Here is a 230686-nt window from a genome sequence, read left to right as displayed (position 1 = left end):
CCCAGTTCATAGGTTTCCTCGATTGTCAAATGTCGCAAGGTCTCCATGGTCTGCTTCTTGTCCCACGGACATTGCTCACGAAGCTCGTCCATAATTGTCAATAATCGATCAAAAGCCTTAAGTTGGGATTCCCTAGAATTCATAAACTGAAATTTTGGCAAAAGTACGAATCTAAGATGTTAGACCGTGTTGTATTATTTAGTATTTTAGAAGACTCAAAAAAGGACATTTTTCAATTCGATTCGCCAACCAATGCGATATATTGTAGGTTCTTCATTGTACTAAGCCACATACACTGGAAATAATCTTAAAACAAATTACCACCTAGCATGAGAACATTTAAAAAAGCAGTTCTTCTTATAATTTTTTCATTTTTTTTGAATACTGCTACTGCCCAAGACCTTTCAGAAAAAGCCAATAACTTTTTAAGCACCCTAACACAAGAACTAAAAGCAAAAGCCTTTTTCCCATTGGACGATGCGGAGCGAACAAATTTCAACTTTGTACCAATGGATCGCAAAGGTCCCACCTTTCACGATTTCAATGAAACACAGAAACAGGCCGCGTTAGATTTACTGAGGGCCTCGCTCAGCGAAGATGGCTACCGCAAAACAACAGATATCATGTCTCTCGAAAAGGTTCTTCACGAACTGCTTAACGACCCTAGCAAAACAATGTCAGACGGAAGGCCGTATCGGGATCCGCTAAACTATCACTTTTGCATTTTTGGCACTCCCTCACCTACCGACTTTTGGGGCTGGCGTTTTGAAGGGCACCACGTATCGGTAAACTTCACGTCGACCCAAGGAAAAATCATTTCTTCGACCCCGAGTTTCTTTGGCTCAAACCCGGGTATTGTTCAAAGTACGGCGGCAAAAGGCAAGGAAGTATTGAAAAAAGAAACAGACCTTGGTTTTAAACTTGTAAATTCTCTTGAACCAAATCAGTTAAAAACGGCGAAGTTCTCAGATGAAGCCCCCTACGAAATTATCACCACCAACAAAGTAGAAGTCGGGGTCATAGAAACTAAAGGCATTACATATTCGGCGCTTACTAAAAACCAGAAAGAAATATTCATGGAACTTTTAAATGTATATTTAGGTACCTATGAAGCCGACTTTGCCGCTCATTTCAAAAAGAGAATAAAAAAAGCAGGGATGGAAAACCTCCGATTTGCATGGGCAGGAAGCTTAAAAGCCGGCATACCCAACTACTATCGTATTCATGGGCCGATTCTTTTGATTGAATACGCCAACACCCAGAACAATGCCAATCATGTACACACTGCGATTCGTGATTTGGAAAACGATTTTGCCAAGAGCGCATTGAAAGAACATTACGAAGAACATCACCATAACTAAAAAGCAATGGCAACACGAAGAGATTTTTTCACCCAATCGGCCTTACTGGCCTTGGGAACGATGGTAGCTCCATCCTACGCCCTATCACCCCCAAAGAATTTAAAATTAGGGGTTCAACTGTACACTTTTAGAAAAGAAATGGCTGCCGACCCCAAAGGCACCTTAAAACAAATTGCCGCAATAGGTATCAAAGAAATTGAAACGGCTCGAAGTTCTAAAGGCCATTACTACGGACTTTCCCCTAAGGAAATGAAAAGAACTTGCGCCGATTTGGGCATGAACCTTAAAAGTGGTCATGTCGCACTTGATAAGAATTTTCAAAAAACCATGGAAGAAGCCGCAGCATCGGGTCAAGAATATCTTATTTGTTCTTCAATGCCCTCCAATGGCCAAACCGTCGACAACTATAAAAAAGTTGCCGATGCCTTTAATAAGGCCGGTGAAGATTGCAAAAAAATGGGACTTAAATTCGGATACCACAACCACGGTTATGAGTTTGAATCAGATCAAGGTAAAGTACTCTATGACATTTTAATGGATAACACCCAACCCGACTTAGTACATATGGAATTGGACCTCGGATGGGTAGTTATGGGCGGCAAAGACCCGCTCGACTATTTTAAAAAGTACCCGAAACGTTTCCCTTTGTGGCATTTGAAGGATATGAACCTAAAAGAAGGTCACAGTACCGAATTCGGAAAAGGTGCACTTGATATCACAGCTATGATAGCCAATAGAAAAGCTTCCGGTGTAAAACATATTTTTATAGAACAGGAGGAATATGCCAGTACCCCTATGGAAAGTATGAAACACAACATGAACTACATGCACCACCTGTAATCTTAGCTCGTAAGCAAAGAAGTGTGGCTTCGTTCATAAGGTTTTCAAACTGGTCGAATATTCTCGATTTTAAGGGTATTCGAGCGCCTTGGCCCTATCGGATCATACATAAATCTATCATGTCCATTCAATTGCTGTCGATGTGTAGGTGCATTCGAAATTTCATATGGAATGAGAAAAGCCACTTTTACCCATGAGTCCCGTAAAAAACAGAAGTTTTTTAAATTTCTCTTCGTACATTAATACCCAAAATTGCACCGTATGAAAAATGGCAAAAGGCTTTTCTTTAGCGTACTCCTACTATTCTCGATGATGTTATCGCTCTCCGCGCAAAAAACACCACTTATCGCCGATGGTGCTAAAATTACTTTGGTAGCTTCCGATTATACGTTTACGGAAGGGCCGGCAGTAGACCAAGAAGGTAATGTGTTTTTCACCGACCAACCCAACGATCGTATTATCAAGTGGGCGGTATCAGACGGTTCAGTATCAGTTTATATGGAACCCTCGGGAAGAGCGAACGGATTATACTTTGATCGTCAAGGCAATTTATTGGCCTGTGCCGACGAGAAGTTTCAACTCTGGCGTATTGACCCTAAGAAAAATGTTACGGTTCTTGTTGATGGATTTGAAGGTAAAAACCTCAATGGCCCTAATGATTTATGGGTTGATTTAAAAGGAGGCATTTATTTTACAGATCCTTTTTACAAACGCGATTATTGGGAGCGTACCGAAAAAGAAATTAAAAACGAACGGGTCTATTACCTTACGCCTTCAATGGAAAAAATTAAAATTGTCGCCAACGACTTTGTTCGGCCGAATGGTATTGTGGGTTCTCCTGATGGTAAAACCCTCTATGTTTCCGATATTGGCGCCAAAAAAACCTATTCCTATAATATCAGCGAAGATGGTTATCTTACCAACAAACAACTGTTTGTCGATATGGGTTCCGATGGCATGACATTAGACAATAAAGGCAACGTGTATTTAACGGGGAAAGGGGTAACGGTATTCAATTCCGCGGGAGAACAGATTCAACACATCCCCATAGACCAAAATTGGACAGCAAATGTCACCTTTGGCGGCAAAGATCAAAAAACACTTTTTATAACCGCTATGAATTCACTCTATACCTTGCAAATGAATGTTCATGGGGTTACCCACCAAAATTGAGATTCACAATGTCACGATATCATCATTTCAATAGACTTGCGGTTATCATTTTTATAATCTTACTCGCAACCGTTCCGCAATTAGCAACGAGTCAAACCGACCAGCCATTAAAAGTCGGTATTGCCGGCATCACCCATTCCCACGTGCATCAACTTTTAAGAAGGCCTGAGCAAGGAGATATTAAAATTGTCGGAATAGCCGAAGCCAATAGAGATTTAGCAAAGCGATATGCCAATCGTTACGGATATTCGATGGATATTGTTTTTAATACGGTAGAAGAAATGATAGCTGCTACGCAACCAGAAGCAGTTACCGCTTTTGGAAGTATCTATGACCATTTGGGCGTTGTTGAAGCTTGTGCTCCTAAAGGGATACATGTTATGGTCGAAAAACCTTTGGCTGTAAGTATTGCCCATGTTAAAAAAATGGAGGCGTTGGCCAAAAAACATAATATTCATTTATTGACCAATTACGAAACAACTTGGTATTCATCGAATCATAAGGCGTATGAAATGGTCGAAGATAATGCCATTGGCGAACTACGTAAAATAGTAGTGCACGACGGACATGAAGGTCCGGAGGAAATAGGTGTGAATCCTGAATTTTTAGAATGGCTGACCGACCCCATAAAAAATGGTGGCGGAGCCGTGATAGACTTTGGCTGCTATGGTGCCAACTTAGTCACATGGTTGATGAAGGGGGAACGCCCCATTTCGGTAATGGCCATGACCCAAACCATTAAGCCTGAAAAGTATCCAAAAGTTGATGATGAAGCTACTATTTTGTTGAAATTCCCAAAAAGTCAAGCTATCATTCAAGCCTCATGGAACTGGCCTTTCTCACGAAAAGATATGGAGATATATGGAAAAACAGGATTTATTTTCAGCGACAACGCTACCGATATCCGTTACCGTCTTGATTCAAAGAAAGCAGTGAAAAGTGAAAAATTAGAAAAAAGAGAGGCTCCATATAACGATCCGTTTTCCTTTTTGGCCGCGGTAATAAACAAAAAGATAACGCTGCCATCTTATGCATTGTCGTCCTTGGAAAATAATGTAGTAGTCGTAGAAATTTTAGAAATGGCCAAAGAAAGTGCCGAAACTGGTAAAGCTGTGCTATTTAAGCAGTGAAGAGAACGAAAATTTTAAATGCGTGATTAATGTCTTGCCTAGAAAAAACAATGCTAAAGCCAAAAATTGAATTCTTCCCCAAAAAACGGGTCGTTGGCAAATCGCTGCGAATGTCATTGGTGCAAAATAAAACCCACGAATTATGGCAAAGTTTTATGCCATTACGAAATACCGTTAAAAATAAAGTAGGCACTGATTTCTATTCAATACAGGTATATGACAATGTTTCTTACTTTGAAAATTTTGACCCCAAAATAGAATTCACCAAATGGGCGGGCATAGAAACCACAGAAAATGATAGTTTACCAGAAAATCTGGAAACCTTGGAATTGGATGAAGGTCTTTATGCTATTTTCCAACATAAAGGCTCAAGTACGGACACTAGTATTTTCCAATACATTTTCGCAACTTGGTTACCCGTATCCGATTATGAATTGGACCACAGGCCACATTTTGAAATCTTAGGAGAAAAATACAAAAATCAAGACCCCAATTCCGAAGAGCAAATATGCATACCCGTCAAACCAAAAAAAAATATCTTAAATTATAAAAATCAACAACCATGACCATTCGTAATCTTTTTGACCCTAAGGAGTCCCAAGAAACCATTGAACGACTAAATAATTTAAGCTCGGAAACGCAACCTTTATGGGGAAAAATGAGCGTAGCGCAGATGTTGGCCCACTGTAATGTGGCCTATGAACTCGTTTATGAAGACAAGCATGCAAAGCCAAAAGGATTCAAAAAGTTTTTGATCAAACTCTTTGCCAAAAATATTGTAGTCGGACCAAAACCTTATAAGAAAAATAGTCCCACATCTCCAATTTTTGTAATTAGCGACCCTCGGGATTTTGAAAAAGAAAAGAAACGGTTGATCGATCATATTGAAAAAACGCAACAATTGGGAGGTGCCCATTTTAACAACAAAGAATCACATGCCTTCGGCCCCTTAACGGAAAAAGAATGGAATATTTTATTTTCCAAACACTTAGACCATCACCTGCAGCAGTTTGGGGTTTAAAAAGTTTTGATTCTATTTCATTCGAAACACACCCTTCAAATGCAGCATTGGAAATAATAGGCGGCCTAAAATATTCAACATTTTTTCTATCTTACACATTCCTAATTAAACAACCTCAACCATGACTGCTTATATTTTTGAATTTATCGGAACCGGTATGCTAATTCTTTTGGGCAACGGTATTGTAGCCAATGTGGTCTTAAAAGGAACCAAGGGATCCGATGCTGGTTGGACGGGAATTTCCCTGGCGTGGGGCATTGCCGTTTTTGTAGGTGTATTTATCAGCGGGAATGTTAGTGGTGCTCACTTGAATCCTGCAGTTTCATTAGGTTTGGCTGTCGCCGGAAAATTTGACTGGGCCTTGGTACCGGGCTATGCAGTTGCCCAAATTCTCGGGGCCATGATGGGCAACCTGCTTGTATGGCTGACCTATAAAAAGCAATACGATGCTACCGAAAACCAAGATGCACTTTTAGCTACTTTTTGTACTGCTCCTGCCATTCGCAGCCCTTTTTGGAATTTTGTAACGGAAGTCATCGGTACATTTGCATTGGTTTTTGGAGTATTTTACATCGCCGGCGGCACGTTTTCTGAAGAACCTGTATCCTTAGGGTCTTTGGATGCCCTTCCGGTTGCCTTGTTAGTCATGGGAATAGGTTTTGCACTTGGTGGCCCTACAGGCTACGCCATTAATCCTGCACGAGATTTCGGTCCACGGCTCTTACATGCATTGCTTCCGTTAAAAGGAAAAGGCAGTAGTGACTGGGGCTATGCTTGGGTTCCTATCATTGGTCCGTTAACAGGCGGTGCCCTTGCTGCCGGGGTATTTCTTTTGTTGGGCGCATAATTCCTAAATTTCTTCCTTAAAATTATAGCAATGGCTTTTCTACGCATATTATTAATTCTTTTAGTGTTCAACTGGAGTTTTGCTCAAGAGGATGACCTCACTTTATCTTTTTATGGAACGGAGCACTTTTTAATAGAAGGTACTCAGGTCGATGCATCACGCAAAGAAAGTCCGTATGACAGATTGCCCGCCTCACATAAAGAAAAAGTTAGGGAGGCCGTCTGGAATCTTTCAAAAAATTCTGCCGGTATTTCCATCCGTTTTCACACCAATTCAACCCGAATAGCGGCCCGGTGGACACTTTTGAACGACAATAGTATGAACCACATGGCCGATAGTGGTATTAAAGGTGTTGATTTATATGCGAAGAACGACAATGGACATTGGCAGTACGTCAATACAGGCCGACCTACCGATAAAGCCAATGAAAGTGTACTTGTAAAAAACATGAATGGTAAAGAGCGGGAGTATAAAATATATTTACCGCTTTACGATGGCGTAACCCAATTGGAAGTAGGTATTGACGAAAACAGTACTATACGTAAAGCAGAACAAAATAGTAAAAAACCCTTAGTCTTTTACGGTACCAGTATTACGCAAGGTGGTTGTGCATCACGCACAGGAATGGCCCACACCAATATCATAGCTAGAAAATTAAAACGCGATTGCATCAATTTCGGGTTCAGTGGTAATGGCAAAATGGAGCCGCCCATAACCGAAGTCATTTCAGAAATCGACGCTAAGATTTTTATAATCGAATGTCTCCCGAACATGACGCCCGAAGAGGTCACTGAACGCACCGTTCCATTGGTCAATTATCTGAGGTCGAAAAAACCGGACACGCCAATTTTACTCGTAGAAAACTTTTTCTATGAAGGGGCATTTTTAGACCATACCAAAAGGCTCAAAACCATAGAAAAAAACGTGGCATTAAAGGCTGAATTTGATAAACTTGTTGCTCAAAATACTGGAAGCATCTTTTATATCGCTACGGAAAATGCCTTTGGCCAAGACCATGAAGGTACTGTAGACGGTGTACATTTTACCGATTTGGGCTTTTTAAACTATGCTGCTTTTTTGATTGCAGAATTCGACCGTTTGAAGCTGATCGATTAAAATCCAGTAACCTAAAAACAGCATACTATTCAAAAAAGGGCACTCCTTTTTCCGCATATTTTCGCATGCCTTCCTCATTGATATCGACACCGATACCTGGTTTTTCGGAAAGTGTAATAAAGCCGTTTTCGACCATAGGACCATCGAAAGTCACGATTTCCTTGAACATCCGATTTTTATGGAAATAGATCTGCCATTCCAGAATCATAAAATTGGGCACCGAGGCACAAACATGACACGAAGCCATGGCACCGAGATACGATGCCACCATATGTGGCGCAAAAGGCACATAATATAAGCTGGCCAAATTTGCAATGCGTTGCGCCTCCCCTAGCCCACCGGCCTTTTGCAAATCTGGCATGATAATATTTACCGCACCGATTTCAAGCATTCTTCGAAAACCATATGCCAGATAATGGTTCTCCCCAGCGCAAATGGGGGTAGAGGTAGAATCGGTGATTTGCTTATATGCATCGATATTTTCCGCAGCAATGGGTTCTTCCAGCCACATCATGTTCAAAGGTTCTAAAAGTTTGGCAACCTTCATTCCCGTTACCGCGTCATATCGCCCGTGCATATCGGCACAGATATCGATATTCGGGCCTACTTCTTGGCGGGTAGCTGCCATTTGGTCGTACATACGTTGCAATTCCGCAGGACTTGCCGTCCAATTGTAGTGATCATATTTATTAGGGTCATTGGCCTGATCCAAGTCGAATTTGACGGCAGTAAAGCCCATGTCAACAGCTTCCCTGGCCGCAACTGCAAAATCTTTGGGCTGAGGCAACTTGTTTTGGTACAAAGCGGTATCCATATAAACTCTGATCTTATCCCTAAACTTACCCCCCAAAAGTTGATAGACCGGAACATCAAGTGCTTTTCCCGCCAAATCCCACAAAGCTGTTTCTATAGCGGTCAGCACAGCAACATACATGCCCGACTGCGCTCCTTGAAAAAACCCGGATTTGCGAATATCTTCAAAAAGACGATGGATATTCAAAGGGTTTTTCCCTTTTATACGGGCACCAAACTTTTTTACCAAATGATAAGTACCAGGCACCGCATCGGCTCCTTCCCCACATCCATAGATACCCTGATCGGTATACACCTTCACAAATAGCGCACTGCCGTTTCGAATATAAGCACATTTAACATCGGTGATTTTCAGGGTAGATGGTGCTGAACGCTTAGGCGCTTTATCAATTGCCGATTCATAACCTTGGCCATAACTCGAAATAAAACCGAAACCTGTACCGGCCAATAAACTTTTCGAAATAAAAGAGCGCCTATCATTTTTCATAATATATTTTTTACCAAGTTCTCGTTTTCAACAATTGCTGTATTTGTGCTTTTGGTACGGGCAATGCATCTATATGGTCGTTCAACCATTGGGAAAAATCCTTTTCTATAGCATCTGACCATCGTGAATCGATTTGTCCGGCCGTATATTTTTGTTCTCGCAATCTTTGATGTCCGAACATATCCCTAAGTCGAACCACCTCAGATGTTTTGACCACTTTTTCGACTAAATGCGGCGGAATAAAAATAACTCCACCGTCTCGGCCTAACACCACATCGCCCGGCATCACCGTAGCCATACCAATACGGGTAGGCGTATTGATACCGATTAAAGTTGTGTTTAAATCCCCATCAGGATTATTCAAATGGTGCGAAGGATGATAGGTTTTAAAAAAAGAGGTAAACGAACCAAGTTCCTTTAGTCCATTGATATCGCGGATAGCGCCGTTATATACAATTCCCTTTCCCGATTTCGCAAAAATGGAATTGGCCAGGTTATCGCCAATTGTGGGTCCATCTACATGCGCCCCGAATTGGTCGACAACGTACACATCTCCTTGAATGAGCATATCTATAACCCAAGAATTCTGTGACTTGATTCGACCATCATTTTGATGTCCTTTTTCATCAATAACCCGATGAATATCAGGTCTCCCCGGCATAAAAGTCGCTGTCACTGCCCTACCGACCAATACGCTATCAGGATTGATAACTTGCCAGTTTTCGGCGTATTGGTATTTATAATTTTCACCTTTTAAAACTGCCCAAGCCTCTTCCAAGGTTACTAATTTCATTCGGTCCAATAGTTGGTCTGAAACATACGGCCGGCCATCTTCTAAGCGTTCACCTTTCCATTCCGGAGTCAAAAAAACAAGTTCCTCTTTCGAAATTTGTTGCGAATAGGCCATAAAGAGCGACCCGAACAACAGTAGTGCTACCATTTTCTTCATTGGAGACCAGTTTTTATTTATTCATTAAAACAGAAGATATACTACCAAATATATAAAAACAGAACGCTATTTTTAACAAAAAGATAAATTATAATGACACAAACTACACTTTTACCAATAACAATTTACTATCGCCAAAGTTCTCCAAATTTGAAGGGTTATTGTGCTTTTTTAAATAGGTTTAAGGCAACTATTCTATAGTCAAGACGCAGACTGTACGGGTAAAATAATTTGACCGATTCCCAAATTAGGAGTACCTTAATCCTCTTAAATTTGAGAATCTATGAGGTTTTGTTTACTTACATTATTTTTTATCGGATTTCTTGCGAACGCCCAAGACCCTGCGCGGTTTGCCGATCAAGTTGCAAGCATACAAAAGAAGTATGCATCGACATTGGACGAATCAAAGGAAACCATTGTATTTACAGGAAGCTCCACCATTCGCATGTGGAAAAATCTTCAAACGCTATTTCCTGATCATCAGATAGTAAATTCAGGATTCGGTGGCTCCCAGGCTTCCGATTTATTGGCGTATTCCGATGAGCTCATTTCGAACTTTCGACCAAAAAAAGTTTTTATTTACGAGGGTGACAATGATATTTCCGCTAAGAAAAAACCGAAAGATATCATAACCACTTTTAAGCAACTTATAGCTCAAATCAGGAAAAAGAATGAAAATATTCAAATCATTCTTCTTGCCGCCAAACCCAGCTTAGCCCGATGGGAACTTAAGCGCAAATACAAACAGCTCAATCGTAAATTTAAAAGATTGAGCAAAAAAGACAACAGCTTGGAATATGTTGATGTTTGGCACCCGATGTTGGATGGTAAAATGGTAAAGCAAGATATTTTTATTGAAGACGGATTACATATGAACGCCAAAGGTTACGGACTTTGGTACGACGTAGTTAAACCTTATGTGGAAAAACTATAATATAAGTTTTGATTGCATCTGACGGAATGATCAACAAAGAAAAAACGAAATAAAAAATATGAAATCGATCCTTATAAAAACAATACTTGCGGTTATCATAATGGGGGCATTGGTCGCCTGCGCGGAAAACAAAAAACCTGAAATCAACTTTCCGCCTACAGATTTATCAGTGGCGAATATGATTCCTAAACCTTTAAAAACCATTGCGACCAATAATGCTTTCGGTCTCGATCAATTTACAACAATCTATACTTCACAGACCGACAATGGTTTTGTAGAAGTGGGCCATTATCTTTCTGACAAGATCAGCGAAGTCACCAAATTGAACTTGCTCGTCAATGAAAAATCGGAAAATACGGTAGATCGCATAATTTACATCAATCAATCTGATAGTACAGATCTTGCCACCAACGAGTCATACCAATTATACATTACCAAAGATTCGGCGATTATTAATTCTAAAACTGCCGAGGGAGCGTTTAGGGCCGTTCAGACTTTTCGGCAAATCATTCCGGAAAGCAGTAACGATACACTGGCCGAGCAACCAATATGGCCGATTCCCACTGGAAAAATCATAGACGCCCCAAATTTCGAATATCGCGGTAGTATGCTTGATGTTGCCCGGCATTTTTTTAGCGTCGAAGACGTGAAAAAGTATATTGACATCTTAGCATATTACAAGTATAGTATTTTGCATTTGCACCTATCCGATGATCAAGGTTGGCGCATTGAAATCAAGTCATGGCCAAAACTTACCGAAGTTGGCGGAAGCACTGAGGTAGGTGGTGAAAGTGGCGGATTTTATACCCAAGAAGAATACAAAGAAATTGTAGACTACGCTGCCGCCAATTACATAACCGTAGTTCCCGAAATCGATATGCCGGGGCACACCAATGCGGCCTCGGTCTCTTATCCCTTTCTAAACGGGAATGGAAAAAAAGTAAAATTATATGAAGGCACCCATGTAGGCTTTAGCACTTTCGACACGAGAAAGGACACTGTTTATGCCTTTATTGATGACGTTGTTCGAGAAATTTCTGCCATTACCCCTGGTCCCTATTTTCATATGGGCGGAGACGAAAGTCATGTGACCAAAAAAAACGACTATATCCATTTTGTCAACAAAGTCGAAAAAATCGTAAAAAAGTATGGCAAACGGATGATCGGGTGGGATGAAATTGTGACGGCCGATATCGACAACCAGGCTATTGCCCAATTTTGGTCCAGTAAGGAAAATGCCGATATGGCCGTAAAGAAAGGAATGAAGGTTATTTTATCTCCCGCGAAAAAGGCTTACCTCGATATGCAGTATGACTCCCTATCGAAACACGGGCTTCATTGGGCCGCTTTTGTTCCCGTAGATAGCGCCTATATCTGGACACCCGAAAATTATGAAGGCATTCCCACAGAAAATATTCTGGGTATCGAGGCTCCTTTATGGTCTGAAACTATCAGCACTATTGACGAACTGGAATATCTGGCCTTTCCAAGAGCCATTGGCCATGCCGAACTCTCTTGGAGTACTCAAGAAAACCGTGATTGGGGAAATTATAAAGTGCGTTTGGCGAACCAGGCCCCTTACCTTGACCGTATGGATGTTAAATACTACCCATCAAAACTGATTGATTGGAAAAAGAGTAAGTATTCGTATACCGAGATTAAAAAAGATTAAAATCAATAAAACCCATTCAAAAGGGGTTGTCTAATTGAAGTGGATGGATTAAATAATGGATGTAATTTTAGTAACCATCAACTTGACACTATCAATCAATGAATAACGATAAGCCAAAAGTATTCATAAGCTATTCTTCTTCCGATAGTGATTTTGCAGAACTGATGAAGATGAAGCTGGAGGATGCGGGTATAATCGTTTGGCGGGATGTTCACGAAATTGCCGCAGGCGAAGAATGGCGCAATGAAATTGATTTTGGTCTTTTACGTTCCGACACAGTACTTGTTCTACTCACGAAAACCTCCTCAAAATCATCATATGTCACTTATGAATGGGCTTGGGCAATGGGCAATGGAAAAAACATTATTCCTATTCTGATGGAACCTTGTGAGGTACATCCCAGAATCAAAGTACTGCAATATCTAGACTTCCAAGATCGAAAGAGACCGTGGCCCCCACTTATCGATCGTATCAAGGAACTCCAACTTCAAAAATCAAACACTGCATCGAACACTGAAGAGCTTTCATTGGAGGCTATATTCGACGGCATCAAGGCCTTGGCAAATGTGAATGCAAAACAAGACAGCAGAACCACAAATGCCAATGACGTAGCACAAGCTACCAATCAGATGATAAATGCCAGGCATTATTTGAATACCACAAATAAAAAATCGAATATTATTCTATGGGTCGACGACAACCCTGACAACACTAAATATGAACGAGAAGCTTTTGAGGCACTTGGGTTTCAGTTTACTTTAGCTCTTTCTACCAAAGAGGCCTTAGAACTCCTAAAATTCAATACCTATGCCGCTGTATTATCTGATATGGGAAGGAATGAAGGCCCACAGGAAGGTTATAAACTGTTAAAAAAAATCAGGCAATTTGATAAGGAAACCCCCTTTATTATTTATGCCAGTTCAAGTCTCATGGAACATAAAATTATGGCTCAAGAAAGAGGGGCACAAGGTTCTACCAATCGCGCCAGTGAATTAATTGATCTGGTAACTACACATGCCAGAAATAGTTCAAATACCTCCTTCTAAAATAATAACATCGTTATTTATCAGGTTTTCCTTCCACTATTTATCTCCCAACAGCTCCAAATATTTTTTATAATTGTAACGTGCAATCTTTCGGCCAAGTTCCAAACCTTCAATATTCTCCGCTTGAATATGATACCCTCCCATGACCCTAGATATACCTGCCATTTCAGCTGCTTCAGTGAATGTAGGAAATTTAAGCACCACTGGATCACCTAGATTATTTGGCTCTGTCAAGGCACCCGGAACAAGTTTAACTTCTGCACCAAACCTGTCTTCTCCTTTAAACAATCGCAGCGCCTCTGCACATCCACCACTTATCGTACTGTGACCGGACACATAACTGGGAAAAGGCGGACACAAGAACGAATCAGGGGAATAAGGGCGCCATTCTTGGCCTTTCATTTGCATCATCCCTTTATCAGGACCTCCCCATGCTTTAATAATTTCATCTTGATAGTATTTATGCACCAAGGCATAGGGTCGCGCAAAATCATAGTGCATTTTTGAGTCCCAACAGGCTATAAACCCATCCATGGCCACAGATTCTACCAAGAAATACATTTTTACATCCTGATCGAGGGTGTGTTTATCCCGTACCGATACATCTTGTGCAAACTTTAGCCAATGCCCTGCCTGTTGCACCGATTTCGGTCCGTCTCTCATAAACTCTACCAAAGCTTTATTTTCAGGGGTAAGTTCAGCCTGAAGGTCAATAACCTCTTTTACTTCCTTTTGCAATTGCGCAGATCCCATCATCGGTGGAGGGCCTGGACGAAACTGATCAGCCTTTTCAATCAAAAGAGGTGTGACTTCTTGCCAATAGGGCGTCAAACAGCCCGGATCATATTTCTTACCACCTTCATCAATAAAGTACTTGGGCTGCCATCGGTTGATATCAATGTTATTATTAATATCATTTACTGGCGTATACCCCGAATAGTCAAAATAGGGCACACCATTAGACCCAGCAACTTCACCATATTGATTGGCGCCATCATTTTTACGCATCTCAATGACCATTTTAGCGGCCAGGTTACCTATTCCTTCAGGAGTATTCGGATCTAACGATTTATTGTCAGGGTCAAAACCCAATTCGACCATTTTGCTTCGAAACAGTGTACTATCGGAATAGTAATACTCGCAAAGAGCGCCGTAAGCCGCATAACTAACAGCTATCTCCTTGTTTTTCAATGTTCTTTCAGCTGCAGGACGACGTTCTACATTATTCAAATAAACAGGACTTGCTTTTTTATCGAATCGTGTCCAAGCATCGAACATGGAAGTAAAAATCAATCCGAGATATCTAGAGGTTATTGTCGGTCTAGGCTTGAACCTATCCGTATCGTTCGCCGTACCCTCTAAAGCCATAAAACCCCATTGAAAGGCCACATTGTCTTTTCCCCTGGGTTCTTCCTTACCCTCTTTTTCCGTGACTATTTCGGGGTCCGTTCCTATTGCATTGCCTGTAGTAACAACATAGGATAACAGGGTGCATACAGATAATAGTAGTATTTTCGACTTCATACAATTCAGCTTTTCTAAGGTCAATACTAAATAATTGAGCAATGCAAAACATAATTATTGTATGGATCATGTATATTGGTTGATGAAACCTATAATATTTGGGACGAGCTATGAAATGTCTTATTGTCGACGACGACCCTTTAATCTGTAATCTTCTAGATCATTTTTGTAGTAAAATTCAAGATATTTCAGACACCACAATCGCCACATCGGGTTTTGAGGCCCTTAGCTTGCTCAACGGTTCTTATTTCGACCTTATTCTGCTCGACTTTGATTTACCGGATATTACGGGTAAAGACATTTTAAAAAATATCAACCCACAGAGTGCCGTCATCATGGTAACATCAGACAGGAATTTTGCTTCTGAATCGTACGACTACGACCATATTGTCGATTATTTGGTAAAACCAATCGACTTCGCACGATTTTTCAAAGGTTTTCAAAAAGCCCTGAATTTTGTTTCCGAAAACCGTAAAAAAGAATCGCGATTATTTATCAAAGAGGGGAATAAATTGGTAAAAATAAAATTGGAGGATGTTAAGTATTTTAAATCTGAATCAAATTACATTGGTGTAGTATTGAAAGACCGAAAATTATTGACATTGATGACTTTAAAAGATCTTGAACCCAAACTTCCCGATTTTTTTCAAAAAGTACATCGCTCGTACATTGTCAACCTCAATAGAATTGATGCTATAGACGGCAATGCAATTGTCATAGGAAACGACCACATTCCGGTAAGCCAGAGCTATGAGAAGCAACTACTTAAGATGATAGATCTTTTGAATTAAGATATTCCTCAAATCTAAAACAGCACAGGTAGTAGGCAAATAAATTATAAATCTTGGGTAAATCATCTTGTTTTAAGACTTCAATACGATCGGGCATCGCTCCTTTAAGATCGGTCAACCCCAAACTATTTATATGGGCGATAAGTTTATGCTGAATGGCTTTCCATTCTTTTTGGTCTTTGGAGTCTGCTACAGCTTCTATTCTATCAAGATAGGTTTTAAATTCACTTTGAAGAAGTTTGAGCACCTCAATCATTTTTGAGGCATCAGCATCATAATTGTTATATAAATTAGAAAAATTGGGCGCATTAATCTCTTTAGATCCCAAAATGCAATATACACAGTCTTTTAGGATGGCTATATCATATGGTTTTTGAAAATTGAACGTGCTAAGATCTGCCATAATTTTAGGTTCCAGAGCGGAAACAATAATTAAAGGACAGTTGATTTTTTTTGTTGTAATCCATTCCTTAAGAATCATCACCAGATTTTCTTCACCTAACATCAAATCGCTTATAATCAAGTCGGGAAGGTTTCCTTCTATGCTTTCACTTATATCATTCCATTTATCAAAATGGTTCAACTCAATTTTTTCATCGGCTAAAATATGTTTTATCAAATCGACCGTGGAAAGGTCATCTTCTATAAATAGCACGTTGTACCGATTGAGCAAACGTGGCAACAAGAATTCCTTGGCCGTTGTACCATACCGTGATTGTGATACTTCTGCCTCCCTAAGTGGAATCGTCACACAAAATTCTGAACCAACCCCTTTATCAGATTTTGCTTTTATAGAACCCCCGAATAATTCTACCAATTGTTTAACTATCGACAAACCGAGTCCATAGCCACCATATCTGCCCGAAAGTTCATCTTCTTCCCGAAAGAAACGTTCGTTTATTTTTGTGATGTTCTCGGGTAATATTCCGACCCCCGTATCTTTCAGTTTTATCTGCAAGAGACGACCCTTTTTGGAAGATATCGTGGCAGTCAAATTTATTAGTCCTTTTTCAGTGTATTTTACAGCATTTACAACGAGGTTGGTTATGATTTGGGACAATCGTAAGGGATCCGTTTCGAACAACCGCACTTCAAGTTCTTTGTCAACATCTAACTGAAAAACCAGTCCTTTCTGCAATGCTTCAAATTCATAACTAGAATGAATATCCTTCAATAACGCTGCGATGTTCGTAGGCCTACTTACAATTTGCACCTTTCTCTCAAGTAATTTTTGATGATCTAAGACGTCATATATAAGACCAGCCAAATTGTTTGCACTCCGTTCCAATGAATTAATGATGGGAAGTTGTACATCTGTTGGTGATTGTCTGTATAAAATTTGTGTAAGCCCTAGAATTGTATTCAGTGGAGTTCGCATTTCATGGCTCATATTCTGTAAGAATTCGTCGCGTTGTTTTTTGGCTAGTTGCTCTTTTTCAAGTGCAACGTTTAAATCTTTTACATTACTATCGATTTTGGTTTTCATTTGAACAAAAGTGTTGGCCAAAACCCCAATTTCGTCTTTTCTATTTAATGGAAGTTCCATACGATCTGTAACCCCCTTGTCATAATTTGCTATGGCCTTAGTAATTCGATTTATTTTCCTTGAAAAAAAATTGGTGAAAAACCATGACATCAAAATGGAGCACAAACAGACCCAGAGCAATATTCTCAGGCTTTCAGAACGCACACCCTTTGCGCTTTGAAGCAACAAATTTTGCTCGATCAAAGCAACTAGATATACATCGCGTTTTCCTTGAAAATAGGTCAATTTTCTTATATAACTAAGATACTTATGGTCGCTCAGCCCATTTAATTGTCCCAACATTTTTTCCTTTGAAATGTGTGTATCTCGTCCAATATCAAAATCAGAATAGAAAGCATACTCTTTTTGGGTCTGTACACCAAACCATTTATCAGGCTCGGGACCATACAAATATTGACCATTATCATCGATTAAATAGAGCTGGTGTTCCCCTCGTGAAATTTGCTTGAATGCCTCATAAAGTTTACTCAAGTCTACATTAATTACCAATACACCCACAGCCTGACCGGCAGAATTAAAAATCGGGCTTGCCGCCCGTACCGTTGGAGTAGGCGGATTACTAATGACGCCATATTCTTCGTTCAGATTTATCTTAGAAAAGTAAAACTCTCCTTTGCCAATTTGCACGGTTTGTTTAAAGTAATCAAGGTCGCCTTTTTGTTGCAATATATCCGATTTAAAGACCTGTGTGTCACTTTTATCAAAACGTATGACTTCCCTCCCATTATCCTGAACACCAATCAACCTAATTTGAAAATAGGACGTCTTATTTTCAAGTGTCGCACGAAATAATCGATCAACATCCCTTGCCGTCTTTTCCGAAGGAGTATTGATGTAATTTCTTAGTGTCGGACTTTCGGCAATAACAGCGATATCATTGGAAACTTCATTCAAGAGGGCATAAAATGACTGCTCTGCCATTTCGGAAGTGTGGACCAAGCGGTCTTGGGAATATTTGACAATGACTCCCGATGCCTTCTGAAATACAAGGTACCCGGTTAAAAGAACGGAAAAAATAAGAAGCCCAGTAAAAAATAGGGCGAATTTGGTCACTATCGAATATCGAAACTTCATTCAGCAAAAACTAAAACACCATCAAATCAAAGGGGTATTATCTATATTACAAAATAAAGGTCTGGCTACCATGAAATAATATGAATTTTGATAAACGTATTTTCAATATTGTTGCCTTCGGTAAATTATATTTTATAATATGAATTATCCTTCCTAAATTTAGGTTACATCATCTTAAAACACAAACGTTATGGAAAAAGCACTTCAGACGATGATTGATAATATGCCCGAAAAAACAGGGAAGTCACTCGAAGAATGGAAGCAGGTTTTGAAAACCAAAAATTTCGAAAAACATGGCGTGGCCGTAAAATATTTAAAAGAAGCACATGGTGTAACTCATGGTTTTGCAAATACTATTGTCACCCTATCCAAAGAAAAAACACAAACACCAGCAGATTTGGTGACCAGTCAGTATAAGGGAAAAGAAAACCTAAAACCCATTTACGATAAACTTATTTCAGTAGCTAAAAATTTTGGGAACGATGTCATTATAACCCCAAAAAAGGGAAGTGTAAGTGTTATAAGAAAGAGACAATTTGCTCTGATCAAGCCGGCCACCAAAACCCGTATCGATCTGGGTCTAAAACTACCGGAGAAGCCAAATACAGATCGACTTGGGCCCTCAGGCCCTTTTGGTACCATGTGTACACATCGTGTACAACTTACATCAGTTGAAGAAGTTGACAAAGAATTAGTCTCTTGGATCAATGAGGCTTATCAAAAGGCAAAATAAACTATACTCAAAAACCGTAGATGACTTATTTAACTTGACGAAGTCAATTCATAAGGGGTTTTGAATTCATTTCTAGTATTTGCAGCGACCTATTGCTTCCATTCAAAATCACCATTCTCGATGGACCAATCGTTCCCAAAGAAACCAGCACTTTTCACTCCACCAATTCCATTGGGCAATACACTTTGATCAAAAAGCATAAAATCGGGAAACGTAGTGCCATTTACCAAATAGTGATTGGCATAGGCCGCTTTCATTCCTTTAACGCCACTGGCCGTAACCACCCCAATACTGGCTTTTGTGCTGTCTTCACGTGGAAAAACAAAGTAAAGTCCCCATTGGTCGCCCTTAACCTTTGTCTTCCCAAAATCGATTGCACCATTAACTACTTGCACCGGGCAGTTTTTCAATAATTTGCCCCAAGCCGAGTTGTTGCTCTTATTACCATACAAGACTACATTTCTATTAGGATAATTTCCGGGTTTGAAATCGACATCCTTAACTAATTCAACACTACCATTAGCCCTATACCAAAAAGTTTCTGCGTCGAACCGAGCCTTGTTGAAATACCATTCATTTTCTTCAGTACTACCCTTGGTCGCATATACGAAAACGACATTGTTCCTAAAAGCATCTTTGAAGCCACCATTTCTGTGCGGGCCTTTTTCCTTTAAAGATGGAGCTGAAACTGTTTTCCAATTTCCGGATATCTTACTAAAAAACAAGTTTTTTTGGTTTAGAACTGCGAAAGGTTGTTCATCAATATAAATACTATCTACAGCCTGCGAAAAGGGTGTAACATCAACCTCTAGCAACTCGATATTCGACGTTTGTACGAATGCCTTGGTATCGTCTTTAGAAAAATCGAAAGTGCTTTTCACAAAAGGCTTTTGTTGCTGGTGAATAGTGATAAAATGGGATTTCGCCGATACCCCGGGAGACCCAGTACTAAATTCCAATTTATCGATAGTATGTGCCTCAGGAATGGTATGCCGTTGAAAAAAATCAAAAATCGGAGACCAATCGACACTATGGTTACCATACCAATGCGTGCCACCAGGATATTCGTAATAGGTGAAATCGGAATGGAATTTACCCAAACGCTCCCGCATATCGCGTGCCAATGCGGTCGGCACCACGTTATCCTTTTCTCCGTGCAGTACATATACCCCATGATGCAAATAATTACGAATGAGGTCAAGTGTTCTACTTGGCGACCCCGCCCGCTCTACAATTTTCTCAAGAGGTGTAGCAGTAGGTTCAAAGGTCATTAGTTCTAGCTGTTTTTCCGTTATGCCAAAACGCTTGCGCCGTTCCTCCGACATTTCCAATAATCTATTTCGGAAACCGTCACGATATTTCAATAAATCAGGATAACCGGCACATGGTGCTATCGCAGCAAACTGGTCAGGGTATGTTGCCCCCAAATACCATGTTCCATGCCCGCCCATAGAATGACCGGTCAAATATATTTTTCTCGGGTTTGGAAGGAAAATTTTCTTGGCGTCTTCTAGAACTTCCAAAGCATCTAACCGTCCCAAATCTTCCCAAGCGTAACCGTATGGTCGTCTATTGGTCGGGGCTACCAAATTCCCCCATTCCTTTTGTTTATAGGCATTTGCTTGATTCACAGCCTCTACCGAAGCACCGTGCACCGACAGAAAGAGTGCTAGGGAATCTTTGGTTCTATTCGTAGCCGGTGCTACGCTATAATATTGTATACTTCCATCAACGGCACTCACGAATGTCTTTTTGTGATGCTTATATTTTGATTTTAAATTTACTGGAATTGTCGTCGCATCAACCGAATTTCCGTTCTTGCCAATCAGATTCACCTCCAAATCCATGCTTTTTGAGGCACTATCCAAAGCGACACTTGGAATCGCAAAAGGAATTTTCTGAACACTTAACGGAGGTATTGCCTCGATCTCGGTACTTGCTTCCCCCGAGCCTAAACGAACATTGACAGTGTGGTTTTCAAGCCAGTCGTTCGAAGCATTTATAATTCTTACGGCACCATTGTACGATTTGTTTTCTTCCCATAATAAATCGGGCATTGTAAGATCTCTTTTGGTAAATTGAACAGGGGCATGTGCATCTAACAAACGCGCACGTACCCTTGAAAATCGACCGACTTTTAAAACAAAGACATTGATTCCCTTTTTTAACTTTATAGGAATCAAGCTCCAACCAAAATCATAATGATCACCCTCATGAGGCAATCCGTTTATAGTTACAAGTGAATGTCCCGACCCTTCGAAAAGTGCAATTTTTTCAGTGTTCGAACGGTAGGTCAGATATACATAAGCCGACCTAAGCCCACGACCTGAAAAACTATTGGTGCTATCCGCTTCAATCGGCACCCACCGCTGTTCATTGCCAAGTGCATCAATGCCGAATATTTTATTCGATGTAATATCATATTCCGGGTCGGCAAGGGCCTGTTGAAAAACAGGGTCTTTAGGAAATGTCGATGAATCGATACCGAAATCTTGAATTTGAAGTGCCCATCCTTTTTGAAAAAGGTGCAAAACCACTCCTTCGTTGATTTCTTCTACTTTTTCCTTTCCGAAATATTCGACAATGTTACCTGTTCGCTGTTGCGCACTTAAAACCATCGACCCAAGAAAAACTATCGTGGCGATTAGGGTACGGGCTTTCCTTTTAATATCCATTTTCATACTTATACTCTTTAAAATAGTTGAATACAATATCCACTAGGTCAAAAAAATTGAACAAGTTATAAGCACGCGAATAGCTACTAAAATAGAAAGTAAATCAATAGTGCCCAGCCCAGTGAAAGCAAAAAAAAAAAAAAAATGAGAACAGGGCAATTTTATTCTTCCTCGGAAGAATCTTCCTTCTCAGAAAAATCAGTAATGCCGTTGTCATGAAGTAAGTTATACCATTGTATAACCTTTTTTATGTCACTGGCATAAACACGATCTTCATCGTAATCAGGGAGCACCTCGAAGAAATATTCTTCCAATTTTAGTTTCTCCTCCTTATGTCCCACGGCAGTTTTGGCTCCCTTTTCCTTTACTTGTATTCTCAAGAACACTTCTCGTAATGGCAATTCTTGCTCTAGTGTATAGATGGCAATCTCAGAAAGCACGCTAACATTACTTCGCAAACCAACCGTAATTCGTTTACCATCGAGCAACGATTCTGCAACAAATCCAGTTCGTGTTTGGGTTACTAATTTGTAAAGGCCAGGTTTACCGGCAATAGATAAAATTTTGTCTAAACTCATTTAAAATCTTTATTTCAGGGCGCAAATATTAAATTTTTCCTGTAATTAAATTAAATTTTAACGTCCTTTTTTAAGGTTTGGAAAACGCATTCGATACTCTACTTTGACATTACCCTTAGAAATATTGGCAAGACGATTTTTTAATAACCGCCTTTTTAACGATGACAACTTATCGGTAAACAAGACTCCTTCGATATGATCGTACTCATGTTGAATTACACGGGCCAAAAGTCCATCGTAGGTTTCAGTATGTCTTTCAAATTTTTCATCGACATAGGTAATGTTGATCGTGTCTTTTCTATTCACGTCTTCCCTTACATCGGGTATACTCAGGCAACCTTCGTTAAAAGCCCATTCGGCCCCTGTTTCTTCCTCTATTTGGGCATTAATAAAAACCTTTCTAAAACCTTTTAATGCTTTTTGCTCTTCAGCGGAGAGCTCATCATCATCGGCAAAGGGTGTCGTATCGACAACAAACAACCGTATGGGCTGCCCTATCTGAGGAGCAGCAATACCGACCCCATGGGCATTATACATGGTCTCCCACATATTGTTTATTAATTCTTCTAAATTTGGATGACTCTTTTCAATAGCCTTGGCCATTTTTCGTAAAACGGGGTCACCGTATGCAACAATTGGTAATATCATGTTAACTCATTCTAGTTAAGTACGCTTGCAAAATCAAAGTCGCGCTAATTTCATCGACCAAAGCTTTGTCTCTCCGCTGTTTTTTTTTCAGTCCACCGTCGAGCATACTTTGAAATGCCATTTTAGAGGTAAAACGCTCATCTTGCCGATCTATGGGAATATCAGGAAATGCTTTGACCAGCCGTTTTAAAAAGGGCTGGATCAGCGCCTCAGATTCTGAGGGAGTACTGTCCATTTGTTTGGGCTCACCGATAATAATGCGTTCTACTGTTTCTGTTTTAATATAATTTTGTAAAAAAGGCAGCAGTTCATGTGTGGTGACAGTGGTAAGTCCGGAAGCAATTAATTGCAACTCATCGGTAACTGCAACCCCCGTTCTTTTTTTTCCATAGTCTAAAGCCAGTATTCTACCCAATCCTAAATTTTTGGCAAAAATAACCATAAAATGTTATACGTGTAAAAAGAAATATGAATTCCGACCCTACCCGTGTATATTTGTCAAAATTAATAGTACAAAAAATGAATGAATTAAAGAACACCATAGAAAAGGCCTGGGAGAACAGGGAATTGTTAAAAGAAACGGCTACTCAAGATGCCATTCGTCAAGTTGTTGATTTATTGGATGCCGGTAAACTTCGTTGTGCAGAACCTACCGCCGATGGTTGGCAGATCAATGAATGGGTAAAAAAGGGTGTGGTGCTCTACTTTCCTATCCAGAAAATGGAAACCCTGGAGGCGGGAATTTTTGAATACCATGATAAAATTCCATTAAAAAAAGGATATAAAGAGAAAGGCATACGGGTAGTGCCCCATGCCGTAGCACGACATGGCGCTTATATTTCCGCCGGCACGATTTTAATGCCTAGTTATGTCAATATCGGTGCATACGTCGATGAAGGCACTATGGTTGATACTTGGGCCACGGTAGGCAGCTGTGCCCAGATTGGCAAAAATGTACATTTGAGTGGCGGTGTAGGTATTGGAGGCGTATTGGAACCCTTGCAGGCTGCCCCGGTAATTATAGAAGATAATGCTTTTATCGGTTCGCGATGTATTGTGGTCGAGGGTGTTCGCGTAGAAAAGGAAGCTGTGCTTGGAGCCAATGTCGTACTAACGGCCTCGACTAAAATTATAGATGTCACCGGAGACGAACCTGTTGAACGCAAGGGATTGGTTCCCGCCCGCTCGGTAGTGATTCCCGGGAGTTATACTAAAAAATTCCCTGCCGGGGAGTTTCAAGTTCCTTGTGCTTTGATTATAGGAACACGAAAGGAAAGTACCAACAAAAAAACATCATTGAACGATGCGCTTCGTGAGTATGACGTAGCCGTATAACTATTGATTTACGCAGAGTAAACAAAAAGAGCATTGGGCTGACCAGAAGAACAACATGCTTCGGGTACAGCCCATTTTCATAAAAACGTAGATCAAACAATCGCAATTAGATGAAATTTGTATTCTTCTGTGTTTTCTTGGCAAATTCTCTATGTTATCCTCAGCATAAAAATATAGAAGGAGTAGTAAAAAGTTATGAAAATGATGCACCGCTACCCTATGTTAATATCGGAATTGCGCACAAGGCAATTGGAACCGTTTCCGATAAAAATGGTTTTTTCAGTCTTTCTTTAAACGATAATGCAACCCAAAAAGATTCAGTTACCTTCTCTTACGTAGGCTTCCGAACAAAAAAGTATGCAACATCGGAATTAAACAATAAACACAATATCATCTTACTTCATCCAGAAAGCGTTGAATTGAACGAGGTTGTTGTTAGTTCCACAAAAATTAAACGGAAACCAAAAAAAATAGGGCGCTCTTCTAAAGGTCTTGGCCTAACCCATATGAACTTTTATAGCTACAACGAAAAAGATGTTGACGATAGATTGAGTAAAGAGGTAGGTATGAAATTCAAAATAAAAAGCAGTTGTCATATTAAAGACCTGAACTTTAAAATAACATCAAACGATTTTACTTCCTTAAAGTTCAGATTAAATTTCTATAAAATCATTGACGGACTTCCTTCTAATCTGCTCATAAACAAAAATGTTGTTTTTGAAGTAAAGAATAATTTCATAGGATGGTTCAAAGTAAATTTAGAACCTCATGAAATCTATTTAGAGGACAAGACCGAAGCGATTGCAGTATCCATACAATGGCTTGAAAGTGTCAAAGAGAATAATAGAAGTAAATATTTCGCTATCTCAACGGCTGCCTCGCCATTGCATACAGCTTATTACAGGGAAAAAACAATGGACACTTGGTCAAAAAGCGGACAAAGCTTAAGTTTTTACTTAAATGCCTTATGCGAATAAAAAAGCAATTTTAAAATTTAATAAAAAAACACCCAACCATTTTTAAGTTTTTGCATCTCAGGTAAAGACAGTGTATAATTGCCGTCATCGTTATAATGCACAAATTTTAATTCTTAAAAAATTTGTAGGATTTCACTTGTTATAAACAATTTTTTCTACATTTTTTTGTTATACTTTTGTATTAATTAAAAATTGCTTTGTTAGCCCATGCATACTTCGTCAGAAAAAATATCCGCAGTCATCATTACGTTCAACGAAATGGGTTACATACAAAACTGTATTGAATCGGTTGAATTTGCTGATGAAATTATCGTTGTAGATTCGTACAGCACTGACGGTACTTTTGAATTTTTACAAACCCATCCTAAGGTAAAAGTCATTCAAAACCCTTTCGAAAACTTCACTTCACAGAAGTCATTCGCATTAAAGCAGGCCACCAATGATTGGGTATTGTTCTTAGATGCCGATGAAGTAGTACCCGATGGCCTTCGTGAAGAAATAAAGGCAACACTTGACAACGGCACAGACATCGCTGCCTATTGGTTTTATAGAAAATTTATGTTCAAAAATGATTTGTTACGCTTCAGCGGCTGGCAAACAGACAAAAACTATAGGCTTTTCAGAAAGAGCAAAGCTAAATTCTCAGATAAAAAAATAGTTCATGAAACTTTAGATGTTAATGGTGAGTCAGGTATCATGCAAGAAAAACTCATTCATTATTGCTATAAAGATTACACCGATTATAGAGCAAAAATGCTCAAATACGGAAGACTAAAAGCAAAAGAAGATTTTTATAAGGAGCGAAAATTCAATTACCTTTTCATGCTAATAAAGCCCACATGGAAATTCTTTAATCATTATTTTCTAAGGTTGGGAATCCTGGATGGGAAAAAAGGAATGATCATTTGTCATTTAAACGCCCTGAGTGACTTAGAACGCTATCGTGAACTTAAAAAATTGGAAAAAAAGAACGAATTGGCTTACTATTTACTGATGCCATAGTAGGTCCAGACCGACCGACTTTTTTTCGTTTCTTTTCGAATAGCCATATTTTTCTCAATAGATTCCGGTGTTTTATATCCCCTTTTATGATCTAAGTGAACACAAACTGCACTATACCGCAATTGTTTTGACTTAATACCAAAGTTGAACAAGCGTTCGCCCAATTCACGATCCTGCCCCCCGTATTGCATTCTTTCATCAAAACCGTTTACGTTCAATATATCTTTTTTCCATCCTGAGGAATTATGTCCGTTCCAACTTGCATTGGTCGGGGTAAACGTGTTAAAAAATTTTGATATGAAGCCTCTGGCGGTCAGCTTGTTATTTTTAAATGTCTTAGGAATGCCCATACTCCTCAACCATTGGATATTAAAACAATTTTGTTGATCAATATCTGACAAATTAATAGCTTTCGAGATATTCATAGGCAGCATATAATATCCTCCCGATATAAAATAGCCGATTTCCTTGTTTATATAATGTACTTCTACAAAATCTTCCCGCGGAATACAATCACCATCGGTCATAATAATATAGGAAGCATTGCAGGCAACTACAGCTTTGTTAAGAATACGTGATTTTTGAAACCCCTCGTCTTCTTGCCAAACATGTACAATCGGATAAGAAACCTCTTTGCTATATTTTTCGATTACCTCCTTGGTTTTGGGCCCAGATCCATCATCGGCAATGACAACTTCAAAATTTTTGAAAGTTTGACAATTAAACCCCCAAAGCACCTTCTTTAACCACTCTTCAGAATTATAGGTACTTACAATAACAGATATTTTAGGAATCTCCATAGTCGGACAAAAATATAAAAGTCTTATTGTATATCTTTGCTTTCCTCTCAATTTTTATGGGCAACTATGCTGAAAAAAATAATTTATGGGCTTCTTAAAAAAATGAAGTTCCTTCCTGCCGATTTTTATTTGAAAATATATTACGAATATTATGTCGGAAAAAAGTTGGATTTGGAAAATCCCATCGAATTCAATCAAAAAATTCAGTGGTTGAAGGCCTACTACAGACCCCCCATTCTTACACAGTTGGTAGATAAATACGAAGTTCGCAAATATGTTGAAGAAGTTGTCGGGGCAAAATATCTCAATGAACTTATCAAGGTTTATGACCGTAGTAGTGCGGTTAATTTTGATGAACTGCCCGAACAATTTGTAATCAAAGCCGTTCATGGTTACCATTTTAACCTCATTGTCGAAGATAAATCTAAACTGAATAGAACAAAGGCCAGATTCCTATTTAAAAAATGGATGTCTAAAAACCAATATTCCCGAGGAGGTCAAGAATGGGCTTATAAAAATGTCAAACCCCGATTGATCGCTGAAAAATACTTGTCGGAAATGGGGAAGGCCGCCATAAATGACTATAAATTTTTCTGCTTTTCGGGGAGTCCTACGTTTGTTCAAGTAGATTTAGATAGAACTACGGGACATGTACGTAGTTACTATAGTAGTGATTGGCAGAAATTAGACTTTGCAACCATAGGTATCAAACCATTTTCCGGAGAACTCGAGAAACCAAAAAACTACGATGAAATGTTAGAGGTCGCCACCAAACTGGCAGGAAAATTTCCTTTTGTACGCGTAGATCTATACAATATCGATGGTGCTATTTTATTTGGCGAAATGACGTTCTACCCCACCGATGGGCGTATGGATTTCATTCCCGATAGTTACAATACCACAATAGGTAATTACATGACCCTACCCAAGGTGCCGGACGGGCAAAAGTATATTACCGATATTTAAGATTTGTTCTCTCGAACTTTTTTGATAATATAGTATCCATCCGTCAGACAATACCCAACAACTTTTTTTAACAATTAAATACTCTTAAAATTGACTAAAGAAATTCAAAAATGTATTGAAATACTCGAAAAAGGTGGCCTTATTCTCTACCCTACCGACACGGTTTGGGGCATTGGCTGTGATGCCACCAATAGTCAAGCAGTACAAAAAGTATATGACCTAAAACAAAGAAAAGACAGTAAAGCGCTCATCTGTTTGGTTGCCAACGATTTTATGCTAGAAAAACACGTGGATCACGTTCCAGATTTGGCTTACGATATCATGGACCTTGCCACAAAACCAACAACCATTATTTATGACAAGCCCAAAGGTGTCGCCAAAAATTTGATCGCTTCAGATAATAGCCTTGCCATTCGTGTAGCCTCCGATAAATTCTGCCGCTACCTCATCAATAAATTTAAAAAGCCTCTCGTATCGACATCTGCCAATAAATCGGGCTTACCAACGCCTATGACCTTCGGCGAAATAGGCGCTGATATTTTAAAAGGAGTAGACTATGTAGTAAGTTTGCACCAAAATGACCAAAACGGAAAACCTTCGTCGATCATCAAATTAGGAAATGACGGCACAGTCAAAGTAATCCGCGAATAAATTAATTGAAACAGGCACTTATACCCCTATAATCTGGGCTTAAAGGTAGCCAAGGGCACAGCTCTCGCCACATAATCTGAATAATGCCACAAAAAAATTACAAACAAGCAATTGAAGACCCTGTTTTCTCAATAATTACAGAAGCTTCCGAAAATCTTCAAGTACAGTGTTATGTCATCGGTGGTTTCGTTCGTGATTTCCTGCTGGAAAGGGGAAATCCAAAAGACATTGACATAGTGGCCATCGGAAGTGGTATTGAACTAGCGCGAAAAGTGGCATCAAAATTACCCGGAAAGCCTAAGGTTTCTATATTTAAAAATTTTGGTACGGCCATGATAAAGCATGGGGATCTTGAAATTGAATTTGTAGGTGCCCGTAAAGAAAGTTATCACCGCGATAGCAGAAAGCCGGTTGTGGAAGACGGTACTTTAGAAGATGACCAAAACCGAAGGGATTTCACCATAAACGCTTTAGCCCTTTCCCTCAATTCTTCAAATTTAGGAGATTTGCTCGACCCTTTTGATGGCATTGGCGATTTAGAACAAAAAATGATACGAACCCCTTTGGCGCCGGGTGTCACCTATTCCGATGACCCGTTACGAATGATGCGGGCCATACGTTTTGCTTCCCAATTGAATTTTACGATACAATTAGAATCGCTTCAGGCGATAACGGAGAATAAAGAACGTATCAAAATTGTTAGCAAGGAACGTATTGTCGAGGAATTGCATAAAATTATTGCAAGCAAAAAGCCATCCAAGGGATTTGCCCTGCTTCACAAAACAGAACTGCTTCCCATTATCTTACCTGAACTCACGGCACTTGAAGGCATAGAAGAGATTGAAGGCCAACGACACAAAGATAATTTTTGGCATACACTAGAAGTTGTAGATAATATTTCAAAAACAACCGATAACCTTTGGTTGCGTTGGGCAGCTTTGCTACATGATATTGGTAAGGCACCGACAAAAAAGTTCCATAAAAAAAACGGTTGGACGTTTCATGGGCATGAATTCGTAGGTTCTAAAATGGTCTATAAATTGTTCAAACGGTTGCGCCTACCTCTAAACGACAAAATGAAGTTCGTTCAAAAAATGGTATTATTGAGTTCTCGGCCCATTGTGCTTTCAGAAGACTTTGTGACCGATTCGGCTGTTCGCCGTTTGGTTTTTGATGCAGGCGATAATGTAGATGATCTTATGACACTTTGCGAAGCTGACATCACCACAAAAAATCCAAGAAAACAAAAAAAGTATACCAACAATTTTAAATTGGTAAGAAAGAAAATTGAAGAGGTCGAAGCACGTGACCATGTACGCAACTTTCAGCCTCCGGTAAGTGGAGAAGAAATTATGGCTACTTTCAATTTATCCCCTTCTAAAGAAATTGGCATCATCAAAGATGCTATTAAAGAAGCGATTCTTAATGGCGAAATTCCTAATGAACCCGATGCTGCGAGGGTCTATATGCTCAAACTTGGAAAGGGAATGGGGCTGACACCTACCTAAAAATTCTTACCTCACTGATTTCCAATAAAAAAACCACCCACTTTTATATCATTTGCCAACATGAATTTTCGCTTAAACCAGTACATTGCCAGAGCTGCATTGCATTGCACATCTTCCACTAAAGATCGAAGTTTAGCGTCATTCAAGAAAAACGAACTTTTATTCAGAAGAAGCGAAGTATAACCATCCCTTTCTTTTTAATATTCCTCAAGTAGGGTTACTTTTGTATTGCAGATATACCGCCCTATGTTCACGTTTAGAAAAATAGCAAAAGTTTCACTGATACTCGTGTATTTGGTCATTGTAGCCGGTGCGGTAGTACGCATGACCGGCAGCGGCATGGGATGCCCCGATTGGCCAAAGTGTTTCGGCCATTATATTCCCCCAACCGACATTTCCGAATTAGAGTGGCATCCTAATATTTCAATAAAAAAAGGACAAGTCATCATCGTCGATGAGACGCTTCAGGTTGCCCGGGCCAGTTTTAAAACGTCGACTACGTATAACCCAACAAATTGGGAACAATATACCAAACATGATTATGCCATTTTTAACCCGACCCATACTTGGATCGAATACATCAATCGTCTTTTTGGCGCCTTGGCAGGGCTAGCCACTTTTGTTTTGGCCCTTTACTCCTCAAAATTTTGGAAAACCCATAAAAAAATAACCGTACTTTCCTGGTTGGTGGTTTTTGCGATGGGGTTTCAAGGTTGGCTGGGCGCAACCGTAGTCTATTCAGTTTTAGAACCTGTCAAAATAACCATACACATGGTAATGGCCTTGATTATTGTTGCCATGGTGTTGCACCTAATTTTTATTTCAAAGGGTACAAAGTCGCCTTTTATATATGACCCCACTCTTGGTAAATGGGTGATTTTTGCATTGTGTTTGACCTTGGTTCAAATAATATTGGGTACCCAAGTGCGCCAGTTCATCGATGAGCAAATAGATCTTTTGGGCCCTGGTACAAATGATTTATGGCTTCACAACCCCGATTTGATGTTCTACTTACATCGTTCAGTCTCGATAGTTGTTGTAGGGCTCAATTTATTTCTGGGTTATCGGATCTATTCACTTAAACTTGGTTTCACAAAAATCAATTGGGTATTGTTACTGATTGTGGCAGAAATAATTACCGGCATGGTCATGTTTTACGCAGACTTTCCTTTTTCAAGTCAATCACTACACTTGGTAATGGCGTCCTTACTTTTTGGCGTTCAGTATTATTTAGTTTTAGAAGTGGTTTATGCTAAAACAAGTCATAAAACTTTGTAACTTTGCATTCGCTAAAAATGGAAGGGGAATGATCTATAAAATCAGGGTTATTTTAGATGCTGAAGAAGATATCTTTAGAGATATCGAGATTGATGCTGCATATTCTTTGGAAGAATTTCACAATGCAATTACCCAGTCCTTCGGATTTGATGGTAATGAAATGGCATCTTTTTACACCTGTGACGCAGATTGGAACCAAGATGAAGAAATCGCTCTTTTTGATATGAACGAAGGCGGTTCGGATGTGCGTTTGATGAATGAAAGTTTCTTGGAGGATGTTCTGACGCGGCATACTCCCAAACTCATATATGTCTATGACTTTTTGAGTATGTGGACGTTTTTTGTCGAATTGGCCGATATCGTAGAAAAAGAGGACGGAAGGTCATACCCAAATGTACTATTTAGTTTTGGCGAATTGCCAGAATTTCCGCCAGAAAAGAATTTCGAGGCCGAAAAAACAGTTGATTTGGATAACAGCTTTGAAAATTACGATGATTTTGATTTCGACGAGAATTGGAACTGACCTTCCACAACTCCATTTCAAAAAAAACATTACATCCAAAGAAAGAAGATTTCCCCATCCTTGGTAATTAAAACGGAACATACACTATGATCAATCTTTATGCTACCCAAATCGAAAGCCTTTCACTGCATCGCGTAGGCAACAAAAATAAAGGTGAAGGTATATTTTTATCGGCCGAACCCTTTCGTTTAAACGATGAAACCTCAGGATTACTTAAAGAGTATTTTTTTAAGCCGTTTCGGGAGAAAGAAGAAAACTATTTCCGTTTGGCAAATGAAGTCGACGTCGAATTCAACGAGATTCATAAAATTGTCTCCGAAGCATTTGCCGACCCTTCTAGTATTCACGCCAATTCGCAGAAGATTGCCACACACTTGTTCGAGCAGTCGAACCACCCACACATCAAAAGTGGTGAAGTATATGTTGCCTATTTGAGCGGGGCGCTTTTAGACAATGAAAAAGTTGATGCCATAGGGGTTTTTAAAAGCGAGCTAAAACATGATTTCTTTCAATTTGAGGAGAAAGGAAGCAATCTTGACATCGTAATTCAACAAGGCATCAATATCAACAAATTAGACAAGGGTTGTCTTATATTCAATATAAACAAAGAAGAGGGTTATAAGGTGCTCTCAGTTGACAGCAACCGCTACGATGCGAAATATTGGATTGAAAATTTCTTGGGGGCCGATGCCCTTACCGATGAAAATTTTTATACCAAAAGCTACCTAAAATTCTGCCAGAACTTTGCAAAAGACGTGGTTTTACCTGCTGAAGACAAGCAGCAAGAAGTGCTGTTTATGAACCGGGCCGTAAATCATTTTGCAAAAAACGACGCTTTCGAAGAAAGCAGCTTTTTGAACGAGGTGATGGAAAACCCAGAACTTATACCTGAATTCAAAAATTACAAAGTAGACAAAGGGCCCAAATATAGTATTGAAGACGTTTCCAATTTTGATATCGCCAATAAAGCGGTTTCCGACGCTCGGAAAAAAATGAAAAACGTAATCAATTTAGACACCCATATTCAAATTAAAATGGATTTTATCAATCCTGAATCTGCCCAAAAATTTGTTGAAAAAGGATGGGACGAAGAACGACAGATGTACTATTATCTCGTCTATTTCAATAAGGAAGAGAAAAGTTGACCAACAAATGGACAGTAATAAATGGGTTAGAAGCTATATACTTCTAACCCTTTTTGCTTCTTGGGCACATCACAAATTGCTTTTTAGATTCTAATTTTTTTCTCTAAAATCTGTTTCATACTTACATCTTGGTAATTCCTTTTCACAAAATCGAGGGCCAAATTAAGCACTTGCCCCATGGTTTTACATTTTTTAAAATCCATATCCAAGGTAAGCTCATAAATCTCGGCCTTTAATCGTTTAATATTTTCGGGTAGTGAAATATCATCGACCTTGGCAGAATTGAGCAGGCGTTTGATCCGATTTCCCGAACTAATAATGCGTTTTGCCACTATCGACCGCTCTTCGATTTTATATTGGTCTACCGAATCATTCTGCAATTTATTCCGTACCAATTCGACCATAATGAAATTTTCTTTAAAAAACTGAGGACGATACACCTTTAATTTCCCTTCAAAACATTGCTGATCAAAGTCTATGGCCCGTATGCGGTACACGACATGGTCAAAATCGTGAACTGGCACAATAACATAATTGTAAGACCTCATATCTCCCAACAAACGAATCATACACCGTTCATTGAATTTTACGAATTCTTTGGCCAATTGCGACTTTTCAGACTCGGTACAATTCGGCAACATGTCTTTTATAAAAACGTCTCCCGGGATTCCCGCAATATGCTCTTCGATAAGGGTATCTTTGCATACCAAAAAATTAAGGTTATAGGGTGACAACATGTGCTCGAGCTCTAAACCGTAAATACGGGAGGCATCTGTTTTCTTGACATAAAAATAGGTGAAGTTGTCGTTCAGAACATTTCGTACGCGAATGCGAAACGGTTTCGAATTTCCAAAAGTGCAATAATCCACGGCATCCACGTTCAGATACTGAAAAATACGATCACTACCATCAGAATGCAAAATGGAATATACTTTTTTCAAGCTCAAATCTATCTCTTGCCTTTCAGAATCGGAATAATATACCCTCACCCATAACGTATCTTCTTCATCAGCATCATAAACCACGACCGACCCGGCAAATCGTAATAAATCTTCATAAAAAATGGGGATCTCAATTTTACGGTTATAGTTATCCAGGTAAGCGTCTAACTTCGAGCTCACGGGATACGTTGGCTTCTTCTTCGACATTAATCGCTCTTCTGACATATTGGGATAGTTTCTAGCAAAATAGCCATTTCTATCTAAAAAAAGACTGATTTTAAACTTAATTTTTCCCAAAAAAACCACAGAAAAATGAGCTTTGGCAACATTTTTTTTTGCTGTTGATGATATATCTTTTCATTTGCGCCCAATTGACATCTATAATTGAGCGATTGTGTTGCGAACCCCCCAAATCAGATACCTTTTAGTCATATTTTTATTTGCTTTCAGTCACTCGGTATTCGCTCAATTGAGCGATTTACACTATCTGCCGCCTCTTAAACAAGGGGGCAATAACCAAGCTATCAGAGAACAGGCGGTTTATTTGTCAACTCCTGAAACAGGGACATTTAACGTAAATGTATACCAAGGTACAAACCCTGCGGCCATTGCGACCCTGTCGTTATCAAATGCTACACCTGTAACCTACTATTTGGCAAATGGCGATAATGAAATTACATTGGTAACAAATGCCAACACTGGAATAGTACTTACCGGTAGTGGCTTACGTTTTGAATCTACAGGAGGAGAAAAGTTTTATGTAAATTACCGGGGAAGCTCCAATTCACAATCAACATCACTCACCAGTAAAGGCAGGCAAGCAATGGGAACCTTATTCAAATGGGGAGGTATCCCAAATAGGGCCTCCCAAAACAGTTTGACCAATACGGTCGGTATTATGGCTACCGAAGATAATACCGTGGTAGACATATATGGGTATGATCCCAATTGCGAATTTAGACTGCAAAACAATGCCGGAGGTATTACGGCGAACACCTACCAAGTAACCTTGGATGCCAATGAAACTTTTGTAATGGAAGCGTACGTCAAACAAACAACTGCCAATGTAGACGGGTGGTTAGGGGCTACCATACAATCTACTAAAAATATAGTCATTAGTAATGGTGGACTCAACATTGGCGTAAGAACGGGCAATGGCAGTAGAGATGCTGCCATAGACCAGCCCGTACCCCAAAATAGAATTGGAAAAGAATATGTTTTTATTCGGGGCAACGGGGTCAGTGACACCGAAAAACCCATTATTATAGGCACCCAGAACAACACTGCTATTTTTGTAAACGGCTCGACCACGCCGATTGCCACAATAAACAATGGTGACTACTTTGAGATTCCTGAAAGCAATTATTCAAGTTCATCGGCCGGGGGAAACATGTTTGTAACAACCTCTAAAGATGCCTACGCCTATCAACTATTGGCCGGGGGTAGCTCGATAGTGACCGTGGGACTCAATTTCGTTGCCCCCGTTAACTGTCTTTTGCCCGATAACCTAAATAACATTCCAGATATTCAAAATGCTGCCGGAATCACTATGAACGGTGGTGTCACCATCATTGCCTCTACTTCCACCCCCGATGCCAATATTAGTGTAACCGATGGTAACGGTTCAGTAACCTTGCCCTCGGCAACGCCCGTAACGGGTTCGCCTGATTGGAAGACATTTTATGTTGCCGGTCTAACGGGAAACGTCTCTGTTCAATCAACTGGGCCCATTGCGGTCGGTTTTTTAGGATTCAATGGCGCTCGCGGTATTGCCGGTTATTTCTCAGGCTTTGATACCGTTCCCGCAGTTGACTTGCAAGTTAACGGAGGTGGTTGCCTTCCCGGTTCTATTATACAGGTCGTAGATGCCAACTTTGATGCCTATCAATGGTATCAAAACGGTACTATTGTACCCGGTGCAATTTTTTCAAGTTACACGCCCAATGAGGCAGGCGATTACTTCGTACGGGTTACAAAAGGCGGATGTACCTATGATTCACAACCCATTGCCGCCTATTATTGTTTACCGGATATTGTTGTTAAAAAAACCGCCGATAAGAATACGATTTTAGAAGGTGACATAGTAACGTTTACGATTACCGTTGAAAGTTTGGGCGTAAACGATGTGACCAACCTCAAAATAACGGATAATATTCCTGCTGGACTGACACTTTTATCAGCCAGTCCAAGTGTAGGTGCTTGGAGCGCTCCCATTTGGGATATTGGAACAATGACCCAAGGACAGTTGGTCTCGATTATTCTAGAGGTACAGGCCGATGAGCTTTTATATAATACAACGATAAGCTCGTACACCAATTCCGTAACAAATTCCCAAAACCAAATCGACAGCAATACCACTGCGGATGATCTTTCAGAAACAGTGAACATCACTAACAACGAAGTTACTTTGACAAAAAAAGTGGTCCCTTCGCCTGATGGTTCCTATGATGCTTTAGGCGAAGTAATGACCTATGAATTGGTTGTTACCAATGAAGGGCCGAATACACTTACTAACATCTCGGTAAACGACCCTATTGCCGATTCGGGCAGCATAACTCCTGCCAATATAGCCAGTCTTGCTCCTGGAGGTACTACAACAGTGCTTTTACAACATACTATTTCCTCCTCCGACATAAGTGCTTTTCAAGTTACGAATTCGGCAACCGTTAATGCCTTATTGCCCAATGGTTTCGAAATTAGCGATACCTCTGACGACCCCACCAATAGCACTAACTCCGATAACAATGGCGATGGTGAACCAGACGATGCGACCATTACCCTTCTCGAAAATCCAAGAACAATTATTACCAACAGAAGAATAACCATTAGGGTCAAAAAACATTAATTTAACAAGCCTGTTCCTCTTTTATTTCCCATTAATTGTAACAAACACAAAAGTAGTTCGTCACATTATCATAAAATATACTGCTTTTGAAAACCATACTAACCGTAAACAACCTCACCAAAAAATTTGGAATGTTAACGGCCGTTAAAAATTTATCCTTTACCATTGAAAAAGGAAACGTTTACGGCATTTTAGGACCTAACGGCAGTGGCAAGTCTACGACGCTAGGTATAGTGCTCAACGTCGTTAATAGAACCCAAGGTGATTTTAGTTGGTTCGACGGGCACACCTCAACACATGAAGCACTAAAAAAGGTCGGGGCCATTATTGAGCGTCCTAATTTTTATCCGTATATGACTGCAGAGCAGAACCTAAAACTGGTATGCAAAATTAAGGATGTGTCTCAAGAAAATATTGACAAAAAACTAGAACTCGTAGGCTTATTAGATCGTAAGAAGAGTAAATTCAAAACCTATTCTTTGGGAATGAAACAACGTTTGGCTATTGCTTCGGCACTGCTCAACGATCCTGAAATTTTAATTCTTGATGAACCCACCAATGGGTTGGACCCACAAGGAATTCACCAAATACGGGAAATCATCAAAACTGTAGCTTCCCAGGGCACAACTATTCTATTGGCGTCACATTTATTGGATGAAGTAGAAAAAGTCTGCAGCCATGTCGTTATTCTTAGAAAAGGCGAAAAACTGTATGCCGGTTCTGTTGATGGAATGTTGGCCAGTCACGGCTTTTTTGAACTACGGTCTACCCAAACCGCGGCACTACTTTCCTTTTTAGAGAACAATACCAGTTTCGGGGAAATTAAAAAGGAAAACGGACTAATCACCGCCTTCCTTACCGAAGCTTTGGATGCCGATGCACTCAACAAAATGTTATTTGAAAAAGGAATAATTCTTTCCCAATTGGTAAAAAGAAAAGAAAGTCTAGAAGAACAGTTTCTCACTTTGACTAAAAACCAGTCCAATTAATACTTGCTATGGCGCGTTTATTACAAATTGAATTCATTAAACTCTGGAACAATAGGTCAAGTAGAATATTGATATTTACTTATTTTCTACTTATTACTTCAATTGCTCTCGTATCGATGATCAAATTTGACTTTGGAGATATTCATTTCCAATTGGCAGATCAAGGCATCTTTAACTTCCCCTACATCTGGCACTTCAACACCTATTTTGTTGCATGGTTCAAACTCTTTTTGGCAATAGTCATCGTATCGATGATGGCCAATGAATATAGTAACAAGACCATTAAACAAAACCTTATTGATGGCTTGTCGAAAAAGGAGTTCGTGCTTTCCAAGTTTTTGACGGTCCTGGTTTTTGCATTGATTTCTACCATATTTATTTTTGTTGTCTCCTTAATTTTAGGATTGTTATATTCTGATTTCAACGAAGTTTCCATCATATTTTCCGATCTTGAATTTATTTTGGCCTTTTTCTTAAAGCTTACAGCGTTCTTCTCCTTTTGTCTTTTTCTCGGTGTTCTGGTAAAAAGGTCTGCCTTTGCCCTTGGCTTTCTTTTTATCTGGCAAATAATCGAAATAATTGCCATCGTAGTTTTGGAACAAAAAGTTTTTGGAACAAAAAATGGAATGGCCGACTGGGTGACCGGGTTCTTTCCACTAAGGTCAATGTATAATCTTATCGACGAACCGATTACACGGTTAAATGTTATAAAATCTGCTGCAAAACAACTCGGAGCAGATTTGGGAGCCAACTATCATGTACACTGGTATGAAATGCTCATCGTCATAGGCTGGACAGTAATCTTCATTTATTTATCTTACCTACTACTGAAAAAGCGTGATTTGTAGTATCTTGTTGTGATAGTTAGAACACTATATGAACAAAATTACCGCAATATTCTTTTTTGGCATGCTTTACCCTGCCCTAGTATTGGGTCAGGGAGAAACACGCAATTGGTATTTTGGCAGTGGCGCCGGCATTCAGTTCAATGTCGATGGCAGTGTTACCCCACTCGACGGGGGAAGATTGAATACGGTGGAAGGCTGTACGACCATTTCCGATGCACATGGCAATCTTCTATTCTACACCAATGGCATAAATGTATATAGGGCAGATCACGGGGTGATGCAAAATGGTACCGGACTGTATGGTGACACCTCAAGCTCGCAGTCGGCCATCATCGTACCGGACCCCGGAAACAATTTAGGCTATTATATATTCACGGTAGACACCAATGTGCAAAGAGACGATCCCGATAACGGATTCAATTACTCTTACGTTGATATGGCCTTGGATAATGGCCTTGGGGCCGTTACCCTCAAAAATCAAAACCTGCTTGAACGATGCTCCGAAAAAATATCGGCCGTGGTAAAAGACTGTGACGAAAATTCGTTCTGGGTAATTACCCTGGCTCCTTCAAGTTCTTATTCCGATACGTACAATACGTTTTACAGCTATGAGGTTGGCTTAGATGGAGTCGGCCCACCAGTCAGGAGCTCCATGGGCTTGAACATTACCGACAAAAGGGGATACTTAAAGTTATCGCCGAATGGCGAAAAACTAGCCTGCGCCAATGGCGAATCAGGTATGTTTCTTTTTGATTTCGATTCAGATACCGGCAGGGTCTCCAACCCACTCTCTCTTCAGCTAGATGCTACTAATTTTGCACCCTACGGCGTAGAATTCTCATCGAACAATCGCTTTTTATACGTTCACAGTAGCAATGACAATTTTGAAGGGCCACACTCTTCTTCGCTGCTTCAATACGATTTAGAAAACCCCAACCCCAACAGTAGTCGGAGGGTGTTGGATGAACGGGCCATTTTTCGGGGTGCCCTACAATTAGGGCCTAATGGTAAAATATATAGAGCACTCTCCCAAAGTTATCAATCGGGAACCAACTACTTGGGGGTCATAGACAATCCTGATGATCAAAATACGACATACACCCATGATGCCATTGACTTAGGAACAGGGAACTATGCCACCCAAGGGCTACCCCCATTCGTACAATCGTTTTTTGATAAAATCGATATCATAAGTGGAAACGGTACCAACAGCGGGTTTTTGCCCTTATGTGTAGGAGACAGTTATTCTTTGGAAGCCCCTGTTTTTTTGGATGGCACCTATTCTTGGTACAAAGACGATATACAATTATCAGAAAGTGGTCACCTTTTGGAAATCGACAATGCCGATGTCGAGGCCAGTGGCATGTACCGCGTAGAAATCGACAGGGCCGGTTTTGGCGGATGTGCCATTCAAGGGAAGGGCGAAGTTCTCGTCGAAGCCATTCCTGACCCTACCGACGGAGTTTTGATCCAATGCGATAGTGATGCCGACCCTAATGACGGAATCGCGATATTCAACTTATATCAAGCACTGGATGTACTCACAGGGCCTGAAACAGATTTTTCCCTTCTTTTTTATGAAAACCAACAAGATTTTGACAATGAAAGGCCAATTGCAAATCCTGAACACTACCAAAGTTCGGGAAACGGACAACAGCTTTGGGTACGGGCAATCAATAACGCAGGTTGTTTCGGCACTGCACTATTAGCATTGCAGACCACCCCTGTGACCGTTGTTCCTTCCGAAATCGGAAGTTTTTATGGATGTGATGAAGATGCTGAAGACAATAGACTCGCCGGCTTTCTCGACCTTGATTTCCTGGCGTTGAACTATACAGGGTTCACCGTATCATTTTATACGGATTTAAATGATTTAACTTTTGAAGTGAATGCCTTGACCGGTAGCGAACTATTGGATGATGGTACGACCATTTACGTAAGATTGGAAAATGATGGCCAATGTGCCGATATTGAGCTAATAACCCTGCGCATCGACCCCAAACCTGTAGTGAACATTCCCAGTGAAATACCAACATTATGCATCAACAACTCCTCGGTAGTACTAGAAGCTGAAGAAGGTTTCCAAGGATACGAATGGATTCGAATTAATGATAACGGAACGCACGAAGTAGTTGCCGATAGTCGTATCGCCAACCTGACCCAAGGGGGCGAGTATCTTTTACAAGTTACCCGAAGCTATACCGATACCAATGGCCTGCACAGTTGCTCGAACACCGCTAGCTTTACGATACCTGAATCCAACATTGCCATTTTTTCCCAAGAACCCGAGGTTTTAGATATTTCAGCGAACAACGTAGTTACCGTATTCGTTGAAGGGGAAGGCGATTATGAGTATGCATTGCACGATCAAAATGGCCCGTATCAAGACACCAATGTATTTCAAAATGTACCCGCAGGTTTCATCGAAGTTTTCGTTCGTGACAAAAATGGTTGCGGTATTACCAATACGACGGTTTCCGTAGTGGGTCACGATAAATTTTTTACACCGAACAATGATGGGGTCAACGACTTTTGGCAAATTAAGGGCATCGATAGCATGGTGCAAGCAGACTCTTTTATTACCATCTATGACCGTTACGGTACTTTGTTGGGCCACGTAAGTCCGACCACCAAGGGCTGGGATGGCAAACAAAATGGAAGACTACTACCTGCTTCCGACTATTGGTTTCGTGTGCAATTACAAGATGGCCGGGAGTTCAAAGGTCATTTTACGTTAAAACGATAAGACCATCACATTATTCTTCGAGCCCTATTCTAAACCATACTTCTTTTGTATTTTTAGCCTATGAAATTCAAAGTAGTATCCGCATTCAAACCCACAGGAGACCAACCCCAAGCGATTAAGCAATTGGTCGAAGGAATGGAAGCTGACGAGCGTTACCAGACCTTATTGGGGGTAACCGGTTCAGGAAAAACATTTACGGTTGCCAATGTCATTGAAAACGTTCAACGGCCTACCCTCGTTTTGGCGCACAACAAAACCTTGGCCGCGCAATTGTATTCTGAATTCAAACAGTTTTTTCCTGAAAATGCGGTAGAGTATTTTGTTTCGTACTATGATTACTATCAACCGGAAGCTTATATTCCTACATCGGGACTTTATATCGAAAAAGATCTTTCAATTAATGAGGATATTGAAAAATTGCGCTTAAGCGCTACCTCTTCTTTATTATCCGGTAGGCGTGATGTTCTGGTCGTCGCATCGGTATCTTGTCTTTATGGCATTGGAAACCCGGTAGAATTCCAAAAAAATGTGATTTCCATTCAAAAAGATCAGGTAATCGCACGAACCAAATTTTTACACCAATTGGTTCAAGGTCTCTACTCCCGAACCACGGCGGATTTTAGAAATGGAAATTTCAGGGTAAAGGGCGATGTTGTTGATGTATTCCCCAGTTACGCCGATCATGCTTTTCGTATTCATTTTTTTGGGGATGAAATAGAAGAAATCGAAGCATTTGATCCGTTTAACAATAACGTTCTAGAGGTTTATGATAACCTAAACATTTACCCTGCGAATATGTTTGTCACCTCTCAAGATGTATTACAAAATGCGATTCATCAAATTCAGGCAGACATGGTTGCCCAAGTAGAATATTTCAGGGAAATTGGCAAACCACTGGAAGCTAAACGTTTGGAAGAACGAACAAACTTCGACCTTGAAATGATACGCGAACTGGGCTATTGTTCAGGAATTGAAAACTACTCAAGGTATTTAGATGGTCGTGAACCGGGAACAAGGCCCTTTTGTCTGTTGGATTATTTTCCCGATGATTATTTAATGGTCGTCGATGAGAGCCATGTAACGATACCTCAGGTACATGCCATGTATGGTGGTGACCGCTCACGAAAAGAGAATTTGGTGGAATATGGCTTTCGTTTGCCTGCCGCTATGGATAACAGACCGCTAAAGTTCGAAGAATTCGAAGCGCTTCAAAATCAAGTGATCTACGTCAGTGCTACCCCTGCGGACTATGAATTGCAACTAAGCCAAGGCGTTTTTGTCGAACAGATAATTCGCCCCACTGGCCTATTAGACCCCATAATAGAAGTACGGCCCAGTTTAAATCAAATTGATGATCTGGTCGAGGAGATACAGCAACGCGTCGAAAAAGACGAACGTACGTTAGTCACCACCTTGACCAAGCGTATGGCTGAAGAACTGGCAAAATACCTGACTCGCATACAGGTACGCTGCAGGTATATTCATAGTGATGTAGATACTTTGGAACGTGTCGAAATTATGCAAGATTTACGAAAAGGTATTTTCGATGTACTTATCGGAGTCAATCTTTTGCGAGAAGGATTAGATCTACCGGAAGTTTCCCTAGTCGCCATTTTGGATGCGGACAAAGAAGGCTTCTTACGTAGTAATCGTTCATTGACCCAAACAGTTGGCCGTGCGGCCCGCCATTTAAATGGCAAGGCCCTAATGTATGCCGATAAAATCACGGACAGCATGCAAAAGACCATTGATGAAACAAACTATCGTCGAGAAAAACAGACGAACTACAATACAAAACATAATATTACGCCAACCGCATTGAACAAAAGTTTAGATAGTGTGTTGGCTAAGAATTCAGTTTCGACCTATCATTTCGAGAAAGAGGAATTACGTGCAGCAGAACCCGATTTGGAATATCTCACCAAAGACCAAGTTCAAAAATTGATACGGGAAAAAAGAAAGGAAATGGAGAAGGCCGCTAAGGATCTTGACTTTATGCAGGCGGCGAAATTAAGGGACCAAATTAAAGTGCTTCAAGAACAAGGGAAGGAATAATTTCAAGTTTTTCTACTTATTTCACTTAAAAAAGCGATAAATTAAATATTTAAACTTTTAATTAACTTTTTGCATCACAAAAAACTGGTGAACAGATAATTATATTTATTTTTAGATAAGACTAAAATTGAATTTCCTGTAGAAATCAAACACTTTTTTCTTTAAAATTCAAGATAACAAACACTAGGAGAAACACCAAAAAAAAGCGTTCCGATTTCTCGAAACGCTTTCTCAACTAACCAACCAAACCAATCATTATGAAGTTTACTTAAACGAATACCTTCACAGTTTTCTATGTCGGTTAAGACAATTCAATCATTCTTTTTGGCTTTGGAAGTGCCTCTTTCTTTTTAGGCAATACAAACTTCAAAAGTCCACTTTCATAATTCGCCTCTATCTTCTCGCCATCAATAGTTTTAGGCAAGGAAAAAGATCTTTTAAAAGAAGTGTATGTGAACTCCCTTCTTGTATAATTTTCTTCGGTGGCGTTTTCCTCAGATTTGACTTCTGCAGAAATGGTCAAAACATCCTTATCCACTTCAATAGCGAAATCTTCTTTTTTTCTTCCTGGCACCGCCAATTCCAATTCAAAATCTTTTTCGTTTTCCTTGATATTTACCGCAGGAACAACATGGTTAACGGTCTCCATTCCTCCAAACCAATCAGGTCTAAAAATTTCGTTCATCAATGATGGGAAAATCGCGTCATTTCTTTTTACTATACTCATGATATTATTTTTTTTAATAGTTAAACTTTGATTACACCCACTAAAAGACAATCTCTGTACCAAATAAAAACAACTGACTTTATGTCTTGTTTTAATAAAACAACACTGACAATTTGGCATTTATAGCTTTGGTTTGAATGAAAATCAGTCAACAGATAGCTGTTGTGACTGACATTTCCGTTCATATCGCTCATTCACACGGTTTCTCGTAAATATTCGAGACAAATTTCTACTAATTCAATTGACTATAGTTAATTTGCACCACCTAAAAAGATATCGAATATGACCAATAATGATGTTTTAAAGAAATTGAGAGTAGCCCTAAAGCTACGCGACGATGAAATCGTGGAAATATTGACCTTGGTAGATTTCAAAATATCAAAAAGTGAACTCGGGGCCTTTTTTAGAAAAGAAGATCATCCTAAATATATGGAGTGCGGCGACCAAATATTGCGTAACTTTTTGAACGGACTGGTCATCTACTTACGCGGCACCAAGGATAATCCGAAAAACCCAGGAGATGTTCTAATTAAGGCTCAAACAAGTACAATTCGCAGTAAAAAACCCGGCTTCAAGGAACAACAATTAAAGCGTATGGATAAGGATATTACTCCCGTCAAATACAAGAACAAAAAAAGGTCTTGAGTTTCAAGACCCTTTTTCATTAATTACGATAAACTGCTATTCAACCGCCCACTACACGAATCGGAATGATATATGTTTCACCCTCTTTATAACTTGATAAATCAACTTTCTTGTAATTCAGTTTTAACTTTATTGCATATTCCAAAGCCTCACTATCCGAATCAATCGTCAAAATTACTATTTCATGTTTTCGATTTACTATAAATCGCACATCTGCGGTCTGGTCCACTAATTCAACATCAAAGACGTTCTTTTTCAGAAGACTCCAAATTCTTGCCGTTAATTGTTTTGTTGGCTTTTCAGTTTCCGGGCCATTTGCCCTCATACTCCCCGTAACCAATAGCGCAGCCGCTATTAGCATCAAACTAATTTTTCTCATGACTTGTTGTTTTTCACCCCACCTTACCCTGATTCCTTAAGAAATTAGGAGGAAGAGGCTTGATTATTAATTGATTGATGATGACACTCTATCTAAATGACGGCTCTAAATTCGAAATGTTACACCAAAAAGTCCTATTAATGACTTTAAGCAACCAGAATCATAGTACAAGGGAATAAAAGTGGAAGCATTTTACCTAACAAGCAGCGTATATATTTTTTGAAAACAGAACCCAATCATTTAACCGACGGCTTGGCGCAGGGAAAAACTGGAGCAAAAAAAAGACCGTGCTTGCACACGGTCTTTTATCACTTATTATAGTAAAAAGCTTTAATTCAACACAGCCTTCACTTTGTCGGCAGCCTCTTGAAATTGTACTGCCGAATGTACGGCCAAACCTGAATTATCAATTATTTCTTTGGCAAGCTCTGCATTTGTACCCTGCAAACGAACTATGATGGGCACTTTAATGGCATCACCCATGTTTTTATAAGCGTCGACCACTCCTTGGGCCACACGATCACAACGAACGATTCCCCCAAAAATATTAATTAAAATTGCTTTTACGGCTGGATCTTTCAATATTATACGGAACGCCTCCTCTACCCTTTTGGCATCTGCTGTACCACCTACATCCAAAAAGTTGGCGGGCTCCCCACCTGCCATCTTAATCAAATCCATTGTAGCCATCGCCAGTCCGGCACCGTTTACCATGCATCCAACGTTGCCATCTAAATCGACGTAATTCAAGCCTACTGCCCGTGCCTCTACTTCTATGGCGTTCTCTTCTCTAAGGTCGCGCATTTCAGCATATTGCTTTCTTCTGAAAAGCGCATTATCATCAATAGAAACTTTGGCGTCGACAGCCATTATCTTATCATCGGAGGTCTTTAAAACCGGATTAATTTCGAACATGCTCGAATCACTTTCCGAATACGCTTTATATAATGCCGTGACAAATTTGGTCATTTCTTTAAAAGCCATTCCTGAAAGGCCTAGGTTAAAGGCTATTTTACGGGCTTGGAAAGGCAATAAACCAGTAGCAGGATCAATTTCTTCAGTATAAATTAAATGTGGGGTCTTTTCTGCCACTTCCTCAATATCCATTCCCCCTTCGGTAGAATACATAATCATATTACGACCTGTGCCACGGTTCAATAATACGGACATATAGAACTCACTGGTTTCACTATCCCCGGGGTAGTACACATCTTCGGCTACTAGAACTTGATGTACTTTTTTTCCTGCGGCGGAAGTCTGTGGGGTTACCAAGTTCATCCCGATAATCTGCCCGGAAATCTCTTCGACCTCCTTAAGGTTCTTGGCTAGCTTAACACCGCCACCTTTTCCACGTCCACCTGCATGCACCTGGGCCTTGATTACGTGCCAACCCGTTCCGGTTTCCTCGGTCAATTGTTTTGCGGCATCTACCGCTTCCTTTGGAGAATGCGCTACAATACCTCTTTGTATGCGCACACCAAAACTGGCTAAAATTTCTTTTCCTTGATACTCGTGAAGATTCATATTGTCTAAAGGTATTGGGTTCGAATGCAAAAATAGGAAACGAAACCGATTTACCCTAATGAAAAAATGGAAGGAATTTACAGAACATACAAGCTATCATATTTTAGCAGACAACTGTCTAAAGAAGCATAGAATTTTTCACATGAATCATCGATATTTTAATCCGTAAATACAGCTTATTCAGGTCGATATTTTAAACAAAGCACTACGATTTAAGCCCGTCAAAGTCGAGAGGGTCGAAGTTTTTAAAATGACCGTTCAATTCGATTGTCTTCTTGGTTCTATCTACTTCTTTAAGAACAGTTATAGTCGTCTGTAGATGTGTTCTCAAAAATTCGAGACGCTCACTTTCCTTAGCCATTTTCAAGAGCTCATATTCTTGGTCAAAAGAAAGTCCCATTTTATGGGCCAACACATAACTATGGAATTTTTCTAAGGGAACCGGGGTAAAAGGAACATCCATCAAATCATAAAGTTCCTCTATACCTTCTAAAACCTTTAATTTAGCCGACTCTTCACCATCATTTACGGTATCTAAAAAATTTACCGTTCCCCCAGCATAAAGCTTTCCTCCCAAATGGCTTTCAAACTCAACGATTTCAAACACCTGTCTGGCTACACAAACAACATCCATTTCACCATCTTCATACGTCGTGACGACTTCGACCAGCTGCACTTCGGTCCCGAACTCAATACGGTCGTTAATATACACCGGTATCCCAAACGTAATGGCCTCTTTCCTGCAATCGCTGATCAATTGCTTATAACGGTCCTCGAAAATATGCAACGGCACAGTTTCACCTGGAAAAAAGATAGACCGTAACGGAAAGAGAGGTATTTTCATGCTTTAATATTTTGTATAAAATTACGACTGCCAAAGCGCATTAGCAAATAAAGAATCAACACTATTTGTTACAAACATAACATTTTGTTGTATTATATATAGTTGTGATTGGTTTTTTTGTAGATACAAATGTAACATCTTAAATTTGTATCAAATAATGAAGTACTATGAAGAATGCTGATTTGCTTAAAATTGCAAAAACCTACGGTGACCCCGTTTATGTATATGATTCAGAAAAGATAACGGCACAGTTCAAGCGATTGACGAATGCCTTTAAAAGTGTCAAGAATTTAAAACTGAACTACGCCGCAAAAGCATTATCGAATATAACAGTCTTGCGATTGATGAATAGCTTGGGAAGCGGGCTTGACACCGTTTCTATTCAGGAAGTTCAACTGGGCCTCATGGCAGGCTTCAAACCAGAATCTATAATCTTTACACCCAACGGCGTTTCTCTTGAAGAAATTGAGGAGGCAGCCTCATTGGGTGTACGGATCAACATCGATAACCTTTCCATTTTGGAGCAATTCGGAAGCAAGCATCCTGATATTCCGGTTTGCATTCGAATAAATCCGCATGTTATGGCGGGGGGTAATTCCAATATTTCGGTAGGTCATATCGATTCAAAATTTGGTATCAGTATTCATCAGATTCCACATCTTCTGCGTATTGTAGAGCTTACTAAAATGAATATTAATGGCATACACATGCACACGGGGAGCGATATTTTAGATATCGATGTGTTTCTTTATGCCTCCGAAATTCTTTTTGAAACGGCCAAAAATTTCAAAAATCTCGACTTTATCGACTTCGGAAGCGGTTTCAAAGTACCATACAAAGAAGGTGACATCGAAACGAATGTTGAAGAACTCGGGAAAAAATTAGGAAACCGATTCAATGAATTCTGTAAAGAATATGGCAAAGAACTTACTTTGGCCTTTGAACCCGGTAAATTTTTGGTAAGCGAAGCAGGATTCTTTCTCGCGAAGGTAAATGTTGTAAAACAGACAACCTCTACCGTATTCGCCAGTATAGATTCTGGGTTCAACCATTTGATTCGCCCCATGTTCTACGGTGTCTCGCACAAGATTGTAAATATATCGAACCCTGAAGGTAGGGAACGCTATTATTCCGTAGTCGGTTATATCTGTGAAACCGACACTTTTGCCAGTAATCGACGTATTAACGAGATTTCGGAGGGAGACATTCTCTGCTTTAAAAATGCCGGTGCCTATTGTTTTACCATGTCTAGCAATTACAATTCAAGATTTCGACCACCAGAAGTTTTGTGGCATGATGGCAAAGCCATACTGATCCGAGAGCGGGAAACGTTCGACGACCTCATCAAAAACCAGGTCGACATTAAAGATTTGTTTTCGACAAGAAAGGAAAAAGAAGCGGTAAAATAAACCCTGGTTATTTTCGTTAGTTTTGGTATAGTTGTTAGACTAATGACCAAAAACCTGCTCGGATGATACGAATAGCTCAAATCCCTTCAAAACGAACTTTATTTTTCCTCTGCCTTACAATGATGGCTGCGGTTTCGCATGCCCAAGAAGTAAAATGGCTCACATGGAACGAGGCGGCACAATTGGCTACTACCGAAACAAATCCGAAAAAAATATTCATAGATGTTTATACGGATTGGTGTGGCTGGTGTAAAAAAATGGATAAGGACACTTTTCAAAATGCCGAAGTGGCGGCCTACATGGCCGAGAACTTTTATATGGTAAAACTGGATGGTGAAGGGAAAGAGCCTATCGAATTCAAGGGAAAAACCTATAAGTTTATCCCATCAGGCCGAAAAGGATACCATGAATTCGCTGCTGCGCTAATGCAAGGGCGTATGAGCTACCCAACTACCATTTTTTTAGATGAGGGAATGAACATGCTTTCTCCGGTGCCGGGCTATCAAAAACCAGAGCCATTTCTAAATATTGCCAGATATTTCGGTGATGATATATATAAGGAAAAAGATTGGCAAGCCTACAGCGGACAAGGAAGTAAATAGTTGCTTAATTTTCGTTCAACTTTATCAACATAGGTAAAAACACATCGTTTACAATACGAAACGGAAGTTTGTCTTCTTGCGAATTGTAAGCGCCTCCTGTAAAAATGGCGACCGCGTTGAAATCGGGAAAAATCATCATGTACTGCCCCCCATTTCCTGTTGCGACGGTGGCCGTAAACTTTTTAGCATTTACCACAAAGGGAATTTTCCACCATAACATTCCGTAATCGATATTGGCCAATTTGGTTTGAAATGAAGTTGATTGCGCTACCCAAGTTTCTGAAACGATTTGCTCTGATTTCCATTTTCCCTTATTGAGCATCAACTCGCCGATTTTTGCCATATCTCTCGGCGTCATGTACAGTCGTTTTGCTGAAGGAATAATATCTCCTTCGGTAGTATGGTGCCAAGCAACATTAGTTATTCCCAATGCATTGAACAAATATTTCTCGGCAAAAGCGTATAAGGGCATTCCCGAGGCCTGTTGTACGACCTCAGCTGCCAAGACCGTTCCCATAGAACAATACATTGCCGATTCGCCAGGATCATATATCTGAGGTAAATCAAGGGTATACTGCACCCAATCTTTTTTTCGATAAACCTTGTCTTCCTGTCCAGCTGACTTTTTGTCCCAATCATTACAATCAAGTCCGGTACTCATTGTAAGCAACTGTCTAACCGTTATGTGCTGTTTTCGTTCATCCTTGTTTTTCTTTGGACCGTAAGTTTTGATATACTTCAAAAATGGATCATCAACACTTTCAATGAATTCCTTGTCCAAAGCAATTCCTATTAAAATTGAAATAATACTTTTTGTCGCCGAGCGAAGGTCATGCTGCTTTTTCAGGTCATAACCACCAAAATATTCTTCCATTTCGATAGCATTGTTCCGTACTAATATAACACTATGCACCTTATGTGGTTTGACTCTTAATTGGTTAAACATCGCGTACATTTTGGTCGAATCGATTTGGCCCGACAGCAGATCATTCGTCTGCCAACCATCGGAAAGATGTATGGGTTTGGAGTAGGAGTAAGTGTCCTGACCCAAGGATAAGAAGCCGATAAAAAACATCCCACTTGCCAAGACCTGTTTAAATCTCATTTTTTATGATATTTGCTAACCCTAAAATTAGAAAAGATTTAATTGTCATTGTCCCCGGCTAGTTTCAAGTAGCTATGTATTCAAGATTGTGGTGTGAACCCTTGATAAAACGCTTCAAATTAGGGTATAAAAAAAGCCCTTAAAAAAGGGCCTTTCATGTTTTTTTCGGTCAAACAGCTTACCTACTATAATTCGGAGATTCTTTCGTAATGGTTACATCATGTGGGTGGCTTTCGTTGATACCGCTAGCAGTAATCTTTACAAACCGTCCGTTTTCCTTAAGGGTATCAATATCCTTGGCGCCACAATAGCCCATTCCGGCCCGTAATCCTCCAACGAATTGGTGTATACTTTCATAGAGTTCTCCTTTGTAAGGCACACGTCCCACTATTCCTTCAGGCACCAATTTTTTAATATCGTCTTCCACATCTTGAAAATAGCGGTCCTTGCTCCCTTCTTTCATCGCTTCAACCGAACCCATACCACGATACGATTTGAATTTTCGCCCTTCGTAGATAATGGTCTCTCCCGGTGATTCTTTGGTACCTGCCAACAAGGACCCCAACATAACCGTATCGGCCCCAGCAGCAATGGCTTTGGGGATGTCACCCGTATAACGGATGCCCCCATCTGCGATAACAGGTACACCGCTGCCTTTAATGGCAGCTGCAACTTCTAAAACCGCTGAAAACTGCGGGAAACCGACTCCTGCTACAACACGGGTGGTACAAATAGAGCCCGGTCCAATACCGACCTTTACGGCATCTGCTCCGGCTTCGACCAAGTATTTCGCTGCGTCGCCAGTGGCAATATTACCAACAATGACTTCTAAATCCGGGAATTTTTTCTTTACATCCTTTAAAACAGCAACCACCCCTTTGGTATGGCCATGTGCCGTATCGATAACGATTGCATCGACGCCGGCGTTAACCAAAGCTTCGGCCCTATCCACAGCATCGGGAGTCACCCCAACTGCCGCCGCAACACGTAAACGACCGTATTGATCTTTGTTTGCAATCGGCTTTTGAGTTAACTTAGTAATATCTCGAAAAGTAATAAGTCCGACTAGTTTATAGTCTTTATCGACCACCGGTAATTTTTCTATTTTATTTTCCTGAAGAATATCTTCGGCCTGCCCCAAAGAGGTTCCTTCACTAACAGTCACCAATTTTTTTGAGGTCATCACCTCGGAAATCGGACGTTCATTATTTTTTTCGAAGCGTAAATCCCTATTGGTAACAATACCCAATAACTTTCCGGCTTCATCTACAATGGGTATACCACCAATACTGTATTCCTTCATATAAGCCTTGGCATCACGTACCAAAGAATCTAGTGGAAGTGTTACCGGATCAATGATCATACCGCTTTCGGCCCGTTTCACCTTGCGCACTTTCATGGCCTGGTTTTCAATACTCATATTTTTGTGCAACACACCGATACCACCTTCTTGCGCCATGGCAATAGCCATTTGCGATTCGGTCACCGTATCCATGGCAGCGGAAACTACAGGCACATTGATCGTAATGTTACGGGTAAATTTTGATTGAATGTTGACCTCGCGCGGAAGTACTTCGGAAAATGCGGGAACCAAGAGTACGTCGTCATAAGTGAGACCTTCTCCTAAAATTTTATTTATGTGGGCTTGCATGGCAATTAAGGATTAATTGCGTGCAAATGTACTGATTTATTTCGGATAATTTTAGTTGGGGGGCAAAGGTTTCAATGTCAACCGATAGCGTACCAAAAAAGTCGATGACGACACCAGGGGAGACATATCTTCCGATGCCGGGATGATTATTAAAATTTAAACTGAAGCGTGGTATAAAAAGTTCTTGGCTGCGCAGGAATAATGCCTGGCCCAGGATAGCCTGTCGCTCTTCGGGTAAAATAACTATTGTCTAACACATTGTTAATACCCGCCTCTAACTTCCACTTTTTAAAGGTATAGGAGGTTGAAAAATCCAATATATCATATGCCGGAATCTCGCCCTCAATACCGCGTTGTGAATCTTGTTTATCTTGTGGAGCGTTCGTGGCATCGGTAAACTGCTCTGATAGATAGGAATATTGCAATCCACCTAAAAGATTTTTATATCCAAAATTAATTCCGGTCTTTAAATTGACTGCCGGAATAAATTCCACTTCATTACCCTTTACATTATTCTCTTCCGAAGCAGTATACTCAGATTGGGTAAAGGCCGCGTTCACAAAGAAATTTAACTTATAATTATCCGAACCTTTGAAAAAAGTTTCCTTTAGGCTCCAGTCGCCAAAAACTTCGACGCCATATATAAATGCATCCCCGATATTTCCCCGAAACCGAACTACCCTTCCGGTTTCGACAAGTTCGCCTTGGGCGTTGGGGCGTTCCTCTGTTTTGAGTACCTCTCCTATCCTATTATTATATCGTAGTCCGAAAACACTGGCATCATAAGAAAACAAACCGTTATAATTTCCCCTGAGCCCTATATCAGCTGTAAAACCTTTTTCATCAGTAATATCGGGATCTACCTGATACACAGGGTTGACTACTCTAATATCATTAAATGTAACGGAACGGTAATTTTGCGAAACATTGGCATACAACTCCCCATTTTTTGATAATTTGTAACTACCACCAACTCCCAAAAGCATAAAATTTCTCTTGAACTCGCGGTTATCTTCCAAAGTTTCGTTTAACAACACATTTCCGGCAAGGTCTAAAAAGACATTATTATAGGTCCCTTCACTTTCGGTCTTTAGGAATTCAAGCCGAAAGCCAGGGGTTATCGAAAACCTGGAATTAATATTAAAGATATTCTCTCCGAAAAATGCCAAGTTACGATTGGGGAAGGTAAATGCAGCCTGCCGATCATAGTTAGGAAACTCATCATCGGCCAGTGTAAAATCGGCATCCATAGCCGCACTGCCCGGACCCTGTTGTTGTTGATTTTTTGCGTGATAATATTTGGCACCCACCAATAGAACAGATTTATTCTTTAGTAGTCCGTAACGGGTAAGTAAACGTGTTTCCGCCCCCCAATTGCTAAAATCATCGATCAAAAGTTCACGAGGCGCAGTGGTATCGTCACTTTGCGAAACCCTGTTCTGACGATAACCCAATGCCTTTCTAGAAGCATCCAACCCAAAAAAGTTAAAACTAAAATCGGTACTAGGTGTCAATTGATGCTTTAGTTTTAGGGCGTATAGATTCCAGTTTACCGCAAACCAATTTCGCTCTCGATTACTATAATCGGGATTCTCATAAAACTGTGCGTCGGTAAGTCCTCCTGGCTGTTGCGCCAAATAATCTAAAAATGTATATTCTACTTCCAGTTTTGTTTTATCGGTCAATTGCCACCCCAAATGGGCAAATGCATTGTGAGAGTCGAAATGGGAATTGGGCCTAAAACCATCGCCCTTTTTATAATTATAATAGGTGTAGTAACTGAATCTACCTACGGTTCCGCTAAGACTATTGAAGCTTGTAAAAAGTGCATTGGACCCTACGGATTGCCGAGAGACCAGCTCCACTTTTTTAACAGGATTCGGTTTCTTGAACACAAAATTGACCAAACCGCCAAATTGGGTGCCATACTGCAACGATGCAGCACCGCGTACGATCTGTATCTCCGACAAGGCTTCGGGCGGAGGCGTATAATAGCTCTCTGGGTAACCCAATACATCGGCACTGATATCATACCCATTCTGTCGGGTATTAAAGTTCTGTGAACGATTGGGGTCAAGACCCCTCCCACCGATGTTCAATTGTAAACCCGCATCCCCATTATCATAAATATTGAGTCCAACGACCTGATTGTAAATCTGACGCGCATTATTTGCAGCTAAATTTGCAGTTATGCCTTCCAAGGCTACTACTTCTGTTTTTTTTCCTGCATAAATGGCCGTGCCTTCTACTTTCTTCAACTGACGCAATGCAAAAACCTTTTGGCGCTGTAAGGTAATTACCACTTCGGGCAAATTGATGCCTAATGGCTCAAGGACTACTTCAATCTGACTATCCGCAGTCATTTCAAAACGACGTTCCCACACCGTGTAGCCATACGAAAAGATAGCAATATGGTGTTCCCCGGTGTTCAGACCTGACAATGAAAATTGTCCATTGGCATCGGTCAAGGTATGAATTCCGGTACTTTGATCATAAACTTCGGCCCCTGCCATCGGACCATTATCCTCGACAGATATAACCCTCCCCGATAAGGTATGTTGGGCTACGAGGGTACTTCCGTAGAAAACAACAACAATTAAGAAACTACAGACCTTTGATGGTATCATGAAAAGGGAGTATAAAGGTTTTAGATTCGAACGAATCTTTAAAAGTCAGCAAATTTACATCAGGATTTATAAACGAAGTACTTTTTCTTCCGTTTAATGCCACGTAACTTTCTACATATATTTCTAAATTTCCGTGACCCTGCTTTTTGAAATTTTTGGCCAAAAACTTGGCATATTGCAGTATAAAATCGGGTTGCGTAGCCATCTGTTTTTCTTGAAACGGAGTCAAAAAATCTGAATTATCGACATAGAACCACTTTTTGCTTTTGCCATCAACTACCTTGAACTGGGCATAACCGGCCTTCTCCATTAACATGACACGCCACGAAAAACGGTAACCCTCTTCGGTCCAGAAAAGCTCCCCGGGATATACCAAATAGCGCCAAGGAAGCAATAATTGTACTACGAAAAATACACCTATCACAGGCATCGCCCATTTTTTATATCTTGAAGAAAACCGTAATGTTCTCCCCGTATCGAACCGCGTTTTGTCGATGGATATGATTCTTCCAACAACTTTTAAAATACGATGATGCAAATCAGCATCGAAAAATATCAGGGCACTAACAATCATGATGTACGGAAACATTCCAATGGGAAACAGCACGCGGGTCAACAAATGGAATACCACTACCAAACCGAAAGCCAACCACCGAGTACGACGATAAAGCAATAAAAACGGAATCATAAGGTCGTATAACATACCGGCCCAGCTAAAGGTGTAGTGCGACCAACTTTGTTGAAGAAAATCACCCAATAACGGAACATCAAATTTCGAGGGCAACCAAATTTTCAAGGGCATAGCATCAAACAACCAATCGGAATTCAATTTGGCCAATCCTGCATAGAAATAAACCATACATAACAAGAGCTTGAGAATATCGATACACCACCTAGGTATTCTATCGTAAGCTATGGTCTTATTTTTAAGGGCGTCAACTGAAAAATAGGCATTTGCCGGCAAAAAGAGCATTAAAAAACTTAATATACTTACAAAATAATAATGGTTCAGATAAGTCGTCTTATCCATTAGCTCGATATAGGTGAAGCTCAAGAAAAAAACTAGAATGGCAATGCGATACTTATAGCCCAAAGCCACAAAAAACGCCGAGACACCACATAGTATAAAAAGAAGGTAGGTAAAATTGCCCAGCGGGCGTATCCATTCGAATCCGTAATAGCTAAAGAAAAATTTCGGGGCGATGTATAACTTTTCGATCCATCCGTTGTACCAGAACCTAATGATGGATATCACCATCATCAATCCAAAAAAAATGCGAAAAACCGCCAAAGGGGCGGCTTGTGCATTTGCTTTTAGATATGTTCTGATTTTCGGGTTCATGAATTAATCCCCATCGGCATCCACAAAATCAATATGTATATTCATAGCAGATACCATATCTACTTTTAGCAAAGGCACAATGCGCTGTACCTCATCATAGGCATTCAACATATTTTCTGGAGGCGTGTTATTTACAATTTCATCTTTAAAATTGCCCAGTGCCTGAACCGCTGTTCGCGCCACGTTGATCTGGTCGTTTATCGCCTGAGCAAGATCTTCACCATCTTTAACAGAATTGAGAACATCTAAATAGGAAGCAAGACCAGGACCCTCGCCTTGTGTACCATAATACTGGCCATTAAAAAGGTTTTGAACAGCAAGTAAGCCTTCCAAGAATAATGTTTTGGAGTTTCCATCGCTATAAAATGCCTCAAGATGCCCGACCGAAGGTGTACCAGAAAATACCCCTAGCGGAATTCCCATCTTACCAGCCCTCAAAAATTTCTCAAAATAGAAAATATAATCGTTTACAAAGCGATCTACAGAAGCTGTGGCCGAAGCCCCATCGTTTGCCACAAAAGTAGCTCCATACCCATTTTCCCATTCGGACAAAACCGTTTCGGTCATGGTCTCCATATCATTCAACAAAGCTGCAACGTATGCTAAATATTTTGAACCATCTTCACCGGCATAAACTTCTATTATGGCCTCATCGGTATCCGCCAAACCATAGAAAAGATAATCTAAGGCAGGAAATCCCTTCGCATCACGATTGGAAGCCAAAGCTAAGTTATAATCACCACTTGATATATAACCTTCGATTTTCTCATCATCGGCCGGGTAGATATTCATATTAAGTCTAAAGTCTAAAGTCTCAGCGGGACCTATTTCGAACATCGACACATGTTGCCATGTTTTATAGGCAGTGAACCAGCCCTCCCGAACCGTATTCAATGCTGTTACCGTAGGATTGGTACTGAAAGCTTCGAACGAAACTTTAAAAGCATCTATTTTTAAATCAAAATCTTGATAAGCGGGTATGATGATATTATCCGTAATATTTACCAACATGGCTTTTCTGTCAAACTCGATCGGATCTATGGGATCCGGATCCGAATTATCGCCATCGGAGCTACATGCCCAAAAGATAAGTGTTGCAACGGCAATGAAAAGAACTTTCTTTTTCATGAATTCAATTTTAGTTTGTAAAGGTTAGGCCCCCTAACGCAAATACGGCCTACAGTGACTTTATATTTAGTAATCTTTTATCTGCTACTAATTTAACCGACAAAAGGAGCGTGTTCAGAAAAACTGGCTACACCTCCCTTTATCAATAAACACTTTTCTTCCTACCTACTCGGTAGATGATGCCTCCGCTACCGTAAACCCAAATTTAGTCGCAATGGTCGTAGAAATTGCATCCAAGGTTTCCCCGGTAATATCCCAAAGTCCGTTTTCACCATCACCCAACAAATCTTCTAAAAGTGCATCTACTTCAGCTTTTGACATATAGGGTGCACCCGTATCAGGATTATTGGAAAACTGAAGGCTGTAAATAAAGCCGAAGCCTTCTGAAATGGCGTGGAAAGCACTTCCATAGTCCGGAACCTCCTCGGCCAATGCATTTTTTCCTGCTTGTAAATAAAATACACCCCGAACTGATGGCACCAAAGAAAGTTTGGCTTTAATAATTGCCGCCTGTTCGTCACGAACCTCATAATTTTTTGCTACGATTGCGGCCCTACCCAGCTTAAAAGCTTCATAGGAAGCGGAAATCAAATCGTTAAAATCAGGGTCTGCAGCAACTTGTTGGATGTAACTTCCTAAAAAGCGATCACCATCATTTTCGGCATCGACCGGATTCTCGGGATTCGAATTCAGTGCAAACAAATAGCCATAGGCCTCGTCCCATTTATGCTCCATTGTTGTATACGATTTTCCATCTTCAAGAATATCCGCATCATTATTGGCCTTGTTCTCACCTTCGTCAAGAACTGCAGGGCTCAAATAATTGTTCACAATCTGATCCAAAGTCAAAGCTCCAATCAAACCCTTGTTTACCATTTGATTATACTCTAAACCGTTGGCGTTGACATAACGTACCCGCTCTCCTTGGGGAACCTGTCCGGCAACACCCGGTTCTGCAACTACTTCCCAGTTTGCAAAAACCTCATCGACTTGCCCGTTTATCCATGTATCGAAGTCAGCACGAATAGCCGCTTGATCGGAAGCATTCGTAGCAAATAAATCGACTGAAGCCGCTGTTTTACTACGTATACTTTTGTCGGATGCATTCAGGTCATCATCAGAGAAATCGACATTACCTTCTTCATGACCGAACATGGCAAGCAATTCATCGGCGGTTTGTGTATTGTCGGAAAGCGCTGAAACAAATTCGCTTCCCATTTTCAGCCGCGTAGTTTGACCATTATAATCTACCGTACTTTCACCGTCCCGCTCAAAAACATAAGTTGCGGGGTTTTCAATTTCAATTTGCTCCTCTTCATCCATCTTCGAAACATCATCATCATTGCTACAAGACAAGAAAGCTATAAGCGCGAAGGCCAAAGAAAAGGTCGAAAAAACTTTTTTCATTGTATTTTATTTAGACTGATTAAATATTGAGCGGCAAATATATGGCTAGGGAAAGAAGGAACAAAATTTATTTTTAACAAATCTAAATAACTTTAAGGGTTTAACATTTGGAAGAATTGCCATTTCAAGGGGTATCGTGCCTACCAAAACGTACGCATTCCCTCAAAAAATGCATGCCAGAATAATTTCAAAGGATTTAAGGTTCATGAAAAAGCAAATGAATCATAACCAATATTCAGCTCAGTACGAAGACAAATAATCATATTATTCCCATTGAAAGGCAAAATACATGCACTGTTCGTCACCCACATTTTTTATGGCATGGGGAATATTGCCGGAAGCAAAATAAAAATCACCTTCTTGGGCAGTATATTTCTCATTTCCTATCTCCATTTCGGTATCACCTTTTATCATCAATATAATTTCCGAAGCTTTGTGCGTATGGGGTTCATGACTTTTTATTCCCGGATTCAAATTGGTCACGTGCATTTCATAATACGGGCACATAGCCGTGGCACGATGAAAATAGTTTCGAATGCCACCTTTATCATGTTCTTTAAACTTCAGTTCATCAAAATCGATAATAAAAGAACCACCGTCTTTTTTTCCTCTACGTAGGTCCATCGGTCTTTTCGAACGATAAACCATGGTATAATAGGCCGCATTTTCCGATGCACAGGAAATCGATCCATTATCACCTGGCAATAAAACCATTACACTATTCGGGCCTATGGTTCTTTTCTTTCTATTTACCGAAACCTGAAGCTCACCCTCCTTTACAATAACGATTTGTTCGTTTTGGACATCCTTTAAATTTATGAGATCGGCGTTTTTTGTTAAATGAACCGTTTTTAATTCCATATCAGAGAAATAAAAGGTTTCACCGGCCATCATCACCTCGTTTTTATCATTTTTTGGGAAGGAATAAACTCCCGATTCGGCTATCTCGGGAACCACATCATTCCATAACCACTTCAAAGATTGCGGAAGGATAGCCCCGCCATGATTTCCGTTATGGCCGCCAGCACCTTCAACAAACTTGTAATCATATTCTTTGAATTTTAATGCCGATTCCATTTGAAGATTGGCCAACCACCAATTTCCATATTGGTTATCAAGGTCATGGGAACCATCTTGTAAAAATACCTTTATATCTTTCTTATCATGCTTTCGAATTATAGAGGGATAGTCATGCCCCCCTCGGATATCGGTAAAACTACCAATATGACTCAACACTTTATTGAAATGCTGCGGAAAGAACCACGCTGCTGTAAAAGCACAAATACCCCCGGACGAAATACCGCCAATACCCCGCTTGGTGGCATCTTCAGAAATAGCATAACCCTTTTTCAATTCCGGGATCATTTCTTCCAACAAAAACCGACCATAAGTATCGGAAACATCATCGTATTCTAAACTTCTGTTGGAAGCTTTCCATGGATTTTCTGGCGTAGGCAAACTTTTGTCATGGCCCGGATTGATAAAAAGCCCAATGGTAACAGGCATTTTTTTCTGGGCAATCAAATTATCAAACACCACAGGGGCCCTGAAGTCACCATCTTCCTTTATATAGGTATGTCCGTCTTGAAAAACCATAAGTGCGGCAGGTTCCGAAGATTTGTATTGAGCAGGCACATAAATATAATAATCCCTAATGGTGTTAGGATAAATAGTACTCTCCCAAGTATGCTTGGTAATCATTCCTTGAGGAATACTTTCATATTTTTCAGAATCAGGACCATGGGGATATTCCTCTTGGGAATAAACAAGGAAGGAAACCAAGAAGGCCAATGAGAAAATTGTCTTAAAAAAAAATCTCGGAATAAAGCGGAAATCTTGATGGATAACAGAAGGTGGCATAGTTTGGTTTTCAATTGAATACCTTTAAATATAGCCATTAAATAGACAAGATGCGAAATACTACTACTGCACTTTCAACCTAAAGCCATCGGTTGAAGTATCTATATTACACATATTTCAGAAATAGCTCCGACGCTTTGTTATAAGCAGCTTCGAAAACCATCCAATTTACACCAGAATCTACTTTTTCAGCAGTAAAATAGGAAAGCATTTTTTCCGTGGGCATATTCCCGGTAAGTTCATCCTTCGCCATGGGACAGCCGCCAAAACCCTGAACCGCGCCGTCAAACCTTCGACAACCCGACTTGTATGCCGCATTAACCTTTTCATGCCATTTCGAAGGTGTGGTGTGCAGGTGGGCCCCAAATTCAATTTCTGGATATTGCGGTATTAAACTAGAAAAAAGGTAATCAATGGTCTCTGGGGTGGAGGTACCCACAGTATCGGACAACGACAATATTCTTGCACCCATTTTGGCCATTTTCTCTGCCCACTCCCCTACAATATCAACATTCCATGGGTCGCCATAAGGATTGCCGAAGCCCATAGATATATACGTTACCACTTCTTTATTATTAGCATTGGCAAGCTCAAATATTTCCTTTAAGACTTCAATACTCTGCGCTATCGTTTTATGGGTATTTCGCATTTGAAAGTTCTCTGAAATGGAAAATGGATAGCCTAAATATGCAATTGCCTCATGTTGGCAAGCATCTTTTGCGCCACGTACATTCGCTACGATGGCCAACAACTTGCTATTCGTTTTTGACAGGTCTAATCGCGAAAGAACTTCGGCCGTATCCACCATTTGCGGAATGGCCCTAGGGGAAACAAAACTACCAAAATCTATAGTATCGAACCCGCACCCTAACAGCGATTGAATGTACTTTACCTTCTCCTGCGTTGGAATAAAAGTCTTAATACCCTGCATGGCATCCCGGGGGCACTCAATAAGCTTTACTTTTTCAGACATAGACCTAAAACTACCCCTTAAAAATACTATTAATTATTCGATAACAAGATAAAGACACCAATACCTACAAACACAAAGATTTGAAACCATTTTAAGTACCTAGCTATGTCTTTATTTCTCCTTACAACGTCTGAAATAGTACCTGCCAGAAGAGTAATAAGTCCGAACACAAAAAAAGAGACTACGATGAAAAGCAACCCAAGAACAAAAAATTGTGCCGCCGTACCCAAGTTTTCACTAAACAAAAAGCCAGGAAAAAAAGCTAAAAAGAAAAGGGCCACTTTTGGGTTCAGCACATTCATAACAAAACCTTGTTTGAACAATGACCAAACTCCTTTTTTTGGCACGATATCATCAGACAATACTGAGTTCGTTTCACTGTTTAGTACTTTATAGGCCAAGTAGAACAGGTAGAGTGCTCCCAAAATTTTTATGACAAGAAAAAGCCGTTCGTTTTCGCGAAGTATGGCCGAAACACCAAAAGCAAGTAAACTAGTATGCACCAAGCAGCCCGAAAGCAAACCGGCAACAGTAGCTAAGCCATACTTCTTGCCATGTGCCACACCCTGCATTAAAACATAAATATTATCAGGTCCAGGAGTAATGGCCAAAGCTGCAGTAGCCAAAACGAAGGTGTATAAAATTTCGTAATTCAATATAAAAGTCTACAATTTATGATACCAGTGCTCTGGTTCTAGGGTTTTATTTTCCGTCTTTAAATCTACAAAACCCAAGAGAGTATTCATCATTTTTTATATCTTTCAACACAATAAAATACAACCAAATGAAAAATATAGGTTTTGCGCTACTATTCATGATGTCGTTTTCCGTATTCGGATTTATCGGAAATGCAGAAGAAAATGAATTATCCACACTAAAAACAGAAAATTCAATGGCTCAAGATAGTCTTTTACGTCACGTCGTACTTTTTAAATTCAAAGAAGGAACAGCCCCAGAAAAAATTAAGGAAATTGAGGATGCCTTTGCGGCTTTGCCTGCTAAAATTCCACAAATTATTTCATACGAATGGGGATTGAATAATAGTCCGGAAGGATTAAACAAGGGCTTGACCCACTGCTTTTTCCTGACTTTTAAATCAGAGGAAGATCGTGCAATATACCTACCACACCCCGATCACAAAGCGTTTGGGGCACTGCTATCAGGTCATTTAGATGATGTGACCGTTGTAGATTATTGGACATCAAAGTAGAACTGGTCGCTCTAAATTAATGGCCTTTAGTTTTCTTGCTGCTCTAAAATAGCCTTGTTGATTCTTTTGATAAGGCTTGGACCTTCGTATATAAAACCTGTATAAAGTTGGATCAAGTCAGCGCCGGCCTCTAATTTTTCGAGCGCATCTTTGGGGGAATGAATACCCCCTACCCCGATTATCGGGAATGCCTTGTTGCTCTTTTCCGCCAAGAACCGAATAACTTCGGTACTTCGCTGAGTCAACGGCTTGCCACTTAGACCTCCATTTTGTTCGGTTAAAACCATACCAGATGTCAGCCCTTTACGCGCTATGGTCGTATTGGTCGCGATGATGCCATCAATCTCGGTCGTTTTGACAATAGATATAATATCCATCAACTGGTTTTCAGAGAGATCAGGTGCTATTTTTAAAAGAATGGGTTTTTCCTTTACCGATTCTTTTGCGGCCTGTTTTGTATTTTGCTTTTTGAGCTCGATCAGCAAGGCTGTTAACGGCTCTTTATCTTGAAGCTCCCTTAGGCCCGGGGTATTTGGAGAACTAACATTCACCACAAAGTAATCGACATAATTAAAAAGAGCATCAAAGCAAATCAGGTAATCTTTAATCGCTTCTTTATTAGGGGTAACCTTGTTCTTACCAATATTACCTCCAACCAATACTTTGTGTTCTTTCTTCAGCCGCTCCACCGCATCGAATACGCCCAAATTATTAAACCCCATGCGATTGATAATGGCCTCATCAGCCTTTAACCGAAACAATCTTGTTTTAGGATTTCCTTTTTGCGGTTTAGGAGTCAAGGTGCCGATTTCAACAAAGCCAAATCCGAAATTTGAAAACTCATTATACAATTTGGCATCTTTATCGAAGCCTGCAGCAAGACCAATGGGATTCTTGAAAGTCAAACCGAAAACCTGTTTTTCAAGGCGTTTGTCCTCTATTACAAAAAGTGATCGAAAAAGACCGGAAAAACCAAGGTTCGAAAGAAACTGTACTAGTGAAAAGGTCAAATGGTGTGCCTTCTCCGCATCCAATAAGAACAGAAAAGGGCGTACAAAAATTTTATACATGTGCTACCGTGAGATTTTTTCAAAAATACAAACTTAAGTATGGTAATCTTATGGTAGACCATGATTTTTTTAACAACCTAGAAAAGGTTCATTCCGGAGCAATGCTATCAGTATAAACGGCAGGTATTACTTTAATGGGGTCACGAAAAGCTTCTTTACACAAGCTTCTATAACGTTGATACTGCTTTTCGTTAAAAATTTCCAACAGTTTTGTGTCACTTTCTTTTGAAAGATCGACCATTTTTTGCTGTAATTTCTTGTATTTCTGCGCCAGTACGATCATTTCCGCCTGTGTGCCCTGTGGATGTTCGGCAAAGAGTTTTTTTGTTTCCTCTTCCAAAACCTTATTCGTAACCTCTAATTTGCCTTGAAGTTCTTCTAAAACCGCTGTCTGTGATTCATTGAGCTGAAAAATTGCGACAATGTTCTCCGTGTTGCTACTGCCAAGTCCCAAGGTGCAATCGGGAAGTTGGGCATGGCCAAGAAATGAACTAAAAAAAAGTACAGAAAATAACGTCACAGCTTTTACAAACATAACTTTAGTTTAAGAAATCAAGTACGGTCTTTGCTATGATATAAACACACTTTTTCTTTAAAAATTATATTGTTCGTTTTGAAATCTACTTATTTCCCCTCTTGTTTACCCTGTGTCATTGAACGTACTTCTTTATATCTTTATAATAACAAAGGCCGCATAAAGCAGCCTTTGTCATTATTCAATGATAAAAAGTATTATTTAAGCGTAAAATTGAGTCTAGCGAACAAGAACCGTCCACCGATGCCAAATTGTTGCGCCCTACGCGACCAATCAAAACGGCCCGAACTTCTATTATTAAAAGCTTCTTCGGCTCGGTCAGGGTAAATATCAAATAGATTGTTCGCGCCAATTGTAAAGGTAAGTGCGTCTGTAGCCTTGTACCCTATCGAAAGATCGGTCACTAATTTTGTGCCGAACACTTGTTGATTCGCCACTGTAGTTGTAGCTTCTGTGACTTCACCAAAATAAACATTCCTTAAAAAGACAATAAACTTATCGGAAGTAAGGCTATTCGATAAATTTATTTTAGTTCTAGGCACCGCTTCTTCAAGATACACTCTGCTGTCTTCTGGAAAATAGGTGTCGACCAGACCGGCATCACGCAATACTTGCGAAGCATTGATATCACCAATTTGATTTGTTTTGGAAAAAGTCCCCGCCAAATCGGATTTCAACCTCCAGTCATTTCCTAAATCCGTTTTATGGGTGATTACAACGTCCAATCCTCGAGATTCGGTATTAATTGCATTAGCAAAAAAGGATGCCGCAGTGGCATTGGCCTGCCTCAACAGATTATCCAATTCCGTGCCTGTACCAGGTCCTTCGAACTGCCCCGTATAAACTACCCTATCGTTAATTTCCACGTAGTATCCATCCACGGTTATCGTTAAATTTGCATCAGGAATTTTTGCGGTAAGCCCCAAACTAACACTGCTCGAGGTTTCTTCCTTTAACTGAGGAATACCCAACAATTTGGCTGCTCTACTGTCATTCGCAAAAGTACCTACCTCTTGCGGATTTCCTTCATTATCAAATATGGTAGACGTAGAATTAAAATTGATTTGATGCAATGAAGGGGCCCTAAAACCAGTATTGGCCGCACCACGAATATTTAGATTGTCGGAAACTTTATAGCGCGCTGCAAGCTTAAAGTTTATAGTAGAACCAAAATCACTATAATCTTCAAATCGAGTAGCAAAACTAGCCAGGAATTTTTCCGAAAAATCAGCTTCCAAATCTACATAACCAGCGACACTACTGCGCCCCCTTGATAGTTCATTCGCCGGAGCAAATCCTGGGAATACCTGTGAGCCTCCTGGTCTGGAATTTCCAAAGAAATCTTGTGAAGGCTGTTGAGATGCCAAGGTAATACGCTGTCCGTTTGCCGTATATTGGGCATAAGATGCTTCCTCTCCAGCGATAATATCGTAATTTTCGACTCTATATTCTGCACCAAAAGCTACGTTAAATCCCGACATCACGTCATCAAAGAATTGGGTCACATCAAGATTGGCGGTATTCTGTAAAAATGAAAATCCACCGGCATCAAAAAAAGTAGGGGAGGCATTTTGCATTGAGGCATTAAATGTATTCCCAATGGTATATAAAAAGGCATTCTTGCCATAGGTGTTGCTTAAGTCAACGTTCCAGTCTCCAATCAACCCTTTGATACCTATCGATAATGATTGATCTTTGATATTCGAGTTAATTTCGGGTAAAAATCCGTTGATATACGCCGGAGTAAAGGTTCTACTCTGATTCGGCAATCTATAAAAACCTGCCGAATTTCCGGTACGCGAACTGATTCCCGCAAAAGCGTAGACCTCGGTTTCGTTATCACCCAAAGGAAGCGAAAAGTTACCGAATAATCGTCCCCCACGCAATGCCGATTGGCCCACACGCATGTTGTAATCACTTCTTTGTTGTCCACGTGCAGCAAGTTCGGCTTGAGTCGCATCAGCTCCAAGAACGCCCCCCAACTCCTCTTTTGTCGAAGCCCCATTTAAATTGATTCCCGCTTGGTTGGCATACTGAATTACATCGTCAACGTCATCATCCAATAAATTACTAATGTCATAACCGTCGGCATTAGCGACTCTTTCTACCGTATTATAAAGATTAAATATTTCGCCCTCCCATTCTTTCATTCGGCTGTATTCATTCCTCACATCAAAATCACCTGAGAAATTAATAAATCCTCCATTATCGCCCAAAGGTACACCATAACTGGCAGCAATATTTGTTGTCGCACCGTCTATACCGCCCGTCTGGTCATTGGCATTTTTTGTAAAATTCGCGCCCGTGGTAACCGTGGTCGTCAATTCATTGACACTTTTGTTCAGTATTATATTAATGACCCCCGCAATGGCATCGGAACCATACTGCGCGGCCGCTCCATCCCTAAGCACTTCAATACGTTGAATAGCCGCTGCAGGAATAGCATTTAAATCTGTTCCCACGCTGCCTCTACCAAAAGTTCCATTTACATTGATCAATGAAGAAGTATGTCTTCGTTTGCCATTAATCAACACTAAAACCTGATCTGGGCCTAAACCCCGTAAGGAAGCTGGGTCAATGTGATCGGTACCATCGGATATCGTTTGGGTATTCGAGGTGAACGAAGGGGCAACATAATTCAGAATCTGATTGAGGTTTACTTGAGGAGCTACATTATTCAGTTCGCTAATGTCGATTACATCAACAGGAACAGTACTTTCCGTAGCCGTTCGATTTGGGTTTCTTGACCCAACGATAATCACCTCTGAAAGTGCCACTCCAGATGTCAGCTGAATGTTCATTTCGGTACTGTTGACAGTCACTTCCTTGGTCTCAAAACCAATGTAGGAGACGACCAAGGTATCTCCCATTTCCACATCAAGAGTGAAATTACCATCAAAATCGGTTGTGGTACCTGTTGTGGTTCCTTTTTTAACTATGGATGCACCTGGTAATGGCACTCCATCATCATCTAATACAGTCCCCGTTATCTGTGCATAGGCAAAACCAAAGGCCCATAAGAAAACGACAATACAAAAATAATGCTTGTTCATATAGTTATTTTTTGAGTTAATATTGTTTAAAAGTTACGCAATTTTACCCGTATTGTAAGAATCCTCGTAAAAATTGTTAGGTATTGTTCTTATAAGTGAACAGGTGTTTTTCCTTTATTGTATTTTTAAAAAAATTATATCTATGCAGAAAATTATCGATCGCTTTATTAGCTATGTTTCTATAGACACCCAAAGCGACCCAACTTCAAAAACAACCCCTAGTACAGAGAAACAATGGCATTTAGCCGATCTTCTTGTCGACGAGCTAAAAAAAATCGGCATGCGCGATGTTTCGATAGATGCCAACGCCTATATCATGGCGACCCTTCCAAGCAACATTGCTATCGAAGTACCCACCATCGGGTTTATTTCCCATTTTGATACTTCGCCCGATTTTTCTGGCACCAATATAAGGCCGCAGCTCGTTACCGACTACGATGGAGGTGACATAGTATTGAACAAAGAGCAAAACATTGTTTTATCTCCCGATTATTTTGATGATCTACTACTCTATAAAGGCCAAACGCTTATTACTACAGATGGTACTACGTTATTGGGCGCCGATGACAAAGCCGGCATCACCGAAATCATTACGGCGATGGAACATTTGATTCAAAACCCCGAAATAAAACACGGTACCATAAAAATTGGCTTCACCCCTGATGAAGAGATCGGCCGTGGGGCGCATAAGTTCGATGTTGCAAAGTTTGCTGCTGATTGGGCCTATACCATGGATGGTAGCCAAGTCGGCGAACTCGAATATGAAAACTTTAATGCAGCTGGTGCCAAAATAGTAATTAAAGGAAAAAGTGTACACCCGGGCTATGCCAAAGGTAAAATGGTAAACGCCATAACCATCGTCAATGAGTTTACGGAACTATTACCCCCGAACGAAATACCACAACGTACCTCGGGAAGGGAAGGTTTTTTTCATATACATCATATGAAAGGGGAGATTGAACATGCCGAATTCGAATTAATCGTTCGCGACCATGACAAAACCCACTTTGAAAAGCGCAAACAGTTATTACGCGATATTACCAAAGAACTTAATAGCAAATACGGTGATTGTATTCAGTTGGAAATAAAAGATCAATATTACAATATGCGGGAAAAAGTAGAACCGGTTATGCATATCGTCGAGATTGCTAAAGAAGCTATGGAAGCTGTGGGCGTAACACCCATTATCAAACCCATTCGCGGGGGTACCGACGGTTCGCAACTCAGTTTTATGGGACTCCCCTGCCCTAATATTTTTGCTGGCGGTCATAATTTTCATGGAAAATATGAATACATACCTGTAGAAAGTATGCAGAGAGCTGTGGATGTTATCGTGAAAATTTGCGAACTCACAGCATCAAAAAATCAGAAAGATTAGAGTTGCCAACTATGAGGATAAAATAGGACAACTCACCCCCCACAAACAACACTTCGGAGGTTTAAATTTTAAAAAACTAAACGGTATTGGGAAATTTGAAGCATTCAATCAATTCTAAATGGAAGAAACAATTACGATTTTAATTTACATTCATGCATTTCTTGGCGGAATTGGACTACTAACCGGTACAGGAAGCGCCATTGTAAAAAAAGGAGGTAAATCTCACAAAAAAATGGGAACAGTATTCTCTTATGCTATGATAGCAAGTTCCTTGATTTCCCTGGTTATAGCTCGAATGCCCAATCATGAAAATCTATTTTTATTTCTAATCGGGATATTTACCATATACATGGTCCTTGCCGGGAATAGAGCACTAACCTTCAAAAACAAAAGAAAAGAAAAAGCGGACATTTTAGACCTTACTATTTCCGGTATAATGCTGACGGCTTCAATTGGCATGTTTGCTATTGGATTAATTGGATTGTTTCAAAAAAATGAAACTTCAATTCTGTATTTATTCTTTGGGGTATTCGGTGCATTGTTGACCATAAAAGATTTCCAAATGTTCATGAGTTTCTCACAAAACAAAAATATGTGGCTCAAAAATCACCTAGGTCGTATGATAGGTGCGCTTATTGCCTCTTTTACGGCATTTTTGGTCGCAGGGCTACATATCAGCACCCTATTTGTTTGGTTGGCACCTACCATTCTTGGCACCCTATATATCGTATATTGGAAGAGAAAATTAAAGGTGAAACCGGTGGCCAAAAGGAATGGTCATCAATAAAAAACGAACCCAATCAACTTTTTTATAGCCATACGGAAAGAACAATTAAGATTCTCGAAAGCAATATACAGGTAGGTATGCCAGACAGCCTTGAAAGCAATTTAAGAGTTGTTATAAAAGCCAAAGACATGACATAGTTGAGAAAGACAAGACTTACTACATCAAGATGACCAAATCTGATAGGGATTGGGTCCCAAATACTTTTGGTTTTAATTTGGAACAAAAAATAGATAACGTTCAGCTTAAATTCTGGTATAAAGGAGGGCCATTCTGTAACGATCATTTCAAAAAATCTTCATTTTCTTGGGCCATGCCGCTAAGCGGATTAAAATTTTATATGGAGAAGGGTAAAGTAGTACCTTTTAGGGAGGGACTAAATGCATCTCTTTGCATAAAATCTGATTGCCCAGCTTCGAATAAAAGTTCTTTCCTGCTGCTACCCGTTTAAAGGGTGGCGGTCACCGACCCTATTTTTTTCAAAATTCCATATGACTTCAAATTAGAAGAAATCCGTAAATTTAAGCAACTATCGAGAAACTTTTTATCCCATATTATTTGGATGCAGGCTATAGACATAAAAGACTATGCGGATACTTCTAACAATATTAATTACAATACACGGAATTATACATTTGTTCGGATTTCTGAAAGCATTTGGCATTTCCGAATTTAATGCAATGACACAACCGATTTCCAAACCTTTTGGAATTATTTGGTTAGTCGCATTTATCCTATTTTCAACAACCCTAGCACTATTTCTCAGTCAACACAATAGCTGGTGGATAGTTGGACTTTTGGCCGTTTTACTTTCTCAGTTTCTAATTATAACCTATTGGCAAGACGCCAAATTTGGTACCAGTATAAATTTGATAGTTACTGTATTCATTCTTATTGCGTATTCATCCTTCGGTTTTATAAAGAAGGTAAATGATGAAACGGCCCAAATGCTTGCTTCTTCCAAACCTTCAAAACAAGTTATCGTTTCAGAAAAAATGATCAAGAACCTGCCGACCATAGTTCAAAAGTGGGTCATGAACAGCGGTATTCTAGGTAAAGAACTGGTACACCACGTGTATTTGGAGCAAGATGCCCAAATGCTCATGAAACCTGAACAAAAAGATTGGAGTAGCGCCAAAGCAAGACAGTACTTTACTATCGAACCTCCAGCTTTTAATTGGAGGGTAAACCTAACGATGAAGAAGGTTCTATCACTAGTGGGCAGAGATAGATTTGAGAACGGAAAAGGAGAAATGACCATTAAACTATTTTCGCTCATTCCTGTTGTAAACGCCAAAAACAGTGAAAAAATAAATCAAGCGACATTACAACGGTATTTAGCCGAAATTGTTTGGTTCCCCTCTGCTGCATTAAGTCGTTATGTCACATGGGAGCCGGTAGATGATTCTTCGGCCAGGGCAACAATGGAGTATAATGGAACAAAGGGTTCGGGAGTCTTCTACTTTGACGAGAAAGGAAATTTCGAGAAGTTCGTGGCCATGCGTTTCAAGGATGCACATGATACCGAGCCGACACAGTGGTCAGTTATCGCAACCAAAAGCGAAGAAATAAACGGTATAAAAATACCTGTGGAAGCAAAAGCAAATTGGAAATTAAAGAATGGGGAATGGACATGGCTAAAACTTAAGATAACGAACATTACGCATAACACGCAAAAAATCTCCATGTCTAACGGTACTAAAAAACCGTAGGTTATTCCTAAAGTAAGAACTTGATTACCCGAGCCTTATAAAACCTAGACCATCGGTAGTTTCCAGCCGTTGTGATAATCTGCCTTTAAAAATTTATTGGCAGGGGTTTCCTTAAATTCCCCGGCCTCGGCATCCCAATAAATACGGTTACCCGTTTTAAAGGCCACATTGCCCATGTGGCAAACAAGTGCGGCATCATATCCCACTTTTATGGGAGCGTGCAATTTTGACGCATCCCTACTTTTAACTGCTTCGATAAAATTCACGGTGTGTAAGTCTAGTCCGCTACCCTCATTCTTTTGCAACGGTACACGTTCCATACGATCGTCTTCTGGAATAACTTCCCAACCATTACGATCCAAGACCAACGTACCATTGTTGCCAACAAAAGAAATGCCATGATCTCGGCCGTAATTACCATTGCTTATTCCAGTGGCATGCTCCCAAAGTATCGAGAATCCATCATATTCGTAGACTGTTTGCAGGGTATCGGGTGTTTCCGAGGCATCGTCTTTATAAGCAAACTTTCCGCCCAGGGCCATTACCGATTTTGGGGTACCGGCCTTCATACCAAAAAGTGCATAGTCAATCAAATGTACACCCCAGTCGGTCATAAGTCCACCGGCATAATCCCAAAACCATCTAAAGTTAAAATGGAACCGATTAGGATTAAAAGGACGTTCTGGCGCAGGACCGAGCCACATTTTATAATCAACACCTTCAGGTGGCGCACTATCTGGCACAACTGGCACGGGTTTCATCCAACCTTGATAGGCCCATGCCTTTGATAGCCTTATTTCACCCAATTTACCCGAATGCACAAAATTGATAGCATCGACAAAATGAGGCTGGCTTCGCTGCCATTGACCAATTTGAACCATTCGATCACTGGCACCGACATAATTCAACATGATGTTGGCTTCTTGAACCGAATTTGCAATCGGCTTTTCGCAGTATACGTCTTTCCCCGCCATCAAAGCGTCGGTCAATTGAAGGCAGTGCCAATGGTCAGGTGTACCGATAAGAACCACGTCAATATTAGGGTTCTCCAATAATTTCCTATAATCTCGATACCACAGCGGTTTTTTAAGCCCTGCTTTTTCCAGGTCGGCCGTTCGTGCCTCGAGAACACTCTTATCTACATCACAGAGGGCGATTACGCTTACCTCGCTAATCTTCAACATTGACTTTAAATCACTAAAACCCATGCCTTTGCACCCTATCAACCCCACGTTTATTCGGTCATTAGGGCCTACTTTTTTTCGAATAGTAGCTAATAATTCCATAGGAAAAAGAAAAGAGGCACTTGTACCGGCCACTGCCAAGGTGCTCTTTTTGATGAAGTTGCGTCGATTGCTATACATATTTGCTTATTTAACGGCCATGAATATAGCAATTTTAAAGCTAAACAACTACAATGAACAACAGGGCAACCCCTTAAAATTTCACGCTTTTTAGGCACGAAATACATTACGCCCAAGTTCCTTATCTGCAAAAAAAATGATGGTGCTTTCTTAGTAGTCAAAAAAAAAGCACCAACGTTTCCGTTGGTGCCTTTTTAATTATCGATTGTTCCCTTATTTTTTTTCGGGCGCACTTAGTTTTTTGCTCATCTCCATAGAAATGGCCGAGCGATCAAATTTCAGCTTTCCGGCCATGGTCTCTAAAATACAAGAAAAATCCTTGTCGTTCAGATCGACCACTTTACCGTGCAAACCACTTTTGGTAATCACACGATCGCCACGCTTTAATTCTGCGGCAAACTTCTTTTCATCTTTTTGACGTTTCATTTGAGGTCGTATCATAAAAAAATAAGCTACGACAAAAATCAAAATCATCGGAAGAAACTGTCCAATGTCACCCATGTATGTGTTCTTTTTAGTTAATTAATTATTGGGCAACGGGACCCTTTGGTGCGGCATCTTTAGGGTTAACAAAAGCTTTTATACGCAAAAGCTCTTGACCTTTTTCAGTATTCGCGGTTACAGTAATTTGTTTAGTCACCTGATTTTGTCCCGACCCGTTGAATTTCACTTTAAGTTCACCTGATTCACCAGGGGCAATCGGATCTTTTGGTGGATCTGGAACGGTACAACCACAGCTACTCTTGGCATCGGTAATAATCAAGGGTGCATTACCGGTATTGGTAAATTTAAAAATGGTTTCTTGTGGCGTATTCTGATCGATAGTACCGAAATCATGCTCGACTTTTTCAAACTCCATCACAGGAACCTGTTTTCCGGCTTCATCACGCTCTGCGGCCACGGCCACATTGTCGCTTTTTATTTTACTCGATGCATTGTCTTTACAGGAAGCTGTAACAAACAGTCCTACTAAACCAAATGCCAAAATTATTCTTTTCATACCTCAGGATTTTTAATATTAATTAATTGAGAAATACTATTCAATTTATTTAAACAGCAAAATTAAAGAAATATTTTATAACAGCCCTCGACCTGTTTTATTTAGTTTGCCGTCGGCCTTATACTCCTTCAGCAATTTATCGAGAATTCCATTTATAAAAATACTGCTTTTGGGCGTCGAATATTCTTTGGCAATTTCTAAAAACTCATTCATTGTAACCTTTTCTGGTATTGAAGGAAAATTCAGCACCTCGCATATCGCCATTTTCAGAAGAATCGAATCGATATCCGCAATGCGATCTTTGTCCCAGTTCGGAGTTTTCCCTTCGATTTCTTTTTCCAATTTTGCATTGTTGAGCAGTGTTTTGGTCAAGAGTTTTTTGGCAAAATCCATATCTGCATCATCCTTCAACAATCTGGGAAGGAAAAAACCATCATTTTGATCTTCCTTTACCTTTTTTAGCTGTTTCAAAATAAAGGTATTCACGATCGGAATATCGTCGACCCAGGTCAGTTTGTCATCCTCCAGGTATTCATAGATTTTCTCGTTCGGAGCGATAATCTCCTTGAAAATCTGCAACACAAATTGCTTATCCTGTTCATACGTACCAAGGGCAGTGCCCATGTACTCGGCGTAAATATCACTTTCAACGATTTCTTTGTAAATCAGTTTTACATATTCGTCGTTCAGATACCAATTTTTTAATTTTCGACTATCAAATTCATTCTTTAACCGTGTATTGTCCACCATTTGGGACAACACCCTATTTTGAACGAATTTTTCCTTGTTCGGATAAGCGTCCGTGACACTGGCCAAGTACTTTTTCGAGGATAGTTTCACCTGCTTGGCGGCCATTTGCTGTACTTCGATCAAAAGACTGAGATTCAGCAGGTATAAAGTATACATGTTTTCAATACTGACCTTTAAAAACTTTTCCTGTTTTTCAAGAGAGTCGTCTTTAGATTGTGTCAAGGCATAAATGCATTGCATCACCTTTACCCGAATATGCCTTCTTGTGAGCATTTAGAAAGAACTTTTTAGATTGAGTTTGGTTTCACTACCAGCCCGCAAAAATAACAATCCTTTTTCTAATACCTACCATAAGAAAGCGTCTTTATCTTATGTATTTTATAACATTTGTTTTTGCTGCAAACCCCTATCTTTGGCAAATTGAAGATTAAAAACCTATTCCGTTAGCCAACCCATTACATGAAGGAACTTAAGCACGTTAATAAATACTTCAAAAAATATTGGTCAAAACTATTGATCGGTATCATTATCACCATTATCGCCCGAGTTTTTCAATTGGTCATGCCCACCTATGTCAAAAAATCGATTAACGTAGTTGAAGAGGCCTTGAACGGGAAAATAACGGATGCTTCTGCTGAAAACCTGCTTATGGAGTTCATCCTTATCATTATTGGTGCCGCTTTTCTATCTGGGTTTTTCACTTTTTTGATGCGACAGACGATAATAAACGTATCGCGTTATATCGAGTATGATTTAAAAAATGAAGTTTTCGACCATTATCAGTGGTTAAGTCTAAATTTTTACAAGAAAAATAGAACCGGCGACCTCATGAACCGAATCAGTGAAGATGTCGGACAAGTACGCATGTATGCCGGCCCCGCTCTAATGTACGGGATAAACACGGTCACTCTTTTTGTATGCATCATTCCATTGATGTTTATTACGGCCCCCACTCTTGCGGCCTATGCCCTGATTCCCTTGCCCATATTATCGGTCTTGATCTATAATATCAGTAAGATCATACACAAACGCAGTACCATTGTTCAAGAATACCTTTCTACCCTATCAACATTTACACAGGAAGTGTTCTCTGGAGTATCGGTGATAAAGGCCTACGCACTGGAACCACAGATAAATGGCGAACTACAGGTACTGGCCGTCGAAGGAAGAGAGAAAAGTATGGACCTGGCCAAAGTAAATGCCTGGTTCTTTCCGCTCATGGTACTTTTAATAGGAATCAGCAATATTCTTGTCATCTACGTAGGCGGCAAGCAATACATCAATGGTGAAATTGAATCTGTAGGTGTAATTGCAGAGTTCATCATTTACGTCAATATGTTGACCTGGCCCGTTGCCATAGTAGGGTGGTTAACCTCTATCGTGCAACGTGCCGAAGCATCGCAAAAACGCATTAACGAGTTTTTGAGATCTGAACCGGCCATCAAAAATGAAGCAGTTGGGGCCACCCCGATTACCGGCAAAATTGAATTCAAAAATGTCACTTTTACCTATGAAGACACTAATATTACCGCTTTAAAAAATATTTCCTTTACGATCAATGCTGGAGAAACTGTGGCCATTCTTGGTAAAACAGGTTCTGGAAAATCGTCCATTTTAGACTTAATAGCCCGATTGTATGACGTCACCGATGGAGAAATCCGTATCGATGACATACCCATTAAAAAGGTAAACCTCAATAGCTTGCGCGAATCGATTGGTGCGGTACCCCAAGATGCCTTTCTGTTTTCGGATTCGATAAAAAATAATATAAAATTCGGTAACCATACCGCTTCTGATGAAGATGTGGTCAAAGTGGCGAAAAATGCAGCCGTACATGAAAACATTATGGGCTTTGCCAAGCAATACGAAACCGTTCTAGGCGAGCGGGGCATCACCTTAAGTGGCGGACAGAAGCAACGTGTCTCTATCGCACGCGCCTTATTAAAAGACCCCGAAATATATTTATTTGATGATTGTTTGTCAGCCGTAGATACTGAAACTGAGGAAGAAATTCTAGCAAATCTAAAAAAAGCGTCCAGAAATAGAACCACTCTTATAGTAAGCCACAGGGTATCATCTGCAAAAAATGCAGATAGAATTCTAGTGCTTGAAGACGGAACGTTGTTTCAGGAAGGAACACATGATGATTTAATTGCTGTCGAAGGTTATTATAAATCACTTTATTTAAACCAACTATCTGAGAAAGAAAACTGAAAATTTGTTGTTGAATCAAGTTTTTTTTTACATTTTTGATATGATATTGAAGTATGAACTATAGACACCACATCAAATGAGCGAAAAAGATTTAATGGACCAGGAAGAGATCCACTCCAAAGTTTTAAGGGCAGGAAGAAGGACATATTTTTTCGATGTCAGGAGTACAAAGGCAAATGATTATTATTTAACCATAACCGAGAGCAAGAAGTTTACGCATGACGATGGATCTTTTCATTATAAAAAACATAAAATATACCTTTATAAGGAAGACTTCACCGCTTTTAAGGAGAATGTTGAGGAGATGATGGATTTTATTATCGATGAAAAAGGAACCGAAGTTATATCAGAAAGGCATCAGTCTGATTTCAAAAAAGAAGAGCCCGTTCAAAATGGTGAAGCAAAGACTACAGAAAGCTTTACCGATATCAATTTTGACGATATTTAATTTTAGAATTTTCTTTATAAAAAACAACGGCCCTCATAATTAAGGGCCGTTTTTTGTTTAATGTGATCGCAGTATGTCCTTTCGACTATATGGCTCGAATAGTCTTGACACGACATATAGTAATGGTTACATTTATAAACTGACTAAATTCATCGTGGTATGAGAAACATTCTATTGGCATTGGTTTTGGTGCTCTTTCAAAATATTAATGCACAAGAGTCGGTAGACTTAGGCTATTACCTTCCTGAGAATATCACCTACGACCAAAGCATTCCCAAGCCTCAAGAAGTTATCGGCCACGAAGTGGGCGAATGGCATGTCACCCACGACAAACTGGTATTTTACATGCATGCCGTAGCCAAGGCAAGCGATCGCATAACCATTGAAAATAGGGGTCAGACGTTTGAAGGAAGACCGCTTCTTTTACTCACGGTTACCACCCCACAAAACCACCAGAACATTGCTAAAATTCGTGAAGAACATTTGGCTTTGACCGAAATTAAAGGCAGTTCTATGAATATTGAGGCCATGCCCCTTGTAGTGTACCAAGGTTTTTCAATACACGGCAACGAGCCCAGTGGTTCAAATGCGGCTTTGGCCTATGTCTATTATCTGGCCGCAGCACAGGGACCTGAAATCGAAAGTATTTTAGAAAACACCATTTTGCTGGTTGACCCTGCCTTTAATCCTGATGGGCTGCAACGCTTTGCGTACTGGGCCAACACCAACAAAAGCATCAATCTGAACCCTGACAATAATGAGCGGGAATACCATGAAGTTTGGCCCGGGGGGCGTACCAACCACTATTGGTTCGATATGAACCGTGACTGGCTTCCGGTGCAATTGCCAGAAAGTCGGGCGCGCATCGAAACATATCATAATTGGATGCCGAATATTCTCACCGACCATCACGAAATGGGCACTTCATCTACCTTTTTCTTTCAACCGGGAGAACCCGACCGCGTGCACCCACTGACCCCAAAATTGAATCAAGAACTGACTACTGAAATTGCGACATACCATGCCAAAGCTTTAGACAAGATCGGTTCGCTTTATTATTCCGAAGAACAGTACGATGATTATTTTTATGGCAAGGGCTCCACTTTTCCCGATGTGAACGGGGGTATCGGTATTCTTTTCGAACAAGCTAGCTCTAGAGGCCACATTCAAGAATCTCAAAACGGCTTGCTGACATTTCCCTTCACCATTCGCAATCAGTTTACAACCGCTCTTTCCACCATTGAGGCCGCTAAAAATATGCGCATAAAAATTCTAAGATACCAGCAAGAATTTTTTAAAAATGTGGGTCTTATGTCGGCCGTAAGCAGAACCAAGGCCCTCATTTTTGGTGATTATAAAGATGCCGCTAAAACATGGCATTTGGCCGAAGTTTTACAGCGACACAAAGTAAAGTTTCACGAACTCTCGAACGATATCTCCTTGGGCGGAAAATCGTATAAAAAAGGGTATAGCTATGTGGTGCCCATGAACCAAAAGAACCAAAGCCTGATCAAGGCCATGTTCGAAAAAAGAACCACTTTTAAAGATAGTCTGTTCTATGACATCTCTGCTTGGACCTTTCCCCTAGCCTTTAATTTAGATTATTCCGAATCACGTTCTTTAAAGGTAGCAGGTAAAGAAATCAATCGCCTTATGCCTTTAAGTGGGAATGTCGATGCGCAGAGCAATTATGCATACCTCTTTGAGTGGAACGAATATTACACCCCCAAGGCCATCAACAAAATTTTGAACAAGGGTATACGTGCCAAAGTGGCAAGAGAGCCCTTTAGTCTTGACGGAAAAAATTACGGTCATGGTACGATTATGGTCCCCGTTCAGAACCAGGTACTACCATCAAGCGAATTACACGCCTTTTTAAATACGGTTGCCCAAGAAAGTAAAATTGAAATAACAGCGGCAAACACCGGACTTGCCAAAGGAATTGACCTGGGCAGCAATAGTTTTGGTTCGCTTACGAAGCAAAGGGTTGCCATTTTAGTGGGTAGCGGAATCAATGCTCACGCAGCTGGTGAGATTTGGCACTTGTTCGATACGCGGTATGATATAAAGATTACTAAAATCGATGTTGCCTACTTCAATTCCGTCGATTGGAGCAAGTATACCGATTTAATCATTCCGAGTATGGGCAACAGCCTGTCAAAGGAGCAAGCAAAAAAATTAAAGGAATGGGTCGAGGCAGGTGGCACGCTTATCGGCTATCAAAATGCCGCCAATTGGCTCCATAAAAACGAATTGATAAAGTTGAAATTCAAGAAAGACACCTTGGTCGGAAAAAATATTTCCTTTGGTCAACAAAACGATTTTAGGGGTGCCCAAAACACGGGAGGAGCCATTTTCGAGGCCAAGATCGATCTTTCGCATCCTATTAATTACGGGTATAAAGACGACCGGTTACCCTTGTTCAGAAATACAAATATTTATATCGAACCTGATAAACACAGTTACAACAACCCTATTCAATACACCAACAACCCGTTGTTGAGTGGCTATATTTCAGAAGAGAATCTTGCCCTATTAAAGAACAGCGTTCCTTTTCAAGTGCAGCGTATGGGCAAAGGAAGAGTCATAGTTTTTACCGACAATACCAACTTTAGGGCCTTTTGGTATGGAACAAACAAACTGCTGATGAATGCCATTTTCTTTGGGAAGCTGATGTAGGTGTTATGTTTATTTTTGGGGACAACAAGCTTGAACAATAAACAAAAAATATACAATCAGTATAGAATTTATAACTTTGATTAAAACGGATTGGAAATGGACTTACAAACCAGAAAACTGACTTTCGTTCAAGAGTTTCTTCGCATTCAGAACGAGGAAATCATAAGCGCACTTGAAAAAATACTTAAAAAGCGGAAATCTAAACTCTATGAACAAAACCTGAAACCGATGTCAATGGAGCAATTTAATTCAGATATTGACAAATCATTAGAAGATTCGACAAACGATAGAATTATAAGCGCAAAGGATTTGAAAGAAGAAATCAAAAAATGGAACTGACCGTTTTTTGGACAGAATTCGCAAAAGAAATACTTGATGATATTTTCGAACACCATAAACTCAAATCGAAAAGTGTCAAGGTCGCAAGAAAGTTAGTAGGTTCAATTGTCGACCGCACTATAACTCCGGAAAACCAACTACATATCGGACAGAAGGAGGAGCTTTTATCTGACCGCCCTCAAAAGTTCAGATATCTTGTTTTCAAAAACTACAAAATCATCTATTGGATTAACGAACCAAAAAAGACAGAATGAAAACACAGGCAATCATTCTTTTCATAGTATTAGCAACACTTTTTTGTTGTAAGAAAGAACAGCAGCAGCCAAATTTTAAGCGTTCATTCTACCAGTCTTTTAGCATTATTAAAGAGAAATATATCAAAACGAATGAATTAAATTGGGTAGATATTGAAAATAATATAAAAGACTCAATCCCTAAATTCCAAAACAATAATGACGTCTATAATGGAATTAAATACGTTTTAAATCAAATCAACGACAAACATAGTTTCTTCTTACCTCCAGACAAAACCAATTTTTTCCTCAAAGACACGGTATCTATACCAAAAATTGATTACAAAATTTTAGAAAATGATATAGGTTATATAAAAATTTTAGGTTTTGCCGCTAATGATAGCCTAAGTACTATATATTCTTTAAAAATCAGGGAAGCCCTTAAAAAAGTTGATAACCATCCTAATTTATCTGGATGGATTATCGATTTAAGAGATAATATTGGTGGAAAGGCAGGTACCTTTGCATTAGGTCTTGAACCATTGTATGTTAATTCGATAATAGGATTCTCAATTAACAACAAAGGAGAATACATCAATCATAAATTAACTAGTGACACTTATTATTATGGTAATCATATAATAAACACTATTAAGTTAACTGACACCATACGTAATGCAAATAAGCCAATCGCTGTATTAGTGAATGAAAAAACGGCAAGTTTAGGTGAATCGACAGCACAATCATTTAAATTTCAAAAGAATACATTGATTTATGGAACAAAAACTTATGGATTAACAACGGACCTTCAAGTTTTCGAATTTGTTAGTGGAGCACGACTGGCTTTTTCTACTTCTTTTATGTGCGATGAAGAGAAAAATATAATCAAAGATGGAATCGTTCCAGATATTCATTGTGAAACTGAAAAATCATTAGAATTAGCTATAGAAGACATAAAAAGGCTATATAAGAATTTCTAAGAAAATTAGCCGTGCATCTCAGTTGAAGAGTAAAATTCAACTTACCCGAACATGCACCACATTAAACAAAAATAGTATGGCAACTACCACTAAACCGATGACCCCGCTCCAAATAACCGTTACAACACCGAACAATAAAAGATAATAAACGGGATAGACCAATAAGGCAAAAGCAAACCGAAAGGTGCCCATAAACTCCATCTCGGGTACTCTTGGTTTTAAAGTCAAGATCCATAAGAACCACACGGGGAAATTTAATAGCACGAAAAGTACCTTTAAAAGTTTTAGGCTTGATGTCGGTTTTGGTTTTGATATTGGTTTCGAATTTGAACTTTCAAAAGATGCTAAAACGGTATTTACTTCTTCCGGGTTCAAATAATCTACACCCATAGCATCCAACCTTTCCACAATAGCCTGATACTTACTATCGTCGTCAATATGGGTTGTCAAGGTCTTAAGACTGTTCGAAACTTCCGTTTTAATAAGCTCCACTGAACCACTAAGATCTTCGGGGTCGTATAATTTTTGCACGGCAATAGCTTTCCCGTAATATACCGCTACCCGATCAGGGAATATTTTTGCATCCCGGTAATTCAATCCCACCGGCACCATTTGAATATCCAATTGTGGCTGCTTTTCCAGCGCATTGAAAAGAATTCGGGTAAAACCTTTGCTCAGGGGGCGAACACGTCGCTGAAGGTTATGATTGGCCTCGGGGAACATCAGAATCGCATTATTGTCTTGTAACAAACGAGCACAGTCATCAAATATAGCTTGATTGTTTTTTAACGATTCCCGTCCGTCACGAATTCGGTAAACAGGAATCATTTGAAAGAAATTGAAAACAGTTTTTAGAAAATTACTTTTAAAAACATCGGAGCGTGTTAAAAAGTAAGGCTTCCGATTGCATTTTACGGCGATTAGAAGTACGTCAAGCAATGCACTTTGGTGATTGGGCAGAAATAGTAGCGGTTTATCTTTGGGCACATCGGCCAAACCTGAAATTTTTATCTTACCGAAATACAAATAGAGCGCGCACTTGATCCATACCTTAACTAAATTATATCCTATTTCTTTCAAGCCAACCTTTCTTTTTCAACAGGCCTATAGCCCCAAAAACCCGCAAGCAACAAACCAGATACCAAATGCCAAATGCCCCAAAATGCTGCAAGTAACGCCATTCCGCCAAGACCGTCGAAAAAAGTAAAAATCAATAAGAGCCCCAAACCTGAATTTTGTATTCCCGTCTCGATCGTTATACTCCGTATATCCCTTTTTGATAGTCCCATAAAACTTGCTACAGAAAAACCTGTTGTAAAGGCTATGATATTATGTAATACCACGATCCAAAAGACGTAAAAGATATAATCCATAAATATATCACGGTTGTTGTATAGCGCCAAAAATATCAAAATCACAAAAAAGAGTAAAGAAACTACTTTCAATACTTTCGCCACCTTCTTTGCTACTACCGGTCTGATATGATGTAAACCCATACCGAGAAGAAGTGGCACACCCAATAGTAACGACACCAGTTTCACCATTTCAAAAGGTGCTATGGCCACCTCTTTTAAAAGCACTGATGTGGGGGCATACATCGAACCCCATAACTGCAAATTCAATGGCGTCATAAAAACGGCCAACAGTGTCGCCACAGCCGTAAGGCTGACTGACAAAGCGGTATTGCCTTTTGCCAAATAGGTGATAAAATTGGAAATATTACCCCCTGGGCAAGCAGCGACCATGAACATTCCGAGGGCAATGCTGGGCAAGGGTTCAATGGACCAAACCAATATAAAGGTTACCACGGGCAACAATACGAATTGACTAAAAACTCCTGTAAAAACAGGTTTTGGCTTTTTTACCAAGTGTCGAAAGTCCTTAACAGAAATCTCTAAGGCTATACCGAACATGACCAATGCCAAGGCCATGTTCAACACCCACAGCGTTTCATCATCAAAGTTGATTTGTACGTTATCTAAAACAGTTTTAGTCAATAAAATTGGAAGTTTTGCGAATGTTAAGAAAGGATATTTACAATCAAAATCACCTTATATCACTCCATTACTTTGCACCCAAGATAAGACATTCGCTGAAAATAGGGGTTGATTATTTTATGGAAAAGTATGAAACAGACATCAGTAATTGGCCCGAAAATCGGTATTGTACATACCTCATTAAAAGTTTATAGCGGGTTTTCAACTTACTCGTTACATTGTAAAATCAGTGCGATTTTGGTCAGGCAGAAGTCGGCCATTTTAGAACTTGACACACCTCAGCGTTCATTTATCGCGACATTTTAAGCTTGTCCATTAGTTCTTTGGACACATTGCCCGAATAGGCACCGTAGGCATCCATAAGCAGCCCTTTTTCTCCCGAGTTCGTTTCTATAACATACAAAACGGTGTTATCATCTGGGTTGCTCATCCCCTCAAAACGATAATACTTGACCACATTCAGCTCGTCAGCGGAATGCACCTCCTTTTTGTGCTTGTTTTCAACCCCGGCATCGCACAGATTAAAATCTGCCGTAAAACCTTCTAGTTGCAAATTGGTAATTGCCTCCGCCAATGATGTGTATGAATTATCCATAATATTCAAAATTTAATGTTATACATACGTTCATTCTTCCCTAATTCGAACACGGAAATTGCAGTACGACAGAAAAGTTAAAACGGGTTCTTTAAGATAACCATTGCGCAATAAAAAAACAAGTGTTTTTAGAGCGCGGGCCTTGAAATATGTCGATTATTTTTCGTACCCTTTATGGGTACTAATTCGTTTGTTCTGAAAATTCAAAGCTGATCATATATTTCGAAGCAATCTTTGAATTACTTTTAATTTTGATGCTTTGTTCGTATGTTAGTCAAAATCATCAGTGGCAAAGTAATTTAAAACCGTCATAAAAAGCGAAAATATGGCACGAACGCCCAGCAACATGTTACCCTTGGGGACTAAAGCCCCCTCTTTTGAACTATTAGACACCGTTTCGAGCAAAACAGTGGCGCTTAACGATTTAAAAGGCGAGAAGGCAACAGTGATTATGTTTATCTGTAACCACTGCCCTTTTGTAAAACACGTGAACCCGGAAATTTCCAAATTGGGAAGGAACTATCAGGCCAAAGGAATTGGTTTCATCGCTATTTCAAGCAACGATGTTGAGAATTATCTGGAAGATGCGCCAGACCTTATGACCCGAACAGCTCAAGAAGAAGATTATACTTTCCCGTATTTATACGACAAAACCCAAGAAGTGGCCCGAGCATACAATGCTGCCTGCACCCCTGATTTTTATTTGTTCGACAAAGATCTAAAACTGGTTTACCGTGGCCAATTGGATGACTCACGCCCCGGAAACGGTATTCCTGTGACCGGAAACGACCTGCGCCATGCTATGGACGCTTTGTTAACAGGGAATGAAGTAAGTAAAGATCAAAAACCCAGTATTGGCTGTAATATCAAATGGATGAAATAACTAGTTTCGTTCTAAAGGGTGGTGCGAAATGGACTTATAAATGGCGGGAGTATTATTTTTTTTTAGAAAAAAGCAGTTAAAATCAAATCCACCCTTCCCTTTGTATCAGTCCCTCAATATGTGCACAGTGGTGATTGCCGTGCCAAGCATATTTCCCGATATTCTCTTTAACCGAAACTTCCATGTTTCCATCGGGGTGTATATACACTTTTTTTAAATCTTCTTCCGACAGATTCCTTAAGAGATACACCAATTTAGCATGAATACTCTTTATATGGGTAATCGACAGCTGTATCGGTGCAAAAAGGGCATCTTCTAAATTGGCCCATGCTTTTTCTTCATACGCCTTAATTACCGGCCTATCTTCAGTAAGTGCCCACTTGAAACGAATATAACTATGATGGTGGCTATCGGCAATATGGTGTACTACCTGGCGAACCGTCCACCCATCGGGCCGATACGGCGTATTCAACTGTTCTTCGGAGAGGTTTTTCACCAAATCTTCCAAAACTATGGGCAATGCTTCCAATTGAGCTACCCAATCTTTCAATTCCAGGTCAGAAATAGTATCCGGCATTACAAAATGACCAATAGGATAGCGAAGTTTTTCCAATGTGCTTTCTCTCATTCTCTAAAATTAATGAAGTTTTACGAACATATTTGTAATACTAATTCAATTTATAATTGCGAATGCGAAGAAACCAAACTTTAATACATTTTTAACCTAAAAAAGAAGTATTTTAGCTTTAATCTACTAATTTTGTAGGATAACAATTAATCCATTAAATATTAAAACTATGGCAACAATACGATTGGGCGACAAAGCCCCAGATTTCACGGCTGACAGTTCCGTAGGAATGATAAATTTATATGATTATCTCGGTGATAGCTGGGGTATTTTATTTTCACATCCTGCCGATTTCACCCCTGTATGTACTACCGAATTAGGTACCGCAGCAAAATTTAAGGATGATTTTGACAAACGAAACGTAAAAATGCTGGCTTTAAGTGTCGACGGTGCAGCATCACATAACGAATGGATAAAGGATATTAATGAAGTTGAGCAGACCAAAGTAAACTTTCCTATTATTGCTGATGAAGACAAAAAGGTTTCTGACCTGTATGATATGATTCACCCAAAAGCGAACGATAGTCTTACGGTACGTTCTGTGTTTATCATTGCACCCGATAAAACGGTTAAATTGATAATTACCTACCCTGCCTCGACAGGTCGTAATTTTCATGAACTTTTGCGTGTAATAGACTCGTTGCAGTTAACGGCTAATCATAAAGTGGCAACACCGGCCAACTGGAAAAATGGTGAAGATGTCGTAGTTAGCCCAGCGATAGCGACCGATGAAGCAAAACAGATGTTTTCTAAGGGTGTTAAAGAAATAAAGCCTTATTTAAGAATGACACCAGATCCGACCGCATAGCCGTTCAAGATAATAATTTATAAAACCTCCCTTGATTTAGGGAGGTTTTTTTATGCATTCTTTTTTCTTTTTGTCGTCCCAGACCTCTGCGACCTTAAGATTTTAAAATATTTGGCAAGAAAAGTGTAGCATTATTTTTAAATTGTAACAATTGATGTCGTCAATTTCAACACAAGTGCTTTCATGCAAAAACCACTATCACATAATTTTGTTTTAATTCTTATCGCCACCACTTTGGCAAGCTGTGTAAACCTAAAACATGTAGGCGAATTCTCTGAGTCTTCAATCGAAGGCATTGAAAAATTCAACACCTTATCCTATAGTTTTGCTAAAAACTGCACTGACGAATGTCTACATAAAAGTATCGCAGCGTTAAAAATACATAATCAAACCTGTCTATGTACTGCCGATAAAAAGGCCGATAGCATTACCGCATTGATTTACCATACCACTCGAGGATATTTCTATGGCCTTACCGATATCTCGAAAAATCAGCTTACCAATTACAATACCGATGAACTTACACAGACCTTGGCAACCGGTGAATTTGGTTCTTTGTCGCTAAAAGAGGCAGACGTCAAAGCATATTCCAGTATTTCTACCATAATACTCAGGGCGTTTACCGATGGCTACCGCAGAAAGAAAATAAAAGAATATGTAACACGGGCGAACGAACCCCTACAAACACTGCTTCATTTTCTAGACCTCAATCTCTCGGGCAACCTAATAGGAAAATTGGAAGTTCAAAAAAGTAGCATCAAAAGTTTCTATTTTGATTTGATAGCCAACACAGATCTATCGGTCTTTGAACGCACAAAGTTCACCGAAGATTACTATGAACAGATTGCAGCACTAACCGCTAAACAGGAAGAGCTTGCAATATATTCGGAAGTTTTAAAAACAATAGCCGACGGGCACAATGCCCTTTATAACAACATCAACAAACTAACCGAAGATGAGATAAAAGGGCAATTGGCAATACATGGCACTCAACTCAAAAACCTGGCCCACTCTTTTAACATTAATAAGTGATAGCTATGGGAAAATTGACTGCCGAACAAGTAAAACGCCTAGCTGATAATTTTGCACATATGGCCAATGCTTTGGGGAACTATCGTTATGAAAATTTTGAACGACTTACTAAAGAAAACAATCAGTTTCTAAAAGAGTTACATGCCAAAACATTGGCACATACTACAGAGCTCTATACACAATCTGCCATTTTGGTAATGGACGATGCCGCCTCTTCATTGGAACACATCGACTCGATTACTTTAGAGACGCAACAACTCTATAAAAAGCTGGTAGGGGTTCAAAAAATACTCGACAGGGCAACTTCGGTACTGACCCTAGCGTCTGCCATAATAAGTCTCGATACAAAGGAGATTACCAATTCAGTAAAAAAATTATTGACTCCGGAAAGTTAAAAACAAGCATCTAAATCTTAAAAAATCTCATTTTACCGATGATGTTGGCACCTAAACGATTAGACCAATATTTAAAATATGTATACGTAACTTCATCTTTACAGAAATATAACTTCCAAAAAATCACGCAATTAAAAAATTTAACACTATATTTGCCCTTTAATTTTTAATATTTAATTTTCTATTATGAGTAAAGGAACAGTAAAATTCTTCAATGATTCCAAAGGATATGGTTTTATTACTGAAGATGGTTCAAGCGAAGATCACTTTGTACACATTTCTGGTTTGATCGATGAAATTCGTGAAGGTGACGTTGTAGAATTTGAACTACAACAAGGTAAAAAAGGATTAAACGCCGTAAATGTGAAGGTAATTGACTAGGTACGCATAAACTTTTTTATAGTAAAACCCTGACTACAAAGTTGGGGTTTTTTTTGTGGTTATTTTTATATAATGTAGGAAATAAGATACTTTTTTGTAATTTTGTTCAACTTTCAACGCAACCTTTGAATAAATACACATCTACAAATAAAACAAAAACGTTTTCCCCGCGTTAACCAATTGATTAACCACTATAAACATGATAACTTTCTTTGGAGTACTTTTAGTTTTACTTGTAATCAATATCGTCTTATTGGTTGTAAGTGTACCCGCTAAAAAGAATCCCCGTTAATTTTCGGGGTGTAATCGATAAAAGGTAGGGTTTTTTACAGTTTTGTTGTTTTATAGGTAGATGGATAACCATCTCTTTGAAACCTCATAATATTCTTGGTATGCTCTCCTTTTTTGGTGTTCTCATATTTTTAGTAATCGTCAACATCCTTCTTCTCTTATTCAGTATGAAATCTTCGCGATAATATTCTGCTCGTATTTCCGCTACTCCAATACTATTCTTACAAATATCCTACTTCACAACACACAGATCCGTTTTGCCCGATTCTTAAAACTGGGGTACAAAAAAACCGTTTTGATGTATCAAAACGGTTGTTTAGTATAAATAGCCTAATAAATTTAGCCGACGTTCATCAATTCTACATCGAAAATTAACGTGGCATCCGGAGGAATAACCCCTCCTGCCCCAGCACTTCCATAAGCCAAATCTGAAGGAATGACAAAGCGGGCCTTATCCCCAACTTCCAAAAGCGAAATTCCTTCATCCCAACCACGTATTACTTGCCCAACACCCAGTTGAAAATCAATGGGCTGATTTCTCTTATAAGAAGAATCGAATACTTGTCCGTTTAATAAAGAACCCTCATAATGCACAGAAACCTTTTGGCCCTTTTCCGCTTTGGCACCGGTTCCTTTTTGAATGATCTTATAACGAAGCCCGCTTTCCGTTTCATCAAAACCCGCTGCAACCTTATCAAGTTCTGCAGCTTGTCTCGCTTTTTCTTTAGCCAATCGCTCTTTTCCCGAATTGGTAAATGTTTCGAAAGCCTTGTTGGCATCCCAGTTTTCAGCTTCCTCGCCTACACGTATAATTTCAAGAGACTCGATGGCATCACCCTGGGCTATGGCATCAACTACATCCTGACCTTTTTCGACATGCCCGAAAACACTATGCTTATTGTCTAACCAAGGTGTAGGCACATGTGTGATAAAAAACTGACTTCCGTTAGTTCCCGGCCCCGCGTTAGCCATTGATAATACACCTGGCACATCATGCTTTAGTTCGGGATGAAATTCATCATCGAATTTATAACCGGCATCTCCCGTTCCCGTTCCTTGAGGACATCCGCCTTGAACCATAAAATCAGGTATCACTCTATGAAATTTCAAACCATCGTAATAAGGTTCTCCTTTCGATTTTGCAGTATTTTCTTGATTACCCTCGGCAAGTGCCACAAAGTTACCTACCGTTCCCGGAGTTTTGTCATGGGTTAATTTCACCAAGATTTCCCCTTTCGAGGTATTGAATTTTGCGTAGATTCCGTCTTGCATTTTACTCATTTTTTGTGAGCAGCAAATATACAATTTTGTTCGGAGTTTGTGAGTTGAACACAGCGCGTTTTATAAAACCCCCAAGCGAACCAAAATAGCTCTACGACAGTATTTTCCAAGCTATTTAAAATTTAAAGAAACCTTAATAAGAAGAAAAAACTATTAACCCTTAATTTTTTTCTGAGGAACAATACCGTACTTGTCAAAAAGGTAAACTAGGCTTGCCATGGTGGCGGCTCCTAGTTCCAATTCGCGCTTGTTCACATGTTCAAAGGTATCATTTTCAGCATGATGATGATCAAAATAACGTTGTGAATCTGGTCGAAGGCCGGCCAAGACCATATCATCGTTCTTTAACGGACCAATATCGGCGCCGCTACCACCTTTTACAAATAAATGTATCAAATAGGGTTCAAAAAGTTCCTTCCAACCCTGCACCTTTTCAAAATTGGCGTCTGAACAGTCAAAAGAAAAGCCCCTAGGGGTAAAACCTCCAGCATCACTTTCCAAAGCAAAAATATGTTTCTCACCTTTTTCTTTTGCCAATTGGGCATACTTATTGCCCCCTCGTAATCCATTTTCCTCGTTCATGAACAAAACAACCCGCAATGTGCGTTGCGGCTTATAACCGGTCTTTTTTAATAAACGCAATACATCCATACTTTGCACACAACCGGCCCCATCGTCATGGGAACCATCTCCGAGATCCCAAGAATCTAAATGTCCGCCCACCATCATAATTTCCTCTGGATAGGTACTACCGCGTATTTCACCAACCACATTAAAAGACTGAACATCTTCTAACTGCCGACAGTTTTGTTTGAAATAAAATTTGGTATCAGGACTCAATTCAAGCGTAGCGCTCAACAAATTCGCTCCCTTCGTGCTGATTGCCGCAGCGGGAATTCGCTGGTTCACCGGAGTATCTCCATAGCTCATAGCTCCTGTATGCGGATAATCATCAAGCCGGAGACTCATAGACCTGACTATAACACCTACCGCCCCATATTTAGCCGCTTCCGCGGCACCTGAATACCTTTGGTCAACGCAACCAGAATACGCTGCATAGGTATTGATCAAGGTAGGATCCATAGGTCTATTATAGAAAACAATTTTTCCAGATATTTTAGCGTTACCCAATGCTTTTAACTCTTCGACCCCTTTTACTTCGATTACCTCCGCCTTCAATCCGCCTAGCGGTGTCGCAACAGAACCACCTAAAGCACAAATAGGAACATTCGTTGACAAGCCCGGTACAGTTTCAAAGTAAGCGAACTCGGGTGTTCCGCGTACCCATTTGGGCACCATAACGGGCTGCAGCCAAACCCGATCTAAACCCAGTGAATCTAATTGGGCCTTTGTGTAATCGACAGCTCGTTGGGCCTGTAGCGACCCTGAAAGCCTTCCTCCTATCTGATTTGACAGGTAATTCAACCAATCATAGGCCTTGCCTTCAGTCAATGCAGCTTCGTAAAGTGCTTTGATCTGTTTTTGATCTTCAATCTGTGCAATACCCGACCAGCAGGTCAAAAGAAATAAAAGAAATAGCTTCTTGATCATAGTGCTTTGGTTTCCAATTGTTGTTTATAGGTCTCCAAATTAGCTTTTATTTTTTCATCCAGTTCAGGTTCCGCTATATCTTTGTATTTTTTTAACGCTTCAAGCAAAATAGAAGCTACAATGACTCTCGCTTCTTTTTTATTATCTGCAGGAATTACAAACCAGGGGGCATGCGGTTTCGAAGTGCGGTTTATCGCATCCTCATAACAATTTTGATAGTCATCCCACAATTTACGTTCTTTCAGGTCTCCAGGGGAAAACTTCCAGTTTTTGCGTTTTAATGCCAACCTTCTGAGTAGTCTTTGCCGTTGCTCTTCTTTTGAAAGGTGTAGAAAAAACTTGAAGATGATAGTTCCATTTTCAGCCAAATGCCGTTCAAAATTATTGATCTGTTCAAAGCGCTTCCGCCAAAAACTTTCATCAATATCGGATACATTATGAATACCAGGAATATTCTCGCCCATAATATATTCAGGGTGTACCCTTGTCACCAAAACGTTTTCATAATGGGTACGATTGAACACACCGAACTTGCCCTTAGCGGGCAAGGCAATATAGTGGCGCCATAAATAATCGTGCTTACGCTCAAGTTCTGTGGGTACCTTAAAACTGTGTACAACAACACCCCTAACATTAAAATCTTTAAAGACCTCACGAATAAGACTATCCTTGCCGGCCGTATCCATTCCCTGAAGGCAGACAAGTACGCTGTATTTGGCATGGGCATAGAGTATATCTTGAAAATCACCAAGTTTTTCCCTAATAGCTTCGAGTTCTTTTTTAAGTTTTTTCTCAGATGCCTGTAAAGCGCCGGATGTAGGAGAATCAATCAACTTTATTGCTTTTTCGACCTTAAAATCGTTCAAATCTATATTCTTCATAGGTTGAAGATAAAATTTTTTACCGTTGAAATACATCAATGACCAAAAAAAAAGAGCCGTTCATCCTAACTACTATTCAGTTTATCCAAGTTTTTGCATTCCATGGGCGTTCCATCGAATAAATAGGGCGCGAGGTCAATGAATACCTACCTTTGTAGGGTAAATCGTCCCAGATTTTACATGTTAAATACAGTGCTATGCAGAAACATTTTGTTACGTTTTTCACGTTAGTCATTGCTATGGTCTTATTTTCTTCCTTTAGACCAAGCATTGCCTGCGACTATGTAAGGTCGAACATGGAATTTGTGAAAGATCAGACCGAAAAAGCTATAACCAAAGAAGATATAAATCAAGCGCACTTTTATACCTATAAGGCTTTAAAGGCCATTGAGAAGTCTAAAAAACAATTGGAAAGTTGCAGTTGCACATCTGCCACCAAAGCTATTGAAGATAGCCTCGAAAATCTTATCATGGCTACTAGAGCCAGTACTTCAGATAGTACCCGGCTCCTTTTAAACAGGGCACTTCAAACAATAGCGTACAGCCTAAAAGAACTTGAAGAACACGACCTTCACAAAGGCGAATATGATAATGATATTCTTGAAATGAATACAGTGTCGGAAGGAGAGCAGCCCGATAACTCTTACGAACCACTAGACCCTCGTACATACCAAGAGCGAATAGACGAATCTCTTAAGAAGTACCAAAAATCGATAAACCACGTCATCGAGACTGTCGATTGTAACAAGGCACGTGCCTTTGCGCAACGCATTTATGACAATTGTGAGCAAAAATTACTTACTGAAAACCTCTCCGAAGAAAAGAAATATTACAATTTAAAAACTAAGGAAATCACCAAGAATGCTTTAAATCAGTTAAAGGATTGTGTCGGGTCTTCGAAATAAAGCTTATTGAAAAGATTCTCTTTTCAGACAATTATCAGGTTACTTACTGGCAAATAACTTAACGTCTTCTTCACTAACTTCATTACCACCCAAAATAATCAGGCGTTCGACCACATTTCTTAATTCCCGTATATTTCCTGTCCAATCATAGCCTTTTAAGAGTGTAATTGCCTTATCAGAGAATGTTTTGGAAGGCATGCCTTGCTCCGAAATAATCTTTTTAGTGAAATGTGTTATCAACAAGGGAATATCATCACGGCGATCGTTCAATGCGGGAACTTTTATCAAAATAACAGCCAACCTATGATAAAGGTCTTCACGAAAACGGCCTTCATCTATTTCCTTTTTTAAATCTTTATTGGTCGCCGCTATCACACGCACATCTACCTTGATATCTTTATCGGAACCAACCCTGGAAATCTTGTTCTCTTGTAAGGCCCGAAGCACTTTGGCCTGTGCAGAAAGGCTCATATCTCCTATTTCATCAAGAAAAATAGTGCCCTTATTCGCTGTTTCAAACTTTCCGGAACGATCTTTAACCGCAGAAGTATAAGCTCCTTTGACGTGCCCGAACAACTCACTCTCTATCAGTTCTGATGGTATGGCCGCGCAATTGACCTCAACAAACGGCCCACTACTACGCTGACTTTTTTCATGAAGCCAATGCGCTACCAGTTCCTTACCGGTACCGTTAGATCCCGTTATCAAAACTCTAGCATCAGTGGGTGCTACCTTCTCTATCATTTCTTTGATGACCGTGATTTCTGAACTGTCACCGATCATTTCGTAATTTTTACTAACCTTTTTCTTTAAAATCTTGTTTTCAACTACAAGCTCTTTACGATCAAGGGCATTTCGAACAGTGGTCAATAGGCGATTAAGATCAGGTGGTTTTGAAATATAATCAAATGCACCCAATCGCATGGTATTCACAGCCGTATCAAGATCACCGTGACCGGAAATCATGATAAACGGAATTTCCGGTTTGATCTTGCGCGCTGCTTCCAGCACTTCGACACCGTCCATTTTTGGCATCTTAATATCACATAAGACAAGGTCAAAATCATTATTTTTAATGGTTTCCAATCCTTTTAGACCATCTTCTGCTTCTTCCACCGAATAAACCTCGTTTTCTTCCGAAAGAATTTTCACCAATACTCTTCTAATGGCCGCCTCATCTTCAATTACCAAAATTTTTGACATAATTCTAATTTAAAGTCCTATTCTAAACCCAGTTCTGAAATAAAACCCGGGGTCATCGTTCAATGTAAAAATATCATTTCTATCGATATCCCTCAATACTCCAGCTTGAAACAAGGTATGCCCTGCAAATGCATATATCGACATTACTTTGGTAAAGTTATAGGAATACCCTAATGTAACCAAAGCGGCAGATGAAGAAATCGACGATGCAAAACCGGCATCGGGCAAGGTATAGGTGTTCTGCAGGTTCACATAATATCCATCTAAAATAAATTCCGTCTGTAATATATGCTTTTGCTTGTAGTGATATTTCATACCCGTTTTTGGGGCCCCTACAACATACGTCCAATTGGGATGGAATCTTTTTTCAAAATAAACAACGGGCAAAGGGATTCGCAAGGCAACTGTCGAATTATAAGCCAAGCCAAGTACCAATCGTGTCGGTTTCTCAAGGTCTTGTCTATCTCTAAAAGCTCCGACCGTTGCATTTAAAGAAACATCGCCATTTTCCAACCTATTGGTCAATGTTGATGACAATCGGGGTGTAATCACGCCGATAAATCTCCAGTCTTTGTTATATTTCAATACATAGGCCAAATTAAAATCTACGATATAGAAATGATTCGGACCCTCTTGTTCGCCAAGTGTTATATCATTTCGTTGTAAATCGTAGGCTAAACGATTGTACTCGCCGCCGATAATGATAGCATTCGAATCTTTAACCTTTATAGGCATATTGGCCACCAATTTTATCCGTGACAATTCAACATCGGAATCATTTCTGGGCATCAACATATACTCTAATCTAAAAACGTCCGGCGTTTGAGCTAGGCCAAAGGCGCCAATAAAGAGTAACAAAAAAAAACAGCCGTGACTCAATCGTCTCCTAATCCCCATTCTTTTGTTGCGTTTTCGACCCTGCTGTGTTGAAAAGGACTGTGCTGATAAACATGCACATCTCTTTGAGGGAAGGGTATACTTATATTGTTATCTCTGAACTCAGCGTCAATTTTATATCTCATTTGACTTTTTATTCCAGGAGCCCCAAAACTATTGGTTATAAAAAAATTAAGGGAAAACAGAAGCGCCGAATCTCCAAAATCATCGAATTGCACGAATGCCTTTGGGCTTTTGAGAACATCGTCATTACTTTCAGCTATTTCCTCTAGAATTCGAGTCACCTTTGCAACATCGCTCCCATAGGCAACCCCGATTTTCAAAGATTCCCTTGTAATATTATGATTTTGGGTATAGTTGTAAATGCTATCTGTTAAAAACACATGGTTGGGTATAATAATAACCTTATCATCCCGTGTCAAAGCTCTAGTCGTTCGCAATCGGATTTCGAATACCCGACTTACTTTATTATCAATCTCAATTACATCACCGACATGTAACGATTGATCTAAAATTATCAGGATACCCGAAATGATATCTTGAAAAAGGTACTGAAGGGCAAAACCCAAACCCACGAACAGCGCCGCAGATGCCGTCAGCAGAACCGTAAGATTGACTCCTGAAGCATGAAGCACGGTAACAACAATAAGTATATAGAGTAAGTACTTGAGAAAGTTAAAAATACTTACGAACTTATTTTTATCGGCTTCGGGTAGTTTTGCCGTAACAAATTTATGGACCAACCGAAGTACGTACGTTACGACAATCAATACAATAATTATGGTCAACAATGTACCAATGGTAATGTCGATATTATCGGTATCGATAATTCTGCGTGAAAGGAACCTGTTTACTGCAGACATTATGTCTTTAAAATACTCCATATCAATATTTTAACCACCTAAGCAGTTCTTTGTAAGTTGGTTTTTTACCGTACATTAGAATACCTACCCTGTAGATTTTGGCTGCTAACCAAACAATACCAATAAAAGTACCTACTAACAAGAGTATAGAGGTAATCACTTGCCAAATGGGAACACCACTTTCACCGATGCCTCCTGGTAGGCGCATAAGCATCACGATAGGAGAGGTCAATGGAAAAAGTGAAAAACCTACTGCAATCGGACCATGGGGGTTGCTGAAAACGGAAAAGAATCCTACATAAATGGCCAACATTAAAGGTAGAATTATAGGAAATATAAACTGTTGCGTATCCGTCTCATTGTCAACTGCCGCCCCAATAGCCGCATATATCGAGCTGTAAATTAAATATCCCAAAATGAAATATATAATAAAAAAGCTAATTAACATCACCCATGGAATCTGAAACAGTTCTTGAGCGTATAATTGTATCGTTTGATCGGCCGCAGGAACAGGTGGCGTCATTCCGACAACCATGTTGGCAGTATTTGGGGTATTATTCAAAGCGGTTGGATCGATATCGAAAATCGAGGAGGCCACCAGTAACAGTAATATGCCCGAAACAATCCATATTACAAACTGGGTGATGCCTGCCAATGAAGTACCTATAATCTTGCCCAACATCAATTGAAAAGGTTTAACCGAAGAAATAATCACTTCAATAATCCTGCTGGTTTTTTCTTCAATAACGCTACGCATTACAAACCCGCCATAAATGATAATAAACATCATAATAAGATAGCCGAAACCACCGCCGATAAATGCCTTGATCTCGTTGATGCCCTTTAAGTTTGTTTGCCCTGCAAAAGTGGCGGTTTTAAGCTCAAAACTACTATCCATAGTGGCAAATTCTTCTGCCGAGACCCCAAGTTCTTGAAGCCTTCTTTTTCGCAATCTTTCTTGAAAAATACTTTCTATACGATCGAGTACAGAAGTGCTCGGTGCTTCTTTGGTATAAAAAAAGGAAGTGTTGGTTACCATCTTCAAGTCATTCCCTTTGGGAATATGGAGCAGTCCGTAAAAACCCATGCGCTCCGTAGAATCTTTGGCAACCTGTAATGAAGTGTTGTCAAAACGGACAAAGGATACGCTTTCGGTAGGGTTAAAGTCCGTTGCAAAATAGTCGCTTTCGTTTAGCAGCCCGATAACCCTTTTTTCATTATCGTTAATTTTAGTCAGATAGGCTATAAGTACTACCATACCAACCATCAAAATAGGACTGAGAAATGTCATCACAACAAAAGATTTGTTTCTGACTTTTGCCAAATATTCCCTTTTAATTATTAAAGGCAGCTTATTCATGAATACCCTTGTTTTTAACCGTTTGAATAAATATCTCGTTAGCCGAAGGTATCGTTTCCAAATATAAATTGACATTCGCCCTATTCGATAAATACGACAGCATTTCACCAGAATCACTAGAGGGTAATTGCACTGTAAAATCTAACTGTCTTTCTTTTGAGTCATATGTCGATGTGGCGATTTCGAATTTCTCTATCAGCTCTTTTAAAAGTTCTTCACCATTATCAACCTCTAAACCTACTTTAAAAATATTTCTTTTATAAGCCTTTTTAATCTCGGAGAGCTTTCCGGCCAGTATTTTTTCAGATTCATGCAGCAACGCAATATGTTCACATAACTCTTCTACCGACTCCATGCGATGCGTAGAGAATATAATGGAGGTACCATTTTCTTTCAGTTTGAGAATTTCATCCTTAATAATATTGGCGTTAATAGGGTCAAAACCACTAAAGGGTTCATCAAAAATAAGAAGTTTAGGCTCGTGAAGAATGGTAACTATAAATTGGATTTTTTGAGCCATCCCCTTTGAAAGCTCTTGTATCTTTTTATTCCACCAATCTCCAATATCCAAGCGTTCGAACCAAAATTTCAATCTTTTCTTGGCTTCCGCCTTACTTAATCCTTTTAGTTGGGCCAAATACAAAGCCTGCTCGCCGACTTTCATACTTTTATACAATCCTCTTTCTTCGGGCAAATACCCGATCATGGCAATATGTTGGGGGCGTAGTAGTTCCCCATCAAAAAAAACTTTACCGCTATCGGGAAAGGTAATTTGATTGATGATACGGATGAGAGTCGTTTTTCCCGCCCCATTGGGACCTAAGAGTCCGTAAATACTATTTTTGGGGATTTCTAAGGAAACCTTATTGAGAGCGATATGCTTGCCAAATCGTTTGGTAACCTCTTCCGCGACCAAAATGTTGTTCATGTAAGCAATTTTGCCAAAGATATGTAAATGCTTTAAAAAGCCTTTCGCTTTTCGAATATATGTTATGCCTACCCTAGGTTACAAAAGAGGAATCAAGGCCTCTATATTTTTAATTTTAGGTAATCAGATAAACTGCGATTTTTCCGGGCAACGGGTTCAATAAAATATCGACAAATGGAAAGTAGAAAACGACCTCAATTAATTTAAAGCAAATCGTGTAAACTTACCTCAATCGCTTAATTTTCGATGCTTCTACTTTACACTGAAAATTATCAAAAAAGCAAAACCCACCCTTAAAAATTTAAGGATGGGAAAAAAATTGCTATGAAAAAGAAAATTAATATTGGTTTCCCAATATTAAATCAAATATACGTTTTTTATTTAAAATCAAAATAATATTGCCTAAGAGAACATATCCTTCACTTTTTCGAAGAAAGATTTGTCTGATTTCTCGGGTTTAGGTTCAAAGTTTTCATTGCCGTTCATGCGTTCAAAAAACTCTTTTTGTTCTTTGTTCAGCTCCTTTGGCGTCCATACATTTACATGCACCAACAAATCACCACTTCCATAGCCATTAATACTGGAAATACCTTTACCACGCAAACGTAAAATCTTACCGGATTGAATGCCCGACTCCAATTTTATTCTAACCTTACCTCCTACGGCATCAATTTCTTTTGAAGTTCCTAATACAGCTTCAGAAATACTGACGTACAAGTCGTAGTGCAGGTTGTCACCTTCCCTTTTCAAGGTATTGTGATCCTTCGTTTCAATTGCCACCAATAAATCACCGGGAACACTATTTCCCGGAGCTTCATTTCCTTTACCAGGCACTTTCAGCTGCATGCCCTCTTCAACACCGGCAGGAATCTTAATCGAAACCGTTTCTTCTTCGACGCGTAAGCCTTGGGCATCCGCATCTCCAGGACGTTTATCTAGAATTTCACCACTACCCCCGCAAGCACTACATGTAGTAGCGGTTTGCATTCGACCCAATATCGTGTTGGTGATTTTTGTAACCTGACCTCTACCGCCACAAGTACCACATGTTTTATAAGTAACACCGTCAGCCTGAACTTTTCTTCGGACCTTTACTTTCTTTTCAACACCATTAGCTACTTCTTCCAGTGTCAATTTTACGCGAATTCTTAGATTGCTCCCTTTCACCCTTCGCTGGCCACCGCCACCGAAGCCTCCAAAGCCACTAAATCCGCCTCCGCCTCCGAAAGCACTTCCAAAAATATCACCAAACTGGCTGAAAATGTCATCCATATTCATGCCGCCACCGCCAAAACCGCCAGCTCCTTCAAAGGCCGCATGGCCAAACTGATCATAACGGGCCTTTTTATCGGCATTGCTCAAAACCTCATAGGCTTCGGCAGATTTTTTGAACATCTCTTCAGACTTGGTGTTTCCCGGATTCTTATCAGGGTGGTGCTCCAATGCCTTTTTCCTATAGGCCTTTTTTATTTCTGCAGCAGTGGCATTTTTACTTATGCCCAGTATGTCATAATAGTCTTCCTTCATTCCGCTATTTTAATTTCCGACCACCACTTTAGGGTGACGAATGATTCTGTCGCCCAATTTAAAGCCCTTCTCAACGACATCAATTATCTTTCCTTTAAGCTTTTTACTAGGAGCAGGAATTTGCGTAATAGCATCGTGAATCTCTGCATCAAAGACATCGCCTTGCCCTACTTCCACTTCTTCCAAACCTTTTGATTTGAGCGTTTCCCTGAATTTCACCCTAATAAGCTCAACCCCTTTGAACATCTCTTTGTCTTCTGACTTAGCAAGTTCTTTAAGCGCACGGTCAAAATCGTCTAAAACAGGCAATAAGCTCACAATAACTTCTTGTCCTGCGGTTTTGAACAAATCCATACGTTCTTTGGAAGTACGTCTTTTATAATTCTCGAATTCGGCAAAAAGCCTTAAAAATTTATCTTTTTCTTTTCCGAGTTCTTCTTGAAGTTTCTCCTCCTCAGACCTTTCGTCTTGTTCTTCCATACCATTTGCAGTATGTTCAGTTGACTCCTCCGCCTTAGATTCCTCTTCGGAAAATACGTCTTCTATATCTTCTGCTTTACTTTCTTTGCTCATTTAATACAAGTTTAAATACACCATTTTCAGACGGCAAAAGTACTGCCAATTCTTCAAAAATGTCATAATGTCACCAAACTTTAAAAAAAAATCCGCCAATGGCGGATATAAAAATTAAAATTAGAATGTCGCTTTTAAGATATATATTCTTTCGTACCTACCGAATTCGATAGTGCTGCCGCTTCATTTCGATAAATTTCCTCAAGGGCACGACAAATATTCTGATATTCAAAAACAAAACCCTCTTCTTCGATTTTTTTACTACTTACGCGTTGGCTTGCCAACAATAAATAAGACATTTTACCGAGTAGTATTTTTAAAACAATCTTTGGTATTTTTGGAATAAGAAGGGGTTTATCCAATACTTTCGCAATCTCTTTCACCAGTTTCATATTGGAAACCGGATTGGGACCGACGCCATTGTATACCCCTTTGAGCTCGTTCTCTACTACGTATAAAAAAATACGAGCTAAATCTGATATATGTATCCATGACTGCCATTGTTCACCACTACCTATTGGTGCCCCTACGTAATTTTTTATTGGTTTCGCCATTTCAGGCAATGCACCTCCTTTTAAAGACATTACCAAACCTATGCGTACTTTTGAAACTTTCAGGTCAAATTTCTTAAAAGCATCTACTTCGTTTTCCCAAACCTGTACAACCTCACCTAAGAAACTATCATCTACCTGCTTTTCAGTTTCAACATAATAGCTGTCAAATGAGTGCGGATACACACCAATAGCGGATGCCGACACCAAGGAAACAATTTGGCTGGCATCAATTTTCTGAAGACCATCGTGTAATGTTCTTAACGAATTGACCCTACTTCTAATTATCCTATTTCGATTTCTGGGCGTCCACCTTTTTGAAATGGTAGATCCTGCCAAATTGATAATAGCAGTTACATCTTTAAAGCATTGTAAATCGATTTCACCTCGATCCGGTTTCCAGAGAAACCCTTGGTAATTTTCGCGTGAGACCACTTTTTCAGAACGGGTCGTCAAGTAATTCACATAAATATTACGCTCGTGACACAAGCGAACTATTTCGCTACCTACTAACCCCGTTGCTCCTGTAATCAATACCCTCATGTATCAAAAGTAGGGGTTTTAGGCTCGGAATACTTCAGGTTTAATTTCGATTTAACAATGTTCTTTAAACTTGTGTTAATTTCTATAGGTTTCGTGACAAATATTTAACTTTTAGCCATGGAAAAACCTCATTTAGTGGCGCGAAGCATTTCTCGTTTACCTGGTGGGCCCGGTAGTCTTTCAACGGTAAAACCAACTGCTTGCATCGCTCGGCGAACACTACCTTTTGCCGCATAAGTAACCAGAACACCATCTTTGACCGTAGCCTGATACATTTTAAAAAAAACAGCTTCGGTCCAAAGGTCAGGCTGAACCCGTGCACCAAAAGCGTCGAAATATATAAGGTCATATTCATTTTTGACATCGATTGCCTTGAAATCTTTTTGCTCTTTACACAGTATAAATTCATCACTGATTTTCACTTCTTTCTCCCATTCGGAAGAATGCATTTTCAAGAAAATATCGGTAAATTCTTCAGCCTTCAATTCAATATCATAATTCAGGGCCTTAAGCTCTATTTCTGTAACAGGATAAAGCTCGACCCCAGTATAGCTCACCTTCAGACCTGTTTTTCTAGCTTCTAGAAAGGTGATGAACGCATTGAGCCCTGTACCGAAGCCAACTTCCAGAATAGACAAGTTGCGGTTATGGAAAAGGGAAAGTCCATGTTTGACAAATACATGATAAGCTTCTTGAACAGCGCCATGTTTCGAGTGATATTGCTCGTTCCACTCTTTGATATGAATGGTCTTCGAACCATCTCCGGTAGTAATTATCTCTCGCTCCACCCCTACTTTTTTAAAAGAACTCCATTAGCCTCAAAACCGTACATTTTTTTTGCTTTGGTAATTTGGGCAATTTCCGATTCAGACTTTCCTGCATCCCTTGCATAATGTTTTTGATCAGCTACCGTCATTTCTTCCACGAAGGCCAATCCATTAACGATTACCATTTTTCCCGTAATATCTTTTGGCATAAAAAATCCGTAGTCCTTAAAACGTACCATAGTTGTAGAACTATCATTTAGCTTCAATCGCATCCAGCAACCTTTTGCTTGACAAACATCGAGTACTTGGCCTAAAAACTTAGTCGCCACGGTATCGTTTACAGCCATAAATGTATATTTTCTAGACATCATAGCGCTTGAAATATGCGCATCTGCTTGTATTTTCTCGCCGAAAGAAGAAAAACCGGCCGTTATGTGCGATGGGTTTGTTAAGGCTTTCTTTGTTTCTTGTGCTTCACAAGAGAAAAAAATTACCAAAACAAGCAGGAAAATATTAAAATCTCTCATATACCGTGAAATTTATGCAACTACTACAAAACTGGGCAATTTTGAACGAAAAAAGAAGAACTAGTTGTCATAATTAATTAATTTTAATCTTTTAAATTTAATTACCATGGATACTACCACACTAAAAGTTTTAGTTGAGCAGGCCGAGACATCGAAAATCGGTCAAGTTGATTTTGATAATCTATCTTTCGGAAACGTATTTACAGATCATATGTTGGTCTGTGATTACCGAAACGGTGTGTGGGAAATGCCAAAAGTGGTACCCTATCAACCTATCAGCTTAGAGCCCTCGGCCAAGATTTTTCATTACGGTCAATCTATTTTCGAAGGAATGAAAGCCTACAAAGACACTGATGGTGCTACTTGGCTTTTTAGACCCTTGGAAAATCAGAAAAGATTGAATATTTCAGCACATCGAATGGCCATCCCCGAATTGCCGGAAGAGTATTTTATGGAAGGCTTGAAAACCTTGCTTCGAATTGATGAACAATGGATTCCGACAGCTGAAGGGAGCTCTCTTTATATTAGGCCATTTATGTTGGCTTCGGGAACGGGCTTTCATGCCTCACCTGCCAATGAATTCAAATTCATTATTGCATGTGCGCCTTCAGGATCCTACTTTTCAGGAAAGGTCAAGGTTTTGATAGAAGAAAAGTACTCACGTTCAGCCAATGGCGGTGTTGGCTTTGCCAAAGCTGGCGGCAATTATGCAGGACAATTTTACCCTACAAAATTAGCAAACGAGAAAGGATACCAGCAGGTTATTTGGACAGATGACAATAACCACGAGTATATCGAAGAAGCAGGCGCTATGAATATTTTCATTCGAATCAATGACACCTTGATAACAGGACCCACGAGCGACCGTATACTAGATGGCATAACCCGCAAGAGTATATTGGACATTGCAAAAGACGAAGGCATCCCTGTTGAAGTTAGAAAAATTACAGTGAACGAGGTTGTTGAAGCTTCAAAGAGCGGAACATTAAAAGAAATGTTCGGGGCCGGTACCGCTGCAGTTGTCTCGCCTATAGCTAGTTTTGGATATAGAGATGTTGACTATGACCTTCCTGAACTATCGAACAGCTATGCAGCTAGATTGAAAAAACGCATTACAGATATCCAATATAACAAAGCGGAGGATAAATTTGGATGGCGTCACAGGGTATAGTTCTTATCAATAGAATTTATTACACCCTTATAAATTCTATCGGCAAAATACCGCAACAATAAAAAAGCACCCAATTGGGTGCTTTTTTATTTAAAACTAATTTTACTCAAGACTATTTATCTAAAACACCTTGGATATCAGGCTTAAAATAGTTTGGGCCCTTCAATACCTTACCATCCTCTCGATAAATAGGTTTGCCGTCAGCACCCAATTTACTCATATTGCTACGTTGTATTTCTTCAAAAACCTCCTCAATCTTATACTGCATGCCATGCTCCAATATCGTTCCGCAAAGAATGTAAAGCATATCGCCAAGAGCATCTGCTACTTCAATCAAATCATTATTGTTCGCAGCCTCAAAATATTCTTTATTTTCCTCATCCATAAGATTAAACCGCAACAGATTCTTATCACTACCTAAACTGGCCTTCATTTTTTCTGACACTCCCAATCCGAACGATTTATGAAAAATCTCTACAGCTGCAATCTTTTGCTTCATTTTCTATGCTTTTAGTTTAGCTTTGCGCAAAAGTAAACAATATGTTCAGTACAGGACAAATGATTTTCGCCGGGCTTTTTGTAATCGCCTTCGCTACCGCCATTTTTATCACATACCAAAAGGATAAAAAATTACATGCCAAAAATTACAAGGGAGCCGTATGGGTAGCCGTTGCCTTTTTTGTTTTTATCGCTATTCTATTTGCTATAAAATATACCCTGAAGAATTAAGAATACACTGCCTCCGATAGTATCGCCTCGAGAACTTGAGACGAACACACCGCCTTTGTATAGTTACCCCGCTGTCGCTAATAAATCCTCTTTTTGACAAAAAATCAGTCACCATCTTCGTCAATCGAAAAACTCAAATTAAACAATTCTTATATTTTATACACTTTTAATTGAGAATAATAATATATTTGTAATATATTTGAATAAAATTTAAACAAATGACTGTTTTTTTAGGTATTTTACTATTCTTGACTATTATCAATAGCGTGCTATTCATCCTGAACCACAATCAATTTCAAGGTATAGACCATTCCGATAATCAAGAGCTGAATACGGCGTTGTCAGAAATATACAGAAAGCGCTTTACTTCCTCCAAGAAAAAAAAATGATTTAGTTTTTCTTAACATCGGTATCGCCAACCCTCCCATTAAGTAATGCATATTTAAAATTTAAGGTGTTTTTAGACGCCAAGGCCGCTTTTTGCTGTTGACCATCTCTCTTTTCTTCCAACGCCAGTATTAAATACCTTTCATACGCTAGATGTTTTCAAAAAATATCGTGCATTTCTTCCTATTCCTTTGATAATCCTTTTCTGTATTGCGTTTTCAATCATGAAAAGGCAAAAAAAATGATTTTACCATAAAAATTCGACGGCTGACAACATTAAATCGATTTTCAACGTATAACATAACAAATAACATAATTTTGCGTTATTCATTTAAAGGGGCAACAAAATGATAACTTTTTTTACCATACTTTTTATATTAATAGGTTTAAATGCCATAATGATGATTTTCAGTCTTAAGGGAACAAACCATAGGACCAAGAAAACAACAACTACCGCTTCAACTGCATCTGCATCAAAAATCTATCCACTGGATTTAGTTTCATCCGAATACAAGAAAGCCGTATAGTTTTATACCTTTGAGGTGTGAAACCATTATTACTCGTTTTTCTTGGTGGCGGTTTGGGAAGCATTTTGAGATATGTAATCTCCAAAACGCTCAATCCGTATTTTCAATACTTTTTTTTAGGAACATTCTTAGTCAATATAATAGGCTGCCTTTTAATAGGTATTATTTTAGGGCTTTCCTTCAGGGGCAATTTTCTTAGCCACAACCAAACCTTATTATTGACTACAGGATTTTGCGGTGGATTTACGACATTTTCAACATTTGCCTTTGAGAAGCATTCATTATTGACTGCAGGCGAATTATTATATTTCTCAGTATACCTACTCGTCAGCATTGTAGTAGGCATAGCCGCCGTTGCCTTTGGCCTATGGCTTTCAAAAGTGCTATAAACAACACATTCATTTTATTATTTTTTAATTATTCCCAAGCCCAAATGCGAAATTCTCAACAGTTTCGCAAAAAATTGATGGGTATTCCTACATTTTAAATATTTTCTCAACACATTTCTCATAAGCAAATCAGTAATTAATCATTTTTTATTATTTAAAATATCATACCCATAAAATATTAGGGGGTAATTTGAAATAAAAATAAAAATTCTGTATGCACCCCCTCATTTTTTAGGGGGTATCTTGTTTTAATATATATTTGCCAAGTAAATAACAAACAATTATGAAGCAAATCGAAGCAATTATCAGAAAATCGAAATTTGACGATGTCAAAGAGGCGTTGCATCAAATTGAGGTAAACTTCTTTAGTTACTGGGATGTAACTGGGGTGGGAAATGAAAAACAAGGCCATGTCTACAGAGGCATCTCCTATAGCACTACCGACATTCAGAGGCGGTATCTTTCTATAGTAGTCTCTGACGAATTTTTAGACAAAGCCGTAAACACCATACTAGAGGCTGCTTATACGGGCAATGTCGGAGATGGTAAAATATTCGTTTCCGACGTTCTGGAAGCTTACCGAATCAGAACGAAAGAAAGTGGCCATTCTGGAATAAACTAATTTAAAACTTAACAAAACTTTAAAATATGGATGCAGGACTATTTACCGCAAATAATGTTTGGATGATGGTGTGCACGGCCTTGGTTTTCTTTATGCATACCGGCTTTGCTTTTCTAGAAATCGGATTGACCAGACAAAAAAATACAATCAACATACTATTTAAGAATGTCTTTATTATATGTGTTGGAATATTACTTTACTACATCGGGGGCTTTAATTTAATGTACCCAGGTGAATTCAACGGCTTTCTCGGTTTCGCAGGCTTTGGAATTTCACTTCCCGAAGGAGGCTTGACACCTGATTATGCCGATGGAGGTTACACCTATTGGACCGACTTCCTCTTTCAGGCAATGTTTGCCGCCACAGCAGCTACAATCGTTTCCGGTGCTGTAGCCGAAAGAATCAAGCTTGGAGCATTTATGATATTTGTACTTGTTTATGTCGGCTTAGTATACCCTATCGTAGGATCTTGGCAATGGGGCGGAGGTTTCCTTTCTACCATTGGTGGTGAGAACGGTGGATTTCATGACTTTGCCGGCTCAACACTTGTACACTCTGTAGGAGGTTGGGGTGCTTTAGTCGCCATCTACCTTCTTGGTGCACGTATTGGAAAATTTGGAACTGACGGAAAAGCAAAAGCGATTCCAGGTCACAACATTCCTTTGGCTGCAGCTGGGGTATTGATACTTTGGCTAGGCTGGTTCGGATTTAACGGAGGCTCTGTACTTTCGGCCGATCCTGGTTTAACTTCATTGGTGCTTGTGACTACCTCTTTGGCTGCGGCCGCAGGTGGAGTATCGGCTTTCGTTGTTTCAACCTTAATGTACAAAAACTTTGATTTGACCATGTTCCTTAACGGAATCTTAGGTGGACTAGTAGGTATAACGGCAGGAGCAGATCTTATGTCGCCAATGGAGTCTATAGCTATCGGACTTATAGCTGGAGCCGTAATCGTCTTTGGTGTAGCTCTAATCGATAAACTTAAATTAGATGACCCTGTAGGTGCTGTAACCGTACACCTTATCTGTGGTATATGGGGCACATTGGCCGTAGGTATCTTCGGCGATAAGGCTGGTATCGATCAGATTCTTTATCAATTGGCTGGTATCGGAGCCACAGGTGTTTTCTGCTTGATCACGGCATTTATAATTATCTACGCCCTAAAAGCTACTATAGGAATCAGAGTTTCCAAAGAAGAAGAACTTGAAGGACTCGATATTCACGAACACGGCATGGATTCTTATGCTGATTTCAGAATGAACGATCGATAAAACCGATAAATATAAAACGGAGCGTTTGGCAGAACGCTCCGTTACATAACCATCTCTTCAATAAATCAATATCACGATTTCAAACAAACTAATATAACATCCTTTAATCAAGGATATCTAAATCATTGAAATATGAAAGCGATTACAAATACAAATTACATAAAAAATTTAGGTTTTCTGGCAATACTGCTTTTAGGAACGATGACATTTGCTCAAGACGACGAAAGTGAAGATGCTAAAAAGTTCTCTCTTAGCGGTTCTATCGATGCTTACTATAGAGCTAACCTGAATGCAAACAATAGCTTTGATGAAGCAGAAGGCGCACCTTACGCGGCACCAGGATCATCATTTGCCAATTTACCTGGTTTTGCTTTAGGCATGGCCAACATAGTTGCTTCTTACGAAGGAGAAAAGGCCGGTTTCGTAGCTGACTTGGTATTCGGACCAAGAGGTACCGATGCTATTTTCGCATCTCCTATTTACTCGGCGACAGGAAATATCGTTAACCAATTGTATGCCTATTGGAATGTAAGCGACGCAGTTACACTAACCGTTGGTAACTTCAACACCTTTTTGGGCTATGAGGTTATTTCCCCGGTAGCCAATTTTAACTACAGTACCTCATATTTATTCTCATACGGACCATTCTCACACACTGGAATCAAAGCTGATTTCGCATTGTCGGATGATTTTAGTTTGATGTTGGCCTTTATGAACCAAACAGATGTTACCGAATTGAACATCACAGGAAAATACGCCTACGGCGCCCAACTTGGGTACAGTGGTCAATATTTAAACCTACTTATCGACAACGGGTCGTACGAAGTAGATTATACCGGAGGTTTTGATTTATCGGATAATTTCTTTTTAGGTATAAATGCCGCTTATTTTGATGGTGCTGATGATACAGGTTTTGCTGGTGCCGCACTTTACCCACAGCTAAAAACTTCAGAAACTTTCACCTTGGGACTTAGGGGTGAATATTTTGTTGAAACAGGTGCTTTTGGAGCCATCGGAACAAGTGTTGAAGACTCTAGTGTCTTTGCCGTAACACTCACCGGAAGTGCCAACATTGGAAATTTAATGATCAAGCCTGAATTACGATTAGATAATGCATCTGATGATTCCGCTCTATTTCTTGACAGTGATTTAAACCCTCAAAAGAGTCTTTCATCTTTCGTATTGGCTGCCGTTTATTCTTTCTAAGACAATGCTTAATTGATTGTTAGTTGAATATATTAAGTTTAAGTAGCGAAACCCTGGCACGAATTGTGTCAGGGTTTTTGTTTGAACGCCTTAACTCCAGCCAAAATCTTGGTGTCCAAGGCATTTACACTTGGCACGATCGGACAAGAGTATTTTTTATTGTAGGCACAATAGGGATTGTAGGCCTTATTAAAGTCTATCACAATAATGTCGCCGGCGGGTATTGACAAATCAATATACCTGCCTCCGGTATAAGTTTCCTCTCCATTCGTATGATCCGTAAATGGCAAAAACAGATATTCTCTGTACTTGTCTTGCAACATTAACTCTTTATTTTGATACACCTCAAGCTGGTGCGTTTTCCCATTTAAATCAAAATGAGCTATACCATAAACAGATTCTTCTGATTTTTCGCCCGTAGTGGTCGGCATTAAAAAAGGCAGTGCTTCGGGAGTTCTTTCAAATTTCGCTTTTACCACATAGTTGGTGTCAGGGGCAAAAAACTCTAGCCCCTCAAAATTTATGCGATAGCGATCCGGTAAAGGAGAGACTTCCGGGTTTTTGAATTCTTCATTAAGTGCGTCTTGAAATTCAAGAATCATACGAATGGCATCACTCTGGCCGACAGCTTTGCCTTTTTCTTTCAAGTCATGGTATTTTTTTTCTTGTTTACAAGAAATAAAAAATAGTAAAAGAAGGGGGAGTACGTAATGCTTCAAATCTTTTGTTTTTAGATAGTTAATCAAACATATCTGAAATTGATATTTCCGAGAAAACCTTTTTTTTCACAGCACCTCCTATTCGAATATCTTATGAACCTATTCCTCTAACATATCATATCGGGCCGATTGCAGATATTTCTCCACAACGGCATTGAATTCAGGAGTTATGCGCAATAGCGCCGTTCCTTCTAACGAATATAATTCGTTTTTATCGGTATACCCATTTTTGAACAATTCCTCAAGATAAAATATTGATGTACCGTAATCTTCATTCTTGGCGCTATATGAAATAATCTTAAGATAAAAAGAATAATCTTCAGGCGCTGTTATCGTTTTTAGCATCCATAAAAAATTAAGGGCCTCTTCATCTACAACTTCCTCAGCCCTCAACATATCCATATTATCGGCGATAAGTGCATTCAAATATCCTTTGAGCCGTTTCCCCATTTTCCTTTCGAAGCGATTAGCACTTGCGTTATATTTTTTCAGCTCTCCCATCTGATAATTCCACCAACCGAGATTGTTATAATTATAAGTTAGAATGTCCTCTTCCAAGTAATAGGCATAATCATCTTTAATTAAGTCCTCCTTAAAAAAAATGGTATTCTGATTACGGTTCTGGGTTTTAAACAACTTACTTTTTCTAAGTGTTTTCCCACTATCTTTTAAAGAATCAGTGCTTTTATAAGGTTTATATAAGTTGATTAAATCATTGAGTGCATGGTTTGCCCGTAAAGGCCTGCTTGAACTTATCAGCGCACTGATGTCACCTAGGTTTCTGTCAAAACTTTCGTCAATAAAAGCCTCATCTTTCGAAACTCCCCCATTACCCATGGCAGACACCGTAAAATACTCCATGGCTTTTGATAGATAATCGGTAGTCGGCCATTGATGACCGCCCTCAAATATGAGAAGCTGGTTCGGAAACTTCAATTTATCAAGAAATTGGGAGGCATTGAGCATATTTTGATAGTTGTAATCTTCATCTCCCACGATGCCGATGTAATGAAAGGGGTTCTTACTGCTCAGCACATCTACATTCGCTATTGTAGCTCCACAAGAGATTACCCCGCCAACACCCTTGATAAAAGTTGGAATCAAAGAGGCCAGTTGGGCTCCACTGGAAAATCCGGCCATGTATATTCTTTTTTCAGCCACTGGCAATATTGACAACAACGAGCGGAACATGCGATTGGCGATTAATACGTTCTGGGAAATCGAAAGGCTGTCACGAAGATTATTCGAGGCAGCCAAAATATAGCCTTGATTTTCTCCTGCCCTGCTAAACATACCAGTCACCTGTTTGCCTCTTCCGTTCATATCAAAAATGAAGATTACAGGCCACTTTTTCGAGGCATCAAAATTAGATGGAAGAAAAAGGGCATAACTCTCGGATAAGGAATCATTAACCTTGATTCCGTCAACGACTACACCTTTTTTTAATGCCATTTGCTGCGCAGAAGAAGAAAAGGCAACCCCGAGGACTAACAATAATAAGATTTGCTTCATATATAAGGAGTCATCAAAAATCTAGCCAAAAGCCAGCAGAACAAAGTTACAGATAACCATTGATATTTTTTGAAACCGATGAATCATACTGTAGCGCTCTCTATAAGACAACCAGCCCCTTGTTCACTTGTACCGAACATCGTTTTTATTGGTAGAAGATCTATAGCGAACAACTACTCGCCTATTGCACCAATTTCAATACCTTCTGAATAGGCAACACTGATATTGTTATTATTGAATGCCTTTTTAATCGCTGCATATGCATCAAAAGTGACTTCCCAAAAATCATCGGGCAGCACATATGGACGAACCAATAATTCGATATTATGCGAATCGAAAGTGTTGATTCCTATTTCAACTTGTGGATCACTCAGTATTTTAGAAATTGGGAACAACGCTTCTTCAATAATCGATTTAACCTTTGGAAAACTCTCGGAATACGGCATAGAAACTAGAAGCTCTAGCCGAATCATCCCTTTTTCCGAGTAATTGGTTACGACTGTGTCGGTTATCTTAGAATTGGGAATAATCAATATTTTATTGCCCGGGGTTAAAACATCGGTACTAAAAATGCCAATTTCTTGAACCCTGCCGAACTTATCTTCAAGCTGGATCCAATCACCGACCTTGTAGGGTTTCAATGTCAACAACAGAATACCGGAAGCAAAATTACCCAAACTACCCTGCAATGCCATGCCTATTGCGAATGCCGTTGCTGCTAGAATTGCAAACAAACCCGTTAGGTCTGCACCGATAACAGAGGCAATGATAAAAAGTACCGCTCCCTTAAGTATTACTCCTACTGTAGATGAAAGAAACGGCCGAAGTGTTTCAGAGAATCCAGCCTTGGCCAAAGCCAATTTAGTCAGCTCGACAATTTTTCGTACAATCTTAAATCCGACCCAAAGTATAACTCCTGCAGCAACAATTCTAGGCAAAAAGAAAACGGCCTTATCTATTGCTATTTGCAGGTATTCGTCCATTCTATTCCAATCCATGGATTAAAATAAATGATTAAATTGTTTACCGACAAACATTTAGCCGTTTTTATATTCCTTGCATTTTTTATCCAATGAAAACCCTACAAAACACAATATCGATCATTATCGACTTCTTACAAGACACATGCCCCACAATAAATAAAAATTGAAACTAGAATTCCCCTCTTTCAATTGGGGCATTTGTTATCACATTAGATAATATGATATGGGTTCTCGTCTCCCCATATTTTATAAGCTTGTCAATAAATTTTTCTAAATGGAATTGATCTTTGAGCACAACTTCCATTACGATATTTTCATTACCGGTTATTCGGTAACAGTTGATCACCTCTTTATAAGTTGTAACAATCGACAAAAATGGCTTCAATTTGCCCATGAAAGCACGAAGCGTAATAATTGCTTTTAAATGATGGCCTGTTAACGAATGGGATACTTTTGCATTGTACCCTTGCAATATGCCCACATCTTCCATCTTCTTTACACGCTCTGCCACGGCAGGGGGTGTCAGACCAACTTCCCGACCGATATTTGCAAAAGATTCACGGCCATTTCGCTGAAGACATTTAAGTATCTTCCAGTTCAAATCATCTAAATTTACATTCGAAGCCATTATCTCTATAATATTTTATAATATAAAGTAAAAATACAAATTTGCTTTTGATTATAAAGACAAAATACATGAATCAAGCGTAACTTTATACTATAAAATTGCTATAACAATATGTCCCACAATTCTTTACGTTCGGTTCCGGTATACCGGAAGGCGTTGGAGCTCTGTATAATCAGCAGGGAAATAGCTTCCTATGTTTCCCTTAACAAGGATTTATTGAAACTCTACAAGTCCAATAGCCTTAGGGATATCATTGCCGATTCATTACTCACCGACGCTATTTTGATACCCAAAAAAATTGCTCAAGCAGAATATTCCAATTGTCCCACGGAACGATTAAAAAGCGCCACTTTTATAAACATCATGATACGCAATATAAATTCGTATTGCACAGGGCTTGAACATGATGGCGTTAAAGAAAAGGAATACCTAAACCTGCTTCGTCAAGAAGTCAGAAGTTTTCGAAAATCGTTTAAGGAATGGCGAAAATCGCTTCGTAACGGGGGAGATTTATAACCATTCTTATAATCAACACTACCTTCGGCCTTTTTTAAGTATACAGCTGTTTTATGGTTAACCGGTATCATAAATGCCATTGCACACCTTTAATGGAAGATAATCATACATCTACCCAAAGTATTTGTTGTCTTATTCTTTATAAAGTGTTCTTATAGTTGCTATACATATCCTTTTAAATTGCACAATTCCCGATTTCTTATGTACTGCTGTTAGGAATCAAATGTACCACCTCAATTCAAACCACCAAAACCCATTGGAACAGACCATTTATAAAATCGAAATAGCCGTTAAAAATAAATTGCCGGAATAACGGGTATATTACAATTGAACCTAAAGCGCTGTATTAGTCTCCTCTAAACGAAAAACCATTTTGCCATCGTACTTTATAGCAAACACAGCCAAACCCATTCAAACAAGAATTGTTAAAAAAAATTTTAGAAAGGGAAACCTAAATTTTAAATATTCTACTTTTACTCATTCAAAAGCCAATACAGTGAAAACGACTATTCTTATCAATTGCCCAGATCAGTCAGGAATCATACGCGCCGTTACCACCTTTATTCACACCAAAGGGGGCAATATTGTATACCTCGACCAACATGTTGACAAGCAAGCAGGTGTATTTTTTATGCGCCTGGAATGTGATTTTGAGGATAATTCAACGTTGATTGATGTACTCGAAAGCGAATTTGCTTCAACTTTAGCCACTCCTTACCAAATGCAATACGAAATTCATTTGCAAAATGTAAAACCGAAAATGGCTTTGCTCGTATCTAAATACAACCATTGTCTATACGATTTATTAAGTCGATTTCACTCGGGGGAGCTTGTTGTAGAAATTCCTTTTATCATAAGCAACCATATTGACTTGGAGCCTATTGCCATACAATTCGATGTTCCATTTTATCATATTCCCGTTTCTAAAACCACAAAAGAAACTGCCGAGGCGAGGCAATTAGAGCTTATGCAAAAATACAATGTTGATTTTATTGTTCTTGCCCGGTATATGCAAATTGTAACCGATAAAATCATAGACCATTATCCGAATAACATTATAAACATACACCATTCTTTTTTACCCGCATTCGCTGGAGCAAAGCCTTACCATGCAGCTTTTGAGAGAGGTGTTAAGATTATCGGGGCAACCAGTCATTATGTCACCGCAGAACTCGATGCCGGCCCTATAATTGAACAAGATGTGGCCACCGTGACACATGCGCATACCATTAAAGATTTAATGGACAAAGGAAGGGATCTTGAAAAGATCGTTCTGGCTAGGGCCGTACGGCTTCATGTGCAACGTAAGACAATGGTCTATAACAATAAAACGGTTATTTTTTCGTAATGTAAAAGAAAAAGACTTGCACAATCTATATCAACACTTGAATATTATGTCAAAAAAAATCATTTTACTTTTTACCGTATTTCAATTCTTCGCATGTGGGGAACTACAACAAGTCATTAACCAATTACCCCAAGAAGGGCTGGGCAATACAGAAATTGCCAGTGGGTTGAGAGAAGCCTTGGATAAAGGAATAGACAAACAAGTCAGTAAACTTACCCAGACCGATGGCTTTTTCAAAAATGAACTGGTAAAAATTTTACTCCCGGAAGAACTGCAAAAGGTAGATAGAACACTTCGCAACATAGGGTTGGGCAAACTGGCAGATGAAGGACTAAAGGTTTTGAACCGTGCCGCCGAAGATGCAGTGAGCGAAGCCACCCCCATTTTTATCAATGCCGTGAAGGGCATTACCTTTGATGATGCCAAGAATATTCTTTTAGGAAGTAATGATGCCGCTACGCAATATCTGACCAACGCTACGCAAACCGAACTTTACGGTAAATTCAACCCCGTGATCAAAAGCTCTTTTGAAAAAGTAGGGGCCGACAAAATATGGGCGAACCTCATTACAAAATACAATAATTTACCGCTAACAAGCAGCGTTAACCCTGATCTTACCGATTATGTGACCCAAGAGGCATTAGCTGGCGTATATACCATGATCGCAGTCGAAGAAAAAGAAATTCGTACCAAAGTTTCATCGAGAACCACAGATCTTTTGCGAAAGGTTTTTGCATTACAAGATCGCATGTAAAAACCTTGGTCTACCAACAATATTCAGGGCATTATATCGTTAAACATTATACATGCAAAAGTAACAAATTGCTAATCTTTAGTTAACCTTTGTTACGCTGTTCTAATGGATTTTTGTACCGAGTTATTTGAGTTAGTAATTTTTGAGTTAGTTAGTTTAAAACCGGTGGGAGCGCCGGTTTTTTTTTGATGTTTTTTGAAATTTGCCAACCAATTTCGTCTAAGAAACCTATCCATTCAAATCGGAAACATATCCGATAACAAAGTTATTGAATAACGCCGATTGTTCGACATTGACCACATGACCACAGTGTTCAATAAGCAAAAGGCTAGACCTACTATGTTGATGTACCATTCTTCTCACCGACGGAAGAAAAAGATGATCTTCCCCACCCATAACGTATAAGGTAGGTATACCAATATCTGCCGCCCTGAACAATCGAAGTAACGGATTTATATCGGCGCTCAACTTAAACCAACGTATAAACTCTTTTTGGTATAATTTCTTTGCCTCTCTCACGAGCAACAACCTTGACTCTTTATGATTACTATCGGGCATGATGGCAAATGTAAATAACTTATACAGCCAAATATAGGGCACCACCGATTTGAAAATAACACTGAAACCTAATAGTATCCTAAATTTAAAATCAAGTTTTAAGATAGCACCACCCAGCACCATGCTTTCTACTCTTGCAGGATGTTTCTCGGCCAAGTTTCTGATCAAAACTGTTCCCAAAGAAATACCGACAAAATGTGACTTATCGATATCTAAATGATCGATGACCTCGACAATGTCATTGGTAATAGAATCAAAGTCATATCTTTCATCGAAAGCATCCCTTAAACCCGGTTTTGAATCTCCATGCCCTCTCAAATCAAGTAACAAAATATTAAAATGATTTCTGAATTCACGAATTTGCTTATGCCAAATAGCAGAACTGCCCCCCGCACCATGTACGAAGGTTACCCAAGTTCGGGAACTCTTGTGAAGATATGTGTTATAATTAAGCAAAGTGTTCTCTCGTAACCCTTTGATAAAAGGGCAGTTGCAATGTATTAAATCTTTTGATTCAGTAGCCCTTTTAACAATAAAAAAAATAAACAATTTTAAGGATAACTATCAACATAAGATAAACAAACATTGCACGTAAGATAAACCAACCAGTTCATAGTATTTTGAGAACTTTTTGATCAAATCAAAGTTGGTAGTCAATACATGTTTGAAATTGACCCAACACTTTGATTAATCGTTTTAACGAGAGATCTCGATCTTTACCCCATTCTTTTTAACATTAAAATAGCGGAATCATCAGCTACGACATTGTTAATAAATCATCAAAAGAACCGATTTTTAGACAAATACAACGAATGTCAAGATCCAAAAATCTTTTTGCTCCGTATATTTGAAAGAACTAATCGTAAGACTATGGAAAAGCAGTATTGTAAAGTAGGAACAATAACACCGATCGCCGCCAACAGAAATGCCGTAACGATGTTAGAATACCAGTATCAAAACTTTTTAGACAAGGCCAGCAACATGGAATATACTGATGCCAAACTTGTCGAGTTTTTTGAACAAAAGGCAGAGAAAATCCAAAAAATATTAGAGAACATGCTTAAAGCATAATTGAATCAAAATTGCTTTGATCAATTTACTTTTTGCAGCTCTTGTGCCATTTGGTTTTGTAGTTCTTCAGCTTTTTTCGCGGCAGCTTCCGCAAAATCTTTTTTGTTGGAAGCATAAATAATCCCTCGGGAAGAATTTACCAGCAGCCCAATATCTTTTGTCATTCCGTAATGACAGACTTCCTTTAAACTTCCGCCTTGCGCCCCTACACCGGGCACCAATAAAAAGCTTTCGGGTACAATTTCCCGAATTCCTTCTAAATAACTGGCTTTTGTCGCCCCTACGACATACATCAAGTTCTCAGCATTTTTATAAGTTTTTGATGTTGCCAGAACTTGTTTGTAAAGCTCTTTCCCTTCAACTGATTTGGTTTGAAAGTCATAAGCCCCTTCATTCGAAGTTAGTGCCAAAAGTATCGTATGCTTGTCGGGAAATGCTAAAAAGGGCTCGACAGAATCTTTTCCCATGTACGGAGCGATAGTAATGGAATCAAAACCCATGTGCTCAAAGAAAGCCTTTGCATATCGCGTCGAAGTATTGCCTATGTCACCACGTTTTGCATCGGCTATCGTGAATATCTCCGGATGGTTATCATTTAGATACCTCATCGTCTTTTCCAAAGATCTCCAACCTTTTATGCCGTATGCCTCATAAAAAGCAATATTGGGCTTGTAGGCAACGCATAAATGATGAGTGGCATCTATGATAGCCCTGTTAAAAGAAAAAATCGAATCTTCTTCCGCTAAAAGGTGCATAGGGATTTTATCTAAATCCGTATCCAATCCAATACAGAGAAAAGATTCTTTTTTGCGAATTTGTGCTACAAGTTCTTTAGTTGTCATAACGTTACTGACTTCTTCATCGCAATCGAGAATGGCAAGTAAAAGACATACGACTTCTCGACTGCTTTTAAACCCTTTCGCCCTATTGGATGGAATTCGTTAAAAAATTTCGGAAGCTTCTTTTAATTTTTCGGTATTCTCGACAAGACTCAATTCATCAATGATTTTTTGAATATCACCATCGATGATATTCTGCAGATCATAAAGCGTCAACCCAATTCTATGGTCGGTCACCCTGCCCTGAGGATAATTATAGGTTCGAATCTTTGCTGAACGGTCACCACTACTTACTTGTGAATTTCGTTTTGCCGCATCTTCTTCTTGCTTTTTGGCAAGCTCCAAGTCGTACAATCTCGACCGCAATACACGAAAGGCTTTGTCTTTATTCTTGTGCTGTGATTTTTGATCTTGACATTGTGCCACCAGCCCTGTGGGAATATGTGTCAAACGTACCGCTGAATAAGTCGTATTTACAGATTGTCCGCCCGGCCCTGAAGAACAGAAAAAATCGATGCGTACATCTTTCGGTTCTATCTGTACATCGAAATCTTCGGCTTCGGGCAAAACCATCACGGTAGCGGCACTGGTATGAACCCTACCTTGGGTTTCGGTTTGCGGTACCCGTTGAACACGGTGCACACCAGCCTCGAACTTTAAGGTACCATAAACGTCTTTTCCGGTAACCTCGAATTGTATTTCTTTGTACCCTCCGCTGGTTCCTTCACTCAAATCGATAACATTGGTTTTCCACCCTTTCGACTCGCAGTATTTGGTATACATTCGAAAAAGGTCTCCAGCAAAAATACTCGCTTCGTCCCCGCCTGTTCCAGCACGAATCTCGACGACTACGTCTTTGGCATCCTCAGGATCTTTGGGTATAAGCATAAATTTTATTTCCTCCTCCAAGATCGGCAGTTCGGCTTTGGCCTCCTCCAATTGCATTTTGGCCATTTCGAGCATCTCGGAATCGCTCCCGTCTTTAATAATTTCTTCGGCCTCCTGAATGTTATCCGTTAGGGCAACATATTGATTCCTTTTTTCAACAAGGTCTTTCAAGTCACTGTATTCCTTGGTCAATTGCACATACCGCTTCTGATCTGAAATCACATCCGGCTGAATTATCAAATCGGCTACCTCGTCGAAACGCTGTTTTACAATATTCAATTTATCTATCATCGTCTAGTATCACTTGGATTGCGAATTTACGACAAATTTGTACATTTAGATAGAATCACTTCATTAGATGAACACTATATTCAGAATAAAAACATATCAACTCGGTTACAACTTTTATAAAAAGTATCTCTGGGCCAGCCTATTTATCACCATATTACTAGTCTTTTTCAAGATACCGTTCGTACTACTGCTCTTTTGCAAACTGGCTTTGACCACACTCTTGTTCTTTGTCTATTGCGAAACGAGTTTAGCACAAACACTGGTATTTTACATGAATTTCGGCGTCTCAAAATTGCGGCTTTTTATTGTTTTCTTTCTAATAGACGTACTTTCTAGTACGGTAATTTTTTTAATAAACGGATTAGTTTGATACTGGAAGTCGACAACTTGGAACTCAGTTTTGACAACAAGAAAATTCTTAGGGGAATCTATATTAAAGCGGAAAAAGGAAAAGTGACCGGTATTCTGGGAAGGAACGGCTGCGGAAAAACCAGTTTACTTCGTATTATTTTCGGAAACCTCAACCCCAAATACAAAAACATTCGAAAAGACGGGAAATACCAGAAAAAAAATCTCTACCTCAGCCACGATATTGCCTATTTACCACAACATAGACTGCTGCCCGACACCATAAAATTGAAGTCGGTATTTCAGCTTTTTGATGCAAACTGGGTGGAATTCTCGACCCTTTTTGACGCTTTTAAAAATTACACCAATATATATCCTGACGCCCTTTCTTCAGGCGAACTTCGTATTGTCGAAACCTATCTCATACTGTCATCCAATAAAAAAATCATCTTGCTCGATGAACCCTTTTCATATATTGCCCCCATTTACATTGAAAAATTTAAGGCCCTCATTCAAGAAAGGAAGAAGAACAGCGTCATCATCATTACAGACCATTTTTATCGTGATATTTTAGAGATCAGTGATTGCATATACTTTTTGAAAAACGGATACTCCAAAGAAATAAAATCAAAGCAAGATTTGAAAGAAGAAGGGTATATAAACCTAGACTCCAACAATTAATCGGCCACAAAAGTAGTTCCTAAGGTCATGATGAAAGCACCTAGTCCATCACTTCTATCGTATTTGCTCAAACGAAGCTGTAGAGCTTTTAGCCCAAACATGAATAATCTGGTTTTCGTAAAAATATCTTTGTACTGAACACCAACACCATACTGGTGCGCCGTATATTTTGAAAGGTCATAATCGGAACTATAGAAGTCATGGGTCGAAAGAGCCTCCTCTTTCCCATAAAAATAATCGGCCTTGGTCTGACCGTAAAATCGATAGGCTGGATAAAAGGTAAATGAATCTCCCAACTTTACAGGTACCTCTAGACTCGCAGTATATGCACTGACACCCCAATCGTCTGTATAAAACCGATAGTAGCTTCGAAGCACCACAACATCGTTCAAATAATAATTCAGTCTGGCACCAACAGGAATTTTAAAACGTGAATCGGGTAAACGCTCTACATCATCCGCCAATTGAAAATCATCAATAAAAAAATCATCCATATCGCTAAAATAAACACGTTGGAAAGGTGTACTTAATAGTCCGTTTTGCAAAACTACATCCATAAAAATAGAACCTTGAAGTTTTGCACTTAGAATTTGGGAAATAGCCAAAGAGAGGGAATAAGAGTTACGATTTTCTTTATCGAAAGTGGTAAATGATGGCATATAATTTCCGCTGCCCGAGATACGATTGTCAAAAAATCCTGCTCTCAATTCAATAGGGTATTGAGGATTCCATTTGTCAAAATACAATTTGCCGCTCAGCGACAATTCGGTATTCTTTTCATTGAACGCATACGTATACCCCCCACCTACTCCGAGTGAGAAATAATCGTATTCAGATGCGATATATGCATTAGCATTCCAAATTTTGTTTCTGTCTGGTGAACTATGTTCGAACGACGGATTAAAATGAATAAGCTGATCACTACGTGAAGCGCCCGAAGAAGCACTAAACGGACTTACATCTTGGGTTTGGTCGCCGTCTAAGGGGTTTACGTTGCTGGAAGATGCCGATGTATAAGCAGAAATTCCCACATCAACTGTTAATACATCATTAGGGTTCAAAGGAAGTCGAACAACAATACTTGAAGCCGCATCAGTCAATCTTTCAGTACCTTCACCACCTGATACTGCGGCATGGTCACCTTCTTGACCATAGTAACTGAACAACAAATCTACTTCGCTGGACTCTAAAACTCTTTTTTTATACGAAGAAGTATCTTTCTCTTGAGCAAAGCCCCAGAAACCTATTAGTACTATAAAAAGAAAAGTGGTTTTTTTCAAAAGGAAAAATTGGTTGTTGTTCTTTTTTAAACGCACGCCAAACTAGTTACACCCACATCCGCCACCAGATCTTCCGCCGTTTGCACCCGATGCCGCCTCACGATAAATTTGAAAATTGGTCTCAAAACGCTCCTCTCCCTTTGCCGATAATTGCATCTCGGTGTCATTGACATATACTTTTTCATATTCCTTAACCACCACGCAAGACGAGGAAAGAATAAGCATACAAAAAAGAAAGCCCAATTTTTTCACGTTTATGAGTCTAAGTCGCATTAAAGTTACTCATTACTTTCGAAATGAATACCCTTACTTTTATGTATCTTATTATTGTCATCTACCAATATAGCTTCGATGCCAGCAAGCTGGTCTATCAAAAAAAGTCCAGCTTCTTTGCCCATAATAAAAACAGCGGTAGCCAATGCATCGCAAAATTCGGCACTTACAGCAAAAATAGAGACACTGTTTATCCCTGAAGCAGGCCAACCTGTTCTGGGATCGATGATATGGGTATATTTCTTACCATCGAACAAGACAAACTTCTCATAGTTGCCCGAAGTAGCGACGGAAGATTCTACAATTGGCAGCCAAGAAAAAATCTTTTCTTCACTCAAAGGGTTGGCAATACCAATTAACCATTTTTCGCCTGTAGCCTTGGTTCCCCAAGTCGTAAGGTCACCCCCCGCATTTATAATACCGGCTTCAACTTGCTTAGAAACCATAAGTTCTTTGGCTTTATCGGCAGCATAGCCCTTACCGATGGCCCCAAATGAAATTTTCATTCCCTTTTGCTTTAGAAAAACGGTTGTTTCTTCTGCATTCAAAATAATTTTCTCATACCCAATTTTGGCCACGGAGTTTTGCATTTGTTCTTCAGTCGGCTTCTCTTTCATACTGCCGTCGAATTTCCAGACTTCGTCTAGGGAAGAATAAGAAATGTCAAATGCCCCTTCGGTTATTTCAGAAATTTTCACAGCCCTTTCTATCAACATAAAAAGTTCTTGACTGACCTTTACTGGCTTTATTCCCGCGTTATTGTTTATTAAAGAAGTTTCAGAGTTTGGATCCCAAGCAGATATCAGTTTCTCAATTCTAGAAATTTCGGCCTCCGCCTCGGCGATGTTGATATACCCAACCTCTTCATTATCGGTAACTACAGTTATATCAAAACGGCTTCCCATCAACTCCATCGACTTGTGAACTGTCACAAGTTTTTTGTCCTGCGACTGTAAGGAAATAGTTAAAAAACCAATGATCAAAATAATGGTAACTCTCATTTTAGGAATGAGTTTAATAGTGATATATACTGATCCGGAGAAAGTTTTCGATACCCTGTCTCCCCCAAGACCTTTTCTTTTTCATTTAAAATAACAACTAAAGGAAAGTAACCTTTTGAATTAAAGGTAGCCGCTAGTTTGTTGTTCTGACGGGTTAGTTCAGAACCCAGTCTGTTGGCTTTTTTTCTCGGAAAATCTGCCTTATACAATATGTAATTGTTTTTTGAATACGCTCGAAAGTTTTCGGAACGCCATATTTCCCTATCAAGTTTAATACAGGGAGCGCACCAATCCGACCCTGAAAAAACTAAAAGCAAAGGCTTGTGCTGATTTTTGGCTTGTTCAAGTGCCACTTTATAGTCTTTTTGCCATTCTTGACCCGAGGCCATAATGGAATAAAAAAGAAATAGTAACAATATGCGGTAATTCATGAAATCTAAAATAGCAAAATCAGTGCCCGTTATTCAAAAACACGAAGTATATTATCTGTTACGGCCACATTAAAAATTTTCAATGGTTTCGCCGCCGCACTATCTACTTGATTTAAAGGGTCTCCTGTCTGACTAAAACGAGAACCATGAACTTCACAATGAAAAATACCCCCATCAATGGCAACAAATCGAACCTGATCATAGGCCTCGTGACTACATATTTGGCTTGCAGCAATGAACTCTCCTTCTAGATTTTTGGCTACAACAACATCATTCTTCAAAATAAAATCACCATTATCGACCAATTTGGAACCTTCCGTGGAATTCAAATCAATAGTAAAATCGATATTTGCGGGCACCGGTTTAATCTCGCCGGTAGTTTCATCTTTAGAACACCCTTGTAAACAGGGAAATGTCAAGGCGAAAGCAGCCCCTGCCCCTAAACTTCTGAGAAATTCCTTTCGTTCCATTTCATTCTTTATAGTATAAAAACGCAGGAATCAACGTATTCGTATAAAAAAAGTACCGTATAATTTACCCCATTAAATGAAGTGAACACCCTAACCGTTATAAGAGAAACGCGGTGGGTTCACCGGCTTGTCATATCAGTTTCTAAGTATAGTTAAAAACTCCTTCGGTACTGTTGATTGTAAGTTTTTTAACAGGGCTTTCTTCGACCCTACCAATAATTTGGGCTGCCACCCCAAAATCTTGTGAAATTTGAATCAGATCAGCAGCGATCGACGGATCAACATAGAGCTCAAGTCGATGGCCACAATTAAAAACTTGGTACATCTCCTTCCAATCGGTACCTGACTGTTCTTGTATCAATCTGAACAAGGGGGGAACAGCAAATAAATTATCTTTTACAATATGAAGCTGGTCAATAAAATGCAAAATCTTGGTTTGGGCCCCTCCACTGCAATGCACCATACCATGCACATTTTCAGAGGAATATTTTCCAAGAATTCTCTTCACGATCGGCGCATAGGTACGTGTAGGTGAAAGTACCAATTTACCGGCATCTAAGGGAGAATCAGCAACAGTATCGGTCAATTTCATTTTACCTGAATACACTAATTCCGATGGTACGGATGCATCAAAACTCTCGGGGTATTTAGTGGCTAGATACTTTGAAAAAACGTCGTGTCGCGCGGAAGTCAACCCATTACTGCCCATACCTCCATTATATTCCCTTTCATAAGTGGCCTGACCAAAAGAGGCTAAGCCCACTATAACATCACCTGCCTTTATATTGGAATTATCAATCACATCGGAACGCTTCATTCTCGCAGTTACCGTAGAATCTACAATAATCGTTCGCACCAAATCACCAACATCAGCTGTTTCGCCCCCCGTGGAATGAATCGTTATGCCATGGCCGTGCAAATCTGAAATCAACTCTTCGGTTCCATTGATAATGGCCGAAATAACTTCTGCAGGAATCAAATTTTTATTTCTTCCAATCGTCGAGGAGAGCATGATATTATCAGTAGCGCCCACACAAATCAAATCATCAATATTCATGATCAAGGCGTCTTGGGCCACCCCTTTCCAAACCGAAATATCACCGGTTTCCTTCCAATACATATAAGCTAAAGAAGATTTTGTTCCAGCACCATCGGCATGCATTACCAAACAATAATCACTATCATTAGTCAGGTAATCAGGCACTATTTTACAAAATGCTTTAGGAAAAAGCCCTTTGTCTATATTTTTTATAGCATTGTGTACGTCTTCTTTTGAGGCCGAAACCCCCCTTTGATCATATCTTTTGCTTGCTGACGTACTCATCTTTTGTTATTTTGGGCAAAAATAGAAGATTCAATAAAAAAAGTTAGCATTTTAAAGCCTTTAATTCATCTTCGGCCATCACAATTCCTTAATCGCACATCAAACAGTCCGTTTTGACCTCAGATATTCACTCCTTTGGCTTGGCATAAAGTTTACCTTTCAGCAGCTGAAAAAAGTATTGTCGAATATTTTATTTAATAAACAATAATTCCTGATACTTTGTCAAAGGCCAAGCACTGTCGGCCACAAGTCTCTCCAACTTATCGCAATGATACCTCATATCCTCAAAATAAGGTTTCACGTTGTCACAGTAAGCCGAAGCTTTTTTATTCGTATCAGCAATGGTGTTGGCTTTTTTTCTAGCGTCGGTCATTGCGTCGGTCTTTTGTTTCAGTGTCGATATATGTTCAGCAATTTCTTCGATTATGGTCAATTGGCCATAAGACAATTTTTTATGGGCCGCCCCGTAAACCTCTTTTAGACCCATAACATTTTTAATCAAAAGGTTCTGGTATTCAACCGCCGAAGGTATGATATACCCATAGACCAATTCGCTGAAAACCCTGCCTTCAATCTGAATGTGTAAAATATAGGCTTCCAATTCTACTTCTAGCCGTGCCCTTACCTCTACCTCACTCATCACGTTCATCGACTTGAACAACTCTAAACTTTCGGTCGAAGTCATTATTTGCAATGCCCGCGGTGTAGATATGTTATTACTAAGTTTTCGTTTCTTAGCTTCCTTTTCCCAATCAACACTATAACCATCTCCATCGAAACGAATTCTTTTCGATGTTTTTATGTATTCGCGCAGCACATTGAATATCGCCTCATCTTTCTTTAGATTTTTCTTGTCGATCAGCATATCGACCTCCTTTTTGAAAGCTATTAATTGTTTGGCGACGATTGTATTCATTACAGTCATCGGCTTTGCACAATTTGCCTTTGAACCTACCCCGCGAATCTCAAATTTATTTCCGGTAAAAGCAAAAGGCGATGTTCGGTTACGATCAGTATTATCGAGTAAAATCTCCGGAATTTTACCCACGACATTGAGTTTCAACTCGGTTTTTTCTTCAGGGGATAGCTTTCCTTGAGATACCCCTTCCAATTCATCGAGCACACTACCCAACTGCGTTCCAACAAAAATTGAAATAATTGCCGGAGGGGCTTCATTGGCTCCAAGTCTATGATCATTGCTTGCCGAAGCTATCGATGACCGTAGTAATTCTTCATAAGTGTCTACCGCCTTGATGGAGTTCACAAAAAAAGTAAGGAACTGCAAATTTTTCATGGGTGTCGTACCAGGACTCAATAGGTTCACTCCCGTATCGGTGGCCAATGACCAATTATTGTGTTTTCCCGAACCATTGATACCCGCAAACGGTTTCTCATGAAAAAGTACTTTGAAATCATGCTTATCCGCAATTTTCTCCATAACATCCATAAGCAACAAATTATGGTCTACGGCCAAGTTGGCTTCCTCAAAAACAGGAGCCAATTCAAACTGATTAGGCGCTACCTCATTATGACGGGTCTTTACCGGAATACCCAATTTGGTACATTGTTGTTCCAGGTCACTCATAAAACTCAAAGCCCGCTGAGGAATGACACCAAAGTAGTGATCATCGAGCTGTTGCCCTTTTGCAGCGGAATGACCGACCAACGTTCTTCCCGTCATAAGAATATCGGGGCGGGAATGCGCTAAAGCCTTGTCGATCAAAAAATACTCCTGCTCCCAACCCAAGGTTGCATTTACCTTGGAGACATTTTTATCAAAATATTTCGCCACAGCGGTCGCTGCCTCGTCTACAGCATTCAGCGCACGAAGCAAGGGCGCTTTATTATCAAGGGCCTCTCCCGTGTATGAAACAAAAATGGTAGGTATACAAAGTGTCGTACCATAGATAAAAGCAGGAGAAGTAGGGTCCCAAGCCGTATAGCCCCTCGCCTCAAAAGTATTGCGTATTCCACCGCTAGGAAAACTCGAAGCATCGGGTTCTTGCTGTACCAATTGACCGCCGCCAAATTTTTCGAGGGCTCGACCATCAGGCAAAAGGTCAAAGAAGGCATCATGCTTTTCAGCTGTAGACCCTGTCAAAGGTTGAAACCAATGGGTGTAGTGAGTGGCTCCCTTTGATATCGCCCAACCTTTCATGGCCTCGGCTACTTGATCAGCTATTTTTCTATCGATTTTAGAGCTTGAAAAAACAGCACCCTTTACACTTTCCAGTGCGTCTTTCGTCAAATATTGCAACATACGCTCTTCGTTGAAAACATTTTGAGCAAAAATATCTGATCGTCTTCCCGTCTCTTCAATTGTTATTCTCGGCCTTTTCAAACTCTCCGAAATAGCGCTAAATCGTAACTTGGGCATAGTCTTTATAATTTAAAGCGGCAAAAATACTGATTATGTATTTTATAAAAAAACAATGTTCTATTTATATAACCCTCAAAAAAATAGGGGGATACCACCATAAAATAGAATTTTTTGAGATTTATCCCTTAAAATAATAGCTCCTACCTCAGAAAAGTTATTTTTGTTACGCCATTTTAGAAAATCTTAAAAATTTTGAAAGTTATGAGCAAAATTAAATTAGAATACATTTGGTTGGATGGTTACTTTCCAACACAGAATTTGAGAAGCAAAACCAAAGTAGAAGAGCATGAAGACTTTAAGGGCACCCTTGAAGAACTTGGAAATTGGTCTTTTGACGGTTCTTCAACTCAACAGGCTGAGGGCGGTTCCTCAGATTGCTTATTGGTTCCTGTAGCCATTTTCCCTGATCCCGAACGCACGAACGGATGGTTGGTAATGACTGAAGTTATGAATGCCGATGGAACACCACATGCATCTAATGGAAGAGCTACTATTGATGACGATGACAATGATTTCTGGTTCGGTTTTGAACAAGAATACTTTATTATGGACAACCATACACAGTTACCGTTAGGGTTTCCTGTTGGAGGTTACCCTGCACCACAGGGAATGTATTACTGCTCAGTAGGCGGAAAAAACACCCACGGAAGAGAGTTGGTAGAAGAGCATGCCGATCTTTGTATTGAGGCCGGTCTTAACTTCGAAGGAATAAACCAAGAAGTTGCATGCGGACAGTGGGAGTTTCAATTGTTTGCAAAAGGAGCAAAATTAGCTGGTGACGAATTATGGGTAGCTCGATATTTACTAGACAGACTTACTGAAAAATATGGTTACTATATCGAATATCATCCAAAACCACTTGGAAAAGATATGGACTGGAACGGTTCTGGTATGCACGCCAATTTTTCAAATACGACTTTAAGAACTTGTGGTTCCAAAGAAGTTTATGAAAAAATATGTGAAGCTTTCCGACCTGTCGTTAAAGAGCATATCGCAGTATATGGCGAGTTTAACGACCAGCGTTTAACAGGTTTACACGAGACTGCATCTATAAATGACTTTAGTTATGGTGTCTCTGACAGAGGAGCTTCTATCCGCATCCCTATTATCACAGTAGAAAAAGGCTGGAAAGGTTGGTTGGAAGATCGTAGACCAGCTTCTAACGCCGATCCATACAAAATTGCCGGTAGAATTATCAAGACCGTTAAATCTGCAGAGGTTTAAGCAGCTACGAATTAATTGTTGATTTATACATTTAGCCTATCGCCGTTGACTTCGTCAACGGCGATTTTTTTTCCTAAGAAATTGTTAGATAGATGAATGTGGCGTAAACCACCAAAAGAACAATACCATCGCGCCACCCTAACCGCAACCCTTTCGGAATGAATACCAATGGGAGGACCAAGAAGGAAATGCCCAACATCCAAAAAATATCACTACTCAAAAGTCCCTCATCCATAACGCGAACGGGCGTTATTATGGAAGTTATCCCCAAGACCGCTAGAAGGTTAAAAATATTCGATCCGATAAGATTACCCAGAGAAATTGCTTTCTCCTTCTTAATTACCGCAATCACTGAAGCTGCCAATTCAGGAATACTCGTACCTATAGAAACTACGGTTATCCCTATTACACGCTCACTGACCCCGTAAATGGTTGCCATACCTACTGCACCATTAATAAGCAACTCCGACCCTCCCCAAAGGGAAGTACCGCCAATACCCAAAAACAAAACCGTTTTATACAAGGGCAAAAGCACATCGTCTTCCGGTGCCTCATCAACAACGGCCTGCTTTTGAAAGCGCAAAAGATAGACCAAGAACAGAAAGAGAGCAATTACCATTATTACCCCTTCATATTGTTGAAGTTCACCATCAAAATAAATAAAACCGAAAAATAAAAAAGAAGCCACCATCATCGCCGGCCAATCGGTTGTATAAAAACTTTTGCGAACATCGATACTTCCCAAAAGTACCGTGACCGCCAGAACCAAGCCTAAATTGGCAATATTGGACCCTACCACATTTCCTAAGGCCAAATCAGGAAAACCATCTAAAGCGGCCTGAATACTAACGATAAGTTCAGGAGCCGATGTTGCAAAAGACACAACGGTCATTCCGATAACAATTTTTGGGATATTGAGTCGCAAAGACAAGCCAACTGCGGCCTTAAGCAACCAATTTCCCCCTGCTATCAATAAACTCAGACCTAAAACGATGAAAAGAAGATTTTGCATGGATGGGGATATCGAAAGATTGATGACAAATATAAACTAAGATTTAAACATATTGGCTATCACAATTGCGAAGCCATGGCACAATTCAACTACTAATACCGTTTAATAACTATAAAAATAGTTGTTTAACTAAAAAAATAGTAATAGTTTTGACTTCAAACAGAAGTACCATGCAAAAACTCACCAACAAAGAAGAGGAAATAATGAAAATACTCTGGCGATTGAAAAAAGCCTTTGTAAAAGAAATTAAGGCCGAATTAAAAGGTGACAAACCACATTATAATACGCTTTCTACCATTGTACGCAACCTTGAAGATAAAAAGTACGTTGGCCATGAAGCCTTTGGAAATACACACCAATATTATCCACTGATATCAAAAGACGCTTACAGAAAAAAGTTTATCGATTCGACCATTAGCGATTTTTACGACAACTCTTACAAAAATTTGGTTTCCTTTTTTGCCAAGGAAGAGAAAATATCAGTCGCCGAACTTAAAGAAATTATTGCACTCATTGAAAAGAACGATTAAATGGAAGTCTTCTTAATATACCTTTTAAAGTCGGTAGGGATATTAGCGCTTTTCTTGGGCTGCTATAAACTCTTGCTCCAACAAGAGACTTTTTTTAGCGCCAATCGCATATTCTTGCTATTCGGTATTCTACTATCGGTCTGTCTACCCTATATGAATATCGTGCGCACCATATGGATCGACGTTGTACCCCAAAATAATATTCCGATTACAGGAGATATCCCCATGCCGTACACTATGGTCGAAGAATCCTTTAATTATACAAAGTTTCTTTTAATTATATATGTTATTGGGTTGGGCATCATGCTCCTCCGTTTAATGGTACAATCGTTTTCGATTGCCAACTTGGTATCAAAAGGCCGTACGTCTAAAAAAGGCACTATAAAAATAGTAGAGACGGAGGTCGACGTTTCCCCCTGTTCTTTTTTTAATCGCATCATTTACAATCCGAATAACATAGAAGCAGCTTCACTGCCGGCCATTTTGGCTCATGAAAAGTGCCATGTGCGACAATTTCATTCCATCGATGTATTACTGGCCAATCTTCTTGTAATTTTTCAATGGTTCAATCCATTAGCTTGGTGGTATCGGTCGGTGGTACAACAAAATTTAGAATATCTAGCTGATGCGCAAGCACAGCAAACCGAAATCACGAAAAAGGGTTACCAATATGTATTGCTAAAATCTCAAGTGGGCAATCATCTTTTTTCTCTTGTAAATCCATTTTTTAATTCATCGATCTCATCAATCAAAAAACGAATTGTCATGTTGAAAAAAGAAAAGTCGAATCGAAAAAAGGCATGGAAATACGGCTTAATGCTTCCGCTACTGGCAATCTTTATCATGGTCTTTCAAACCGATACGATTGCCCAAGTTAGGGTTTCAGAACAGCATCCTATTGAAATACCAAGAGCTGAGAATTATTCCATCGGAAAAAATACTTCGGATGCCGAGATAATTGAAATTAAATCGGCCATAGAACAAAAAGGAGGCCAATTCACGTACACCTTAAAAAGGAATGCAAGCGGAGAAATAACCGATCTTCAACTTGAAATAAAAAATAATGGAACCGGACACTTTAAAAGTGATTCACCTTTCGTAAGATGTTATTTCGGCACGCTCCATGAAGGGGGAGTTTATCTGGGAGACAACCGAGAATCTTTCGAAAAATTTAAAAAAAGAATGGAGGAGGCACGAAATGAAAGCGGTGAAACACGTTCTACGCCGATTATTCCCGATTCGATATCAGGCAAGCCTATTGTCACAGGTGTTGCTTCCGATATAAAACCAAGTGCCAAAACGGATGAAATTTCCCAAACGCTTCATAAAGATTCGGTTACGGGAAAGACTACTGGCTATACACTGAAAGTCCCAGGGAAGGAACCTTTAGAAGTTCGATATGGAATGAAAGCACTTGGCCCTACGCTTAATTATGCAGCCCCTGACCATGTCAAAAGCATGAACAACGCTTGGAGTAACAAACTGGCGGTATTAAGGTATGGCCTTAACACTACAAAGAGCAATAGCAAAACATTTCAAAACGATATTACAAAAACGTCTAAGAACCTTCAATCTACTCTAGTCATTCACGATTCTATCACAGGACTTCCCATTGTCACCGGAGTCGCCTCTGGTATAAAATTAGGTGTTCAAGACAAAAGACCTTTGATAATTTTAGATGGAAAGGAAATAACGTACGCTGCACTTAATCTTATATCCCCAAACCAAATCGAAAGTATGAACGTTTGGAAAAGCGCACAGGCATTATCGATGTACGGCGAAAAAGCTGCAGATGGTGCCATAGAGATACATACGAAAAATAGTAAATATAAGCCAGTCACTTACGACAAGGAGCGTTCTGGAGACTTTCCCCATGGCGTTACTATTCGTTCGAACGTTTACAAAGGTGACAATCCACCACTTTATATTATCGATGGCAAGGAGGCCCCTAAGGCAACATTTGAAAAACTTGAACCAACTAATATAAAGGAAATCCGGGTTTTAAAGGGAGAAAAAGCCATTGAAAAGTACGGCCAAAAAGCCAAAAATGGAGCAATCGAAATAGAGACTAAAGTAAATAAATGGAAGGTTGGCTTTGGAAAAGCACCAGCGAATTCTGAAAAAATTTCCTATTCAGATTTTTTTCGTCAAATGCAAAAAGACAATCCGGATGCTGCGAATATTAATCTAAACCGAGCACTTATCATTATAGATGATAAGGAAGCCTCACTCAAGGAATTGGATAAAATAAAAGTTGGCGAAATAAAAGCTGCGATGACTGTTGCAGATGGAAAGGCGGCCATAGCCAAATATGGCAACAAAGCGAAACATGGCGTAATTGTGCTTACTACCAAAAAAGCCAAAAATTAAATTTTCCCGTGGTTCAAATGTGATAAAGCTGATTTTTTTTTTGAATCAATTTTATGCCTTTATCGAATGAAATAATCAAATTCGGTGATTTTTATAATGAAAACTGCCTTACAAATTCAAAAAGACTCAAAAATCACCCTATACATATTTCAATATAAAACATAAAACTACTTTCATGTTTTATATTGAAACTTAACGTAAGGAACCATATTTCATATTAAAATTGATTTCGTTTTTTAAGTTACAATACTGTATTCACTTGTATTGAATTCGACCCAATTATTTGGAGATGATTGATTTAATTTGATATATTGATTGAATAATCGATTAACGAGCAATAGTTGCTCACTCCTCTTCACCGGAGGATTAACCTAAAAACAACACATTAATTATGATGACACTTGCCAAACTCTTGTTGACCCTGCTATTATCGCTGATCATACTATTGGCATAAGTAGTATCATATATAGGCCTATATAAATTAAAAGCCCAGAGGATACCCTCAGGGCTTTATCTTTCTAACTATCTTTATACCAATGAAAAAAGCATTTTTTAAATTTTTAGCCAAGGTGAACAAAGCCTTACTTCCCTCATATTCAAAAAGGAACTTGGATTTGGCCAAAGCTTCTAAATTTCAATTGGCCTTAACAGCATGGCGTTATTTTGTAACCACCCGTGCCTTAGACTAGTACCTCATTAATGATTTTACGGTATGGCCCTGGAGCTTCTCCCTGCCCTTTAAAAACGCTAATTCGATTAAAAAATTAAACTGCACGATTTCTCCCCCCAATTGTTCTACTAATTTACATACAGCCGCTGCGGTACCACCGGTAGCCAGTACATCGTCGTGAACCAATACTCTTTCTCCTTTTAAAATACTGTCGGTGTGAATTTCGAGTATGTCGGTGCCATATTCCAGTCCGTATGAATGACTTATTTTTTCAAAAGGTAGTTTTCCGGGTTTCCGAACAGGTACAAATCCTGCATTGAGCTTATCGGCAAGTAAGGGAGCGAAGAAAAAACCGCGGCTTTCCATTCCAATAACCTTATCTACTTTCGTTTCACCAATCATTTCGAAAAGCATGTTCGATGCTTTGCGCATCGCCGTAGCATCTAGTAATAATGGGGTAATATCTTTAAAAACTACTCCTTTTCGAGGAAAGTCTTCAATATCGCGAATAAAGCTTTTCAAATCCATTTAATAAGCTAAGTATATTTTGCCGTAAATTTAAAAAGAAATATATTTGCACCCCCGTTATATAAAAAGTGGGCTAAAATGATTTCTCGGTGCTGGCATATCTGTTAAAAGAAATGTCGGATTTTATTTTGAATCGGAGCGCCATTTTAGAATAAAAAAATGACATATTGGTCCTGTGGCGCAACTGGATAGCGCATCTGACTACGAATCAGAAGGTTACAAGTTCGAATCTTGTCAGGATCACAACAAAACCTCTTAAAACGCTATGTTTTAGGGGGTTTTTTTATTTCAAACCGTGTTATTTGTCCAATATCTTCCCGACATCATATTAATACCTCACAAAATAGCTCAGATACACAAAAACACAATAAATATTTTTATTTTATAGATATAATTTGTCAATTAATATAAATATTATATTTTTGTGTTATAAAACATAACAATAATTTAAGTTCAGGAAATGAAAAAATTAGAGGATTCGAAAAAACTACAAAACCTTTTAGAAGCATTGGGACTTACGGCAAACGCCCTATCTGTAAAATTGAACTACAAAAGCCATGCATCGATTTATCATGTGTTAGACGGAAAAGCAAGTATCAGCCAGGGGATGATTAACAGGATAGTAAAATCTTATCCAAATGTAAGCTATGACTACTTAGTGCACGGCAGACTTCCGATATTACTTGACGAACACGGCACTATATCTCAGGCGAACAAACTGAACATCCCAATCCAAACAGATACGGATGTATTCAAAATTAAAAGGATATTAGACATACCCGATCAACTTGACAGAATAGAGATGAAATTGGATGAACTTTTAGGAGGAAATAGATAGAAATGAAATCTGATGTTTTACATTTAAACAAAAAAACATAATTAAAACATAATAATTTTTTTTTAACATGAATAATAAATACACAAATTTAAAATTGTTAATTGCCCAATAACAAGGCTTAGATATTTTGTTGCTTTAATTGTTCGATAATATAATCGCTGGCCCGCCACGAAAGTGCCAAGATTGTCCATGTGCAGTTTTTATCCCCTTGAGAAACAAAAGGGCCCGCATCGGTAATAAAAACGTTGTTTGCATCGTGCAGTTGTTGAAACCTATTGGTCACTGAACTCTTGGGGTCATCTCCCATTCGGGTTGTCCCGACCTCGTGAATAATCCTTCCCGGGGCCTCAAGGCCGTAATGGTTTTCTTTCGAGGGCGTCTCACTAATGGGCTCCCCACCCATGTTGTGTATAATCTCTTCAAAGGTGTCTTGCATGTGTTTTGCTTGGTTGATTTCAAAATCAGACCATTTGTAATTGAACTTCAATACCGGAATACCGAATTGGTCGACAGTTGTCGGGTCGATTTCGCAAAAGTTATCTTTACGCGCTATGGCTTCTCCCCTACCGGCCATACCAATGACCGAACCATAGTACTTTTTCACATCTTCCCGAATACTATCTCCGTAACCACCGACCCTCAGGCCAAAAAACTTATTGAATTCATTGTGGTTCATAGCAAAACCATAATTGGGCATTCCCATACCTCCTCCGAGTTCAATATGGTAGCCACGGGGGAAGTTCAATTTTGAATTATCGCCCCACCATGGGGAATATACGTGCATACCATTTACGCCATCCTCGTTATAGGAAACCTTTCGGTTCATCAGTGCTGGGATGAATCCCGCTTTACTAGCTCCCGTAGAATCATGTAGATATTTGCCCACCAAGTCGCTGCTATTACCCAAACCGTTCGGGTGTTGCTTGCTTTTACTGTTTAATAGAATACGCGCCGAACTACAGGCCGAGGCCGCAAGAATGACCACCTTCCCCTTCAATTTATACTCTTTTCTATCATCTTTGCTGATATAGGAAACTCCCGTTGCCCTGCCCTCTTCGTTTGTAGTTACTTCACGCACCACCGAGTTCACAAAAATCTTGACCCTTCCCCCATTTTGCTGGGCGGGGAAAATCAAGCAACTTCCGGATGAAAAATCGGCATAGATAGAACAAGAGCGACCGCACTGCCTGCAATAAAAACATACTCCTCTTTCATTATTAATTCGTTTTGTCAAAATCGACTTTCGGGCAGGAATTACGGGAATACCCGATTTTTGAGCCCCTTTGATATAAAACAATTCATGTAACCTCGGTTTTGGCGGTGGAAGAAAAAAACCGTCGGGATCATCTTCCAGCCCTTCGTTTGTACCAAAAACCCCGATCAATTTATCAACTTTATCGTAATACGGTTTTACGTCATCGTAACCGATGGGCCAATTTTCGCCATGACCATCCCTATCCTTACCCTTAAAATCTTTAGGGCCAAAACGCAATGAAATTCGACCCCAGTGATTGGTACGACCACCCAACATATGCGACCTGAACCAGTCAAATTCAGTGCCCTCTTCACGAGTGTACGGTTCACCTTCAATCTCCCAACCTCCATAGGCCATATCGAATTCACCAAAGGCTCGATCTGTTCTAGCTCCTCTTCGAGGTGATTCATAAGGCCATTTTAACTGGGTCATGGTCTTGGGGTCTTTTGGGTCAAAATATGGACCCGCCTCAACAACTGCCACATTTAAGCCCGCATCGGCCAGCTGTTTGGTCGCCATACCACCACCCGCACCCGAGCCCACAATGATAACATCATACACTTCGGAAGATTCCTTTATCTGCATAGTCTTTACTATTATAAATTAAAACCTAAAAACACCTTGGCTAAAAACCCAAAGGACCTGGGATTAGCAAGATTTCTAGAGATAGGCTTAAACCACACCCTCTCCAATTAACAGTTTCGTAATAATATTGCAGAAAAATAAACAAATTATCGGAACAGAATCTAATTCCATTGCGATATTTACACCAAATCAGTGTACGAAGTAACAATCCAAAATTACCAAAGCAACTCTACAGAAAAATATTTTCAAGTGTACAGTGATGACGCCCAAGTCTGAGACCTTGACCGTTCAAAATCTTTTTAAGAACAGATTTCTTGAATAAATGGGGACTTTAATAGATTTTGGTTCAGCGCAAGTTAATGTGCTATCTTTTTCCAAATACCTTTAAACAGCATTATCGTAAAAAGGCAGATAAAACCAACGACCAAGCCCGTGATAAATTCCCCCAAGATTCCCGGAATTCCATGAAGCCAAGTGTGCAGAAAATCAAGATTATGCACAAAAATACCCCCTGCGACCAAAATCAATGCTATTGTTCCGATTACCGATAAACTTTTAATGACCCATGGCAATGCACCAACGAGCATCTTTCCAAAAAAATCGGACACGCTATTATCCCTTTCGTTCAACCCTATAAGATAAACTCCAAAATCGTCCATCCGAACAATCAATGCCACGATTCCGTAAACTCCCACAGTAGCGACCAAAGCGATAATTGATACCACCAAGATTTGAGTTGCAATCGGCTCGTTCACTACTGTTCCGAGTGCTATAATTACAATTTCAATCGAAAGTATAAAATCGGTTACAATCGCCGATTTGATTTTTTCCTTTTCTAAAATCAATATTTCTTCTTTGGTCATTTTAGGCGCATTGGCTGCAATTACCGAATGCTCATGGGGTACAAAATATTCATAGATTTTCTCGGCACCTTCATATGCCAGATAAAGCCCCCCAAGCACCAAAATCGCAATCACCGCCCATGGTAAAAATGCGCTTAAAAGAAAGGCTATGGGGAGAATGATGACTTTATTAAGCAATGAACCTTTTGAAATGGCCCACAATACCGGAATTTCCCGCGATGCAATAAAACCGGAAGCCTTTTCGGCATTTACCGCCAAATCATCGCCTAAAATACCAGCGGTTTTTTTTCCGGCAATCTTACTCATCGCCCCTACATCGTCCATCAAACTCGCTATATCGTCTAATAATGCAAAAAATCCTGATGCCATAGTATGTCGTTATCTAATTTTAATTGCCGATCAACAGTTTTTTCTTTTTCTTCTTTTTCTTCGAATTTTTTGGTCCATTTTCCTCCGAAAGAACTTTTATTGCCAAAAAACCCAGCTGCAATCCGACCAATACAATTTTAAATTTTCGGCTCTTAACCACTGCCGAAGCTACTCCAATTAATGTTGAAACTTTCATATCCTTTCTATTTTAATTTCAAGGATAAGCTTATTTCTAGCGAAGCATAGACGCAAAAACATCTAATATTGACCCTATGCTAAGCTCTTACCACAAAACACCCCCCATATCTCGAGCAATCACAGAAACTTACAATGCACTACTGGCAGCACCAACGCTTCAAGATTGATGTCAAAATTCCGATAAATTTAAAACATCATCCCATAGAATCAATAGTTTTTATCCATAAAGCATCAATTCGTCAAGAATCAATTGAACGAACCTGAAAACCTGCAGTTGACATAAAAAAAAGCCTTAAAAACTTCACTTCCTACCACTATTATTATTTACGGAACTCCTGCATGTACCTAATCATTTGTATCTTACACAGCAAATTGTGTAAATGGTCTTTAATAGCTGGAATCTTAAAATGTAACACCATTAAAACCCATAACTGTTGATTTCCCTTTGAATACATTGATTGAAATGAAAATCAGACGTACCCGATAAATGAAAAATACGACCAATAAAGACGCCCGTATTGTTATGACCCTTGACGCGGGAGGAACTAATTTCGTTTTCTCGGCCATTCAAGAGAATCGCCCGATAATCGACCCCATACGCCTCGATCCAAATTCGCACGATTTGACCCAATGTCTTGAATCTATCATTACCGGTTTTGAATTGGTAAAAAAGATACTCCCCGCTGTGCCAGCGGCCATAAGCTTTGCTTTTCCCGGACCGGCAGATTATCCTCGAGGTATTATTGGAGACCTTCCCAACCTCCCAGCCTTTCGGGGTGGTGTTGCCCTAGGCCCCATGCTCGAACATCACTTCGACATTCCCGTATACATCAATAATGATGGCAATTTATTTACCTACGGAGAGGCACTTGGTGGCCTGCTCCCCGAATTGAATGAAAACTTAAGGGAAGCCGAAAACCTAAAGCGGTTCAAAAATTTAGTCGGCATCACCTTGGGAACTGGCTTTGGCGTTGGCCTGGTAAGCAATAACCAGTTGATAACCGGAGACAATTCAAATGGTGGCGAGGGTTGGTTGTTACGCGACTTTCTTTGTACCGATTCTTATGTAGAGGAACACCTTAGCCGTGAGGGCATACGCAGAAGTTACGCACTAAAATCGAAATCACCATTGGCAGAAGTTGGCATGCCCGTCGACATATACCATATCGCAAAAGGGAAAGTATCGGGTAATCAAGAAGCGGCGCTGGCCACCTATAACGATTTTGGCACCGTACTTGGCGAAGCGCTAGCGAATTTAATAGCTGTTATCGATGGAGTCGTTGTTCTCGGAGGAGGAGTTTCTGCGGCATTCGATCTTTTTTCACCGGCAATGTTTCAACAAATGAGATCGAAATATATACTTCCCGATGGAAATACCGTGGCCCGCCTGCCCCAACAGGTTTTTAATTTGGAAAATCCAGAGGAAAAGAAAAAACTACTTTTGGGAAACCAAAAAGAAATTGCCATACCCAATACCGATAAAAAGATAACCTATGATTCAATGCTGCGAACGGGAGTGGGCGTATCTAAAAACGATACGGCGGCAATGATAGCCCTTGGAGCTTATGCCTATGCGCTAGAAAAGTTAAGCTTGCAATAGTTATATTTGAAAACCAATAGAAGATATGGATATAAATGCTATTAAATTTCAACCCATATTTAAAACCTGAACAAAGTCGTATCAAATGAAAACAAAATTTAACTTTTTAGTTTTATCGATTGCCGCATTCACCATTTTTGGCTGTGAACAAGGTGAAAAAAAAGCTCCTGAAAAGAAAAGACCCAACATCGTCTTTATAATGTCTGATGACCATGCATACCAGGCCATTAGTGCTTATGACAAGCGATTGATAAATACGCCAAATATTGACCGTATAGCCAATGAGGGCATGCTGTTTACCAATGCCTGCGTGACCAATTCGATTTGTGCTCCTGCCAGGGCCACTATACTTACAGGAAAACATACCCATATCAATGGCAAAATAGATAATCGCATGCCGTTTGATACCACACAGGTAACCTTTCCTCAATTATTTAAAAAAGCAGGATACCAAACGGCAATGTTCGGAAAACTACATTTTGGCAACAGCCCCAAAGGCGTAGATGAATTTCTAATTTTACCCGGCCAGGGGCATTATATCAATCCGGACTTTATTACTAAAAATGGAGATACCACGATTACGGGTTATGTAACCGATATCATTACCGATTTAAGTATCAATTGGCTGGATAAACAACGCGATAGCGACAAGCCGTTTATGTTGGCATACCTACACAAAGCGCCGCATAGACCTTGGTGGCCGAGACCCGACAAATTTGAAGAATTTTCTAAGAAGACCTTCCCCCTACCCGAAACGCTTTTCGACAATTATGAGAACAGGGGCACCGCTGCCAAGACTGCAGAGATGAATCTGCTGACCCATATGCAATACGGACACGACAGTAAAATATGGCCCGAAACTATTGAAGCCATGGGAGGCGTTGAACCCAAAGTCGAACAACAACAGGCCAGCGTGTACAACGAATTCAATCGAGGCACCGAAGAACAAAAAAGCGCATACAAGGTAATTTTAGATTCCATCAATGAAGATTTTAAATCGAGGTGGCCTTCGATGACCGACAAGGAAAAAATGATTTGGAAATACCAGCGGTATATGCAAGACTATTTGGGAAGTATATCTTCTGTTGACGATAATGTTGGGCGATTTTTAGATTATTTGGATGAAAGCGGATTGGCCGAAAATACGATAGTCGTCTATACTTCCGATCAAGGTTTTTATCTCGGTGAACACGGTTGGTTCGATAAGCGTTTTATATATGACGAATCGTTCAAAACACCATTGTTGATTCGATGGCCCAACGAAATTAAAGCAGGGACGACCAACGAAGAAATGGTACAGAATCTTGATTTTGCCCAAACTTTTTTAGAGGCTGCACAAATCGAAGCCCCGGATGATATGCAAGGCGAAAGCCTTATGCCACTTTTAAAGGGCCAAAACGACCAATGGAATCGTGAGGCCGTCTACTACCACTATTATGAATACCCAAGTGTACACATGGTCAAACGCCATTACGGTATCGTCACCAAAGAATACAAATTGGTCCATTTCTACTATGATGTAGACGAATGGGAACTTTACGACCGTAAAAAAGATCCGAACGAAATGAACAATGTTTACAACGACCCGGAATACGCATCAGTAGTAGAAAAGCTACACAAGGAATTGGAAGAACTCCGAAAGAAATATAAGGACTCCTCGACATTGGATCAACACTATATCGATATCTATAAAAATAGCGCAAAAAAATAAAAAATCGCGGTTTGATTATCTATGATATGCATAAAAAAGTCGGCGATTACGCCGACTTTTTCACTATTGTATTCTTAATTTATTTATTGGCTATCGAGAGGAGCATACTCAAATTTTTGGCCTCCTATTGAAAGGTCGGCCATCAAACCTTTTTTAGGCTTAATAAACGCCACTACCCCATCATTATAATTAGCTTTAGCGGCAACACCCCTTTCTAGAGCTATTGCCGACGCTTCTGCTGAAAACTTATATTGCCCCTGTTTAAAGGCATTTAAGGCATCTTCAGTTTCAAAAAATATAATCTCGGTAAGCGCTTGACCACCAGCTTGAAATCCGACGTCCAATTTTTTTAAATCGGCCATACCGACAATTTTTCCATTTTGGTAAACCACACCATTACCTGATGCTGCCCCGACGATAAAGCCGCCTTCACCGACATTCGGAAAAACGACATATCCCGAAGCATTCTTAAAAAATCGGTCGAGACCTTTATCTACAGCCTGTAGTTCTACTTTGGCCTTTTCGGCATCCTTGATAATCCTTTGATCGTCGTTGCTTTGTGAGAAGACTCCAAAAGCTACGAGCATGGTGATCATTATTGTAATTGATTTTAAAGTTTTCATAATAACTGTTTTTACAATTTTACATTTCTAAATAATTCATCTTCTGAGATTCAGAAGCGTTTATGCTTCCTTAAAAAACATCTCATTAACGAAACTAAAAAGATAGTCGTCAATCAATTATCGGTATTCAACAATTTATTGATTCAATTGTAAATGAAGCGGAAAACCATTTGCCCCGGTGTCAAAGTGCGCAAAATGATATAAGCAAGCCGAGAAATATCTGTCACTAACCCTACTGATCTTTTTAGCGTCAAAACTTGATTTTTTCAAACAACTGTTATAGGGGTGTATCGCTTATATTGCCAAAAACAAATCATTATGAAAGTACAAGCTTATCTCTCTTTTAATGGCAATTGTTTAGAAGCACTCAATTATTATGCAAATCTTTTCAATGCGGAAATTAAAAATCGGCAAACGTATGAGGACAAGAAAATTGATGTTCCGGAATCATTTCGCCAAAAGCTACAACATGCGGAACTTAAGGGCAAGAACGTACATTTTATGGCGTACGATGCAGCTCCTGACACTCCCATCAACCACGGCAACCAAATTCACATGAGTGTCGAGGTTGGAAATAAGGAAGAAGCGAAAATACTTTTTGAGAACCTATCGAGTGGTGGCCAAGTACACCATAACTTTCGAGAACGTGAATGGGGTTACTTCGGAAGGTGTACCGACAACTTCGGCATTAACTGGATGGTGAACAGTAACAATTAAGAACCTCTTTTTTAATACATTTTGTTCTTGTTTTCCGAAGTTTTGGGAATCTGTTGAATCGAATCCCAATGCTCGCAAATTTTTCCTTTGTCATCAAATCGGAAAAAGTCCATGGTGACGTACTCATCATTATCAGGCCATATTTGATGCGTGTGTAGAGCCACTAGATTTCCTTCGGCAATACACCGCACGAATTCAATTGATTTTTGGGGATATTCATTTTGCATCCTTTCAAAATATTCGATGAATCCCGCCGTGCCATTTGCCACCATCGGATTGTGTTGAATATATTCTTCCCCGACATATTTCGCAATTGCTTCCTTTGGACTGCCAAGATATGCAGTTTTATAAAATGCTATTGCATTTGCTTTGTTTTCCGATAGGTTCATAAATCTTCTTTTCTAGTTTTTTGAATGGAGTAAAAATTAAACGTTTTTGTTGGTGTTGTGACGACGTAATGCGAAAACGTCAGCGGAAATTTTCATGATTTATGTTACTGCGATTTATGATTTTTTTTGAAACATTCTTAAGAAGAGGTAAGAAATGCTAGTTTTTCACTTTTGTATTCAAGGCTTTCCGTATATGTTCGCTGTCCCAATGATTATCCAAATCGACAATACCTCTTTTAAAGTCGTCGTCGAGTAACCTTTCTTGTTCTTCCAACTCTTTACGTGCTTTGAAAATATACTCATCGCCCCTTTTTGGTTCCTTAGCCAAACGCCTTATACTTTCTTCATCATATTTGATAAAATTTTGTACTTGCCTATTCAAGGTATATTTTCGGAATCCCATTTTACTCAGCACATCTTTTGCCAAGGTTAAAGAAGTATCCAGTGATTCCCGATATATGTTTTCTATTCCCATATTCAAAAGATCATAGGCGTCATATCGGTTCTTGGCACGAATCATAAGCTCGACATGAGGATATTTTTCCTTTACCAATTTCGAAACTTGTCTGGTAACGTTCGGATTGTCAATGGCACATATTAATATTTTAGCTTCGGCAATTCCAGCAGACTCCAACAAATCTACTCGAGTGGCATCACCATAATACACCTCAAACCCCATTTTCCGCAGAAAATCTACGCGGTTGGAATCTTGATCCAAGATAGTAGCTTCTACACCATGAGAACGCAAAAACCGTCCTACAGTACTTCCAAAATGCCCAAAACCGACAAGTATTATTTTATGGGATTTTGCAATATGATCCATAGGCCGCTTTATCGATTCTTTGGTACCCACTTTTGGCAAAATCAATCGTTCATTGATGATGCCGATTATTGGGGTCAGTGACATGGATAGAGCGGTAATCACCAACATCACATCTATTGTTTCTTGATCTAAGATATTTAATTGAAAGGCAAAGGATAAGAGCACAAAAGCGAATTCACCAACTTGGGCCAAACTAAATGTAAGCAATAATTTTTGGTCTAGTTTTAGCTTAAAAACTTGAGCAGTGATAAATAAAACCAATGCTTTTAAGAGAATAATGGCAATTAAAATACCGCCAATCGTCAATGGACTTTTGGCGATGACAACGAAATTAATGGAAGCCCCGACCGCCATAAAAAACAAACCCAAAAGCAAGTTTTTAAATGGTTCTAGAGTGCTTTCCAATTCATGCTTGAATTCGCTGTTCGATAGTACTACACCACCTAAAAACGCCCCTAAAGCCGGACTCAAACCAACAAACTCCATTAAAAAAGAAATTCCGAAAACAATCAAAAACGCTGCTGCAATGAGAAGTTCCCTAACACTCGTTTTAGCCACTTTTCTTAGCATTGGTACGATCAAGTAACGTCCCGCCAGAATAATTAAAACAACAGATAGAATAATCGCTAGTGTCTGTAACCCTAAAGGCAAACTTTGTATCAAACTTCCAGTAGCGCTGTGATCGTCGGTATTTGGTGCGGCTGAAGTATTTGATAATAGCGGAAGTGCACCAAGCATAAAAATGACTATAATATCTTGAAATAACAGAATTGAAAATGCCGATGAACCGAACGTAGTATCCATCAAGCCTTTTTCTTTTATAGTTTGCATGGCAATAGCCGTAGAAGATAGGGCAACAGCCATAGCGATTACCAGTGACACCTTCCATTCAAACCCCATAATGGTGAAAAAAACATAAGTGAATCCCATGGTCAGCCCCACCTGGATACAACCCAAACCTAAAATGGTTTTTCGCATGTTCCAGAAGTTTTTAGGCTCTATTTCCAGTCCTATTAAAAACAACATCATGACCACACCAAACTCTGCAAAATGAAGAATATCTTGACCTTCGGCTCCAATGAAACCTAATACATACGGTCCGATTAAGACCCCTGCCAATAAATAACCGATAACGGAACTTAGACCAAATCGCTTAGCAATGGACACACATATAATCGCCCCCGCCAAAAATACTATGGCTTGAAAGAGTAATCCTCCCGTCATGATGCGACTTGTTTAAGTTGTGGAATATCATTCAAAAATGAACATCCTTCAGAATCTTCAACCGATAAATCAGTTTTTAGTAGTTCAATTAGTTTGCCATAATTATTGGCGTATTCAGTCAGTTTTTCATCGTTCAAATTATGAGTACCCATCACAGCAAAAGGAGGGTAATACACCATACCACACAATCTAGCCGTTTGCTCAAAAGGTCTTAAAAATTGAGCAACGGTAAAGCTGTTATACCCTTCTGAACAGTACACCTCTAAAGAACCACCTGTTGTAATTACATTTAAACAGGTTTTTGAATGTAATGCGCTACCTTTTGGTCCATAAGCCCAATTGAACTCCAGCACCATATCTATCCATTGTTTCATTAAGGGTGGACAACTATACCAATAGAACGGATGATGCCAAATAATCACATCGTGATGAGCCAGCAAGGCCTGTTCTACCGGGACATCAATATGGAAATTGGGATATTTTTCATATAAATCATGAAAAGTTATGCCATCGATACCCTTGATGCGATCGATTAGCGCCAAATTTGCCCTAGACTTCTCAAATTTAGGATGAGCAAACAGAATTAGGATCTTTTTCATTCGATAAATTTACTGGAAAAAAATTAAGCGATTAGAATAGGGTTTCTATTCGCTCAATCAAAAAATTCGGCAAATAGTTTTTTTACTTCAATCTCCATTAGCTGAAAGAAGTTGGCGAAAATCGGGGTCAATTCCCGTGCTTCGATAGTAGAACTCGCGTGTAGGGCGTTAAACAAGAAATTACTTCTTAGAAATTTTGTATCTGCCTCCGACTTTCAGAAAAACCATCAGTAAAGAAAGGTACAATTCCATCGATGGCAGCTTTATCATCAAAACACTGTACGCTATTTTTACCTAAAAAGAGAAGAGTATTATGCTCAATGCGTATGGGGTTAAAGTCAACCAATGGGTACGGGTTCCTTTTTAAAACCAAATAATTTGGTAGCATTCGGTTCTATTCAGGGAGGTCAGGTCTTTAGAAAAATATGGAAACAGTTCGCCAAACTTTACGATTTCGAATTCTTGCGGAAGCCCATCTTTAAATCTGTATTTCAGAATATCACTGGTCATCTTAGACAGTAATTGTTGTTTTAGTTAAAAAATTGATTTATTGGTTATCAGGTCATTATATCAGAGTCTAATAATAATGAGGCCAAACAAATAGAGATGTTGAATACCATGTCTCAATTCGGGATAGATGAAATTTTAATGTCATTGACCAGAAAGACTACCAAAATAGACGAAGTATTGCCAACCTTAAACAGGATACCCGTGGTCTTGTTCGATAAAGTTTCGAATAAGGTACCCTACACCCAAATCGTAATCAATGAAAAGGAAGCTGCCTTTAATGCTGTTGAACAACTTATAGAACTTGGCAAACAGCGAATTGCTATGATAAAAGAGACTGAAAATCCCCATAATTCCGAGAAAAGATATGAGGGTTATTTGCGGACCCTAGAACTCTATGGCCTTCATAGTTCGGGAAAAAATAATTCTAAGTACCGAAGACATATCGTTGTCTCACGGCAGACGTTTCACTAATATACTTTTAAATATGAAAAAGTTTGCCATAACAGACAACGCCGCCATAGGTGCTATCAAAGTATTCCACAGATTTAAAATAAGAATTCCAGAGGAAATTGCTGTAGTCGGTTTTAGTAATTCGGTAAATTCAACAATTGTACAGCCGAACTTGACTACAGGCGATCAGCCCGGAAACAGAATTGAGCGCACTGCCGTTAAATTTCTAATCGAAGAAATTGAAGACCCAAAACCTGGCGTAATTACAAAGATCGTAGAAATCAAAACCAGTCTTATCGTTCAGGATTCTTCTCTTACGATTTAATGGAAATAAAAACACAAAACCTCTATTTGATTTCTATATCACAAAGACTTTTAACCGGTCGTTTATTGTTACCATTTTTGAATTTCAGTACGGATTTCTTTTACCGATGTCTTTCGTACTTTTGCTATTTTCTCAAGAATACCTTCAAATCCCCCGCTTTCGAAATAAAGGTCTTCAACATCCAATTCAGGATAAGCTTCAACATAGGCTTCCTGTATGGCGTTCCATTTATCGGCAAGTTCCGTATATTGGTTTAAATCGCCACTTGAATTATTTGAACCTTCATGGCCACCCTGATCCAAATCATCCGCGAAATGTCTTTTATTATCAGTGTTCATCACTATTATTTTTTAGGATTATATCCTTAAAAGTATCGTTTTAAAAAATCGAAGTGTATCCTATCTGATTTTAAGATTGCCGCAAAAGAGCCCTAACCTACTGGAAATACAACCCTTAACCAACCCAACAGCTATAATTGATTATCGGGAGATTCCAGAACAAGCAATTTGACCTTTTTCCAAAAAAGCAAGGTCGTGGCACTCGTAGGCTGTGCAAAATCAGCCAATAACTTTAAATTTGCGCGAAACTGTTGCAACTCTGATTTACTCATATTTTCATCACTTATAGGATAATAGGCCATGCCCCATTTAGGAAATGTTCTTTCTTCAATAGTGTCTTCCGAAACGAGTTTTACTTCCCCGTGACGCTTATCCTTTTTAATTTTAGCATAGAGTTCTTGAACCTCTTGACGTTTCCCCTCTAAAATTTGGATAAACTTTTTATTGTAGAAAACAAGGCAACCTGTGATGTCATGCCCATCGTTAAAACTTCTGGCCTCTTCTAGTATATTTGCTATATCGACAGAAGTCAATTTATCAATAGCCTGTGATTCATAGGTAAGTTCAAACATAAACTATTTCTCTTTTAGGATTATACAAAGTATAAATTTGGATATTAAAATTCTAATGTCAGGTTAAATTAGTGGATATGATATAATAAAGCAAAGCCATTATTACTCGACGTGATTATTAAATGGAGTGGAATTTATTCAAAAATGGTCAATATTAAAAACCTGCATTTTTCTTATTTCCGGCACTCCCACTACTGATTTCAGACAACGAAACCTAAGACGGTTTGTCTTTACAGACACCACCCTATCTATTTTTTTATGGCCAATTGTCTCATAACCAGGATTAGGATTATATGGTGGGTCTGCAATGGAAAAATGGTTTACCGGCTCCAACACCACCCAAAAACCTTCAACAAAAGCTTCCAAGGTATATTTTGCTATTCGTTGTCCGTTGGCGATATTTTCCATTAGGACAACTGTGTTTATTGTCTTCGTGTTCTCCCATTTAAGTTCTATAACATTTCCCTTTTTGACTGAATCGCATTCGGCAATAGGGTAAGAAAACCGTTTTTTAATTTCATCTCCGAACATCTTGGCTGCCGTAACGATTGTATCAGGAATCAGCCCTCGATTATCAGGAGGAAGATTAATGATAGTATTGGCACCTAGCCCCACTGTTCTATAGTACAGGTCTACATGTTCCGACAACGAACGCGGCAGCGTAACCTCTGGATGCCAAAACCAGCCACCTTCATGAAAAGCCCAATGAGTAGTGCATTCCCGCACACGCCAGAACTTACCATACGGATTTCCTGTTCTAACTTCCGTTTCCAATAGTCCATAGTCATTTTCAACCGATGCATCTTTTGAATTTGCCGCAGGTCGGCTATAATTCGTGCCATCAATTGTACTTACGGCATTCCACATAGGATATACCACAAGACCCGATTCATTGCCGGGCACCCATGTTTCAGGTCCCATAAAAACCATATTGGGTTGTAAATCGGCTACTAAATCGGTAATAGGGTTCCAAATATCCTCAGTGCCCGGTGCCCCCCAGTGATCGGACCACATAAAATCGATAGGGCCATAATCAGTTAGTAATTCGCGCATTTGTTCTTGTTGCACTTGTTTATATCTTTCTTTTAGCCCCGGTCTTTTAAATGCTATATTCATTAAAGAATCGCGATTATCGGCCCAGCCTATATAACCGTCGTACCAGCTCAATCCAGCATGGGCATCATGACTTGATGTATGATAAAACCCAATTTTCATATCGTGCTTACGACAAGCGTCAACAAACTCCCGGGCAATATCACCGTTTCCGTTTTTATATGGACTATTAGCAATGGTGTAATCGGTAGTTTTTGATGGCCACAAACAAAAGCCACCCTCATGCCTCACCGTCAAACAAGCATATTTTGCTCCCAAGGCCTTTGCCGCCAAGACCCATTGTTCCGCGTCCAACTCCGTTGGATTGAACTGTTGCGGTGACTCCTTTCCGTCACCATGTTCCTGCCCTGTGAATACATTTAAGCCAAAGTGCAAAAACGCACCTACCTCCCAATCGGCAAACGCAAGTTGTTTTGCACTTGGTTTAGCAAGTTCAATGTTAGATTTATTGAGTTTATTTTCAGAATCATTGCAAGAAAAGAGCAATCCTAAAAGAACAATTAAAAGATAATGTTGGCTTATAAATTTCATTCTATTATCAACTTGAAGTTTTGTATCGTTCGTATTCCAAGGAGGGACATAACAATACTAATTTTTGTCCGCAATTTTTAAATGAATCGCCAAACCGTTTTTGGGCAGTAATTTAAAATCACCAACATCGGTTGCCATTATGTTTTTATTTGCAATAGAAACTTTAGTAACCGTGGTACTGCCCGCATCATCTGTATAAATTGTGGCTTCGTAGGTTTTATCATCATCCAGAAAATCAAAAGATATAGCGACCGTTCTTTCATCATCGCCATTAATAGCGCCAACAAACCAATCACTTCCACTTTTTCTTGCCACAATGGCATATTTGCCGGGATATCCGTCAACAACCTTGGTATCGTCCCAGACCGTAGGCAAAGCGTCAAAAAATTTGAGTTCAGGCACTTCCTGAATAAAATCTTTGCTACCCCCGGCACCCTCTTCTTCTGGTTTTGAACCCTCAGGACGATCGTACCAATATAAAAATTGCCATGGACTATAAATGCAAACGGCTTTTGCCAATTGTGAGGCATGAGAGCCCATCTTTTCATCGACCCGAGGTGCAAAATAGCAATTTGTATGATCGCCGGCGCCGGCAATCATTCTTGTAAATAGCGTTTTTGTGACCATCGAATTATCAGGAGACTCCTCGTCGCCACGAATACCTTCTTGGGTCATATAATTGGGATACGTTCTCGAATAACCCGTAGGCCGGTATTCATCATGAACATCGATCATCAAACCATGATCGGCAGCTTTACGCACCGCATCGTGGAGCCAACTTGTCCACTCTTGCGAGCCAACGTTTACAAAACCATATTTGATACCGCTAACGCCCCATGACTTCAAAAGGGGGAGTACTTCATCCAATTGTTTTTCCAGTGCTCTTCTATTTACATACAAAATGACGCCTATATCTTTGCTACGCGCATAATCTATAACACTCAACAAATCGAGTGGTCCTTTAGAGCGCTTTGGATCGACCGTTATGGTCGTGGCATCTGATGCATCATCGTATTCATTGCCATACCAACCGGCATCAAACTCTATATATTGAAGATTATGTTTGACCGCAAAATCTACACAGGCCATACCGCCTTGTGTGGTAAGTGTTGTTTCCCGTATTACTTTTCCCGGTTTTATCCATGAAGTATTTTCAATTTTATTCGGTTCATTCAAGTTCAACAGCAAATAATTATTCTCTAGTAATTCCCCTGGGGTTTCTCCCGCCATTACAAAACGCCATGGGGTCTTATCTACCACACCCCCAAGATTCACCTCACTGTCCAATTGGGATACCAAGGTCCCCGGCCGACCCGACTTCCCCATAAATTTCATTCGTGCATAATCAACCAAAGCAGCTTCCCCGATGGCAGCAAATAAAGATTCATCTAGCTGCATCAATAAAGGTCTTTCAACCACCGAATCAATTTCTGAAACTTTAATTTTTTCTATTGGACTTTGGGCTCTTAAAGAGGCCCAGGCTGTTGCCGAAGGAGACAACGAAAATTCAGTACGTTCTTTTACTATCTTACCTTCGGGTTGTGGAAATTCATATCGAAACGCTACCCCTTCGTTGTAAGCGCGAATTCTGAGATTATATGTGGTACCCTCACCGGTTAATACAATCAATGCTTCGTGATATTTGTCAAGATATTCGTTTCTTTCACCATAAACAGGTTTCCAGCTAGAATCCACTGCATTCGTTTCGATTTTATCGATTCGAATATCGGCTGTGGTACTTTGTGCAGCCCCCATTTCAAAACCCAGTCCCGAAGTACCGATAACTTCTTTCCCCATAAAGCTGACATTATAGGTGGGACCCCTTTCTTCATCAATTTTAAAACTCAGCACATAGCGACCATCAGGACTCTGCACTGCCGTTTCCTTTTTTTCTTTGACATCGGAACAAGAAATAATCATTGCCGAAAGCATAAGAAATACCATCGAACGGTAAAAATTTTCAATAAATAAGTTGGAAGTAACTATGTGCATTTTCATAAGAATAGAGGATTGGATTCTGTTATGGGAGCACTCAAAACACAGTGAACCCGATCAAATTTATCCAATCTTTGAGTTATATTCGATGCTATTTACGTAAAATTTAATCAATTCTGCTTTGAATCTGGGTAAACGCAAAGCCTTCCTAAAAAAAAGGCACGTTATAGTAACGTGCCCCTTATCCGTCTTAACAACAAAATTATTTTTTTGACTTACTTACAAACTTCCCATCTTCACGTATGGACAATATGTTTTCTGTAAAAGGGCTTTTAACCGTAATATTCCACCCCAAAGAATGTATTTCCAATTGCGGACTTATCATTTTGCCCAAAATTGCCTTTGGCTCCAGTTCACTATTGCTTTTATCGTCTAATCGGTTTATTTCCCGATACTTTTCATAAAGGAACCATTTTATATGTTCATCTTCAGGGATCGCAAATGAAACTTTTGTTCCAACAGGCTTATCCGAAAAATACACATATCCCCAATGTTCTGGTTCGTGCATATTTATTACCCCTTGCGGCGACCACACCCAGTTATATTCTGGAAGAAACTTACCATCTTTTCCTTTTTTTCTTGAGTAACGGCCATCTTCCATATCAAAATCCCAATTGACCCTTGAAAAGTTGATACGCCAAAACTCATTTATTGGGAGCTTACCATGCGTATTCGCCTCTTTTAACGCTTCCCAAGGCATTGCAATTTCTACCGACCACCCCTTATCAGTGTTTTTTGAATCGTTCAACGTGCCGCTGATATCTACCCCTGTCTTCAGTCCGTTGATATCCCAACCATCAATCACTTTAGGGTGATTTCTATAAGGTTTTGTCAAAAAGAGTTCCCAAACCGTGTTCAATGCGTTCATTTCAAATTCCATATAGTCGTGGGTGTCTCCATCAGGATCAATAAATATTTCAAAATCGTTATTATAAAAGATAACGGTATCCCTTTGTTTGAGTGTACCCCAGACGTGTGGCTCTTCCATTTCGGCATAAAAATAAAGATACGTTTCGTCCCATAACATTTTCATTCGGGTTTTATATGTCGGTTCTTTATCACCTTCTATATCAATAAAGCGTTCAGACCATTCGGCGTTTTTCCAAGATTTTTCGTTTGCCTTGCCATCAACTTCGATTATACTATTTACACGATGCGCAACATAACTTCTTGGCACCTGCTGTGCTCGAACGAAGAATCCCACACAAAACAGTATATATATCACGTAATATTTTTTTCTACTATTCACTAGAACAATTTTAGTTAAACTTTAATTTATTTTACGTTTCCGGTTGCCAACAAATTTATAGCATCAATAGGAAATGTAAGGCTAACCGAAATAAATTTCTTAAAAAAGGAAAAGCCATTTTTATAAAAAATGGCTTTTCAACAACTAACTCAAACATATGCGCCCAATAAAATCGAGCGGCATTTTATTACTGAGCCCATCTACTATTTAGGCCCAGCCCCATAATCGGGGTTTTCTTGGTCGAACCAAAGTCTTTCAGAATTCAGCACTGCAGGATCATTCGTACCTGTAGAAAAGCCTTGCTCTTCCATAGCTTGTACCGTATTGGCATAATTCTTATCATCTTCAGTAGGTGTTCCCACTACAAAACGGCGTGGTATGGTCAACTCAGATCCAGAAGCCAAAAAGCTTTCCCTTGGCAAATAGGAACTACCCGTTTCTGGAATTCCAGAGCGACGTACAGTGGTCCAAACATCATTAGGCGTGGCTGCAAAATTGATATATTGCTGAATGTATACCTTTTCCAATCCGTCAACACTCAAATCATAGGCGGGTTGCGCCAATAACGCATCGATTTCACCAGCTTTTAGCTTTGTTGAAGCGGCTTCAGCCATATCTCCATCTTCATAGACAGGGTCTGACTCATAGTAAGGTAAACCACTATTTTCACCCAACAAATCGATTCTTTCGACAGAAAGACGAACGCCTTGGTCAAAATAATCTTGAGCAGAGCCTGGTATATTCGCACCCAATAATTTGAATTCTGCCAAATACAAATTTGTTTCGGCAGAAGATCCCAATACCACCTCTAAAGGAGGGAAATTATCGGTAATTTGAATCACACGGCCCCCTGGCTTTGTTGGGTAGGTAAAGCTATACCCGGTACGGGTAATTCGCTCGGTATAATCGGAAGTTGCGACATAAGTCTTCTCAATACCATCAGCAGTGATTCTGTAAAGTTCACCTTGATTGAAATAGACATTGTTTTCACTTGCAAAGGTTTCATCAGGTGAAAGCGGAACACCGGCATAACGCACCCATGGCTCTCCAGGACCAGACCACCCCTCAAAATTGCCATCTCCATCAAGTGTAACATATTGTTCTACATAAGGAGGCAAAGCTTTACCAGCGTCGATAAAGGCTTGAACTACTTCACCATTGAAGTCATTCTTATCATAAATTACCCTTACCCTAGGATCCTGGTTCTCAATCATAAAATCGATAATGTTCTTACCACCAATACCTGGTTGTTGACCATTTCCGGTACCTCGGTAATTCACATCTCTTTTGTAAATGAAATCGTCACTCAAAGCGTTCATGTAACCAACGGAAGAGTTTGCCACTTCTTCGGCTATAGCCAAAGCCTTAGCCCTGTCTTTATTAACAAGTCTAGCGGCAATCTTGAGTTTTAAAAGGTTACAAAATTTTGCCCACTTCTCATAATCACCATTATAAATTACATCTTGATTGCCAATATTAAACTGATTCGGGGCCGTCAGACCGACAATAGCCAAATCCAATTCTTCCAACCAAGTATTATAAAGGGTTTCTTGCGTATCATATGCCGGAGTAATCAAAGGTGGTGTTGTATATGGTGCCAAGGCTCCTTCAGTATAAACCATTGACCCTGTATGATCGGTAATGGTAAGTGCCGGTTGAATCTGAATCGGAAAGGTCATTGCTTTCATAGCCTCCCTTTCTGCCTTTTCCTCCTCTGGAAGTGCATCGATGCGCGTTCGAATATCCCTAGTATTGGCATACAGCCCTGGGTATATACTCTGGCCCCCGGTAGGTCCCATTTCAACGAAGGCTTCTGTGTTACCACCATCGACCGCGGCAGTTGTCAATTGACTCCACGGAAAAACGTAATCAAAATTAGTATAGAACCAAACCGTATAATCGTTGCTATACATACTTTGCACCGCCTGGGTTATCGAAAACCTGACATCAGGTTCGGCAAGTTCTGACGGATTGCTGTTTAGTTCGGCAAAATCATCTGCGTCACAACCAACGGCAAGCACCGTTAAAAGGATTAATAATGTTTTATATATTTCTTTCATTTTATTCAATTTTTTTGTTTAAAAATCAACCGAAATTGTCATAGTATAACTAGCTATATAAGGGCTAAAAGAACGCTCTCTAAAAGATTCGGTACTTGTTGTACCCCTAAAGCTTTCAGGATTTATATCATTCGGCATTGAATTATACAGGTATCCTAAATTTCTTCCGTTTATACCGACATAGAAATTCTTTGCACCCAATTTGTCACTAAAAGATTTAGGCAAATTGTAACCCAATGATATATTTCTAATGGCTATATACTTCAACTCAGTAAACCAATCGTCGTTGACAACCCCACTACCCCATGAATTGATGAAATAGTTATAGTAACTCGCATGCGTAGGTTCAACATGACCCGCTTCAAATGCTTCTTGATAAGTCATACCACCAACATCAACGGTCGCACCGCTTGGCGCCGTAACTTGTTGACCATCGGCAAAAACACCATCAGGAATGATACCATCTACGAAGCGTTGTCCTTGCGTATCGTCATATGCTGAAGTCCATGGAACACCACCATGCTCTGCATCCCTACCTCTTAATGATTCTTCCAAATATCCATAGGCCGTACCATATCTGCTCGAGTAAGAAGCAATATGTCCGCCATATCGAGCATCCAATAAAACAGACAACGATACTCCTTTATAGTTAAATTCGTTGTTAAACGAACCTTCAAAATCTGGCTGTATCTTCCCAACTTCTTCTGCTTCATAACTTCTTTCATAGTAAGCGCCTCGTCTAGAATCACTCCAAACCAAAACCTTCTTCCCATTGTTCGGGTCATCGATTTCGTTTCCACTATTGTCCATAGCTTGGTACAATTTAGGACTACTGTCGGAATAAAGCACACCATACTCGCCGCCTTCAAATGCTACTGAGCCAATACGGAAATTTCCGTAACCTATGTCTCCTCCAAGGCTTTTGTACTCCCCAAGATCTTCGTGCATTTCCTGTATCTTGGTCGTGTTATTCCAATAATTGAAAGTGGTATTCCATTCAAAATCGGCAGTTCTTATCGGCGTACCCGTAACACTAAGCTCGATACCATAATTTGACAATGTTCCAATATTGGTAAAAAGGTTACTATACCCAGAAACAGATGGCAACGGAATAGACCCGATCTGATCGGTAATCGTTTCATCATAGTATGCCAAATCGATACCAAGTCGGTTATTGAAGAAACGCACATCGGCCCCTACTTCAAATGAGTTTTTACGTTCTGGCTTGATATTTCTATCTACGGTAGTACTGTTTACCGAGTTTTTGTAAACAAAGTTTCCGTCTGGCAATTCATAAGTGCTTAAACCATACCCCCTATTAATAGTATACGGACTCGTATCACTACCTACTTGCGCCCAAGAGGCACGCAACTTACCGAAAGTAAACCAATTCGATTTTCCAAAGGTTTCACTAAAAACCCATGAAGTCGATACCGATGGATAAAAGTAAGAATAGTTACCCTCACCATTCGTATAGACCAACGCCGATGACCAGTCATTTCTACCCGTGATATCTAAGAAAAGTTGTTCTTTATATCCAAAACTAGATAGAAAATACAGCGAATTGATCTGTTTCGTAGCGGAAATGCCACCCTCAGACAACTTGGTTCGCTTAGAATTGTCTAAATAGAATCTCCCGGGAACGACCAGTCCTCCATCTGTTCGCACTCTGGTATTCGATTTTTCCTGATTCCAGATTTCCCCTCCTACCAGTATCTGGGCGGTAAAGTTATCTGAAATTTTAGGCGTAAAGTTGAATGTCAACTTCCCTGTTTTACTAATATCTTCATCATGTCTAAGTTCATAGTATCCCCCTTCATTTGCAAAACCACTTCCCAATTGCTTATTCTCATATCGCGTGGTATAATGATTCATGTTTCCTTCCGCAGCAATGGTCAACCAGTCGGTAACATTTGCGGTCAACCGAACCACAGGTCGGGTAACTTGTTCTTCGTTAACCTGATCGGTATTGTAATAGCCGAACCAAAGTCCGCTGTTCGGTACATTTGCGTAATCATCCCCAAAATTAGAGCTTGGCACACCACCGTGTGGCGCTTGCCAGTACTGTTGCTGGGTGTATTTATCAGTATTGTAAATTCGCTCGAAAGTACCGTCAAAAAAGCCTTGTGAAATATCGTTTCGTGGATTTTTCGAACTTGAATTGGTAAACGATATCGAAGCATTTGCCCGTAACCATGGCGCCAATTCATAAGATCCGGATAATAACAAAGAGTTTCTTCTAAAACTATTATCGGGCATAACCCCTGTTCTCAAATTGTAAGAATCGGATAGGTAGAAATTTCCTTTTTCATTTCCACCGCTTAACGATACGGATGTATTCGAGTTGATTCCGGTATCATAAACGTCTAACATGTTATTGTTCGACGCACTGTAGGGAATGGTATTGCCATCGTAATCTTCAATAGGCGCTCCATCAAACCTGGGACCATAACCCAAACCTCCACCAGCATGGTTGACAAGTGTTCGCATACCTTGCTCATTATAGTAGAATTGCGAGTTATCAAAACGATAGAAATCACCATTGGTATCGGTTAAACCGTAATCAACATAACCGGCCAATGTACCCGGACCGTATTCATTTTGCAAAGCCGGTTGCTTAAACGCACGGTCGATACCTAACGAATGTTTTATAGAAACCCCGATGCCCCTGGCGTTGGCACCATCTTTTGATTCGATCAATACCACCCCATTAATACCCCTTGAACCATACAAGGCAGTTGCTGCGGCACCTTTCAGAATAGAAACGCTTTTATAATCGTCTGGGTTCAGGTTTTTCAAAATATTACCATAGTCGTTGGCACTTGCGTTCCAATCCGCACTCGCCCCAGAGGTGTTATTGTCTAAAATAACCCCATCGATGACAAAAATAGGTTGGTTGTTATTGGAGTTCAATGTAGATACCCCACGAATTTGAATCTTACTATTTCCAAAAAGTCCACCATCGGAACCACCGATACTTACACCGGCAGCTTTACCTTGTAAAGCGGCAACAGGATTGACTGTATTGGTCTGCGCCAATTCTTCCCCCTTAACTTCTGTCATTGCATAACCCAAGGCTTTTTGCTCACGCTTAATACCCAAGGCGGTTACAACAACTTCACCCAATTGCTCAGAATCTTCGATCATTGAAACCTTAATTGTTGCCTGCCCGGCAACTGCTCTTTCAGCGGTCTTAAAGCCCAAGTAAGAAAATACCAAAGTGGCGGTGTTAGGTACGGCAATAACATAATTACCGTCAAAATCGGTCGATGTACCATTGGAAGTACCTTTTTCAACGACATTTACACCTGGTAAAGGAACACCGTCTTCATCGACCACCGTACCGGTTACTTGATTCTGAATGGTCATGCCGACCTTACTAGTAACCTTAGACGTTAGTTGTTTCGCTTTTGTTCCACTTAAAACGATTTGGCGGTTATCGAATACTTCATAGGCTATAGAAGTACCCTGAAAAATTTCCCGCAATATCGCGGTAATCCGTTTTTTATTAACATTAACGGACACCTTTCGATCGGGATTTACCTCGTCATTATTATATAAAAACCTGAATTCGGTCTTTGCTTCAATTTCATTGAAAACCTGTTCTAGGCTTGCGTTCTGTAAGTTGAGAGTTATTTTTGTGTTTTGTGAATACGTATTGGCCTGAATTTTAAAAAGCGAAACAATTAAGAGTATCGTTGTTAGCTTCATTTTTAGACCAAAGTTAAAAAGGTTTAGGCTTAGAGCGCCTTTTTTCTTTTCTTTCATTTCTCGGTTTAGTTAATTTAAGTTATATAAAATCATAATTCACTTAGTTTGAGAAGCCTTATGCCTTTGCTCGCATATACTTGGCGTCCCTTACAAAAGATTTGCATTACTTTTATTTCATACGGTTTTCGTTTTTAGGATTATTTATTCAATTTATATTTATCTTATTTTGATCCTTGGTATAGGTAAAAGGATAATTTTTAGACACATAGTTCAAGACCTGATCAATACTTTCTATATTCAGGTCAAAAGAGGCGCTGAACACAGTTTCATTTAGCGCCTCATTTGTACTGGTTATCTCAACATCATAAAATCGTTCCAATTTTTTTATCATTGCCCCAAAAGTGGTTCTCCTAAATACCAAGTTTCCTGCTATCCATCCTACGTGTAAATCCAAATCAGTTTCAGAGACAATCGTTTGCTCCGTAAGCCTATCCCAAGATGCCATACGACCGGGTGTCACCAAATCATTGTTTTTCGAAACATCGCCATATACCTTTACAAGACCAGAAACCACCACAGTATTTACTTGGGGGTCCTCTTCATACGATGATATGTTGAATTTGGTACCCAATACTTCAATGTTCAACGCACCCGTATTAACCAAGAAAGGATGTTCTTTATCTTTAACTACATCGAAATAGGCTTCTCCATCTAAGAAAACTTCCCGCTTATGGCCTTTTAAGAACTTTATGGGATATCGCAATGAAGAGCCTGCATTCAAGTGCACCGATGTGCCATCGGATAGTGCAATCAGAAATTTTTTCCCATAGGGTACGTTAAGCACATTATATGCAAGTTCTTCTCCAGCAGATGCCGTTTTGTAACTTATCGAATCTTTATTTTGAACCCCGATCACTTCACCTTTGACATTGGTTATTCTGTTTTCCTTTTGGGGGTCAATAATTTGAATCGTACCATCTTCAAGTTCTAATGTAATGACGTTCTCAGGAATTTGAACCGTAGTATCCGAAACACCCGAAATCTGATAAAACAAATAGCCTGACAGTATGGCTAACCCAATAAATGCGGCAGCAAAACGTACGACAAATTTCAAAGAAATAACTTTGGACTTCTTTACGGACAGTGACTCGAGCTTTTTCCATTGCTCATCCCTATCCTTGTTTAAATCGCTTCTCGTCTGCTGATATGCTTTTAAAGACGATTTGTCACTTATTCTGGAAAGGATATGATTCTTCTCTTCATCAGTAAATATCTCCTTTAAAGGCGCCTCATCGATTTGTTCTTCGTTCAAAACTTTTGCGGCAATCGACCTGGCCAATAATATCACTTTTCTTAAATACTCCATATGCCTCTATTGACTTGAATGTGCTATCAAATTCAAGCCGTTTTTTACTAAGACGAGAGAAATGGTAAAGAGGGTGAAAAAAAATTAAGTTTTTTTTAACTTAGACCAAAAAATATGCTAAAAAAAAGAAATAATCTTTTTTCAAAACGGTTCTTAACTTTTGATAAGCTATACGTTTTTGGGTCTTTACGGTATTAACCGAAATATCAAGTTCTTCGGCAATTTGTTGATTTGACAACCCCGAAATACTCAATTTGGTCACCTCTTTAGACTTTAAAGGCAACTTATCCAAGGCTGCAGCAATTATCTCATAAGTTTCCGAGAGCATTACTTCACGTAAAAAAAAGGAATTGGCTTCCACTTTTTTCAACTCCTCGATCTTTATATCTGATTTGGCCTTGAAATGTTTACTCTTAAGATAATCCAGTGATTTGTTCTTAACCGAGGAGTACAGGTACGATTTAATCACCAATTGGTCATTAAATTCAATTTTTTTATTCCATACCCGTACAAAGACTTCTTGAACAATATCTTTAGAAATCTCAATATCGTTCACAAATTTGTTCGCAAACAAACAAAGAGGTGTAAATAAAGTATTGAACAACAAGTTGAAATCACCCGAACTGATCCTATGTTTTTTTGATAGCCCCATTCATCGCACAATTATTACCACGAATACTTTTAGGCAGAGAACATTCAACGTTAGGCGTTGAAAAAAATAAAGCGTATATCTTACCATTATCTCGAACTATAATCCATAAAGACAACCCTGACCTATAGATTCTTTCTATGCTAAACACCCCAAGTATCACTTTTATTTTGAAAGCAATGAAAAAAACATACGAATTGCTATCAAACGACTCAGTGCGTCATCTTTCAACGATGGAAACAGGAATAATTTTATAGACGGAATATAGCAAAGGTCATATAAGGAGAAAATCGAAAACCTCTCATTTTCTCATTTACCCTGCAAAAATAATAGAATTTCAGACTTTATTTAAGATAGTATCACATATAATTGCGAATTCCCGATGATTACAATTCACCAGCTTCATGGAGACTATGTTATTTCTACCACTTTCTTGCCTCACAAACACTGACTTTTTCTATCGACAATTGACCACTTGAAGATTACATCGATATTTTTTAATCGACGACAGCCCAAAATGTCGCTGTAAAAGAATAAAAGATTTTTATTAGAAATTGGGAATACCTTTTGGTTACCAAAAATATTTTGGTAGGATGGGAGTCGCTACAGAGTGTATAAAACCATGTTTTATATTCAGCTTTTACACTAAACGATTTCAGCACTCAGCCCAGCTTGCAGCAATCCACTGCATTGTGGTTCCAAATCATTGTACTCTCCCGTCTTCACAGTGCATTTGCCATTGTAATGAACAATCAAAGAGCATTGTTCGGCTTGTTCCGGGGTATGATCGCAAACCGCGATCAATGTTTCAATGACGTGATCAAAAGTGTTGACCTCATCGTTGAAAAGTACAATTTCATTCTGTTTCACTACTTTTTCCTCTAAAAGCAGCTCTTCCGATATTTTTTCTTTAGTGCTCATAGTGATACATTTAGACATTCTTTTCTACCAGTATAACACTCCCTAAAATACATATTTTACGGCAACCCAATTGTTTTTTTCGATGTTTTTTTCAAATTCTAGGTTTAACTCCCTGCATTTTGCAGAAATCGTAGAAATGTCTTCGGAATAAAACCCACTTAGAAATAACAGACCATCATTTTTAAGACATTCGGCATACCTTGGAAGATCATTCAACAATATGTTTCGATTGATATTCGCCAAAATAATATCGTATTTCATCGGCCCTAACAGACTACTATCTCCCTCTCTCACATTGATATGATCACAATTGTTCCTTTCAGCATTTTCTTTTGCATTTAAGTAGCACCAATTATCAATATCGATAGCATCAATATGGGAAGCACCTTTCATTGCGGCCAAAATAGCCAGTACTCCAGTTCCCGACCCCATGTCTAAAACCGATTTACCATCAAAATCATGGTCTAAAACAAACTGCAGCATCATATGGGTGGTTTCATGATGGCCCGTACCAAAACTCATTTTTGGTTCAATAACGATATCGTATTCGGTCGTTGGCTTTTCATGAAAAGGAGCGCGAACCATACATTGTTTTCCGATTTGAATGGAATCGAAATTTTGCTCCCAAGTAGCGTTCCAATTTTCTTGTTCGATTTCTTTTAAAGAGAAGTCTATTTTAAAATTTTCATTATCAAAAACCTGAATATCCTTTAGAATAGCATCGTTCCAATCAGCCTTTTGGATGTACGCCAAAATCCCTTCTTCATTCTCAACGAAACTTTCAAAACCCGCCTCTCCCAATTCGGCGATCAAAATATCGGAAGCAGGCTGTTGAGGCTCAATCTTAAAATTATATTCTACATAAACGGTATCAGACATGAGCTATTTTATCTAATGAATAAAATATTGGAGGTTATCGATGTTGTAAACGATAACCTCCCATAAAGATTTATCTTGTTTAAATGGCATTTATGATCGCTACAAAATCATCGGCTTTTAAAGAGGCCCCACCAATGAGTCCACCATCAACATCAGGTTTAGAGAAAATTTCTTCCGCATTGGCCGGTTTAACACTCCCTCCATAGAGAATCGCAACATTATCAGCTATCGTAGCATTATAAGCCTCTGTAATCGTTTTTCGAATAAAGGCATGCATTTCTTGGGCCTGCTCAGGTGAAGCCGTTTCTCCTGTTCCAATAGCCCAAACAGGTTCATACGCCAATACAATGTTCGACCATGCACTGGCTTCCAAAGAAAATAATGCATTTTTTAATTGACTTTCTACAAGACTAAAATGGTTGTCAGATTTTCTATCTTCCAATTCTTCCCCAAAACAAAACATGACACGCATACCCTTATCTAGTGCCGCAACCACTTTTTTAGCCAAAATCTCATCGGTTTCCCCAAAATAAGCCCGTCTTTCAGAATGACCAATAATTACAGTCTCGACACCTACACTTAACAACATATCAGCTGAGATTTCGCCGGTATATGCTCCATTTTCAGCAAAATGTACATTCTGGGCTATGACCTCAATGGTCGAAGATTCTAGCGTACGTACGGCCTTGGCCAAATTCACGAAAGTGGGCGCCACCATGACCTCGGCTTTGGTATCGGGCATTTTTGCGGAAAGCTCGGTAAGCAAGGCTTCCGTTTCTTTCATGTTTTTATTCATTTTCCAATTTCCTGCAACAATTTTACTTCTCATTTTCGTTGTATTTAATTTCTAAAATTTTATGCACTTAGACCGTTTCTAACGTGGTAAGAATTCAATCATTTGAATTCCAAATTTTCTAAATCTTTATAATGTACCTTTTGTTTGATAGTTCCTTTTTCCAATACCAAAACACCTGGGTTCGAACGAACTATAGTTTTTAAAGTAGTTTCATCAGTAAAATAAAACTCAAAATTCAAATCATAAGTCTGGCGCAATTGCCGAGTCTGCTCATCATTTGATGCCGACATAGCGATTACCTTATACCCTTTCTTTATAGCATTATCGGTGATCTTTTTTATATGTTCGAAAACGGGTTTATTACTTTTTCGTAAGTCGTAAGCCACCACCATAACCAACTTCGGTTCTTGAAGCAATTCCGCGGTAAAATCTTCACCCTGTTGTTCTATGGTAAAATCGTGTATGGGCGGTTCATATCCTTTCTGTATTTCTGTAGTCTCTACGTCGATAAACTCACCTTTGACAGAAGGGTAATCACCTTGAGTCACAAAAATCTCATCTTCACCATCGACCTTAAATTTCCAGGCATATTCGAATATAGCCTTGGGAGCGTCTTCGGGCACTCCCATACCCTCTTCGATATTTGCACCGATTTTATACGGTCTAAAATCAACAACCGGCAAATGGTTTAGCACGTAATTGGCATATACCCCACATAAGACCAATGCGATTACGGTAATAACCCTTTTGGTATTGGGCCCAAAGATTGATTTAATATACTTCCTGCCCATAAATAAAATAACAATCAAAACAAGAAGAACAATATCTTTCGTAAACGACTCCCACGGTGTCAATTTTATAGCATCTCCGAAACAGCCACAGTCCGTTACCTTATTAAAATAAGCCGAATAAAAAGTCAAGAATGTAAAAAAGACAATCATGAGCAATAAGCTCCAAACTGTAAACTTGGCTCGAAAACCGATCAGGAGCATCACGCCCAACATTACTTCGAAAATGACCACAAAAATGGAAATAGCCAACGTATAGGGCTCAAAAAACGGAAGGTTTAAAACCCCTGTACTGAAATATTCCTGAAGCTTAAACGAAAAACCAATGGGATCATTAAGTTTTATAAAACCGCTAATAATAAAAAGCACTCCAACTATTATACGAGATAAACCGACTATATATTTCATGTTTTTCTTCAGTTAATATTCAGGTATTCGACATGCCGATTGTAGCGCAGAAATTAAAATCCATACTTAAACTATATGTTTTTTTGACCATAATAAATTTTAGCTAAGATCTAACCCTATTCAGATTGGCCCTCTTCCATAAGTATCAATGCAAAAATGGCATAATTAATCATGTCTTGATAATTTGCATCGATTCCTTCACTGACCAAAGTCTTCCCTTTGTTATCTTCTATCTGTTTAACGCGTAACAATTTTTGTAGAATCAAGTCGGTCAAAGAACTTATGCGCATATCGCGCCAAGCTTCCCCGTAATCATGATTCTTATGCTCCATAAGCAATTTTGTTTGCGAACTATGCTTATCATATAGCGCTATCGCTTTTTCCTCGGAAAGATCAGGTTCAGAGGCGATGCCCATTTCTAACTGAATCAGGGCCATTATAGCATAATTAATGATACCGATAAACTCTGAACGTTCTCCCTCATCTACTTTTCGCACTTGGTTTTCTTGCAAACTTCGTATGCGTTGTGCTTTGATATATATTTGATCGGTGAGGGAAGGAAGCCTCAAAATACGCCAAGCGCTACCATAATCCTTCATTTTTTTTTGAAACAGATTCCGGCAAATAGTTACCACGCCATCGTATTGTTCAGAAGTTTGCTGCATCTATTTTTTTTACTACCACTTAAGTGGTAAATTTCGCTTAAAATTTCAATTCGCCAAAGTTCGCGCTTTAAACTCGGTTTATCAAGCCCAATTCCTTCAACTTTATCAAATATGACTATCAATTGCAAAGGAAAATTAATTGATTTGAGCCAGCCCAAAGTTATGGGTATTCTTAACATAACCCCTGATTCATTTTACGACGGTGGAAAGTACACCAAAAAAAAGAACATTTTACTACAGGCGGAAACCATGTTAGGTGAAGGGGCCACCTTTATCGATGTCGGCGCCTATAGTTCTCGACCAGGCGCAGCAGAAATACCCGAAGAAATTGAAACAAAAAGAATAGTTCCGATGATAATGGCATTACAGAAAGAATTTCCTGAAAGCCTACTTTCCATTGACACTTTCCGCAGTACTGTGGCAGCGCAATGCTTACAAGCCGGGGCAGCATTGATCAATGATATTTCGGCAGGAATGTTAGATAAAGACATGTTCGACACCATTGCCACTTATCAAGTACCTTATATTATGATGCACATGAGGGGCATGCCCAAAAACATGCAGCAAAATACTACATATGAAAATTTACTTACCGAGATACTTCATTTTTTTTCAGAACGCATCGCCTTGGCCAGGTCAAAGTCAATTAACGATCTCATTGTCGACCCAGGCTTTGGTTTTGCCAAAAATTTGGAACAAAATTATGAGTTACTTCGACAATTGCATTTATTCAATACCCTAGAACTACCCTTATTGGCTGGTCTAAGTCGAAAATCTATGGTTTATAAAATTGTAGGTGGTGGTGCAGAAAATGCGCTCAACGGCACCACAGCACTAAATATGGTCGCACTACAAAATGGAGCTTCAATTTTAAGGGTTCACGATGTAAAAGAGGCTGTAGAATGCATTAAATTGGCAAAAGCGCTTGCATCATAAAACGATTGAATTTTTGTTCATCTATTTTTCATAATTTTACAAAAACGGTACTAATTGGATTTTTTGAATTTTATCGACTTCGAGATTACCGATGTCCTCGACATCATTTTAGTCGCAGTACTTCTCTATTACATTTATAAACTGGTCCGTGGTTCGGTTGCCATCAATATATTTCTGGGCATTGTTATCGTCTGGGGTTTTTGGAAACTCACCGAACTCTTGGGCATGGAAATGATCAGTAGTATGGTCGGTGCGTTTATGCAAGTGGGCCTTATTGCATTGATAATTGTATTTCAACAAGAGATTAGAAAGTTTTTACTGATGATCGGGTCGACCAATTTTGCCAACAAACGCAACTTTCTCAAACACTTTAAATTCTTACGGCAAGAAGGGTTGACAACCTCTACGAATATTGATGAAATTGTGAATGCATGCCAAAAAATGAGTGAGACCAAGACAGGTGCTATTCTGGTTATCGAACGCAATAATTCTTTAGATTTCATAAAGTCTTCCGGCGATAATATGAACATCGAGGTGAACCAACCTATTATAGAAAGTATTTTTTATAAGAACAGTACGCTGCATGACGGCGCGGCAGTAATCGTTAACAACTATATTGTTGCAACAAGGGTAATCCTTCCTGTTTCCAATGAACGAAAGATTCCCTTAAAATATGGACTGCGACATCGGGCAGCTCTAGGTATTTCTGAAAAGACCGATGCTTTGTCGATAGTCGTGAGCGAAGAAACGGGAGGCATCTCCTATATAAAAAACGGAGGTTTTGCTCATTTCAAAGATTTAGAGGAACTCAAAACGATGCTGAAGGAGGATTTAATCTAATTACGCCACCTCTTCCGCCATAAACTGAGCCTCATAAAGACTGCTATAATATCCGTCTTTTTTCAAAAGTTGTTTGTGGGTACCTGTTTCAACAATCTTTCCAGCATCCATAACCAATATTTTATCGGCCTTCTTGACTGTTGCCAACCGATGTGCAATTACAATACTGGTTCTGCCTTCGGTAATTCTATCGGTAGCCCGTTGTATCAATTGCTCTGAATAGGTATCTACGGAAGACGTGGCTTCATCCAACACAAGAATACTTGGGTTGCTGGCATACGCCCGTAAAAACGCGATAAGTTGACGTTGGCCACTTGAAAGCATAGTGCCCCGCTCTTTAACATTATATTGATAACCACTCGGCAAACTGCTTATAAATTCATGCACCCCGATCTCTTTGGCAGCCCGCTCAATATCCTCAACACTTACCGAGGGATCCTTTAATGAAATATTGTTAGCTATGGTATCGGCAAATAGGAAAACATCTTGCAAAACTACGGCGATATGCCCCCTCAAGGATGCCAATTTGTAATCCTTGATATCAGTACCATCGACCGAAATGCTACCCGAATTAATCTCATAAAATCGATTCAGTAAATTAATAATGGTAGATTTCCCGGCACCGGTAGCTCCGACAATGGCCACGGTTTCACCAGCTTTCACTTCAAAGGAAATTCCATGCAGCACTTCTTCATTTTCCAAATATCCAAAATGAACATTGGAAAATTTAATATCCCCTTTTACAGCTTCCTTCACCACCGTACCTAAATCTTCAATATTACTTTGAGTGTCCAGTATTTTAAAAACCCGATTCGCGGCCACCATACCCATTTGAAGGGTATTGAATTTATCGGCAATTTGACGGAGCGGACGAAATAAAATCTCTATAAATAGAATGAATGCGAATATCGTTCCCGCAATGTTATCACTTATATTCGTCACATTTTGAAGACCACCGTACCAAACCACCAGACCAACCGCAACAGAGGATACAATCTCTGCTATCGGAAAGAAAATTGAATTGTACCATACCGTTTTAAGCCAAGCATTTTGATGCTTCTCATTGATTTCACGAAATTTTTCCGCTTCAATTTTTTCTCGTGTAAACAACTGTACGATTTTCATACCGGTAATACGCTCTTGAACAAAAGAGTTCAAGTTGGAAACCTGTGCCCGTACTTCGATAAAGGCTACTTTCATTGCCTGTTGAAACAAACGTGTGGCATATAGAATCACCGGAAGTATGGCAAAAACGATAAGCGACAACCTCCAGTTCATATAAAGCATCATTCCGGCAGCTGCTATCATTTTTAACAAATCAGCAAAAATGACAAAAAAACCTTGGCTAAAAATCTCTCCAATACGCTGCATGTCAGCTACCGCCCGCGTAACCAAAACACCAAGGGAAGAATTGTCAAAATATTTCATACGAAACCCAAGCATGTGCCTAAAAAGGTCGATGCGCACATCTTTGATTACCGATTCGCCCAACCAATTTGCATAGTAATTAAACAATAATTGGCTTATCACCTGCCCCAATAATACAGCCAGCATAAGCAAGGTAAGTGATAGTAATTTTTCAGAATCGGACTTTATAATCGCATCATCGACAATATTCTGCAAAATATAAGGACTCATCACTGCAAAGCCCGATGAAACTATAGCGGCCACCGCCACTAAAATAAAAGTGAACTTGTAAGGTCGGGTATGCGCCATAACCCGTTTGAAGAGTCGAGTATCAAAAGCTTTTCCCGTATCTGTGCTCATACTTGTTTATTATTAAATCAACCAACCTTCGACCAAACTTAAATTTCATGTCGCAATTTAGTGAGCCAGAGCTAGTTAATTTCCGTACTGTTTAAAATGGTTTTTGGATATAAAACTTTCGTCAAATATAACCCTTTTGCAGGGACTGAAGGTCCTGCGTTTTTGCGGTCACCACTTTTTATGATGGCCTTAACATCTTCAACACCATTCTTACCTGTGCCCACATCAAGTAAGGTTCCTACAATGGCTCTGACCATATTTCTCAAAAAGCGATTGGCTACAATAGTAAATACCAAAACTCCTTCATGATTGACCCATTCAGCCCTTTTAATAGTACATAAGTAGGTCTTGACATCAGTGTTCGATTTTGAAAAACATTCAAAATTTTCATATTCTAGAAGCTGCCCAGCCGCTTCGTTCATTTTTTTTATATCCAATGGATGCTTTACATAATGCGCCCATTCGCTATAAAAGGGATTTTTCTTTTGTATCACCCAATACTCATAAGCCCGTTCAATAGCATCAAAGCGGGCATGGGATCCCGCTTCAACTTCAAAAATGGCATGCACGGCAATATCATCAGGCAGAAAAGCATTCAAGCGGTACACCAGATTATTCACATCAATTACTGAATCATAGTCGAAATGTGCGAACATTTGCTTGGCATGTACGCCCGCATCGGTACGACCTGCACCCACTAATGCCATAGTTTGTCGAAGAAGTTTTGACAATGCATCTTCCAAAACTTGTTGAACACTTAAGGCATTGGGCTGCTTTTGCCAACCGTGGTATTGTTTCCCAACGTATGAAAACTCTATAAAATATCTCAACGTGATTCTTTAGATTTGTGAGCGCAAAGATACTAGTTAGGAGTTAGGAGTTCCAAATTGCCCCATAAACTCCCCGCAGCCAAAGATGAATTCGAATATATGACAAAGATTCTACTGCTTTCAGATACCCATAGCCATATCGATGATGCCATTCTAAAATATGCAAAACAAGCCGACGAAATATGGCATGCCGGCGATATCGGAAATCTTGCAGTAACCGATGCCCTGGCAAAAATCAAACCGATTAGAGGCGTATATGGCAATATTGATGACCATGTAATTCAAAAGGAATTTCCGTTGAACAACCGATTTCTTTGTGAAGAAGTGGCCGTTTACATCACGCATATTGGTGGTTACCCTCCAAAATACAATGCCAGAACTCGGCCAAAAATACTCAAGAACACCCCTAAACTATTTATTAGTGGTCACTCACATATTTTAAAAGTCATGTGGGATAAAAAACTAGGAGTCTTACACATGAATCCTGGAGCCTGTGGCAAACATGGTTTTCACAACGTACGCACCATGTTGCGATTTGTTATAGATGGTGCCGATATTAAAGATTTGGAAGTCATCGAATTGGGAAAGCGATAAGATTGTTTATTTTTAGAGGATAAATCGAAGAATACAACGAAACACTTAAATTAAAAGGAAGCTTATGCTCCCATTAAAACCTTGAAGAATGAAAAAAACACCATTTTATTTTCTAATGCTTTTATGCCTATTACTTGCTTCTCCTGGCCGGGCGGAAGTAAAATTGCCCGCCATTGTTTCCTCTGATATGGTCTTACAACGCAATACGACCGTAACCTTGTGGGGGTGGGCCGATGCCGGCGAAAAAATAACCATCAAAGCCTCATGGCTGAACGCCCCTTTGGAGTTGAAAACCGATAAGGGGGGAAACTGGAAAACCGAGATAAAGACAACCAATAATAAAAGCCCTCAAACGATAAAAATAACCGGGGATGGTTCGAATATTTTATTAGAGAATATTCTTTTTGGTGAAGTTTGGCTTTGTTCAGGGCAATCAAATATGCAGCAACCCTTGAACGGCTATACAGGTCAACCCACTTTTGGTGCACTGGAAGCAATTTCGTCATCCAAAAACTCAAATTTACGCCTCTTCACCGTAGATAGAATCGGTTCTAAAACTCCTTTAAAAGATGTAGAAAAATATACAGGATGGCAAGCCGCGAGTCCGGAGACTGTCAAAGATTTTAGTGCCATAGCCTATTTTTACGGACAACGGTTACAAGAAATTTTAGACGTTCCCGTAGGCATGATCCACACCTCTTGGGGAGGAAGTAGTGTGCAGGCTTGGCTTAGCAAAGAAGCGATGGAAGACTATCAAAAAGTTGATCTTGACGGTGTCGACATCACAAAAGGTACCAACCATATTCCTACGGCCCTTTACAACTCAATGATCCATCCGTTGATTCCATTCACGATAAAAGGTGCGTTGTGGTACCAAGGTGAGTCAAACCGCGGAGAACCTGAAAACTATAAAAAACTCTTCCCGGCCATGGTAAAAGATTGGCGAACGCGATGGAACATTGGTGATTTTCCTTTTTATTATGCGCAAATCGCCCCGTATATGTATGGTGATAACGAAGTGTTCGCAACTGCCGACAATTCTGCCTTCATTCGCGAGACACAATTGCAATGTTTAGATCTTATTCCGAATTCAGGTATGGCGGTTACCATGGATATCGGTGATGACTACTGTATTCACCCTCCAAAGAAGAAAGAAGTAGCCGACCGCTTACTCTTTAATGCGCTGAACGAAACATACGGATTCAAGACCATAGATTATGCCGGTCCCACCTTTGCATCCTTTGAAGCACAAGACGGCGGTCTTCTCTTAAAATTCGACAATGCCGAAACCGGTCTTTTTGCCTACGACGAGCTACAGGGTTTTGAGATTGCCGGAAAAGATAAAATTTTCTACCCTGCTGAAGCTATGATCACAGACCGCAAGAATATCTTGGTAAAGAGCGCTAAAGTGCCGACCCCTGCCGCTGTGAGGTACGCATGGCGCAACTGGATCGTGGGCACGCTTTACGACACCAACCTTTTACCGGCATCCTCTTTTAGAACCGACGATTGGGACGATGCTACGAAAGCTGCCAAATAGGGGCTATATGTTAGAACAGACTTTCTCAAAAATTAAAAACCCCGATGCTTCCATCGGGGTTTACACGCACTAATACTTACTAAGATGTTAGGTTTAACGCAGACGATCAACAGATTTCACGAGATCTTCATCCTTTTTGATGGCCCTGTTGGCCAGGACCAATAAAACGATAGAAAATACAGGAATCAACATCCCAATACCCTTCTCAGAGACCGAGGTCTCTCCGGATAAGTTTAGCGACCGATAAACGAAAAATCCTAGTAAAAAAAGATTCAATATCATATTCAATCTGTTCAATACAAATTGATTTTTTCGATTTTTAAAAAGTAGAATAGCAATCATGGCCAATATGGCAGACACGTAAAATATACCCGATACCATGATTTCGTTGTTGGCGTAAATTTCATTGCCATTCGCATCTGACCATAAATTCACCCAGAACGGTAGTACCCCGGTTAAAAGGATAACTATGAATAGAAAAATGGTCTGTATACGTTGAATCATTACAATTTCACCTTTAGAGTTGCAAAAATACACGTCTTTTCAAAAAATATCGACTAATTGATCAAAATAATTCGTATTATTGTGTCGTTATTAGTTATAGCACTTACCAAACGGGAAATCTTTCCCATGTAATACCCAGATAACAATACACTTCTTACTATTTATCTAAAGACGTATAATTTATACCATACTTAATGTTTGAGATTTCAGATTTAAAAGCAAAAAAGCTGCCTGAGCTTCAGGAAATTGCAAAGGGACTTAACGTTCCTAAATTCAAGACTTTAAAAAAACTGGATTTAGTATATCAAATTCTAGACCTACAAGCAGCGAATCCTAAGGCTGCTGCGGCAGTTGTTACGGAAATCAAGGAGGAAAAGCCTGCCCAAGAAAAACCGAGAAGAGCTCCAGCCGCAAAAGCAAAACCTGCTACGAAAAGAGAACCTGCTGCGAAAAGAGAATCGACCGAAAAAAGGGAACCGAAACCTAAAAGAGAGCGGGTAGTCAAAAGAGAGGCGCCCAACAATACAAGCAAGGCTACTGAAAAAGAGCCTGAAAACAAAAAACCTCAGGCTAGGGCGAACGTAAGTACCAATCACCCAAAGAAAGATCACCAAAGCACGCCAACTCCCCACAAGGGCCAAAGCAATAAGAAGGCCGGCCATCATCAAAAAAATGGTCAAGAAAAACGAACAAGCAACTTTGATAAAGATTTAAAAAACAGATACAAAGAGCCCGAGTTCGAATTTGACAGCATCATTGAAAGCGAAGGTGTTCTAGATATCATGCAAGATGGTTACGGCTTCTTGCGTTCGTCAGATTACAACTATCTATCCTCTCCCGACGACATTTACGTATCACAATCTCAGATCCGTCTTTTTGGATTAAAAACGGGAGACACGGTTTTAGGCAATGTACGCCCCCCGAAAGAAGGAGAAAAATATTTTCCTTTAATCAAGGTGAACAAAATAAATGGAATCGACCCGCAAGTGGTTCGCGACCGAGTCTCGTTTGAACACCTGACACCTTTGTTCCCGGAAGAAAAATTCAATCTAGCTGATCGCCAAAGCAACATATCTACACGTATTATCGATTTGTTTTCTCCCATTGGAAAAGGACAACGTGGCATGATAGTATCACAACCTAAAACAGGTAAGACCATGCTGCTTAAGGCCATTGCGAATGCTATTGCCGCTAACCATCCTGAGGTTTATCAGATTATCTTATTAATCGATGAGCGACCTGAAGAGGTTACCGATATGCAGCGTAATGTTCAAGGCGAGGTAGTGGCCTCTACCTTTGACAAGGAAGCAACGGAACATGTGCGCGTGGCCAATATTGTTCTAGAGAAAGCAAAACGCTTGGTCGAATGCGGACACGATGTAGTCATTCTTTTAGACTCCATAACCCGTTTGGCAAGAGCCTATAACACAGTACAACCCGCTTCTGGTAAAGTATTGAGTGGTGGTGTTGATGCCAATGCGCTGCACAAACCAAAACGTTTCTTCGGAGCTGCACGTAACATCGAAAATGGAGGGTCACTATCCATTATTGCAACGGCACTTACCGAAACCGGCTCTAAAATGGATGAAGTTATTTTTGAAGAATTCAAAGGTACCGGTAACATGGAGCTACAACTAGATCGTAAAATCAGCAACAGAAGAATATTCCCGGCCATCGACTTGACTTCTTCCAGTACACGTCGCGACGATCTTCTTTTAGATGAAAATACCATTCATCGCATGTGGGTCTTGCGAAAATACCTTGCCGATATGAATCCAGTAGAAGCAATGGAGTTTATAGAGCAACGCATCAAGCAAACCAAAAACAACGAAGAATTCTTGATGACCATGAATCAATAGTATTTATATACTTACAAATATAAAATCCCGATAGCTTTAAAAGGCCATCGGGATTTTTTATTTATGAAATCTATCATCTATACAGTTATTGCATAAAATTATGATTACAAGAATACTACATCACATTTACAAATATTAGCAATCTTAAGCATATTGAATTTGAAATTTTAGGAATTCAAAAATGTCGCGATTATACCTTGAATTTTTTACTCAAATGTTAAAAAATCAGCAAATTCAAATATATTTGTAAGCAAACGCATACAATTCCCCCTTTTTGCGCAAAACAACTAAATAAGTTAATATTAAATTTACCAATTTCATGAAAAAAGTAAATATTGGGTTGCTGAAATTATTATCGCTTTCAGTTCTTTTCTTAAGTCTTACCAGTTCTAAATGTGAGGATGATAACGTCGTGACCGACCCAAACACCAATGCAGAGCCACCCAAGCAGATAGTTACAATAGAACATGCCAAAGAAATGTACGATTCTTACGGAAAACATAGAGTCCCGCTTATTCAGACCTATGAAGATAATGGCAGAAGTACCGATAAGACGGAAGCCCAAGCCGAAGAGGCCACTAAGTTCGACGTGGCAAGATATGTCTATTATGATTACGATACCATCAAACAATATTTGGAATATATAGAAAAAGAAGCGGCCGCTGCCGATGTGGAAATATCACAGCTACGCTTCTATTTTTCGAATTATCCTGACAAGGATAAATTTCCTGATGGGCGACCTGTAGTTCACCCCAAACAAAACTCCGTTATGATTTCCCCTACCATAAAAAAAGGAGAACGCGATTATATTTTCTATACGGCTGACGGAGAGGGCGGTAAGCGAGAAGCGGTACTTTTATCAGACAACTTCGATAAATACCCCAATCAAGAAACAGGGTACAGAGAAGAGCCTTCTTTTCGCAATGAAGCATCGGTTCTACCTAACCTATCAGTTGCACACCCAAAGCCCGCACCTGTTTTCTTTGGCAATAAAAGTGTGACCATGAACGAAGGGAATTCGGCACCGCCACCACACTAGAAATAACTCTACCGGTAGCCAACGAATCCCCCACCAAACATGTATTTCAGTGTAATAGACTTAATTTTAGAGAATTCATTCATTCCGTTTTACGGCATAACGTTGATACTTTCGGTTGTCAAATATTCAAAGTACTATGATACCCCCTTAAAGTATTTTCCGATAATACTATTATATACTTTTTTGAACGAAATTTTAGGGTATTTCATTTTCAACTATGAAGAGTATGCTCTGGTCCTCGATGATGCCTATAACTCGTATACTGTCGTAATCTATAATATTTACAATGTTTTTTTCTACTGCTATTTCTTCTATTTGTTTTCGAATTATATCGAGAATAATGTACAGCGTAATATTATTCGCATCGGCGGCCTCGCTTTTCTGATTGTCGCGGCAATTAATCCTTTTTTTCAGAATATATTAATTGAAAACCAAATTTACACCTACGTTTTCGGGGGATTGATACTACTTGTCACCGTATTATTCTACGGGTTACAACCCTTATCGGAGATAAACGATATGAATCTCAAAAACAACATTTTAGGCTGGCTAAGCGTAGGTTTGTTTATTTTTTATTCCGGCTATCTTCCAATTAAAATCAGCCGCTATATGAATAGTTTAAGCGGTGAAACGGAAGCGCCTTATGTAAGAAGAATACATTTATCATTGATTGCCGCCATGTATATTTGTTTTATTATTGGGCTTCTACGGATGAAAAGAAGATTACCGCCCGGTATGAAACAACGGAAACAAATGGAAATCAACTAAAGGGAACACCTAAAGCCCTTATACTTAAAAACCTATGACAGCAGAAACAACCAAAAGTTATAGTCTTTAGAGAAAGCTTTTTTATCAAACAAAAAAACGCCCTGACTGTCTGCCAGGGCGTTTCTTTTACAAGTAGAAAATCTCAAATTATAGAGCTGCTACGTGTTTTGTCAATTTACCTTTAAGGTTTCCTGCCTTGTTCGCATGAATAATATTGCGCTTTGCAAGTTTATCAATCATACCGATAACCTCTGGCAACAATTTTTCGGCATCTTCTTTATTTTCTTCCGCGCGTAATTTACGAATTGCGTTACGCGTAGTTTTATGCTGATAACGGTTGCGAAGACGTACGGCTTCGTTTCTTCTAATTCTTTTTAATGCCGATTTGTGATTTGCCATCTTTCTTTTGTTATTCTACTTATTATATCTTTTTCCGAGCTCTGATGCTCTTAAATTTGTAGCCCGTAGGGGAATCGAACCCCTGTTACCAGGATGAAAACCTGGCGTCCTAACCCCTAGACGAACGGGCCATTAAATCAATGTATTAAAATTAAAAATTTAATTTTAAACTTCACAGGCAACAATTCATTGCTCCTTGGTAGCCCGTAGGGGAATCGAACCCCTGTTACCAGGATGAAAACCTGGCGTCCTAACCCCTAGACGAACGGGCCATTAAAACTTACAAGTGAAATCTCAAAAATTATCGGCAGTGCATTTCAACACATTCCCAAAGTTTGATCTCACAACTTTAGTTTAATTGCGGATGCAAAAATACAATTATTTTTTACTATCGCAACTCCTATATATTATTTTTTACAATCATTAGTATGCCTTGGCAAACAATACCCTCTTAGAAGATGGTTTACCAGTAACTATACAAGCCCCTGCTTCCGTCTTAACATCAATAGGAACACACCTAATCGTTGCCTTGGTCTCCGCTTTAATTCGCTCTTCCGTTTCAATGGTACCATCCCAATGAGCTGAAATAAAACCTCCTTTTTTCTCAAGTACTTCTTTAAATTCATCATAAGTAGCCACCTCGGTAATCCGGTTTTCTCTGAAATCAGAAGCTTTCTGATATATATTCCGCTGTATATCCTCTAGCAAAAATTCAATTTTTGAGACTACCTCATCCATAGCCACTATTTCCTTTTGCAAGGTATCTCTTCGCGCAACTTCATAGGTACGGTTTTCCATATCACGTTTACCGATAGCCAAACGTACAGGAACACCCTTAAGCTCATATTCGTTAAATTTGAAGCCCGGTTTATGAGTATCCCTTTTATCAAACTTGACGGATATTCCTTTTGCCCTTAATTCTTTTACCAATGGTTCTACTTTTTCCGAAATGGCATCTAATTGATCCAATCCTTTATAAATGGGAACAATGACTACTTGAATTGGAGCTAATTTTGGAGGCAACACCAACCCGTTATCATCGCTATGGGTCATAATCAAAGCCCCAACAAGTCGTGTGGAAACACCCCAAGAAGTAGCCCAAACAAAATCTTGTTTTCCTTCCTTATTCGCAAATTTAACATCAAAGGCTTTTGCGAAATTTTGTCCTAAAAAGTGTGAAGTTCCTGCTTGAAGCGCTCTTCCGTCTTGCATTAGCGCCTCGATACAATAGGTTTCTATGGCTCCGGCAAAACGCTCGCTCTCGGTCTTAATTCCTTTGATTACGGGCATCGCCATATGATTTTCCGCAAAATCGGCATAAACATTCATCATTTGTTCGGCTTCGGCAATCGCTTCTGGTTCCGTGGCATGGGCCGTATGCCCCTCTTGCCATAAGAATTCGGCAGTGCGTAGAAAAAGACGTGTTCGCATTTCCCATCGTACCACATTGGCCCACTGATTGATAAGCAAGGGCAAGTCGCGATACGACTGTATCCATTTTCTATAGGTGTCCCAAATGATGGTTTCCGACGTAGGTCTAACAATCAATTCTTCCTCGAGTTTTGCATCGGGATCAACAATAATCCCACTGCCGTCTTCTGCATTTTTCAATCTGTAATGAGTGACCACGGCACATTCTTTGGCAAAACCCTCGACATGGCTTGCTTCTTTGCTTAAATACGACTTCGGAATAAATAAGGGGAAATAGGCATTTTCATGCCCTGTTTCTTTGAACATCTTATCCAACCCGGCCTGCATCTTTTCCCAAATGGCAAAGCCGTAGGGTTTGATGACCATACACCCTCTAACACCAGAGTTTTCGGCCAAATCTGCCTTTACTACCAGTTCGTTGTACCATTTGGAATAATCCTCGTCTCTCTTCGTTAAGTTTTTACCCATCCATTTATAGTTTGGCACAAAACTTGTGCTCAGTATAGCAAAATAATTCGGTAAAACTAATTATTTTTAACCTGTTCAACAATAAAAATTGATATGATGATATATTCGCTACCCCTTCCGAAAATCAGAACCGCCACTGGGCTTACCTTATTGGCCCTTTTAAGCATATTGTTTGTTTCATGTGGCTCTTACCAACAAGCCTCATATTATGACAATGATGGCATTTATAGTAGGGGGAACGATCCTGTAACAACAGAAAGGGTTCAAAGAAATGAATATCCGGAACAAAAAGAGGCGAATAACACCTATGCGGATTATTTTGGTCAAAAAGCGAGTCAATATGATGAGGCCCTAGAGAATGAAGTTTTTACCGATGTTGATTCATACTCCAGTGATGTTGCAAACGACAGTATATCCGAAGCACAGTTAACGGATTATTATGATAATGGCAATGAATATCCAGGGTATGCAGGATGGGGAGACAATGCTACTAGTGTAGACATCAACATCTACGGGGGCACAGGTTTTGGTGGTCCTTGGGGATGGAACAACTGGGGATGGAACAATTGGGGATGGAACAATTGGGGCTACGGCGGATTCGGATATGGATGGGGAGGGTACTACAACCCTTGGTACGGAAGCCCATGGGGATGGGGCGGATACTATGGCCGTGGATGGGGCAGATACGGTTATGGATGGGGAGGATACTACAATCCATGGTATGGCCCACGGCACTATGGTTATGCCAATTATGGTTATTACGGAAATAGAAATTATGCCTACAATAGAGGAAGACGAGGGTATTATAATAACAACTTGACGGCAAGTACTAATTCACGTGCGCTAAGAAGCCGCATATCCACAACCTCAAGAACTGATTCACCAAGATATAGGTCGAGCACCTCTTCGAGATCTACAGTCGGCAGAAGTAGCACTTCGAGAAGTTCAAGAACTTATACCAACAATACTGTTTCTAGACAACGGGTCGGTGTTGATCGAAATCAATCTTATAGAACAAGTAGAAGTACCAGGGCCGTACCCAGCTACAATAGCTCTTCAAGAACCAGTCAGACGTACCGCAGTTCTTCTCCAAGAAGTAGTTCTTCCTCCAAAGTAGGAACCAGAACATCAACCTACAGAAGCACGGGCAATCGAACACAGAGCCGTGGCACTTATAGCAGAAGCGCTACTTCACAAAGCAATCAGACCTATCGAAGCACAGCTCCCAGAACAAGCACCTACAGGTCAACCGCTCCTTCTACCTCATCGTCAAGTCGAAGTAGTGGTAGCTACAGAAGTTCCGGCAGTAGTAGTTCATCACGCTCTTCTGGAGCGCGAACTTCGAGCAGTCGCGGTGGGCGCAATTAAAAAATCCAAAATCTTTAAAAATTGATTTAAAATTCCCAAAAATGAAACAATATTTAACGTTCATAATACTATTGGTATGCACTCTTGCAAGCGCCCAGAACATTGATGATGTATTGCGGTACAGCACTGAAAACCTTCAAGGAACCGCAAGGTATCAAGGTATGTCCGGGGCATTTGGAGCACTTGGAGGTGACCTCTCTGCATTGAACAGCAACCCTGCAGGGTCTTCGGTATTCAATAATAGTCTGTTCTCTGTTTCAGTCAGCAGCTATTCCAGGGACAACAGCTCCACTTATTTTGGAACTACCACCGATAACACTTCGAACAAGCTGGAAATTAATCAACTAGGGGGTGTTTTTGTCTTCAAGAATACGAATACCAATTCCCCATGGAAGAAATTCTCCTTGGCAGCCAACTATGACGTAGTGCAGAACTTCGAGGATGACATCTATATCGCTGGAAGCAGTAATCAAGGTATCGACAACTATTTTTTGAATTTTGCACAAGGAACTCCCTTTGGCGCGATTTTGCTTCAAGATGGTGAATTCTTAGAGGAAGCCTATTTGGATATTGGCTCAAGTCAGGGTTTTTCCGATCAACAGGCATTTCTCGGCTACTGGGGAGGGATACTCGATCCAGTGGACATGGAAGATGACAACACCGCTTATATCAGCAATGCCGAGTATCAGTCTGTAAATCAGGAGTTTTCCAGGAATACCTCGGGTTACAATAGCAAGTTTACTTTAAATATGGCTTCGCAGTTTCAAGAAAGCCTTCATATAGGCGCATCCCTAAATTTTCATAATGTTCTTTATGACAGATATGATGAATTTACAGAGAGGGGTTATAACGCAGATTCTGAAATTCAATTTATAACTTTCGATAATCTTTTACATACCGAAGGGTCCGGGTTTTCGTTCAGTTTGGGGGCTATAGCAAAACTGAATGATTTTGTCCGACTTGGTGGCAGCTACCAATCACCTACCTGGTATCGATTGACCGATGATTTTTCACAACGTATCAATTCTGATCTCGCCGATAACGATATTGATTTTATCACATTGAACGTGGTAAACCTATTCGACACGTATACCATAAAAACACCAGGAAAGCTGACAGGTAGTATGGCCGTCATTTTTGGCAAAGACGGACTATTGAGCTTTGATTACGGCTACCAAGATATGTCAAAGGCAGAGTTGCGCCCAGATAGCGATGCAAATTTTGCAAGTGTAAATTCCGATATTAACAGTGAGCTCAGTGCCGTATCTTCTTTTCGGGTCGGTGGAGAGTATCGTATCAATCGTATTAGTCTTCGTGGTGGTTACCGCTTTGAACAGAGTCCGTATGCAGATGGAAATACTGTTGGCGATTTGAACGGTTTTTCAGCAGGAATCGGCTTCAGTTTTTCCGGAAGCCGATTAGACCTTGCCTTCAATAGAACCGAACAGGATGTTGACAATTTTTTATTCGATACAGGCTTGACCACACCCGCTTTGGTCAACACAGTTAATACAAATATAACCTTAGGTTACACCTTAAATTTCTAAGAAAATTTTTCTAAAACAAGAAACCCTTTCGATTTAAAAGACCGGTCAAAATCGGTCTTTTATTTTTCATTATCGCTTAAGCGTAAAGTTCGATTTTACAGGCGACGCTATTAAGATGCCATCTTCCTGACCAGCATGATCCAACCGAAACCAATAATCCGTGGAAGGCAAAGGGCGACCATTTAAGGTACCGTCCCAGCCAATTGTGTTGGCATTTAATTGCCTTAATAGTTTACCGTAACGATCAAAAATAGATAAAGTGGCCTCGTTTATGGTCTCAAGGCCATAGACACTCCAAACATCGTGAACACCATCATTGTTAGGTGTAAAGAACTTTGGGTAACCGACAACCAAAAACTCTATAGGCTCGGTAATACCACAACCATTCTTATCATTGATAATAACGGTGTTAATCCCAGGAGGAACATCATTAAAAACAGGGTCATCTTGAAATTGGCCTCCGTTAACCGCATATTCATAACTTCCTTCACCATCAACAAAAATTTCGATATTGTTCAAATCAGGATCTAGTGACAAATTAGAATCTAAAATTTCAACACGATCCAAAACAGGTATTCCGAAAAACGTAATTAAAATACCCCCCACATCGGCAACCGTTGGCGGTGAACCGGAAGCGGTTGTCACTTCGGCGAAATAGCGCCCTGAATTTGGGCTAGCGACTACATATTCAGCGCCAAAAGGGCCAGAGCCGGTTAACGTATCATCGACCACCCCGTCATCTTCGTAATCGACGGTCCAAGTTACATTTGCAATATCAGAACCTGCAGGTGTATTCAACGCACTTAAAGTAATATCGGGATCACTTTCACAGGCAATAATATCCAACCCTAAAAATTCATCCCTAAGGGTACAATCCAGGGCTGTGTTCTGGTCTGCCTGCACAGAATTTCCGGTAAAGGTCAACATGAACGGTTCTGGGTCGCCGTCAAAATTCGTATTGAAGTTGTTAATCAAGATATAGTAAATTTCTCCAGGCTGAACATCCAACCATTCATCATAGGTGTTTTGACTCTGGGGCAGGTTAGGCGCTCCCACTTGGCCATTTTCGGGATTCACACCAATACCCGTGAAATTCGTATTGTTTACTTCGTAGTTGCATCTTATCGGTTGGGCCTCTCCGCTACTGATATCAGCACAGTCGGCATCAGGGCCATAGACGGCAAAATCCCATTCAGCTGTGGGGCTTCCAGAGCCATTCGCCGGCAAAGCCTCTATATCAAAACCTACTTGCCCTCCGGTACCAGCCCTAAATACAAACCAAGAGGTATTGTGTTCGATTCCTCCAGGAGTCAAACTACCGCGCTCAAGACACCCGCTTGTTCGAATTACTTCTGGGTCAAAATCTTCAATGTCCCCGGCACCATCGGCCATACCCATTATGGGTGTGTCGGCACATACAGGAATAGCAGTTCTACAATCAGGGGAGTTTTGCGCGTCTACCCCTAACGAAAAAAGGAGCAAAAGGCCAACAGCACAAATTAGTGTTCGCATAGTATTATGGGGCTAACATTAAACTATAGGTCAATAGTATAACTCGAACACCCCAGATTTAGTATATTTCAACGGTAAATTATGCGGGGTATCGATATGGCCCAACACCGCTTGAACCTTCAACGCTTTAAGGCAAAATGAGTATTGATATATTTCGCTTCCGTTCGTTGTCCGTTCTCATCTTTGTAGGTAAGTCTAAACCAATAGTCGGCAGAAGGTACGGCACGACCATTAAAAGTACCATCCCAATTCGAAGCCGTCCCAGCAACTTGATACAACAATTTTCCATAACGGTTATGGATGGACAGTATGGGGCTGTCTAAATTTGAAATTCCATTAATAGTCCATCCGTCATTGACACCATCCCCATTTGGAGTGAAAAATTTAGGAAAGCCTACCACAATTATTTCTACAGTTACCGAACCACAACCGGAAAGATCATTCACCGTAACGGCATGCATTCCCGGAAGAACATCTTCAAAAATATTCGATAGTTGAAAATTACCATTGTCAAGCTGGTACTCAAAATCACCTGACGTTTCGACAAGTACTTCAACCGAATTTCTATTTTGTAAATCTTCAATTATCACATCGGCAATAGCCGGTGGTTTTGAGATAACAACTTGTACCGTTCGTGAATTAGCACAACTGAGACCGTTTTGAACATTGACAGCGGTAAGCGTGTACGCTCCCTCTTGGGAAACAGAAATCATGGGTGTATTTTCACCAGAATCCCAACTATATGTGAATTTGGGGTCTGAAATTGATTCACCGATCAAAATGCTTGAACTATCTTGGCACAAATATACCTCCTCCGGAAAAATCAAGTCAGGAGTCTCTAGAACGTCAAGTTCGAATTGGCGTGAAGCATCAAAACATTTCGGATTGCGCAATGAAGTTACCCGAACATAAATGGTCTGCAACCCGGGACCAGGATTATATTGTTTTGGTAGATTTTGACTACCGTTGACAGCGTCAATCATAGATGCGTGATAACTTACGATATATTCATCAGCATTCTGATTTCCCAGGGCCTCCGTATCTTTTAAACCAAGATCGAATACGTCATCGCTCGAACACATTGCATCATTTGATAAGGCAAAGGTAGAAGGAACTACCGAAAAAGCTACCTGTACGTCACTTATCACATTAACTCCCGAAGGCATCGCCACTAGAACTCGATAAAAAGCAGAGACGGTCGCCTGCAAGGTAGGCCCATTTTCTCCAAGAATAGGTTCAAACCCATTACCCGTATCCATAAACCAATCATAATCGACAGCAGCAAAAGTCGTAGCATCAAGTACTATATTGTCGTTCTCACAGGCCGATATTGGAGGCCCCAATAGATTGTTGATTATAGAACAATCTAAAGCATCATAGGGGTTGGTAACAAAAATATTACCCGAAAACTGAATCGAAAATCCCGAATTGTTATTACTGAAATTGTTGATCAACAAATAATAGTCTTGCCCGGCCTCGACCTGTAACCACTCGTCATATCTGGCGGTATCCGTTGTCCCGGTAGGATCCACACCGACACCCGTAAAAGAAGCCTTATTGCGGTTATCGAAAAAATTACATCGTACAGGTTCCCCTAAACCAGTACAGTCACTGGCCTCGTAAAGTGCAAAATCCCAATCCTCTTCGGCATCAAAACCAATATTAAACCCTAATTGCCCCGATGCTCCGGTGCGAAAACGGTACCATGCCGAATTCGACTCTACTGTACCCGAATCTTGTTTGAAACACCCCGTTCTTGAAGCTCCATTAAAATCATCGTCACCATAACCATCAACACCACCATTGATCGGAGTATCGTTACAAATGGGTATTGCATTGACACAATCAGGGGAAACCTGTGCAAATAATGCAGGTATCCACAAGAAAAACAGTAAACCCATAACTGTACAAGAGCGCTTCATGAGCAGGCATGACTTTTGGAAAGTATAAAAATAAATAGGCTTTTATGTTAACACTAATTTATGTTGCGTAACAGGGCTAATGAACTATAAAGTGCCATATTATGTATATCTTTGCCATTCGTTTTAGCCACAGTAGCATGAAAATCGATAGTACATTGGAAGAGCATTTTGAAGAAATGGGAAACAACCATGTTTCAACCTCAGGAGAAACCCCTTTACGTAATGATGCGTTCGTTTTGAACGATGAGGACAAAATTGAAAGGATTAAAGAAAGCGTAAGGGATATTTTGCTTACACTAGGACTCGATTTAGAGGACGATAGTCTAAAGGGCACTCCGAACAGGGTGGCCAAAATGTTTGTCAACGAAATCTTTGGGGGACTTCATCCTGATCGAAAACCCAAATCTTCCACTTTCAAGAACAAGTACAAATATGGAGAAATGCTTGTGGAAAAGAATATCACACTCTACTCTACTTGCGAGCATCATCTGCTTCCCATTGTCGGCAGGGCTCACATTGCCTACATATCAGGTGGAACGGTGGTAGGTCTTTCAAAAATGAACCGAATCGTCGATTATTACGCCAAACGCCCCCAAGTACAGGAACGCTTGAATATTCAAATCGTAAGAGAGCTTCAAAGGGTAATGAATACGGAAGATGTTGCCTGTGTCATCGATGCGAAACACCTTTGTGTAAATTCACGGGGCATACGCGATATTGAAAGTAGTACCGTAACAGCGGAATATGGCGGAAAATTCAAAGAAGAAGCGGTTCGTAGAGAATTTTTAGATTACATCAACCTTGACACCAATTTTTAATTGTTTGAGCACCCCATGCAATTGTATAAAAACCAATCCCTAAAAGTTTACAATTCCCTTTCCGGTAAAAAAGAAGTTCTTAAACCTTTAAATGAAGGCCATATTGGCATGTACGTATGTGGTCCGACCGTTTATAGTAATGTACATTTAGGCAATTGCAGAACTTTTATGTCTTTCGACATGATTTTTCGGTATTTAAAACATTTGGGGTATAAAGTACGGTATGTACGGAATATTACGGATGCTGGCCATTTGGTCGACGACGCCGAAGACGGTGAAGACAAAATTGCAAAAAAAGCACGGCTAGAGCAATTGGAACCCATGGAAGTGGTGCAACGATACACGGTAGATTTTCACAACATTCTTGAAAAATTCAATTTTCTACCACCTAGCATAGAACCTACAGCTACCGGACATATCATAGAACAAATCGAGATAATTAAACAGATTCTCGAAAAAGGATATGCATATGAAACAAATGGATCTGTTTATTTTGATGTAAAAAAATTCAATGAAGCTCACCTTTATGGAAAGCTCAGTGGGCGAAAATTAGAAGATATGATCGCGAACACCCGCGAACTTTCTGCCCAAGACGACAAGAGAAGTCCGCAAGACTTCGCACTCTGGAAAAAAGCCGAACCACAACATATTATGCGATGGCCTTCGCCGTGGGGCGATGGTTTTCCCGGTTGGCATTTGGAATGTACTGCGATGAGCACCAAATATCTTGGGGAAACTTTTGATATTCACGGCGGTGGAATGGATCTAAAGTTTCCGCACCACGAATGCGAAATAGCGCAGTCTGAAGCTAGCCACGGTCATTCACCCGTCAATTATTGGTTACATGCAAACATGTTGACCCTGAATGGAAAAAAAATGGCCAAATCCACTGGAAACAACATTCTACCGGGGGAAATTTTTTCGGGAGACAACAAAATTCTGAGTAAAGCCTTTTCTCCTTCCGTCGTACGATTTTTTATGATGCAGGCCCACTATACCAGTATTTTAGACCTGAGTAACGATGCACTTCTGGCATCCGAAAAAGGATACGGTAAATTGATGGATGCCATTGAAACCCTTAAAGGTTTAGATACCGGAAATAGTTCTGATTTTGCCATTTCCGAATGGAAACAGCAATGTTACAATGCCATGAACGACGATTTCAACACGCCGATTTTAATTGCCAATTTATTCGACGCCGTCAAGTACATCAACCTGATCAAAGAAGGAAAAAAAACCATCACTTCCGAAGACAAAGAAGCGTTGACCCAAATCATGGATGCCTTTGTTTTCGAAGTCTTAGGCTTGGAAAGCAAAAGTATGCACGCCAATGATTCAAGTAAGCTATCAGGCGTTGTAGCGCTTTTGATCGAATTACGTAACGATGCCAGGGCCAACAAAGATTTTGCTACTTCAGATAAAATACGTGATCAGTTGACGGCTTTGGGCATTCAATTGAAAGATGGAAAAGACGGCACCACATTTAGCGTTTCTTAGTCCGTTTTGCCTTTTAAATCCCAAAGGGCCTCATTTGAAATAGCTGCCGGCAATAGAAGAAGTTCAGAGTTTATGAAAAAAATACTCATAGCCCCTTTCGTTTTTTTGGTCAAATTTTACCAGTATGCAATTTCACCGTATACACCTGCTGCATGCCGCTACTCCCCTACTTGTTCCCAATACACGTTGGAAGCGCTTCAAAAACACGGGCTTTTTAAAGGTGGTTGGCTCGCGATAAAACGAATCTTCAGCTGTCACCCTTGGGGCGGAAAAGGATATGACCCGGTGCCATAGGGCATTTAATACACTTACACAGATTTTAGGTTAATTTTAACCATCAACCGTGCACTTTAAAAATTATAAACGGAATAACCCCACACCAATTTTATTATCTTTAGCGCCGTAAAATACACCATATGCACTTTTTAAGCTTTATCTGGAATCCGAACGAAACAATTTTCAGTCTCGGCCCTTTACAGATCAAATATTACAATCTCCTTTGGATCGTCGCCTTTGCGCTTGGGTGGTTTATTATGAAGCGAATTTTCACGAATGAAAAAAAGACGGTAGAACAGCTAGATTCACTTTTTATTTACACCGTGTTGGCCACCATGCTTGGCGCACGTTTAGGTCATGTTTTTTTCTATGACTGGCCTTACTATCAAAATCATTTAGCGGAAATACTATTACCCATACGGGAAAGTGCAGATGAAAGTTTATTCTTCGGATTGATAAAAGGGTACGAATTCACAGGTTTCACAGGATTGGCCAGTCATGGCGCCGCCATAGGAATCATCATCGGCATGTATCTCTATACGCGAAAATTTCCCGAGTTCAAAATGCTATGGATATTGGACCGTATCGTAATTCCTGTCGCTATTGGTGCCTTTTGTGTACGTTTGGGCAATTTTTTCAATTCGGAAATCAATGGTAAGACTACCGATGAATCTTTCATTTTTGCCACTAAGTTCGTTCGAGACTCAGATGACATGCATCCCGCCCAAGTTATGGGCATTACCCAAGAAAAATCGGTCCCTGCCGCTTACGACGCCCTGGTGAACAATCCGCAGTTTGCAGATTACTTGGCACAGATCCCTTATCGGCATCCTGCACAATTGTATGAAGGATTCTGCTATATCTTTGTTTTTTTAATCCTATACCACCTTTATTGGAAGACTGACAAGAAAAATAAGCCCGGTTATTTATTCGGTCTCTTTTTGGTATTGCTATGGACGGTACGCTTTTTCGTTGAATTCGTCAAAAAAAGCCAGGGCGGTTTCGAAGAATCTTTAGGACTCCTTTCCACCGGACAATGGCTGAGTATTCCATTTATAATCATAGGGCTGTATTTCATGTTCAGACCCAGTTCAATTACGGGTAAAAAGTAGATTGCCAACTTTATTCGGCCAATCCTTTTATTTTAAAACGAATATTATGACTATGAAACGCCCTAAAATAGCCTTGTATTTCGCTGCAATATCGATAAGCCTTCTGTCTTGTAAAGAAACTCCAAAAACGGCCATCAAGACCGAACCTGTCACCTTTGTAAAGGAAGGGGAGCTTACCCTATATCATACCGAAAATGACTCCGTATTGGCAGAGCTTGACATTGAAATCGCCGAAAGCGACTATGAAACCCAAACCGGTTTAATGTATCGAACTTCAATGGAAGCCAAACAAGGTATGCTTTTCATATTCCCAGATACCGCTATGCATTCATTTTACATGAAAAACACGCAGTTTCCATTAGATATTATTTTTATCGGAGATGATTTACGCATTGCCAGTTTCCAAGAAAACGCCGAGCCCTACAACCAGAAGGGGCTATCATCTAAAGTACCTATAAAATATGTTCTTGAAGTAAATGCCGGTATGGTAGCGGAATGGTCTTTGCAAGTAGGCGACAGCATTTCTTTCAAAAGACTTTAGCACCATGCATCTGTTGCTCGAGAATCAAGAAACGGAAAGATTACGGTTTCGAAAACTTAAGGCCTCTGATTTTAATTTATGGCTTCCGTTTCATGAAGACCCACGATCCTCGCAATACTGGGAAGGTCTACCTTCAGACCCAAAACAAGCCTGCAAAGAACAATTTGAACGTGTTTTTGAGCGGTATGAGAAAAAACTCGGCGGCATGAATGTTCTTATTCAAAAGAAGAATGAAGCCCTAGTCGGCCTGTGCGGGCTTTTAGTTCAAACCGTTGATGAAGTTTCGGAACTGGAAATAGGCTACTCGATCCTCCCCTCTTATTGGCGAAAGGGTTTCGCTTCGGAAGCCGCCCAGGCCTGTAAATCACATGCTTTAAAAAACAACCTCTCAGATTCATTGATTAGCATCATACATATCGACAACACTCCTTCTCAAAAAGTGGCTTTAAAAATAGGAATGCTAAAAGATAAGACAACAGTCTACAACAAAAATCCCGTGCACATTTTTAGAACCAATCCCAAAATCACATAATCTGAAACCGATCGAATGGGATCTTATCTTAATTTAAAATTCCCTAAGTTTCGCTTTTGCGATTTTCCGATAGAAGCATAACTTCGCAATTAAATCCATTGGTATGTCCCAAACAAAACATTGGGCTGTTTTTATCGATAATACCTCCGATAAAGGGTATTTAATTGACAGCCTCTTCAGTAATACTATTCCCGAGGGCTTCGAGGAACTTAAAGGAGCTACCGGCGCATTGTTCTCCAAATTAACGCTAGAAAAGTTTATTGATGAGGAAGACCGCCATGATACCAAAATTATCACCTCGGGTACGACCCAAAGTTTAAAAACTATGTCAAGTGGCGAACAGAAAAAGGCGCTTTTGAATTATATCTTGGGTGGTACCCCCCACTTTATCATCCTAGACAATCCTTTTGACAACTTAGATATTGCCTCCCAGAATAAACTTAAACAGCGTCTTGAGCATATTTCAGATACTACATCGCTACTTCAACTCATAAGTAGAAAAAAAGATTTATTGCCCTTTATCAACACTTTTGCAAGGCTCGAAAAAAGAACGCTGACATTTTACGATGATGCTGCCTCTGCCAACACTTCTCGAAATTCCATCAATTTCGAGGGAGCAATTCCCTTACCTAGCAAACGACTACGTTTCGACGGCGAAGTTCTCATCGACCTCAGGAATATCAATGTTTCTTATTCAGGAAATCCTATACTAAAAAATATCAATTGGAAGATAAAAAAAGGAGAGTTCTGGCAATTGGTAGGGAAAAATGGAAGTGGAAAAACTACCATTCTATCAATGATTACCGGTGAAAACCCAAAAGGATATGGACAAGAACTTTATTTATTCGGAATCAAGAAAGGAAGCGGGGAAAGCGTTTGGGATATCAAAAAACATATCGGCTACTTTACTCCTTCGATGACTGACAAATTCACTGGCTACCATAGCCTTGAACATATGCTGATTTCAGGTCTCAATGATTCAGTTGGACTGTATGTTCGACCTACAGAAATACAACTGAAACTTGCAAAACAATGGTTGACGTTAATAGATATGTGGCATATAAAAGACGTTCATTTTCATGACCTCACCATGGGTCAAAAACGCATGGTCATGTGTGTACGCGCCATGATAAAACATCCATTGTTATTAATATTAGATGAGCCCACAGCCGGTTTAGATGATCAGAGTGCAGCCATGTTCGTTGCCCTAGTCAATAAGTTCGCCAAAGAAAGTAATACGGCGATAGTGTTTGTCTCCCACAGGAAAGAAGAAAACCTCGATCCCGACCATATTTATGAACTCAGCACCACAAAGGAAGGCTCTAAGGGAAAAGTGCATTAAAAAATCCGTTTGAATTCAATAATGAAAATCAAACGGATTTTTATGTACTATATAATGTAAAAGGCTACTTTACGATTTTATCGGCATTGCCAGACAAAATCTTTTTCTTAATCGTGTCGAACATTACAGGTGTGGCGATAAACACAGATGAATAAGTACCCACGATTACACCAATTATCATTGCGAACATAAAGCCTCGAAGCGATTCACCACCAAAAACAAAGATGGTTAAAAGTACCACCAATGTGGTCATCGAGGTATTCAAGGTTCTACCTAATGTACTGTTGACCGCCGAATTAATATTCTCTCCCGATTTCCAACCCTTTTCCGAAACAATTTCTCGAATTCTATCAAATACTACCACCGTATCGTTCAGCGAGTATCCAATCACCGTTAGAATGGCTGCAATGAACGCTTGATCGATCTCCATATTGAAAGGCATTATATTACTGGTCAACGAAAAGATACCCAACACAATCAATACATCATGAAATACTGCCGTAACCGCTCCCAAAGAAAATTGCCATTTTCTAAATCGGAACAAGATATAAAGGAAAACAACGGCCAAAGATCCTAAAATAGCCAAAAACGCATTGTTTTTAATATCATCGGCAATAGTCGGCCCTACTTTTACCGATTGCAATATACCTATGGATTTGTCGGCACTTCCGACAACAAAGTCGTCGTACGATATACCACTCGGTAAATACTTCTGCAGGGCAGTATACAACTTGTCTTGAATTTCGTTATCAACTGCTATACCTTCAACATCAACCTTGTATGGTGTCGTAATTTTAATTTGATTGGCATCACCAAATTCTTTGACTTTGGTACCACTTCCAAAAACCTCATTAAGTTCTGATGCGATTTCCGAAGGATTAACTTCTTTTTCAAATCGAACTTGATATGAACGCCCTCCAATAAAGTCAACACCTTCCTGCAAACCATTAGTGGCCAACGAAAATATTCCAATACCTACCAATACAAGTGAAAATATATAAGCTATTTTTCGTTTGATCAAGAAATCGATATTGATACCTGTAAATAAGTTCTTGGTCAAATTGGTCGAGAAATCAAGTCTTCGCGTTTTTCCACTGATATACCAATCTACCAATAAACGGGTAATGAATATGGCCGTAAACAATGAGGTCAGAATACCTATCAATAAGGTAGTAGCAAAACCTTTAATCGGACCTGAACCAAATACGAACAAAATTAATGCCGTAAGCCCAGTAGTAATATTGGCATCTAGAATTGATGACAACGCATTACCGAAACCATCTGAAATAGCCTGTGATTTACCCTTGCCCTTGGCTAACTCCTCCTTAATCCGTTCAAAAATTAGAACGTTTGCATCAACCGACATACCGATGGTCAAAACGATACCGGCAATACCTGGCAAAGTCAATACCGCACTCAAGCTGGTCAACACTCCAAAAATCAATAGAATATTCAGCAATAAGGCGATGTCTGCAAAAAGTCCCGCCCTGCCATAATAGAAAACCATCCAGACCAAAACAACGGTCATGGCAATCAAAAAGGACCTAAAACCACTATCAATAGCTTCTTGACCTAGCGAAGGTCCAACAATTTCAGATTGAATTATTTCGGCAGATGCGGGCAACTTACCTGCACGCAAAACATTCGAGATATCTTTAGTTTCGTTTACTGTAAAGGTACCTGTGATTTCAGAACGACCACCGGAAATAGGACCGGTTGACACACCCGGTGCAGTGTATACCTTATTATCAAGTACAATTGCAATACCGGTTTTATTATTGTAAGCATCACCTGTTAAGTCTTCCCATTCTTTGGCACCCCTTGTATTCATGGTCATAGAGACCGCTGGTTTACTAAATTGATCAAAATCAGCTCTTGCATCGCTTACGACATCACCACTTATTCTGGGTACACCTTCACGATTCGACTTAAGCGCATAAAGATCAACAACTTCCGTATCTTCAGTAGAAGGACGCTCCCATAAGAATTTTATGAATTGGATATCACTCGGTATCAAGCGTTGTATTTGGGGCATACGTAAATAAGCTCCAACCTTGGCGGTATCTTTAATCGCAAATTTAGCTACGGCATGTTGGCTACCCGGGCCAGCAATTAAATCTAAAAGCGGGTTCACTTGACTTGCGAGATCCAAAGAATCCTGCGCTACATCTGAAAGCAAAGAATCCAACTCCGATTCTTCTTTCACAGGTGTCTCCACTGTCGCTGTGTCGATTAACGTCTTTAATTTCTCATTAGCAGAAATCAAAAAGTTTGAAATACTTTGGTTGCTAGAGCTGTAGGTTTCCCAGAATTCCAATTGTGCTGTACTGGATAATAAATCCTGAGCACGTGAAATATCCCGAACACCAGGTAATTCGACCAAGATACGACCTGAGTTTCCTTCTCTTTGAATATTAGGCTGGGTAACTCCAAATCCATCGATACGTTCACGTAAAACCTCGAAAGCCGACACTATAGATTCATCGACTTTGGTCTCAATAATTCTTTTGACAGTCGCATCATCGGCATCCATCGTCTGAATTTCATCGCTCAGACTCTTGGTAAAAAATATATCGGGCGATGCCAATTTCGTATCACCTTTGATTTTATCAAAAGCCTCAAAAAATAAATCCAGATATCTGTCATCACTACTCTTAGAAGCTAAATCAGCATCTGCAAGGGCTTTATTGAAAACCGGATTTTTAGTATTGTTCGCCAAACCTTTCAAAATATCCTTCACCGATATTTGTAAGGTTACGTTGATTCCCCCTTTAAGATCCAGCCCCTTGTTCAATTCCTTTTTCTTGGCCTCATCGTAGGTTGTATACCCGAATTGAGAATTGTGGCCAATGGAATCTAAATACCGCGCCTCTAGTGCTTCGCGCTCCGAGAGGTAACCCTCGGAGGTATCAGCTATGCGACTTATCGCAAAGGCCTCAGCCTCATTTTCGACTTTATTGGTAATAAAAGTATAGGATAGTTGGTAGATACTTACTAGCCCGAACAAGAAAGCAAAAAGCTTTATAAGTCCTTTATTTTGCATGGATTGTATTTATTACGTGTATGCTTTTTCTAACAGCGTGCAAATATATGATTTTCCCTTAGGATTTAACAACATATTTACAAGTTATTGTAAAACACAAACATCCGCTAACCATAAAGCCAGGCGGATGTTTTTATATTAAGGTAAAGGGATGCCTCGGATTATACCTCTAGCAAGCCGTTAGTTTTCTTCACTCCCGCAGCACTTTCCTGCATCTTATTTTTCTCGGCATCACTTAAAGGTACGTCAACGATTTTTTCAATTCCGTTTCTCCCTAAGATTACCGGAACACCGATACAAATATCATTCAGACCGTACTCACCTTCTAAAAAAGTAGAACAAGGAAACATTTTCTTTTGGTCGCAAGCTATGGCCTGAACAAGGCCCGAAACAGCTGCCCCTGGTGCGTACCATGCACTTGTACCCAATAGTTTGGTAAGTGTCGCCCCACCAACTTTGGTATCTGCGGCAACTTGGTCTAAACGCTCATCGGATAAAAACTCGGTAACCTTAATACTATTCCTCGTAGCATGCGAAACCAAAGGAACCATACCTGTATCGCTATGCCCGCCTACAACCATACCGTCAACATCGGAAATGGGAGCCTCTAGGGCTTCGGCAAGCCGGTATTTAAATCGAGCACTATCAAGGGCCCCACCCATACCTATAATCTTATGTTTGGGCAAATTAGTTGTCTTGTGTACTAAATATGTCATCGTATCCATAGGATTGCTGACGACGATTAAAATAGCATCGGGGGAGTGTTCCAATAAACTTGATGACACCGTTTTCACAATTCCTGCATTAATTCCAATCAACTCTTCGCGCGTCATTCCTGGTTTGCGAGGTATTCCTGAGGTTATCACAGCGATATCGCTTCCTGCTGTTTTCGAGTAGTCGCTCGTTACTCCCGTTATTTTGGTGTCAAAACCGTTTAATGATGCGGTCTGCATTAAATCCATCGCCTTTCCTTCGGCATAACCTTCTTTGATATCGAGCAAAACGACTTCTGAAGCAAAATTTTTAATAGCAATATACTCGGCGCAACTTGCACCAACAGCACCTGCACCTACAACAGTAACTTTCATATGTTTAAATTTTAGTATTTGATCATTTTGAATAGGAACAAAAATACATATTCTTTACTTAATCGTGCGTCCGAAATACGGATTAATCTCCTCATAAAAAGGCATTTTTAAAATTCGACGAGTTGCAAATATATTTAGACGAATGACATTAACGGTCAGATGAGTAGACATAATGTTAAAGAAAACGACGCTTCAACGAAGAAAAACAAAATTATTGGTAGTACATCGAATAATAGCAATACCTCTTGACTGTTATGCGTTCATATTTAGAAGCCCAAATAAGAAAAAACCTACAAAATGAAAAAAGCATTTTCATTTCTTGCTATCATAACAATCATATCATTGAGCAACTGTTCACGTATAGCTGAAAACAACGACCCTGTAATCGGAATATGGACCAATAACAGCACCACAATAAGTGGCAAGTCTGAAAATCGAACGATACGCTCTGAATGGATTTTCAACGATGCCTATCTTGGAAGGTACCAGATTATTGAAGGGGGAACCATTACCACGAAAACTGATTTTGAGTGGGTCGAAATCGACGGGGTTTACACCATAACCTATCCAGGACTGGAAAAAGCTGATGACATTGCTATTTTAAAAAAATCTTCTAAAGGCGAGCAATTGGAAGACGTCGATGGAAATGTTTTGGCAATAAGAGAATAAAACACTAAAGATAAAAACCCCGAGGCAGCGTCCGTCATAAATGACGGGCAAACCTTGGGAATTGGAACCAAAAACCGTGTTTTCGCACGGTTTTTTTTGTATCCATCATGGAACATATATATAACTCATACTCCATTCAAAAACCCTAAAGAATTAGAAACATTGTACTATTTATCACATATAGGGTACCGAAGACTCTATAAATATTTGCATATTTAATAATTACTTAGATATTAGCATTTCGATTTTTAGTACATTCATGGATCAACCAACTTTTAAGACCATGAATAAATTACGATATCTTTCTCCACTACTAATACTCTTCATCGTCTGTTGCAAAAATCGACAAAATCCTGAAAAGAAAATCATTGTTCAGGCAACTGCTGAATCTAAATATGGGTGCGCACCCCAAGTTACCGATGCCACTTGGTATACAAAAAACAATAAAGCACCACTATTCGATGGTTTGAACGCCGTACACTACCCTATAACCACCCAAAACAGTGAAGTTCAAAAGTACTTTGACCAAGGCCTACTTTTGGCTTACGGTTTCAATCATGCAGAAGCGGCAAGATCCTTTTATTATGCAACAAAATTAGACCCCGATTGCGCCATGTGCTATTGGGGATATGCGTATGTACTTGGCCCAAATTACAATGCCGGCATGGAAGACGATAATTACCAACGGGCTTATAAGGCTATAAAAATGGCCAACGAGCTAAAAGACAATGCGACCGCTAAAGAAAAGGCCCTTATCACCGCGATGACCTATAGGTATGCAGAAAAACCAGTGGAAAACAGAGATGAACTTGATCTCGCCTATTCCGATGCCATGAAAAAAGTAAGTGCTGCCTATCCTGACGATACTGAAATCAACACCATTTACGCAGAATCAATAATGAACCTACACCCTTGGGACCTATACGACAAAAATGGTCTGCCCAGGCCATGGGCATTAGAAATCGAAAATCTTTTGGAAAAAATCTTAGCCATAAACCCGAAGCATCCTGGCGCAAACCACTTTTACATTCATGCCGTAGAAATGTCAGACACACCGGAACGCGCCTATCAATCAGCAAAAGTATTTGATGACGGACTAGCTTCCGGAGCTGGCCATTTGGTGCATATGGCCTCACACGTCTACATAAGAACCGGTGATTACCATAAAGGAACTCTAGCCAACATTAATGCCATTGCGGCAGACAGTACATATGTCACCAAATGCCACGCCCAAGGTGCGTACCCCTTGGCATACTATCCACACAATTATCATTTTTTGGCGGCAACGGCAACTTTAGAAGGCAATAGCAAATGGGCCATGATCGGAGCCCATAAGGTTTCAGAGCACGTGCATCCTGATATTATGAAAGAGATCGGTTGGGGAACCCTTCAACACTATTATGTTATTCCTTATTATGTCGCCGTAAAACTTGGTCAATGGGATGCCATACTTGACATGAAATTAAATTCATATAATTTGCCATACATCCAAGCCATACAGCATTATACCGAAGGAATCGCTCATCTAAGAAAAAATAACCTTCTCAAGTCAAAAGAATCGTTGTCGAAACTTGATAAGCTCAAAAGCAATGAAACGCTTAAGGAAGTAACAATTTGGGATATTAATTCAACCTCCGATTTGGTCAACATAGCGCAAAAGGTACTTTTAGGGGAAATTATGGCCGAAGAAGGAAAATTTGCGGCAGGTATTGCGGTCTTACAGGAAGCAGTCGCCTTGGAAGACCGATTAAACTACAACGAGCCTCCCGATTGGTTTTTCTCTGTACGGCATCATTTAGGCGCTGTTCAAATAGAAGCGGGACTTTACACCGATGCCATACAAACGTATCACAAAGATTTAGAACGTTTACCCAAAAACGGATGGGCCCAACATGGTCTAAAATTGGCATATGAAAAACTTAATGATCATGAAAAGGCCGCTCAAATGAAATTATTATTGAAAAAAAGTTGGGCAACAGCTGATATAGAAATTTCTGGCTCCCGAATCAAATAATATTATAAAAATCAAAAACCCAACGATTAAAATCGTTGGGTTTTTGCTTTTAAAAGGCATCCTAAAATGTAAAAATATTAGGTGTCAATATTGGCATATACTGCATTCTTCTCGATAAACTCTCTACGAGGCGGCACTTCATCCCCCATTAACATAGAAAAAACACGATCGGTTTCTGTAGCATTATCAATGGTTATCTGTCTCAATGTTCGAAAATCAGGATTCATCGTAGTGTCCCACAATTGCTCTGCATTCATCTCTCCAAGACCCTTGTATCGTTGTATACTAACACCACCGCTGTAACTATCGGCAATTTCGTCACGCTCTTTATCACTCCATGCATATCGCTTTTTGGTCCCCTTCTTCACCAAATATAAAGGCGGGGTCGCAATATAAACGTGCCCACCCTCAATGAGCTCCCTCATATAACGAAAGAAGAAGGTCAATATCAGTGTTTCAATATGGCTACCATCAACATCGGCATCACACATGATAACCACCTTATGATAGCGCAATTTTTCAAGATTCAACGCTTTACTATCATCTTCGGTACCAATAGTTACCCCCAATGCGGTATATATATTCTTAATCTCCTCATTCTCAAATACCTTGTGCTGCATCGCCTTTTCAACATTGAGTATTTTTCCTCTCAAGGGAAGAATCGCCTGAAAATTACGGTCCCTACCTTGTTTGGCCGTACCCCCTGCCGAATCTCCCTCAACGAGAAATACCTCACAAAGTGTTGGGTCTTGTTCAGAGCAATCGGAGAGTTTTCCTGGCAAACCACCAATACTCATCACCGTTTTACGCTGAACCATTTCACGTGCTTTGGTAGCGGCATGTCGGGCTTGTGCGGCCAAAATCACTTTTTGTACAATGACCTTGGCATCATCAGGATGTTCTTCTAGATAATTGGTCAACATTTCTGAAACTGCCTGTGAAACAGCAGATGAAACTTCCCTGTTTCCCAATTTGGTTTTAGTCTGTCCCTCAAATTGTGGCTCGGCAACTTTAACCGAAACAATTGCGGTCAACCCCTCTCTAAAATCATCTCCCTGTACCTCAAATTTTAGTTTATCCAACATTCCTGAAGCATCGGCATATTTCTTCAGTGTAGTCGTAAGGCCCCTTCGAAATCCCGATAAGTGTGTTCCCCCTTCATGGGTATTGATATTATTTACATAGGAATGTAGGTTCTCAGTATACGATGTATTGTAAATCATCGCCACCTCTACGGGAATATCGTTCTTCTCCCCTTCCATAGCAATAACACTCTGAATCAATGGCTCTCGATTCCCATCAAGAAACTTGATGAATTCCTTTAGTCCTTCATCAGAATAAAATGTTTCACCAACAAATTCTCCTTTCTCGTCTTTTTGACGTTTATCCGTAATACTTATGGTAACCCCCTTGTTCAAGAAAGACAACTCACGCATACGATTAGCCAAGGTCTCGTAGCTAAATTCTGTTGTCTGGGCAAAAATGGTATCGTCGGGATGAAAAGTAACCTCTGTACCACGGTCTGTCGTTTCCCCCGTACTTTTCACAGGATACATGGCCTTACCTCGTTCGTACTCTTGCTCCCAAATTTTACCGTCTCTATGTACCGTGGCTTTTAAATGATTGGAAAGTGCATTAACAACCGAAACCCCAACACCATGCAGACCCCCGGAAACCTTATAAGAGTCTTTGTCGAATTTCCCACCAGCACCAATCTTGGTCATAACCACCTCTAATGCAGAAACACCTTCTTTCTTATGCAGATCTACCGGAATACCCCTACCATTATCACGTGTGGTAATTGAATTATCTTCGTTTATTACGACACTTATCGTATCACAGTGCCCGCCCATAGCCTCATCGATAGAGTTATCGACAACTTCATAGACCAAATGGTGCAACCCTCGCACCCCAACATCACCAATATACATTGATGGTCGCATGCGAACATGCTCCATTCCCTCAAGGGCCTGAATACTATCGGCAGAATACTTATTCTTTTTTGGTTCCTCGTTTTTTGCTTCTTCGCTCATAAATTAAAGGTTGTTTTCATTCTAATTTTGGCAATCTAGCAAATATACGCAATACCCTATGAAATATAGGTCTTTGGCTTTTTTTTAACCTTGAAGTTATCAACAATAAATGTGGAAAATATACTGTCGTATTATACACCGAAATCAATAGTTTCTATAAAAGAAAACCCCTATTAAAAAATAGGGGTTTTATATCATTTAAATTAGCGCTACCAGAGCTTCGCTTGTCTACCTGCTACTTCTCATATGCATCGGTATGCACTTTGGCTACCGCCCGACCCGATGGATCATTCATATTCTTGAACGCTTCGTCCCACTCCAAGGCGATCTTAGTGCTACAGGCTACAGATGCCTCTTGCGGAACACATAGAGCGGCAGCATCGGAAGGGAAATGTGATTCAAAAATCGTACGGTAATAAAACTCCTCTTTTGAGGTCGGAGTCTGAAGTGGAAAACGAAACTTGGCATTGGCCAATTGTTCATCTGTCACTTCTTCATTGACCAATTCTTTCAAGGTATCGATCCAACTATACCCTACGCCATCAGAGAATTGTTCTTTCTGTCTCCATGCCACGCTCTCTGGAAGCATATCTTCAAAAGCCTTGCGCACAACCCACTTTTCCATGCGCTCCCCATTGATCATCTTATCTTTAGGGTTAATACGCATAGCAACATCCATAAACTCTTTGTCTAAAAAGGGCACCCTACCTTCAATACCCCAAGCTGCCAATGATTTATTGGCCCTAAGACAATCGTACATATGCAATTTGCTCAATTTACGTACAGTTTCTTCATGAAATTCTTTATCGTTGGGTGCTTTATGAAAATAAAGGTATCCTCCAAAAAGCTCATCGGCACCCTCACCGGAAAGCACCATTTTTATACCCATTGATTTAATGACTCGGGCCATTAAATACATCGGGGTAGAAGCCCTTATTGTAGTAATATCATACGTCTCCAAGTTATAAACAACATCTTTAATCGCATCTAAACCTTCTTGTATCGTAAATTTAATCTCATGGTGCACCGTGCCGATATGATCTGCTACTTTCCGAGCTGCTGCTAAATCGGGAGATCCTTCCAACCCCACAGAGAAAGAGTGTAATTGCGGCCACCAAGCATCAGTTGTATCATCTGATTCGATACGCTTTTGTGCATATTTTTTTGCAATGGCAGAAGTCACAGAGGAATCAAGCCCTCCGGAAAGCAACACGCCATAAGGCACATCTGACATCAATTGTCTATGTACGGCAGCCTCTAAAGCTTCTTTTATCTTTTGAATACTGGTTTCATTTTCTTTAACCGCATCATATTCCATCCAATCTCGGGAATACCATTTTTTTAGCTCACCATCTTTACTATGCAGGTAATGACCTGGAGGAAAAAGCTCAATTTTTGTACAGGTACCTTCCAAAGCCTTGAGCTCAGAGGCCACATAAAAGGTTCCGTTCTGGTCCCATCCCATATACAAAGGAATGATACCCATATGATCTCGAGCTACAAAATATTCATCCTTCTCGGCATCGTAAATGGCAAAACCAAAAATACCGTTCATTTCATCAATAAAATCAACTCCCTTTTCTTGATACAATGCCAAAATGACCTCGCAATCCGATTCCGTACGGAAATCATATCTTCCCTCAAATTGCTTTCGAAGCTCTCTATGATTATATATTTCACCATTGGCGGCAAGTACCAATTTATTATCAGGACTGAACAATGGCTGCTTTCCTGACGCAGGATCAACAATTGACAACCTTTCATGAGCTAAAATAGCTTTATCATCTGCATAAATCCCACTCCAATCCGGACCTCTATGTCTTACTTTCTTCGACATTTCGAGTAACTGAGGCCTTAAAACTTCGGTACTTTCCTTTACATCAAATGCACATACAATTCCACACATAACCTATTTTTTATTTCAAATGAAAGACAAAGATGCTATTAAAGTTTCAATTAGAAAACATAAATAAACATTTAGGCTTCATATTAAAACTTAATATGACTATAAAATTATAAAACATAAGAAAAAACATCAACAATTGACAAAATTAATCTAGTATGTAAGCTAGATAAAATTTAACGACTTTTTAGTAAATAGTATATGGAATACTACTTAGTTTTAGCAAAATCAAAAATAGAGATTATGAAAAATTTACTTACAATTACTACCCTGATTATCACCCTAGTATGTTTTACCGAAACGAATGCTCAAAAGTTCAACGGGCTTGATAAAAGTCCGATGGATATGGCTACCTATCCATCTAGTTATAAAGAACCTGTTAAAGTTGTTCGTGTCACCTATAGCCGACCTCAGCTAAAAGGCCGTACCCTTTCTCAACTTGCACCTAATGGAAAAGTTTGGAGAACCGGAGCCAACGAAGCTGCTGAAATCACATTCTACAAAGATGTCGTTTTTGGAGGAGAATCAGTAAAAGCAGGAACTTATGCCCTTTTTACCATACCTGGCGAAAAAGAATGGACTTTTATACTGAACAGTAACTTGAACCAGTGGGGAGCCTATTCTTATGACGAGGATGCTGATGTTGCACGTGTTAAAGGCAGTGTTAGTTCGAGCGGCGAATCATTAGATGCATTTTCAATTGCATTTGACGAGGCCAATGGTGGAGCCACCATGTTAATGGGCTGGGACAAAGCAAGAGCTTCTTTGCCCATCAAATTTTAAATTCCAACAAAAAAAAACTAAACGAGTAGTAACAAAAAATCGGCCGTCTAAATGTTAGACGGCCGATTTATTTTTATGTAAAAAAGTACCTAAACCATACTTCGCAAGATGCTCTAGATACTATATAAAAATAACCTTTATTGGGGTTGCGCTTTTCTCTTGCCCTCTATTTTAAAAACACCTTCGGAAGAAGAACTTTCACCTGAAAGCTTATCACCGACAGCCCTTAATGTCACCCCTACCTTGCTCCCCTCAATTTGTAGGTCGAAGGTTATTTTATTTTGCGCTACTTTAATATTTTGACCGTGTATGGTATCATTATTAACATGAACTTCTACTATGTATACGCCATTCTCTTCGGAGATATAAAGAGCGCCCCGACTGTATTCATAAGCCACATCGGCAATAGTGTAGAGCCAGCGCCCGACAACATCATTCTTATTGACAGGAACGTTATTTTCCAAATGGCTGTTTTCCCTTATATCGAGCTCTTTGGCCTGTAGTGTTACCAAACCCGAGCAAATCAATAAAAAAGCAGCAAATAATTTTTGTAACGTAGCATTTGAAAATTTTCGTTTCATAGGCTGTAATTTACCGAAATCGCTATCGAATTTCACAGGGTTCAAATTAACTACTTTGAAAACGTTCAGAACTTAGGGTTTATTACCCAGCGGATAGACTTTTTGTTCCGCTGATATTTAGAACGCCGGCCGATGAAGTGCTTGTTCCCGAAATCTTACTGCCATTTGCGGTAAGCACCACTGAAACGCTTTCCCCCTCAACCTGAACCTTAAAACTGATTGTATTTTTCTTTACCGAAACATTTTCACCAAGCATGGTAGCGTTGCCCACTTGTATTTGAACCTTGTAACCGTTATCTTCTTTGATAATCAATAAAAATCCTTTTTTGTAGCCCTCGGGCGCATCTTCAACGGAATAGGCCCAACCACCTGAAAGGTTGTCTTTTAAAACAGTCGTACCGTAGGAAAACATTCCATTCCCAGAATCAGGCGTATTAGCGTGTACCGAAGTATTTAGAAAAATTGTTGCCAACACTACAATGCCTAACGATTTCATTATGATATTTTTCATTTTACAATATGTATAGGGTTAGTATTCATCTCTAAATATAGAAATTTGTAGTTGTTATTCAAAAATCATGCTAGAACTGAATTACCCGTTATTTATTTGAACGTGAATGTTTTTTCTCTTTTATCTTAACATAAATGAGCTTATTTCGTCCGCGTGAATCTTCACGACGTTCTACTTCAAAATTAGCTATGGCCCCAATTAAAGGGGTCAACTTCTGAAAACCATAATTCCGAGAATCGAAATTGGGCTGCTTTTTCTGCAACAGACTTCCAACATCACCCAAGAAAGCCCAGCCATCATCTTCCGCTACATCTTCGATCGTACTTGAAATCAACTTAATTTCTTTGGCAGTAATCTTATCCACATTGCTTTTAGGTGTCGATTTACGAAGAGTGTTTTCTGTAGTATCTTCTTCAGATTGGTTTTTTAAAATCTCAATATAAATAAATTTATCACAGGCTACGATAAATGGATTGGGTGTTTTCTTCTCACCGATACCAAATACTTGCATGCCCGCTTCCCGAAGGCGTGTTGCCAAACGCGTAAAATCACTATCACTACTTACGAGACAGAAGCCGTCGACCTTTCCCGAATAGAGAATATCCATAGCATCAATGATCATGGCCGAATCCGTAGCATTTTTGCCTGCCGTGTAGCCGTATTGCTGAATAGGCGTAATGGCATTCTCTAAGAGCACATTTTTCCATTTGCCCAATCGCGGGTTGGTCCAGTCTCCATAAATGCGTTTAATGGTGGGATTGCCATATTTGGCGATTTCCTCCATCATCTCTTTTACATAAGCCGACGGAATGTTATCACCATCAATCAATACCGCTAAATTTAAATCCATGATTTATTTTGATTTTCACGCAAGTTACGGGGTTTTTGGGTAAATTGTCTCTACTCAGCTAGAATACTGAGGTCAATTTTGTGGATGTGTTGTGTTGTGTTGTGTTGTATTGGAAAATTTGATATGCGATTAAAAAAACTTTCCTAAAAACCAAATCAATTTCTTGCTACCAAGTCATTGTGGATTATTGGCTTTTATTGAAGCAATGCCCAAAAACACTAAAAAGACCAGCCCTAAATACCCAAGCGGGCGGTACGAATCAAAAGTAGAGAAGCAAAGACTGAAGAGCGTTGGAGCCAAAGCGCTCGCCAATATTAAAAATGACATAACCTTACCTGTAATTGCGCCTAAATTGGTGCGTCCAAAAAATCGAGGCCATACAATCGTATTAAGTACCGCAAAAAAACCGCCCATAATTCCAAACCCTCCAACCAAAAAAGGTATTCCGATGACTGATGGCAAAAACAACAAGCCAACCGATGCCAATAATCCTCCAAAGATCATCAAGTACAAATACAGTTTTAAATGCAGATAATCACTTAAAAAATTGAATACGGTAGATACCGTTACCGCCACAACGGACCCGGGTAGAAAAATCGAAATTGCATCTTCTTTCGGAAAGCCCTCACTTCCAAAAATAGAAACCACATGAAAAGTAAGTCCGGTTATAAAAAAACTATTGAATGCCAATATAAGGCCATACATCCAAAAAGCTCTAGTACCTTTGGCCTGAGAAAGATTGTATTGAATGGTTTCAGTAGTGGTGCCGGTATCGGTTGCTTTTGAAGTGTTTGTTCCATCGGGCACAAAACCATAATCTTCCGGTCTGTTTTTGTACAATTGCAATACAAGAAATGCAAAAACAAGCAGCCCCAGTGCCATAATCCGCCAAGCCCCCTGCCAACCATTGCCTTCAATCAGGGCATTTATCCATAGTGGAGATGAAGAAAAACCAAAGGAAAGTGCCACACTACTAAAGGCGTTTACTTTTCCCCTATTCTTATCGAACCAAATCATAATCATATTCCTTGACGCCATGGTCAGCACGCCTTGACCGGCAAACCGGAGCATAAAGAATAACACGGTCATGATAGTAAAAGGCACCACCCATGTATCTTGGTTCATCAACTGCTTGACAAAATTACTCATTTGCACCGACCATGAGCACAACACCACGGCAAGTGCCAATACAATTGCCGCGAAAAAGGCTACATATCGTGCACCGTAACGATCAAACCAAACACCGGCCCTGCTGATTATCAAAGAACTTACTATAGTGCCGATCATATACGCATTGCTGAACTGGTTTCTTGAAAGCCCCAATGCATCTTTTACGGGGTCGGTAAAAACCGATACACCAATAGTCTGCCCGGGAATACTGGCCCAAATACCAATGGTTCCTATTAACAGCACTACATAGCCGTAAAAAATCGGACTTTTGACAGGTTTTACAATTGAAAAACGATCGGAACTAACCATAATTTAAAGAAAGGGGCAAAGGTAATGGTTTAGAGTGATGCAATCTTGTACAACTTGAGCTTATTCCGAAAAAGATGGCCAACCAAAAACTAGACTTTTGGCCATACTAAACCCTAAAAAAAGCTTATAACCACCCTCTTGGTTATTCCACATTGTATATATGCCCTGTCTTTACTAAGTTTGATACCGTTTTAAAATTTAAATACTTATGAACACAATAATTCGCCCCCTCCTATTTACTGTATTTTTTGCTTTTGTCACAACTTCGAACCTGTGGGCACAAGAACAAAAAAGGGAATATTACCAGCTCAAAACGTATACTTTAGCCAATGAAAAACAAGAGAATGCAACCGACACCTATTTAAAGTCGGCATATTTACCGGCACTTAAACGAATGGGCATCGACGCCGTTGGCGTATTTAAGGTACGCCCAACCAACTATGTAGCGGCGAACAAAATATATGTTTTGATTCCTTTTAAATCTTTTGATCAGTTTGAAAAATTGGATGAGAATCTTGCCAATGACAAGGCTTATCAATCGGCTGGTTCAGCATACATCAATGCAGCCCACAACAACCCTCCCTACGAACATTTCACCTCAACGTTTATGCGTGCCTTCGCCGATATGCCTTCAATGAAAGCATCTGAGGTAAAAGGCCCAAGAAAAGACAGGGTATACGAACTGCGCAGCTACGAATCACCTACAGAATCCCTTTATTGGAGGAAAGTGGATATGTTCAATGCGGGCGGGGAAGTTACCCTCTTCGACAGCTTAGGATTTAATGCCGTTTTTTATGCCGAAGTGCTTTCTGGGGATCGAATGCCAAATCTGATGTATTTAACAACGTTTACGGATCAAAAGAGCAGGGACGAACATTGGGATGCATTTTTTTCTGCCCCAAAATGGAAAGAGATATCAGCTATGCAAAAGTACAAGAACACGGTTAGTAAAGCCGATATCTTACTCCTTTACCCTACCGAATATTCCGATTATTAACTAGTATTGAGTCGGCCGTCTGGTAATAACAAAAGTCACCCGCCGGTTTCGCTGTCGTCCGTACGTTGTATCGTTTGCAGCTACCGGCCTCGACCCTCCGAATCCGCGCCACTTTATTCTATGTGGCGCCACTCCTAATCTTATTAAATATGCTGCCACTGCCTTGGCACGATGCACTGAAAGTTGTTGGTTATAAGCCTCAGCACCTACATTATCGGTATGCCCATCAATTGTAATTTGCAATGATGAATCATTCTTCAAAAGAATAAATAGTTTCTTAATATCGGCTTTTGCCGATTCTAACAATTGAAAGGTATCGAATGGAAATAGAATGTTTGGAAAAACATGTGTTTTATCCAACTCCAAAGACCCTGAATCTAAAACAGTTGTTGCAGGAGGTGTATCAACGGTATTTACCGCAACCATATCGATGTAATAATAACTTCCTTGTTTAGTCTCTTTTTTGGTTTTAAAGCGCCGTGTTCGATTATTGTTTTTAAAATTTCCCAAGGTTAAATATTTTTCCGTGCCTTTGGCCACGAACTGTGTATGTACCAAAACCCAATCTTTGGTGTCTGAATAAAAATTGGAACACCCGATTTCTAAATAATTATAAGCGTTGTCCTTAATTTTGTACAACTGTCTTTTAGAAAGCTCCTTTTTTATAGGCATGTACAACTTTTCGTCTGAAAATAGAATCCCGAATTCCTTTATAGCAAAGGCTGACCGTTCTGCCAAACTCACATAGAACGATATGCGATATTTTTTTCCTTTAACTAAAGTGTTGGTCAACTCACCTTGCAAGTACTCTCGATAATCATCGGGAGCATATAAGTAAAACCCAGCATAGCCTTCTCCGAAACTAGGGTGTTGCCTGCCATTGAAGTTTTCAGGAGCACCCATTTCGGCACTACAAATATTAAAATAGTCGGTCGAACCGTTAGTGGGAATGGACCAAAAAAGTAAATCGTCATCAAAATTCCCCAATCTTTTCGGGCAGCTTTTAAAAAACTCGAAACTAGGGTTTCGAACCAGGTTTTGAGATGGGCCCTCTACCGCATTAAGCAAACAAACCGCGCAAATGAGATGTTTTATGGAAAATAGCACTGTAAAAATCTTAAGGGATCTAAAAATAGACATTTCAAAACTGAATTCGGTAGCGCCTAAAGTAGCATTGCTATAAAATAACTTTAGATTTAGAAATAGGAAAACCTATTTTATCAATTTGCTGGGAGGAAAACCAAATTGCTTTTTAAAGCAGCGACTGAAATACAATGGATCATTGAATCCGATTAAATTGGTTACTTCGGAAACATTATATTTTTTTGTTTTTAATAGTTGGGCCGATTCCTTTAGACGAATCGTTCGAATAAACTCATTGGGCGCCAAATCGGTAAGTTCTTTGATTTTTCGATATAATTTGGATGAACTCATACCCAATTCACTGCACAAAAAACTAGTACTCATTTCAGCATTGCCGATGTCATCGTGTATCAATTGGGTCACCTTGGCCATAAATTCTTCATCTACAGGCGAATGTGTCAAGGTATTCACTTCACTTTCAACTTCATCTGAAAATCTACTTTTTAGCGCTCTGCGCGACTTAACGATATTTTCGATTCTAGTCTTGAGCAAAGCTGGATCAAAAGGCTTTACCAAATACCCATCGGCGCCCGAACTGTAGCCTCTAATTTTATCATCATTGTCTGAAAGGGCAGTCAATAGTATTACCGGAATGTGGCTGATATCGGCATCATTCTTCAGTGCGTTGCAAAACTGAAGGCCATCCATTACCGGCATTAAAATATCGGCCACACATATGGCCGGCTTAAACTTGCGGCATAGTTCAAGTCCTTTTTTACCATTTTCAGCCACAAAAACCTTATAATAATCCGATAAATAATCTACCAAGTAATTGCGCAATTCTGCATTGTCTTCAATGACCAATATATGTTCTTGTGTGTCATCGCCCCGAATGATTTTCTTTGCCGCTATTAATTGAGGTGATTCTTCCAAAATCTGATTTTGCCCATATTCAAAGACTTCTTCGTCTGTATATGAACTTCGGTCAACCGGAATTTGCACCGTAAACACACTTCCCTTGTTGGGCGCACTCTGAACTTCTATTGTTCCTCTATGTAGTTTTATTAATGCCGCCACTAAAGACAAGCCTATACCAGACCCCGTATTGTTTTCTTTACTATTCGGTGCTTGATAAAACCGACCGAAAATTTTTTGTTGGCTTGCTTGAGGAATTCCAATACCATCATCGCTTACCTCGACAAACAACATCGACTTTCCTTTTTCCGTTTTTAGACTCACGAAAAGATCTACATGACCGTATTTATGAGTAAATTTCAATGCATTCGATAGCAGGTTATAAAGCATCTTATCGTATTTATCACGGTCAATATAACCTCCAATATTTTCATTTTCAGAGATAAGATTAAAATGGATTTTCTTGTCATCTGCCAATTCTTCAAAGGAGCGAAATGTATTATTGGTATGTAAAAGAATATCGGTCTGCGTCACTTTTAATTGCAACTCACCAGATTGGGCCCTTCTAAAATCCAGCACTTGGTTGACCAGATTTAAAAGCCTGTTGGCATTTTGATGTATCAAGTTAAACCTGCTTTGATGAAAATAGCTTGCAGAATCCTTGCCTTCTTCGATCAACTGCTTCGCAGGGCCCAAGATCAGTGTAAGAGGTGTTCTCAGTTCATGGGATATGTTGGTAAAAAAGCGTAATTTCTCGTTGCTTAGTTTTTCGTCCCTTTCCCGTTTTACTTTTTCCATCAACAATTGTTGCTTTAATTGTCTACGGGCCTTCAAGTGCTTTCGTACCAAATAAAAAAAGAATGAGACTACCAGCAAAAACAGTAACAGCGCTTTATAAGTCAACCAAAACGGAGGAAGTATTTCGATGTCATAAGCCGAAATCTCGCTCCATACCCCATGACTGTTCATTGCTTTGACCTTAAAGACATAATCACCAAAAAAGAGGTTGGTATATTGCACAGTACGTTGTCGTATGTCAACCGTATTCCACTTCTCATCAAACCCTTCCAAGATGTAACTATACTTATTAAAACGCTCATTGATATATGATGGACTAGAAAATGAAAGCGAGAAATTCTTATTTCCATTTTCAAGTACCAACTTGTGGCTTTGATTAAGGTCTGTAGCCAGTATCTTTTGACCATTCAATATGCCCCCCACTTCGATATCAATATTTTGAATCTTCACATTGGTTATCATGGGAGGTGGCGACAGCTCATTATCAATCAAGTCATTCGGCGAAAAAAATATAATTGCATTTTTGCCACCCAAATAAATATGTGCATCATCAGCATAATAAAAACCGCTGAGACTGAATACATCCAAACGATTGCCGCTATCGGTATAATACACTTTCAATTCATTAGAAACAGTGTTATAACGGGCTACTCGATTATTGTTCATATTAAGCCATAAATTACCTGCCGTATCAGCAACAGCATCTGTAATCCATCTGCCATATAATTCATCGGAAACCAGGGCAGGAACAAAACTATCTAAGCCCGCATCATAATAATCGAGTCCCTTTCTGGTGGCCGCCCAAATTTTTCCGGAAGAATCAATTACAATATCGCTAACATTATCATGCGATAACCCCGATCCGGCCTCTCCTTTAACCTCATAAACCTTTATTTTGTCATTTAGCGGGTCGTGGTGCAAAACCCCTGTTTGGGTGGCATACCAAATTTTGCCGCTACTGTCGACTATGATTTGATTGATATAACGCAGGGGCAATAAGATGCCTTCCATTTCTTGAGGTCTCAATGTTTCCAAGTCAATAACGACCGCCCCCTCTCCATGGGAACCTATTATCATGGTATTGTCATCGAGTTCGGCAAAAGCTAAAATGGGTGACGACTTAAAACCAACATCAAAAACAACAGCGCTATTTGACTGGTAGTCGTATCTTAAAACTTGTCCGTTCCAAAGACCGCAATAAAACAATCGACCGTCATTGGAAAATATACTGGCGATATCATTTTTATTATCGAACAAGGGAATGAAACGTTCTCCTTCTGAAATAAAGAGGCCATTATGCCTCGTAGCCACAATGATTTTTTCATCATGCGTTTTGGAAAAACCACGAATACGGGGCACTTGGTTTCCTACATATCGGGAAATATCAGTATTGTAACTAAATTGATTCTCATAAGGGTCGTATTTATCAAGTCCATCTTCTGTACCGACCCACAAAACCCCTGAGGCATCAAAATAAAGGGCCGCCACCAAATCATCGACCAAAGAGTCATCATCCGACAATTCTGAATAATACCATTTATACTCTTGTTTTTGAACATCTTCCAATTCATCGACCACTAATAGCCCGCCCAAAGTTCCAAGCCAGTACTTGCCATCCGGCGCGCGTGCAATGGAAATAAAATAAGGCCCCAACTTGTCTCTTGTTCCGGAATCTTCGATATATAAATTATCGAAGTTATCAGTGCGCTCATTTAATTTATAAAGTCCTTTCCTGCTTCCCACAAAAATCGCCGATTTGTGGTCTTCATAAATAAAATTAATATAGGGGTTCACCTCTCCGGAATTTGGAATATTCAAGGTATACGTACGAATTTGCCCTATTCTCCCCAAATTATCCAAAGAAATTTTGGCCACGCCTGCACTCTCATAACTTCCAACCCAGATTTGCCCTTTTGAATCTTCAATTATTTCCTTAACATAATTGAATCCTGGCAACGCTATCTTTTTAAAAGTATTTGCTTCGGCATTGTATATAAAAAGTCCTTTGTTTTTTGTTCCTACCCAGACCTGTTTAAATCGATCAACGTGCACCGACCTTACTTCCTCGTCTTGCAAGCTGCTTGAGTTATTGGCTTCGGGCTGAAACGTACGGAGCGTATGCGTTTCCATATCGAAAAGAGCGAGCCCGTTTCTGGTACCTATCCATAAATGGTTCTGCTCTTCATCGAGCTCAAGGGCCGTGATATCATCATTGGGTATGGTGTTCGGAATATCACTTGTACTCGTATATGACTTGAATTCATAACCATCGAAACGATTTAAACCAGAAAAAGTACCGACCCATAAAAACCCGTTTTCATCTTGAACGATATGCCTCACAGAATTGTGAGAAAGGCCATTGTCATCGTTATAGTGCTCAAACTTTATGGCCTGTGAATTTGCACCCCAAACAACGGTAACAAAAACCAACACCAATAGAAGTTTGTTTCGCATGAGTTAAATAATCTGAGTGTTCTTCCTTAAAAAATAAAACACATAGCATATATCGATCAAGATTATGATTACCGACCCGACCTATACCTATTTCTATCGCATGTTACGTAAGGTTCTATTTTTTGATTGATAAAAACAGGGGCCCTTTACATCTTTTCCGGCTTATCTCCCATCTCGAAATCTAGTATCGCACCTTTTAAAATATCAGAATGATGGATATAATTCTTATCTGTTGCTGCCCCGTTGCTCTTAACAGATTTTAAATAATATTTACCACTAGAAGCTCCAGGTGCATTGATAGTGAATTCTTTCCCATTATTTAGATTAATCGTTATATGATCGAAAATGGGACTTCCGAATTCGTATTTTGGATTTTCTTCCGTGCCCCCGTTCATTTGAAAGATCCCTATTTTCATCAATACGGCGAGACTACCCATGAGGCCTTGATCTTCATCACCATTAAAACCTGTGGCGGGCGACAACCCACTAAAAGCTTTATCTATAACTTTTCGTGACCAGTACTGTGTTAAATCGGGCCTATTTAACTGATTGAACACAAAAGCGGTTTGCATCGAGGGTTGGTTACCGTAGTTGATGGGAATTTGTCGATACTCGGGATGCAACTCCTGAGCATGCGAATTTCCAGAAGTGAAACCTAATTTTTCAGCAGCCTCGAACTGGGCATTCAATTTCTGCACCGCTTCTTCGTTACCCCCCATCTCTTTGGCCAAGCCCGGGATATCTTGAGGTACAAACCACGTAGACTGGGCCGCATTCGACTCAACAAAGCCATGCTGATGCTCGTAAGGGTCATAGGCTTCATACCAGTCGCCATGAACATTTTTAGGCCGCATCCAGCCGGAAGTTTTATCGAATACATTTTTATAATTGCCTGATCGGTTCAAGAAATAGTCATAATCTTCGTTGTCCCCCAACTTTTTCGCCAATTGTGCCAGGGTCCAATCTTGATAGGCATATTCCATAGTCAAACTGGCACCATCTTGATGGCCACCGAATTTGCCTTCGGGTATCGGGTAAGGCACATACCCATTTTCTATGTAATATTTTAATCCGCCCCCTAGCGCAGTGTTATGCTCATAACCGGCTTTTTCCATAATACCCCCGGGCATATGATTTTTTTTCAATGCCTGATAAATATCTTCCAAATCAGTAGTTACAATACCTTTTTGAATGGCACTTACTATAAAGGGCGTAGAAGATGATCCGGTCATGACATAGGTATAATTTCCTCCAGATGGCCCACGAGGAACAAGTCCGCCATCTTTGTAATACTGTAATAAGGAATGCACAAACTCTTCCATGATTTCAGGATATACAAGTCCCCACAGCGTATTTATGGTCCATTGCGCACCCCAAAACGAATCGGAATTGTAGTGATTGAACTTTGGTTTACCGGTTTCATCAAGCGGCAACTGACCTACTCTAAAGCTATCGCCGGTATTATCAGGGTAGGCTCCATTTACATCACTTATAACCCTGCGCCCCTGCAAGGCATGCCATAAATCGGTATAAAATCTACGTTGGGCCGTTTCCGAACCGCCCTTTACCTTTATTCTACTTAGTGCGTTGTTCCATTCTTCCTTGGAATTTGAAACTACTTTTTCAAAATCCCAATGTGATAGCTCCGCTTCTACATTGGCTTTGGCATTTTCGATCGAGGTATACGAAATGCCGACTTTCATAAGCACTTCTTTTCCTTTTGCCGTAACTCCAATAAGATAATTTCCCGTTTCCTCATCTTGATAGAGTGTTTCAATTTCAGTATCCAATTGAACATAAAAGAACAATTTGGAAGGTTTTGGTCTTCGATGAGTTTTTGCAATCGTCAGTTCGCCTGAAAGCGTTTTATCATCCACTTTGTTCAGAATACCATCTTCATTCCTACAAGGACCCAACATTCCATTTAAATTAAAAAGAATCGCAGCCTTGGCATCGTCCGGGAAAGAATATTTATGAAGCCCTACCCGCTTTGAACTGGTCAGTTCAACATTTATTCCATATCTGTCCAATTCCAAATAGTGATACCCTGGGGATACCTTTTCCTTTTCATGGCTGAATTTCGATTTATAATCTTTGAAAATAGTGTTCTTATTTTCCTCGGATACCGTGACGGGAAGCAAAGAAAGCCCTGAAAGTTGCCAGGCATGAATGTGGCTAAAGCCCTGAATAGTATCTACTTTATATCGATAACCACTGCCCCATGCACCTTTAACCTCTGTATCTGGACTTAAGTTGACCATACCAAACGGACGGCTTGCGGATGAAAAGAAAAACCATCGTGAATTCTCGGTATCCAATTGCGGATATACCAAGTCAACAAGTTCAACGGAATTGTTTTCTGGTGTTTCTACTTTTTTAGTTTCTCCACATGAGGTAAAAAACAGCATTATGGAAAACATTCCAAAAATACTGTATAAAGAAACTTTGCCTATCTTCATTTTTTTGTTCTGTTTAATGGTTATTTGTAAATTATGAGCAATGTTATCCAACCTTTCAAAGGTTGGGAAGCCATTGTTCGATTTTCTTATTTCTGAGGAACACCAACACGACCATTTGATATTTTTATTCCCCACATTTATATGTTGATAAATGACCTTCTGTGGTTCTTTTGCTTTTTTCAAGCGGGCCAACGCCTGATCAAGCGATTTAATTTCATTTGCATTTTCGAACTGTTGCTTTAACTCGGTCATATGGTGTAGTGTACTTTCAAAAGAAATTAAATCTGTTTGACAAGTACTGGCAGATAAATATAGGCATATTTTAGTTTTTTGCGAACCTATTTTTGAGCCGTTCAAGGTACCTTCCCTATCTGCTCTTCCGTATTTTGTAATAATCAAAATCATTGATTTTTTCTTTTAAAAATACGGGCAGGTCAAACAACCTGCCCGTATTTCAAAAGGGGGAACTCAAGCTAAGAACTATCATACAATATTTTAAAATTTAGTAACCAGGGTTTTGAGTCAACGATCCATCAGAAAGTTCCAATTCACTTGAAGGTATGGGACGTAAAAAATGAATACTCGGATCAAAGGCTCCATGATCTATGACATGGGGATTATATAATTCAATGCGTTCCTGCAATTTACCAGTACGCTTCAACACGGCCCATCGATTAACCTCACCGGCAAGCTCAATGGCGCGTTCGTTCAAAATATCGTCAAGTGTTACCGACGAATAAGAGCTAGCAATACCGGTTGCCCTTTCGCGCACCCTATTGATGTGAAACAAGGCCTGAGTGGTATTCCCGGCCCCTAAGTGAGCTTCGGCTGCCAATAAATGGGTGCCAGCCACCCGAAACACAAACGTATCACGCGAACCACCTTCCGATTCGTCAAAATCAACATCACCAAACTTTTTAAAAATCGGAAAGTTCGTTCTGTTTAGATTTGCACTATACTGATAAATAGCCCCGTCAATATTATCTGGCACTCCAAATAAATATTGATCTGGCTGATACACGTAATACCGATTTAATTTTTCGGCCAATTCCGCTGCTTCCAAAGCAACTTTCGGATAATAAATCACCGTATCGCCCACCGCGATCAAATCTGTACCAAAGTCGGAATTGTATTCCACTTCCTCGTTAGCCAATAACACACGATGCATTGTCGGTTCTTCTCGGGTATCATTCTCGTCGAACAGTGAGTAGAAAAAAGGAGTTGGCATGGCTCCAAAATCACTTCTTCCGTAGGGATTAATTCTGGCAATACCAGGATAATCATTAACGCTGTTCAAGAAAAGAGAATGTTTATTATTATTTCTATCTGCGGCTTCGCCTGAAGTTCCATATTGAATAGCAAAAAGAATCTCGGGATTTACTTGATTTTCATAATCAAAAACTTGAGCATACGATTGACTTCTTATATCATAGTTGCCAATGGCCTGTTCTGCCAAGACAGCTGCCGTGCCAAAATCGGAAGCATCGCCAAAAGATGTATAGGCTCTTGTCAAATATACTTCAGCCAATAGATGCTGTGCTGCCCTTTTAGAAAAACGCCCTGTTTCGGGAGCATCTTGCAAATTAGGTATAGCTGCCTCTAGGTCAGAAATGATTTGGGTATAGGTTTCCTGTTCTGAACTTCTCGCATAATCGGAGCGAATACTGTTAGGTTCTTCCAACTCCATTACGACACCACCGTATTGTTGAACCAAATTAAAAAAGGCCAGTCCTCTTAACGCTTTTGCTTGAGCTATACCGTAAGCTTTATCGGCCAATTTCGAATCGCTGAACTGAATTTCATTCTCGTAGCGATTAATGGCCGTATTTGCTTTGGCTATAACATTGTAATTTCTTCCCCATATTGCACCACCGGAATTTAGACCAAAATAGTCATTTGAAGCATTGAACGAGAATACTTCGCCCTTACTAGTGAAAATATCAGTTCCTAAAAACTGAAATCCATAATCTTTATATACTCCACGCAATGAAGCATAAACACCGACCACCAATTGATCTGCTGTATTTTCATCAATAAAATTTTCACTGGTTATATCGGAAAAAATGTCTTCCTCGATATAGCTCTCACAAGCGCTGAGCCCCATCAATACACCTAACAAGACTAAAATGTACTTATTGCTTTTTATCAGTTTCATTTTGTATATTTTATAATTAAAAGGATAGTTTAAGTCCGAACAATACAGTCTTGACCGCATATGTCATGTTATAAGAATTCTGTAAGCCCGTCTCAGGATCCGGACCCTCATAATCGGTAAAGGTGAACGGATTTTGAACATCCAATGACAATCGCAGATTTGAAATGTTTAGTTGATCCAATAGCTGGTTTGGAAAATCATACCCTAAACCGATATTACCGATGCGTACAAAATCAAATTCTTCATAGTACCATTCGCCGGGATGACCATAGTCAGGGGCAGGATATTTGGCATTCGGATTGTTTGGAGTCCAATAATCTAAATCTACTTTATTAAATTTGGCATCATCGCCCTGGTAGGGTGCAAAATGTTGATAGAATTCCGAATGCCCGAATACCCCCTGTCTCGTATGCATCTGAACACTGAAATCTAAATTCTTATAAGTAAATGTGTTGGTCATTCCACCCGTCCACTCTGGCGATATGGAACCTATTACCACTTTATCGTCTTGATTGATCAAATCATCATTGTTCTGATCTACAAATTTATATTGGCCAGGGACGGCGTTGTATACTGCCGCTTCGGCCGCCTCATCGAGTTGCCATATACCCACTTTATCATACGCATAGATAGCATCTACGGCTTCACCAATTTTTAAAACTCCGTGCCTTCCGTAAGGTATCTCATCGAGATCCCCATCCAACTTCAAGATTTCATTGGTGTTTTTCGAAAAGTTAATACTCGTTTTCCACGAGAAGTTATCGGTTCTAACGTTAACGGTATTCAGGGTAACCTCTACCCCCCTATTTCGTACAGACCCGAAATTGCCCACGGCACTACCAAATCCGGTAATCGATGATAATTGCCTGTTCAAAATGCTTCCTTCGGTTTCTTTGTTGTAATATTCAAAACCAAGTCGCACTCTGTTGTTTATAGCGGCAAAATCTAATCCGAAGTTATATTCTTTTGAAATTTCCCAGGTCAAATTACTGTTTGAAAGCCCGGCCACCACTTTTCCGTTACCAAGGTTATCGCCAAAGAGGTAGTTTGTATTGCTCAAGAAAGACAATGAACTATACGGCTGAACCGTGGTATCGTTACCTGATTCACCATAACTAATGCGCAACTTCAAATCATTGATCCAATCCGCGGTTTGCATAAAACCTTCTTCACTGACACGCCAAGCAAAAGCTGCAGATGGGAAAAAATTCCACTTGTTGCCTACCGAAAGCTTAGAAGACCCGTCATACCTACCTGTAAAAGTAAAGAGATATCGGTCCCTTATATTATAATTTAAACGACCGGCAAAAGAAGAAAGAGATTCTTTACCATAATAACTACCATAATTACGGACGTCTGTTCCCGCTTGGGTATTATAAAACAAATAGGCATCGGTATCAAAGTCCCTGGTCTCAAGATTACTGCCCTCGTTCTGGTTATAATACAAGGAAGATATAAGGGTAGTCTTTAGGTTATGGCCATCAAATATGTCAAAATCAAAATCCACAATATTGTCCCAAGTATAAGACGTACTGAAACGTGAATCATAATGTGATTGAATTCTACTTGGATCGTTACGTGCGGCCTTAGTAAACAGCCCTCGATATTCCCCAAATCTTGTGGTGCTTATGTTAGGAGCAAACTGTGTTTTAAAATTAACCCATTTCGCTGGCTTATAGTTTAGAAACACATTAGCAATAACATCTAAAGACTTCGTATTTACCCGCCATTCACCAGTTGCATCGTAATAAGGATTGGCAAAACGTTGATCTTGATCATCTGGAAATAAGATTACGTCACCATTGGGGTCAAAAGAATTTACCGTAGGTACTAACCGAAATGTACTTCTAAAAAGTTCCCTACTACCTTCTTCCCTTTCAGAGAACGCTAAATAGGTTTTTAAACCTACGGTAAATTTGTCTGTCACCTTTTTCGAGAGCGAAGCACTTATATTATAACGTTCGTACCCTTCAATTCCCATTACTCCTTCATCGCTTAAATAACCTAATGACCCGTTATAGGTCAATCCGTTACTACCACCTGACATACCAACGGTGTGGCTGGTCTGAACACCTGATTTTCTATAATCGCCCAACCAATCGGTGTAGCGTCTGTTGGCAACGTTATCAGCCTCTTCATTCGACGATTGAAACTCGGTCGAGCGATCGATAACCGCATTGTTGTAGTCATCAATTGTTCCAAAGTTTGTACCATTAAACAATCCCCTCCATTGTCTTGCCTTTAAATAATCATCCACAAAAGCAACATATTCGTCACCTGAGTACATATCGGGTAGATTGGTTGCCGTACGCAGGCCAAAAGTAGATTCGTAGGAAAAAACGGTCTTACCTTCAATACCGTTCTTGGTCGTAATAATAACCACACCATTAGCCCCACGAGAACCGTAAATCGCCGTAGCGGAAGCATCCTTGAGAATATCCATTTGTTGAATATCGGCGGGATTTAGAATGTTGATGTCTTCAAAAAACACCCCATCGACAACATACAATGGTTTTGACAAATCGTCGGAAAGATTGTCGCTAACACCATCGTTACCGACGTTATTATTTGTAATTACAGTGTTCCCGCGAATTTTTATCGACAGCGGCGCCCCAGGTTTAGAACTTAAGGTACGTACATCAACCCCGGCAACACGACCTTGTAAGGCTTGGCCTATATCGGTTTTCTTCTGTTCGGTCAAGGTCTCCGTATCCAAAGAGGCAACGGCACCTGTTAGATCACTTTTCTTTACCGATCCATAACCGATGACTACCACTTCGTCAAGTCCGGTAGAAGAAGTTTTAAGTGTAATTGAATAGCTCAAAGCCCCATTCAGAACAATTTCTTTAGAATCAAAACCGATATAAGATACTATTAAGGTCGATCCGCTATCTTGCACCGAGATTGAAAAGTTTCCGTCAAAATCGGTTACTACTCCATTTGTAGTTCCTTTGACTACTACGTTCGCCCCAGGTAGCGGAACATTTTGATCATCCAATACCGTTCCCGTCACATTCGTTTGCGCCCATGAAACAGCAGTGATACTCATCAAAAAAATCAGCATCAAAAATTTTAGTTTCTTCATTCTCTAAGTAGTTTGAATTAATTTCTGCTAAACTACCGTTAACGTATTATTAAGAAATGGACATATTTTTCAGAAACATGGATAAATTCATCAAAGTCAGTAAAACCAAGGGGTTCAAAGTGCTATATTCTTAATGAGATGTTTCATATTTTAACAATATTTAAAAATCACAATGCATTTTTAGACCAGAATTTGCGAACAGAATCTGGAAAAAAAAGATTAAAAGAGAAAAAAGTGGTCTCGGGAAGCGCTTTGCAACAAGTGGAGGAAATTTTAAAAATGAAAATAGACTGACGACTATTCAATAATCTTAGAAACATCTATCATATAGAGCTGTCTGCCATCGCCGCCGTGTGTTGAGTCGAAGAAGACCAGATGACCGTCAGGGCTATTTCTAGGATGTAAATCACATCGTACTTCACCTTTATATTTTAGCGGTTCATGAAATTTACCCAACGAAATTTTCTTTTTGGTTGGAACATGATAAAGATATAACTCTTGCAAACGCTCGGCCCCTTGGGGATACGTATCATTCAAAATCCACTCTTCGTTGGTGCCATTGATGTAGGTGTTATGACCATTGACCGTCATGATACCTTCTCCAACGGGGACAATTTTATTGGTTTTATCGGTAAACGTATAAAAGCCATTGTCTTTGCCAATTGGTTTTGTCCACATACAAATTTCTTTTGGGTTCTTCCAGATAAAATGGGAAGTATACCCCGAAGGATCTAATATATAACGGTTTGAGCCATCTAAATCGGCCGTAACCATTCGGGTAATAAAACCAGAAGCAGCTTTATCTTTTCCGTTTCCTTTTTCCTTCCGCCAACGGTGCAGAAATGTAAAACGTTGGTCATCGGGACTTATCAAAATATGGTTGAACCAGTGCCAATAATCCGTTAAGTCTTCTCCCTGATGTTCTTCTTTCGCCATCGCGTCGATAGTAATCAACAGTTCTGAATGCCCCGTTTTCAAGTCTATTTTGTAAAGTCCGATTTCGCCAGGATGTCGATTTTCTTCGTAAGGGTCCGGAACCCCAGCATAGCCATATCCAGGTCGTAACTTTTGAATACGGTTAAACTCGGTTCCCAACGCAAAAGTGCCGTCATTGCTCAGGGTATAAATGGCTTTGGGAAGGGTTCTTCTTTCTTTGGTGAACACATTTAAAATTCGGGTAACAAATTTACCGTCTTCCAAATCGTTCCATAGAATCTCTTCTTTTGAACCGGGAATCCACTGCAGCATGCATCCTTGTTGCCAACCCCACGCATGACTTTCCCCTAGCGGTATCCATTTATTATTATCATGAAGATCGATCATACCAATGATTAAACCGTCATTTTCGGTAGGCGACCGATGGATTGTATCTACTTCGGCTACCAAAACGTACCTACCCGTAGGGTCTACTTGTAATTTGTCGTAATAACCAAACCAATGCTGTTTGGGACCAGAAGTGAGTTTAATAATCTCATAATCGGAAATATAGCCTTCCAGCGGAACTGATGTATTTTGATTGCTTTCCCTGTTTTGACCAAATACCAAGAGGGGAAGATTTAAAAAAAATATCAGAACAACTTTTATCATGGTCAACTTTACCTTAAAGATTGTTAGTGTTTGCTATATTCTTTCATCTTCAAACTGGCTGGAGCTTTTAGTTGAATTTCTTTGGGGAGTTTGGTCAACTTTCCGGTTTTTACATCCCTTTTGAAAGTCACCAAATTTCCTGTTACTTGATTGGCGACGACAAGATATTTTCCGGAAGGGTCAATCACAAAACTACGGGGGTGGTCACCAAAAGTAGGTTCATGGCCTACCAATTTTAGGTTACCTGAATTTTCAGCGATCGCGAAAATCGCCAAGGTATTTTCGCCCCTATTGGAGGCATACAAAAACTTTCCATCGGGTGACACATGAATATCGGCACCTTGGTAATTTTCACGTTCTTCGGCATAAGAGAAATCAGCAGCTATAGGCTCCAAAATACCCTGTTTATACGTAAAAGTCGTTATGGTTCCATTAAGTTCATTAATGCAATAGCCATATTTACCATTGGGATGAAAAGCAAAATGTCTTGGACCACTACCGGGTTTGGCAGCATAGGTACCTTTGTCAAATGCCTCTAATTTGGGAGTGTTTTTTTCGTTGAATTTGAAGGCATGAATTTTGTCCGCGCCCAGATCCATCACATAAAGATACTTCCCGTCGGGAGAAAAGTTTGTAGAATGGGCATGGGCCACATCTTGATTGGGCGATACCACACTACTTCCAGAAAACTCCATAAGTTGGCTTGAAGGTTTAAGACTACCATCGGCCGCACATTCGTATATATTTACGACGGCATCAGAGTAATTACCGCTTACGATATACTTGCCATCATTGTAGATGTTGAGATGCACAGGGTTTCTTCCATGGGTCGTCTGCTTATTTAAAAAAGTCAACTTACCTGAGGCACTCTGAATTTTAAATGCGGAAACCGATCCGTCTTCTTCCAATTTCGATTCAGTGACCGAGTACAGGTACTTTCCATTGGGAGAAACCGCCACAAAGGATGCATTGACCAAATCTGACTGTTTGTATCGTTCGGTAAGGCTTCCATCGGTTTGTAGGGAATATACATGAATACCATCACTCTTCTGCCCGTCGGTATACGACCCCACAAAAAGTAAGGTTTCAGCACTATTTTGACCAAACGACATATACATTAAGATTAAAGCAACACAGGTACCGTAATTTCGGAAGGTTTTTCTCCTCATTTTAATAGATGTTATAATATCACCAGGTTTTACCCCCGTTTATGCTTTAAATATAGTGGTTTTTAATCAGTAATTGCCATGGTCAGTTACATGACCCTAAAGATTTAAAAGTCGGTTAACTGATCAAGATTAACCTGCGGGAATAGAAGGTTTATCCATTGACGTCAATTTCGAATCATCTATATAATGTAATAGAAATATCAATTTAAAAGACAGAACCAAGCCTTTGTAGTCTTACCAGGCTTGGATTTGGACATATGCAATTTGTCTTATTGTTTTTCTTTGTTCTACCAAGTTGTTCACATCGGCCAGTATGTGGCGCGTGGCCATCCCTCAGGGTTGCTATGCACTATAAACTATGTTGGCTTTCGTTTTTGGCGCTTCTTGTACAATACCACAACCTTAAAAGGATGCTATTCTTCAAAAATCAAACTTATAGGTAGCTCCACCAAGTATTTGCAACCCCTGTACGGGAAAATTAGACCATTTTTGATAGTTGTTGTTTGCAATATTCGCCGCCTTTAGAAAAATGGACAGTTGATCGTTCAACCGGTGCCCTACGTGTGCATTGGCATCAAAATAGCCATCAAGGTTAACGATGGTCGCCGGAAAATCGGTAGGCTGCATGCCAATGATGGCTTCTGAGGCAACGTCTTCCCGTTCGCCCACATAAAATAGATTGGCTCCCATATACCATTTTTTTCCAATCTGATAATCTACAAATAATGACCCTGTAAGGTTCGGAAGATTCCATGCCGGGTTATCGGTTTCCGTATTGTAGTCATAGATTTCCGCATTGATCCCCATCGTAAAGTTTCGGTTTACATCTACATTCAATTCCCCAAAAACACCGATAGTCTTTATGTCATCATAGAACACATCAAAAGAGTTTCCATAATTATAGCCCTTTTCATCATTACGTATCGTATTCTGAGGGTTTAGTTTATAGAGTGGTCTTCTGTTTTCCGCTGTATAAGAACCTTTAACATTATAACTTAAATTAGGTAAGAGCTGTCCCTTTAAACCAATATAAGCATCGTATTGTTTATCGGTCGGAACAATAGTCAGGGTTGGAGACACAAAAGAATTCTCTTCTACAAACCCATAATAGGAATTCTGCTTTAACGCCCCGACTACCCCGCCATAGGCAATGGCCATTTCATCCATTAACCGATATGAAGCCGTTACCGCAGGATATATGTAAAAATTACCTTCACTGTTTTCGGTATCCAAGCCGTAAACCAGGTTAACCCCCAAATTCAGGGAAAGGTCATCACGCTGCAACGTAAGACTCGGGTTGACACCCACCTGAAGTTGGCTGTATTTGATACCAGCATCGTTGGTTGTCGTATTCAGTGATGCATTCTCAAAATTACCATTGACATAATCGGCATTCACCTTAATCTCTAAAGACTCTTCATTTAAAGGAAACTCGAATCCTGTATTAAGTACGGCTCGATTTTCACCTGATTTTGCCGCATCCCAAAACCGTCGGTATTGTAGCGCGGCGTTCTTGAAATAAGAATCTTCCACATTTATGTGACCCCCTACCTGGCCCATATAGTAATTTTGTCTTTCGTCAATACCGTGTACCGCTTCCTCGGTAAATTCACCATCAGGTATACCATACCAGTTGTACAATTGATGTTGTAAGGCTACATCTACACCCCAATCAAAATCACGGTCGCGCTTTGTATAAGCCGTATTAAGTTTGGTATTCGAATAGATAGAGCTCAACGCTACACCATCTAAATCGCCACGCGAAGAGTTATGGGTCAACCCCACATCTAAACGGGTTTCCCTGTCAATTGCCCTACTTGTATAAAAGTCGGCAATAATGTTGGCAGGATTCCCTCCTCCAGCTGAAGCATACGAATTAAATAGTTTCGGAGGAGCTGTCTTTTCTACCGTAGAAGCCTTTCCTTTTGCCGGGGTAAATGTCGATGCCACGGGAACCGAAAAGATGCTGTAATTGATTTTCTTTTTCTGAAGCACGATAGAATCGTTGATAGTCGGCATCGAACGAATCTTGAAAGCATCGGAAATCGTAGGAGTATAGGCTTTGGTAACGGTTACGGTCTCGGTTCCAATATCATCTTCTTTATCATCTTGGGCCACAACAACTTGGGCGATGGCAAAAAAAGTGAATAGCGTTAATTTTATGTTCTTGTGCATGCAGTGTTCTTTTTGCAAATCGAAATTAATATGTAATTTATTCAATATGAAAACCGTCTTTTTTGACAATCTTGACATCACGATTCCTAAAATAGGTTTTTAGTTTCCAGGATCGACCGAAGAGTTGCTTTGAGCCTCCCTTGCCTTTATTATGGATAGTTCTCCCCTCGCCTCGGCCACCACCTCAGGATATTGTGCGAAGTTCGAAACCACATTGTCTAAAATATAGGTCGCCTGATAGGCATCATCCAAAGCATAGAAATTTTTAGCCATTATAATAAGTCCTTTACCGCCCCATTCTTTATAAGCTGCGTAATCTTTCGCTAATTTCTGAACAGATACGTTCGAAGCTTCGTATTGTTGTTCTTTATTCTTGAAATAAGCATCAAAATAAAGCGATTCAGCTGCAAGAATTCCAGTTGCTATCTTTTGTACATCTGCATAGGCCGCCTGTGCCATCGCCTCATCATTGGTCTGTATTGCAGAACGTGCAATCATCACATGGGCATCACTTTTTATACGATCATCTATTGTCGGCGTTGCCAATACTTTTTCGGCATAAGCAATCGTACGCTCATAATTCTTTTGTTCATAGTACCCCTTCATCAAATTCGAGCGGGCAAAAGTACGGTTCTGTGGAATATCGGCCTGACCCTCCAAACGCTCTAAGTATGGTAGTGCCTCGTTATAATCCTTTTTTCCGATATAAATCTCGCAAACCCGAGTCAAAGCCTGTTCGGCATATTCACTTCCTCCTTTGTTCGCTACATACATATAATGGGGCAAAGCCTGATCTTTTTCTCCTTTCCCAAAATATAATTGTGCTAAATTAAAATTGGCATTTACGGCATGTAGGCCGCTTGGAAATTGTTTGATATAATTCTCATACCCTCGAATGGCCACCTCTTTTTTACCTTCCAAATTCTGCTTGTCAGCCGACTCAAAAGTGGCATTATCAAGTTCTGCGTCGGTCACCTCAACAAATTCCAGGTCGCGCACCCATTCGGCATATTCGTCAACACGGCCCAAATCGACATATACCAATTTGGCCGTGGCCACTGCCTGAATGGCTTCTTGGGTATTGGCATAATCACGTACGACCGTTTTGAATTTAGCCAAAGCTTGTTCATTTCTGCTCGCATTGTAATGTACGAGCCCCTGTCTCATAATAGCTTGGGGCACCAATGAACTACCACGATAGTCACGAACCAAACGATCATAGGTCTGCAGCCCCTGATTCTCTTGACCGGCAGCGATGTAGGTATTTCCTAATTCGTATAGGGCATCATCTTTTAAAGTGGACTTTGAATATTTTGAAACAAAACTTTGTAGTTCTTCTATTTTAGTATTTTGTTTCCCTACAAAACCATAGCTCAATGCTTTTTGATAGGCGGCATAGTCTTTCTCAGGGCCGGTCAATGCCAAAGCCTTGTTATAGGTTTCAATAGCGGGCCAATACTTACTGGTCACAAAATAGCTATCGCCCATACGTAAATAGCCATCATATAATTTTTGGGTATCGTTCGTACCAGAAGCTGTGAAGTTCCCAAAAAAGAAAATCGCTTTCGCATAATCTTTGAGCTTAAAATAGGCGTAGGCCAAATTATAGTCTGATTCTGCATACTCGGGTGTTCTTTTGGCAGCCGGGTTTTGTTTGAATTGTAGAAATCCTGCTAAAGCATCATCGAACCTATTTAGCATATAATCCGATTCAGCTTTCCAATAGCTTGCTTTGGCTTTGAAGGTACCGTCTTCGGCACTATCGAGCGATTTTTTGAAAATTTCTGCCGCTGTTTCATAATCACCATCAACGAAAAGCTCAACTCCCCGATAAAAAGCGACCTTTTGATAGGTACTTTTACTAGCATAGTTTCGGTTGTTCTCCAAAAGTTCCATTGCCCCCTGAAAGTTTCGAGAGGTGATATATGAATCTACCAACAACTCTTGCATTTCCTTGGCATTACTATCATTCGGATATTCCTCCAAATAATTGGAAATCACTTGCGGTACGGGTTCGTAAGCATTCCCTATCTCATAACTTAAGCGTGCGTAATTCAGATAGGCATCCTTTTTTATTTCCAGACTAAAATCCATCTGAGAAGCATTTCGAAATGCATTCAGTGCTTCGGGCTTTTTATCTAAATTTAAGTAACACTCCGCCAAATGGTAGTAAGCATTCTGGGAAACACTGTTCGTTCCACCGATGATATTATTGAACTGCTGTATGGCATTGGCAAAATCGTTCTGCTTATAATAACAATAGCCTAACAGGTAATAATCTGTATTACTCCATTTACCACGCTTCCCTTTATAATCCTCTAAATATGGGATGGCGTTCGAATATTGTTTTAAATTGAAATAGCTCTCCCCTATTATCTTATTCAGTTCCGAAACTTCGTTTCGATCTGACTTTGGCAATTGCTTTTTGGCCAAGGCAATAGCTTCTTCGAACTTGCCCAACTTGAAGTTCATATCGGCTTGATAATACGAGAGTTTTTCTTCAAGTACCTCTTGATCTGTAATTTGATCGAAGCGTTCGTTGGCCGCTTCATAATCATCTTGCTGATAGGAAATATATCCTAAATAGTACTTCGCTTGAGACCCATAAATTGGTGAATCTGTCACTTTCCCCAAATAGCGTTCGGCCTCCTTACTTTTTTTGGAGGAAAATAGGGAATATCCGTAATTGAAATTGAATTTATCCATTTCCCCACGTGAAAGTGCACCTTGGTCGACCTTGTTATACCATTTTAGGGCATACGGATATTTACCTGTTTCAAAATAATACTCGGCCACATCGGCAAAGGCAGAATTACGCTTGGTTGAAGTAGGATATTTTTCAACAAAATCTTCCATCAGCCGATCGGCACCCAATTGGTTCAGTCGTACCGCTGCATTGGCCTCATAATAGGCACTATTGGCCTGCACTTCTTCGTCCCTTGCGGTTTTCTTTACTTTTTGAAAAATGGTTTGGGCCGCTTGGTACTGCTCATTGTTATAGAGCGCCAAGGCATCTTGATATTCCTTTTGTGAATGCGTGTAAATTTTAGTTTCTTGGGCGGTTCCCAACAAGACAGTCCCCAATAAAAGGGGGAAAAAAGCGGTGATTTTTTTTGGCATAGTGTTCTAACTATTGTTTAATAAGTACCGTGTATTAACCTCTATAACGGCAAATATCGTACCTAAGTATATGTTAGGCAGAATTTGAATTTAAAGAAAAAGATTTTTCCTAAATATCAAGGGCAAATCTCTAGGAACTTATTACTTTTATATCAACAACGAAGACCATGAGCGAGACCATATTGGAGTTAAAGGAGGTTGCCATTTTTCAAAAAGATAATCTGGTACTGAACGAAGTAAGCCTAGATGTAAAAAAAGGGGACTTCGTTTACCTCATCGGAAAAACAGGGAGCGGAAAAAGTAGCTTTATGAAAACACTTTATGCCGACCTGCCACTTCGACAGGGCGAAGGTTCCATTGCTGGTTTCGATTTAAAATCACTGAAAGAAAAGAAAATTCCGCATCTCAGGAGAAAATTGGGCGTCGTTTTCCAAGATTTTAAATTGTTGCCTGACCGAAACATCAATAACAATATGCTTTTTGTACTCAAAGCCACTGGCTGGAAAGACAAAAGTAAAATGACCGCCAAAATCGAGGAAGTACTCGACAAGGTTGGCATGAAGACCAAAGGATTCAAATTTCCGCACGAGCTTTCCGGTGGAGAACAACAACGTGTAGCCATCGCCAGGGCCCTATTGAACGACCCTGAACTAATTTTAGCCGACGAACCTACGGGCAATCTAGATCCACAGACCAGTGTAGAGGTCATGAAAGTCTTGCAAGATATCAACAAATCTGGTCGCACCATTCTTATGGCCACCCACGATTACGCCCTTATTTTAAAATACCCTTCCAAAACCCTAAAGTGCGATGGTGGCAAGATATTCGAGGTGGTACAACGTACGGTATAATAATCTCCAAATGCGAGCTAGTATTTAACTATGATTTTAAAAAAGCAAGTTTATCAAGCCGATAAGAAAGCAAATCCGTTTATTGGTATTTTGCTTTTTTTTATTTCCATCATCTTATTTGTGCTGACCGCCCCCTTCGGACTAATTTATGGATTACTACGAAAATTTGTTGTTAAAGGAATCACTGGAATTGGAGAGTTCTCTTTAAAAATTGCAATTTCCGTCGATCAATTGGGCAATGTGCTGATGCAACATCTGCTCAATGCGCTTTGGATAAAAACAGGAGGGTACAAATTCGGAAATAGGGACGAAACCATTTCAAGTGCCTTGGGACGCAATAACAAATTAGGAACTTTGACCGCTTTCGGAAAATCAATAGACAAAATATTAGACTTCATCGACCCCAACCATTCCCTAAACTCTATCGATTATTATATCGAACCAACGGAAGAAATTATCGATACACTGGCATGGATTTTTATTGTCGACGGCCGCATACTATGTACCCGAAGTCAGGGAAAAAAAACATATTATATCCCCGGCGGAAAAAGGGAAATCGGAGAATCGGACAAGCTTGCGATTACTAGAGAAATTACAGAGGAATTAAGTGTAACATTGAACATTTCATCTTTAGATTTCATAGGTATTTTCGAAGGTCAGGCCGATGGCCATAAACCCGGTATTTTGGTTCGAAGAACTTGCTATTCGGGATACTATGAAGGAGAACTACTACCCAATTCTGAAATAGAGGAAATAGTCTGGCTCAATTACAAAGACAGAAACTTGGTTTCAGAAGTAGATGGGTTGATTTTTGATTTTTTAAAAGAAAAAGGGGACCTTCAATGATATTTTTTAACACCTTGAAATACATCATAAGTAAACATTAACGACAACATATAAAACATGTTAAAACAACGACACCATTGCCTTATACTTTCAGTCTTTACACTATTGGTTCTAGGCTGTCAGGAGCAAAAGCCCGAGGAAACACACCCCAATGTGCTTTTTATTGCTGTCGATGATCTGCGCACGGAATTAGGTGCCTACGGCAATGAGTTCGTACTATCGCCGAATATGGATGCATTAGCCGCTTCAGGCACCCTCTTCAACCATCATTATGTACAAGTACCTACTTGTGGAGCTTCTCGACATGCACTACTCACAGGAATGCGCCCGTCAAAGCCCATTCATTTATCCAATTCGGCTATTGAAAAGGAAATTTCCGAGCGACCGGAAACAAATGTTCCCGAAACATTTATCCATCGATTTAAACAGGCTGGTTACCATACCGTCGGAATTGGAAAAATTAGTCATTCTGCAGATGGTTATGTCTACGGCTACGAAGAACCTGTTTCTCAAAAAAAAGAACTTCCCCACAGTTGGGACGAATTGGTTTTTAATGCCGGAAAATGGAAAACAGGGTGGAACGCTTTTTTTGCCTATACCAATGGCGAAAATCGACAAAGCTTAAAAAAACAGGTAAAACCTTATGAATCGGGGGAAGTTAATGACGACGGCTATCCCGATGGTTTAACGGCCAATTTGGCCATTTCCAAACTCCGCGAACTAAAAAGCAAAGAGAAACCTTTCTTCCTGGGCGTTGGGTTTTTCAAACCGCATCTACCTTTCAATGCCCCAAAAAAATACTGGGACCTATATGACGAGACAACTTTACCCGTTTCCAGCAATCCCAATATCCCTGAGAACATAAGTCTCAAAAGTCTTCATGGAAGTGGCGAATTTAATGGGTATGCCCTAGGTGACGAAAAAGCATCTTTACAGGCCTCTGTTTCTGATGCCTATGCCAAAAAATTACATCATGCGTATTATGCTTCGATAAGTTATATCGACACCCAAATCGGTAGACTTTGGCAAGAACTAAAGACACTTGATATGGAAAAGAACACCATTATCGTAATTTGGGGCGACCATGGGTGGCATTTGGGCGATCAACGGGTGTGGGGAAAACACACTCTTTTCGAAAATGCACTAAAGAGTGCACTTATCATAAAATCCCCGTATATCGAACATCAAGCCCAGCAAGTGGAAAACGTTGTAGAGACGGTGGATATTTATCCAACACTTTTAGAGCTTTGTAGTATTGGTAACGACTACCCTCTCGACGGTGAAAGTCTTGTAGGTCTTATGAATTCCAATAAACAACAAACTAGAGAGACCGCCTATAGCTACTTTAGAAATGGAATTTCACTTCGCACCGAAAAATATAGGCTCACGAAATACTTCAGGAAAGATACACCAACTGTAGAACTATACGATCATAGCGCAGACCCCCTTGAAACTAAAAATATAGCCGACGATGAACCTGAAATCGTTAACAGACTATTGCCATTATTAGAAGAAGGAAATACGGGATTATACTCCAAAAATCTATAAAATCAATCGGTTGCCTTTATTTGAACTACGATAACCTGACACCCCTAAAATAAACCATATTTTGTTATAATTTCAACAATAAAAGCAACTG

201 protein-coding genes and 3 tRNA genes (1 of these 204 only partly in view) are annotated in these 230686 nt (G+C 39.7%); 92 read left to right on the top strand and 112 right to left on the bottom strand.

The features are described 5' to 3' along the window. Positions 1–143, bottom strand: partial view of a nucleoside triphosphate pyrophosphohydrolase gene (gene mazG / locus AACZ88_RS08725; RefSeq protein ID WP_339708988.1) — the 5' portion only. 640 nt of this gene lie to the left of the window's left edge; only the first 143 of its 783 coding nucleotides appear in the window; the start codon lies at positions 141–143; the stop codon falls past the left edge of the window. 186 nt (positions 144–329) lie between these two features. On the opposite strand from mazG, the gene AACZ88_RS08720 reads away from it, so the two are divergent. The 8 genes from AACZ88_RS08720 to AACZ88_RS08685 all read left to right on the top strand — a co-directional run bounded on the left by AACZ88_RS08720 (position 330) and on the right by AACZ88_RS08685 (position 7488). Continuing rightward, on the top strand, positions 330–1361 hold the full coding sequence (locus AACZ88_RS08720) for a DUF3500 domain-containing protein (protein WP_339708986.1): 1032 nt from the start codon (positions 330–332) through the stop codon (positions 1359–1361). A 6-nt stretch (positions 1362–1367) separates the two neighbouring features. Further along, a complete protein-coding gene (locus AACZ88_RS08715) occupies positions 1368–2201 on the top strand; it encodes a sugar phosphate isomerase/epimerase (protein ID WP_339708984.1) in 834 nt (277 codons plus the stop codon). Positions 2202–2462: 261 nt separating this feature from the next. Further along, positions 2463–3374, top strand: a complete 912-nt coding sequence (locus AACZ88_RS08710; protein ID WP_339708982.1) for an SMP-30/gluconolactonase/LRE family protein — start codon at positions 2463–2465, stop codon at positions 3372–3374. Positions 3375–3382: 8 nt separating this feature from the next. Further along, positions 3383–4504 carry a Gfo/Idh/MocA family oxidoreductase gene (locus AACZ88_RS08705; protein ID WP_339708980.1) on the top strand — a complete coding sequence of 374 codons (1122 nt, stop codon included), beginning with the start codon at positions 3383–3385 and terminating at the stop codon, positions 4502–4504. 50 nt (positions 4505–4554) lie between these two features. Beyond that, positions 4555–5070 carry a GyrI-like domain-containing protein gene (locus AACZ88_RS08700; RefSeq protein WP_339708978.1) on the top strand — a complete coding sequence of 172 codons (516 nt, stop codon included), beginning with the start codon at positions 4555–4557 and terminating at the stop codon, positions 5068–5070. Beyond that, on the top strand, positions 5067–5525 hold the full coding sequence (locus AACZ88_RS08695; RefSeq protein WP_339708976.1) for a DUF1569 domain-containing protein: 459 nt from the start codon (positions 5067–5069) through the stop codon (positions 5523–5525). The genes AACZ88_RS08700 and AACZ88_RS08695 overlap by 4 nt, the downstream gene beginning before the upstream one ends. Positions 5526–5646: 121 nt before the next feature. Continuing rightward, positions 5647–6372, top strand: coding sequence for an MIP/aquaporin family protein (locus tag AACZ88_RS08690; RefSeq protein WP_339708974.1), 726 nt, complete (start codon positions 5647–5649; stop codon positions 6370–6372). 30 nt (positions 6373–6402) lie between these two features. Continuing rightward, positions 6403–7488, top strand: coding sequence for an SGNH/GDSL hydrolase family protein (locus AACZ88_RS08685; RefSeq protein WP_339708972.1), 1086 nt, complete (start codon positions 6403–6405; stop codon positions 7486–7488). A gap of 25 nt (positions 7489–7513) precedes the next feature. Here AACZ88_RS08685 and AACZ88_RS08680 read toward each other — a convergent pair whose 3' ends face one another. Both AACZ88_RS08680 and AACZ88_RS08675 read right to left on the bottom strand, forming a co-directional pair. Then, complete coding sequence (locus AACZ88_RS08680; protein ID WP_339708970.1) at positions 7514–8788, bottom strand: mandelate racemase/muconate lactonizing enzyme family protein; 1275 nt, start codon at positions 8786–8788, stop codon at positions 7514–7516. A 10-nt stretch (positions 8789–8798) separates the two neighbouring features. Further along, positions 8799–9737, bottom strand: a complete 939-nt coding sequence (locus AACZ88_RS08675; protein WP_339708968.1) for an RraA family protein — start codon at positions 9735–9737, stop codon at positions 8799–8801. 283 nt (positions 9738–10020) lie between these two features. Here AACZ88_RS08675 and AACZ88_RS08670 point away from each other — a divergent pair, with 283 nt between their 5' ends. The 3 genes from AACZ88_RS08670 to AACZ88_RS08660 all read left to right on the top strand — a co-directional run bounded on the left by AACZ88_RS08670 (position 10021) and on the right by AACZ88_RS08660 (position 13389). Beyond that, positions 10021–10671, top strand: a complete 651-nt coding sequence (locus AACZ88_RS08670) for an SGNH/GDSL hydrolase family protein (RefSeq protein ID WP_339708966.1) — start codon at positions 10021–10023, stop codon at positions 10669–10671. A gap of 58 nt (positions 10672–10729) precedes the next feature. Next, positions 10730–12343: a family 20 glycosylhydrolase gene (locus AACZ88_RS08665; protein WP_339708964.1), complete on the top strand. Its 1614-nt coding sequence runs from the start codon at positions 10730–10732 to the stop codon at positions 12341–12343. 98 nt (positions 12344–12441) lie between these two features. Beyond that, positions 12442–13389 carry a TIR domain-containing protein gene (locus AACZ88_RS08660; protein ID WP_339708962.1) on the top strand — a complete coding sequence of 316 codons (948 nt, stop codon included), beginning with the start codon at positions 12442–12444 and terminating at the stop codon, positions 13387–13389. Between the two features lie 36 nt (positions 13390–13425). On the opposite strand, the gene AACZ88_RS08655 is transcribed toward AACZ88_RS08660, so the two are convergent. Continuing rightward, entirely contained in the window at positions 13426–14913 is a 1488-nt protein-coding gene (locus AACZ88_RS08655; RefSeq protein WP_339708960.1) for a vanadium-dependent haloperoxidase, read from the bottom strand. Between the two features lie 110 nt (positions 14914–15023). Here AACZ88_RS08655 and AACZ88_RS08650 point away from each other — a divergent pair, with 110 nt between their 5' ends. Further along, positions 15024–15704 carry a LytTR family DNA-binding domain-containing protein gene (locus AACZ88_RS08650; protein WP_339708958.1) on the top strand — a complete coding sequence of 227 codons (681 nt, stop codon included), beginning with the start codon at positions 15024–15026 and terminating at the stop codon, positions 15702–15704. Here the strand turns inward: AACZ88_RS08650 and AACZ88_RS08645 are convergent. Further along, positions 15679–18324, bottom strand: a complete 2646-nt coding sequence (locus tag AACZ88_RS08645; protein WP_339708957.1) for an ATP-binding protein — start codon at positions 18322–18324, stop codon at positions 15679–15681. The genes AACZ88_RS08650 and AACZ88_RS08645 overlap by 26 nt on opposite strands. Before the next feature lie 190 nt (positions 18325–18514). Here AACZ88_RS08645 and AACZ88_RS08640 point away from each other — a divergent pair, with 190 nt between their 5' ends. After that, entirely contained in the window at positions 18515–19057 is a 543-nt protein-coding gene (locus AACZ88_RS08640) for a DUF4287 domain-containing protein (protein WP_339708956.1), read from the top strand. 89 nt (positions 19058–19146) lie between these two features. Here AACZ88_RS08640 and AACZ88_RS08635 read toward each other — a convergent pair whose 3' ends face one another. The 4 genes from AACZ88_RS08635 to ruvX form a co-directional block, all read right to left on the bottom strand. Further along, positions 19147–21738 carry a prolyl oligopeptidase family serine peptidase gene (locus tag AACZ88_RS08635; protein ID WP_339708954.1) on the bottom strand — a complete coding sequence of 864 codons (2592 nt, stop codon included), beginning with the start codon at positions 21736–21738 and terminating at the stop codon, positions 19147–19149. A 155-nt stretch (positions 21739–21893) separates the two neighbouring features. Further along, the gene (locus AACZ88_RS08630; RefSeq protein ID WP_339708952.1) at positions 21894–22310 is read right to left on the bottom strand and encodes a DUF5606 domain-containing protein; all 417 of its coding nucleotides are present in this window, start codon (positions 22308–22310) and stop codon (positions 21894–21896) included. A 57-nt stretch (positions 22311–22367) separates the two neighbouring features. Beyond that, positions 22368–22958 (bottom strand): peptide deformylase, encoded by a 591-nt coding sequence (def, locus tag AACZ88_RS08625; RefSeq protein WP_339708950.1) that lies wholly within the window; start codon positions 22956–22958, stop codon positions 22368–22370. A gap of 1 nt (position 22959) precedes the next feature. Beyond that, on the bottom strand, positions 22960–23373 hold the full coding sequence (gene ruvX, locus AACZ88_RS08620; protein WP_339708948.1) for a Holliday junction resolvase RuvX: 414 nt from the start codon (positions 23371–23373) through the stop codon (positions 22960–22962). A gap of 104 nt (positions 23374–23477) precedes the next feature. Here ruvX and AACZ88_RS08615 point away from each other — a divergent pair, with 104 nt between their 5' ends. From AACZ88_RS08615 to AACZ88_RS08605, 3 genes are all read left to right on the top strand, one after another. Continuing rightward, entirely contained in the window at positions 23478–24293 is an 816-nt protein-coding gene (locus tag AACZ88_RS08615; protein WP_339708946.1) for a 2,3,4,5-tetrahydropyridine-2,6-dicarboxylate N-succinyltransferase, read from the top strand. Between the two features lie 110 nt (positions 24294–24403). After that, on the top strand, positions 24404–25270 hold the full coding sequence (locus AACZ88_RS08610; protein ID WP_339708944.1) for a carboxypeptidase-like regulatory domain-containing protein: 867 nt from the start codon (positions 24404–24406) through the stop codon (positions 25268–25270). A 207-nt stretch (positions 25271–25477) separates the two neighbouring features. Then, positions 25478–26272: a glycosyltransferase family 2 protein gene (locus AACZ88_RS08605; protein ID WP_339708942.1), complete on the top strand. Its 795-nt coding sequence runs from the start codon at positions 25478–25480 to the stop codon at positions 26270–26272. Here AACZ88_RS08605 and AACZ88_RS08600 read toward each other — a convergent pair. Beyond that, on the bottom strand, positions 26254–27072 hold the full coding sequence (locus AACZ88_RS08600) for a glycosyltransferase family 2 protein (protein ID WP_339708941.1): 819 nt from the start codon (positions 27070–27072) through the stop codon (positions 26254–26256). The genes AACZ88_RS08605 and AACZ88_RS08600 overlap by 19 nt on opposite strands. Before the next feature lie 102 nt (positions 27073–27174). On the opposite strand from AACZ88_RS08600, the gene AACZ88_RS08595 reads away from it, so the two are divergent. From AACZ88_RS08595 to AACZ88_RS08570, 6 genes are all read left to right on the top strand, one after another. Continuing rightward, complete coding sequence (locus AACZ88_RS08595; RefSeq protein WP_339708939.1) at positions 27175–28038, top strand: ATP-grasp fold amidoligase family protein; 864 nt, start codon at positions 27175–27177, stop codon at positions 28036–28038. Positions 28039–28128: 90 nt separating this feature from the next. Then, positions 28129–28689 (top strand): L-threonylcarbamoyladenylate synthase, encoded by a 561-nt coding sequence (locus AACZ88_RS08590; RefSeq protein ID WP_339708937.1) that lies wholly within the window; start codon positions 28129–28131, stop codon positions 28687–28689. Positions 28690–28772: 83 nt separating this feature from the next. Next, the gene (locus tag AACZ88_RS08585; protein ID WP_339708935.1) at positions 28773–30197 is read left to right on the top strand and encodes an HD domain-containing protein; all 1425 of its coding nucleotides are present in this window, start codon (positions 28773–28775) and stop codon (positions 30195–30197) included. Between the two features lie 246 nt (positions 30198–30443). Continuing rightward, the gene (locus tag AACZ88_RS08580; RefSeq protein WP_339708933.1) at positions 30444–31475 is read left to right on the top strand and encodes a COX15/CtaA family protein; all 1032 of its coding nucleotides are present in this window, start codon (positions 30444–30446) and stop codon (positions 31473–31475) included. Positions 31476–31503: 28 nt separating this feature from the next. Next, on the top strand, positions 31504–31998 hold the full coding sequence (locus tag AACZ88_RS08575) for a hypothetical protein (protein ID WP_339708931.1): 495 nt from the start codon (positions 31504–31506) through the stop codon (positions 31996–31998). An 86-nt stretch (positions 31999–32084) separates the two neighbouring features. Then, positions 32085–33143 carry a nucleoid-associated protein gene (locus tag AACZ88_RS08570; protein WP_339708929.1) on the top strand — a complete coding sequence of 353 codons (1059 nt, stop codon included), beginning with the start codon at positions 32085–32087 and terminating at the stop codon, positions 33141–33143. A gap of 83 nt (positions 33144–33226) precedes the next feature. Here the strand turns inward: AACZ88_RS08570 and AACZ88_RS08565 are convergent, their stop codons facing one another. After that, positions 33227–34309 (bottom strand): hypothetical protein, encoded by a 1083-nt coding sequence (locus AACZ88_RS08565; protein ID WP_339708927.1) that lies wholly within the window; start codon positions 34307–34309, stop codon positions 33227–33229. Between the two features lie 244 nt (positions 34310–34553). On the opposite strand from AACZ88_RS08565, the gene AACZ88_RS08560 reads away from it, so the two are divergent. The 5 genes from AACZ88_RS08560 (at position 34554) to uvrB (ending at position 43567) form a co-directional block, all read left to right on the top strand. Then, on the top strand, positions 34554–36929 hold the full coding sequence (locus AACZ88_RS08560) for a DUF11 domain-containing protein (RefSeq protein ID WP_339708925.1): 2376 nt from the start codon (positions 34554–34556) through the stop codon (positions 36927–36929). Between the two features lie 86 nt (positions 36930–37015). Beyond that, positions 37016–37918, top strand: coding sequence for an ATP-binding cassette domain-containing protein (locus AACZ88_RS08555; protein ID WP_339708923.1), 903 nt, complete (start codon positions 37016–37018; stop codon positions 37916–37918). 8 nt (positions 37919–37926) lie between these two features. After that, positions 37927–38766 carry an ABC transporter permease gene (locus AACZ88_RS08550; RefSeq protein ID WP_339708921.1) on the top strand — a complete coding sequence of 280 codons (840 nt, stop codon included), beginning with the start codon at positions 37927–37929 and terminating at the stop codon, positions 38764–38766. A 28-nt stretch (positions 38767–38794) separates the two neighbouring features. Beyond that, positions 38795–41512 (top strand): T9SS type B sorting domain-containing protein, encoded by a 2718-nt coding sequence (locus AACZ88_RS08545; protein ID WP_339708919.1) that lies wholly within the window; start codon positions 38795–38797, stop codon positions 41510–41512. A 60-nt stretch (positions 41513–41572) separates the two neighbouring features. Continuing rightward, complete coding sequence (gene uvrB / locus AACZ88_RS08540) at positions 41573–43567, top strand: excinuclease ABC subunit UvrB (protein ID WP_339708917.1); 1995 nt, start codon at positions 41573–41575, stop codon at positions 43565–43567. Positions 43568–43868: 301 nt separating this feature from the next. Here uvrB and AACZ88_RS08535 read toward each other — a convergent pair whose 3' ends face one another. After that, on the bottom strand, positions 43869–44294 hold the full coding sequence (locus tag AACZ88_RS08535) for an Hsp20/alpha crystallin family protein (RefSeq protein WP_339708915.1): 426 nt from the start codon (positions 44292–44294) through the stop codon (positions 43869–43871). Between the two features lie 282 nt (positions 44295–44576). Between AACZ88_RS08535 and AACZ88_RS08530 the strand changes: the two genes are divergently transcribed. Continuing rightward, positions 44577–44939, top strand: coding sequence for a DUF1456 family protein (locus AACZ88_RS08530; protein WP_339708913.1), 363 nt, complete (start codon positions 44577–44579; stop codon positions 44937–44939). A 40-nt stretch (positions 44940–44979) separates the two neighbouring features. Here AACZ88_RS08530 and AACZ88_RS08525 read toward each other — a convergent pair whose 3' ends face one another. The 3 genes from AACZ88_RS08525 to AACZ88_RS08515 form a co-directional block, all read right to left on the bottom strand. Next, positions 44980–45318 (bottom strand): hypothetical protein, encoded by a 339-nt coding sequence (locus tag AACZ88_RS08525; RefSeq protein WP_339708911.1) that lies wholly within the window; start codon positions 45316–45318, stop codon positions 44980–44982. Between the two features lie 330 nt (positions 45319–45648). Continuing rightward, positions 45649–46842 (bottom strand): ADP-forming succinate--CoA ligase subunit beta, encoded by a 1194-nt coding sequence (gene sucC / locus AACZ88_RS08520; RefSeq protein ID WP_339708909.1) that lies wholly within the window; start codon positions 46840–46842, stop codon positions 45649–45651. 205 nt (positions 46843–47047) lie between these two features. Continuing rightward, positions 47048–47686 carry an LON peptidase substrate-binding domain-containing protein gene (locus AACZ88_RS08515; protein ID WP_339708907.1) on the bottom strand — a complete coding sequence of 213 codons (639 nt, stop codon included), beginning with the start codon at positions 47684–47686 and terminating at the stop codon, positions 47048–47050. A gap of 167 nt (positions 47687–47853) precedes the next feature. Here AACZ88_RS08515 and lysA point away from each other — a divergent pair, with 167 nt between their 5' ends. Further along, a complete protein-coding gene (gene lysA, locus AACZ88_RS08510) occupies positions 47854–49095 on the top strand; it encodes a diaminopimelate decarboxylase (RefSeq protein ID WP_339708905.1) in 1242 nt (413 codons plus the stop codon). Between the two features lie 119 nt (positions 49096–49214). Further along, positions 49215–49697: a DUF255 domain-containing protein gene (locus AACZ88_RS08505; protein WP_339709303.1), complete on the top strand. Its 483-nt coding sequence runs from the start codon at positions 49215–49217 to the stop codon at positions 49695–49697. Between the two features lie 4 nt (positions 49698–49701). Here the strand turns inward: AACZ88_RS08505 and AACZ88_RS08500 are convergent, their stop codons facing one another. From AACZ88_RS08500 to AACZ88_RS08460, 9 genes are all read right to left on the bottom strand, one after another. After that, on the bottom strand, positions 49702–50802 hold the full coding sequence (locus AACZ88_RS08500) for a serine hydrolase (RefSeq protein ID WP_339708903.1): 1101 nt from the start codon (positions 50800–50802) through the stop codon (positions 49702–49704). 178 nt (positions 50803–50980) lie between these two features. Beyond that, positions 50981–52453, bottom strand: a complete 1473-nt coding sequence (guaB, locus tag AACZ88_RS08495; protein ID WP_339708902.1) for an IMP dehydrogenase — start codon at positions 52451–52453, stop codon at positions 50981–50983. Between the two features lie 149 nt (positions 52454–52602). Continuing rightward, positions 52603–55080: a TonB-dependent receptor gene (locus tag AACZ88_RS08490; protein ID WP_339708901.1), complete on the bottom strand. Its 2478-nt coding sequence runs from the start codon at positions 55078–55080 to the stop codon at positions 52603–52605. Continuing rightward, entirely contained in the window at positions 55058–56422 is a 1365-nt protein-coding gene (locus AACZ88_RS08485; RefSeq protein WP_339708899.1) for an HTTM domain-containing protein, read from the bottom strand. Before AACZ88_RS08485 ends, AACZ88_RS08490 begins: the two co-directional genes overlap by 23 nt. 3 nt (positions 56423–56425) lie before the next feature. Further along, positions 56426–57550: an imelysin family protein gene (locus AACZ88_RS08480; protein ID WP_339708897.1), complete on the bottom strand. Its 1125-nt coding sequence runs from the start codon at positions 57548–57550 to the stop codon at positions 56426–56428. 165 nt (positions 57551–57715) lie between these two features. Next, positions 57716–58957 (bottom strand): DUF4856 domain-containing protein, encoded by a 1242-nt coding sequence (locus tag AACZ88_RS08475; protein WP_339708895.1) that lies wholly within the window; start codon positions 58955–58957, stop codon positions 57716–57718. A 264-nt stretch (positions 58958–59221) separates the two neighbouring features. After that, on the bottom strand, positions 59222–60817 hold the full coding sequence (locus tag AACZ88_RS08470) for a cupin domain-containing protein (protein ID WP_339708893.1): 1596 nt from the start codon (positions 60815–60817) through the stop codon (positions 59222–59224). Between the two features lie 106 nt (positions 60818–60923). Beyond that, a complete protein-coding gene (locus tag AACZ88_RS08465) occupies positions 60924–61790 on the bottom strand; it encodes a hydroxymethylglutaryl-CoA lyase (protein WP_339708891.1) in 867 nt (288 codons plus the stop codon). 29 nt (positions 61791–61819) lie between these two features. Continuing rightward, positions 61820–62446 carry a LysE family translocator gene (locus AACZ88_RS08460; RefSeq protein WP_339708889.1) on the bottom strand — a complete coding sequence of 209 codons (627 nt, stop codon included), beginning with the start codon at positions 62444–62446 and terminating at the stop codon, positions 61820–61822. A 128-nt stretch (positions 62447–62574) separates the two neighbouring features. On the opposite strand from AACZ88_RS08460, the gene AACZ88_RS08455 reads away from it, so the two are divergent. Further along, entirely contained in the window at positions 62575–63000 is a 426-nt protein-coding gene (locus AACZ88_RS08455; protein WP_339708887.1) for a Dabb family protein, read from the top strand. A 26-nt stretch (positions 63001–63026) separates the two neighbouring features. Here AACZ88_RS08455 and AACZ88_RS08450 read toward each other — a convergent pair whose 3' ends face one another. From AACZ88_RS08450 to AACZ88_RS08440, 3 genes are all read right to left on the bottom strand, one after another. Continuing rightward, a complete protein-coding gene (locus tag AACZ88_RS08450) occupies positions 63027–64070 on the bottom strand; it encodes a quinone-dependent dihydroorotate dehydrogenase (RefSeq protein WP_339708885.1) in 1044 nt (347 codons plus the stop codon). 88 nt (positions 64071–64158) lie between these two features. Beyond that, positions 64159–64605 carry a hypothetical protein gene (locus AACZ88_RS08445; protein ID WP_339708883.1) on the bottom strand — a complete coding sequence of 149 codons (447 nt, stop codon included), beginning with the start codon at positions 64603–64605 and terminating at the stop codon, positions 64159–64161. A 197-nt stretch (positions 64606–64802) separates the two neighbouring features. Continuing rightward, complete coding sequence (locus AACZ88_RS08440) at positions 64803–67658, bottom strand: TonB-dependent receptor (RefSeq protein WP_339708881.1); 2856 nt, start codon at positions 67656–67658, stop codon at positions 64803–64805. Positions 67659–67800: 142 nt separating this feature from the next. Between AACZ88_RS08440 and pepT the strand changes: the two genes are divergently transcribed. The 3 genes from pepT (at position 67801) to AACZ88_RS08425 (ending at position 71532) form a co-directional block, all read left to right on the top strand. Next, positions 67801–69036 carry a peptidase T gene (pepT, locus tag AACZ88_RS08435; RefSeq protein WP_339708879.1) on the top strand — a complete coding sequence of 412 codons (1236 nt, stop codon included), beginning with the start codon at positions 67801–67803 and terminating at the stop codon, positions 69034–69036. Positions 69037–69154: 118 nt separating this feature from the next. Continuing rightward, positions 69155–69823 carry a hypothetical protein gene (locus AACZ88_RS08430; protein WP_339708877.1) on the top strand — a complete coding sequence of 223 codons (669 nt, stop codon included), beginning with the start codon at positions 69155–69157 and terminating at the stop codon, positions 69821–69823. Positions 69824–70500: 677 nt separating this feature from the next. Next, on the top strand, positions 70501–71532 hold the full coding sequence (locus AACZ88_RS08425; protein ID WP_339708875.1) for a DUF6544 family protein: 1032 nt from the start codon (positions 70501–70503) through the stop codon (positions 71530–71532). A gap of 44 nt (positions 71533–71576) precedes the next feature. Here AACZ88_RS08425 and AACZ88_RS08420 read toward each other — a convergent pair whose 3' ends face one another. The 4 genes from AACZ88_RS08420 to nusB form a co-directional block, all read right to left on the bottom strand. Beyond that, a complete protein-coding gene (locus AACZ88_RS08420; protein ID WP_339708873.1) occupies positions 71577–72896 on the bottom strand; it encodes a Gfo/Idh/MocA family oxidoreductase in 1320 nt (439 codons plus the stop codon). A gap of 213 nt (positions 72897–73109) precedes the next feature. Beyond that, positions 73110–73397, bottom strand: coding sequence for a preprotein translocase subunit YajC (yajC, locus tag AACZ88_RS08415; RefSeq protein ID WP_339708871.1), 288 nt, complete (start codon positions 73395–73397; stop codon positions 73110–73112). A 25-nt stretch (positions 73398–73422) separates the two neighbouring features. Further along, positions 73423–73896 carry a DUF1573 domain-containing protein gene (locus tag AACZ88_RS08410; protein WP_339708869.1) on the bottom strand — a complete coding sequence of 158 codons (474 nt, stop codon included), beginning with the start codon at positions 73894–73896 and terminating at the stop codon, positions 73423–73425. A gap of 75 nt (positions 73897–73971) precedes the next feature. After that, entirely contained in the window at positions 73972–74919 is a 948-nt protein-coding gene (nusB, locus tag AACZ88_RS08405; protein ID WP_339708867.1) for a transcription antitermination factor NusB, read from the bottom strand. Between the two features lie 186 nt (positions 74920–75105). Between nusB and AACZ88_RS08400 the strand changes: the two genes are divergently transcribed. From AACZ88_RS08400 to AACZ88_RS08375, 6 genes are all read left to right on the top strand, one after another. Then, positions 75106–76860: an ABC transporter ATP-binding protein gene (locus AACZ88_RS08400; RefSeq protein ID WP_339708865.1), complete on the top strand. Its 1755-nt coding sequence runs from the start codon at positions 75106–75108 to the stop codon at positions 76858–76860. A 76-nt stretch (positions 76861–76936) separates the two neighbouring features. Then, positions 76937–77308 carry a PUR family DNA/RNA-binding protein gene (locus tag AACZ88_RS08395; protein ID WP_339708863.1) on the top strand — a complete coding sequence of 124 codons (372 nt, stop codon included), beginning with the start codon at positions 76937–76939 and terminating at the stop codon, positions 77306–77308. Between the two features lie 159 nt (positions 77309–77467). Continuing rightward, on the top strand, positions 77468–79987 hold the full coding sequence (locus tag AACZ88_RS08390; RefSeq protein WP_339708861.1) for a M14 family metallopeptidase: 2520 nt from the start codon (positions 77468–77470) through the stop codon (positions 79985–79987). A gap of 96 nt (positions 79988–80083) precedes the next feature. Next, positions 80084–80326 carry a hypothetical protein gene (locus AACZ88_RS08385; protein WP_339708859.1) on the top strand — a complete coding sequence of 81 codons (243 nt, stop codon included), beginning with the start codon at positions 80084–80086 and terminating at the stop codon, positions 80324–80326. Then, positions 80317–80580 (top strand): type II toxin-antitoxin system RelE/ParE family toxin, encoded by a 264-nt coding sequence (locus AACZ88_RS08380; protein ID WP_339708857.1) that lies wholly within the window; start codon positions 80317–80319, stop codon positions 80578–80580. Before AACZ88_RS08385 ends, AACZ88_RS08380 begins: the two co-directional genes overlap by 10 nt. Then, the gene (locus AACZ88_RS08375) at positions 80577–81539 is read left to right on the top strand and encodes a S41 family peptidase (RefSeq protein WP_339708855.1); all 963 of its coding nucleotides are present in this window, start codon (positions 80577–80579) and stop codon (positions 81537–81539) included. The genes AACZ88_RS08380 and AACZ88_RS08375 overlap by 4 nt, the downstream gene beginning before the upstream one ends. Before the next feature lie 36 nt (positions 81540–81575). On the opposite strand, the gene AACZ88_RS08370 is transcribed toward AACZ88_RS08375, so the two are convergent. From AACZ88_RS08370 to AACZ88_RS08360, 3 genes are all read right to left on the bottom strand, one after another. After that, positions 81576–82619 (bottom strand): lysophospholipid acyltransferase family protein, encoded by a 1044-nt coding sequence (locus tag AACZ88_RS08370; protein WP_339708853.1) that lies wholly within the window; start codon positions 82617–82619, stop codon positions 81576–81578. Beyond that, complete coding sequence (locus tag AACZ88_RS08365; protein ID WP_339708851.1) at positions 82616–83536, bottom strand: bile acid:sodium symporter family protein; 921 nt, start codon at positions 83534–83536, stop codon at positions 82616–82618. The genes AACZ88_RS08370 and AACZ88_RS08365 overlap by 4 nt, the downstream gene beginning before the upstream one ends. Positions 83537–83825: 289 nt before the next feature. Then, the gene (locus AACZ88_RS08360; RefSeq protein WP_339708849.1) at positions 83826–84131 is read right to left on the bottom strand and encodes a phosphoribosylpyrophosphate synthetase; all 306 of its coding nucleotides are present in this window, start codon (positions 84129–84131) and stop codon (positions 83826–83828) included. A gap of 325 nt (positions 84132–84456) precedes the next feature. On the opposite strand from AACZ88_RS08360, the gene AACZ88_RS08355 reads away from it, so the two are divergent. Continuing rightward, positions 84457–85014 (top strand): thioredoxin family protein, encoded by a 558-nt coding sequence (locus AACZ88_RS08355; protein ID WP_339708847.1) that lies wholly within the window; start codon positions 84457–84459, stop codon positions 85012–85014. 82 nt (positions 85015–85096) lie between these two features. Here the strand turns inward: AACZ88_RS08355 and AACZ88_RS08350 are convergent, their stop codons facing one another. After that, the gene (locus tag AACZ88_RS08350) at positions 85097–85642 is read right to left on the bottom strand and encodes a YfiT family bacillithiol transferase (protein ID WP_339708845.1); all 546 of its coding nucleotides are present in this window, start codon (positions 85640–85642) and stop codon (positions 85097–85099) included. 169 nt (positions 85643–85811) lie between these two features. Between AACZ88_RS08350 and AACZ88_RS08345 the strand changes: the two genes are divergently transcribed. From AACZ88_RS08345 to AACZ88_RS08330, 4 genes are all read left to right on the top strand, one after another. Then, entirely contained in the window at positions 85812–86450 is a 639-nt protein-coding gene (locus AACZ88_RS08345) for a peroxiredoxin (RefSeq protein ID WP_339708843.1), read from the top strand. Between the two features lie 183 nt (positions 86451–86633). Further along, on the top strand, positions 86634–87482 hold the full coding sequence (locus tag AACZ88_RS08340) for a hypothetical protein (RefSeq protein ID WP_339708841.1): 849 nt from the start codon (positions 86634–86636) through the stop codon (positions 87480–87482). 5 nt (positions 87483–87487) lie between these two features. Further along, on the top strand, positions 87488–87877 hold the full coding sequence (locus AACZ88_RS08335; RefSeq protein WP_339708839.1) for a hypothetical protein: 390 nt from the start codon (positions 87488–87490) through the stop codon (positions 87875–87877). A gap of 186 nt (positions 87878–88063) precedes the next feature. After that, a complete protein-coding gene (locus AACZ88_RS08330; protein WP_089895197.1) occupies positions 88064–88258 on the top strand; it encodes a cold shock domain-containing protein in 195 nt (64 codons plus the stop codon). Between the two features lie 630 nt (positions 88259–88888). Here AACZ88_RS08330 and AACZ88_RS08325 read toward each other — a convergent pair. The 3 genes from AACZ88_RS08325 to AACZ88_RS08315 all read right to left on the bottom strand — a co-directional run bounded on the left by AACZ88_RS08325 (position 88889) and on the right by AACZ88_RS08315 (position 92262). Further along, positions 88889–89821 (bottom strand): peptidylprolyl isomerase, encoded by a 933-nt coding sequence (locus AACZ88_RS08325; protein ID WP_339708833.1) that lies wholly within the window; start codon positions 89819–89821, stop codon positions 88889–88891. Positions 89822–89983: 162 nt separating this feature from the next. Then, on the bottom strand, positions 89984–91381 hold the full coding sequence (locus AACZ88_RS08320) for a M28 family peptidase (protein ID WP_339708831.1): 1398 nt from the start codon (positions 91379–91381) through the stop codon (positions 89984–89986). Continuing rightward, the gene (locus AACZ88_RS08315; RefSeq protein ID WP_339708829.1) at positions 91378–92262 is read right to left on the bottom strand and encodes a PPK2 family polyphosphate kinase; all 885 of its coding nucleotides are present in this window, start codon (positions 92260–92262) and stop codon (positions 91378–91380) included. Before AACZ88_RS08315 ends, AACZ88_RS08320 begins: the two co-directional genes overlap by 4 nt. 197 nt (positions 92263–92459) lie before the next feature. Between AACZ88_RS08315 and AACZ88_RS08310 the strand changes: the two genes are divergently transcribed. Further along, positions 92460–93167, top strand: coding sequence for a hypothetical protein (locus tag AACZ88_RS08310; protein WP_339708827.1), 708 nt, complete (start codon positions 92460–92462; stop codon positions 93165–93167). A gap of 39 nt (positions 93168–93206) precedes the next feature. On the opposite strand, the gene AACZ88_RS08305 is transcribed toward AACZ88_RS08310, so the two are convergent. The 10 genes from AACZ88_RS08305 to AACZ88_RS08260 all read right to left on the bottom strand — a co-directional run bounded on the left by AACZ88_RS08305 (position 93207) and on the right by AACZ88_RS08260 (position 102906). Then, entirely contained in the window at positions 93207–94370 is a 1164-nt protein-coding gene (locus AACZ88_RS08305) for a sigma-54 dependent transcriptional regulator (protein WP_339708825.1), read from the bottom strand. Between the two features lie 9 nt (positions 94371–94379). Then, a complete protein-coding gene (locus AACZ88_RS08300) occupies positions 94380–95267 on the bottom strand; it encodes a DUF6268 family outer membrane beta-barrel protein (RefSeq protein WP_339708823.1) in 888 nt (295 codons plus the stop codon). Continuing rightward, a complete protein-coding gene (locus AACZ88_RS08295; RefSeq protein ID WP_339708821.1) occupies positions 95246–96151 on the bottom strand; it encodes a mechanosensitive ion channel domain-containing protein in 906 nt (301 codons plus the stop codon). The genes AACZ88_RS08300 and AACZ88_RS08295 overlap by 22 nt, the downstream gene beginning before the upstream one ends. A gap of 1 nt (position 96152) precedes the next feature. Beyond that, positions 96153–97490: an ABC transporter permease gene (locus AACZ88_RS08290; RefSeq protein WP_339708819.1), complete on the bottom strand. Its 1338-nt coding sequence runs from the start codon at positions 97488–97490 to the stop codon at positions 96153–96155. Continuing rightward, positions 97483–98418, bottom strand: a complete 936-nt coding sequence (locus AACZ88_RS08285) for an ATP-binding cassette domain-containing protein (RefSeq protein WP_339708817.1) — start codon at positions 98416–98418, stop codon at positions 97483–97485. The genes AACZ88_RS08290 and AACZ88_RS08285 overlap by 8 nt, the downstream gene beginning before the upstream one ends. Before the next feature lie 402 nt (positions 98419–98820). Continuing rightward, complete coding sequence (gene dnaJ, locus AACZ88_RS08280; RefSeq protein ID WP_339708815.1) at positions 98821–99945, bottom strand: molecular chaperone DnaJ; 1125 nt, start codon at positions 99943–99945, stop codon at positions 98821–98823. A gap of 9 nt (positions 99946–99954) precedes the next feature. Continuing rightward, positions 99955–100518: a nucleotide exchange factor GrpE gene (locus tag AACZ88_RS08275; RefSeq protein ID WP_339708813.1), complete on the bottom strand. Its 564-nt coding sequence runs from the start codon at positions 100516–100518 to the stop codon at positions 99955–99957. Positions 100519–100652: 134 nt separating this feature from the next. Continuing rightward, on the bottom strand, positions 100653–101612 hold the full coding sequence (locus AACZ88_RS08270) for a TIGR01777 family oxidoreductase (RefSeq protein WP_339708811.1): 960 nt from the start codon (positions 101610–101612) through the stop codon (positions 100653–100655). Between the two features lie 128 nt (positions 101613–101740). Next, on the bottom strand, positions 101741–102400 hold the full coding sequence (mnmD, locus tag AACZ88_RS08265) for a tRNA (5-methylaminomethyl-2-thiouridine)(34)-methyltransferase MnmD (protein WP_339708809.1): 660 nt from the start codon (positions 102398–102400) through the stop codon (positions 101741–101743). A gap of 2 nt (positions 102401–102402) precedes the next feature. Then, positions 102403–102906: a DUF4920 domain-containing protein gene (locus AACZ88_RS08260; RefSeq protein WP_339708807.1), complete on the bottom strand. Its 504-nt coding sequence runs from the start codon at positions 102904–102906 to the stop codon at positions 102403–102405. 106 nt (positions 102907–103012) lie between these two features. Here AACZ88_RS08260 and AACZ88_RS08255 point away from each other — a divergent pair, with 106 nt between their 5' ends. After that, on the top strand, positions 103013–104077 hold the full coding sequence (locus AACZ88_RS08255; RefSeq protein WP_339708805.1) for a branched-chain amino acid aminotransferase: 1065 nt from the start codon (positions 103013–103015) through the stop codon (positions 104075–104077). A gap of 112 nt (positions 104078–104189) precedes the next feature. On the opposite strand, the gene AACZ88_RS08250 is transcribed toward AACZ88_RS08255, so the two are convergent. After that, positions 104190–104576, bottom strand: coding sequence for a nucleoside triphosphate pyrophosphohydrolase family protein (locus AACZ88_RS08250; RefSeq protein WP_339708803.1), 387 nt, complete (start codon positions 104574–104576; stop codon positions 104190–104192). A 41-nt stretch (positions 104577–104617) separates the two neighbouring features. Between AACZ88_RS08250 and AACZ88_RS08245 the strand changes: the two genes are divergently transcribed. The 6 genes from AACZ88_RS08245 (at position 104618) to AACZ88_RS08220 (ending at position 109208) form a co-directional block, all read left to right on the top strand. After that, a complete protein-coding gene (locus AACZ88_RS08245) occupies positions 104618–104806 on the top strand; it encodes a hypothetical protein (protein WP_339708801.1) in 189 nt (62 codons plus the stop codon). Between the two features lie 218 nt (positions 104807–105024). Then, positions 105025–105195: a hypothetical protein gene (locus tag AACZ88_RS08240; protein ID WP_339708799.1), complete on the top strand. Its 171-nt coding sequence runs from the start codon at positions 105025–105027 to the stop codon at positions 105193–105195. A gap of 542 nt (positions 105196–105737) precedes the next feature. Then, on the top strand, positions 105738–106109 hold the full coding sequence (crcB, locus tag AACZ88_RS08235; protein ID WP_339708797.1) for a fluoride efflux transporter CrcB: 372 nt from the start codon (positions 105738–105740) through the stop codon (positions 106107–106109). A 283-nt stretch (positions 106110–106392) separates the two neighbouring features. Then, positions 106393–106731, top strand: coding sequence for a P-II family nitrogen regulator (locus tag AACZ88_RS08230; protein WP_339708795.1), 339 nt, complete (start codon positions 106393–106395; stop codon positions 106729–106731). A 26-nt stretch (positions 106732–106757) separates the two neighbouring features. Then, positions 106758–108002, top strand: a complete 1245-nt coding sequence (gene amt, locus AACZ88_RS08225; RefSeq protein ID WP_339708793.1) for an ammonium transporter — start codon at positions 106758–106760, stop codon at positions 108000–108002. 132 nt (positions 108003–108134) lie between these two features. Beyond that, entirely contained in the window at positions 108135–109208 is a 1074-nt protein-coding gene (locus AACZ88_RS08220; RefSeq protein WP_339708791.1) for an outer membrane beta-barrel protein, read from the top strand. A gap of 68 nt (positions 109209–109276) precedes the next feature. Here the strand turns inward: AACZ88_RS08220 and AACZ88_RS08215 are convergent, their stop codons facing one another. From AACZ88_RS08215 to AACZ88_RS08200, 4 genes are all read right to left on the bottom strand, one after another. Beyond that, positions 109277–109855: a DUF1684 domain-containing protein gene (locus AACZ88_RS08215; RefSeq protein WP_339708789.1), complete on the bottom strand. Its 579-nt coding sequence runs from the start codon at positions 109853–109855 to the stop codon at positions 109277–109279. A 171-nt stretch (positions 109856–110026) separates the two neighbouring features. Then, positions 110027–111439: an alpha/beta hydrolase gene (locus tag AACZ88_RS08210; RefSeq protein ID WP_339708787.1), complete on the bottom strand. Its 1413-nt coding sequence runs from the start codon at positions 111437–111439 to the stop codon at positions 110027–110029. Between the two features lie 173 nt (positions 111440–111612). Then, a complete protein-coding gene (locus tag AACZ88_RS08205; RefSeq protein WP_339708785.1) occupies positions 111613–112437 on the bottom strand; it encodes a mechanosensitive ion channel family protein in 825 nt (274 codons plus the stop codon). Positions 112438–112591: 154 nt separating this feature from the next. Next, positions 112592–113050: an Lrp/AsnC family transcriptional regulator gene (locus AACZ88_RS08200; RefSeq protein ID WP_339708783.1), complete on the bottom strand. Its 459-nt coding sequence runs from the start codon at positions 113048–113050 to the stop codon at positions 112592–112594. 111 nt (positions 113051–113161) lie between these two features. Here AACZ88_RS08200 and AACZ88_RS08195 point away from each other — a divergent pair, with 111 nt between their 5' ends. From AACZ88_RS08195 to AACZ88_RS08185, 3 genes are all read left to right on the top strand, one after another. Beyond that, complete coding sequence (locus tag AACZ88_RS08195) at positions 113162–113566, top strand: hypothetical protein (protein ID WP_339708781.1); 405 nt, start codon at positions 113162–113164, stop codon at positions 113564–113566. A gap of 496 nt (positions 113567–114062) precedes the next feature. Next, positions 114063–114914, top strand: a complete 852-nt coding sequence (gene purU / locus AACZ88_RS08190) for a formyltetrahydrofolate deformylase (RefSeq protein WP_339708779.1) — start codon at positions 114063–114065, stop codon at positions 114912–114914. Positions 114915–114960: 46 nt separating this feature from the next. Next, positions 114961–115668: a DUF4197 domain-containing protein gene (locus AACZ88_RS08185; RefSeq protein ID WP_339708777.1), complete on the top strand. Its 708-nt coding sequence runs from the start codon at positions 114961–114963 to the stop codon at positions 115666–115668. Positions 115669–115896: 228 nt separating this feature from the next. Here AACZ88_RS08185 and AACZ88_RS08180 read toward each other — a convergent pair whose 3' ends face one another. Continuing rightward, complete coding sequence (locus AACZ88_RS08180) at positions 115897–116682, bottom strand: alpha/beta hydrolase (RefSeq protein ID WP_339708775.1); 786 nt, start codon at positions 116680–116682, stop codon at positions 115897–115899. Positions 116683–117096: 414 nt separating this feature from the next. On the opposite strand from AACZ88_RS08180, the gene AACZ88_RS08175 reads away from it, so the two are divergent. After that, positions 117097–117297, top strand: a complete 201-nt coding sequence (locus AACZ88_RS08175; protein ID WP_339708773.1) for a hypothetical protein — start codon at positions 117097–117099, stop codon at positions 117295–117297. A gap of 20 nt (positions 117298–117317) precedes the next feature. Here AACZ88_RS08175 and pyrF read toward each other — a convergent pair whose 3' ends face one another. Further along, positions 117318–118139 (bottom strand): orotidine-5'-phosphate decarboxylase, encoded by an 822-nt coding sequence (gene pyrF, locus AACZ88_RS08170; RefSeq protein ID WP_339708771.1) that lies wholly within the window; start codon positions 118137–118139, stop codon positions 117318–117320. A gap of 99 nt (positions 118140–118238) precedes the next feature. Next, on the bottom strand, positions 118239–119315 hold the full coding sequence (gene prfA / locus AACZ88_RS08165) for a peptide chain release factor 1 (RefSeq protein ID WP_339708769.1): 1077 nt from the start codon (positions 119313–119315) through the stop codon (positions 118239–118241). A gap of 366 nt (positions 119316–119681) precedes the next feature. Here prfA and AACZ88_RS08160 point away from each other — a divergent pair, with 366 nt between their 5' ends. Further along, positions 119682–120344, top strand: coding sequence for an ATP-binding cassette domain-containing protein (locus tag AACZ88_RS08160; protein WP_339708767.1), 663 nt, complete (start codon positions 119682–119684; stop codon positions 120342–120344). Here AACZ88_RS08160 and AACZ88_RS08155 read toward each other — a convergent pair. The 7 genes from AACZ88_RS08155 to AACZ88_RS08125 form a co-directional block, all read right to left on the bottom strand. Beyond that, entirely contained in the window at positions 120341–121624 is a 1284-nt protein-coding gene (locus AACZ88_RS08155) for a DUF3570 domain-containing protein (protein ID WP_339708765.1), read from the bottom strand. The genes AACZ88_RS08160 and AACZ88_RS08155 overlap by 4 nt on opposite strands. Positions 121625–121666: 42 nt before the next feature. After that, positions 121667–121849, bottom strand: coding sequence for a DUF4266 domain-containing protein (locus AACZ88_RS08150; protein WP_339709301.1), 183 nt, complete (start codon positions 121847–121849; stop codon positions 121667–121669). Positions 121850–121902: 53 nt separating this feature from the next. Beyond that, a complete protein-coding gene (locus AACZ88_RS08145; RefSeq protein WP_339708763.1) occupies positions 121903–122898 on the bottom strand; it encodes an FAD:protein FMN transferase in 996 nt (331 codons plus the stop codon). Next, positions 122895–123329, bottom strand: a complete 435-nt coding sequence (locus tag AACZ88_RS08140; protein WP_339708761.1) for a thioredoxin family protein — start codon at positions 123327–123329, stop codon at positions 122895–122897. The genes AACZ88_RS08145 and AACZ88_RS08140 overlap by 4 nt, the downstream gene beginning before the upstream one ends. A gap of 29 nt (positions 123330–123358) precedes the next feature. Beyond that, positions 123359–123799, bottom strand: coding sequence for a Rieske 2Fe-2S domain-containing protein (locus AACZ88_RS08135; protein WP_339708759.1), 441 nt, complete (start codon positions 123797–123799; stop codon positions 123359–123361). A gap of 142 nt (positions 123800–123941) precedes the next feature. Then, positions 123942–125123, bottom strand: coding sequence for an AIR synthase related protein (locus AACZ88_RS08130; RefSeq protein WP_339708757.1), 1182 nt, complete (start codon positions 125121–125123; stop codon positions 123942–123944). A gap of 190 nt (positions 125124–125313) precedes the next feature. Further along, positions 125314–127500, bottom strand: a complete 2187-nt coding sequence (locus tag AACZ88_RS08125; protein WP_339708755.1) for a glutamine synthetase III — start codon at positions 127498–127500, stop codon at positions 125314–125316. A 204-nt stretch (positions 127501–127704) separates the two neighbouring features. Here AACZ88_RS08125 and AACZ88_RS08120 point away from each other — a divergent pair, with 204 nt between their 5' ends. Then, on the top strand, positions 127705–128727 hold the full coding sequence (locus AACZ88_RS08120; protein ID WP_339708753.1) for a glutamine synthetase beta-grasp domain-containing protein: 1023 nt from the start codon (positions 127705–127707) through the stop codon (positions 128725–128727). Between the two features lie 73 nt (positions 128728–128800). On the opposite strand, the gene AACZ88_RS08115 is transcribed toward AACZ88_RS08120, so the two are convergent. Next, positions 128801–129739, bottom strand: coding sequence for a calcium/sodium antiporter (locus tag AACZ88_RS08115; RefSeq protein WP_339708751.1), 939 nt, complete (start codon positions 129737–129739; stop codon positions 128801–128803). A 170-nt stretch (positions 129740–129909) separates the two neighbouring features. Between AACZ88_RS08115 and AACZ88_RS08110 the strand changes: the two genes are divergently transcribed. The 3 genes from AACZ88_RS08110 to AACZ88_RS08100 all read left to right on the top strand — a co-directional run bounded on the left by AACZ88_RS08110 (position 129910) and on the right by AACZ88_RS08100 (position 133328). Beyond that, the gene (locus AACZ88_RS08110) at positions 129910–130269 is read left to right on the top strand and encodes a BlaI/MecI/CopY family transcriptional regulator (protein ID WP_339708750.1); all 360 of its coding nucleotides are present in this window, start codon (positions 129910–129912) and stop codon (positions 130267–130269) included. Then, a complete protein-coding gene (locus AACZ88_RS08105; RefSeq protein WP_339708748.1) occupies positions 130270–132639 on the top strand; it encodes a M56 family metallopeptidase in 2370 nt (789 codons plus the stop codon). It begins immediately after the preceding gene. 536 nt (positions 132640–133175) lie between these two features. Then, complete coding sequence (locus tag AACZ88_RS08100) at positions 133176–133328, top strand: SsrA-binding protein (protein WP_339708746.1); 153 nt, start codon at positions 133176–133178, stop codon at positions 133326–133328. On the opposite strand, the gene AACZ88_RS08095 is transcribed toward AACZ88_RS08100, so the two are convergent. Next, positions 133325–133837 (bottom strand): adenine phosphoribosyltransferase, encoded by a 513-nt coding sequence (locus AACZ88_RS08095; protein WP_339708744.1) that lies wholly within the window; start codon positions 133835–133837, stop codon positions 133325–133327. The genes AACZ88_RS08100 and AACZ88_RS08095 overlap by 4 nt on opposite strands. Before the next feature lie 169 nt (positions 133838–134006). Between AACZ88_RS08095 and AACZ88_RS08090 the strand changes: the two genes are divergently transcribed. Next, positions 134007–134080 (top strand) — tRNA-Arg (locus AACZ88_RS08090). Positions 134081–134297: 217 nt separating this feature from the next. Continuing rightward, positions 134298–134675 carry a hypothetical protein gene (locus tag AACZ88_RS08085; protein WP_339708742.1) on the top strand — a complete coding sequence of 126 codons (378 nt, stop codon included), beginning with the start codon at positions 134298–134300 and terminating at the stop codon, positions 134673–134675. 118 nt (positions 134676–134793) lie between these two features. Here the strand turns inward: AACZ88_RS08085 and AACZ88_RS08080 are convergent, their stop codons facing one another. From AACZ88_RS08080 to AACZ88_RS08070, 3 genes are all read right to left on the bottom strand, one after another. Further along, entirely contained in the window at positions 134794–136515 is a 1722-nt protein-coding gene (locus AACZ88_RS08080) for a GMC family oxidoreductase (protein WP_339708740.1), read from the bottom strand. Between the two features lie 356 nt (positions 136516–136871). Continuing rightward, positions 136872–137747, bottom strand: a complete 876-nt coding sequence (locus AACZ88_RS08075; protein WP_339708738.1) for a DUF808 domain-containing protein — start codon at positions 137745–137747, stop codon at positions 136872–136874. Between the two features lie 19 nt (positions 137748–137766). Beyond that, a complete protein-coding gene (locus AACZ88_RS08070) occupies positions 137767–137943 on the bottom strand; it encodes a hypothetical protein (RefSeq protein ID WP_339708736.1) in 177 nt (58 codons plus the stop codon). A gap of 489 nt (positions 137944–138432) precedes the next feature. Here AACZ88_RS08070 and AACZ88_RS08065 point away from each other — a divergent pair, with 489 nt between their 5' ends. Together AACZ88_RS08065 and AACZ88_RS08060 are read left to right on the top strand one after the other, a co-directional pair. Then, positions 138433–139545, top strand: a complete 1113-nt coding sequence (locus AACZ88_RS08065; protein ID WP_339708734.1) for an ROK family protein — start codon at positions 138433–138435, stop codon at positions 139543–139545. 85 nt (positions 139546–139630) lie between these two features. Next, entirely contained in the window at positions 139631–141256 is a 1626-nt protein-coding gene (locus AACZ88_RS08060; RefSeq protein ID WP_339708732.1) for a sulfatase, read from the top strand. A gap of 83 nt (positions 141257–141339) precedes the next feature. Here the strand turns inward: AACZ88_RS08060 and AACZ88_RS08055 are convergent, their stop codons facing one another. Next, positions 141340–141879, bottom strand: coding sequence for a lipid-binding SYLF domain-containing protein (locus tag AACZ88_RS08055; protein ID WP_339708730.1), 540 nt, complete (start codon positions 141877–141879; stop codon positions 141340–141342). Positions 141880–142197: 318 nt separating this feature from the next. Between AACZ88_RS08055 and AACZ88_RS08050 the strand changes: the two genes are divergently transcribed. Then, entirely contained in the window at positions 142198–142596 is a 399-nt protein-coding gene (locus tag AACZ88_RS08050; RefSeq protein WP_339708728.1) for a VOC family protein, read from the top strand. A gap of 11 nt (positions 142597–142607) precedes the next feature. On the opposite strand, the gene AACZ88_RS08045 is transcribed toward AACZ88_RS08050, so the two are convergent. The 3 genes from AACZ88_RS08045 to AACZ88_RS08035 all read right to left on the bottom strand — a co-directional run bounded on the left by AACZ88_RS08045 (position 142608) and on the right by AACZ88_RS08035 (position 145631). Continuing rightward, complete coding sequence (locus tag AACZ88_RS08045) at positions 142608–142985, bottom strand: nuclear transport factor 2 family protein (protein WP_339708727.1); 378 nt, start codon at positions 142983–142985, stop codon at positions 142608–142610. Between the two features lie 157 nt (positions 142986–143142). After that, the gene (locus tag AACZ88_RS08040) at positions 143143–145032 is read right to left on the bottom strand and encodes a monovalent cation:proton antiporter-2 (CPA2) family protein (protein ID WP_339708726.1); all 1890 of its coding nucleotides are present in this window, start codon (positions 145030–145032) and stop codon (positions 143143–143145) included. Continuing rightward, a complete protein-coding gene (locus AACZ88_RS08035; protein WP_339708724.1) occupies positions 145029–145631 on the bottom strand; it encodes an NAD(P)H-dependent oxidoreductase in 603 nt (200 codons plus the stop codon). Before AACZ88_RS08035 ends, AACZ88_RS08040 begins: the two co-directional genes overlap by 4 nt. A 606-nt stretch (positions 145632–146237) precedes the next feature. Here AACZ88_RS08035 and AACZ88_RS08030 point away from each other — a divergent pair. Next, entirely contained in the window at positions 146238–146612 is a 375-nt protein-coding gene (locus tag AACZ88_RS08030) for a hypothetical protein (RefSeq protein WP_339708722.1), read from the top strand. Between the two features lie 13 nt (positions 146613–146625). Then, positions 146626–146916, top strand: a complete 291-nt coding sequence (locus tag AACZ88_RS08025; RefSeq protein WP_339708720.1) for a substrate-binding domain-containing protein — start codon at positions 146626–146628, stop codon at positions 146914–146916. Between the two features lie 68 nt (positions 146917–146984). Here AACZ88_RS08025 and AACZ88_RS08020 read toward each other — a convergent pair whose 3' ends face one another. The 14 genes from AACZ88_RS08020 to AACZ88_RS07955 form a co-directional block, all read right to left on the bottom strand. Then, positions 146985–147254, bottom strand: a complete 270-nt coding sequence (locus AACZ88_RS08020; protein ID WP_339708719.1) for a hypothetical protein — start codon at positions 147252–147254, stop codon at positions 146985–146987. Positions 147255–147385: 131 nt separating this feature from the next. Then, positions 147386–147826 carry a BLUF domain-containing protein gene (locus AACZ88_RS08015; RefSeq protein WP_339708718.1) on the bottom strand — a complete coding sequence of 147 codons (441 nt, stop codon included), beginning with the start codon at positions 147824–147826 and terminating at the stop codon, positions 147386–147388. A 138-nt stretch (positions 147827–147964) separates the two neighbouring features. Then, positions 147965–149470, bottom strand: a complete 1506-nt coding sequence (locus tag AACZ88_RS08010; RefSeq protein ID WP_339708716.1) for an alpha-L-fucosidase — start codon at positions 149468–149470, stop codon at positions 147965–147967. A 57-nt stretch (positions 149471–149527) separates the two neighbouring features. Next, a complete protein-coding gene (locus AACZ88_RS08005) occupies positions 149528–151468 on the bottom strand; it encodes a glycoside hydrolase family 97 N-terminal domain-containing protein (protein ID WP_339708714.1) in 1941 nt (646 codons plus the stop codon). Positions 151469–151667: 199 nt separating this feature from the next. After that, the gene (locus tag AACZ88_RS08000; RefSeq protein WP_339708712.1) at positions 151668–152714 is read right to left on the bottom strand and encodes a carbohydrate-binding family 9-like protein; all 1047 of its coding nucleotides are present in this window, start codon (positions 152712–152714) and stop codon (positions 151668–151670) included. 203 nt (positions 152715–152917) lie between these two features. Then, positions 152918–154774: a SusD/RagB family nutrient-binding outer membrane lipoprotein gene (locus tag AACZ88_RS07995; protein WP_339708710.1), complete on the bottom strand. Its 1857-nt coding sequence runs from the start codon at positions 154772–154774 to the stop codon at positions 152918–152920. 18 nt (positions 154775–154792) lie between these two features. Further along, positions 154793–158542, bottom strand: coding sequence for a SusC/RagA family TonB-linked outer membrane protein (locus tag AACZ88_RS07990; RefSeq protein ID WP_339708708.1), 3750 nt, complete (start codon positions 158540–158542; stop codon positions 154793–154795). Positions 158543–158690: 148 nt separating this feature from the next. Next, a complete protein-coding gene (locus tag AACZ88_RS07985; protein ID WP_339708706.1) occupies positions 158691–159851 on the bottom strand; it encodes a FecR domain-containing protein in 1161 nt (386 codons plus the stop codon). Between the two features lie 100 nt (positions 159852–159951). Further along, on the bottom strand, positions 159952–160503 hold the full coding sequence (locus AACZ88_RS07980; RefSeq protein WP_339708704.1) for an RNA polymerase sigma-70 factor: 552 nt from the start codon (positions 160501–160503) through the stop codon (positions 159952–159954). A 642-nt stretch (positions 160504–161145) separates the two neighbouring features. Then, on the bottom strand, positions 161146–161421 hold the full coding sequence (locus AACZ88_RS07975) for an ATP-dependent Clp protease adaptor ClpS (protein ID WP_339708702.1): 276 nt from the start codon (positions 161419–161421) through the stop codon (positions 161146–161148). Positions 161422–161463: 42 nt separating this feature from the next. Continuing rightward, complete coding sequence (prmA, locus tag AACZ88_RS07970; RefSeq protein ID WP_339708700.1) at positions 161464–162300, bottom strand: 50S ribosomal protein L11 methyltransferase; 837 nt, start codon at positions 162298–162300, stop codon at positions 161464–161466. A 79-nt stretch (positions 162301–162379) separates the two neighbouring features. Further along, positions 162380–163129, bottom strand: a complete 750-nt coding sequence (tpiA, locus tag AACZ88_RS07965; protein WP_339708698.1) for a triose-phosphate isomerase — start codon at positions 163127–163129, stop codon at positions 162380–162382. A gap of 65 nt (positions 163130–163194) precedes the next feature. Then, a complete protein-coding gene (locus tag AACZ88_RS07960; protein WP_339708696.1) occupies positions 163195–164292 on the bottom strand; it encodes a BT_3928 family protein in 1098 nt (365 codons plus the stop codon). Between the two features lie 116 nt (positions 164293–164408). Beyond that, on the bottom strand, positions 164409–164957 hold the full coding sequence (locus tag AACZ88_RS07955) for a DUF1599 domain-containing protein (RefSeq protein ID WP_339708694.1): 549 nt from the start codon (positions 164955–164957) through the stop codon (positions 164409–164411). 111 nt (positions 164958–165068) lie between these two features. Here AACZ88_RS07955 and folP point away from each other — a divergent pair, with 111 nt between their 5' ends. Continuing rightward, complete coding sequence (folP, locus tag AACZ88_RS07950; protein ID WP_339708692.1) at positions 165069–165893, top strand: dihydropteroate synthase; 825 nt, start codon at positions 165069–165071, stop codon at positions 165891–165893. A 54-nt stretch (positions 165894–165947) separates the two neighbouring features. Then, positions 165948–166733 carry a diadenylate cyclase CdaA gene (gene cdaA / locus AACZ88_RS07945; protein ID WP_339708690.1) on the top strand — a complete coding sequence of 262 codons (786 nt, stop codon included), beginning with the start codon at positions 165948–165950 and terminating at the stop codon, positions 166731–166733. Here the strand turns inward: cdaA and AACZ88_RS07940 are convergent, their stop codons facing one another. Both AACZ88_RS07940 and truA read right to left on the bottom strand, forming a co-directional pair. After that, positions 166734–168500, bottom strand: a complete 1767-nt coding sequence (locus AACZ88_RS07940; protein WP_339708689.1) for an ABC transporter ATP-binding protein — start codon at positions 168498–168500, stop codon at positions 166734–166736. It abuts the gene before it with no gap. 71 nt (positions 168501–168571) lie between these two features. Then, positions 168572–169330 (bottom strand): tRNA pseudouridine(38-40) synthase TruA, encoded by a 759-nt coding sequence (truA, locus tag AACZ88_RS07935; RefSeq protein WP_339708687.1) that lies wholly within the window; start codon positions 169328–169330, stop codon positions 168572–168574. Between the two features lie 99 nt (positions 169331–169429). Between truA and AACZ88_RS07930 the strand changes: the two genes are divergently transcribed. Both AACZ88_RS07930 and AACZ88_RS07925 read left to right on the top strand, forming a co-directional pair. Then, a complete protein-coding gene (locus tag AACZ88_RS07930) occupies positions 169430–169924 on the top strand; it encodes a metallophosphoesterase family protein (RefSeq protein WP_339708685.1) in 495 nt (164 codons plus the stop codon). 88 nt (positions 169925–170012) lie between these two features. Next, positions 170013–171464: a sialate O-acetylesterase gene (locus tag AACZ88_RS07925; protein WP_339708683.1), complete on the top strand. Its 1452-nt coding sequence runs from the start codon at positions 170013–170015 to the stop codon at positions 171462–171464. A 93-nt stretch (positions 171465–171557) separates the two neighbouring features. Here the strand turns inward: AACZ88_RS07925 and AACZ88_RS07920 are convergent, their stop codons facing one another. Beyond that, a complete protein-coding gene (locus tag AACZ88_RS07920) occupies positions 171558–171968 on the bottom strand; it encodes a DUF4293 domain-containing protein (RefSeq protein ID WP_339708681.1) in 411 nt (136 codons plus the stop codon). A gap of 194 nt (positions 171969–172162) precedes the next feature. Between AACZ88_RS07920 and rho the strand changes: the two genes are divergently transcribed. The 3 genes from rho to AACZ88_RS07905 all read left to right on the top strand — a co-directional run bounded on the left by rho (position 172163) and on the right by AACZ88_RS07905 (position 175634). After that, the gene (gene rho / locus AACZ88_RS07915; RefSeq protein ID WP_339708679.1) at positions 172163–173827 is read left to right on the top strand and encodes a transcription termination factor Rho; all 1665 of its coding nucleotides are present in this window, start codon (positions 172163–172165) and stop codon (positions 173825–173827) included. A 319-nt stretch (positions 173828–174146) separates the two neighbouring features. Further along, positions 174147–174866: a hypothetical protein gene (locus AACZ88_RS07910; protein WP_339708677.1), complete on the top strand. Its 720-nt coding sequence runs from the start codon at positions 174147–174149 to the stop codon at positions 174864–174866. A 39-nt stretch (positions 174867–174905) separates the two neighbouring features. Then, complete coding sequence (locus AACZ88_RS07905) at positions 174906–175634, top strand: hypothetical protein (RefSeq protein ID WP_339708675.1); 729 nt, start codon at positions 174906–174908, stop codon at positions 175632–175634. A 147-nt stretch (positions 175635–175781) separates the two neighbouring features. Here the strand turns inward: AACZ88_RS07905 and rpsT are convergent, their stop codons facing one another. The 4 genes from rpsT to proS all read right to left on the bottom strand — a co-directional run bounded on the left by rpsT (position 175782) and on the right by proS (position 177932). After that, positions 175782–176033, bottom strand: coding sequence for a 30S ribosomal protein S20 (gene rpsT, locus AACZ88_RS07900; protein WP_339708673.1), 252 nt, complete (start codon positions 176031–176033; stop codon positions 175782–175784). A gap of 59 nt (positions 176034–176092) precedes the next feature. Beyond that, positions 176093–176164: transfer RNA gene (locus tag AACZ88_RS07895), tRNA-Glu, on the bottom strand. A gap of 66 nt (positions 176165–176230) precedes the next feature. Then, positions 176231–176305 (bottom strand) — tRNA-Glu (locus AACZ88_RS07890). A 151-nt stretch (positions 176306–176456) separates the two neighbouring features. Then, positions 176457–177932, bottom strand: a complete 1476-nt coding sequence (gene proS / locus AACZ88_RS07885; protein WP_339708671.1) for a proline--tRNA ligase — start codon at positions 177930–177932, stop codon at positions 176457–176459. 93 nt (positions 177933–178025) lie between these two features. On the opposite strand from proS, the gene AACZ88_RS07880 reads away from it, so the two are divergent. Together AACZ88_RS07880 and AACZ88_RS07875 are read left to right on the top strand one after the other, a co-directional pair. Next, positions 178026–179300: a hypothetical protein gene (locus AACZ88_RS07880; RefSeq protein WP_339708669.1), complete on the top strand. Its 1275-nt coding sequence runs from the start codon at positions 178026–178028 to the stop codon at positions 179298–179300. Positions 179301–179341: 41 nt separating this feature from the next. Next, positions 179342–180847: an outer membrane protein transport protein gene (locus tag AACZ88_RS07875; RefSeq protein WP_339708667.1), complete on the top strand. Its 1506-nt coding sequence runs from the start codon at positions 179342–179344 to the stop codon at positions 180845–180847. A gap of 69 nt (positions 180848–180916) precedes the next feature. Here the strand turns inward: AACZ88_RS07875 and AACZ88_RS07870 are convergent, their stop codons facing one another. Further along, positions 180917–182359 carry a T9SS type B sorting domain-containing protein gene (locus AACZ88_RS07870; protein ID WP_339708665.1) on the bottom strand — a complete coding sequence of 481 codons (1443 nt, stop codon included), beginning with the start codon at positions 182357–182359 and terminating at the stop codon, positions 180917–180919. 119 nt (positions 182360–182478) lie between these two features. Beyond that, a complete protein-coding gene (locus tag AACZ88_RS07865) occupies positions 182479–184281 on the bottom strand; it encodes a T9SS type B sorting domain-containing protein (protein ID WP_339708663.1) in 1803 nt (600 codons plus the stop codon). Positions 184282–184418: 137 nt separating this feature from the next. On the opposite strand from AACZ88_RS07865, the gene folE reads away from it, so the two are divergent. The 7 genes from folE (at position 184419) to AACZ88_RS07830 (ending at position 190399) form a co-directional block, all read left to right on the top strand. Beyond that, complete coding sequence (gene folE / locus AACZ88_RS07860; protein WP_339708661.1) at positions 184419–185099, top strand: GTP cyclohydrolase I FolE; 681 nt, start codon at positions 184419–184421, stop codon at positions 185097–185099. Between the two features lie 15 nt (positions 185100–185114). Then, positions 185115–186596: a cysteine--tRNA ligase gene (gene cysS / locus AACZ88_RS07855; protein ID WP_339708659.1), complete on the top strand. Its 1482-nt coding sequence runs from the start codon at positions 185115–185117 to the stop codon at positions 186594–186596. Positions 186597–186668: 72 nt separating this feature from the next. Beyond that, positions 186669–186890 (top strand): membrane protein insertion efficiency factor YidD, encoded by a 222-nt coding sequence (gene yidD / locus AACZ88_RS07850; protein WP_339708657.1) that lies wholly within the window; start codon positions 186669–186671, stop codon positions 186888–186890. 122 nt (positions 186891–187012) lie between these two features. Beyond that, entirely contained in the window at positions 187013–187984 is a 972-nt protein-coding gene (gene lgt / locus AACZ88_RS07845; protein ID WP_339708655.1) for a prolipoprotein diacylglyceryl transferase, read from the top strand. Between the two features lie 46 nt (positions 187985–188030). Beyond that, positions 188031–188525 (top strand): DUF192 domain-containing protein, encoded by a 495-nt coding sequence (locus AACZ88_RS07840; RefSeq protein ID WP_339708653.1) that lies wholly within the window; start codon positions 188031–188033, stop codon positions 188523–188525. Positions 188526–188529: 4 nt separating this feature from the next. Then, positions 188530–189057, top strand: a complete 528-nt coding sequence (locus tag AACZ88_RS07835) for a GNAT family N-acetyltransferase (protein ID WP_339708651.1) — start codon at positions 188530–188532, stop codon at positions 189055–189057. Between the two features lie 103 nt (positions 189058–189160). Continuing rightward, positions 189161–190399 carry an ATP-binding cassette domain-containing protein gene (locus AACZ88_RS07830; protein ID WP_339708649.1) on the top strand — a complete coding sequence of 413 codons (1239 nt, stop codon included), beginning with the start codon at positions 189161–189163 and terminating at the stop codon, positions 190397–190399. A gap of 64 nt (positions 190400–190463) precedes the next feature. Here AACZ88_RS07830 and secDF read toward each other — a convergent pair whose 3' ends face one another. Together secDF and AACZ88_RS07820 are read right to left on the bottom strand one after the other, a co-directional pair. Then, positions 190464–193442: a protein translocase subunit SecDF gene (gene secDF / locus AACZ88_RS07825; RefSeq protein WP_339708647.1), complete on the bottom strand. Its 2979-nt coding sequence runs from the start codon at positions 193440–193442 to the stop codon at positions 190464–190466. 161 nt (positions 193443–193603) lie between these two features. Continuing rightward, the gene (locus AACZ88_RS07820; RefSeq protein ID WP_339708645.1) at positions 193604–194530 is read right to left on the bottom strand and encodes a malate dehydrogenase; all 927 of its coding nucleotides are present in this window, start codon (positions 194528–194530) and stop codon (positions 193604–193606) included. 297 nt (positions 194531–194827) lie between these two features. Between AACZ88_RS07820 and AACZ88_RS07815 the strand changes: the two genes are divergently transcribed. Together AACZ88_RS07815 and AACZ88_RS07810 are read left to right on the top strand one after the other, a co-directional pair. Then, on the top strand, positions 194828–195199 hold the full coding sequence (locus AACZ88_RS07815; RefSeq protein ID WP_339708644.1) for a hypothetical protein: 372 nt from the start codon (positions 194828–194830) through the stop codon (positions 195197–195199). A 283-nt stretch (positions 195200–195482) separates the two neighbouring features. Next, on the top strand, positions 195483–197213 hold the full coding sequence (locus tag AACZ88_RS07810; protein WP_339708643.1) for a hypothetical protein: 1731 nt from the start codon (positions 195483–195485) through the stop codon (positions 197211–197213). Positions 197214–197290: 77 nt separating this feature from the next. Here the strand turns inward: AACZ88_RS07810 and gyrB are convergent, their stop codons facing one another. After that, complete coding sequence (gene gyrB / locus AACZ88_RS07805; RefSeq protein ID WP_339708642.1) at positions 197291–199246, bottom strand: DNA topoisomerase (ATP-hydrolyzing) subunit B; 1956 nt, start codon at positions 199244–199246, stop codon at positions 197291–197293. Between the two features lie 235 nt (positions 199247–199481). Further along, a complete protein-coding gene (gene asnB, locus AACZ88_RS07800) occupies positions 199482–201152 on the bottom strand; it encodes an asparagine synthase B (RefSeq protein ID WP_339708640.1) in 1671 nt (556 codons plus the stop codon). A 240-nt stretch (positions 201153–201392) separates the two neighbouring features. On the opposite strand from asnB, the gene AACZ88_RS07795 reads away from it, so the two are divergent. Further along, a complete protein-coding gene (locus AACZ88_RS07795) occupies positions 201393–201932 on the top strand; it encodes a DUF2911 domain-containing protein (protein ID WP_339708638.1) in 540 nt (179 codons plus the stop codon). 137 nt (positions 201933–202069) lie between these two features. On the opposite strand, the gene AACZ88_RS07790 is transcribed toward AACZ88_RS07795, so the two are convergent. The 4 genes from AACZ88_RS07790 to AACZ88_RS07775 form a co-directional block, all read right to left on the bottom strand. After that, on the bottom strand, positions 202070–202513 hold the full coding sequence (locus AACZ88_RS07790) for a hypothetical protein (protein ID WP_339708636.1): 444 nt from the start codon (positions 202511–202513) through the stop codon (positions 202070–202072). 82 nt (positions 202514–202595) lie between these two features. Then, positions 202596–203024 carry a hypothetical protein gene (locus AACZ88_RS07785; RefSeq protein WP_339708634.1) on the bottom strand — a complete coding sequence of 143 codons (429 nt, stop codon included), beginning with the start codon at positions 203022–203024 and terminating at the stop codon, positions 202596–202598. An 88-nt stretch (positions 203025–203112) separates the two neighbouring features. Further along, positions 203113–203874, bottom strand: coding sequence for an NYN domain-containing protein (locus AACZ88_RS07780; protein WP_339708632.1), 762 nt, complete (start codon positions 203872–203874; stop codon positions 203113–203115). Between the two features lie 174 nt (positions 203875–204048). Further along, complete coding sequence (locus AACZ88_RS07775) at positions 204049–205353, bottom strand: MFS transporter (protein ID WP_339708630.1); 1305 nt, start codon at positions 205351–205353, stop codon at positions 204049–204051. Positions 205354–205561: 208 nt separating this feature from the next. Here AACZ88_RS07775 and AACZ88_RS07770 point away from each other — a divergent pair, with 208 nt between their 5' ends. Next, positions 205562–206350 carry an NIPSNAP family protein gene (locus tag AACZ88_RS07770; protein ID WP_339708628.1) on the top strand — a complete coding sequence of 263 codons (789 nt, stop codon included), beginning with the start codon at positions 205562–205564 and terminating at the stop codon, positions 206348–206350. Here AACZ88_RS07770 and AACZ88_RS07765 read toward each other — a convergent pair whose 3' ends face one another. The 9 genes from AACZ88_RS07765 to AACZ88_RS07725 form a co-directional block, all read right to left on the bottom strand. Continuing rightward, on the bottom strand, positions 206351–207490 hold the full coding sequence (locus tag AACZ88_RS07765) for an OmpA family protein (RefSeq protein WP_339708626.1): 1140 nt from the start codon (positions 207488–207490) through the stop codon (positions 206351–206353). Positions 207491–207562: 72 nt separating this feature from the next. Next, positions 207563–211600 (bottom strand): two-component regulator propeller domain-containing protein, encoded by a 4038-nt coding sequence (locus AACZ88_RS07760; protein WP_339708624.1) that lies wholly within the window; start codon positions 211598–211600, stop codon positions 207563–207565. A 146-nt stretch (positions 211601–211746) separates the two neighbouring features. After that, positions 211747–214464, bottom strand: coding sequence for a GH92 family glycosyl hydrolase (locus AACZ88_RS07755; protein WP_339708622.1), 2718 nt, complete (start codon positions 214462–214464; stop codon positions 211747–211749). Positions 214465–214561: 97 nt separating this feature from the next. Beyond that, positions 214562–216214: a RagB/SusD family nutrient uptake outer membrane protein gene (locus AACZ88_RS07750; RefSeq protein WP_339708620.1), complete on the bottom strand. Its 1653-nt coding sequence runs from the start codon at positions 216212–216214 to the stop codon at positions 214562–214564. A 16-nt stretch (positions 216215–216230) separates the two neighbouring features. Next, positions 216231–219299: a TonB-dependent receptor gene (locus AACZ88_RS07745; RefSeq protein WP_339708618.1), complete on the bottom strand. Its 3069-nt coding sequence runs from the start codon at positions 219297–219299 to the stop codon at positions 216231–216233. A gap of 297 nt (positions 219300–219596) precedes the next feature. Beyond that, a complete protein-coding gene (locus AACZ88_RS07740) occupies positions 219597–220886 on the bottom strand; it encodes a hypothetical protein (RefSeq protein ID WP_339708616.1) in 1290 nt (429 codons plus the stop codon). A gap of 23 nt (positions 220887–220909) precedes the next feature. Continuing rightward, positions 220910–222055 carry a lactonase family protein gene (locus AACZ88_RS07735; RefSeq protein ID WP_339708615.1) on the bottom strand — a complete coding sequence of 382 codons (1146 nt, stop codon included), beginning with the start codon at positions 222053–222055 and terminating at the stop codon, positions 220910–220912. Positions 222056–222475: 420 nt separating this feature from the next. Beyond that, a complete protein-coding gene (locus AACZ88_RS07730; protein WP_339708614.1) occupies positions 222476–224230 on the bottom strand; it encodes a TonB-dependent receptor in 1755 nt (584 codons plus the stop codon). A gap of 99 nt (positions 224231–224329) precedes the next feature. After that, positions 224330–227350 carry a tetratricopeptide repeat protein gene (locus AACZ88_RS07725; RefSeq protein WP_339708612.1) on the bottom strand — a complete coding sequence of 1007 codons (3021 nt, stop codon included), beginning with the start codon at positions 227348–227350 and terminating at the stop codon, positions 224330–224332. 167 nt (positions 227351–227517) lie between these two features. On the opposite strand from AACZ88_RS07725, the gene AACZ88_RS07720 reads away from it, so the two are divergent. Genes AACZ88_RS07720 through AACZ88_RS07710 form a run of 3 tightly spaced genes read left to right on the top strand, consistent with a single transcriptional unit; the run spans position 227518 to position 230595 of the window. Next, positions 227518–228201: an ATP-binding cassette domain-containing protein gene (locus AACZ88_RS07720; protein WP_339708610.1), complete on the top strand. Its 684-nt coding sequence runs from the start codon at positions 227518–227520 to the stop codon at positions 228199–228201. A 30-nt stretch (positions 228202–228231) separates the two neighbouring features. Beyond that, on the top strand, positions 228232–229047 hold the full coding sequence (locus AACZ88_RS07715) for an NUDIX domain-containing protein (protein ID WP_339708608.1): 816 nt from the start codon (positions 228232–228234) through the stop codon (positions 229045–229047). A 57-nt stretch (positions 229048–229104) separates the two neighbouring features. Beyond that, positions 229105–230595: a sulfatase gene (locus tag AACZ88_RS07710; protein ID WP_339708606.1), complete on the top strand. Its 1491-nt coding sequence runs from the start codon at positions 229105–229107 to the stop codon at positions 230593–230595. The last annotated feature ends 91 nt before the right edge of the window (positions 230596–230686 follow it).

This window comes from uncultured Kriegella sp., assembly GCF_963975415.1.
Lineage (GTDB): Bacteria > Bacteroidota > Bacteroidia > Flavobacteriales > Flavobacteriaceae > Kriegella.
The sequence above is the reverse complement of the archived record's forward strand: the minus strand, read 5'-3'. Positions and strand labels throughout refer to the sequence as shown.

Bases quoted from the DNA above. Each gene is read 5' to 3' on its own strand.
- AACZ88_RS08720 (WP_339708986.1), top strand. From the start codon at position 330: ATGAGAACATTTAAAAAAGCAGTTCTTCTTATAATTTTTTCATTTTTT.
- AACZ88_RS08715 (WP_339708984.1), top strand. From the start codon at position 1,368: ATGGCAACACGAAGAGATTTTTTCACCCAATCGGCCTTACTGGCCTTG.
- AACZ88_RS08710 (WP_339708982.1), top strand. From the start codon at position 2,463: ATGAAAAATGGCAAAAGGCTTTTCTTTAGCGTACTCCTACTATTCTCG.
- AACZ88_RS08705 (WP_339708980.1), top strand. From the start codon at position 3,383: ATGTCACGATATCATCATTTCAATAGACTTGCGGTTATCATTTTTATA.
- AACZ88_RS08700 (WP_339708978.1), top strand. From the start codon at position 4,555: ATGCTAAAGCCAAAAATTGAATTCTTCCCCAAAAAACGGGTCGTTGGC.
- AACZ88_RS08695 (WP_339708976.1), top strand. From the start codon at position 5,067: ATGACCATTCGTAATCTTTTTGACCCTAAGGAGTCCCAAGAAACCATT.
- AACZ88_RS08690 (WP_339708974.1), top strand. From the start codon at position 5,647: ATGACTGCTTATATTTTTGAATTTATCGGAACCGGTATGCTAATTCTT.
- AACZ88_RS08685 (WP_339708972.1), top strand. From the start codon at position 6,403: ATGGCTTTTCTACGCATATTATTAATTCTTTTAGTGTTCAACTGGAGT.
- AACZ88_RS08680 (WP_339708970.1), bottom strand. From the start codon at position 8,788: ATGAAAAATGATAGGCGCTCTTTTATTTCGAAAAGTTTATTGGCCGGT.
- AACZ88_RS08675 (WP_339708968.1), bottom strand. From the start codon at position 9,737: ATGAAGAAAATGGTAGCACTACTGTTGTTCGGGTCGCTCTTTATGGCC.
- AACZ88_RS08670 (WP_339708966.1), top strand. From the start codon at position 10,021: ATGAGGTTTTGTTTACTTACATTATTTTTTATCGGATTTCTTGCGAAC.
- AACZ88_RS08665 (WP_339708964.1), top strand. From the start codon at position 10,730: ATGAAATCGATCCTTATAAAAACAATACTTGCGGTTATCATAATGGGG.
- AACZ88_RS08660 (WP_339708962.1), top strand. From the start codon at position 12,442: ATGAATAACGATAAGCCAAAAGTATTCATAAGCTATTCTTCTTCCGAT.
- AACZ88_RS08655 (WP_339708960.1), bottom strand. From the start codon at position 14,913: ATGAAGTCGAAAATACTACTATTATCTGTATGCACCCTGTTATCCTAT.
- AACZ88_RS08650 (WP_339708958.1), top strand. From the start codon at position 15,024: ATGAAATGTCTTATTGTCGACGACGACCCTTTAATCTGTAATCTTCTA.
- AACZ88_RS08645 (WP_339708957.1), bottom strand. From the start codon at position 18,324: ATGAAGTTTCGATATTCGATAGTGACCAAATTCGCCCTATTTTTTACT.
- AACZ88_RS08640 (WP_339708956.1), top strand. From the start codon at position 18,515: ATGGAAAAAGCACTTCAGACGATGATTGATAATATGCCCGAAAAAACA.
- AACZ88_RS08635 (WP_339708954.1), bottom strand. From the start codon at position 21,738: ATGAAAATGGATATTAAAAGGAAAGCCCGTACCCTAATCGCCACGATA.
- AACZ88_RS08630 (WP_339708952.1), bottom strand. From the start codon at position 22,310: ATGAGTTTAGACAAAATTTTATCTATTGCCGGTAAACCTGGCCTTTAC.
- def (WP_339708950.1), bottom strand. From the start codon at position 22,958: ATGATATTACCAATTGTTGCATACGGTGACCCCGTTTTACGAAAAATG.
- AACZ88_RS08615 (WP_339708946.1), top strand. From the start codon at position 23,478: ATGAATGAATTAAAGAACACCATAGAAAAGGCCTGGGAGAACAGGGAA.
- AACZ88_RS08610 (WP_339708944.1), top strand. From the start codon at position 24,404: ATGAAATTTGTATTCTTCTGTGTTTTCTTGGCAAATTCTCTATGTTAT.
- AACZ88_RS08605 (WP_339708942.1), top strand. From the start codon at position 25,478: ATGCATACTTCGTCAGAAAAAATATCCGCAGTCATCATTACGTTCAAC.
- AACZ88_RS08600 (WP_339708941.1), bottom strand. From the start codon at position 27,072: ATGGAGATTCCTAAAATATCTGTTATTGTAAGTACCTATAATTCTGAA.
- AACZ88_RS08595 (WP_339708939.1), top strand. From the start codon at position 27,175: ATGAAGTTCCTTCCTGCCGATTTTTATTTGAAAATATATTACGAATAT.
- AACZ88_RS08585 (WP_339708935.1), top strand. From the start codon at position 28,773: ATGCCACAAAAAAATTACAAACAAGCAATTGAAGACCCTGTTTTCTCA.
- AACZ88_RS08580 (WP_339708933.1), top strand. From the start codon at position 30,444: ATGTTCACGTTTAGAAAAATAGCAAAAGTTTCACTGATACTCGTGTAT.
- AACZ88_RS08575 (WP_339708931.1), top strand. From the start codon at position 31,504: ATGATCTATAAAATCAGGGTTATTTTAGATGCTGAAGAAGATATCTTT.
- AACZ88_RS08570 (WP_339708929.1), top strand. From the start codon at position 32,085: ATGATCAATCTTTATGCTACCCAAATCGAAAGCCTTTCACTGCATCGC.
- AACZ88_RS08565 (WP_339708927.1), bottom strand. From the start codon at position 34,309: ATGTCAGAAGAGCGATTAATGTCGAAGAAGAAGCCAACGTATCCCGTG.
- AACZ88_RS08550 (WP_339708921.1), top strand. From the start codon at position 37,927: ATGGCGCGTTTATTACAAATTGAATTCATTAAACTCTGGAACAATAGG.
- AACZ88_RS08545 (WP_339708919.1), top strand. From the start codon at position 38,795: ATGAACAAAATTACCGCAATATTCTTTTTTGGCATGCTTTACCCTGCC.
- uvrB (WP_339708917.1), top strand. From the start codon at position 41,573: ATGAAATTCAAAGTAGTATCCGCATTCAAACCCACAGGAGACCAACCC.
- AACZ88_RS08535 (WP_339708915.1), bottom strand. From the start codon at position 44,294: ATGAGTATAGTAAAAAGAAATGACGCGATTTTCCCATCATTGATGAAC.
- AACZ88_RS08530 (WP_339708913.1), top strand. From the start codon at position 44,577: ATGACCAATAATGATGTTTTAAAGAAATTGAGAGTAGCCCTAAAGCTA.
- AACZ88_RS08525 (WP_339708911.1), bottom strand. From the start codon at position 45,318: ATGAGAAAAATTAGTTTGATGCTAATAGCGGCTGCGCTATTGGTTACG.
- sucC (WP_339708909.1), bottom strand. From the start codon at position 46,842: ATGAATCTTCACGAGTATCAAGGAAAAGAAATTTTAGCCAGTTTTGGT.
- AACZ88_RS08515 (WP_339708907.1), bottom strand. From the start codon at position 47,686: ATGAAAATACCTCTCTTTCCGTTACGGTCTATCTTTTTTCCAGGTGAA.
- lysA (WP_339708905.1), top strand. From the start codon at position 47,854: ATGAAGAATGCTGATTTGCTTAAAATTGCAAAAACCTACGGTGACCCC.
- AACZ88_RS08505 (WP_339709303.1), top strand. From the start codon at position 49,215: ATGATGGCTGCGGTTTCGCATGCCCAAGAAGTAAAATGGCTCACATGG.
- AACZ88_RS08500 (WP_339708903.1), bottom strand. From the start codon at position 50,802: ATGAGATTTAAACAGGTCTTGGCAAGTGGGATGTTTTTTATCGGCTTC.
- guaB (WP_339708902.1), bottom strand. From the start codon at position 52,453: ATGCAAGCCCACATAAATAAAATTTTAGGAGAAGGTCTCACTTATGAC.
- AACZ88_RS08490 (WP_339708901.1), bottom strand. From the start codon at position 55,080: ATGATACCATCAAAGGTCTGTAGTTTCTTAATTGTTGTTGTTTTCTAC.
- AACZ88_RS08485 (WP_339708899.1), bottom strand. From the start codon at position 56,422: ATGAACCCGAAAATCAGAACATATCTAAAAGCAAATGCACAAGCCGCC.
- AACZ88_RS08480 (WP_339708897.1), bottom strand. From the start codon at position 57,550: ATGAAAAAGAAAGTTCTTTTCATTGCCGTTGCAACACTTATCTTTTGG.
- AACZ88_RS08475 (WP_339708895.1), bottom strand. From the start codon at position 58,957: ATGAAAAAAGTTTTTTCGACCTTTTCTTTGGCCTTCGCGCTTATAGCT.
- AACZ88_RS08470 (WP_339708893.1), bottom strand. From the start codon at position 60,817: ATGCCACCTTCTGTTATCCATCAAGATTTCCGCTTTATTCCGAGATTT.
- AACZ88_RS08465 (WP_339708891.1), bottom strand. From the start codon at position 61,790: ATGTCTGAAAAAGTAAAGCTTATTGAGTGCCCCCGGGATGCCATGCAG.
- AACZ88_RS08455 (WP_339708887.1), top strand. From the start codon at position 62,575: ATGAAAAATATAGGTTTTGCGCTACTATTCATGATGTCGTTTTCCGTA.
- AACZ88_RS08450 (WP_339708885.1), bottom strand. From the start codon at position 64,070: ATGTATAAAATTTTTGTACGCCCTTTTCTGTTCTTATTGGATGCGGAG.
- AACZ88_RS08445 (WP_339708883.1), bottom strand. From the start codon at position 64,605: ATGTTTGTAAAAGCTGTGACGTTATTTTCTGTACTTTTTTTTAGTTCA.
- AACZ88_RS08440 (WP_339708881.1), bottom strand. From the start codon at position 67,658: ATGAACAAGCATTATTTTTGTATTGTCGTTTTCTTATGGGCCTTTGGT.
- pepT (WP_339708879.1), top strand. From the start codon at position 67,801: ATGCAGAAAATTATCGATCGCTTTATTAGCTATGTTTCTATAGACACC.
- AACZ88_RS08430 (WP_339708877.1), top strand. From the start codon at position 69,155: ATGGAAGAAACAATTACGATTTTAATTTACATTCATGCATTTCTTGGC.
- AACZ88_RS08425 (WP_339708875.1), top strand. From the start codon at position 70,501: ATGACACAACCGATTTCCAAACCTTTTGGAATTATTTGGTTAGTCGCA.
- AACZ88_RS08420 (WP_339708873.1), bottom strand. From the start codon at position 72,896: ATGTATAGCAATCGACGCAACTTCATCAAAAAGAGCACCTTGGCAGTG.
- yajC (WP_339708871.1), bottom strand. From the start codon at position 73,397: ATGGGTGACATTGGACAGTTTCTTCCGATGATTTTGATTTTTGTCGTA.
- AACZ88_RS08410 (WP_339708869.1), bottom strand. From the start codon at position 73,896: ATGAAAAGAATAATTTTGGCATTTGGTTTAGTAGGACTGTTTGTTACA.
- nusB (WP_339708867.1), bottom strand. From the start codon at position 74,919: ATGCTCACAAGAAGGCATATTCGGGTAAAGGTGATGCAATGCATTTAT.
- AACZ88_RS08400 (WP_339708865.1), top strand. From the start codon at position 75,106: ATGAAGGAACTTAAGCACGTTAATAAATACTTCAAAAAATATTGGTCA.
- AACZ88_RS08395 (WP_339708863.1), top strand. From the start codon at position 76,937: ATGAGCGAAAAAGATTTAATGGACCAGGAAGAGATCCACTCCAAAGTT.
- AACZ88_RS08390 (WP_339708861.1), top strand. From the start codon at position 77,468: ATGAGAAACATTCTATTGGCATTGGTTTTGGTGCTCTTTCAAAATATT.
- AACZ88_RS08385 (WP_339708859.1), top strand. From the start codon at position 80,084: ATGGACTTACAAACCAGAAAACTGACTTTCGTTCAAGAGTTTCTTCGC.
- AACZ88_RS08380 (WP_339708857.1), top strand. From the start codon at position 80,317: ATGGAACTGACCGTTTTTTGGACAGAATTCGCAAAAGAAATACTTGAT.
- AACZ88_RS08375 (WP_339708855.1), top strand. From the start codon at position 80,577: ATGAAAACACAGGCAATCATTCTTTTCATAGTATTAGCAACACTTTTT.
- AACZ88_RS08360 (WP_339708849.1), bottom strand. From the start codon at position 84,131: ATGGATAATTCATACACATCATTGGCGGAGGCAATTACCAATTTGCAA.
- AACZ88_RS08355 (WP_339708847.1), top strand. From the start codon at position 84,457: ATGGCACGAACGCCCAGCAACATGTTACCCTTGGGGACTAAAGCCCCC.
- AACZ88_RS08350 (WP_339708845.1), bottom strand. From the start codon at position 85,642: ATGAGAGAAAGCACATTGGAAAAACTTCGCTATCCTATTGGTCATTTT.
- AACZ88_RS08345 (WP_339708843.1), top strand. From the start codon at position 85,812: ATGGCAACAATACGATTGGGCGACAAAGCCCCAGATTTCACGGCTGAC.
- AACZ88_RS08340 (WP_339708841.1), top strand. From the start codon at position 86,634: ATGCAAAAACCACTATCACATAATTTTGTTTTAATTCTTATCGCCACC.
- AACZ88_RS08335 (WP_339708839.1), top strand. From the start codon at position 87,488: ATGGGAAAATTGACTGCCGAACAAGTAAAACGCCTAGCTGATAATTTT.
- AACZ88_RS08330 (WP_089895197.1), top strand. From the start codon at position 88,064: ATGAGTAAAGGAACAGTAAAATTCTTCAATGATTCCAAAGGATATGGT.
- AACZ88_RS08325 (WP_339708833.1), bottom strand. From the start codon at position 89,821: ATGCAAGACGGAATCTACGCAAAATTCAATACCTCGAAAGGGGAAATC.
- AACZ88_RS08320 (WP_339708831.1), bottom strand. From the start codon at position 91,381: ATGATCAAGAAGCTATTTCTTTTATTTCTTTTGACCTGCTGGTCGGGT.
- AACZ88_RS08315 (WP_339708829.1), bottom strand. From the start codon at position 92,262: ATGAAGAATATAGATTTGAACGATTTTAAGGTCGAAAAAGCAATAAAG.
- AACZ88_RS08310 (WP_339708827.1), top strand. From the start codon at position 92,460: ATGCAGAAACATTTTGTTACGTTTTTCACGTTAGTCATTGCTATGGTC.
- AACZ88_RS08305 (WP_339708825.1), bottom strand. From the start codon at position 94,370: ATGTCAAAAATTTTGGTAATTGAAGATGAGGCGGCCATTAGAAGAGTA.
- AACZ88_RS08300 (WP_339708823.1), bottom strand. From the start codon at position 95,267: ATGGGGATTAGGAGACGATTGAGTCACGGCTGTTTTTTTTTGTTACTC.
- AACZ88_RS08295 (WP_339708821.1), bottom strand. From the start codon at position 96,151: ATGGAGTATTTTAAAGACATAATGTCTGCAGTAAACAGGTTCCTTTCA.
- AACZ88_RS08290 (WP_339708819.1), bottom strand. From the start codon at position 97,490: ATGAATAAGCTGCCTTTAATAATTAAAAGGGAATATTTGGCAAAAGTC.
- AACZ88_RS08285 (WP_339708817.1), bottom strand. From the start codon at position 98,418: ATGAACAACATTTTGGTCGCGGAAGAGGTTACCAAACGATTTGGCAAG.
- dnaJ (WP_339708815.1), bottom strand. From the start codon at position 99,945: ATGAAGGAAGACTATTATGACATACTGGGCATAAGTAAAAATGCCACT.
- AACZ88_RS08275 (WP_339708813.1), bottom strand. From the start codon at position 100,518: ATGAGCAAAGAAAGTAAAGCAGAAGATATAGAAGACGTATTTTCCGAA.
- AACZ88_RS08270 (WP_339708811.1), bottom strand. From the start codon at position 101,612: ATGAGGGTATTGATTACAGGAGCAACGGGGTTAGTAGGTAGCGAAATA.
- AACZ88_RS08260 (WP_339708807.1), bottom strand. From the start codon at position 102,906: ATGAGAGATTTTAATATTTTCCTGCTTGTTTTGGTAATTTTTTTCTCT.
- AACZ88_RS08255 (WP_339708805.1), top strand. From the start codon at position 103,013: ATGGATACTACCACACTAAAAGTTTTAGTTGAGCAGGCCGAGACATCG.
- AACZ88_RS08250 (WP_339708803.1), bottom strand. From the start codon at position 104,576: ATGAAGCAAAAGATTGCAGCTGTAGAGATTTTTCATAAATCGTTCGGA.
- AACZ88_RS08245 (WP_339708801.1), top strand. From the start codon at position 104,618: ATGTTCAGTACAGGACAAATGATTTTCGCCGGGCTTTTTGTAATCGCC.
- AACZ88_RS08240 (WP_339708799.1), top strand. From the start codon at position 105,025: ATGACTGTTTTTTTAGGTATTTTACTATTCTTGACTATTATCAATAGC.
- AACZ88_RS08230 (WP_339708795.1), top strand. From the start codon at position 106,393: ATGAAGCAAATCGAAGCAATTATCAGAAAATCGAAATTTGACGATGTC.
- amt (WP_339708793.1), top strand. From the start codon at position 106,758: ATGGATGCAGGACTATTTACCGCAAATAATGTTTGGATGATGGTGTGC.
- AACZ88_RS08220 (WP_339708791.1), top strand. From the start codon at position 108,135: ATGAAAGCGATTACAAATACAAATTACATAAAAAATTTAGGTTTTCTG.
- AACZ88_RS08210 (WP_339708787.1), bottom strand. From the start codon at position 111,439: ATGAAGCAAATCTTATTATTGTTAGTCCTCGGGGTTGCCTTTTCTTCT.
- AACZ88_RS08205 (WP_339708785.1), bottom strand. From the start codon at position 112,437: ATGGATTGGAATAGAATGGACGAATACCTGCAAATAGCAATAGATAAG.
- AACZ88_RS08200 (WP_339708783.1), bottom strand. From the start codon at position 113,050: ATGGCTTCGAATGTAAATTTAGATGATTTGAACTGGAAGATACTTAAA.
- AACZ88_RS08195 (WP_339708781.1), top strand. From the start codon at position 113,162: ATGTCCCACAATTCTTTACGTTCGGTTCCGGTATACCGGAAGGCGTTG.
- AACZ88_RS08185 (WP_339708777.1), top strand. From the start codon at position 114,961: ATGTCAAAAAAAATCATTTTACTTTTTACCGTATTTCAATTCTTCGCA.
- AACZ88_RS08175 (WP_339708773.1), top strand. From the start codon at position 117,097: ATGGAAAAGCAGTATTGTAAAGTAGGAACAATAACACCGATCGCCGCC.
- pyrF (WP_339708771.1), bottom strand. From the start codon at position 118,139: ATGACAACTAAAGAACTTGTAGCACAAATTCGCAAAAAAGAATCTTTT.
- prfA (WP_339708769.1), bottom strand. From the start codon at position 119,315: ATGATAGATAAATTGAATATTGTAAAACAGCGTTTCGACGAGGTAGCC.
- AACZ88_RS08150 (WP_339709301.1), bottom strand. From the start codon at position 121,849: ATGCTTATTCTTTCCTCGTCTTGCGTGGTGGTTAAGGAATATGAAAAA.
- AACZ88_RS08145 (WP_339708763.1), bottom strand. From the start codon at position 122,898: ATGAGAGTTACCATTATTTTGATCATTGGTTTTTTAACTATTTCCTTA.
- AACZ88_RS08140 (WP_339708761.1), bottom strand. From the start codon at position 123,329: ATGAATTACCGCATATTGTTACTATTTCTTTTTTATTCCATTATGGCC.
- AACZ88_RS08135 (WP_339708759.1), bottom strand. From the start codon at position 123,799: ATGGAACGAAAGGAATTTCTCAGAAGTTTAGGGGCAGGGGCTGCTTTC.
- AACZ88_RS08130 (WP_339708757.1), bottom strand. From the start codon at position 125,123: ATGAGTACGTCAGCAAGCAAAAGATATGATCAAAGGGGGGTTTCGGCC.
- AACZ88_RS08125 (WP_339708755.1), bottom strand. From the start codon at position 127,500: ATGCCCAAGTTACGATTTAGCGCTATTTCGGAGAGTTTGAAAAGGCCG.
- AACZ88_RS08120 (WP_339708753.1), top strand. From the start codon at position 127,705: ATGAGCAAAATTAAATTAGAATACATTTGGTTGGATGGTTACTTTCCA.
- AACZ88_RS08115 (WP_339708751.1), bottom strand. From the start codon at position 129,739: ATGCAAAATCTTCTTTTCATCGTTTTAGGTCTGAGTTTATTGATAGCA.
- AACZ88_RS08110 (WP_339708750.1), top strand. From the start codon at position 129,910: ATGCAAAAACTCACCAACAAAGAAGAGGAAATAATGAAAATACTCTGG.
- AACZ88_RS08105 (WP_339708748.1), top strand. From the start codon at position 130,270: ATGGAAGTCTTCTTAATATACCTTTTAAAGTCGGTAGGGATATTAGCG.
- AACZ88_RS08100 (WP_339708746.1), top strand. From the start codon at position 133,176: ATGAAAAAAGCATTTTTTAAATTTTTAGCCAAGGTGAACAAAGCCTTA.
- AACZ88_RS08095 (WP_339708744.1), bottom strand. From the start codon at position 133,837: ATGGATTTGAAAAGCTTTATTCGCGATATTGAAGACTTTCCTCGAAAA.
- AACZ88_RS08085 (WP_339708742.1), top strand. From the start codon at position 134,298: ATGAAAAAATTAGAGGATTCGAAAAAACTACAAAACCTTTTAGAAGCA.
- AACZ88_RS08080 (WP_339708740.1), bottom strand. From the start codon at position 136,515: ATGCAGATAAAGGAATCTTCCGAAGTGTATGATGTTATCATTGTGGGC.
- AACZ88_RS08075 (WP_339708738.1), bottom strand. From the start codon at position 137,747: ATGGCATCAGGATTTTTTGCATTATTAGACGATATAGCGAGTTTGATG.
- AACZ88_RS08070 (WP_339708736.1), bottom strand. From the start codon at position 137,943: ATGAAAGTTTCAACATTAATTGGAGTAGCTTCGGCAGTGGTTAAGAGC.
- AACZ88_RS08065 (WP_339708734.1), top strand. From the start codon at position 138,433: ATGAAAAATACGACCAATAAAGACGCCCGTATTGTTATGACCCTTGAC.
- AACZ88_RS08060 (WP_339708732.1), top strand. From the start codon at position 139,631: ATGAAAACAAAATTTAACTTTTTAGTTTTATCGATTGCCGCATTCACC.
- AACZ88_RS08055 (WP_339708730.1), bottom strand. From the start codon at position 141,879: ATGAAAACTTTAAAATCAATTACAATAATGATCACCATGCTCGTAGCT.
- AACZ88_RS08050 (WP_339708728.1), top strand. From the start codon at position 142,198: ATGAAAGTACAAGCTTATCTCTCTTTTAATGGCAATTGTTTAGAAGCA.
- AACZ88_RS08045 (WP_339708727.1), bottom strand. From the start codon at position 142,985: ATGAACCTATCGGAAAACAAAGCAAATGCAATAGCATTTTATAAAACT.
- AACZ88_RS08040 (WP_339708726.1), bottom strand. From the start codon at position 145,032: ATGACGGGAGGATTACTCTTTCAAGCCATAGTATTTTTGGCGGGGGCG.
- AACZ88_RS08035 (WP_339708724.1), bottom strand. From the start codon at position 145,631: ATGAAAAAGATCCTAATTCTGTTTGCTCATCCTAAATTTGAGAAGTCT.
- AACZ88_RS08030 (WP_339708722.1), top strand. From the start codon at position 146,238: ATGTTGAATACCATGTCTCAATTCGGGATAGATGAAATTTTAATGTCA.
- AACZ88_RS08025 (WP_339708720.1), top strand. From the start codon at position 146,626: ATGAAAAAGTTTGCCATAACAGACAACGCCGCCATAGGTGCTATCAAA.
- AACZ88_RS08020 (WP_339708719.1), bottom strand. From the start codon at position 147,254: ATGAACACTGATAATAAAAGACATTTCGCGGATGATTTGGATCAGGGT.
- AACZ88_RS08015 (WP_339708718.1), bottom strand. From the start codon at position 147,826: ATGTTTGAACTTACCTATGAATCACAGGCTATTGATAAATTGACTTCT.
- AACZ88_RS08010 (WP_339708716.1), bottom strand. From the start codon at position 149,470: ATGAAATTTATAAGCCAACATTATCTTTTAATTGTTCTTTTAGGATTG.
- AACZ88_RS08005 (WP_339708714.1), bottom strand. From the start codon at position 151,468: ATGAAAATGCACATAGTTACTTCCAACTTATTTATTGAAAATTTTTAC.
- AACZ88_RS07995 (WP_339708710.1), bottom strand. From the start codon at position 154,774: ATGAAAGAAATATATAAAACATTATTAATCCTTTTAACGGTGCTTGCC.
- AACZ88_RS07990 (WP_339708708.1), bottom strand. From the start codon at position 158,542: ATGAAAGAAAAGAAAAAAGGCGCTCTAAGCCTAAACCTTTTTAACTTT.
- AACZ88_RS07985 (WP_339708706.1), bottom strand. From the start codon at position 159,851: ATGGAGTATTTAAGAAAAGTGATATTATTGGCCAGGTCGATTGCCGCA.
- AACZ88_RS07980 (WP_339708704.1), bottom strand. From the start codon at position 160,503: ATGGGGCTATCAAAAAAACATAGGATCAGTTCGGGTGATTTCAACTTG.
- AACZ88_RS07975 (WP_339708702.1), bottom strand. From the start codon at position 161,421: ATGAGCACTAAAGAAAAAATATCGGAAGAGCTGCTTTTAGAGGAAAAA.
- prmA (WP_339708700.1), bottom strand. From the start codon at position 162,300: ATGTCTGATACCGTTTATGTAGAATATAATTTTAAGATTGAGCCTCAA.
- tpiA (WP_339708698.1), bottom strand. From the start codon at position 163,129: ATGAGAAGTAAAATTGTTGCAGGAAATTGGAAAATGAATAAAAACATG.
- AACZ88_RS07960 (WP_339708696.1), bottom strand. From the start codon at position 164,292: ATGAAATATATAGTCGGTTTATCTCGTATAATAGTTGGAGTGCTTTTT.
- AACZ88_RS07955 (WP_339708694.1), bottom strand. From the start codon at position 164,957: ATGCAGCAAACTTCTGAACAATACGATGGCGTGGTAACTATTTGCCGG.
- folP (WP_339708692.1), top strand. From the start codon at position 165,069: ATGACTATCAATTGCAAAGGAAAATTAATTGATTTGAGCCAGCCCAAA.
- AACZ88_RS07940 (WP_339708689.1), bottom strand. From the start codon at position 168,500: ATGAGCACAGATACGGGAAAAGCTTTTGATACTCGACTCTTCAAACGG.
- AACZ88_RS07930 (WP_339708685.1), top strand. From the start codon at position 169,430: ATGACAAAGATTCTACTGCTTTCAGATACCCATAGCCATATCGATGAT.
- AACZ88_RS07925 (WP_339708683.1), top strand. From the start codon at position 170,013: ATGAAAAAAACACCATTTTATTTTCTAATGCTTTTATGCCTATTACTT.
- AACZ88_RS07920 (WP_339708681.1), bottom strand. From the start codon at position 171,968: ATGATTCAACGTATACAGACCATTTTTCTATTCATAGTTATCCTTTTA.
- rho (WP_339708679.1), top strand. From the start codon at position 172,163: ATGTTTGAGATTTCAGATTTAAAAGCAAAAAAGCTGCCTGAGCTTCAG.
- AACZ88_RS07910 (WP_339708677.1), top strand. From the start codon at position 174,147: ATGAAAAAAGTAAATATTGGGTTGCTGAAATTATTATCGCTTTCAGTT.
- AACZ88_RS07905 (WP_339708675.1), top strand. From the start codon at position 174,906: ATGTATTTCAGTGTAATAGACTTAATTTTAGAGAATTCATTCATTCCG.
- rpsT (WP_339708673.1), bottom strand. From the start codon at position 176,033: ATGGCAAATCACAAATCGGCATTAAAAAGAATTAGAAGAAACGAAGCC.
- proS (WP_339708671.1), bottom strand. From the start codon at position 177,932: ATGGGTAAAAACTTAACGAAGAGAGACGAGGATTATTCCAAATGGTAC.
- AACZ88_RS07880 (WP_339708669.1), top strand. From the start codon at position 178,026: ATGATGATATATTCGCTACCCCTTCCGAAAATCAGAACCGCCACTGGG.
- AACZ88_RS07875 (WP_339708667.1), top strand. From the start codon at position 179,342: ATGAAACAATATTTAACGTTCATAATACTATTGGTATGCACTCTTGCA.
- AACZ88_RS07870 (WP_339708665.1), bottom strand. From the start codon at position 182,359: ATGCGAACACTAATTTGTGCTGTTGGCCTTTTGCTCCTTTTTTCGTTA.
- AACZ88_RS07865 (WP_339708663.1), bottom strand. From the start codon at position 184,281: ATGAAGCGCTCTTGTACAGTTATGGGTTTACTGTTTTTCTTGTGGATA.
- folE (WP_339708661.1), top strand. From the start codon at position 184,419: ATGAAAATCGATAGTACATTGGAAGAGCATTTTGAAGAAATGGGAAAC.
- cysS (WP_339708659.1), top strand. From the start codon at position 185,115: ATGCAATTGTATAAAAACCAATCCCTAAAAGTTTACAATTCCCTTTCC.
- yidD (WP_339708657.1), top strand. From the start codon at position 186,669: ATGAAAAAAATACTCATAGCCCCTTTCGTTTTTTTGGTCAAATTTTAC.
- lgt (WP_339708655.1), top strand. From the start codon at position 187,013: ATGCACTTTTTAAGCTTTATCTGGAATCCGAACGAAACAATTTTCAGT.
- AACZ88_RS07840 (WP_339708653.1), top strand. From the start codon at position 188,031: ATGACTATGAAACGCCCTAAAATAGCCTTGTATTTCGCTGCAATATCG.
- AACZ88_RS07835 (WP_339708651.1), top strand. From the start codon at position 188,530: ATGCATCTGTTGCTCGAGAATCAAGAAACGGAAAGATTACGGTTTCGA.
- AACZ88_RS07830 (WP_339708649.1), top strand. From the start codon at position 189,161: ATGTCCCAAACAAAACATTGGGCTGTTTTTATCGATAATACCTCCGAT.
- secDF (WP_339708647.1), bottom strand. From the start codon at position 193,442: ATGCAAAATAAAGGACTTATAAAGCTTTTTGCTTTCTTGTTCGGGCTA.
- AACZ88_RS07820 (WP_339708645.1), bottom strand. From the start codon at position 194,530: ATGAAAGTTACTGTTGTAGGTGCAGGTGCTGTTGGTGCAAGTTGCGCC.
- AACZ88_RS07815 (WP_339708644.1), top strand. From the start codon at position 194,828: ATGAAAAAAGCATTTTCATTTCTTGCTATCATAACAATCATATCATTG.
- AACZ88_RS07810 (WP_339708643.1), top strand. From the start codon at position 195,483: ATGAATAAATTACGATATCTTTCTCCACTACTAATACTCTTCATCGTC.
- gyrB (WP_339708642.1), bottom strand. From the start codon at position 199,246: ATGAGCGAAGAAGCAAAAAACGAGGAACCAAAAAAGAATAAGTATTCT.
- asnB (WP_339708640.1), bottom strand. From the start codon at position 201,152: ATGTGTGGAATTGTATGTGCATTTGATGTAAAGGAAAGTACCGAAGTT.
- AACZ88_RS07795 (WP_339708638.1), top strand. From the start codon at position 201,393: ATGAAAAATTTACTTACAATTACTACCCTGATTATCACCCTAGTATGT.
- AACZ88_RS07790 (WP_339708636.1), bottom strand. From the start codon at position 202,513: ATGAAACGAAAATTTTCAAATGCTACGTTACAAAAATTATTTGCTGCT.
- AACZ88_RS07785 (WP_339708634.1), bottom strand. From the start codon at position 203,024: ATGAAAAATATCATAATGAAATCGTTAGGCATTGTAGTGTTGGCAACA.
- AACZ88_RS07780 (WP_339708632.1), bottom strand. From the start codon at position 203,874: ATGGATTTAAATTTAGCGGTATTGATTGATGGTGATAACATTCCGTCG.
- AACZ88_RS07775 (WP_339708630.1), bottom strand. From the start codon at position 205,353: ATGGTTAGTTCCGATCGTTTTTCAATTGTAAAACCTGTCAAAAGTCCG.
- AACZ88_RS07770 (WP_339708628.1), top strand. From the start codon at position 205,562: ATGAACACAATAATTCGCCCCCTCCTATTTACTGTATTTTTTGCTTTT.
- AACZ88_RS07765 (WP_339708626.1), bottom strand. From the start codon at position 207,490: ATGTCTATTTTTAGATCCCTTAAGATTTTTACAGTGCTATTTTCCATA.
- AACZ88_RS07760 (WP_339708624.1), bottom strand. From the start codon at position 211,600: ATGCGAAACAAACTTCTATTGGTGTTGGTTTTTGTTACCGTTGTTTGG.
- AACZ88_RS07755 (WP_339708622.1), bottom strand. From the start codon at position 214,464: ATGATTTTGATTATTACAAAATACGGAAGAGCAGATAGGGAAGGTACC.
- AACZ88_RS07750 (WP_339708620.1), bottom strand. From the start codon at position 216,214: ATGAAACTGATAAAAAGCAATAAGTACATTTTAGTCTTGTTAGGTGTA.
- AACZ88_RS07745 (WP_339708618.1), bottom strand. From the start codon at position 219,299: ATGAAGAAACTAAAATTTTTGATGCTGATTTTTTTGATGAGTATCACT.
- AACZ88_RS07740 (WP_339708616.1), bottom strand. From the start codon at position 220,886: ATGATAAAAGTTGTTCTGATATTTTTTTTAAATCTTCCCCTCTTGGTA.
- AACZ88_RS07735 (WP_339708615.1), bottom strand. From the start codon at position 222,055: ATGAGGAGAAAAACCTTCCGAAATTACGGTACCTGTGTTGCTTTAATC.
- AACZ88_RS07730 (WP_339708614.1), bottom strand. From the start codon at position 224,230: ATGCACAAGAACATAAAATTAACGCTATTCACTTTTTTTGCCATCGCC.
- AACZ88_RS07725 (WP_339708612.1), bottom strand. From the start codon at position 227,350: ATGCCAAAAAAAATCACCGCTTTTTTCCCCCTTTTATTGGGGACTGTC.
- AACZ88_RS07720 (WP_339708610.1), top strand. From the start codon at position 227,518: ATGAGCGAGACCATATTGGAGTTAAAGGAGGTTGCCATTTTTCAAAAA.
- AACZ88_RS07715 (WP_339708608.1), top strand. From the start codon at position 228,232: ATGATTTTAAAAAAGCAAGTTTATCAAGCCGATAAGAAAGCAAATCCG.
- AACZ88_RS07710 (WP_339708606.1), top strand. From the start codon at position 229,105: ATGTTAAAACAACGACACCATTGCCTTATACTTTCAGTCTTTACACTA.